230 protein-coding genes, 3 tRNA genes, 2 other RNA genes, 3 pseudogenes and 1 riboswitch (2 of these 239 only partly in view) are annotated in these 230,686 nt (G+C 46.1%); of the genes and pseudogenes, 89 read left to right on the plus strand and 149 right to left on the minus strand.

What is annotated here, in order from left to right; all coding sequences use genetic code 11:
• Positions 1–37: the 5' end (the start) of an oxalyl-CoA decarboxylase gene (oxc, locus tag C2740_RS06455; protein ID WP_215292461.1), read on the minus strand. It extends 1,673 nt beyond the left edge of the window; 37 of the gene's 1,710 nt are visible here — the first part of the coding sequence; its start codon is at positions 35–37; its stop codon lies off the left edge, out of view.
• Between the two features lie 212 nt (positions 38–249).
• Positions 250–867: a Crp/Fnr family transcriptional regulator gene (locus C2740_RS06460; RefSeq protein ID WP_215292463.1), complete on the minus strand. Its 618-nt coding sequence runs from the start codon at positions 865–867 to the stop codon at positions 250–252.
• A gap of 72 nt (positions 868–939) precedes the next feature.
• Positions 940–1,155, plus strand: a riboswitch (cobalamin riboswitch).
• A gap of 143 nt (positions 1,156–1,298) precedes the next feature.
• Here C2740_RS06460 and C2740_RS09445 point away from each other — a divergent pair.
• From C2740_RS09445 to C2740_RS06485, 5 genes and pseudogenes are all read left to right on the plus strand, one after another.
• A complete protein-coding gene (locus C2740_RS09445; RefSeq protein ID WP_215292465.1) occupies positions 1,299–3,422 on the plus strand; it encodes a TonB-dependent receptor in 2,124 nt (707 codons plus the stop codon).
• 88 nt (positions 3,423–3,510) lie between these two features.
• The gene (locus C2740_RS06470) at positions 3,511–3,798 is read left to right on the plus strand and encodes a hypothetical protein (protein ID WP_215292467.1); all 288 of its coding nucleotides are present in this window, start codon (positions 3,511–3,513) and stop codon (positions 3,796–3,798) included.
• Positions 3,779–3,991 (plus strand): annotated as a pseudogene (locus C2740_RS09465) (cell division protein ZapA); the annotation flags it as partial. The gene C2740_RS06470 and the pseudogene C2740_RS09465, both read left to right, overlap by 20 nt.
• 99 nt (positions 3,992–4,090) lie before the next feature.
• Positions 4,091–4,309, plus strand: a non-coding RNA gene (gene ssrS / locus C2740_RS06480) — 6S RNA.
• The gene (locus C2740_RS06485) at positions 4,310–5,128 is read left to right on the plus strand and encodes a sulfite exporter TauE/SafE family protein (protein WP_215292469.1); all 819 of its coding nucleotides are present in this window, start codon (positions 4,310–4,312) and stop codon (positions 5,126–5,128) included.
• On the opposite strand, the gene C2740_RS06490 is transcribed toward C2740_RS06485, so the two are convergent.
• From C2740_RS06490 to C2740_RS06520, 7 genes are all read right to left on the minus strand, one after another.
• A complete protein-coding gene (locus C2740_RS06490) occupies positions 5,129–6,652 on the minus strand; it encodes a malonyl-CoA synthase (RefSeq protein WP_215292471.1) in 1,524 nt (507 codons plus the stop codon).
• 44 nt (positions 6,653–6,696) lie between these two features.
• Positions 6,697–7,680, minus strand: coding sequence for a tripartite tricarboxylate transporter substrate binding protein (locus C2740_RS06495; RefSeq protein ID WP_215292473.1), 984 nt, complete (start codon positions 7,678–7,680; stop codon positions 6,697–6,699).
• 163 nt (positions 7,681–7,843) lie between these two features.
• Positions 7,844–9,148, minus strand: a complete 1,305-nt coding sequence (locus tag C2740_RS06500; RefSeq protein WP_215292474.1) for a malonyl-CoA decarboxylase domain-containing protein — start codon at positions 9,146–9,148, stop codon at positions 7,844–7,846.
• Between the two features lie 124 nt (positions 9,149–9,272).
• The gene (locus C2740_RS06505) at positions 9,273–10,181 is read right to left on the minus strand and encodes a LysR substrate-binding domain-containing protein (RefSeq protein ID WP_215292482.1); all 909 of its coding nucleotides are present in this window, start codon (positions 10,179–10,181) and stop codon (positions 9,273–9,275) included.
• 3 nt (positions 10,182–10,184) lie between these two features.
• The gene (lgt, locus tag C2740_RS06510) at positions 10,185–10,976 is read right to left on the minus strand and encodes a prolipoprotein diacylglyceryl transferase (RefSeq protein WP_215292484.1); all 792 of its coding nucleotides are present in this window, start codon (positions 10,974–10,976) and stop codon (positions 10,185–10,187) included.
• Between the two features lie 6 nt (positions 10,977–10,982).
• Positions 10,983–11,447, minus strand: a complete 465-nt coding sequence (locus tag C2740_RS06515; RefSeq protein ID WP_215292486.1) for a DNA polymerase III subunit chi — start codon at positions 11,445–11,447, stop codon at positions 10,983–10,985.
• Between the two features lie 14 nt (positions 11,448–11,461).
• A complete protein-coding gene (locus tag C2740_RS06520; protein ID WP_215292488.1) occupies positions 11,462–13,057 on the minus strand; it encodes a leucyl aminopeptidase in 1,596 nt (531 codons plus the stop codon).
• Between the two features lie 162 nt (positions 13,058–13,219).
• Between C2740_RS06520 and lptF the strand changes: the two genes are divergently transcribed.
• The 3 genes from lptF (at position 13,220) to C2740_RS06535 (ending at position 16,490) form a co-directional block, all read left to right on the plus strand.
• A complete protein-coding gene (gene lptF, locus C2740_RS06525) occupies positions 13,220–14,335 on the plus strand; it encodes an LPS export ABC transporter permease LptF (protein WP_215292490.1) in 1,116 nt (371 codons plus the stop codon).
• The gene (gene lptG, locus C2740_RS06530) at positions 14,332–15,486 is read left to right on the plus strand and encodes an LPS export ABC transporter permease LptG (protein ID WP_215292492.1); all 1,155 of its coding nucleotides are present in this window, start codon (positions 14,332–14,334) and stop codon (positions 15,484–15,486) included. The genes lptF and lptG overlap by 4 nt, the downstream gene beginning before the upstream one ends.
• Positions 15,487–15,548: 62 nt before the next feature.
• Complete coding sequence (locus C2740_RS06535; RefSeq protein WP_215292494.1) at positions 15,549–16,490, plus strand: CysB family HTH-type transcriptional regulator; 942 nt, start codon at positions 15,549–15,551, stop codon at positions 16,488–16,490.
• Between the two features lie 35 nt (positions 16,491–16,525).
• Here the strand turns inward: C2740_RS06535 and C2740_RS06540 are convergent.
• Positions 16,526–16,610, minus strand: a tRNA-Leu gene (locus tag C2740_RS06540).
• A gap of 153 nt (positions 16,611–16,763) precedes the next feature.
• Between C2740_RS06540 and C2740_RS06545 the strand changes: the two genes are divergently transcribed.
• The 8 genes and pseudogenes from C2740_RS06545 to rng all read left to right on the plus strand — a co-directional run bounded on the left by C2740_RS06545 (position 16,764) and on the right by rng (position 23,429).
• Positions 16,764–17,483, plus strand: a complete 720-nt coding sequence (locus C2740_RS06545) for a YebC/PmpR family DNA-binding transcriptional regulator (protein ID WP_215292496.1) — start codon at positions 16,764–16,766, stop codon at positions 17,481–17,483.
• Between the two features lie 30 nt (positions 17,484–17,513).
• A complete protein-coding gene (gene purD, locus C2740_RS06550; protein ID WP_215292498.1) occupies positions 17,514–18,791 on the plus strand; it encodes a phosphoribosylamine--glycine ligase in 1,278 nt (425 codons plus the stop codon).
• 41 nt (positions 18,792–18,832) lie between these two features.
• A complete protein-coding gene (hemF, locus tag C2740_RS06555) occupies positions 18,833–19,744 on the plus strand; it encodes an oxygen-dependent coproporphyrinogen oxidase (protein WP_215294342.1) in 912 nt (303 codons plus the stop codon).
• On the plus strand, positions 19,741–20,430 hold the full coding sequence (locus tag C2740_RS06560) for a nicotinate-nucleotide adenylyltransferase (RefSeq protein WP_215292500.1): 690 nt from the start codon (positions 19,741–19,743) through the stop codon (positions 20,428–20,430). Before hemF ends, C2740_RS06560 begins: the two co-directional genes overlap by 4 nt.
• Positions 20,431–20,477: 47 nt before the next feature.
• A pseudogene (rsfS, locus tag C2740_RS06565) lies at positions 20,478–20,864 on the plus strand (ribosome silencing factor); the annotation flags it as partial.
• A gap of 33 nt (positions 20,865–20,897) precedes the next feature.
• Positions 20,898–21,341, plus strand: a complete 444-nt coding sequence (rlmH, locus tag C2740_RS06570) for a 23S rRNA (pseudouridine(1915)-N(3))-methyltransferase RlmH (RefSeq protein ID WP_215292504.1) — start codon at positions 20,898–20,900, stop codon at positions 21,339–21,341.
• A 4-nt stretch (positions 21,342–21,345) separates the two neighbouring features.
• Positions 21,346–21,969: a nucleoside triphosphate pyrophosphatase gene (locus C2740_RS06575; RefSeq protein WP_256440750.1), complete on the plus strand. Its 624-nt coding sequence runs from the start codon at positions 21,346–21,348 to the stop codon at positions 21,967–21,969.
• Positions 21,966–23,429 (plus strand): ribonuclease G, encoded by a 1,464-nt coding sequence (gene rng / locus C2740_RS06580; RefSeq protein WP_215294343.1) that lies wholly within the window; start codon positions 21,966–21,968, stop codon positions 23,427–23,429. The genes C2740_RS06575 and rng overlap by 4 nt, the downstream gene beginning before the upstream one ends.
• 7 nt (positions 23,430–23,436) lie before the next feature.
• Here rng and msbA read toward each other — a convergent pair whose 3' ends face one another.
• Positions 23,437–25,200: a lipid A export permease/ATP-binding protein MsbA gene (gene msbA, locus C2740_RS06585; RefSeq protein WP_215292508.1), complete on the minus strand. Its 1,764-nt coding sequence runs from the start codon at positions 25,198–25,200 to the stop codon at positions 23,437–23,439.
• A gap of 10 nt (positions 25,201–25,210) precedes the next feature.
• Between msbA and C2740_RS06590 the strand changes: the two genes are divergently transcribed.
• Genes C2740_RS06590 through C2740_RS06600 form a run of 3 tightly spaced genes read left to right on the plus strand, consistent with a single transcriptional unit; the run spans position 25,211 to position 27,923 of the window.
• Complete coding sequence (locus tag C2740_RS06590; RefSeq protein ID WP_215292510.1) at positions 25,211–25,972, plus strand: glycosyltransferase family 2 protein; 762 nt, start codon at positions 25,211–25,213, stop codon at positions 25,970–25,972.
• Entirely contained in the window at positions 25,969–26,748 is a 780-nt protein-coding gene (locus C2740_RS06595; protein ID WP_215292512.1) for a glycosyltransferase family 2 protein, read from the plus strand. Before C2740_RS06590 ends, C2740_RS06595 begins: the two co-directional genes overlap by 4 nt.
• Positions 26,748–27,923, plus strand: coding sequence for a glycosyltransferase family 9 protein (locus C2740_RS06600; protein WP_251369611.1), 1,176 nt, complete (start codon positions 26,748–26,750; stop codon positions 27,921–27,923). Before C2740_RS06595 ends, C2740_RS06600 begins: the two co-directional genes overlap by 1 nt.
• Here C2740_RS06600 and dnaE read toward each other — a convergent pair.
• Complete coding sequence (gene dnaE, locus C2740_RS06605) at positions 27,920–31,537, minus strand: DNA polymerase III subunit alpha (RefSeq protein WP_215292514.1); 3,618 nt, start codon at positions 31,535–31,537, stop codon at positions 27,920–27,922. The two genes, C2740_RS06600 and dnaE, sit on opposite strands and share 4 nt — an antisense overlap.
• Positions 31,538–31,540: 3 nt before the next feature.
• Here dnaE and gluQRS point away from each other — a divergent pair, with 3 nt between their 5' ends.
• A complete protein-coding gene (gluQRS, locus tag C2740_RS06610) occupies positions 31,541–32,491 on the plus strand; it encodes a tRNA glutamyl-Q(34) synthetase GluQRS (protein ID WP_215292516.1) in 951 nt (316 codons plus the stop codon).
• Positions 32,492–32,513: 22 nt separating this feature from the next.
• Here the strand turns inward: gluQRS and C2740_RS06615 are convergent, their stop codons facing one another.
• The 3 genes from C2740_RS06615 to C2740_RS06625 form a co-directional block, all read right to left on the minus strand.
• The gene (locus C2740_RS06615; RefSeq protein WP_215292518.1) at positions 32,514–33,956 is read right to left on the minus strand and encodes a DEAD/DEAH box helicase; all 1,443 of its coding nucleotides are present in this window, start codon (positions 33,954–33,956) and stop codon (positions 32,514–32,516) included.
• An 8-nt stretch (positions 33,957–33,964) separates the two neighbouring features.
• A complete protein-coding gene (locus tag C2740_RS06620; RefSeq protein ID WP_215292520.1) occupies positions 33,965–34,372 on the minus strand; it encodes a heme-binding protein in 408 nt (135 codons plus the stop codon).
• Between the two features lie 144 nt (positions 34,373–34,516).
• Positions 34,517–35,701, minus strand: coding sequence for an alanine--glyoxylate aminotransferase family protein (locus C2740_RS06625; protein ID WP_215292522.1), 1,185 nt, complete (start codon positions 35,699–35,701; stop codon positions 34,517–34,519).
• Between the two features lie 196 nt (positions 35,702–35,897).
• On the opposite strand from C2740_RS06625, the gene C2740_RS06630 reads away from it, so the two are divergent.
• Positions 35,898–36,584, plus strand: coding sequence for a GntR family transcriptional regulator (locus C2740_RS06630; RefSeq protein ID WP_215292524.1), 687 nt, complete (start codon positions 35,898–35,900; stop codon positions 36,582–36,584).
• A complete protein-coding gene (locus C2740_RS06635) occupies positions 36,581–39,667 on the plus strand; it encodes an FAD-binding and (Fe-S)-binding domain-containing protein (protein WP_215292526.1) in 3,087 nt (1,028 codons plus the stop codon). The genes C2740_RS06630 and C2740_RS06635 overlap by 4 nt, the downstream gene beginning before the upstream one ends.
• 17 nt (positions 39,668–39,684) lie before the next feature.
• Here C2740_RS06635 and C2740_RS06640 read toward each other — a convergent pair whose 3' ends face one another.
• The 3 genes from C2740_RS06640 to queG are packed head-to-tail and all read right to left on the minus strand — an operon-like array spanning position 39,685 to position 41,944.
• Positions 39,685–40,026, minus strand: coding sequence for an AzlD domain-containing protein (locus tag C2740_RS06640; RefSeq protein ID WP_251369612.1), 342 nt, complete (start codon positions 40,024–40,026; stop codon positions 39,685–39,687).
• Between the two features lie 17 nt (positions 40,027–40,043).
• The gene (locus C2740_RS06645) at positions 40,044–40,829 is read right to left on the minus strand and encodes an AzlC family ABC transporter permease (RefSeq protein WP_215292529.1); all 786 of its coding nucleotides are present in this window, start codon (positions 40,827–40,829) and stop codon (positions 40,044–40,046) included.
• A 17-nt stretch (positions 40,830–40,846) separates the two neighbouring features.
• Positions 40,847–41,944 carry a tRNA epoxyqueuosine(34) reductase QueG gene (queG, locus tag C2740_RS06650; RefSeq protein WP_215292531.1) on the minus strand — a complete coding sequence of 366 codons (1,098 nt, stop codon included), beginning with the start codon at positions 41,942–41,944 and terminating at the stop codon, positions 40,847–40,849.
• Positions 41,945–41,987: 43 nt separating this feature from the next.
• Here queG and tsaE point away from each other — a divergent pair, with 43 nt between their 5' ends.
• The 3 genes from tsaE to C2740_RS06665 all read left to right on the plus strand — a co-directional run bounded on the left by tsaE (position 41,988) and on the right by C2740_RS06665 (position 44,035).
• A complete protein-coding gene (gene tsaE / locus C2740_RS06655; protein WP_215292540.1) occupies positions 41,988–42,539 on the plus strand; it encodes a tRNA (adenosine(37)-N6)-threonylcarbamoyltransferase complex ATPase subunit type 1 TsaE in 552 nt (183 codons plus the stop codon).
• Complete coding sequence (locus C2740_RS06660) at positions 42,536–43,873, plus strand: N-acetylmuramoyl-L-alanine amidase (protein ID WP_215292542.1); 1,338 nt, start codon at positions 42,536–42,538, stop codon at positions 43,871–43,873. The genes tsaE and C2740_RS06660 overlap by 4 nt, the downstream gene beginning before the upstream one ends.
• Positions 43,874–43,959: 86 nt before the next feature.
• Positions 43,960–44,035 (plus strand) — tRNA-Lys (locus C2740_RS06665).
• 35 nt (positions 44,036–44,070) lie between these two features.
• Here the strand turns inward: C2740_RS06665 and C2740_RS06670 are convergent.
• Entirely contained in the window at positions 44,071–44,961 is an 891-nt protein-coding gene (locus tag C2740_RS06670) for a hydrogen peroxide-inducible genes activator (protein WP_215292544.1), read from the minus strand.
• 124 nt (positions 44,962–45,085) lie between these two features.
• Between C2740_RS06670 and ahpC the strand changes: the two genes are divergently transcribed.
• Positions 45,086–45,649: an alkyl hydroperoxide reductase subunit C gene (gene ahpC, locus C2740_RS06675; protein WP_215292546.1), complete on the plus strand. Its 564-nt coding sequence runs from the start codon at positions 45,086–45,088 to the stop codon at positions 45,647–45,649.
• Between the two features lie 103 nt (positions 45,650–45,752).
• A complete protein-coding gene (ahpF, locus tag C2740_RS06680) occupies positions 45,753–47,330 on the plus strand; it encodes an alkyl hydroperoxide reductase subunit F (protein WP_215292548.1) in 1,578 nt (525 codons plus the stop codon).
• 103 nt (positions 47,331–47,433) lie between these two features.
• On the opposite strand, the gene C2740_RS06685 is transcribed toward ahpF, so the two are convergent.
• Entirely contained in the window at positions 47,434–47,922 is a 489-nt protein-coding gene (locus C2740_RS06685; protein WP_215292550.1) for a cupin domain-containing protein, read from the minus strand.
• A 192-nt stretch (positions 47,923–48,114) separates the two neighbouring features.
• Here C2740_RS06685 and C2740_RS06690 point away from each other — a divergent pair, with 192 nt between their 5' ends.
• The gene (locus tag C2740_RS06690) at positions 48,115–48,732 is read left to right on the plus strand and encodes a cysteine dioxygenase (protein WP_215292552.1); all 618 of its coding nucleotides are present in this window, start codon (positions 48,115–48,117) and stop codon (positions 48,730–48,732) included.
• On the opposite strand, the gene C2740_RS06695 is transcribed toward C2740_RS06690, so the two are convergent.
• From C2740_RS06695 to C2740_RS06705, 3 genes are read right to left on the minus strand one after another with little or no spacing between them, the layout of a single operon-like run.
• Positions 48,729–48,881, minus strand: a complete 153-nt coding sequence (locus tag C2740_RS06695) for a DUF2256 domain-containing protein (protein ID WP_215292554.1) — start codon at positions 48,879–48,881, stop codon at positions 48,729–48,731. The two genes, C2740_RS06690 and C2740_RS06695, sit on opposite strands and share 4 nt — an antisense overlap.
• Positions 48,882–48,890: 9 nt before the next feature.
• A complete protein-coding gene (locus tag C2740_RS06700) occupies positions 48,891–50,426 on the minus strand; it encodes a cryptochrome/photolyase family protein (RefSeq protein WP_215292556.1) in 1,536 nt (511 codons plus the stop codon).
• Positions 50,423–50,695 (minus strand): TIGR03643 family protein, encoded by a 273-nt coding sequence (locus tag C2740_RS06705; RefSeq protein WP_215292558.1) that lies wholly within the window; start codon positions 50,693–50,695, stop codon positions 50,423–50,425. The genes C2740_RS06700 and C2740_RS06705 overlap by 4 nt, the downstream gene beginning before the upstream one ends.
• 72 nt (positions 50,696–50,767) lie before the next feature.
• Between C2740_RS06705 and C2740_RS06710 the strand changes: the two genes are divergently transcribed.
• Complete coding sequence (locus C2740_RS06710) at positions 50,768–51,112, plus strand: HNH endonuclease (RefSeq protein WP_215292559.1); 345 nt, start codon at positions 50,768–50,770, stop codon at positions 51,110–51,112.
• Between the two features lie 90 nt (positions 51,113–51,202).
• On the opposite strand, the gene C2740_RS06715 is transcribed toward C2740_RS06710, so the two are convergent.
• From C2740_RS06715 to C2740_RS06725, 3 genes are all read right to left on the minus strand, one after another.
• Positions 51,203–52,354 carry a hypothetical protein gene (locus C2740_RS06715; RefSeq protein ID WP_215292561.1) on the minus strand — a complete coding sequence of 384 codons (1,152 nt, stop codon included), beginning with the start codon at positions 52,352–52,354 and terminating at the stop codon, positions 51,203–51,205.
• 152 nt (positions 52,355–52,506) lie between these two features.
• Positions 52,507–53,202: a nitroreductase gene (locus C2740_RS06720; protein WP_215292563.1), complete on the minus strand. Its 696-nt coding sequence runs from the start codon at positions 53,200–53,202 to the stop codon at positions 52,507–52,509.
• 42 nt (positions 53,203–53,244) lie between these two features.
• Positions 53,245–54,702, minus strand: coding sequence for an NAD-dependent succinate-semialdehyde dehydrogenase (locus tag C2740_RS06725; RefSeq protein WP_215294345.1), 1,458 nt, complete (start codon positions 54,700–54,702; stop codon positions 53,245–53,247).
• A gap of 239 nt (positions 54,703–54,941) precedes the next feature.
• On the opposite strand from C2740_RS06725, the gene C2740_RS06730 reads away from it, so the two are divergent.
• Both C2740_RS06730 and C2740_RS06735 read left to right on the plus strand, forming a co-directional pair.
• Positions 54,942–55,736 carry a DUF4239 domain-containing protein gene (locus C2740_RS06730; RefSeq protein WP_215292564.1) on the plus strand — a complete coding sequence of 265 codons (795 nt, stop codon included), beginning with the start codon at positions 54,942–54,944 and terminating at the stop codon, positions 55,734–55,736.
• A gap of 18 nt (positions 55,737–55,754) precedes the next feature.
• A complete protein-coding gene (locus C2740_RS06735) occupies positions 55,755–56,624 on the plus strand; it encodes a CoA ester lyase (protein ID WP_215292566.1) in 870 nt (289 codons plus the stop codon).
• Here C2740_RS06735 and C2740_RS06740 read toward each other — a convergent pair.
• Positions 56,570–57,034: a gamma-glutamylcyclotransferase gene (locus C2740_RS06740; protein ID WP_215292568.1), complete on the minus strand. Its 465-nt coding sequence runs from the start codon at positions 57,032–57,034 to the stop codon at positions 56,570–56,572. The genes C2740_RS06735 and C2740_RS06740 overlap by 55 nt on opposite strands.
• Positions 57,035–57,268: 234 nt before the next feature.
• Here C2740_RS06740 and C2740_RS06745 point away from each other — a divergent pair, with 234 nt between their 5' ends.
• A complete protein-coding gene (locus C2740_RS06745) occupies positions 57,269–57,487 on the plus strand; it encodes a hypothetical protein (protein ID WP_215292569.1) in 219 nt (72 codons plus the stop codon).
• Between the two features lie 6 nt (positions 57,488–57,493).
• Here the strand turns inward: C2740_RS06745 and C2740_RS06750 are convergent, their stop codons facing one another.
• The 3 genes from C2740_RS06750 to C2740_RS06760 form a co-directional block, all read right to left on the minus strand.
• On the minus strand, positions 57,494–57,871 hold the full coding sequence (locus C2740_RS06750; protein ID WP_215292571.1) for a hypothetical protein: 378 nt from the start codon (positions 57,869–57,871) through the stop codon (positions 57,494–57,496).
• Positions 57,872–58,099 (minus strand): hypothetical protein, encoded by a 228-nt coding sequence (locus C2740_RS06755; protein ID WP_215292573.1) that lies wholly within the window; start codon positions 58,097–58,099, stop codon positions 57,872–57,874.
• 98 nt (positions 58,100–58,197) lie between these two features.
• Positions 58,198–59,445, minus strand: a complete 1,248-nt coding sequence (locus tag C2740_RS06760) for a dicarboxylate/amino acid:cation symporter (RefSeq protein WP_215292575.1) — start codon at positions 59,443–59,445, stop codon at positions 58,198–58,200.
• A 91-nt stretch (positions 59,446–59,536) separates the two neighbouring features.
• On the opposite strand from C2740_RS06760, the gene C2740_RS06765 reads away from it, so the two are divergent.
• Positions 59,537–60,235, plus strand: coding sequence for an alpha/beta hydrolase (locus C2740_RS06765; RefSeq protein WP_251369613.1), 699 nt, complete (start codon positions 59,537–59,539; stop codon positions 60,233–60,235).
• 4 nt (positions 60,236–60,239) lie between these two features.
• Here C2740_RS06765 and C2740_RS06770 read toward each other — a convergent pair whose 3' ends face one another.
• Together C2740_RS06770 and pmbA are read right to left on the minus strand one after the other, a co-directional pair.
• Positions 60,240–61,025 (minus strand): sulfite exporter TauE/SafE family protein, encoded by a 786-nt coding sequence (locus C2740_RS06770; protein ID WP_215292577.1) that lies wholly within the window; start codon positions 61,023–61,025, stop codon positions 60,240–60,242.
• Positions 61,026–61,082: 57 nt separating this feature from the next.
• Complete coding sequence (gene pmbA, locus C2740_RS06775) at positions 61,083–62,429, minus strand: metalloprotease PmbA (protein ID WP_215292579.1); 1,347 nt, start codon at positions 62,427–62,429, stop codon at positions 61,083–61,085.
• A gap of 26 nt (positions 62,430–62,455) precedes the next feature.
• On the opposite strand from pmbA, the gene mog reads away from it, so the two are divergent.
• A complete protein-coding gene (mog, locus tag C2740_RS06780; protein ID WP_215292581.1) occupies positions 62,456–63,079 on the plus strand; it encodes a molybdopterin adenylyltransferase in 624 nt (207 codons plus the stop codon).
• A 20-nt stretch (positions 63,080–63,099) separates the two neighbouring features.
• On the opposite strand, the gene orn is transcribed toward mog, so the two are convergent.
• Positions 63,100–63,687: an oligoribonuclease gene (gene orn, locus C2740_RS06785; protein ID WP_215292583.1), complete on the minus strand. Its 588-nt coding sequence runs from the start codon at positions 63,685–63,687 to the stop codon at positions 63,100–63,102.
• A 15-nt stretch (positions 63,688–63,702) separates the two neighbouring features.
• Here orn and C2740_RS06790 point away from each other — a divergent pair, with 15 nt between their 5' ends.
• Positions 63,703–64,953: a M48 family metallopeptidase gene (locus tag C2740_RS06790; RefSeq protein WP_215292585.1), complete on the plus strand. Its 1,251-nt coding sequence runs from the start codon at positions 63,703–63,705 to the stop codon at positions 64,951–64,953.
• Positions 64,954–64,964: 11 nt separating this feature from the next.
• Positions 64,965–65,978, plus strand: a complete 1,014-nt coding sequence (gene rsgA / locus C2740_RS06795) for a ribosome small subunit-dependent GTPase A (protein WP_215292587.1) — start codon at positions 64,965–64,967, stop codon at positions 65,976–65,978.
• On the opposite strand, the gene C2740_RS06800 is transcribed toward rsgA, so the two are convergent.
• From C2740_RS06800 to rpsP, 6 genes are all read right to left on the minus strand, one after another.
• Positions 65,923–66,882: a CobD/CbiB family protein gene (locus tag C2740_RS06800; protein WP_215292589.1), complete on the minus strand. Its 960-nt coding sequence runs from the start codon at positions 66,880–66,882 to the stop codon at positions 65,923–65,925. The genes rsgA and C2740_RS06800 overlap by 56 nt on opposite strands.
• Complete coding sequence (locus C2740_RS06805) at positions 66,879–67,616, minus strand: CoA pyrophosphatase (protein ID WP_215292591.1); 738 nt, start codon at positions 67,614–67,616, stop codon at positions 66,879–66,881. Before C2740_RS06805 ends, C2740_RS06800 begins: the two co-directional genes overlap by 4 nt.
• A gap of 65 nt (positions 67,617–67,681) precedes the next feature.
• Positions 67,682–68,077 (minus strand): 50S ribosomal protein L19, encoded by a 396-nt coding sequence (rplS, locus tag C2740_RS06810; protein ID WP_215292593.1) that lies wholly within the window; start codon positions 68,075–68,077, stop codon positions 67,682–67,684.
• Between the two features lie 122 nt (positions 68,078–68,199).
• Positions 68,200–68,946 (minus strand): tRNA (guanosine(37)-N1)-methyltransferase TrmD, encoded by a 747-nt coding sequence (gene trmD, locus C2740_RS06815; protein WP_215292595.1) that lies wholly within the window; start codon positions 68,944–68,946, stop codon positions 68,200–68,202.
• Positions 68,947–68,970: 24 nt separating this feature from the next.
• On the minus strand, positions 68,971–69,534 hold the full coding sequence (gene rimM, locus C2740_RS06820; protein WP_215292597.1) for a ribosome maturation factor RimM: 564 nt from the start codon (positions 69,532–69,534) through the stop codon (positions 68,971–68,973).
• Between the two features lie 91 nt (positions 69,535–69,625).
• Positions 69,626–69,871: a 30S ribosomal protein S16 gene (gene rpsP, locus C2740_RS06825; protein WP_215292599.1), complete on the minus strand. Its 246-nt coding sequence runs from the start codon at positions 69,869–69,871 to the stop codon at positions 69,626–69,628.
• A gap of 295 nt (positions 69,872–70,166) precedes the next feature.
• Between rpsP and C2740_RS06830 the strand changes: the two genes are divergently transcribed.
• The gene (locus C2740_RS06830) at positions 70,167–70,640 is read left to right on the plus strand and encodes an META domain-containing protein (RefSeq protein WP_251369614.1); all 474 of its coding nucleotides are present in this window, start codon (positions 70,167–70,169) and stop codon (positions 70,638–70,640) included.
• A 15-nt stretch (positions 70,641–70,655) separates the two neighbouring features.
• A complete protein-coding gene (locus C2740_RS06835; protein WP_215292601.1) occupies positions 70,656–71,102 on the plus strand; it encodes a hypothetical protein in 447 nt (148 codons plus the stop codon).
• A gap of 40 nt (positions 71,103–71,142) precedes the next feature.
• On the opposite strand, the gene C2740_RS06840 is transcribed toward C2740_RS06835, so the two are convergent.
• From C2740_RS06840 to C2740_RS06860, 5 genes are all read right to left on the minus strand, one after another.
• Entirely contained in the window at positions 71,143–72,930 is a 1,788-nt protein-coding gene (locus C2740_RS06840; RefSeq protein ID WP_215292603.1) for an acyl-CoA dehydrogenase, read from the minus strand.
• A gap of 38 nt (positions 72,931–72,968) precedes the next feature.
• The gene (locus C2740_RS06845; RefSeq protein WP_215292605.1) at positions 72,969–73,904 is read right to left on the minus strand and encodes an electron transfer flavoprotein subunit alpha/FixB family protein; all 936 of its coding nucleotides are present in this window, start codon (positions 73,902–73,904) and stop codon (positions 72,969–72,971) included.
• Positions 73,905–74,654 carry an electron transfer flavoprotein subunit beta/FixA family protein gene (locus tag C2740_RS06850; RefSeq protein ID WP_215292607.1) on the minus strand — a complete coding sequence of 250 codons (750 nt, stop codon included), beginning with the start codon at positions 74,652–74,654 and terminating at the stop codon, positions 73,905–73,907.
• Positions 74,655–74,720: 66 nt separating this feature from the next.
• Positions 74,721–76,373 (minus strand): acyl-CoA synthetase, encoded by a 1,653-nt coding sequence (locus tag C2740_RS06855; protein WP_215294348.1) that lies wholly within the window; start codon positions 76,371–76,373, stop codon positions 74,721–74,723.
• 20 nt (positions 76,374–76,393) lie between these two features.
• Positions 76,394–77,314 carry a histone deacetylase family protein gene (locus C2740_RS06860; RefSeq protein WP_215292609.1) on the minus strand — a complete coding sequence of 307 codons (921 nt, stop codon included), beginning with the start codon at positions 77,312–77,314 and terminating at the stop codon, positions 76,394–76,396.
• A gap of 50 nt (positions 77,315–77,364) precedes the next feature.
• On the opposite strand from C2740_RS06860, the gene C2740_RS06865 reads away from it, so the two are divergent.
• Complete coding sequence (locus C2740_RS06865; RefSeq protein WP_251369615.1) at positions 77,365–78,642, plus strand: lytic transglycosylase domain-containing protein; 1,278 nt, start codon at positions 77,365–77,367, stop codon at positions 78,640–78,642.
• Here the strand turns inward: C2740_RS06865 and cysM are convergent.
• From cysM to gyrA, 18 genes and pseudogenes are all read right to left on the minus strand, one after another.
• A complete protein-coding gene (gene cysM / locus C2740_RS06870) occupies positions 78,639–79,550 on the minus strand; it encodes a cysteine synthase CysM (protein WP_215292611.1) in 912 nt (303 codons plus the stop codon). The genes C2740_RS06865 and cysM overlap by 4 nt on opposite strands.
• 41 nt (positions 79,551–79,591) lie before the next feature.
• Positions 79,592–80,020: a helix-hairpin-helix domain-containing protein gene (locus C2740_RS06875; protein ID WP_215292613.1), complete on the minus strand. Its 429-nt coding sequence runs from the start codon at positions 80,018–80,020 to the stop codon at positions 79,592–79,594.
• A gap of 122 nt (positions 80,021–80,142) precedes the next feature.
• On the minus strand, positions 80,143–80,928 hold the full coding sequence (locus C2740_RS06880) for a hypothetical protein (RefSeq protein ID WP_215292615.1): 786 nt from the start codon (positions 80,926–80,928) through the stop codon (positions 80,143–80,145).
• Complete coding sequence (locus C2740_RS06885) at positions 80,928–81,365, minus strand: hypothetical protein (RefSeq protein WP_215292617.1); 438 nt, start codon at positions 81,363–81,365, stop codon at positions 80,928–80,930. Before C2740_RS06885 ends, C2740_RS06880 begins: the two co-directional genes overlap by 1 nt.
• A gap of 43 nt (positions 81,366–81,408) precedes the next feature.
• Positions 81,409–84,558: a CHAT domain-containing tetratricopeptide repeat protein gene (locus C2740_RS06890; RefSeq protein WP_215292618.1), complete on the minus strand. Its 3,150-nt coding sequence runs from the start codon at positions 84,556–84,558 to the stop codon at positions 81,409–81,411.
• Between the two features lie 112 nt (positions 84,559–84,670).
• Positions 84,671–85,690 carry an ADP-glyceromanno-heptose 6-epimerase gene (gene rfaD / locus C2740_RS06895; RefSeq protein WP_215292620.1) on the minus strand — a complete coding sequence of 340 codons (1,020 nt, stop codon included), beginning with the start codon at positions 85,688–85,690 and terminating at the stop codon, positions 84,671–84,673.
• The gene (rfaE1, locus tag C2740_RS06900; protein WP_215292622.1) at positions 85,687–86,616 is read right to left on the minus strand and encodes a D-glycero-beta-D-manno-heptose-7-phosphate kinase; all 930 of its coding nucleotides are present in this window, start codon (positions 86,614–86,616) and stop codon (positions 85,687–85,689) included. Before rfaE1 ends, rfaD begins: the two co-directional genes overlap by 4 nt.
• A gap of 20 nt (positions 86,617–86,636) precedes the next feature.
• Positions 86,637–88,001 carry a UDP-glucose/GDP-mannose dehydrogenase family protein gene (locus C2740_RS06905; protein ID WP_215292623.1) on the minus strand — a complete coding sequence of 455 codons (1,365 nt, stop codon included), beginning with the start codon at positions 87,999–88,001 and terminating at the stop codon, positions 86,637–86,639.
• A gap of 36 nt (positions 88,002–88,037) precedes the next feature.
• Positions 88,038–89,249: a lipopolysaccharide assembly protein LapB gene (gene lapB / locus C2740_RS06910; RefSeq protein ID WP_215292625.1), complete on the minus strand. Its 1,212-nt coding sequence runs from the start codon at positions 89,247–89,249 to the stop codon at positions 88,038–88,040.
• 66 nt (positions 89,250–89,315) lie between these two features.
• Positions 89,316–89,654: pseudogene (locus tag C2740_RS06915) on the minus strand (integration host factor subunit beta); the annotation flags it as partial.
• 52 nt (positions 89,655–89,706) lie between these two features.
• Entirely contained in the window at positions 89,707–91,380 is a 1,674-nt protein-coding gene (rpsA, locus tag C2740_RS06920) for a 30S ribosomal protein S1 (protein WP_087909260.1), read from the minus strand.
• A gap of 134 nt (positions 91,381–91,514) precedes the next feature.
• The gene (gene cmk, locus C2740_RS06925) at positions 91,515–92,177 is read right to left on the minus strand and encodes a (d)CMP kinase (RefSeq protein ID WP_215292632.1); all 663 of its coding nucleotides are present in this window, start codon (positions 92,175–92,177) and stop codon (positions 91,515–91,517) included.
• Positions 92,178–92,181: 4 nt separating this feature from the next.
• On the minus strand, positions 92,182–93,507 hold the full coding sequence (gene aroA / locus C2740_RS06930) for a 3-phosphoshikimate 1-carboxyvinyltransferase (protein ID WP_215292634.1): 1,326 nt from the start codon (positions 93,505–93,507) through the stop codon (positions 92,182–92,184).
• Entirely contained in the window at positions 93,507–94,388 is an 882-nt protein-coding gene (locus C2740_RS06935) for a prephenate dehydrogenase/arogenate dehydrogenase family protein (RefSeq protein ID WP_215292635.1), read from the minus strand. The genes aroA and C2740_RS06935 overlap by 1 nt, the downstream gene beginning before the upstream one ends.
• Positions 94,389–94,406: 18 nt before the next feature.
• Positions 94,407–95,528 (minus strand): histidinol-phosphate transaminase, encoded by a 1,122-nt coding sequence (hisC, locus tag C2740_RS06940; protein WP_215292636.1) that lies wholly within the window; start codon positions 95,526–95,528, stop codon positions 94,407–94,409.
• A 43-nt stretch (positions 95,529–95,571) separates the two neighbouring features.
• On the minus strand, positions 95,572–96,651 hold the full coding sequence (gene pheA / locus C2740_RS06945) for a prephenate dehydratase (RefSeq protein WP_215292638.1): 1,080 nt from the start codon (positions 96,649–96,651) through the stop codon (positions 95,572–95,574).
• Positions 96,651–97,748, minus strand: a complete 1,098-nt coding sequence (gene serC, locus C2740_RS06950; RefSeq protein WP_215292640.1) for a 3-phosphoserine/phosphohydroxythreonine transaminase — start codon at positions 97,746–97,748, stop codon at positions 96,651–96,653. Before serC ends, pheA begins: the two co-directional genes overlap by 1 nt.
• Positions 97,749–97,774: 26 nt before the next feature.
• Positions 97,775–100,471, minus strand: a complete 2,697-nt coding sequence (gene gyrA, locus C2740_RS06955) for a DNA gyrase subunit A (RefSeq protein ID WP_215292642.1) — start codon at positions 100,469–100,471, stop codon at positions 97,775–97,777.
• A gap of 159 nt (positions 100,472–100,630) precedes the next feature.
• Here gyrA and ompA point away from each other — a divergent pair, with 159 nt between their 5' ends.
• The 4 genes from ompA (at position 100,631) to ssrA (ending at position 103,101) form a co-directional block, all read left to right on the plus strand.
• Positions 100,631–101,206, plus strand: coding sequence for an outer membrane protein OmpA (ompA, locus tag C2740_RS06960; RefSeq protein ID WP_215292644.1), 576 nt, complete (start codon positions 100,631–100,633; stop codon positions 101,204–101,206).
• 97 nt (positions 101,207–101,303) lie between these two features.
• The gene (ubiG, locus tag C2740_RS06965) at positions 101,304–101,993 is read left to right on the plus strand and encodes a bifunctional 2-polyprenyl-6-hydroxyphenol methylase/3-demethylubiquinol 3-O-methyltransferase UbiG (RefSeq protein ID WP_215292645.1); all 690 of its coding nucleotides are present in this window, start codon (positions 101,304–101,306) and stop codon (positions 101,991–101,993) included.
• On the plus strand, positions 101,990–102,670 hold the full coding sequence (locus tag C2740_RS06970; RefSeq protein WP_215292647.1) for an HAD family hydrolase: 681 nt from the start codon (positions 101,990–101,992) through the stop codon (positions 102,668–102,670). The genes ubiG and C2740_RS06970 overlap by 4 nt, the downstream gene beginning before the upstream one ends.
• A 72-nt stretch (positions 102,671–102,742) precedes the next feature.
• Positions 102,743–103,101, plus strand: a transfer-messenger RNA (tmRNA) gene (gene ssrA / locus C2740_RS06975).
• Positions 103,102–103,173: 72 nt separating this feature from the next.
• On the opposite strand, the gene C2740_RS06980 is transcribed toward ssrA, so the two are convergent.
• The 6 genes from C2740_RS06980 to C2740_RS07005 all read right to left on the minus strand — a co-directional run bounded on the left by C2740_RS06980 (position 103,174) and on the right by C2740_RS07005 (position 108,985).
• The gene (locus tag C2740_RS06980) at positions 103,174–105,252 is read right to left on the minus strand and encodes a TonB-dependent receptor domain-containing protein (RefSeq protein WP_215292649.1); all 2,079 of its coding nucleotides are present in this window, start codon (positions 105,250–105,252) and stop codon (positions 103,174–103,176) included.
• Positions 105,253–105,336: 84 nt separating this feature from the next.
• Positions 105,337–105,522: a hemin uptake protein HemP gene (gene hemP / locus C2740_RS09415; protein WP_251369616.1), complete on the minus strand. Its 186-nt coding sequence runs from the start codon at positions 105,520–105,522 to the stop codon at positions 105,337–105,339.
• Positions 105,523–105,525: 3 nt separating this feature from the next.
• A complete protein-coding gene (locus C2740_RS06990) occupies positions 105,526–106,173 on the minus strand; it encodes an energy transducer TonB (protein WP_215292651.1) in 648 nt (215 codons plus the stop codon).
• A gap of 73 nt (positions 106,174–106,246) precedes the next feature.
• Positions 106,247–107,404, minus strand: a complete 1,158-nt coding sequence (locus C2740_RS06995; protein WP_215292653.1) for a class I SAM-dependent methyltransferase — start codon at positions 107,402–107,404, stop codon at positions 106,247–106,249.
• Between the two features lie 18 nt (positions 107,405–107,422).
• On the minus strand, positions 107,423–107,974 hold the full coding sequence (locus C2740_RS07000) for a carboxymuconolactone decarboxylase family protein (protein ID WP_215292655.1): 552 nt from the start codon (positions 107,972–107,974) through the stop codon (positions 107,423–107,425).
• A 9-nt stretch (positions 107,975–107,983) separates the two neighbouring features.
• Positions 107,984–108,985 (minus strand): tripartite tricarboxylate transporter substrate binding protein, encoded by a 1,002-nt coding sequence (locus C2740_RS07005; RefSeq protein ID WP_215292657.1) that lies wholly within the window; start codon positions 108,983–108,985, stop codon positions 107,984–107,986.
• Between the two features lie 88 nt (positions 108,986–109,073).
• Here C2740_RS07005 and C2740_RS07010 point away from each other — a divergent pair, with 88 nt between their 5' ends.
• Positions 109,074–109,844 (plus strand): sulfurtransferase, encoded by a 771-nt coding sequence (locus tag C2740_RS07010; RefSeq protein ID WP_215292659.1) that lies wholly within the window; start codon positions 109,074–109,076, stop codon positions 109,842–109,844.
• A 9-nt stretch (positions 109,845–109,853) separates the two neighbouring features.
• Here C2740_RS07010 and C2740_RS07015 read toward each other — a convergent pair whose 3' ends face one another.
• Positions 109,854–110,156: an antibiotic biosynthesis monooxygenase gene (locus C2740_RS07015; protein WP_215292661.1), complete on the minus strand. Its 303-nt coding sequence runs from the start codon at positions 110,154–110,156 to the stop codon at positions 109,854–109,856.
• A gap of 91 nt (positions 110,157–110,247) precedes the next feature.
• Here C2740_RS07015 and C2740_RS07020 point away from each other — a divergent pair, with 91 nt between their 5' ends.
• From C2740_RS07020 to C2740_RS07045, 6 genes are read left to right on the plus strand one after another with little or no spacing between them, the layout of a single operon-like run.
• Positions 110,248–111,249 (plus strand): tripartite tricarboxylate transporter substrate binding protein, encoded by a 1,002-nt coding sequence (locus C2740_RS07020; protein ID WP_215292663.1) that lies wholly within the window; start codon positions 110,248–110,250, stop codon positions 111,247–111,249.
• Between the two features lie 52 nt (positions 111,250–111,301).
• Positions 111,302–112,675, plus strand: a complete 1,374-nt coding sequence (locus tag C2740_RS07025; RefSeq protein ID WP_215292665.1) for an MmgE/PrpD family protein — start codon at positions 111,302–111,304, stop codon at positions 112,673–112,675.
• A 21-nt stretch (positions 112,676–112,696) separates the two neighbouring features.
• Positions 112,697–113,671, plus strand: a complete 975-nt coding sequence (locus C2740_RS07030) for a D-2-hydroxyacid dehydrogenase family protein (RefSeq protein ID WP_215292666.1) — start codon at positions 112,697–112,699, stop codon at positions 113,669–113,671.
• A gap of 15 nt (positions 113,672–113,686) precedes the next feature.
• Positions 113,687–114,226: a chromate transporter gene (locus tag C2740_RS07035; RefSeq protein ID WP_215292668.1), complete on the plus strand. Its 540-nt coding sequence runs from the start codon at positions 113,687–113,689 to the stop codon at positions 114,224–114,226.
• A complete protein-coding gene (locus C2740_RS07040) occupies positions 114,223–114,744 on the plus strand; it encodes a chromate transporter (protein WP_251369617.1) in 522 nt (173 codons plus the stop codon). The genes C2740_RS07035 and C2740_RS07040 overlap by 4 nt, the downstream gene beginning before the upstream one ends.
• A 20-nt stretch (positions 114,745–114,764) precedes the next feature.
• Complete coding sequence (locus C2740_RS07045; RefSeq protein WP_215292670.1) at positions 114,765–115,742, plus strand: tripartite tricarboxylate transporter substrate binding protein; 978 nt, start codon at positions 114,765–114,767, stop codon at positions 115,740–115,742.
• 14 nt (positions 115,743–115,756) lie between these two features.
• Here the strand turns inward: C2740_RS07045 and crcB are convergent, their stop codons facing one another.
• Genes crcB through C2740_RS07065 form a run of 4 tightly spaced genes read right to left on the minus strand, consistent with a single transcriptional unit; the run spans position 115,757 to position 117,282 of the window.
• On the minus strand, positions 115,757–116,134 hold the full coding sequence (gene crcB, locus C2740_RS07050; RefSeq protein WP_215292672.1) for a fluoride efflux transporter CrcB: 378 nt from the start codon (positions 116,132–116,134) through the stop codon (positions 115,757–115,759).
• A 9-nt stretch (positions 116,135–116,143) separates the two neighbouring features.
• A complete protein-coding gene (gene ygiD / locus C2740_RS07055) occupies positions 116,144–116,923 on the minus strand; it encodes a 4,5-DOPA dioxygenase extradiol (RefSeq protein ID WP_215292674.1) in 780 nt (259 codons plus the stop codon).
• Positions 116,924–116,932: 9 nt separating this feature from the next.
• Positions 116,933–117,070: a hypothetical protein gene (locus C2740_RS07060; protein ID WP_169709848.1), complete on the minus strand. Its 138-nt coding sequence runs from the start codon at positions 117,068–117,070 to the stop codon at positions 116,933–116,935.
• A gap of 44 nt (positions 117,071–117,114) precedes the next feature.
• A complete protein-coding gene (locus C2740_RS07065) occupies positions 117,115–117,282 on the minus strand; it encodes a hypothetical protein (RefSeq protein ID WP_215292676.1) in 168 nt (55 codons plus the stop codon).
• A 28-nt stretch (positions 117,283–117,310) separates the two neighbouring features.
• Here C2740_RS07065 and C2740_RS07070 point away from each other — a divergent pair, with 28 nt between their 5' ends.
• Together C2740_RS07070 and C2740_RS07075 are read left to right on the plus strand one after the other, a co-directional pair.
• Positions 117,311–117,973, plus strand: coding sequence for a site-2 protease family protein (locus tag C2740_RS07070; protein ID WP_215292678.1), 663 nt, complete (start codon positions 117,311–117,313; stop codon positions 117,971–117,973).
• Positions 117,974–118,079: 106 nt separating this feature from the next.
• Positions 118,080–118,532 (plus strand): cytochrome c, encoded by a 453-nt coding sequence (locus C2740_RS07075; RefSeq protein ID WP_215292680.1) that lies wholly within the window; start codon positions 118,080–118,082, stop codon positions 118,530–118,532.
• Positions 118,533–118,546: 14 nt separating this feature from the next.
• Here C2740_RS07075 and C2740_RS07080 read toward each other — a convergent pair whose 3' ends face one another.
• Both C2740_RS07080 and C2740_RS07085 read right to left on the minus strand, forming a co-directional pair.
• A complete protein-coding gene (locus tag C2740_RS07080) occupies positions 118,547–119,227 on the minus strand; it encodes a cytochrome b/b6 domain-containing protein (RefSeq protein WP_215292682.1) in 681 nt (226 codons plus the stop codon).
• A gap of 29 nt (positions 119,228–119,256) precedes the next feature.
• Positions 119,257–120,198: a 3-hydroxyacyl-CoA dehydrogenase family protein gene (locus C2740_RS07085; protein ID WP_215292684.1), complete on the minus strand. Its 942-nt coding sequence runs from the start codon at positions 120,196–120,198 to the stop codon at positions 119,257–119,259.
• Between the two features lie 132 nt (positions 120,199–120,330).
• Between C2740_RS07085 and C2740_RS07090 the strand changes: the two genes are divergently transcribed.
• From C2740_RS07090 to C2740_RS07105, 4 genes are all read left to right on the plus strand, one after another.
• The gene (locus C2740_RS07090; protein ID WP_251369618.1) at positions 120,331–121,212 is read left to right on the plus strand and encodes a 2-hydroxyacid dehydrogenase; all 882 of its coding nucleotides are present in this window, start codon (positions 120,331–120,333) and stop codon (positions 121,210–121,212) included.
• Between the two features lie 12 nt (positions 121,213–121,224).
• Positions 121,225–122,151, plus strand: coding sequence for a dihydrodipicolinate synthase family protein (locus tag C2740_RS07095; protein WP_215292687.1), 927 nt, complete (start codon positions 121,225–121,227; stop codon positions 122,149–122,151).
• Positions 122,152–122,184: 33 nt separating this feature from the next.
• Positions 122,185–123,135: a TAXI family TRAP transporter solute-binding subunit gene (locus tag C2740_RS07100; protein WP_215292689.1), complete on the plus strand. Its 951-nt coding sequence runs from the start codon at positions 122,185–122,187 to the stop codon at positions 123,133–123,135.
• Between the two features lie 76 nt (positions 123,136–123,211).
• Positions 123,212–125,224: a TRAP transporter fused permease subunit gene (locus C2740_RS07105; protein WP_215292691.1), complete on the plus strand. Its 2,013-nt coding sequence runs from the start codon at positions 123,212–123,214 to the stop codon at positions 125,222–125,224.
• Positions 125,225–125,308: 84 nt separating this feature from the next.
• On the opposite strand, the gene C2740_RS07110 is transcribed toward C2740_RS07105, so the two are convergent.
• Positions 125,309–126,442, minus strand: coding sequence for a mandelate racemase/muconate lactonizing enzyme family protein (locus C2740_RS07110; RefSeq protein ID WP_215292692.1), 1,134 nt, complete (start codon positions 126,440–126,442; stop codon positions 125,309–125,311).
• 106 nt (positions 126,443–126,548) lie between these two features.
• On the opposite strand from C2740_RS07110, the gene C2740_RS07115 reads away from it, so the two are divergent.
• Together C2740_RS07115 and C2740_RS07120 are read left to right on the plus strand one after the other, a co-directional pair.
• Complete coding sequence (locus C2740_RS07115; RefSeq protein WP_215292694.1) at positions 126,549–127,475, plus strand: 3-hydroxyacyl-CoA dehydrogenase NAD-binding domain-containing protein; 927 nt, start codon at positions 126,549–126,551, stop codon at positions 127,473–127,475.
• Between the two features lie 65 nt (positions 127,476–127,540).
• Positions 127,541–128,959 (plus strand): M23 family metallopeptidase, encoded by a 1,419-nt coding sequence (locus C2740_RS07120; protein WP_251369619.1) that lies wholly within the window; start codon positions 127,541–127,543, stop codon positions 128,957–128,959.
• 62 nt (positions 128,960–129,021) lie between these two features.
• Here C2740_RS07120 and C2740_RS07125 read toward each other — a convergent pair whose 3' ends face one another.
• Positions 129,022–129,462: a universal stress protein gene (locus C2740_RS07125; RefSeq protein WP_215292696.1), complete on the minus strand. Its 441-nt coding sequence runs from the start codon at positions 129,460–129,462 to the stop codon at positions 129,022–129,024.
• A gap of 88 nt (positions 129,463–129,550) precedes the next feature.
• Between C2740_RS07125 and C2740_RS07130 the strand changes: the two genes are divergently transcribed.
• Positions 129,551–129,952: a DUF2177 family protein gene (locus C2740_RS07130; protein WP_215292698.1), complete on the plus strand. Its 402-nt coding sequence runs from the start codon at positions 129,551–129,553 to the stop codon at positions 129,950–129,952.
• Between the two features lie 23 nt (positions 129,953–129,975).
• Positions 129,976–131,604, plus strand: a complete 1,629-nt coding sequence (locus C2740_RS07135; protein WP_215292700.1) for a SulP family inorganic anion transporter — start codon at positions 129,976–129,978, stop codon at positions 131,602–131,604.
• An 8-nt stretch (positions 131,605–131,612) separates the two neighbouring features.
• Here C2740_RS07135 and C2740_RS07140 read toward each other — a convergent pair whose 3' ends face one another.
• Positions 131,613–132,332, minus strand: a complete 720-nt coding sequence (locus C2740_RS07140; RefSeq protein WP_215292701.1) for a sulfite exporter TauE/SafE family protein — start codon at positions 132,330–132,332, stop codon at positions 131,613–131,615.
• Positions 132,333–132,406: 74 nt separating this feature from the next.
• Between C2740_RS07140 and C2740_RS07145 the strand changes: the two genes are divergently transcribed.
• Positions 132,407–133,174, plus strand: a complete 768-nt coding sequence (locus C2740_RS07145) for a helix-turn-helix domain-containing protein (RefSeq protein WP_215292703.1) — start codon at positions 132,407–132,409, stop codon at positions 133,172–133,174.
• On the opposite strand, the gene C2740_RS07150 is transcribed toward C2740_RS07145, so the two are convergent.
• The 10 genes from C2740_RS07150 to C2740_RS07195 all read right to left on the minus strand — a co-directional run bounded on the left by C2740_RS07150 (position 133,171) and on the right by C2740_RS07195 (position 142,306).
• Positions 133,171–133,431 (minus strand): hypothetical protein, encoded by a 261-nt coding sequence (locus C2740_RS07150; RefSeq protein ID WP_215292705.1) that lies wholly within the window; start codon positions 133,429–133,431, stop codon positions 133,171–133,173. The genes C2740_RS07145 and C2740_RS07150 overlap by 4 nt on opposite strands.
• On the minus strand, positions 133,428–133,631 hold the full coding sequence (locus C2740_RS07155; protein WP_215292707.1) for a FixH family protein: 204 nt from the start codon (positions 133,629–133,631) through the stop codon (positions 133,428–133,430). Before C2740_RS07155 ends, C2740_RS07150 begins: the two co-directional genes overlap by 4 nt.
• Positions 133,632–133,657: 26 nt before the next feature.
• Positions 133,658–135,115 (minus strand): cytochrome c oxidase accessory protein CcoG, encoded by a 1,458-nt coding sequence (ccoG, locus tag C2740_RS07160; RefSeq protein ID WP_215292709.1) that lies wholly within the window; start codon positions 135,113–135,115, stop codon positions 133,658–133,660.
• 3 nt (positions 135,116–135,118) lie between these two features.
• A complete protein-coding gene (gene ccoP / locus C2740_RS07165) occupies positions 135,119–136,045 on the minus strand; it encodes a cytochrome-c oxidase, cbb3-type subunit III (RefSeq protein ID WP_215292711.1) in 927 nt (308 codons plus the stop codon).
• Entirely contained in the window at positions 136,042–136,209 is a 168-nt protein-coding gene (locus C2740_RS07170) for a cbb3-type cytochrome oxidase subunit 3 (RefSeq protein ID WP_371818568.1), read from the minus strand. Before C2740_RS07170 ends, ccoP begins: the two co-directional genes overlap by 4 nt.
• A gap of 20 nt (positions 136,210–136,229) precedes the next feature.
• Entirely contained in the window at positions 136,230–136,877 is a 648-nt protein-coding gene (ccoO, locus tag C2740_RS07175) for a cytochrome-c oxidase, cbb3-type subunit II (protein WP_215292713.1), read from the minus strand.
• 10 nt (positions 136,878–136,887) lie between these two features.
• Positions 136,888–138,330 (minus strand): cytochrome-c oxidase, cbb3-type subunit I, encoded by a 1,443-nt coding sequence (gene ccoN, locus C2740_RS07180; RefSeq protein ID WP_215292715.1) that lies wholly within the window; start codon positions 138,328–138,330, stop codon positions 136,888–136,890.
• Between the two features lie 167 nt (positions 138,331–138,497).
• Positions 138,498–138,677 carry a cbb3-type cytochrome oxidase assembly protein CcoS gene (gene ccoS / locus C2740_RS07185; RefSeq protein ID WP_215292717.1) on the minus strand — a complete coding sequence of 60 codons (180 nt, stop codon included), beginning with the start codon at positions 138,675–138,677 and terminating at the stop codon, positions 138,498–138,500.
• A gap of 9 nt (positions 138,678–138,686) precedes the next feature.
• Complete coding sequence (locus tag C2740_RS07190; RefSeq protein WP_215292719.1) at positions 138,687–141,113, minus strand: heavy metal translocating P-type ATPase; 2,427 nt, start codon at positions 141,111–141,113, stop codon at positions 138,687–138,689.
• On the minus strand, positions 141,110–142,306 hold the full coding sequence (locus C2740_RS07195; RefSeq protein ID WP_251369620.1) for an MFS transporter: 1,197 nt from the start codon (positions 142,304–142,306) through the stop codon (positions 141,110–141,112). The genes C2740_RS07190 and C2740_RS07195 overlap by 4 nt, the downstream gene beginning before the upstream one ends.
• A gap of 123 nt (positions 142,307–142,429) precedes the next feature.
• Between C2740_RS07195 and C2740_RS07200 the strand changes: the two genes are divergently transcribed.
• Entirely contained in the window at positions 142,430–143,413 is a 984-nt protein-coding gene (locus tag C2740_RS07200) for a tripartite tricarboxylate transporter substrate binding protein (RefSeq protein WP_215292723.1), read from the plus strand.
• 8 nt (positions 143,414–143,421) lie between these two features.
• On the opposite strand, the gene C2740_RS07205 is transcribed toward C2740_RS07200, so the two are convergent.
• From C2740_RS07205 to C2740_RS07295, 19 genes are all read right to left on the minus strand, one after another.
• The gene (locus C2740_RS07205) at positions 143,422–144,177 is read right to left on the minus strand and encodes a 2OG-Fe dioxygenase family protein (RefSeq protein WP_215292725.1); all 756 of its coding nucleotides are present in this window, start codon (positions 144,175–144,177) and stop codon (positions 143,422–143,424) included.
• 32 nt (positions 144,178–144,209) lie between these two features.
• A complete protein-coding gene (locus C2740_RS07210) occupies positions 144,210–145,166 on the minus strand; it encodes a tripartite tricarboxylate transporter substrate binding protein (protein ID WP_251369621.1) in 957 nt (318 codons plus the stop codon).
• A gap of 23 nt (positions 145,167–145,189) precedes the next feature.
• Positions 145,190–146,488 carry a TAXI family TRAP transporter solute-binding subunit gene (locus C2740_RS07215; RefSeq protein WP_215292729.1) on the minus strand — a complete coding sequence of 433 codons (1,299 nt, stop codon included), beginning with the start codon at positions 146,486–146,488 and terminating at the stop codon, positions 145,190–145,192.
• 82 nt (positions 146,489–146,570) lie between these two features.
• Positions 146,571–147,755 carry a c-type cytochrome biogenesis protein CcmI gene (gene ccmI / locus C2740_RS07220; protein ID WP_215292731.1) on the minus strand — a complete coding sequence of 395 codons (1,185 nt, stop codon included), beginning with the start codon at positions 147,753–147,755 and terminating at the stop codon, positions 146,571–146,573.
• Positions 147,752–148,225 (minus strand): cytochrome c-type biogenesis protein, encoded by a 474-nt coding sequence (locus tag C2740_RS07225; RefSeq protein ID WP_215292733.1) that lies wholly within the window; start codon positions 148,223–148,225, stop codon positions 147,752–147,754. Before C2740_RS07225 ends, ccmI begins: the two co-directional genes overlap by 4 nt.
• Positions 148,222–148,752 (minus strand): DsbE family thiol:disulfide interchange protein, encoded by a 531-nt coding sequence (locus tag C2740_RS07230; protein WP_215292735.1) that lies wholly within the window; start codon positions 148,750–148,752, stop codon positions 148,222–148,224. The genes C2740_RS07225 and C2740_RS07230 overlap by 4 nt, the downstream gene beginning before the upstream one ends.
• Positions 148,749–150,668, minus strand: a complete 1,920-nt coding sequence (locus C2740_RS07235; protein WP_215292737.1) for a heme lyase CcmF/NrfE family subunit — start codon at positions 150,666–150,668, stop codon at positions 148,749–148,751. Before C2740_RS07235 ends, C2740_RS07230 begins: the two co-directional genes overlap by 4 nt.
• On the minus strand, positions 150,665–151,099 hold the full coding sequence (gene ccmE / locus C2740_RS07240; protein WP_215292739.1) for a cytochrome c maturation protein CcmE: 435 nt from the start codon (positions 151,097–151,099) through the stop codon (positions 150,665–150,667). The genes C2740_RS07235 and ccmE overlap by 4 nt, the downstream gene beginning before the upstream one ends.
• Positions 151,096–151,284 carry a heme exporter protein CcmD gene (gene ccmD / locus C2740_RS07245; RefSeq protein ID WP_215292741.1) on the minus strand — a complete coding sequence of 63 codons (189 nt, stop codon included), beginning with the start codon at positions 151,282–151,284 and terminating at the stop codon, positions 151,096–151,098. The genes ccmE and ccmD overlap by 4 nt, the downstream gene beginning before the upstream one ends.
• Positions 151,284–152,060 (minus strand): heme ABC transporter permease CcmC, encoded by a 777-nt coding sequence (ccmC, locus tag C2740_RS07250; protein ID WP_215292743.1) that lies wholly within the window; start codon positions 152,058–152,060, stop codon positions 151,284–151,286. Before ccmC ends, ccmD begins: the two co-directional genes overlap by 1 nt.
• Positions 152,057–152,722 (minus strand): heme exporter protein CcmB, encoded by a 666-nt coding sequence (gene ccmB / locus C2740_RS07255; RefSeq protein ID WP_215292745.1) that lies wholly within the window; start codon positions 152,720–152,722, stop codon positions 152,057–152,059. The genes ccmC and ccmB overlap by 4 nt, the downstream gene beginning before the upstream one ends.
• Positions 152,719–153,366: a cytochrome c biogenesis heme-transporting ATPase CcmA gene (ccmA, locus tag C2740_RS07260; RefSeq protein WP_215292747.1), complete on the minus strand. Its 648-nt coding sequence runs from the start codon at positions 153,364–153,366 to the stop codon at positions 152,719–152,721. The genes ccmB and ccmA overlap by 4 nt, the downstream gene beginning before the upstream one ends.
• 191 nt (positions 153,367–153,557) lie before the next feature.
• Positions 153,558–154,415 (minus strand): metal-dependent hydrolase, encoded by an 858-nt coding sequence (locus tag C2740_RS07265; protein WP_215292749.1) that lies wholly within the window; start codon positions 154,413–154,415, stop codon positions 153,558–153,560.
• 48 nt (positions 154,416–154,463) lie between these two features.
• Complete coding sequence (locus tag C2740_RS07270) at positions 154,464–155,444, minus strand: quinone oxidoreductase (RefSeq protein ID WP_215292751.1); 981 nt, start codon at positions 155,442–155,444, stop codon at positions 154,464–154,466.
• Positions 155,445–155,477: 33 nt separating this feature from the next.
• Complete coding sequence (locus C2740_RS07275; RefSeq protein ID WP_215292753.1) at positions 155,478–155,912, minus strand: DUF2452 domain-containing protein; 435 nt, start codon at positions 155,910–155,912, stop codon at positions 155,478–155,480.
• Positions 155,913–155,941: 29 nt separating this feature from the next.
• Complete coding sequence (locus C2740_RS07280; protein ID WP_215292755.1) at positions 155,942–156,475, minus strand: superoxide dismutase family protein; 534 nt, start codon at positions 156,473–156,475, stop codon at positions 155,942–155,944.
• 93 nt (positions 156,476–156,568) lie between these two features.
• Positions 156,569–157,120, minus strand: a complete 552-nt coding sequence (locus C2740_RS07285; RefSeq protein WP_215292757.1) for a DUF3833 domain-containing protein — start codon at positions 157,118–157,120, stop codon at positions 156,569–156,571.
• Entirely contained in the window at positions 157,121–157,672 is a 552-nt protein-coding gene (locus tag C2740_RS07290; RefSeq protein ID WP_215292759.1) for a chalcone isomerase family protein, read from the minus strand.
• Positions 157,669–158,079, minus strand: a complete 411-nt coding sequence (locus C2740_RS07295; protein ID WP_215292761.1) for a thiol-disulfide oxidoreductase DCC family protein — start codon at positions 158,077–158,079, stop codon at positions 157,669–157,671. Before C2740_RS07295 ends, C2740_RS07290 begins: the two co-directional genes overlap by 4 nt.
• Positions 158,080–158,141: 62 nt before the next feature.
• On the opposite strand from C2740_RS07295, the gene C2740_RS07300 reads away from it, so the two are divergent.
• Both C2740_RS07300 and C2740_RS07305 read left to right on the plus strand, forming a co-directional pair.
• Positions 158,142–158,516, plus strand: coding sequence for a DUF2237 family protein (locus C2740_RS07300; protein ID WP_215292763.1), 375 nt, complete (start codon positions 158,142–158,144; stop codon positions 158,514–158,516).
• Entirely contained in the window at positions 158,513–159,412 is a 900-nt protein-coding gene (locus C2740_RS07305) for a histone deacetylase (protein ID WP_215292764.1), read from the plus strand. Before C2740_RS07300 ends, C2740_RS07305 begins: the two co-directional genes overlap by 4 nt.
• Positions 159,413–159,417: 5 nt before the next feature.
• On the opposite strand, the gene C2740_RS07310 is transcribed toward C2740_RS07305, so the two are convergent.
• The 3 genes from C2740_RS07310 to C2740_RS07320 form a co-directional block, all read right to left on the minus strand.
• The gene (locus tag C2740_RS07310; RefSeq protein WP_215292766.1) at positions 159,418–159,969 is read right to left on the minus strand and encodes a phasin family protein; all 552 of its coding nucleotides are present in this window, start codon (positions 159,967–159,969) and stop codon (positions 159,418–159,420) included.
• A 106-nt stretch (positions 159,970–160,075) separates the two neighbouring features.
• Positions 160,076–160,714: a hypothetical protein gene (locus C2740_RS07315; protein ID WP_251369622.1), complete on the minus strand. Its 639-nt coding sequence runs from the start codon at positions 160,712–160,714 to the stop codon at positions 160,076–160,078.
• Between the two features lie 8 nt (positions 160,715–160,722).
• On the minus strand, positions 160,723–161,829 hold the full coding sequence (locus tag C2740_RS07320; RefSeq protein WP_215292768.1) for a linear amide C-N hydrolase: 1,107 nt from the start codon (positions 161,827–161,829) through the stop codon (positions 160,723–160,725).
• Between the two features lie 194 nt (positions 161,830–162,023).
• On the opposite strand from C2740_RS07320, the gene C2740_RS07325 reads away from it, so the two are divergent.
• The gene (locus C2740_RS07325; protein WP_215292770.1) at positions 162,024–162,659 is read left to right on the plus strand and encodes an NAD(P)H-dependent oxidoreductase; all 636 of its coding nucleotides are present in this window, start codon (positions 162,024–162,026) and stop codon (positions 162,657–162,659) included.
• 107 nt (positions 162,660–162,766) lie between these two features.
• Positions 162,767–163,423: a DsbA family oxidoreductase gene (locus tag C2740_RS07330; RefSeq protein ID WP_215292771.1), complete on the plus strand. Its 657-nt coding sequence runs from the start codon at positions 162,767–162,769 to the stop codon at positions 163,421–163,423.
• A 212-nt stretch (positions 163,424–163,635) separates the two neighbouring features.
• On the opposite strand, the gene C2740_RS07335 is transcribed toward C2740_RS07330, so the two are convergent.
• The 12 genes from C2740_RS07335 to rpsU form a co-directional block, all read right to left on the minus strand.
• Positions 163,636–164,952: an amidase gene (locus C2740_RS07335; RefSeq protein WP_215292773.1), complete on the minus strand. Its 1,317-nt coding sequence runs from the start codon at positions 164,950–164,952 to the stop codon at positions 163,636–163,638.
• 63 nt (positions 164,953–165,015) lie between these two features.
• Entirely contained in the window at positions 165,016–165,987 is a 972-nt protein-coding gene (locus C2740_RS07340) for an ABC transporter substrate-binding protein (protein WP_215292775.1), read from the minus strand.
• A 29-nt stretch (positions 165,988–166,016) separates the two neighbouring features.
• A complete protein-coding gene (locus C2740_RS07345) occupies positions 166,017–166,832 on the minus strand; it encodes an ABC transporter permease (protein WP_215292777.1) in 816 nt (271 codons plus the stop codon).
• Positions 166,829–167,617 carry an ABC transporter ATP-binding protein gene (locus tag C2740_RS07350; RefSeq protein WP_215292779.1) on the minus strand — a complete coding sequence of 263 codons (789 nt, stop codon included), beginning with the start codon at positions 167,615–167,617 and terminating at the stop codon, positions 166,829–166,831. Before C2740_RS07350 ends, C2740_RS07345 begins: the two co-directional genes overlap by 4 nt.
• 443 nt (positions 167,618–168,060) lie before the next feature.
• Positions 168,061–168,663 carry a nitroreductase family protein gene (locus C2740_RS07355; RefSeq protein ID WP_215292781.1) on the minus strand — a complete coding sequence of 201 codons (603 nt, stop codon included), beginning with the start codon at positions 168,661–168,663 and terminating at the stop codon, positions 168,061–168,063.
• Positions 168,664–168,873: 210 nt separating this feature from the next.
• On the minus strand, positions 168,874–169,914 hold the full coding sequence (locus tag C2740_RS07360; protein WP_215292783.1) for an STAS-like domain-containing protein: 1,041 nt from the start codon (positions 169,912–169,914) through the stop codon (positions 168,874–168,876).
• Between the two features lie 417 nt (positions 169,915–170,331).
• Positions 170,332–170,408, minus strand: a tRNA-Ile gene (locus tag C2740_RS07365).
• A gap of 196 nt (positions 170,409–170,604) precedes the next feature.
• Positions 170,605–171,294 carry an outer membrane protein gene (locus tag C2740_RS07370; protein ID WP_215292785.1) on the minus strand — a complete coding sequence of 230 codons (690 nt, stop codon included), beginning with the start codon at positions 171,292–171,294 and terminating at the stop codon, positions 170,605–170,607.
• Positions 171,295–171,548: 254 nt separating this feature from the next.
• On the minus strand, positions 171,549–174,020 hold the full coding sequence (gene rpoD / locus C2740_RS07375) for an RNA polymerase sigma factor RpoD (protein ID WP_215292787.1): 2,472 nt from the start codon (positions 174,018–174,020) through the stop codon (positions 171,549–171,551).
• A gap of 223 nt (positions 174,021–174,243) precedes the next feature.
• Positions 174,244–176,190, minus strand: a complete 1,947-nt coding sequence (dnaG, locus tag C2740_RS07380) for a DNA primase (protein ID WP_215292789.1) — start codon at positions 176,188–176,190, stop codon at positions 174,244–174,246.
• A 51-nt stretch (positions 176,191–176,241) separates the two neighbouring features.
• Complete coding sequence (locus C2740_RS07385) at positions 176,242–176,688, minus strand: GatB/YqeY domain-containing protein (RefSeq protein WP_215292791.1); 447 nt, start codon at positions 176,686–176,688, stop codon at positions 176,242–176,244.
• Positions 176,689–176,797: 109 nt separating this feature from the next.
• On the minus strand, positions 176,798–177,010 hold the full coding sequence (gene rpsU / locus C2740_RS07390; RefSeq protein WP_011903537.1) for a 30S ribosomal protein S21: 213 nt from the start codon (positions 177,008–177,010) through the stop codon (positions 176,798–176,800).
• A gap of 77 nt (positions 177,011–177,087) precedes the next feature.
• Between rpsU and tsaD the strand changes: the two genes are divergently transcribed.
• Positions 177,088–178,167 (plus strand): tRNA (adenosine(37)-N6)-threonylcarbamoyltransferase complex transferase subunit TsaD, encoded by a 1,080-nt coding sequence (gene tsaD, locus C2740_RS07395; RefSeq protein ID WP_215292793.1) that lies wholly within the window; start codon positions 177,088–177,090, stop codon positions 178,165–178,167.
• Between the two features lie 6 nt (positions 178,168–178,173).
• Here the strand turns inward: tsaD and folE2 are convergent, their stop codons facing one another.
• Genes folE2 through xseB form a run of 4 tightly spaced genes read right to left on the minus strand, consistent with a single transcriptional unit; the run spans position 178,174 to position 182,072 of the window.
• The gene (gene folE2 / locus C2740_RS07400) at positions 178,174–179,001 is read right to left on the minus strand and encodes a GTP cyclohydrolase FolE2 (protein ID WP_215292794.1); all 828 of its coding nucleotides are present in this window, start codon (positions 178,999–179,001) and stop codon (positions 178,174–178,176) included.
• A gap of 25 nt (positions 179,002–179,026) precedes the next feature.
• Entirely contained in the window at positions 179,027–180,928 is a 1,902-nt protein-coding gene (dxs, locus tag C2740_RS07405) for a 1-deoxy-D-xylulose-5-phosphate synthase (RefSeq protein WP_215292796.1), read from the minus strand.
• Between the two features lie 20 nt (positions 180,929–180,948).
• A complete protein-coding gene (locus C2740_RS07410) occupies positions 180,949–181,839 on the minus strand; it encodes a polyprenyl synthetase family protein (protein ID WP_215292798.1) in 891 nt (296 codons plus the stop codon).
• Positions 181,839–182,072, minus strand: a complete 234-nt coding sequence (gene xseB / locus C2740_RS07415; RefSeq protein ID WP_087909413.1) for an exodeoxyribonuclease VII small subunit — start codon at positions 182,070–182,072, stop codon at positions 181,839–181,841. The genes C2740_RS07410 and xseB overlap by 1 nt, the downstream gene beginning before the upstream one ends.
• A gap of 161 nt (positions 182,073–182,233) precedes the next feature.
• On the opposite strand from xseB, the gene C2740_RS07420 reads away from it, so the two are divergent.
• Together C2740_RS07420 and C2740_RS07425 are read left to right on the plus strand one after the other, a co-directional pair.
• Positions 182,234–183,340, plus strand: a complete 1,107-nt coding sequence (locus C2740_RS07420; RefSeq protein ID WP_215292800.1) for an aromatic ring-hydroxylating dioxygenase subunit alpha — start codon at positions 182,234–182,236, stop codon at positions 183,338–183,340.
• Positions 183,341–183,386: 46 nt separating this feature from the next.
• Positions 183,387–184,220 (plus strand): sulfurtransferase, encoded by an 834-nt coding sequence (locus C2740_RS07425; RefSeq protein WP_215292802.1) that lies wholly within the window; start codon positions 183,387–183,389, stop codon positions 184,218–184,220.
• A gap of 4 nt (positions 184,221–184,224) precedes the next feature.
• Here C2740_RS07425 and C2740_RS07430 read toward each other — a convergent pair whose 3' ends face one another.
• The 3 genes from C2740_RS07430 to polA are packed head-to-tail and all read right to left on the minus strand — an operon-like array spanning position 184,225 to position 188,744.
• Positions 184,225–184,998, minus strand: a complete 774-nt coding sequence (locus C2740_RS07430) for a ZIP family metal transporter (RefSeq protein ID WP_215292804.1) — start codon at positions 184,996–184,998, stop codon at positions 184,225–184,227.
• Between the two features lie 5 nt (positions 184,999–185,003).
• The gene (locus C2740_RS07435) at positions 185,004–185,888 is read right to left on the minus strand and encodes a dienelactone hydrolase family protein (RefSeq protein ID WP_215292806.1); all 885 of its coding nucleotides are present in this window, start codon (positions 185,886–185,888) and stop codon (positions 185,004–185,006) included.
• A gap of 21 nt (positions 185,889–185,909) precedes the next feature.
• Positions 185,910–188,744, minus strand: a complete 2,835-nt coding sequence (gene polA / locus C2740_RS07440; RefSeq protein WP_215292807.1) for a DNA polymerase I — start codon at positions 188,742–188,744, stop codon at positions 185,910–185,912.
• Between the two features lie 86 nt (positions 188,745–188,830).
• Here polA and C2740_RS07445 point away from each other — a divergent pair, with 86 nt between their 5' ends.
• Genes C2740_RS07445 through C2740_RS07455 form a run of 3 tightly spaced genes read left to right on the plus strand, consistent with a single transcriptional unit; the run spans position 188,831 to position 191,011 of the window.
• Positions 188,831–189,241: a hypothetical protein gene (locus C2740_RS07445; RefSeq protein WP_215292809.1), complete on the plus strand. Its 411-nt coding sequence runs from the start codon at positions 188,831–188,833 to the stop codon at positions 189,239–189,241.
• A gap of 16 nt (positions 189,242–189,257) precedes the next feature.
• Positions 189,258–190,235, plus strand: coding sequence for a homoserine kinase (locus C2740_RS07450; RefSeq protein WP_215292811.1), 978 nt, complete (start codon positions 189,258–189,260; stop codon positions 190,233–190,235).
• Positions 190,232–191,011: a BPSS1780 family membrane protein gene (locus tag C2740_RS07455; RefSeq protein ID WP_215292813.1), complete on the plus strand. Its 780-nt coding sequence runs from the start codon at positions 190,232–190,234 to the stop codon at positions 191,009–191,011. The genes C2740_RS07450 and C2740_RS07455 overlap by 4 nt, the downstream gene beginning before the upstream one ends.
• A gap of 14 nt (positions 191,012–191,025) precedes the next feature.
• Here the strand turns inward: C2740_RS07455 and C2740_RS07460 are convergent, their stop codons facing one another.
• Positions 191,026–193,389, minus strand: coding sequence for a UvrD-helicase domain-containing protein (locus C2740_RS07460; RefSeq protein WP_215292815.1), 2,364 nt, complete (start codon positions 193,387–193,389; stop codon positions 191,026–191,028).
• A gap of 24 nt (positions 193,390–193,413) precedes the next feature.
• Here C2740_RS07460 and C2740_RS07465 point away from each other — a divergent pair, with 24 nt between their 5' ends.
• Positions 193,414–196,305 (plus strand): valine--tRNA ligase, encoded by a 2,892-nt coding sequence (locus tag C2740_RS07465; RefSeq protein WP_215292823.1) that lies wholly within the window; start codon positions 193,414–193,416, stop codon positions 196,303–196,305.
• Positions 196,306–196,338: 33 nt separating this feature from the next.
• Positions 196,339–197,223 (plus strand): UTP--glucose-1-phosphate uridylyltransferase GalU, encoded by an 885-nt coding sequence (gene galU / locus C2740_RS07470; RefSeq protein ID WP_215292825.1) that lies wholly within the window; start codon positions 196,339–196,341, stop codon positions 197,221–197,223.
• 41 nt (positions 197,224–197,264) lie between these two features.
• On the opposite strand, the gene C2740_RS07475 is transcribed toward galU, so the two are convergent.
• Together C2740_RS07475 and alaS are read right to left on the minus strand one after the other, a co-directional pair.
• Positions 197,265–197,492 (minus strand): sulfurtransferase TusA family protein, encoded by a 228-nt coding sequence (locus tag C2740_RS07475; protein WP_215294355.1) that lies wholly within the window; start codon positions 197,490–197,492, stop codon positions 197,265–197,267.
• Between the two features lie 11 nt (positions 197,493–197,503).
• Positions 197,504–200,128 (minus strand): alanine--tRNA ligase, encoded by a 2,625-nt coding sequence (gene alaS, locus C2740_RS07480; RefSeq protein WP_215292827.1) that lies wholly within the window; start codon positions 200,126–200,128, stop codon positions 197,504–197,506.
• Between the two features lie 125 nt (positions 200,129–200,253).
• Between alaS and C2740_RS07485 the strand changes: the two genes are divergently transcribed.
• The 3 genes from C2740_RS07485 (at position 200,254) to C2740_RS07495 (ending at position 204,094) form a co-directional block, all read left to right on the plus strand.
• On the plus strand, positions 200,254–200,715 hold the full coding sequence (locus C2740_RS07485; RefSeq protein ID WP_215292829.1) for a tripartite tricarboxylate transporter TctB family protein: 462 nt from the start codon (positions 200,254–200,256) through the stop codon (positions 200,713–200,715).
• 19 nt (positions 200,716–200,734) lie between these two features.
• Positions 200,735–202,237, plus strand: coding sequence for a tripartite tricarboxylate transporter permease (locus tag C2740_RS07490; protein ID WP_215292831.1), 1,503 nt, complete (start codon positions 200,735–200,737; stop codon positions 202,235–202,237).
• A gap of 84 nt (positions 202,238–202,321) precedes the next feature.
• On the plus strand, positions 202,322–204,094 hold the full coding sequence (locus tag C2740_RS07495) for a glutamine--tRNA ligase/YqeY domain fusion protein (protein WP_215292833.1): 1,773 nt from the start codon (positions 202,322–202,324) through the stop codon (positions 204,092–204,094).
• On the opposite strand, the gene C2740_RS07500 is transcribed toward C2740_RS07495, so the two are convergent.
• Entirely contained in the window at positions 204,075–204,971 is an 897-nt protein-coding gene (locus C2740_RS07500; RefSeq protein WP_215292835.1) for an SDR family oxidoreductase, read from the minus strand. The genes C2740_RS07495 and C2740_RS07500 overlap by 20 nt on opposite strands.
• Before the next feature lie 27 nt (positions 204,972–204,998).
• Here C2740_RS07500 and C2740_RS07505 point away from each other — a divergent pair, with 27 nt between their 5' ends.
• Entirely contained in the window at positions 204,999–206,039 is a 1,041-nt protein-coding gene (locus tag C2740_RS07505) for a CDP-6-deoxy-delta-3,4-glucoseen reductase (protein ID WP_215294356.1), read from the plus strand.
• A gap of 56 nt (positions 206,040–206,095) precedes the next feature.
• A complete protein-coding gene (locus C2740_RS07510) occupies positions 206,096–207,289 on the plus strand; it encodes an acetylornithine transaminase (RefSeq protein ID WP_215292837.1) in 1,194 nt (397 codons plus the stop codon).
• Between the two features lie 18 nt (positions 207,290–207,307).
• Here C2740_RS07510 and C2740_RS07515 read toward each other — a convergent pair whose 3' ends face one another.
• The 7 genes from C2740_RS07515 to C2740_RS07545 all read right to left on the minus strand — a co-directional run bounded on the left by C2740_RS07515 (position 207,308) and on the right by C2740_RS07545 (position 213,478).
• Complete coding sequence (locus C2740_RS07515; RefSeq protein WP_215292839.1) at positions 207,308–208,021, minus strand: ABC transporter ATP-binding protein; 714 nt, start codon at positions 208,019–208,021, stop codon at positions 207,308–207,310.
• Positions 208,021–208,794, minus strand: coding sequence for an ABC transporter ATP-binding protein (locus C2740_RS07520; protein ID WP_215292841.1), 774 nt, complete (start codon positions 208,792–208,794; stop codon positions 208,021–208,023). Before C2740_RS07520 ends, C2740_RS07515 begins: the two co-directional genes overlap by 1 nt.
• Positions 208,794–209,873: a branched-chain amino acid ABC transporter permease gene (locus C2740_RS07525; protein ID WP_371818570.1), complete on the minus strand. Its 1,080-nt coding sequence runs from the start codon at positions 209,871–209,873 to the stop codon at positions 208,794–208,796. Before C2740_RS07525 ends, C2740_RS07520 begins: the two co-directional genes overlap by 1 nt.
• A 1-nt stretch (position 209,874) precedes the next feature.
• On the minus strand, positions 209,875–210,810 hold the full coding sequence (locus tag C2740_RS07530) for a branched-chain amino acid ABC transporter permease (protein ID WP_215292845.1): 936 nt from the start codon (positions 210,808–210,810) through the stop codon (positions 209,875–209,877).
• Between the two features lie 63 nt (positions 210,811–210,873).
• On the minus strand, positions 210,874–212,058 hold the full coding sequence (locus tag C2740_RS07535) for a branched-chain amino acid ABC transporter substrate-binding protein (protein WP_215294357.1): 1,185 nt from the start codon (positions 212,056–212,058) through the stop codon (positions 210,874–210,876).
• Between the two features lie 28 nt (positions 212,059–212,086).
• Complete coding sequence (gene ispH, locus C2740_RS07540; protein ID WP_215292846.1) at positions 212,087–213,028, minus strand: 4-hydroxy-3-methylbut-2-enyl diphosphate reductase; 942 nt, start codon at positions 213,026–213,028, stop codon at positions 212,087–212,089.
• 3 nt (positions 213,029–213,031) lie between these two features.
• The gene (locus C2740_RS07545; RefSeq protein ID WP_215292848.1) at positions 213,032–213,478 is read right to left on the minus strand and encodes a peptidylprolyl isomerase; all 447 of its coding nucleotides are present in this window, start codon (positions 213,476–213,478) and stop codon (positions 213,032–213,034) included.
• Between the two features lie 30 nt (positions 213,479–213,508).
• On the opposite strand from C2740_RS07545, the gene radC reads away from it, so the two are divergent.
• The 3 genes from radC (at position 213,509) to rpmG (ending at position 214,761) form a co-directional block, all read left to right on the plus strand.
• Positions 213,509–214,201: a DNA repair protein RadC gene (gene radC / locus C2740_RS07550; RefSeq protein ID WP_251369623.1), complete on the plus strand. Its 693-nt coding sequence runs from the start codon at positions 213,509–213,511 to the stop codon at positions 214,199–214,201.
• Between the two features lie 147 nt (positions 214,202–214,348).
• Positions 214,349–214,582, plus strand: a complete 234-nt coding sequence (rpmB, locus tag C2740_RS07555; RefSeq protein WP_011903570.1) for a 50S ribosomal protein L28 — start codon at positions 214,349–214,351, stop codon at positions 214,580–214,582.
• Between the two features lie 11 nt (positions 214,583–214,593).
• The gene (rpmG, locus tag C2740_RS07560) at positions 214,594–214,761 is read left to right on the plus strand and encodes a 50S ribosomal protein L33 (protein ID WP_015421876.1); all 168 of its coding nucleotides are present in this window, start codon (positions 214,594–214,596) and stop codon (positions 214,759–214,761) included.
• 86 nt (positions 214,762–214,847) lie between these two features.
• On the opposite strand, the gene C2740_RS07565 is transcribed toward rpmG, so the two are convergent.
• Genes C2740_RS07565 through purN form a run of 3 tightly spaced genes read right to left on the minus strand, consistent with a single transcriptional unit; the run spans position 214,848 to position 218,261 of the window.
• Complete coding sequence (locus C2740_RS07565) at positions 214,848–216,047, minus strand: acyl-CoA desaturase (protein ID WP_215292852.1); 1,200 nt, start codon at positions 216,045–216,047, stop codon at positions 214,848–214,850.
• Positions 216,048–216,090: 43 nt separating this feature from the next.
• Positions 216,091–217,635, minus strand: a complete 1,545-nt coding sequence (locus tag C2740_RS07570) for an RsmB/NOP family class I SAM-dependent RNA methyltransferase (RefSeq protein ID WP_215292854.1) — start codon at positions 217,633–217,635, stop codon at positions 216,091–216,093.
• Complete coding sequence (gene purN, locus C2740_RS07575; protein ID WP_215292856.1) at positions 217,632–218,261, minus strand: phosphoribosylglycinamide formyltransferase; 630 nt, start codon at positions 218,259–218,261, stop codon at positions 217,632–217,634. Before purN ends, C2740_RS07570 begins: the two co-directional genes overlap by 4 nt.
• A 39-nt stretch (positions 218,262–218,300) precedes the next feature.
• Here purN and C2740_RS07580 point away from each other — a divergent pair, with 39 nt between their 5' ends.
• From C2740_RS07580 to dut, 5 genes are read left to right on the plus strand one after another with little or no spacing between them, the layout of a single operon-like run.
• Entirely contained in the window at positions 218,301–219,251 is a 951-nt protein-coding gene (locus C2740_RS07580; RefSeq protein ID WP_215292857.1) for a bifunctional riboflavin kinase/FAD synthetase, read from the plus strand.
• Entirely contained in the window at positions 219,226–222,102 is a 2,877-nt protein-coding gene (gene ileS, locus C2740_RS07585; RefSeq protein WP_371818585.1) for an isoleucine--tRNA ligase, read from the plus strand. The genes C2740_RS07580 and ileS overlap by 26 nt, the downstream gene beginning before the upstream one ends.
• A 13-nt stretch (positions 222,103–222,115) precedes the next feature.
• The gene (gene lspA / locus C2740_RS07590) at positions 222,116–222,604 is read left to right on the plus strand and encodes a signal peptidase II (RefSeq protein ID WP_215292861.1); all 489 of its coding nucleotides are present in this window, start codon (positions 222,116–222,118) and stop codon (positions 222,602–222,604) included.
• A 9-nt stretch (positions 222,605–222,613) separates the two neighbouring features.
• Positions 222,614–223,831: a bifunctional phosphopantothenoylcysteine decarboxylase/phosphopantothenate--cysteine ligase CoaBC gene (gene coaBC, locus C2740_RS07595; RefSeq protein WP_215292863.1), complete on the plus strand. Its 1,218-nt coding sequence runs from the start codon at positions 222,614–222,616 to the stop codon at positions 223,829–223,831.
• A gap of 35 nt (positions 223,832–223,866) precedes the next feature.
• The gene (gene dut / locus C2740_RS07600) at positions 223,867–224,316 is read left to right on the plus strand and encodes a dUTP diphosphatase (protein ID WP_215292865.1); all 450 of its coding nucleotides are present in this window, start codon (positions 223,867–223,869) and stop codon (positions 224,314–224,316) included.
• On the opposite strand, the gene C2740_RS07605 is transcribed toward dut, so the two are convergent.
• The 3 genes from C2740_RS07605 to clpS all read right to left on the minus strand — a co-directional run bounded on the left by C2740_RS07605 (position 224,313) and on the right by clpS (position 227,442).
• A complete protein-coding gene (locus C2740_RS07605; RefSeq protein WP_215292867.1) occupies positions 224,313–224,636 on the minus strand; it encodes a hypothetical protein in 324 nt (107 codons plus the stop codon). The two genes, dut and C2740_RS07605, sit on opposite strands and share 4 nt — an antisense overlap.
• A gap of 146 nt (positions 224,637–224,782) precedes the next feature.
• On the minus strand, positions 224,783–227,089 hold the full coding sequence (gene clpA / locus C2740_RS07610; protein ID WP_215292869.1) for an ATP-dependent Clp protease ATP-binding subunit ClpA: 2,307 nt from the start codon (positions 227,087–227,089) through the stop codon (positions 224,783–224,785).
• Positions 227,086–227,442: an ATP-dependent Clp protease adapter ClpS gene (clpS, locus tag C2740_RS07615; RefSeq protein ID WP_216863886.1), complete on the minus strand. Its 357-nt coding sequence runs from the start codon at positions 227,440–227,442 to the stop codon at positions 227,086–227,088. Before clpS ends, clpA begins: the two co-directional genes overlap by 4 nt.
• Positions 227,443–227,719: 277 nt before the next feature.
• Between clpS and C2740_RS07620 the strand changes: the two genes are divergently transcribed.
• Positions 227,720–227,923 carry a cold-shock protein gene (locus C2740_RS07620; protein ID WP_011903586.1) on the plus strand — a complete coding sequence of 68 codons (204 nt, stop codon included), beginning with the start codon at positions 227,720–227,722 and terminating at the stop codon, positions 227,921–227,923.
• An 84-nt stretch (positions 227,924–228,007) separates the two neighbouring features.
• Positions 228,008–228,460, plus strand: a complete 453-nt coding sequence (locus C2740_RS07625; protein WP_215292871.1) for a DUF192 domain-containing protein — start codon at positions 228,008–228,010, stop codon at positions 228,458–228,460.
• Between the two features lie 67 nt (positions 228,461–228,527).
• Here C2740_RS07625 and C2740_RS07630 read toward each other — a convergent pair whose 3' ends face one another.
• The 3 genes in view from C2740_RS07630 to argF are tightly spaced (at most 36 nt apart) and all read right to left on the minus strand, a layout consistent with a single transcriptional unit that may run on beyond the window.
• Positions 228,528–228,833 carry a pyrimidine/purine nucleoside phosphorylase gene (locus tag C2740_RS07630; protein ID WP_215292873.1) on the minus strand — a complete coding sequence of 102 codons (306 nt, stop codon included), beginning with the start codon at positions 228,831–228,833 and terminating at the stop codon, positions 228,528–228,530.
• Between the two features lie 30 nt (positions 228,834–228,863).
• A complete protein-coding gene (locus C2740_RS07635) occupies positions 228,864–230,096 on the minus strand; it encodes an argininosuccinate synthase (protein WP_215292875.1) in 1,233 nt (410 codons plus the stop codon).
• A 36-nt stretch (positions 230,097–230,132) separates the two neighbouring features.
• Positions 230,133–230,686, minus strand: the 3' portion of a protein-coding gene (gene argF / locus C2740_RS07640) for an ornithine carbamoyltransferase (protein WP_215292877.1). 385 nt of this gene lie beyond the right edge of the window; 554 of the gene's 939 nt are visible here — the last part of the coding sequence; the start codon falls outside the window, past its right edge; its stop codon occupies positions 230,133–230,135.

The following is a 230,686-nucleotide window of genomic DNA, read 5'->3' on the forward strand; positions in this document are numbered from 1 at the left end:
CGTCGGTTAATTGTGTGTTTTGGTTATCTGTAGTCATAGATTTTTATGTGAATTGCAGGTCACCATTTAGTGATGGATCTATGCAATTTAGCTTACGCTAATGTCTCCAATGAAGTTATTAATTGCACTGCGGGTATTAGTCCCCGCTTAGGCAGAAATGAATATTAGGCTCGGGGTGGGGGTTCATCATTGACTTCGGTCAATTTCCCCTTAAATCAAGCTCTCCGAGGGGGCGCAAACCCAAAAAACCTAGATAAAGAGCTCTTTATGCTTTGTTTTAAGACGGCTCAAGGTCTCAGGAGAGAGATTAAGGTAGGCGGCCAACTCTTTTTTTGGGAGAAGCTCAAATAAGTCTTCATATTTGCGCAGGAAGCGCTCTACTCGGCCTGGAGCATCGAGCATGTGCAATGTGATGGTATGAGCCATGATCTCACTCATCAAGCGCATGACTTCGAACTCAAAGCTTTCCTTCAAAGGCTTATGCTCATCCAAGAATTCAGCCCACTTTTTGAGGGGCATCCGCGCAACACGGGCTTTAGTTACGCTAGCAATGCTGTAGGGCGCAGCAGTCTTTAGACGCCAAGCGGCGTAGCTTGTCTCGATATCTTTTTCAATGGCAAAGCGCAGAATCATTTCCTTTGCATCCGCACTCGAAACAATGCGCTTCAGGATTCCATCCAGCACAAAGTACTGCTCCATTTGGTGATCACCTTGGTGCAACAGAATTTCTGATTTTTTGAGGTCTGAGATCTCTAGATGGCGCTCTAATTCAGCCATTGCTTCCGGATCCAAGCTTTTTAAGACTGAGTTTTGACTCAGCTGCAAACGAATCAGGTTTTTTTCGGGGTGCTTATCTAATGCAGTCATGAATCCTTAATCCTAGACCCTCTATTGTAGGCTTTTTTACCCTTAAATTCAGGGTCAAAACCTCAAGATGGACTAGAATTGAAGGGTCGTGGTGCTTTATTGCAGTGCAATAGAGTTAAACGGGAAACACTAAACGTGTGCTGCCCCCGCAACGGTAGGTAAATACGCCTTTTGCTCAATTTTTAGGCGTCAGGAATCTGACAAGGCCACTGTGCGCGTCAATCGCATGGGAAGGCCAGATTCTGATATTTACTAGCCCGGATACCGGCCAAGACAGGTGGAATTTCGCGGACGGGGACCTTCGCGCGCCGATGATAGCGCTCGGTCTTGCGATCCTGCGCCTAATTGACGCCTGAACTCCTGCACGCGAAATTCTGTTCGACCCAGCTTACGGGGAAGTGAGCTGAGCACTCGATAACAGAAAGTGTTTCATGAAAAAGCAGTTCAGCAAGGAAAAAATCGCCCTACTTTGTGGCGCGTTATTCATCATCAGTAACCCCCTTTTTGTATTTGCACAAAGTGCCCAATCAACTATTGTTGTCACTGGGTCACGCTTTGAGGAAAACTTGAATGAGGTTCCAGCCAATGTCAAAGTTATTACGCGCGATGAGATAGCCAGCTCAACATCCAACAATATTCCTGATGTTCTATCCCAAATTGGCGGTCTGAATGTGCGTAGCCTTAATCCAGGACAACTTAACTTAGATGCAACGGTGGATATGGGTGGGTATGGAGCAACTGCCAACAGCACAACATTGATTTTGATTGATGGCCAAAGAGTGAATCCAATTGATTCATCATCAATCAGCTGGGGCTCAATCCCCTTAGATTCAATCGAACGAATTGAAGTGCTGCAGGGTGGTGCAAGCGTTCAGTACGGAAATGGTGCAGTAGGCGGCGTCATCAACATCATTACCAATGGCAATACCTCCAAGCTTAATCAGGCTAGTGTTAGCTATGGCAGCTATAACACCCTCGTGAACAATGCAATCCTTCGCGATACTTATCAAGATACTACCTACCAACTCACAGCAAACACTTCCAACACTAATGGTTGGAGACAGAATTCAGCGGCCAATGCCTATGCATTTGATGCAAAAGTCATTCAAAAGTTTGGCGGGATTGACAGAATCTATACAGATTTGTTTTATGGCTATACCAATGCTCAAAATCCTGGTGGCGTTGTGGGACAAGTTGGATCTGGAGATCCTCAAGCGGCCAAGTTCAATAACGTTGGATCAAATACAAGCATTAATAATGCGGGCGTGAGATTTGGTGGCACAAAAGGGTTGGCAGCAGGTTATATCGGCGAGCTAGACGCCTCCTACACCAATAGAAACGTCTTCTATTACAACCCTTTTTATGACAGCAGTGCGGCACTTAATGTCACTCCATACCCGATAGTTGGGGCAAGCAACTCGACACTTTCGGGTTGGCAGCTAAACCTTTCCCCGCGCATTAAGGGACTTATTGAATCTCTTGGTACGGGCATCTTGGGTTATGAATTCAATAAAGCAAGTCAAGGATCAAATAACGCCTACGGATCTGAAGTATTGAATAACATCATGATTCCGAATGGTTATATTAGCAATCCAAACGGGCTTACCTATAACGGACAAAGTGCATCACTGTTAAATCAATCCGTTTATGGAATTCTGAAGCTTCCAATCGTTAATGGATTAAGTCTGGATGGTGGCGCGAGACATCAGGCGCAGCAAGCTAGTACTTATGACACCAATGTTTACTCCTCAAGCGGGCCGTCAAGTGCCAATAAAACATACTCGGCTAATGCAGGGGATGCTGCCTTCAATTTCAGTTATGCAAATAATCAAAAGGTCTATATCAAATGGAATCAGTCTTATCGCTTTCCAAACATTGATGAATTCTGGGGATATGACAACAATACCTCTACCCAAGTATTTAATGGCATCCTGAAACCACAGACGGCACAAACCTATGAGATCGGCGGCAATTGGATGTTGAGCAGCTTGAGAGTGAACGGCTCTATTTTTTCATCTACATCGCAGAATGAAATTATGTATAACCCATCCTCCGGATTCAATTACAACTCTCAATACAACGTCAATAGGCGCGGGGTTGTTTTAGATTCCTCATCCAATATCACCAAAAAACTCATGCTAGCTGGTGGAGGAAAGATTCAAAACTCCTATTATGCAGATGGTCCATATGCAGGCAATGCCATTCCACTTGCACCAAATTTATTGCTCAATGCAAGAGCGAGCTATTTAATCGACATGAATTGGTCATTTGGGGGTGTGGTGAACTATGTCAGCAACCAGCATTATGACGCAAGCCCGGTTTACTACAACACCCTTAATCAAATGCCTTCATATACTGTTGGCGATGTTTTCCTAAACTATAAAACAGGAAACTTTGATACCAAATTTACCATTAAGAACGTAGGCAATACCTCTTATGCGACTTCGGGTGGATACGCCAGTCTGATGGGCGCCAATGGAAGCTTTAACAACAGTTACTATTACTACCCAAGTGACCGTAGAGCGTTTTACCTAAGCACCAAATACACTTTCTAAGGGGCGGTTTCCAATACTGGGGCTAGCCCTTACTAAGGGTCTTCCAAAATTAGGAAAGTAAGTTCAATCTCAAGGCTACAATGCCAATATGAACGAGCAAACCCGTTTCTCCACTGATCAGACCGATACCGAAATCGAGTCTATCAGCACGTCCGTAAAACGCTTGAGCGACAAAGTCCTGGCGATTACCGAAGAAGTTACAAACTTAACGCAGAACCGGGCTGAACTTGAAAGCAAAATTGAGGGCGCGCAAAAACGTATTCAGCATATTTTAAGTCGCCTACCAGAGCAAACTGATGGTCGCCAAATGAACTTGCTTGGCGAAGCTATTCCACCTACCAACGCAGAGGACGATAGTGAGCCAACAACGCATTGAAGTAACCCTAGCTGGGCAAAAGATTACTCTTGCTACGAGCGCAGAGCATGAGCCATTACTTCGCGCAGCGTGTGTCTTGGTAGATGAGCAAATTCAATTAGCGATCAGCGGTGGCAACCGCAGTATTGAGCGCGCCAGCATGATGGCTGCACTCAAAATTGCTGGCGACCTCATCAAGCTACAAAAACAATCGCAACAAAGCCCCTCCTCGAATGTCAGTTCTGATGAAGTTGCAAGACTTCAAGCGGAGATCCATACCCTCGAAGATCAGGTTGATGCTTTGATGCAAACCCTTTCCCTGCCTGGTTCGCCAAGGCCAATAGTTCCTTGAACCGATGCGCAAGCATCCGGAACGATCTTTACCTTGTGGGCGTGAGCGCTTTGCAGGTTCACAGTGCCAACTTAGACTTGGTTACTCCCTGAATCTCTTAATGCACCCGAAACAGAGTAGCCGTTCCACCTTGAACCTTAGGGTTCAGGATGACGGCCTAGCGGCTAAGGCGGGGAATTCATGTTAATCAGTGATATTGCAATGCTCTTGTTGTGCGGTGGTGTTGCGGGCTTCTTAGCCGGCCTGCTTGGCATCGGTGGCGGCATGATTCTGGTGCCCTTCATGATCTTGGTATTCAACAACTTGCATTTTGATCAAAGCGTGATCGTGCATATGGCTATTGCAACCGGCATGGCCACCATCCTCTTTACCACCACCTCTGCAATTTGGGCGCACCATAAACATGGCTCTATTGACTGGAGGTTGGTTGCCTCTCTTAGCCCAGGCTTGGTAGTAGGCAGCCTCATCGGTGGAAGTGAAATTTTTGAGGCACTAAATACCTCATGGCTTTCACTCTTTTTTGCCATCTTCATTGTTTACACCTCTATTCAGATGATTCTGAATAAAAAGCCTAGCGCAGGACGAGAGTTGCCAGGCCCACTGGGATTATTCTCTTTTGGCACATTTACCGGCGCCCTCGCTAGCCTTGTGGGCGCAGGCGGTGCATTTATCACCGTCCCATTTATGCTCTGGTGTAACGTGAAGCCCCACACTGCAATGGCCAGCTCTTCAGGCTTGGGATTTCCGATCGCTGCGGCTGCAACAATAGGTTATATGTACGGCAGTTGGGGCCACTCCAATCTGCCCGCAGGCTCACTTGGTTTTGTTTATGTTCCAGCCGTTGCCTGCATCGTAGCAATCAGCATTTTTACTGCTCCACTAGGGGCAAAAATGGCACGCAAGTTGAATATCGCACAACTCAAACGCATCTTCGGTGTGATGTTGTTTTTCCTTGCAGCCTTCATGTTTAATGAGAGCCGCAAGGCATTTGGTTTTTAATTACTGCGTGTATTGCTGACGCAAGATATTTTTCTGAACTTTACCCATTGCATTGCGCGGTAAATCAGCAACAATCTCTAAGCGCTTTGGAATCTTAAAGTTTGCAATTTGCGTTTTTAAAGTAGCAATCATTGCCTCAGCATTTAAATTTGCACCAGCTTTAGGCACCACCACTGCCATAACAGCCTCACCAAAGTCAGGATGTGGAATACCAATCACTGCACTCTCATCTACGCCATCCATATCGTCAATGAAGCCTTCAATCTCTTTTGGATACACGTTGTAGCCACCAGAAATAATCAAGTCTTTGCTACGCCCAACGATGCACAAATAGTCTTTTGGGGCTTTGCCGCCATTGGCATCACCGCCCCAACGCCCAACGTCACCAGTCTTGAACCAACCGTCTTTCGTAAATTCTTCTGCGGTCTTCTCAGGCATACGCCAGTAGCCCTTGAATATATTTGGCCCTTTGACCTGAATACTACCGATTTCATCAACGCTACATGGCTTATTGTTTTCATTAACAACGCGCACTTTAACGCCAGGAAGCGGCAAGCCAACAGAACCCCCAACACGAGCACCCCTGTAGGGATTAGAAACCAACATCACCGTTTCACTCATCCCGTAGCGTTCCAAAATTGGCTGCCCAATGACCTCTTTAAAGGTATTAAATGTTTCAGTAAGCAATGGTGCTGAACCAGAAACAAACAAACGCATATTGCGTGCAACCTGCTTATTAAAGCCCTTGTCGGCTAACAAGCGCACATAGAAAGTGGGCACGCCCATCATGACTGTGGACTGAGGCATATATTTAATCAGTTGAGCCGTATCTAAGCGTGGCAACCAAATCATCTTACTGCCATTAATTAATGCGCCATGAGCAGCAACAAATAAACCATGCACGTGGAAGATAGGTAATGCATGCAATAGCACGTCACCTTTTTTCCATCCCCAGAATTTTTGCAAGACTTGCGCGTTACTACCCAAGTTTTTATGAGTGAGCATTGCACCTTTGCTGCGACCCGTGGTACCTGAGGTATATAGAATCGCTGCGAGATCGTCATCTTTAGCTGGGACTGTTTTGAATTTATTACTCAAACCACCCGCGCGCTCTAGTAATGTCCCGGTACGATTTTCATCAAGAGTAAAGACATGCTTGGTACCTGCTTTCGCTGCTACCTGGGATACCCAGGAGTAATTCTTGCTACTGCACACCACTATCGCTGGTTCTGCGTTCTCTAAAAAATATTGGATTTCAGCAGACTGATACGCAGTATTGAGAGGCAAATACACATAGCCTGCGCGAATCGTAGCCAAATATAAGAAGAGGGCCTCGGGAGATTTTTCAACTTGGACGGCAATCCGTGAACCTGCGGGAAGCTTAAGACTCTTGAGTAAATTGGCCATCTTCGCAGTGGCACCCTCAAGGTCACCCCAGGAGTAATACAGACCATCATGCGTCTCTAATGCGCATGCTTTTTTATCTTTTGGAAATCCTTTTTCCAAGAGCGAATATAAATTCATGAGACCCTCAAATCCAACTAGTAATATTGATTAGTAATGCAAGATTAGTCCAACTTAGCGCCAGAGGCCTTAGCTACCGCAGCCCAACGCTTGATATCAGTATTAACAAACTTTCCAAAAGCATCGCCCGAAAGGCTCGGAGTATCAGAGCCGTTGTTGGTCCAAATCGTTTTCAAGTCTGGTGTATTGATGGCCTTTTGCACTTCAACAATCATCTTATCGATAATCGGTTGAGGAGTGCCTTTAGGAGCAAACAAGCCATACCAAGTGGAAACTTCATAACCTACTAAGCCTGCTTCAGCTGCAGTTGGCACATTCGGAAATCCAGGGGCACGCTTTTGCGAAGCAACTGCCAAAGCAACGATAGAGCCGTTCTTAATCTGAGCAGCTGAAGAACCCAAACCGTCAAATTCAACATCAACCTGACCAGCAATCAGATCTTGCATTGCTGGGCCAGCCCCACGATATGGAATATGGGTAACAAATGTCTTAGTCAGCATCTTGAACTGCTCACCAGCCAAGTGATGTGAAGAGCCATTGCCAGCACTAGCGTAGTTAAATTTGCCAGGATTCTTTTTCAGCAAAGCAATGAACTCTTTTAAGTCTTTGACTTGAACGTTCTTGGGATTAATCACAATAACTTGAGGTGGATTAGCCACCATTGCTACTGGAATAAAGCTCTTCTCAATGTCGTAATCCAAATTAGGGTACATCGCTGGTGCAATAGCGTGGTGCGCGGCGCCCATAAAGAAGGTGTAGCCATCTGGCGCTGCTTTAGCGGCAATAGAGGCCCCTAGCGTTCCACCAGCACCGCCGCGGTTATCAATGATGATCTGCTTACCCAATTGTTTCGTTAGTTGTGCGGCCAAAGGTCTCGCAAAGGCATCAGTACCGCCGCCGGCTGGGAATGGCACGATAAAAGTAATTGGCTTATTAGGCCACTCTTGCGCCATCACCACCAAAGGTGCAGCACAAACTAAAAATAGAGCCCGCTTTACAAGGCCCGCAAATCTCAATTGCTTCAACATTTTTTGTCTCCTCCACTTGCCATTTTAATTAGCTATATGTGCAACATTTAGGCATCTCTAACATTTTCTGAATTGCTGCCTGATGCCACCTAGCTTACTCCATCAACCCCAAGACGAATACTCTTTGAATTCTGCCTTAGGGCGTCTCCTCCTAAACTCCTGATCAGGGCGCCATTAAACGACCTACTGCCCTTGAATAATCGATCTCCCCCCGAGTAAAACGCTCATGGTTTTCTTCAACGGCTGAGAGATCGTATAAATAGTTAACCATTAGTGCCGCTGATTGGCGCAAACCCTTCTTAGAAAGATCGCCCGCCCAATTGATTTGATGCAACTTTGCACCATTCCCCAAATGGAACTTAGCAACAGGATTGCCGTTGCGACCAGCAGACCCAAGACCTAAATAAATACTTGCGAGACACAACAGTGCAGCTTTTTCTTTTTCAGTCGCATTATCTGGGTGCCATCCAGAGCTTAAGCGCTCAGTCCAAGGACGTTTCGCTAAACCAATAGCCTCTAGCGCTTGCTCGCGCGCAGTCCGAATTGCAGGCTTGAGCTGAACACTGGATTTCTCACCGCCGATATCGGCACCAGCAGCAACCCAATCAATAAACCCAGGAATAGGCGATAAGGTTACGAAGGTCTTCAAGCCAGGAAACTCTTCGTGTAATTGTTCAGCAACACGCTTGATCAAGAAGTTACCCATGGATACGCCGCGCAACCCAGGCTCACAGTTACTAATGGAATAAAAGGCTGCCACTTTGTAATTGGAAGTTTGATGAACTGTCTCTGCTTTTTTATCCACCAGCGGTGTAATCACTGCAGGGATTTCTGGCAGGAGAGCAACCTCCACGAAAATCAATGGCTCATTAGGCAATTGCGGATGAAAGAAGGCAAAGCATCTGCGATCAGGCTGCAGGCGGCGGCGCAGGTCATCCCAACCATCAATAGCATGCACCGCCTCATGCTGAATGAGCTTCTCTAAAACCTCTGCAGGTGATTTCCAATCAACTCGATGCATCTTCAAAAAACCAGGATTGAACCAAGAAGAAAGCAGATGGCGCAAATCAAAGTCTACGGCCGTTAACTCAGGCTGCTTATCAAGTAATTGCAAAAGATCGCGCCGCATTGCCACTAATGCGGCAGTGCCATTTGTCGCACGATTTAAACGGCGGAATAATTCTTGTCTTGGTGGCTCGGTAACACGTTGCAACTTAATATAGTTGCGTGCATTGCCCTCAGCAGCAAAATTTTGGGCCGCAGCCATGACTGCTGCAGGATCTGGATTTAGTTTTTGAAATAAGAAAGTAAAAAACTTCGCATGCTGATCTTTGGAGAGCTTGCGATAGTTATGAATCACTTCATCCGCCATGCTGACCGCATTAGACTCGCCGCGCTCGGAAATGAGGCGATTAACTGCGCCAGTGAGACGGGAGAAATAACGGGCTTTTGCTAACTTTTCAAGCATGAGGGTCTCTTAGGAAATGCAATCGACAAAAGGCTACTGATGAAATTTAGTACCGCTGCCTTTTCGAATCAATTAACCTTAATGATAAAACATTAACTTAAAGTTAATCTTTGATATTAAGGGGCTATTCTTTATTGCGATGCAACATGCGGGCTTCAGCCGCTAAAGCCAAAATATTGGGGTTAGATTCATTAGCTTGGAGGTAGAGAAGGCCAATACGCTGAATCACCCGATATTTGGGCAGCAAAGGGGTAAATTCAATTGAATTGCCCATTAATGCCTTTACCCTCCCCGGTAATAAAGATCTACCCAGGTCGCCAGACACCATATTCATCAGGGAAAAGATGTCCCCCACCTTCATGGTCACATTAGGCTTAAACCCTGCCAACTGAAATGCGTCATAGAAGCCAGAGGTGGTTGCAAAGCCATCTTGAAGTGTCAAAAACTTCTCGTCTCGATACTGGGATAGGTCAACACTGGCTTCGGTTGGCTTACTTTTCTTTGATGAAGCTAAAAACAAATCATCCTCAAACAAAGGGACAACTTGAACCCCATCCGGCAGATTGATTGAGGGGACTGCAATCACCACTGCATCGACGCTTCCCTCAGATAACTTTGTCATGAGGTCTTCGTTTGAGCCAAGATACAAGTCAATATCCAAGTCAGGTCTTCGAATCTTGGTGCCCATAATTATTCTGGGAATGATGTTGGCAGTCAAAGAGTACATCGAACCTAAACGAATTTGACCAGTCTCAACACCTGACTTAGATCTTGTCTTCTTCAGAATACGATCCATGTCGCTGAGCAGATCCAAACTGGCTTCTGCCAGGTAAATTGCAGCAGGTAGCGTCTTTAATTGGCGGCCCTCTTTGATAAACAAAGGACAGCCAATACCGGTCTCTAGTGAGTGAAGTGCTTTGTGAATACTCACTGAGCTCAAGTGCAACTCTTCGGCAGTTTTTACAAGACTGCCTGTCCTGACAAATGAACAGAGAATTTCCAGCTTACGAAGGGTAACTTCTTCGTTCAGCATTTTTTATTCAGAAGAATTTGATTTGAATGAACTCATCAAATAAATACCAAACAAGATCATAGGAACACATAACCACTGCCCCATTGACAAGCCTAAACCCAGGAGGCCAAGGAAGGCATCTGGTTCACGCGCATATTCAGCCAAGAATCGGCAGACGCCATAACCCAATAAGAACAATCCTGAGACCTGGCCTATATGGCGTTGCTTGCTGGAGTAAATCCACAAGACCACTCCAAGCAAAACGCCCTCGCCTAACAATTGGTAGATTTGCGATGGGTGACGGGGAATGCTATCAACCATTGGAAAGACCATAGCCCAAGGCAAATCAGTGGGTCGACCCCACAACTCACCATTAATAAAGTTACCTAGTCGCCCAAAGGCTAAGCCAAATGGCACTAGGGGTGCCACCAAATCACTCACAACAAAAAAAGTGGTCTTGCGCTTTTTGGCAAACCAGTACAAGGCAGTGAGCACACCCAATAAGCCACCATGAAAGGACATGCCACCTTCCCAAATCTTCAAAATGTCTAAGGGGTGCATAAGATAATGCCCAGGCATATAAAACAATACATAGCCTAGGCGACCACCAAGAACAACACCTAAGACGCCTGCAAATAGAAGATCCTCAAGATCTTTATAGCTCCAACCAAGTGCCTGATAACGTGGCGCACGAATGCGTAAGCGGCCCAACAATAAGAACTGTGCAAAGGCCATGAGATACATCAACCCATACCAATGAATTGCAAATGACCCGATGCGAATTGCGGCAGGGTCAAACTGTGGATGAATCAACATGAATAATTAACTCTTGGATTGGTCAAAGTTGTGCAAGTCATGACCGAGATCTCGGTAAGCTTTGTAACGCTCGCGCCCAGCCAAACGCTCAACCTCATCCACCGCAACAACTTCAACTATTCTAGGAAAGCGCGCGACTAAGGCGGCTACATCTTGTGGCATCCGCATTCCCAAGTGAATCATGACATCTGCATGTGGCACGCTCGATAAGGCCGGGGAAGAAAAATCATCGGTTAAAACAATCGGAGTTTCAGCTGCAGCTTCATCATCAAGAAAACAATGAGGCAAAAAATCACTGCTACTGAAAGTCCAAAGCAACTCGTCTAGTTTTTGCAGATCGGCTTTCTCACCAACCATCACAATATTGCGAACCGCCTGGCCTGCAGGGGTGGCACTCCAAATTTTACGCGTCAGACGGCAGGCATATTCCAACTTGTCCGCCACATTGCTATGAAAGTCGATCCGTGCCATAGAGCGATGAACGCTTACTTCTGCTCAAGCAAGAAGTTCACAAGCAAAGGCACCGGACGACCGGTAGAGCCTTTTGCAGCCCCACTCTTCCATGCAGTACCAGCAATATCTAAATGGGCCCACTTATATTTCTCGGTAAAGCGCGATAAGAAGCATGCTGCTGTAACGCTACCTGCAGGACGACCCCCAATATTGGCGACATCAGCAAAGTTTGACTTGAGTTGCTCATGGTAAGCAGCATCCAAAGGTAAGCGCCAAACAGTATCCAATGAAGCCTTGCCTGCCTTGGTCAAGGCCTTAACCAGATCTTCATCCTCTGAAAATAATCCACTGTGCACATGACCCAAAGCAATCACGCATGCTCCCGTTAAGGTAGCGATATCAATTACTGCTTTAGGCTTAAAGCGTTCAACATAGGTTAGCGCGTCACACAGAATTAAACGGCCTTCAGCGTCAGTGTTCAAAACCTCAATCGTTTGACCCGACATACTCTTCACAATATCACCTGGGCGAGTTGCTTTTCCTGAAGGCATATTCTCGCATGTTGGGATCACGCCAATCACATTCTGATTGAGCTTCATTAAACCAGCTGCATACAAAGTGCCAATGACCGAAGCAGCGCCACACATGTCGTATTTCATCTCATCCATGGCTTCACCAGGTTTTAATGAAATACCTCCCGTATCAAATGTAATGCCTTTACCCACTAAGACGATCGGTGCATCCCCAGCTTTGCCGCCTTGATGACGGATCACAATAAATTGAGGCGGGGTTTCAGAACCCTGCGCTACTGATAAGAAAGAACCCATACCTAAAGCCTCTATTTGCTTGCGACCAAGGACCTCTACCTTTAAGCCGACTTTCTTACTAAGGCCTTGAGCTGTCTTTGCTAAGTAAGTTGGTGTACAAATATTCGGAGGCAGGTTACCCAAATCCTTTGCAAGATGCATGCCTTCCGCCATGGCAACGCCTTGCTCTACGGCAACTTTCAGTTCTTTAGCGCAAGTATTGTTACCAGCAAAAACTAAATGCTTGAAAGTATCAGCCTTATCTTTGGCTTTGAATTTCATGGTGGGCTGGCGCACACCAAAACGATAGGCTTGATCGCCCGCATACTGAATTGTTAAGCGCACTTCCTCGGCAATCAATTCCGTTTTTTGTGTAAAGCTTGGTACAAACCAAAGTGCGTTTTCAATAGGGCCGCCGCTCAGCGCTTTCAATCCCGCACGCACCACTTTAGAAAAGCTTGTCAAATTATGCTCACTCGCATCACCCAAACCCAGTAATAGAACACGTTTCGCCTTGACACCACTGGCAGCCCAAGATTTATCAGCGCGCAAAATACACACAGATGATTGTTTATCGTCAAGATCACCCAGTAAATTGGCATGGCTGACTGAACCGCCGAGCAATTGGTCAAGCTCAGCCAAAAATCCAGCTTTACGCTTTACTGCTTTGGGGCCGCCAAAACTGTCAATGTCAGCTTTGGAATAGGCCAAAACTAAACAGTCAGAACCATGAGCCAGCAGGCTTTTTAGACTGGAATTCAGAGCTTTTACGCTGTTGAGGTCAGCTTGAGGGAAAATCTTGGTGCTAAATTGAATGGTCATAATCTATTACGGTATGTTTAAGTCGATTCAAGTGGTTAGGAAATTACTAAAAGGAGTCTTTTATCCATTATCCTCCGACATGCGATGAACTTCTTTTATCTGCACCAATATATGCCATTTAAACCCTAACAATAAGCCCAGAATCCAGATAAACCGCTTCACATGATTTTTAACCAAGCCCTCCGCCGCGAACTCAGTTTTACAACTGGTGGCGTCTTTTTGGTCTTGGTCACCATCATGGTAACCACCTTGGTGATCCGAATTTTGGGTTATGCCGCAAATGGTGCCGTTAACCCCGAGGATGCCCTGGTTTTAATTGCATTAGCTACTCTCGGCTACCTAGCAGTCTTACTAACAGTTTCTTTGTTTGTAGCAACCCTCATTGTCCTGGTTCGCTGGTACAAAGACTCAGAAATGATTGTGTGGTTCACGAGCGGCCTAAGTGTCACGAATTTAATACGCCCCATACTGCAATTTGCGACACCACTCATTATTGTTATTGCATTACTCGCACTTTTTGTATGGCCCTGGGCCAATCGCGAATCCACCCTAATTAGTCAACGCTTTCAACAACGTGATGACGTTTCCATGGTGAGTGCCGGACAATTTAAAGAATCAGCAAAAGCAGAGCGTGTGTTTTTTATTGAAGAGCTCGATATTGATAAAAGCGAAGTAAAGAATATTTTCGTGGCTGACTCCAAGAATGGCAGGCTCAGTGTTGCCGTCTCCTCAACAGGGTTTATACAAAACTCCGCAGGTGGAGAAAAATCGATCATCCTTAATCATGGGCGGCGCTACGAAGGTCAACCAACTCACCCGGACTTTAGGATTTTAGAGTTCGATGAATACACAACCAAAGTCCACAGCAAAGATACTCTAGCGCCACCCCCGCGAGATCGGGAAAAAACAATCTCTGAATTGCTAAATGAATCCACCCCAGACACCATCAACCCCAATCGAGCCGAATTGCTTTGGCGCATTGGCCTGCCACTCATGGCCCTTGGATTAGTGCTCATTGCCATTCCCCTGGCTTACGTAAACCCACGACTCGGTAACTACACCGCCATGTTTTATGCGGTATTGATTTATTTGATTTATAGCAACTTACTAAACCTCACACAAAACTTTGTCGCAAAAGGAAAAGTAAGCATGCTAGTTGGCATATGGCCAATTCACTTGCTAGCACTTCTCATTGCCATTTTTCTGATACGCAATCGAATTAATCCATCTCTAAAATGGTGGCGTCGTCAATTACCTGCCAGACTGGCAAGCAAATGAAGATGCTCTTTCCTTTTATTTATGAGCGTTATTTAGCCAAGCAAATTTATGCAGCATTTGGTTTTATTTTGTTTGCGCTTGTAGCCTTATTTTTATTCTTCGACATATTGAGCGAGCTGGGCTCTGTCCAGGGCGGCTATACGCTGCCCCTTGCACTACTCCATGTACTGCTGAAGGCGCCTAATCGCATCTCAGAAATTATTCCGATTGCCGGACTGATCGGCAGTATTTATGTTTTTGCGATGCTCGCCAGCCAATCCGAATTTACAATCTTGCGCATTGCTGGTTTGGACGTAAAACGTGGGCTCATTACCCTCACTAAAATCTCCCTGCCATTGGTAGCGCTCACACTGATCATGAGTGAATGGGTTGGCCCTTATACAGAAGCCAAATCAGATCAAATTCGCATGAAGGCCCTAGGTTCTGCCTACTCATCACAATTTAGAACGGGCGTTTGGGTTAAAGATCGCCTGCGTGATGAAGATGGTAGCGGGCCAGTTCGGCCTGGTGTGCGTTACGTGAACGTAGGCAAAGTTGATAAAGACAATGAGATCACCAATATTCGGATGTATGAATTTAATGATTCATACCATCTGCTGTCGATTAGAAGTGCCGCCTCAGGTCAGTTCGATGAAACTGGCATCTGGGTACTCAATGATGTTATAGAAACTCGCTTCAAGGAAACTAAGCAAAGTGATCCGTTGAACCCAGTCTTTTCATCACGCACCTTTACGCACCCGATCCTCACTTTAGAATCTGAGGTCACGCCCCAAATTCTGAATGTGCTACTGATTAGCCCGGAAAAAATGTCTATCGTTAGCTTAGGTCGCTTTATCTCCCATCTTCGCGATAACAAACAAGATGCGCAACGTCACTCTATCGCCTTCTGGAAAAAAGTAATTTATCCCTTTACGATTTTTGTGATGCTGGCTTTAGCGCTGCCTTTTGCTTATCTAAAAGTGCGTGCTGGAAGCGTAGGTATTAAAGTTTTTGGTGGAATCATGCTTGGCATGAGTTTTCAACTCTTCAACTCACTATTTTCAAATGTTGGGCTATTGGGATCCTGGCCTGCTTTTATGACTGCCTTGACGCCACCCCTCCTGTATTTCCTCTTGGCCCTTATTGGATTACGCTGGGTTTCTAAAGCTTAATACCCAAAATTCATTTAGAATTTAATTCCTATATCTCTGTTGATATATAGCTAGGAATCCATATGAATCTTCATCAATTCCGCTTTGTGCGCGAAGCAGTTAGACAAAACTTCAATCTGACAACCGCCGCTAAGGCGCTCTTCACCTCGCAGCCCGGAGTATCCAAAGCCATTATTGAGCTGGAAGATGAATTGGGTGTAGAGATCTTTCGTCGCCACGGCAAACGAATTCGCTCACTTACCGAACCAGGAAAAAGAATTCTGAGCTCTATTGAGCGCATTTTGGATGAAGTAGAAACCTTAAGGCGTGTTGGCAAGGATTTTGCGAGTCAAGACCAGGGTAACTTTGTGATTGCTACAACGCATACACAAGCTCGCTACGCACTCCCTAAAGTGCTTACTGAGTTCACTAAGCGCTTTCCAAAAGTACGCGTCAGCATTCAGCAAGGTAGCCCTGGACAAATTGCTGAGCTACTCATTCATGATCGCGCCGATATCGCCATCGCCACCGAAGGTATTGCGAATACACCAGGGGTCCTTGCGCTTCCGGGATATCAATGGCAACACGTTGTCATGGTGCCCTTAAGCCACCCTCTACTAAACCAAGCTACGGCGACTCTAGAAGAAATTGTTAAATATCCAATCATCACTTATGACAAAGCATTTGCCGGTCGCAGCAAAATTGACGCTGCCTTTTCCCAGCGCAACTTAAGTCCCGATATTATTTTGGAAGCAATTGATGCGGACGTTATTAAAACCTATGTTGAAACTGGCATGGGCATCGGTATCGTCGCAGGTCACGCCTATGATCCTGAGAGGGATCGCAATCTGAAAGTCATTCCGGCAGGCCATTTATTTGGTAACAACGTGACGCATCTTGGCGTCAAGCAAGGCGCTTATCTGCGCTCTTTTGTTTACACCTTCATTGAACTCTTCTCCCCAACCTTGACAAAGAAAATCGTCGAGCAAGCGATGAACAATGAATCGGATTCGTACGAAATTTAAGAATTTGGGGCTCAAAGGCTAAATCGTCATTTGAGTGGTGCCTCGGGGCGGACTCGAACCGCCACGCCTTGCGGCACCGGATTTTGAGTCCGGCACGTCTACCAATTCCATCACCGAGGCAGGTGTTTGCAGTGGAAATTCTGCTTAACTTTGACACTTTGTTACTGCTAAGACATGAGAGTGTAACAAAAAATGGCTAGTAAGCCTCTACCTTTGGTCTAGAAGACCTTAAAATGAAGACTTCTAGCCAAATTAATAAAAGGAATTACCTGTATGGCCGGCCACTCGAAATGGGCCAATATTCAGCACCGCAAGGGTCGTCAAGACGAAAAACGCGGCAAGATTTGGACCAAACTCATTAAAGAAATTACTGTTGCTGCCAAATTGGGTGGCGGCGATGTTGCAACCAATCCGCGTTTGCGCTTGGCTATCGATAAGGCTAAAGACTCCAATATGCCTAACGATAATGTGCAAAGGGCAATTCAAAGGGGCACAGGCTCACTCGAAGGCGTGAACTACGAAGAGATTCGTTATGAAGGTTACGGCATCAATGGCGCTGCCATTATTGTTGACTGCCTTACCGATAACCGCACGCGCACCGTTGCAGAAGTTCGCCATGCCTTTAATAAAAATGGGGGCAATATGGGTACCGAGGGATCAGTTGCTTTCCTGTTTAAGCATTGTGGCCAAATGCTATTTGCACCAGGCACCAGCGAAGATCAACTCATGGAAGTTGCACTAGATGCTGGCGCTGAAGATGTCATTACCCATGAAGATGGCTCTTTTGAGGTGCTTACACCAGTGCCAGATTTCACCAAGGTACAAGATGCTATTCATCAAGCAGGTCTCAAGCCCGAATTGGCTACTGTTGCGATGCGCCCTGAAACTGAGATTGCCTTAGAAGGTGATCAAGCAGAAGGTATGCAAAAACTACTAGATGCTCTTGAAAATTTAGACGACGTTCAAGATGTCTTTACGAACGCCGCCCTGTAACCCTCTTACTTACTTGAGTCACAACTCGCTATGAAAATTCTTCTCATTGGATCCGGTGGACGCGAACATGCATTAGCATGGAAACTTGCGCAATCACCTCAAGTACAAACTGTTTATGTGGCACCAGGCAATGGCGGCACTGCCACCGCTAAAAAAACTGCTGTTGGCATCGAGAATCTACCCATCACCGATCTGCAAGAGCTGGCTGATTTTGCCAAACGCGAAAAAATACATCTCACTGTAGTTGGGCCGGAGGCTCCATTGGCTGCTGGCATTGTGGACGTCTTCCGTAATAATGGTTTGCGTATTTTTGGTCCAACACAACTAGCAGCGCAATTGGAATCATCTAAAGATTTTTCCAAGGCATTTATGAAGCGTCATGGTATTCCGACTGCGGATTACCAAACTTTTTCTAGCGCTCTTGAAGCTCATGCATACATTGATGCTAAAGGTGCACCAATCGTGATCAAAGCGGATGGTCTTGCTGCAGGCAAAGGCGTTGTAGTGGCGATGAACTTAGATGAAGCGCACACCGCCGCAGACATGATGCTGGCTGATAACAAACTGGGTAATGCTGGTGCACGTGTTGTCATTGAGGAGTTTCTGACTGGTGAGGAAGCCAGTTTTATTGTGCTCGTTGACGGCAAGAACGTTCTTGCTTTAGCAACAAGTCAAGATCACAAGCGTTTACTCGATGCCGATCAAGGTCCCAATACTGGCGGCATGGGTGCTTACTCCCCCGCCCCGGTTGTTACACCAGAAATCCATGCTCGCGCCATGCGTGAAGTGATCATGCCAACGGTCAAAGGTATGGAATCTGATGGCATTCCGTACACAGGCTTTTTATATGCCGGCTTAATGATTGCGCCAGACGGCAAGATCAAAACTTTAGAATTTAATTGCCGTATGGGTGACCCAGAAACACAACCCATTATGGCTCGCTTGCGTAGCAACCTGGTGAATGTCTTGGATCACGCCATAGATGGCAAGCTCAATGAAGTCGATTTAGAATGGGATCGTCGCACGGCCTTAGGCGTGGTTCTTGCAGCCCATCGCTATCCAGATACTCCTCGTCACGGTGATGTCATTACCGGCATTCCTATCGATACCGAAGATCAAATCACTTTTCACGCTGGTACTAAATTGCAAGACGGCAAAGTAGTTACCTCTGGTGGCCGTGTGCTGTGTGTCGTAGGTCTTGCAGATACTGTTCGTGGCGCTCAGCAAAAAGCTTATGAAGTCATTAAGCAAATTCAGTTTGACGGCATGCAATATCGTAAAGATATTGGCTACCGCGCCATTAAATAAGTCCATCCAAAGCCACTCCCTTGTCAACACAGCATACTCAAATTGATATCGCAGCCTTAAAGGATTATTTTTTAGGCCTACAAGATCGCATCACAGCTGCGATGAGTGCACTCGATGGCAAAGCTTTTATGGCCGATGAATGGCATAAACCCGAAGACAGCAAACTCAAGGGTTATGGCCGCACCTGCATTTTGGATGGTGGCAATATTTTAGAAAAAGGTGGGGTTGGCTTTTCACACGTCCGCGGCGATCAAATGCCCCCCTCTGCCTCACATCACCGCCCTGAACTGGCTGGTCGCAGCTTTGAGGCAATGGGAGTATCGCTTGTCTTTCATCCAAATAATCCTAAAGTGCCCACCACCCATATGAATGTGCGCTGCTTTATTGCGCAAGCTCCAGATAAAGAGCCGGTATGGTGGTTTGGTGGGGGCTTTGACCTCACTCCTTATTACGGCATTGATGAAGACTGTAAATACTTTCATCAGTCCGCCAAAGATGCATTGGATCCATTTGGTGAGGCGCTTTATCCACGCTTTAAAAAATGGTGCGATGAGTATTTCTACCTCAAGCATCGTGAAGAACCGCGCGGTATTGGGGGAGTATTCTTTGATGACTTTCATGAGCTGGGTTTTGAGCAAAGCTTTGCAATGACTCGCGCCGTAGGTGATGCATTCATTAGCGCCTATCTACCAATCGTGCAGCGCCGCTATCAAGATGCATTCACCTCCGAAGAAAAATCATTCCAAGAATACCGTCGAGGTCGCTATGTTGAATACAATCTTATCTTTGACCGTGGCACTATCTTCGGACTTCATTCTGGTGGCCGAACAGAATCGATCTTGATGTCGATGCCGCCAGTGGTCCAGTGGTGGTACAACTGGCAACCCAAGCCCGGCACACCTGAGGCCAAGCTATATGATTACTATCTCAAACCGCGCGATTGGTTAGCTTGAGTACCATTCAGAAAATTGGCATCCTAGGGGGAACTTTTGACCCACCCCACGTAGGCCACTTAAAACTAGCAAGCCATTTCGCAGAAATGCTGCAATTAGATGAATTACTGCTAATACCTAGTGGTGAACCATGGCAAAAAGGCTCAGACATTACGCCGGCAGAAATTCGCTTTCAACTGACAGAAGCTGCCGCTATAGATCTAGCCAGAGCATTCTTATATTTAAAAATTCCAACCCGCATTGGTGTTGACCGAATTGAGATAGAACGCGCAGGCCCAAGCTACAGTATTGACACTGCTAAATCGCTACGTGAGCGCTTTGGCCCTGAAGCAAGCCTCATTTGGCTGACGGGTGTAGATTCACTCATTCATCTTCCAAGCTGGAACTCTTGGCGTGATTTGTTTAAATTTATGCACTTTGCAGTGACGAGTCGGCCGCATTACGATCTGGATGCTGAGATGAGCCCTGAGATTAAAGAATTACTAAAAGTCCATCAAATATTAGACCCAGCAGCCCTTGAAAATCAGCCGGCAGGCCTCATCTATATTGATGAAAGCCTATCAGTCGACCTCTCCTCTACCGATCTGCGCAATCGCCTTAAAACTCCTGCCCGAGGGCAGATTGAGTCAGAGCAAATTTCATCTCACACCCTGCAAATCATTACAAATCTGGGCCTGTATCAGTAATCAAGCTAAGATCACCTTAAATACTAGAGAAATATCACTGAAAGACTATGGAATTACGTAAATTACAACGCGTCATTATTGATGCACTCGAAGATGTTAAAGCGCAGGATATTCGCGTTTATGACACCACAAAACTAAGCGAGCTATTTGATCGCGTGATCATTGCCACCGGTTCAAGCAACCGCCAAACACGATCACTGGCAATGTCTGTCAAAGAGGATGTCAATGCCAAAGGTGGTGAGGTCATCTCCATTGAAGGATTGGAAACTGGTGAATGGGTCTTGGTTGATTGCGGTGATATCGTTGTCCATATCTTGCAGCCGATGCTGCGCTCCTACTATCAGTTAGAGGGTATGTGGGGTGCAAAGCCGGTGCGCGTCAAATTGGCTGGTAGCAAAGGGCTGATAAAAGCCAGCGAACTTGAAGACGACGAATAAATAACTCCTCCATAATTGATTTACTAGTCAATGCGCCTAACCATTGTTTCTGTTGGTCACAAAATGCCCGATTGGGTTACCTCAGCAACGCATGACTATGTCAAACGGATGCCGGTAGATTGCAGTATTGAAATTAAGGAGATCAAACCCGATCTCACCCCAGCCAAAGAAGCCATCAAGATAGTTGCTGCTATTCCAAAAGGCTCAAGAGTCATTGCTCTTGATGAGCGCGGCAAAGATCAAACAACGCAAGACCTAGCTAACCAGTTGGCTTCATGGCGCCAAGAGGGTTTTGATATGACCTTCTTGATTGGTGGCGCTGATGGTCTTGATGCCAGCCTTAAGACCAATACACAATCTATATGGCGACTTTCTAGCCTTACCTTGCCGCATGCAATGGCAAGAGTGCTGCTGGTTGAACAGCTCTATCGTGCTTGGACTATTTTGCAGGGACACCCCTACCATCGTGAGTAATTCTTTGCATTCTTTTATCTACCTTGCCTCACAAAGTCCACGCCGCCAAGAACTATTAAAACAAATGGGAGTGTGCTTTGAGATGTTGGCGCCCACTCCGGACGAAGATAGTGAGCGCATTGAAACCCCCCTTCTCCATGAAAAAGCGCGGACTTATGTTGAGCGCGTTACCCTAGCGAAGAGTGCTGCTGCTTTAACACGTTGGCAAAAGACCGATCTTGCATGGGCACCGATCTTATGTGCAGACACCACTGTGAGTCTACCCAATAGTCTTGAAGGTGAGATTTTAGGAAAACCTGTAGATGCAATTGATGCGGCGCGCATCTTAAATCTGTTGAGCGGCAAAACCCATGAAGTTCTCACTGCTGTTGCCATCACTGTCAACCCCAGCGAAAAGCCACTTTGCTTAGTGCAAGTATCCAAAGTTCAATTCGCCCATCTATCGCAAGAGCAGATCGATGCTTATATTGCTAGTGCTGAACCCTTTGGGAAGGCAGGTGCCTATGGCATTCAGGGACTTGGGGGTGCATTCATTCCCTCAATTGAGGGGAGCTATAGCGGTATCATGGGGCTACCTATATTTGAAACTGCACAACTTCTAGAGCGCGCTCAAGTGTCATGCATATGAATGAAGAAATCCTCATCAATATCACCCCACAAGAAACGCGAGTAGCCTTAATTCAACAAGGCGCCGTTCAAGAATTACAAATCGAGCGCACTCGCCAACGTGGCATTGTCGGCAACATCTATCTTGCTAAAGTTGTGCGTGTGCTTCCCGGCATGCAGTCTGCATTTGTTGAAATTGGTCTTGAGCGCACCGCTTTTATGCACGTTGCCGACATCATCCAAAACAATCCACAAGCACAAATAGAAAAGCTGTTGTTTGAGGGGCAAACACTCTTAGTACAAGTCTTGAAAGATCCGCTGGGCACTAAGGGTGCTCGATTAACAACCCAACTCAGCATCGCTGGCCGCAATTTAGTCTACCTTCCACCAGCAGGGAGCGACCCTGTCGTCGAAAAATATATTGGCGTATCTCAACGCATCGACCAACTCGAGGAGCGCGAAGCCATTAAAACTCGACTTGCCGGTCTGATGGCAGCAGATGAAAAAGGCGGCATTATTGTACGAACCAGCGCTCAAGATGCCTCTGATTACGAACTTCAGCATGACATGCATTACTTGCGCACTACCTGGGAAAATATTCGGGAAGCCATGAAACACAACGCTGCCCCCAGCCTGCTTTATCAAGACCTAAGCCTTGCTGAACGAGTCTTGCGCGATGTAGCCGGCGAAGAAACGACCCAAATTCGGGTGGATTCTGCAGAGAACTTTGAAAAGCTCAAAGCATTTACCAATTTGTATATGCCCAACCTTTTGGGCAAACTCACCTTACATCGGGGTGAACGCGCCCTTTTCGACTTATTTGATGTCGATGCCGAGATTAATAAAGCTTTGGGTCGCAGAGTGGACCTCAAGTCTGGCGGCTATCTCATGATTGACCAGACAGAGTCCATGACAACGATTGATGTGAACACGGGCAGCTATGTTGGCGCACGCAATTTAGATGACACCGTTTTTAAAACCAATTTAGAAGCGGCCCAAGCAATTGCCCGTCAACTGCGTTTACGCAATTTAGGCGGCATCATCATCATTGACTTTATTGACATGCTGGGCAAAGACCATCAGGAATCCGTTCTGCATGAGCTCAAACGCAATCTAGATCGTGACCATGCACGCACCTCAATCAGCGAGTTTTCTGCTTTAGGTCTGGTGGAGATGACCCGCAAACGTACGCGCGAATCCCTAGCCCATATCACCTGTGAGCCATGCGCTACCTGTATGGGTAAGGGTGAGATCAAAACTGCTCAAACCATCTGCTATGAAATCTTGCGTGAGATTGTGCGCGAGCATCGTCAATTCAATCCTCGCGAATTTAGAATCGTTGCTGCCCCCGATGTGATTGATTTATTCCTGGAAGAAGAAAACCAATTCTTGGCTCAACTAGGTGACTTCATTGGTAAACCTATCACTTTGCAAGCTGAGGGTAGCTTTCGCCAAGAGCAGTACGACATCGTTCTGAGTTAATTACCCTTTAAGCGTTTGAGAACTGAATGCGGTGCAAGTTTGCATACAGACCATCTTTTTTGATTAAATCTTCATGTGAGCCATTCTCGACGATTTGACCATGCTCAAGCACCACAATCCGATCAGCGTGTTCGATCGTCGATAGGCGATGAGCAATGACCAAAGTAGTTCTACCGGCCATCAGTCGATCTAGGGCATCTTGCACTTGACGCTCTGACTCTGAATCTAAGGCAGAGGTGGCCTCATCCAAGATCAAAATTGGGGCATTCTTATAAATAGCTCGAGCAATTGCCAGACGTTGACGCTGTCCGCCAGATAGGCGATTACCGTTATCGCCAATCATTGAATCAATGCCTTCTGGCAACTCTTTCATAAGGGCACCCAGGTTGGCCGCCTCCAAAGCTTCAATCGCACGTCCGCGATCAATGCCCTCTTGAGCTGGAGCGCCATAGGCGACGTTTGCAGCAATCGTATCGTTAAACAAAATCACATCCTGACTAACAAAGGCGATTTGTTTTCTGACATCGGCTAAGACAATATCTTCCAAAGGAATATCGTCCAAGAAAATATGGCCACTAGTTGGCTTAAAGAAGCGAGGCAGTAAATTGACTAAGGTAGATTTACCGCCGCCAGAGGGCCCAACAAAAGCCACCACTTCACCTGGCTTGATAGCGAGATTAATTCCGCGCAAGGCGTCTTGACGACCAATCTCTTGTTGATAAGAGAACCCAACATCCTCAAAACGAATACCGCCTTTTGCTTTATCTAAGGACTTCATATTGACCCTACGATCTTCGGCCTCTTCTAAGGGTTGATCCATGAGCCCGAAAATCATCTCGGCCGCAGTGAGGCCTCGTTGTAAAGGTTGATTAATATCGGCCAAGTGTTTCAAGGGGGAAATCACCAGCATCATTGCAGTGATGAAAGCTGCAAAGCCTCCAACCGTTGTTCCTTCCGTGGCTGACTGCATCAAAGCAATCACCAGCACCACGGACAAGGCCATCGATGCGATCAGTTGAGTGATTGGTTGATTTAAGCCGCCTGCTACTGCAGACTTCAAGGCAAATTGGCGCAAACGCTCCGCCTTTTCCAGAAAGCGATTCATCTCATATTGCTCGGCACTATGAACCTTCACTATCTTATAGCCAGCAGCTGCCTCCTCAACAATGTATGCCAAATCACTGGTGAGTGTTTGCTGTTCACGATTTAAGGATCTGAGGCGCCGATTAACCTTACTCATGATGTAGGCGATGACTGGGAAAATTACCAGCACAACGAGTGTTAACTGCCAATTTAAATAAATTAGGTAAGCCATTAAACCCACTACCGTGAGAGAATCTCGGACTAAGCTGATCAACATTCCACCCATGACGGTCAGAACATTATTTACCTCAAAGACTACTGCGTTAATTAAATTGGATGCAGAGTTCTTTTGGAAAAAGGTGGTACTCGCATGCAGCAATGTTTCAAACATTTGCTCGCGCAGTTTGAGAAGAACAGAATTAATAACTTTTGACAATAAATAGTTAGAAAAGAACTGGGCTAAGCTGCGGATCATTGCCAAGCCGACTAAGAAAACGGGGACTTGCCAAAGTTTGCTATTAAGTTGACCGGTGAAACCACGATCAAGCAAAGGCTTCATTAGCGCCGGAATTGAGGTCTCAGCAGCAGCCACAAAGGCCATGGCCACTAAAGAGCCAAGAATCAGCCGAATATGGGGCTTGAGATAGGTAATTAAGCGATTTAGGGCAGTACGGTCTTGAGCATTCATATAATGAATTATGCCCACCTTATCAGTCATACTCATCACCCGCAATGAAGAGGCCAATTTGGACGCTTGTCTAGCCTCCCTGGAGGGTATTGCCCAACAGATCGTAGTGGTCGATACGGCCAGCAATGACCGTACCCTAGAGATAGCTAAAAACTATAGAGCTATTATTGCCAGCCCGCCTGATTGGCCTGGTTTTGGCCCCCAAAAGAACCGTTCTTTAGATCTGGCAACTGGTGAGTGGGTGCTATCTTTAGATGCTGACGAGAGGCTAACCCCTGCCCTTCGGACTGAAATTCTGACAACCATAAACCACAACGCCCATGTGGACTGCTTTGCCATTCCGCGGCTATCTTGGTATTGCGGGCGCTTTATCCGCCATTCTGGCTGGAGCCCAGATTATGTAGATCGTCTTTTTAAGCGTGGCACCGCTCGCTTCTCAGATGACCTAGTACATGAGAGGTTAATTCCGCAGGGGCAAGTGACCAAACTAAAAAATCCGATGCTGCACTATAGCTTCATGAACTACTCCCAAGTTCTACAAAAGTTAGATCGTTATTCCACTGCCTCTGCAGAGCAGGCTTTTGCTAAAGGCAAAACGAGTAGCCCTGTAAAAGCAGTGCTCCATGGTTGCTGGGCATTCTTGCGCACTTATGTGATTCGTGCTGGATTCTTAGATGGCGCCCAAGGATTTGCCTTGGCCATCTCTAATGGCCAAGGCACCTACTATCGTTACATCAAGCTGTGGCATCTGAATCAGGGCGCCAGTAAATGATTTCGATTTTGTTGGCCACCTATAACTGGCCGCAAGCACTTAAGCTCTGCCTAGAGTCTCTGGCTACACAAACCGATCGCAATTTTGAGATCATCATTGCTGATGATGGCTCGACCGATAGTACTAAGCAAGTCATTGAGCAGTTCAAAAAATCTTGCCTAATCCCAACGGAACATTTGTGGCAAGAGGATCAAGGTTTTCGGAAAACCCTCATTCTGAATCGAGCAATTGCTGCTGCACATGGTGACTACCTTATTTTTCTAGATGGGGATTGTATTGTGCAACCCGATTTTGTTGCGCGTCATCGCGACTTAGCGCAAAAGGGATATCTAGTAACCGGCAGTAGAGTGCTGCTTAATGAAAAACTCACTCAAGAGCTCATCACTTGGCCGCATTGGGACTTTCAGTGCTTTTGCACTAGACTTTTAGCTAAGCGCCTGAGTGGTGGCATCAATAAATACTGGCCACTTAAGATGAAGCTTGGAAATGGCACATGGCGAGATTACAAAAAATTTGTTTGGCGTCGTATTAAAGGTTGCAATATGGCCTGCTGGAAAGCAGATGCCGAGGCAATCAATGGTTTTGATGAGGCTATGACGGGCTGGGGCCATGAAGATGCTGATTTCATCTTCCGCCTGCAACGCCATCACATTATTCGTAAATCAGGCTCATGGGCAACGGAAGTATTACATCTCTTTCATAAAATCAATGATCAAAGTAATGCTGCTGAGAATGCTCGTCGTGTTCGTGAAAAAATTTTAGCGAAGGCAATGTAATGGCCTGCTTGAAAATGAATGCTTATTCAGACTTGAAACCTAAAAAGGTGCTCTTTATTGCCACTCGGCAAATTGGGGATGTGCTGGTCACGACTCCACTGATTAGCAAAGCTAGAGAATTGTGGCCTGATGCAGAGTTTCATTTTTTGGGCTATCGCGGTAAGCTCGATATGCTCTATGGCAATCCTGACATTAGCGAGATTATCGAAACTTCAGACCGACCAGGTTTTGGCGAATACCTTTCCCTCTTCAATAGATTATTTCAGCGCTACGACTTAGCTATCGTGACTCAGCCTAGCGATCGTGCATATGTGTACGGCTTAGTTGCCGCCCTCAGAAGAGTCGGTGTTTTGGGTGGCCACCCCCAAGGCAAAGACGCAAAAGATCAATCCAAGAGAAGTAAAAGTGAGAAGCAGAATGCTTGGAAGAAACTCATCTGTATGCATACCGTAGATGTGGATTACTTCAATCAACACGTCATCGCTGAGAAGCTGCGCTTACTCGAAATCTTCTTCAGAAACCCATCTGAATTATTTAGCAAACCCACTTCTGTAACACCTCCTGAGGGTGAGGCGCTGACTCCAGGAATTATTAATGCGCTGGTGCAACCCTATGTAGTGGTTCATCCGGGGCCGCTCACTGCATACAAACGCTGGCCGCTGGCATATTGGCAACATCTCATCACTTGGCTGGTCAGTAAGGGGTTCCAGGTGGTATTAAGTGCCTCACCTGCCAAGCAAGATATACAACTCAATCACGACATCCTATCCCTATTGACAGATGAGACTGCTGCAAAAGTCATTAATACTGCAGGCAAGCTGTCAATACCGCAAGCAGGTACCTTATTACGGGGTGCCGCCTTATACATTGGCGTGGATACCTCTATCACCCATTTGGCAGCGGCTTGCAACACACCTACGATTACTTTATTTGGCGCCACTCCACCAACGAACTTTGGCCCATGGCCTAATGGATTTATTGGCGAGCAACCCTATCAATTGCATGCCCGTACCCAAACTGTTGGTCATGTCACGATCTTGCAAGGTCCTGGTGAATGCGTTCCTTGCCGAAAGGCAGGCTGTCTTGATCACGCCGACAGTTATAGTGAATGCTTGGATTTATTAGAGCCGGCTCAAGTGATTGCAGCAATTGAGCAAACGATAAAAATGACTTAGTGGTATTGAACCTGAACGGGGTCTTTTTGTTTAGAGGACAGCAATTGATTCAGGCTGTGTAAACAAGCGTCATCAGGATAGATCCGCAATTCTTCTGGGAACTGCATTAAGCACGCCCCGCCATTAGTAGTTACAGCGGCAGTCAACATCAAACCTTTTACGCCGTCATTAGATCCTGGCATTGCTGGTGGGGTAGGGCCCAACTTAGGGTCACGTACACGATTGGTCATTAAATAAGGGCCTATTTGACTACGCAGCGTCTTTAAATCAATTGCCGAATCAATGCAAACATGAACATTACGAGCAAAGCGCATACGTGCGCCCGTAATATCCATCACCGCCTCCGAAACAACTCGCATACCACCTGAGAATTTATCCGGCGTGACATTGACCTTAGCAATCAGCATCTCATCTTCTTTAAGCCAGGAGCGATTGGGTTCATACACTTCGCTATAAAGAGTTACCTCAATAGCAGCACTGCCATCATCAATCGTCGCAATCATCATGCGACCACGCTGGCCAGTCAGCATGCGTGCTGAAGTAATAATGCCGGCAATCAATTGATCCTTACCTTCGGCCACTTTAGCTAAAGGCTGGCGTATGAAATGCGCCGTCTCATCACGGTAGGCATCAAACATATGACCCGTTAGGCAAAGTCCCAAAGAAGTCTTTTCTTCTTGCAAGCGTTTTTTCTCAGACCAAATGGGTTCACGTACCAACTCTGGGAGATGGCGATCCTCTTCGCCTGCAGATTCAAACAAGCTGACCTGATGAATCGAAGCCTCTGCTTGTTCTGCAGCTTCAATTGCTCTTGCCAAAGAAGCGAGTAAGGTGGAGCGAATGTCATACAGATTGCCGCCCACAGGAACTGAATCGCGATAGAGGCTATCAAATGCACCAGCGCGCATGAGCGCCTCAATGGCTCGCCGATTGACTTGGCGGCGATCTACTCTTGCGCAGAAATCAAATAAGTCCTTGAATGGGCCGCCAGTCTCGCGCGCTTTCACTATTGCTTCAATCGCTGCTTCACCAGTGCCCCTCACAGCGCCTAGACCATAACGAATATGACTAATCGGTGAATCAGGAGCGGCATCTGGAGCACGTAAAGGCGTGAAGTCATATACGCCCGTGTTGATATCGGGTGAGAAAACCCGAATCTGATTAGCTAAACAATCGTCATACAGAATCTTTACCTTATCGGTGTCATCCATCGCGAGCGATAAGTTGGCCGCCATAAATTCTGCTGGGTAGTAAGCTTTGAGCCAGGCAGTTTGATAAGCGAGGAGCGCATAGGCAGCAGCGTGAGATTTATTAAATCCATAGCCTGCAAAGCGCTCCATTAAGTCATAGATCTCATTCGCTTTGGCTTCGCTAATACCGCCCGCTTTTGCACCATCACTAAAGATCTTGCGATGCTGTGCCATCTCTTCAGGTTTTTTCTTGCCCATCGCCCGGCGCAACATATCAGCGCCGCCCAATGAGTAGCCCCCAATCATCTGTGCCATCTGCATCACCTGCTCTTGGTAAACCATGATGCCGTAGGTTTCACGCAGAACAGGCTCAATCCGCGGATCTGGATACTCCACTTTTTGACGACCGTGCTTACGTTCAATAAAGTCCGGAATGAGGTCCATTGGGCCTGGGCGATACAGGGCTACTAAGGCAATAATGTCTTCAAAGCGATCCGGCTTTGCATCACGAAGCATGCCCTGCATGCCGCGGCTTTCTAACTGGAATACAGCAACCGTATTAGCCCTCTTCAGTACATCAAACGCTTTTTCATCATCGAGCGCAATATCACTAATACTCCAATCCTTGCGATCATCATGAAGTGTTTTAATCCAGCGCTCCGCTGCAGCTAGGATGGTGAGCGTAGTTAAACCCAAGAAGTCGAACTTCACCAAGCCAATTGCCTCTACGTCATCTTTATCGAACTGGCTGATGACAGAACTACTGTCTTGGTCTTTACTCTCCTGCGTATAGAGTGGACAAAAATCCGTTAAGCGCCCAGGAGCAATCAACACGCCGCCAGCATGCATACCCACGTTACGGGTCATACCTTCCAATTGCTGCGCAAGGGAAAGAAGCTGGCGCACCTCATCTTCATTCTTCTCGCGCTCAGCTAATTGCTTCTCTTCTTTCTTGGCCATTTCAATCGTCATGTACTGACCTGGCTTATTTGGAACAAGCTTAGCAATGCCATCCACAAAGTTATAACCCTGCTCAAGTACACGCCCCACGTCCCGAATCGCAGCTCGCGCCGCCATCGTTCCAAAGGTAGCGATCTGACTCACCGCATCCTTGCCGTATTTATCTTTAACGTACTGAATTACACGGTCACGACCGTGTTGGCAAAAGTCGATATCAAAGTCAGGCATTGATACCCGCTCTGGATTTAAAAAGCGCTCAAAGAGGAGGTTGTAACGCAGTGGGTCTAGATCAGTAATACCTAGAGAGTAAGCCACTAAGGAGCCCGCACCAGATCCACGACCTGGGCCTACGGGCACACCATTATTTTTAGCCCAGTTAATGAAGTCCGCCACGATCAAAAAGTAGCCTGGGAAGCCCATTTGAGAAATCGTCTTTACCTCAAACACTAAACGCTCGTGATAACGTGGCATTTCTTGGGCACGCTCTTCTGCGTCGGGGAAATTACGCTGCATGTGACGCTCTAACCCAACTTCAGATTGAGCCAGTAAATATTCATCCAGCGTAATACCGGGGGGCGTTGGAAAATCTGGCAGACGCGGTTGACCGAGTACGAGCGACAAATTGCAACGTTTGGCAATTTCTACAGAGTTCGCTATTGCGGCAGGTAAATCTGCAAAACGCTGTTCCATTTCTGCTTGCGTTAAGAAGTATTGCTCGTCATTAAATTTCTTAGTACGCCTTGGATTGCCCAGTAACTCACCTTCAGCAATACATACCCGCGCCTCATGGGCCGTGAAATCGCTCTTTTGCATGAACTGCACTGGGTGGGTCGCCACCACTGGCAACTGGAGTTCGCTAGCTAAATGGCAAGCTAGCTGGAGCTGCTTCTCATCCTGCTGATGGCCGCCTCGCTGCACTTCGATATAGAAAGACTTCGGGAATAGCTTTTCATAACGTCTTGCAGCAGTCTTGGCTTGATCTTCTTGGCCAGCCAATAAAGCGCCACCCACTTCACCGTGGCGCGCACCCGAAAGCGCTATTAATCCATAAGCAAGGGTTTTCTTGCTAGCTTTATCTTCAGCTTTTGCAGCAGGCTCACTAAACCATCTAGAGTCAACTTCAGCACGACCACGTGATTGATTATCTAAAGAAGCTCTACTCAATAACTCGCATAGATTTAAGTAACCCGAATGGTTTTGCACCAAAAGCAATAGGCGATGCGGTTGATCTGGATCTTGGGGGTTACTCACCCAAACATCAGCCCCGGCAATTGGCTTGATACCGCCAGAACGAGCAGCAGTATAAAAACGCACCAAACCAAATAAATTACTAAGATCGGTCAGGGCTAAAGCGCCCATCTCATCTTTAACAGCTGCTGCTACGGCATCGTCAATACGAACGACGCCATCCGTAATCGAAAACTCGGAATGAAGGCGAAGATGAACAAAACGGGGTGAAGCCATGAGATGATTTTAGCTGTGTCCACCTTCAAAAACCCCTCATCCCCAGCCGACGGCTACCGCGGGCGATTTGCCCCCTCGCCCACTGGTCCACTCCATGCCGGTTCACTAGTTGCCGCCCTTGGAAGCTGGTTAGATGCCCGCAAAAATGGGGGTAAGTGGCTACTCAGAATAGAGGATTTAGACACTCCCAGATGCATCCCGGGGGCAGACCAGCAAATACAGGCACAACTACTTGCCTGCGGCCTTTCTTGGGACGAAGAGTTAACCCACCAATCCAAGCGTCAAGAGCTCTACCAGAGCGCTTTAGGGCGGCTAAATCAGTTGAAATTAGTCTTTCCCTGCTGCTGCTCTAGGCAAACGATTGCCACTAGCCTGGCAAGGTTGGGTATCCAAACCCCCCGCAACCAAGAAATGGTCTACCCAGGAACTTGCAGACCAAATCTGCTGGAAAGCAATTCGCCAGAATTATTCAACACCGGAGCTGCTTGGCGACTTGCCCTCCCGCGAGATTGCCACATTGAGTTTGAGGATTTAGCACTTGGCCATCAAAGCCAAGACCTCAATAAGCAAATAGGTGATTTTGTTCTACGTAGAAACGATGGTCTATATACCTATCAGCTTGCAGTGGTCGTGGATGATGCGCAGCAGGGGATTACCCATATAGTGCGAGGCGAAGATTTACTCAGCAACACTGCAAGGCAAATTCATTTGCAAAAAGTATTGGGGTATTCAACACCGCAATACCTGCATCTTCCCTTGGTGCTCGATGAACATGGCGAGAAATTAAGCAAGCAAACTTTAGCAGCGCAGATTAATACTCAAGATGGACAGCATTCTCTTACGGAATTACGCAAAGCAGCAAAGCATTTAGGATTGAAAAATTTGCCTGATGGTAAAAATGTCAGCATTGCAGAGTGGCTCTTAGCAGCCACTCATGCTTGGAAAGCTGATTAGCCTTCCAAATACAGTTACTACTTTATTTCTTCTTGAATCCGCCCAGCAAAGCACCGACAGCTGGCTTAGCTGGAGTAATCCCCACTTTTTTCTGCTCAGGTTTTGCGCTCTCAGCGGATTGAGGGATAGCAGTTGGTTCGTAAGGTTTGTAAAAAAATGGGTCTGACATTTTTGCTGGTGTACTGCTTGATGAATGTCCACTTGAAGATGGCCTGCTTTGTGAAGGAGCCCCCTCTGGCAAAGGTTTGATATCGAGCTTACGCTTCATCAATTTTTCGATATCGTCAAGTAAGCGCTTTTCACTGGCATCCACTAAAGCAATCGCATCGCCTGTACTACCAGCGCGACCTGTACGGCCAATACGATGAATAAAGTCTTCTGCGTTGTATGGTAATTCGTGATTGATTACACAAGGCATGTCCGGAATATCTAAACCACGGGCCGCAACATCGGTTGCCACTAAAGCTTCGATAGCACCAGACTTAAATGCATCTAATGTCAGAGTACGTTCACCTTGACTCTTATCACCATGAATCGCGCCCGCTTTGATGCCATCTCGCTCAAGCGCACGGGATAGCTTGGCACAGCCCAAACGACTATTGGTGAAGATGATGCATTGACGCGATAAACCTTGGCGTGTACGGGCTTCTAAAACTTTCACAATGGCACGCTGCTTATCAGCAGAAGCCACCATATGAATCACTTGCTTGACCGTATCAGCAGCAGCATTCTGACGCGCTACCTCTACGGTGACCGGAGTTCGCAAATAGCTTTGTGCCAACTTTTTAATTTCTGGCGAAAAGGTTGCTGAGAACAACAAAGTCTGTCTTTGCGCTGGAATCAAATTAATGATGCGCTGTAGATCTGGCAAGAAACCCATATCTAGCATGCGGTCAGCCTCGTCCAGAACTAAAATTTCTACCTGAGACAAATTGGCAACTTTTGAGCCAATGTGGTCAAGCAAGCGCCCTGGTGTTGCAATCAAAATCTCAACACCATTACGCAAAATCGCAACTTGCTCTTTCATATCCACGCCACCGTAGACAACAGCGGCACGCAAATCAGTATGCTTCGAGTAATTTGCAGCATTCTCCGCCACCTGCACCGCCAATTCTCTGGTTGGCGTGAGCACCAAGGCGCGAATTGGATGACGGGCCGGTGAAGCACTACTACTAGCATGACGCAAAATCTTTTGAATGATTGGCAATACAAAGGCGGCTGTTTTACCAGTCCCCGTTTGTGCAGCACCCATCAAGTCACTTCCCGCTAAAACATGCGGAATCGATTGCGCTTGAATCGGAGTTGGGGTGGTGTATCCCTGCTCAAGTACTGCCTTTTGAATCTTTGGATCTAAACCAAAATCGGCAAAAGTAATTGTTGCTGGAGGGGCATCGAGAGTAACGTTAGGGGCGACTGTATCGTCAGCCCCTGTGGAGGAAATTATTTCAGTAGCAGTATTTGTCAAAAGAAAACTTATAAGATGGCCGCAATGCCGGCCTTAGCAGTGGCGGCATCCTCGGTCGATTTAACGCCGGAAACGCCGACTGCGCCGATGGTAAATCCATTTACATCGATATTGACCCCACCCTCTAACATGCCTGAAATATGTGGGGCAGATAAAAAAGAGGTGCGGCCATTGTTAATAATTTCTTCGTAAACACGGCTCTCGCGTTTACCCATTGCTGCAGTGCGTGCCTTTTCTTGCGCAATGTAAGCAGATACAGGAGCACAACCATCACGGCGTATTAAGCCCAACATATGACCACCATCATCACAAACGGCAATCGTCACTGCCAAATTATTTTCAGCGGCATATTGGTTTGCGGCGTCCAAAATCTTTTGCGCATCAGCTTGAGTTAAGTATGGTTTGGTAGCTAACATGTTTAATCTTTCTGTCTCGAATATGTTGTGTCTAATTAATGCACTTCTATATAAGTACTTGAATTATAAGGGGTGTAGCCAGATTGACCCTGAGGAACCCAGCTCCACCCATCCTCATTTGCGCTAACTTGCCCTAAGTACTTCTTATTTAAGGAACTCTTGAGCCGCAACTACCCCGCTTGCCTTCGGTTTAAAGCCCATAGAACCTAAGCTCATCTCTACGCCACTTAAGGCAGCCATGAGATTTAGTTCATTGCAGTCACCCAAATGGCCAATGCGGAAGGCCTTTCCTTTGATCTTGCCAAGACCGGTACCTAAAGAAAGATTGAACTTTTCTAAAGCATGTTTACGTAGTACATCGGCATCCATTCCGTCAGGTGTAGCGATACAAGTGAGCACAGGAGAATAGCAATCGGTATCTTGGCACTGAACCTCTAAGCCCCATGCTTTCACAGCTTCACGGCAGGCCGCAGCCAAACGTTGGTGACGTGCAAAAATGGTATCGAGACCCTCAGCCATCATCATATCCATGGCTTCATGCAAGCCATACATCAGATTAGTACTTGGGGTGGTTGGCCAAAAACCCGTTTTATTTGATTCGAGGATTTCATCCCAAGCCCAATATGCTTTCGGCATTTTGTTGGCCTTGCTAACCTCAATTGCTCTAGGTGATAAAGCATTAAAGCCAATACCGGGCGGCAACATCAAACCTTTTTGCGAGCCAGAGATAGTCACGTCAGCGCCCCACTGATCATGCTCATAATCTGCAGAACCTAAGCCAGACACACTATCGACCAACAACAAAGCTGGGTGCTTTAAAGAATCAATTGCTTTACGAACGTTAGCAATATTTGAAGTAACGCCTGTAGAAGTTTCGTTGTGCACGACGCAAACCGCTTTAATTTCGTGCCCAGTATCTTTGCGCAAACGCTCTTCAATTACCGAAGCATCTACACCCCAACGCCAAGAGTCTTGTCCAGTCTTACCCACCACCTCAACATCAAGGCCAAGACGCTTGCCAAGTGCACGCCATAAATTCGCAAACTGGCCAGTCTCATAAAAGAGCACCTTATCACCAGGGTTCAGTACGTTTACTAAAGCACCCTCCCAAGAACCGGTTCCAGAAGCGGAATAAATAATGACTGGGTGCTCGGTCTTAAAAATCTTTTTAATGCCATCAAGAACCTTTAAACCAAACTGACCAAACTCAGGGCCACGATGGTCGATCGTTTGATAGCTGATTGCACGCAAAACGCGTGGGGGGACTGGACTTGGGCCAGGAATATGTAAGAAATGGCGTCCAGATGCGTGGTTATCGAGTTTGAGCATGTTTTGTCTCGCTGGTTTTAGGTTGAATAATTTAGCTAGTGTAAGACAATTTTTGCCAATTATCTATTTTGTATACAAAATATTTTTATAAAATCTTAAAATAAACCCTTTAATTAGCGTTTAAAGCCTATATTTATGCTTTATCATGGCTTATTAATGTTTTTGTATACAAATTTAGAGCTCGGGGAGCTACAGTATGGCAGTTATAGAACAGCCTAATTCGCAGAACTTACATGAAGCTATCTTCCAAAAGCTCAGATTGCTGTTGGTAGAGGGCAAGATTGCCCCTGGCAGCAAACTCAATGAACGAGAACTTGCCGAAAGCCTGAATGTTTCTCGCACCCCCATTCGCGAGGCGATCCGTCGCTTAGCTGCTGATGGTTTGGTAGAACTCATTGCCAATCGAGGCGCGATTGCTGTGCAACTCAGCATTACTGATGTCATTCACACCTTTAATGTCATTGCCGATCTGGAGGGTTTTTCTGGCGAGTTGGCCGCCAATAATATTAGCGATACCGCCCTCTCTGAATTAGAAGCGCTCCAATATGAAATGATGGCTTCGTATGCGCGACGTGATTTATCTTCTTATTACAAACTCAATCTGCGCATTCATCATTTAATTAATCAAGCAGCTAATAATCCCGTACTAGCCAAACTGTTCTCGCAAGTGAACGCGCAAATTGAAGCTCTACGCTTTAGATCAAATCAAGATGGTGTTAAATGGGAAAAAGCGGTTGAAGAACACCAAGAGATGCTTGACGCTCTCAAAGCCAGAGACAGCAGCCGCATGCGGAAGATCATGATTCAGCACGTACAAAATAAACGTGATGTTGTAGTGCAGTTACTCAAAGCTGAATCCAAACTAGCAGAGACAGTCAAATGAATAAACCTCTTGACCTTAAAGAGCTGATGGTGGATCAGGTAGAGCTAGCCAAACGCTTACGCCAAGAAACTTCGGGTGATGTGATGACCGATAGCGCAAGTCGTGGTCGTTACGCTACCGACGCTTCTATTTATCAAGCTATGCCAGTTGCTGTATTTGTGCCGAAGACTGCGCAAGATATTGCGAGTGCCATTCAGATTGCGGCAGAGCTTGGTGTACCCGTTCTTCCCCGTGGCGGCGGTACCAGTCAGTGTGGTCAAACCACTGGCGCAGCATTAGTCATCGATAACACTCAATACTTCAGAAATGTTCTTGATCTCAATCTCAATAAAGGCTATGTGGAAGTTGAGCCAGGTATCGTGCTTGATCACCTGAATGGCTCACTCAAGCAACACGGTCTTTGGTATCCGGTAGACGTTTCCACTGCTGGGCAAGCAACCATTGGTGGCATGGCGGGCAATAACTCTTGCGGCAGCCGCTCGATTGCTTACGGCAATATGGTGCATAACGTATTGGGTATTAATGCTTGGCTAGCAGATGGCAGAGTTGGTGAATTTGGGAACTACGCAAATAGCTCTGGCGTTGCCAAAGAACTCGGCGGCTTTGTCAAAGACTTAGCCAATACACTGCAGCCCGAGATTGAAGCGCGCTTTCCGAAAGTCTTGCGACGTGTTGCAGGTTACAACCTCGACATCTTTCATCCCCAAAGCGAATTACCTTATACCCAAGATGGCAGTGTTAATTTAGCGCACCTCTTGGTAGGTAGCGAAGGCACGCTAGCCTACTTCAAATCTCTTAAGCTTAAATTAGCGCCATTGCCACAACACAAAGTACTGGGTATTGTGAACTTTGCGAGCTTTTATAAAGCCATGGATAGCGCTCAGCACATTGTCAAACTTGGACCTACCGCAGTTGAGCTAGTTGATCGCACCATGATTGATTTAGCGCGCAGCAATCCTAGCTTTAAGAAAACGATTGAGACTGCGCTCATTGATCACACCGCCCAAACACCAGAAGCAATTCTCTTGGTGGAGTTTTCTGGTGAGGCGCACGCCCCACTACTAGATAAGCTTAAAGCTCTGCAAGAGCTCATGAGTGACTTGGGTTTACCAGGCTCAGTAGTGCCAATGCCCGACGCATCCTTGCAAAAGAATTTGTGGGAAGTGCGTAAAGCAGGTCTCAATATCATGATGAGCCTTAAAGGGGATGGCAAGCCAGTAAGCTTTATTGAGGACTGCGCTGTGCCGCTGGAGAGTTTGGCTGATTACACTCAAGCATTGACAGAGGTGTTTTCCAAGCATGGATCAAGAGGTACTTGGTATGCCCATGCCTCAGTGGGCACTTTGCATGTGCGCCCCATTTTGGATATGCGCAGAGATGGTGCCCAAAAGATGCGTGCTGTAGCAGAAGAGGCCTCAGAGTTAGTACGCAAGTACAAAGGTGCTTATAGCGGCGAGCATGGTGATGGCCTATGTCGTGGTGAGTGGATCTCCTGGCAATTTGGCCCCAAAATCACTGAAGCCCTCTCGGAAATCAAGCACGCTTTTGATCCCAAAGGATTATTTAACCCCGGCAAGATCGTTAATCCGCCGAGGATGGATGACCCCATCAATTTTAGGTTTCCACCCAATTACAAGGTCATTCCATTACAGCCTGCATTAGATTGGTCTGCTTGGAACGTGCAAAATGACCCCGTTACAGAAGAAACTACAACCCCTGGTACTGGCGGTGATCCGGCTATGGGTTTAGCAAAAGCAGTGGAGATGTGCAATAACAATGGTCACTGCCGCAAGTTTGACGCTGAAGTAATGTGCCCAAGCTATCGCGTGACCCGTGATGAGAAACACCTCACTAGAGGACGAGCCAATACATTACGTCTGGCGCTTTCTAATCAACTCGATATTAAGAGTGGATCAACGATCGATTCATCCCCGCTAGCCAGTGATGCCATCAAAGAAGTCATGGAGCTTTGCGTGAGTTGCAAAGCCTGCCGTCGTGAGTGCCCTACTGGCGTAGATATGGCCAAGATGAAGATTGAGTTCTTATCGGCTTACAAGAAACGGGTTGGTCACTCCTTGCGGGACTTGGCAGTAGCTTACTTGCCTAAATATGCTCCTACTATTAGCAATATTCCTCTCCTACCAGCACTGCTAAACCTACGCAATCACGTTGCGCCAGTAGCAAAGCTACAAGAGTGGATTATGGGTATCTCTGCGCAAAGAAGTTTACCGATCTGGAAGAGTAAGACTTTCTGGAACCAGCAAACAGCACAAGGCTATCAGTTCTCGCCCGAAGAATTAGCCCAAAGCACTAATGGCAAAGGCGTGGTCTTGCTGGCTGATACTTTTAATGCCTATTTTGAAGATGAAAATCTCATCGCCGCACTGAAAGTTCTCCAAGCCGCAGGTTACCGTGTGCATATACCCAATAAGAGCCAAAACAATAGAGAAAAACAAGCAGTAAATACAAATATTTGTTCAAAAGAGTTTTGCTGTGGCAGAACCTATCTTGCAGCTGGTATGGTTGACAAAGCCAAAGAGACGCTGAGTGAGCTTATTGATCATCTTGCGCCTTATGCAGACAAGAACATTCCAATTATTGGTCTAGAGCCCTCATGCCTCTTTACACTCAAGGATGAAGCCTTGGTCATGGGCTTCGGCGACAAGGCCATCTGCGTTTCTAAACAAGCTCAACTCTTGGAAGAGTTTTTAGCGGGTGAAGCTAAAGCAGGAACACTGAAACTCAATCTCAAAGAAGCCAGTAAGTCCGTGCTCTTTCATGGTCACTGCCATCAGAAGTCTTTTGCAGCAGTTACCCCCGCCATGGAACTACTCAAACTGATTCCTAAAGCAGAGCCCAGGCTTATTGAATCTTCTTGTTGCGGTATGGCGGGTAGTTTTGGTTACGAAGCAGAGCATATTAAAGTATCTAAACAAATGGCTGAAACGAGTTTATTGCCTACCATCCGTAAATCACCAGATAGTTGGGTAGTAGCTGATGGTACAAGTTGTCGCCATCAAATTGCGGATGGCACACAAAGAGAAGCTGTGCATATTGCTAGAATCCTAGCAGCGCATCTCTAGTTCAAGTTAAAGGGGACTTAGCGAATAACGCCATAACCCACCATTAGCAAGGTTCCAGTCAATAAAGCTGGAACCAATCGCTTGCTTGGTTTAGACACCATTACACCAATACTTAAAGCGCAAATCAGAATGCGTATCCACAAGGGTACTGTTGCCATCAAGCCCAAGGGCATAACGATGAGTCGCACTGTTAAAGCCGCAACCATCGCATAGGTAACAGCAGCGATCCAACGAAACAGTTCGCTGTCTTGATTAATGCTATTCGAAAGTAGTACGCCAATTGCGCGACAGAAGTAGGTGCCAAGGCAAGCACCTACCAAGGCAATCCATAAACCCCAGCCAGAGAGTGCGTTAGCCATGGTGTCCATCGCACTCATCACCCAATAATCCCTGCTTTTTTACGCAAGAACTTACGGTCAATAAAGTAAGCAATTGTTCCGGCCACAAGACCTGATGTGAGCAGGCTAGTATCACGGTCGACGATGAAGAAAATCGGACCAAAGATACAACCTAACATTAAGGCAATACGATTGATCCAAGGATTGACTTCTGTAAAGGTTAGCAAAAAGAAAAGGGGGTTAATAAAAACGAGACCTAAGGTGATTGCTGGAGGTACCATGCCCGCAAGGTAAAACCCCAAGATAGTTCCTGGCACAGAAATCAGCCAGCAAATTAAACCCAGGCCCACAAAATAACTTAAGCGATGTTTAGTTTCGATCGAATGAAACTCACGCATCGAGATTGCCCATGCAGTCATCGCCAATAAATGCACCGAAGCATATAAGCTGCGATTACGGTCTTTGTGATGAAACTGCGGAAAGAGTGTCACCGTCATCGTGATGAAACGGGTAGAAGTTAATGTCACCGCTAAAGCAATGGCGATAACTGATGAACCCGTAATTGCCATCTCCAGCAAGACCACCTGCCCTGGCAAGGCAAACATGAACAAGGAAGTAAAGGTGGTGAACCAAACATCAAAGCCATTGGTTTTACCCATTGCACCAAAACCCACCATGCCAGCAAAAAGTACCATTGCTGGGGCGCCAGCCGCATCTCGTAAACCAGTCCAAAATGCATCTTCACGACTCTGAAAGCGCTCAGCCACTGAACCCTCTAGCGCTATTTCACTTGGATCAATATAGGGTTGGTCGGATGATGACATGATTCAATTGTAAGCCGTTAGTCAGCCCTTAGGGCCCACTCAATATGCTCAGCTACCAAGCCATCGGCAGCACTTAAAGCCCCACTCAAGGCATAACGAATTGACTCTTTGTCAGCAATACCAGTCTTAGGGCTAGCCAGTGCATTACCCATAGCCACTGCCAGATTCCGACGCCAACGACTATAGCCAATTCTCCGAATCGCACTGCCTTCATGGCGCTGCTCAAACTCAGCTTCAGTCCAAGACCAAAGATGCAACAAACTTGCTTGCCCTAAGCCATGACGCTGCGCAAAGTCTGGCAACTGGGTACGCTTGGCAAATTTATTCCAGGGGCAGATCAACTGGCAATCATCGCAACCATAAATTCGATTACCCATCGCACTTCTGAACTCTGCTGGTATTGCTTCAGGGTTTTCAATGGTTAAGTAAGAGATACAACGACGGGCATCTAATTGGTAAGGTGCGGTAATGGCTTGGGTAGGACAGACATCAATACAAGATTGGCAAGTACCACAATGCTCTGCCTGCTCTTCATCAATGGGCAGCGGCACGTCCACTAAGATCTCGCCTAAGAAAAAAGTAGAGCCAGATTCTCGGTTCAGTAGTAGTGTGTGTTTACCGCGCCAGCCCAAACCTGCTTTGCGAGCGAGCTCCACCTCCATTAATGGTGCTGAATCAGTAAATACGCGATACCCAAAGGTGCCAATTTTTTCTTCAATCGCTTTGGCAAAATCTTGCAAACGATTGCGAAGTACTTTGTGATAATCGCGCCCACGGGCGTACATGGAGACTATTGCTTGAGATGGATCTTCTAACCGATTCCATTCGGCATCAAAATTGCTTTCGGGAGGCAGATAATTCATCGAGACACAAATCACGCGCGCTGTGCCGGGAACTAATAATTGGGGATTGAAGCGCAAGTCTGCATGGCGCTGCATATACTCCATATGACCATGACGCCCTTCTGCTAGCCATTCTTGCAAGCGCTCACTTGCAATACCTAAATGGGTGTCAGTAATCCGCAAACCGTCAAAACCAAAGATCTCAGCCTGCTCCCCCAACCAAGCTCGAAGCTTTTGCTGATCTAAGGAAGAGGGGTTGGCAGATAAAGGCATGGGCAATACAGAATGTAGCGCAATAATTGAATAAACTAGGGTAATGACTGGAAATCAGACGCCTCAGGCATCTCTCAAAGCAACATTTAAGCAATATTGTAGGCAGGAAGCAGAAACTGCATCCCTAGCTAAGCATCTCGCTGCCAGCTTGGCGCACTGGATGGGGCTAACCCCAGAGGCGCATATCAACATTTCCCTAGAAGGTGATTTAGGTGCAGGAAAAACGACTTTTGCTAGGCATTTGATTCAGGGGCTCGGTTATGGGGGCAAAGTGAAGAGCCCCACTTACACCTTGTGCGAACCCTACGAACTCCAAAGCAATCAACAAACCTTTACTGCCCATCACTTTGATCTCTACAGAATGCGTGATCCACTAGAGTGGCAAGAGGCAGGATTTGCAGAGCATTTTGATGTGCCGGGATTTTGCTTAATCGAGTGGCCAGAAAAAGCAGAGGGCACCCTTCCCGCTTTTGATATTCAGATTTTGCTGACAGCTGGCTTACAAGAAAATGAACGTAGCATTGAATTAAATGCACTTTCTGAGAAAGGCAAAAAAATAGTGGTTGATATAAAGCAGCGCCCAATAGATACATGAGTGGCAAAAAAGTAAACCACTCTCGAAGACAGCATCTCAAGACCTCAGCCAAGTTCTTGAGCTTTGCTCTATTGCTTACTGAGGTAGATATCGCTTGGGGCGCCAAAATCTTAGGTGTACGTATTTGGCCCTCAGAGGATTACACCCGCATTACTTTAGAGTCAGATACTCCATTACCGATTACCCAGCAAATCCTGACCAACCCAGATCGCTTGGTGGTGGATGTCCAAGGTTTAGAACTGAACCCTACTCTGAAAGACTTGGTTGCCAAAGTAAAACCAAATGATCCTTATGTATCGCAGATCCGGGTGGGGCAATTTCAGCCAGGCATTGTGCGCTTGGTATTTGACTTAAAAGAACCGATCAAGCCGCAACTCTTCACGCTTGATCCCGTCGGTGAATACAACTACCGCATGGTCTTTGATCTATACCCTACCACTCCACTTGATCCTTTAATGGCTTTAGTAAGAAGTAGCGCCAAAAAAGAGAGCGCCCTTGAAAAAGCAAATGAAGAAATTGATTTGATTGCACAATTTGCAACTAAGAAAGAAAAGGAAGCCCCAAAAAATCCAGTAGCCCAAGCGATACCGGAAACAAAAGATGTGCCAGCATCTGCTAAATACAAACGATTAATCACAATTGCCATTGATCCTGGCCATGGCGGTGAAGATCCGGGTGCTATAGGCGCTGCAGGATCTCGAGAAAAGAATGTCGTGCTTTCCATTGCGAGAAGACTTAAGGAAAAGATTGAGGGCGAAGCCTATATGCGTCCCTACCTCACTAGAGATGGTGATTACTTTGTGCCACTGCATGTACGAGTACAAAAAGCCAGGAAAGTGGAGGCAGATCTATTTGTATCGATTCATGCGGATGCGTTTATTGAACCTAGGGCTAAAGGGGCTTCTGTATTTGCACTTTCCCAAATGGGGGCAAGTAGCTCAATGGCACGTTGGATGGCGAATAAAGAAAATGCTTCAGATCTTATCGGCGGCATCAATATCAAGACCCAAGATCGGCAAGTAGCGAACTTACTTCTGGACATGTCCACAACAGCTCAAATTAAAGACTCGATGCAAGTAGGTCAGTCCATTCTGAAGCAAATTGGGGGATTTGCGCCCCTTCATAAAGGCAAGGTAGAGCAAGCCAGCTTTGCTGTTTTAAAGGCTCCAGACATTCCTTCGATCCTGGTAGAGACTGCCTTTATCAGCAACCCTCAAGAGGAGGCCAGATTAAACGATGATGGCTATCAGGATCGGATTGCAGAGGCTATTTTGAGAGGAATTAAGGAGTATTTTTCTAAAAACCCACCAGTAGCCAGGCGGCTCAACTCATAACGTACTTGTAAGTACAAGGGCTCACGGGCAGACGACCCATACCCCAGGAACACCCATAAACTTCTTGCTATAATCTTCGTTTTACCGGGTCGGTAGCTCAGTCGGTAGAGCAGCGGACTTTTAATCCGTTGGTCGCGAGTTCGAATCTCGCCCGACCCACCAGTAATTCAAAAGCCACTCTCGAGTGGCTTTTACTTTTAGACCTTCATCACCTTTACCAAGGCGTTAAATTCCTCAATCCTGGCAGTCGATGGTCTGGCCACTAAAGCAATTCTTCTTTTAGGAGCTGGTGCAGCCAAGGGTTTAGCTATGAGGTTTGTTTGTTTCAACAAACCAGACTTCACCGCCATCTCTGGCAGCAGCGCAATACCTAAATCAGACTCCACCATTTGCACTAGAGTGAGCAGGCTGGTTGCCTCAATTCCATAATGATTAGCAGCTGAACTTCTCTTACATGCTTTGATCGTATGATCACGCAAGCAGTTACCTTCTTCCAGTAACAAAATGCGATCAGTTAATTTACTAGTTAACTGCACCTCTTTATTTTTAAGCGCAGGATCATCCTTGCCGCCAACAACCCAGAACTCATCATCAAATAATTCTTTAGTGAGAAAGCCATCTGTGTCGTAAGGTAGAGCAATCAACGCGAAATCTAATTCATGACGATTTAACTTCTCCATCAGATTGGCTGACATGTCCTCTCTCAGGACAACCTTGAGCTTAGGAAATTGCTCACGCATCTTAGGCAATAGTGTTGGCAACAAAAATGGTGCAATCGTCGGAATCACGCCTAACTTAATGACACCCACCATGGATCCAGCTGAACCCTCTACAAAGTCAACCAAATCATCTGCCTGCACGATCAAACGTTGGGCGCGCTCCACCACCCCACGCCCAATCGGGGTTACCGAAACAGAGTGCTTATCCCTCTCCACTAATTGAACGCCCAGAGTGTCTTCTAGCTCTTTTAGGCCTGCGCTGAGGGTGGATTGACCAACAAAGCAGCTTTCTGCAGCTTTAGTGAAGCTTAATGTCTCGCTAAGTGCAATTAAGTAACGTAATTGCTTTATGGTGGGCAATGCAGCCATATTGAGCCTTTTCTGTTATCTATTAAATCGATTAATAACATCATTTTAATTCATTTGAATGATCTATGCAAGAGGCCCATAATTCGTCCAGTTGTTAATTTTTTCAACCCCTGAAAGGAACACCATGTCCATTATTAATACCGCAGTACAACCGTTCAAAACTGAAGCTTTTCACAACGGTAAGTTCGTTACCATCACCGACGAAAGCCTCAAAGGCAAATGGTCTGTGTTGATTTTCATGCCAGCGGCATTTACCTTCAACTGCCCTACTGAAATTGAAGATGCAGCTGAAAACTATGCTGAATTCCAAAAGATGGGTGCTGAAGTGTATATCGTAACAACCGATACTCATTTCTCACACAAGGTTTGGCACGAGACATCACCAGCTGTAGGAAAAGCAAAATTCCCATTGGTAGGTGACCCAACACATACTTTGACAAACGCATTTGGTGTGCATATTCCAGAGGCTGGCTTGGCATTGCGCGGTACCTTCATTATCAATCCAGAAGGCATCATCAAGACCGCTGAAATTCACTCCAACGAAATCGCTCGTGACGTTAGCGAAACTCTGCGCAAGCTTAAAGCTGCTCAGTACACAGCTGCTCACCCAGGTGAAGTTTGCCCAGCTAAGTGGAAAGAAGGCGCAGCCACATTGACTCCATCTTTAGACCTCGTAGGCAAGATCTAATAGGAAACTTTTCTTTTACCAATCAGACTCTCTTCGGAGAGTCTATTGGAGAGGATTAGATCCTGCCCAATAGACTCACTAAAAAATTTACTAAGGAAACATCATGTTAGATACCAATATCAAAACTCAACTCAAGGCTTACTTTGAGAAAATGGTTAGCCCGATCGTTTTAACAGCCACATTAGATGCTAGTGAAAGCTCCGCGCAGATGCTCGAGCTCCTAAATGAAGTGGCCGAACAATCAGACAGCATTACGGTATCAACTGAGGGCCAATCAAAGAACGTTCCCAGCTTTACTGTTGGCAAACCTGGAGAAGCCACTCGCATTGCATTCTCTGGCCTGCCAATGGGTCATGAAATGACCTCGTTTATCTTGGCGATTTTGCAATCTAGCGGTTACCCACCAAAAGTAGAGCAAGACATCATCGAGCGGATTCGCGGAATTGAAGGCAAGCTGCATTTTCAGACCTTTATATCTTTGTCATGCCATAACTGCCCCGATGTAGTGCAAGCATTGAACCTGATGGCTGCTATCAACCCCAATATCGAACATGAAATGATTGATGGCGCCCTCTTCCAGGGCCTGGTAGACCAATACAAAATTATGGCGGTGCCTACCGTGATTCTGAATGGCGAAGCCTTTGGCCAAGGACGCATGACCGTAGAAGAATTGGTTGCAAAACTCGATACTAATAGCCCGCAAAAGGATGCGGCTAAGCTTAATGCCAAAGATAACTTTGATATGTTGATTGTTGGTGGCGGGCCTGCTGGCTCAGCTGCTGCAATCTATGCAGCCCGCAAAGGCATCCGCACCGGTATTGTGGCAGAACGCTTTGGCGGCCAAGTCATGGACACTATGGGTATCGAGAACTTTATTTCTGTTCAAGAAACTCAGGGCCCTAAATTGGTTCAAGCCCTTGAGCAACACGTCAAAAGCTATGAAGTGGACATCATGAACTTGCAACGCGCCAATGCATTGCGCAAGACAGATGATGGAATCGAAATTGAGTTAGTCAATGGTGCAGTGCTCAAGAGTAAATCTGTGATTCTGAGTACTGGTGCACGCTGGAGAGAAATGAATGTACCCGGTGAACAGGAGTATCGCAACAAAGGTGTCGCCTACTGCCCACATTGTGATGGCCCCTTGTTCAAAGGAAAGCGTGTTGCAGTGATTGGTGGTGGTAACTCGGGTGTTGAGGCAGCCATTGACTTGGCAGGCATTGTGAGTCAGGTGACCTTAATTGAGTTTGATAGCAAATTACGGGCCGATGCAGTATTGCAAACTAAACTTAATAGCCTGCCTAATGTCACAATCATCAAGAGCGCACTCACCAAAGAAGTATTGGGTGATGGCACGAAGGTGAGTAGCTTGCGGTATCAAGACCGCACAGATCATTCTGAGCACACTCTTGAGCTTGAAGGCATCTTCGTGCAAATTGGTTTATTGCCGAACACCGATTGGCTCAAAGGCACTATCGAGTTATCAAAACATGGTGAAGTGATCGTTGATAACAAAGGCGAAACCTCAATGCCTGGTGTATTTGCTGCTGGTGACTGCACTACAGTGCCTTACAAGCAAATTATCATCGCCATGGGTGAAGGAGCAAAAGCAGCTTTGGGAGCATTTGATTACCTGATTCGCTCTTCAGTAGTGGAGCCAGAAAAGGCGTTAGCTGCTTAATAAATAAAAGCCAAAATTAGACCTTGCAGGAACAAATGCCACCCAAGAGGGTGGCATTTTTATTTTTATTAAATCAAAAGATTGATAAACAAGGATTTGCTCTCTAATTGAGTTTGTGAGGCTTTCCAAAGCGCGGCTCATTGGGATAGACCGGAGTGGTGGAGACGGGACCCATACCAATAATTTGGATTTCTGTTGCACCCTTCATTGCACCATCAAAATGCACTACCCCAGCAGGATGAAACATCATGCTTCCCGCAGGTAATCCAACCGTTGTCGCCGGGTCCCAACTTGCATCGGTTCCCGCATACCAGGTGCCCTTAATTACTGTTACAAAACGATCTTGAGAGTGTGAATGGGGGGAACTCATAATTCCTTCAGGAAATATATTTCTGACAACATACATTCCAGGCTTAGTGGGGTCGCCATATAGAACTGCTGTTTTAACCCCAGCAGGAGCATCACCCCACACCACTTGATCAGGCTTCACGCTGACAAATGGACTTGCTGCTGCCTGAGCATGTACTTGAGAAGTAAATACAACGCAGGATGCAATTACCAATACTATTTTGGAAATAACGCTAATTTTCATATGGGTCTCCGGGTATGATTTTTGTATTTGTATACAGCAAAGAAAATCTAACATGCTAGTGTGTAAAGCTCCCTAAGGGATAACCCCTGATATTCACTCCCCACTCTTTAAACGGTAATGGCGATGCTTGCTTTTATGCTTGGTATCATCATTAGAATAGATGTAATTTTGATACAGCAGGAGACTAGATAAATGAATAATCAAACAGACACCATCGCACCCCTAAGAGATTTTGTGATTGGTATGACCCATTTAGTCTCTCAAGAATCTACTGAATCAAACTTGATTTCTAAGGGCTCTGATTTACTGGAAACCCTGATTCAGACAGACTCTTGGCTCCCGGAATTCTGTACCGTTCCCCACCCCGAGTTCTACCAACAGTTTTTACTTCATGCAGATCCATTAGGAAGATTTTCAGTGGTCAGCTTTGTATGGGGCCCCGGCCAAAAGACACCAATCCACGATCATTGCATCTGGGGCCTGATTGGCATGCTCAGAGGAATGGAAAAAGGGCAACGCTATAAGAAATTAGCATCCGGCGAATTAGTGATGGATGGACCGGAAACCGTTCTACGCCAAGGTTATATCGAAGCAGTTAGTCCGACTATTGGTGATATTCATGTGGTTAGTAATGCTATTCCAGACAAAACCTCCATCAGCATTCATGTGTATGGCGCCAATATTGGCGCAGTCAAGCGTCATACCTATGATCCGACCACCGGCAGCCCAAAAAACTTTGTTTCTGGATATTCTTCCAAGCAAATCCCAAATCTCTGGGACCGCTCAGCTGAAATTAGGGCGAGCCTTTAATCTAATTTCTTTCCCTTACAGGCATTCGAGCAATACTTTACTGATTCCCAGTTCTTAGCCCAGGATTTTCTCCAAGTCATCTCTTTCTTGCAAACCACACAGAGTTTGCTAGGCAAGAAGCTTTTATTTCCTTTGAAAGATGAATTCACAGTGGGGCCTTAGAGAGCGTCAAGATTGCTCAGAATCTTTTGAGCATGAACAGTAATTGCTTTTTGATCATCATCACTAATTCTTTTTAAGTTTGCCGTCATTAATCTAGTTCGTGGGCTAGCTTCAAACTGATCACGATGCTTGATTAAGAAATTCCAATACAGCGTAGTGACTGGACAAGCATTTTCTCCAAAACGCACGTCTGGCTTGTACCTGCAGCCATTGCAATAGTTACTCATCCGCTTGATATAGGCACCGCTGGCAATATAAGGCTTACTGGTAAATCTTCCACCATTAGCAAACAATGCCATACCTGCAGTATTGGGTAGCTCAACCCACTCAATCGCATCTACATAGATAGCCAGATACCAATCACATACCACTGTTGGAAGTACTTCTGCCAACAAGGCAAAGTTTCCAGTAACCATTAAACGTTGGATATGATGCGCATAACCGTATTGAAGCGTTTGTCCAATCGCATCTTTCATGCACGCCATATCAGTTGCGCCTGTCCAGTACCAGCTCGGTAATGGATTGGCATGCTGGTAATAGTTATCCTGCGCCATCTGAGGCATATCTAAGTAATACATGCCACGTACAAACTCTCTCCAGCCCAGTATTTGCCGTATAAAGCCCTCTACCGTTGATAGATCTAGAGAGTATTTTTTCCATGCAATGAGAACCGCATTTACCACCTCTCTAGGATTGAGTAATTTGAGGTTCATGGAGCTTGATAGGATGGAGTGCCAACCAAAAGGAGTATCAGTCCACATAGCATCTTGATACACGCCAAAGTTTCTCAGTCGATACTCAACAAAATATTCCAGCGCCCTTAGCGCCTGCTCTCTTGTGACTGGCCAATCAAACGCATCCAAGGATCCCGGGTGATCCGAATAAGCTTTGCGAACATAATCCATTACTTCCGCCGTAATATCATCATGCGGAAAAGAAAGAGGCTTATCAATAATGCCGGGACCTTTCTTGGGATAGGACTTGCGATTGTCTTGATCAAAATTCCACTGCCCACCCTCTGGATTGCCATCAGCATCCACTAAGATTTGATGAGTCTTGCGCATCAACCGGTAAAAATACTCCAACCTGAGCTCTTTTTTATTTGCCACCCATTCGATAAACTCTTGATGAGTGCAGTAAAAATGGTTGTCCTCACGCATATCCAGCTGTAGGTCAAGTTCATGAGCCAGCATCTCGAGGGCAATTTTGAGTCGATACTCACCAGGCTCTACACAAACAAGGTGCTTAATACCTTTCTTTTGGATGTACTCTTTTAAGTTATCTGTAATGGATAGTCTGGATTCTTTGATATAAACGAGCGGATACTTTAGATCTGTAAGCGCCTGAGCAAAGTGGCGCATAGCGGATAGGAAGAGTGCTACTTTGGCTTTATGAGACCAAACATATTGACCCTCATGAGTCGACTCAAACATGATGATTTCATCGGTCTCAAAATTAAAACCCTGAAGTGCTGCGCCCTGTAGATCTAATTGATCTCCCAGAATCAATACCAAGCTCTTTGATTGACTCATTTGTGTTTGTACTGGGTTGGGCAGTGTGCACGAGTAACCAACTTGCTACGTAGGGCTACATGCTTGGTTACCCTACCCGTAACCCGCTTGCGCCATAAATTAAATGAAGAGCGCTTTAGCTGACTACGCATTAACTCAATGACTTCGGATTCAGATAGTCCAAATTGGCTCTCAATGGCATCAAATGGAGTTCGATCCTCCCAAGCCATCTCAATTAAGAGGGAAAAATCAGCTTCTGTCAGGGTATTTTTGGAAATCTTTGGCACCATGCAAGTGTAAGACTTATTTACTAAACTAGGTGGGCCCCAATTTATTGAAATTCATTTTGATGATTAGATCCCATGCTTGGTAAAGTGCGCCAAAAATTGATCTTACTTAAACCTCGCCATCTCAAAGGACAGGAGGGGCTGGTTTGCCCAATTTGCGAGAGGCTCATTCCGGACTCACAGAAAGATGCTCACCACTTAGTTCCAAAATCGAAAGGCGGGAAGATTACCGAATATCTACATCGGATTTGTCATAAACAGATACATGCTCTTTTTACAGAATCTGAATTAGCGCAACAATTTAATACCGCTGAAACGCTAAAAAATCATCCAGAGATGGGCAAGTTTATTACTTGGGTAAAGTCTAAGCCTGATCAGTTTTACGAAAGAACCCGCAAAAGCGCACGAATCAAAAGCTAAGGACTAAATTCCACTCTAAATTATCACACCAACTACTAGATATAAATGGCTGCGAATGCCAAAGTTTTCACAAAAACTACACATATTCATTTATTTATTGGTGACCACTAGATATGCAATGGCTATAAATGGCATAAAAATTCTAATGGCCTCACTTCCATCTGATCCCATTGCAGAAAAAAATATTCCCATTGCAAAGAATAGCAATGGGATAAAATAAAATTTATTTCTCTTAAAATTTAAAAAAATAATCAAATAAGTAAAAAAAAGAGAGAGGTAGCAGACTACAGTGACAACCCTCAATTCCTTAGACATACTTTTCTCAAAGCCAATATATGTCCCAGTCCAAAATAGACGAGGAAAAATAAAGACGGTAAATAATCTCTTTGGGCTAAATATATTTAGCAAGACTTCTGGCTTATTTTTATAAAGCTCTAAAGCCTTATTTTTGTTCACTTTGGAACAGTTAACCATTTCTTTTGAATCATAATTCTGTCTACCTAAAATAACCTTACAATCTAAAAATTGATTTGGATTTTCACCAGAGCTTGCAAGTCCTTCAGCTAAATTTGTACCTCCATAGGTTGATAAAGTAAAGGTATCAAATTTATGAAGTTGATAAAGATGAAGTGGCACCATAAATAGAATTGTGATGATGCATGCGGGAATTATTCGTCGTCCAATCTTACAAAAAAAACAGCTGTAAATCACTAATGCAAAATACATGCCAAAAGGTCGACTCATGTACATTAAGGTCACCCAAAAACCTAATTTCAATATTTGTACTGATGATATTTTTTTATCGCAATCAATTAAATACATTGTGCATATGAGCAAAGATACAGCAAAAGTCATATCGTAGAGTGGGCCATTCATAGCTGCGTAATAGATGATTATCAATAATCCAGGCAGAACCAGCAATAGCCTTTCAAGAGTCTGATTTTGTGCGGCTCGATTGCAGATTAAATAAATTAACCATCCGGAGAGAAGGCCATAAGGAAGGTGATTTGAAAAATACAGAGACCCAAAGTTTACGAATTCAAATTTATCAACGTAAGTCCAAAGCCTCAAAATAGACATTCCCGTTGTAGCATCCGGAAAATTTGGGGGAATATATGCCCCCATAAGGCCAGAGTTATGAATTTTTGGAGTGCTTGAATAGAACAACACGCCCATTACCAAGCAAAATATCAGCGTGGCTTTATTTTTAATAAAATTAAATGCCTGCTTTCGAATATCCATATTCTTATTGGCCTAATCTAAGTTTCTAAATTATGTAATTAAATAATTTATTTTCAAGATTCTGCATTATAATAAATAAAAAAATAAGTTAAGATGGTCATCAAGTCTTCAATGATTAGCTCTAAGCGCCCTCTATTAAAAGGGTTAGCGCGCTAACTAAGCCAGGTAATAAATTCTTCTGCAGCAACTCTAGGCGTATGAAAGGTATTCACAATATCGGTCTTATTAGCATAGCCCAGGGCCATGCCGCAAACCAACATTTCATTCTCTTTTGCACCAATAAATGGCAGGATAATTTTGGAGTAATGATTCCAAGCCGCTTGCGGGCAAGTGTCTAATCCTTCACCTCTTGCGGCAACCATTAGACTTTGCAAGAACATCCCGTAGTCGAGCATGGAGCCTCTACCGAGATCTTTATCAATGGTGAAGAAAATACATACAGGTGCACCAAAAGCCTCGAAGTTCTTCCGGTGCTGTGCATGCATCTTATCTTTATCGCCTTTTGTAATTCCGAGAAGACCATACAAGCTCCAGCCATTTTCACGACGACGGTCAATATAAGGACTAAACCATTTACTAGGGTAATAGTCATACCCAGCTTGGTATTCTTTTTCTAACTCTGGATTAGTAGCAATACTGTCATAGGCAGCGCATACCTTCGCACATAAATCTGCTAGAGCACCTCCCTCCACTACATATGCTTTCCAGGGCTGGGTATTGGTACCGGATGGCGCTCTAGCAGAAATATTGAAGAGCTTAGTAATGGTTTCTTTTGAAACATTCTCTTTAGTAAACGCCCGCACGGACTTGCGCGAGGTAATGGCATCTTCTACCGTTAAGGACTTCATCTTTAAGCTCTTCTATTTGATTTGTTTCTCAAGTGTTTCACTTCACTGCGCTGCTTTGATGCCGCCGATACAAAGATACTTTAGCTCCAAGTAATCCTCGATGCCGTGCCGCGATCCTTCACGACCGAGGCCACTTTCTTTAACACCCCCAAAAGGCGCTACTTCATTTGTGATCAAACCTTCATTAATGCCAACCATACCGTATTCAAGCGCTTCCGCTACACGCCAGATACGAGCAATGTTCTGACTATAGAAATAGGCAGCCAAACCAAATTGAGTGTCATTGGCCATCTCTATAGCTTCAGCTTCACTGGAAAACTTAAATATCGGAGCCAATGGTCCAAATGTTTCCTCCCTAAAAGCGAGCATGTCTTTGGTAGCGCCAGAAACCACAGTAGGCTCATAGAAGGAACCGCCTAAGACATGGCGCTTGCCACCAATCACCACTTTGCCACCTTTTTTGACGGCATCGTTGACTTGATCTTCAACCTTCGCTAGAGCTCGCTCATCAATCAGCGGCCCAATCACATTACCCGCTTCAGCGCCACTGCCAACTTTGAAAGCGCCTACTGCTCTAACAAATTTCTCTACAAACACATCATAGATAGAATCTTGTACCATGATGCGGTTGGCGCATACACAAGTTTGTCCAGCATTTCTATATTTGGAAGTAATGGCACCCTTCACTGCTGCATCAATATCAGCATCATCAAAAACTATAAACGGTGCATTGCCACCCAACTCCATGGAAACCTTCTTCACAGTTGTTGCGCATTGCGCCAATAACAACTTGCCGATTTCGGTTGAGCCCGTAAAGCTGAGCTTTTTGACAATTGGATTTGAAGATAGTTCGCCACCAATAGCAGTTGCGGAGCCTGTTACACAAGAAAATACTCCCGGTGGAATGCCTGCCTCTTCTGCAAGTTGGCATAGCGCTAAAGCGCTGAATGGTGTTTGACTAGCGGGCTTTAAGACGATAGTGCAACCAGCCGCCAATGCAGGACCCACCTTGCGGGTAATCATTGCTGATGGAAAGTTCCAGGGTGTAATCGCAGCACAAACACCAATGGCTTGCTTAATCACAATCAATCTTTTATCACTAGCGTGACCAGGAATGGTTTCACCATAGAGGCGCTTCGCCTCTTCGCCAAACCATTCAATAAAGGAGGCGCCATATGCAATCTCACCCCTACTCTCAACCAAGGGCTTGCCTTGCTCTGCAGTCATTAGCTGAGCAAGTGCCTCTTGATTTTTCATAATGAGGTCGAACCAATTACGCAAAATTCGTGCGCGCTCTTTAGCAGTCTTTGAGCGCCAAGCTGGTAAAGCATGATTTGCAGACTCAATCGCCCGACGGGTTTCTGCAGCCCCCATATTGGGAACCGTACCAATCAGCTCCCCTGTCGCAGGATTGGTAACAGAAATGGTAGTTTTGTTATCAGCCTCAACCCATTGGCCATTAATGTAGGCTTTGTCAAACTGGAAAGCGAAGTTGCTCATATCTTTTGCACTCAATGATCGATTGGTTTTTAGACTCCCTACATGGCGAGAATGGCTCATCTTAACTCCTTCCAGTCACTTCTTCTGGCGCTCGTTTTATGAGTCGCTCAAATCTTAAATACAGCCCTCAGGAACTGTCGCATCTTTTTGCTTTTCCCGCCATAAAATAGTTTAGGCTATAGGCTAAGCTACCCTGTATTTAAGCCCTCTCCCCTCACCCTTATTGATACGGCACCATCATGGATCTTCCTTTATTAAGACATGCACTGCAATTTTCCGATATCGGCTTGAGATTTGAGCTTGTCTTTGTGGTTCTACTGCTCTGTTATCTGGTTTTTTGGCTTTTCCAAAAAATGCTTCCGCATTTGCTATTTGGCGATGACTCCGAGTACGCCGGCTATATTTATAACGCGATGGGTGTTGTATTCAGCTTAGTTTTTGCCTTTGTCACAGTATTGGTCTGGCAAAACTACAACGGAGTGAGTGATGCCATTACGAAAGAAGCAAGCACTCTGAATAATATGTATCGTCTATTTTCCGCATTTCCGCCTGATGTTGAGAAAAAGGGTAGGGACGCCTTAAGAGCTTATACACAAACAGTAGTCGACGAAGAGTGGCCTTTATTAAGCAAAGATCAATTTAGCATTAAGGCTTATAAAGAATTATTAAAAATTGAAGATATCGTTATTCACCTGCAACCTCAAAACGTAGGCCAATCAAACGCACATCAACAAATGCTCCGCTTGGCAACAGATGCTACCGATCTACGCCGCAGTCGCGTATACAATGCCCGCTTTGCATTGGCAGCTCCTGCCTGGATGGGCTTAATTAGCAGCTCTCTAGTCTTTTTATTCTTTTCATGCCTTTTTAAACTAAAGTCAGCAAAGATTCATCTACTCTTAATATTATTCTTAGGCCTCACGATTGTCGGGGTTTTATATTTTCTGATTCTCTACATTCACCCTTTCCTGGGTCCTATGGCCCTTGGTCCAGATCCCTTGCTAAATCTACTTAAACTCGCGTGGACTTATTAAATCTAGAAAGTAGTACAAATGATTAACATTCATCGCCCAAGACGCTCTGTGCTGTATATGCCGGGAGCCAATACCAGGGCCTTAGAAAAAGCCAAAATCCTTCCTGCTGATTCTTTGATATTGGACTTGGAGGATGCGGTTGCGCCAGATACTAAAGCTGCAGCGAGAGCAAATATTCTCACGGCATTAGAGTCAGGGTTTGGCTATCGCGAAGCTGTTGTCAGAATCAATGGACTCAATACCGCTTGGGGCTTAGATGATCTAAGGACTTTTGCCGCTAGCAAAGCAGATGCTATTGTCTTACCCAAAGTAGAGTCGGCAGCACAAATACAAGCAGTAGCTACTCTACTAAAGGAATTAAATGCCCCAGCCACTATGACCATCTGGGCCATGATTGAAACCCCGATGGCGATCTTTAAACTTCAGGAGATTGCTAGCGCGCATCCACTTCTCGAGTCTTTAGTCTTGGGCACTTCAGATCTAGTAAAGGATTTACATGCTCGCCATACCCCGAACCGAGCAGAAACTCAAACGGCACTATCTCTCTCCGTGCTAGCCGCTAGAGCATATGGTCTTTGTGTTCTGGATGGTGTTCACCTGTCCCTTGATGATGAGGCAGGACTCAAGCAATCTTGCATCCAGGGAAGGGATATGGGTTTTGATGGCAAAACCTTGATTCATCCAAATCAAATCGCCTTAGCCAATGAAATATTTGGCCCCTCCCCTACTGAAATCAGTGAAGCTCAAGAAAAAATTGCTGCTTATGAAGTGGCTATTCAATCGGGCGCCGGTATTGCAGTGCTCAATGGCAGGCTGATTGAAGAGCTGCATATTCAGGATGCCAAAAGAATATTGGCGTTAGCAAGCGCTCTGCGCATGATTTCTTGATTGTCATTCATGAAATTCCCAGTTTGAATGCGTTGCAGGGTGCTGGTATCTAGCGCATAAATATACAACCAAGCTGGAATCATCTCCCCGTTTCTCTCTACCAATTCAACAGAGCGTCGGTATTCATGAGGAAGTGGACTGGTAGGCGCACATTCTTCGTATTCATCTAAGAATGTAAGGACATACTCTGGATTTTTGAGCAGCCACAATTCGCCAAGAACAAATCCATCTTTTGCCTCAGCTCGAACTGCACCAGGGTAGTTACTTACGAGGTATAGATGCCCCTGCCATCTTGCATTCCCAATTAGATCAGCATGCCGGTGAAAATAATGTGCACTAGCGTTAATCGCATCCGATTTGAGAGTGCCATACACAAATAGATAGGAGGAATTCATATTACCAACTGTCATGATTACAGTGACTATAAAGTAGCGACATCACTCTCACCGGTTTGGATTGTGACAAATAGATGACTTGCACTACTTAAGTGCGATAGCTGACAGAAAATTACCACCCCTCTGGAGGCAAAGCCCTTGCTGAAGGCCTTAAATAGCATTCATATAAAAACCCAGAAATGGTGCAGCCGATTCTCGAAATTGTGCAGACTACAAAATAGTGCTAATTTCTATAACCTAAGATACGGCATGCGTATCAAAATTACAAAAAGTCTCGTGCTGCAAGCTCTAGCCCAAGAGACGGAAGTTATTCCTGAGGCACTCTTTCCGGAGGGCGAATATCTTGCCAATCTAACTCCCGAGGGAAAGATTGAGGTCATCAATACTAAGAAGATAAGGGCCTTATTTTCTTTTTCTCAGTTTAGAGAAAAAGTTACCTTAGGTGAATTCGTGGTAGTTGAAAGCTAAATTGACTTAATGATCTAGATCTAAGCTTTGCACCAGGCTGGCAAGCTTTACAACAGATTCAAAGGCGTTTGAACTGCTGGCCTCTACATCTACATTTTCCCAATTAAACTCTAGTGAGAAATGTGCTGATTCAATAATTAATTCATAGCTAGAGCTCGCTTTGTTTTCTGGATTAGCCTCTAACTCCTCGGTAACGGGCACTTTGACTGCCTCAATCGCATCAAGCAAAATTGTCACCTCAGAAGGCGTTAGTCCCCTGCTATGCAAAACATCATCCGTTCTCTTAATCGAAATCTTAGAGGCCTCATCGATCACTACCTCGTATTGATTTAAACCCAGATCAAACCAAACAGTTAACTCAAGGGCAATAGGATAGGTCTTCATTTAATCCACCTCGTCAGCATGGGGTTCATCGAAATGCGCTTTATGGGGCTTCAGTTTGGCCTCTAGCTGAGCCCATTTACTTTGCTGCATTCTGTATTGGCAATCTTCCGCATGATTTTCCAGCAAACCAAAGATTACCGTTGTCGGAATCTTGCAATATTGACAGCGATAAGCATGTTGATGCTCCTCAATTTTCTCCTGAGGATAGTCAATATAAAAAGGTTTCACTAATCTCTCCAAATACAACAAGGGTCTATTGAGCCAATCTTACTCTGCCTCGCGCTTAGGCGATTAAAAATTCTTTTCACCTGCTGCAATGCAATGAATTAGATTTGTTTTTTAACTTCGCCATCCAGCTCACCCTCCCACTTAGAGATTACCGCAGTTGCCATGCCATTTCCCAAGACATTGGTTGCGGAGCGGGCCATATCTAAAAAGTGATCGACACCTAGTATCAATAAAATGCCAGCCTCAGGCAGATTAAATTGGGACAATGTAGCCGCAATGACCACTAAGGATGCGCGCGGTACCCCAGCGATTCCTTTTGATGTAATCATCAAGACTAAAAGCATTAGTAACTGCTGCGTAAGCTCCATCTCAATGCCATATACCTGAGCAATAAATACTGCAGCGAAGGTGCAGTACATCATCGATCCATCTAAATTAAACGAATACCCTACCGGCAAGACAAATGAGGCAATTTTGTTTTTACAGCCAAAACGCTCTAGTTGCTCCAAGGTCATCGGATAAGCCGCCTCAGAACTAGCAGTAGTAAATGCGAGTAAAGCTGGCTCACGCAACATTGAAACCAAATGTACAGCACGTTTTTTTAGCACTACCGAACTAATGAGAACAATGACTATCCACAATACGGCAATAGAAGCATAAAAACTGAGCATGAATTTACCGTAGGTCATCAAGATGCCCAAACCATTCGCAGCTATGACGGATGAAACCGCTGAAAATACTGCAATAGGTGCTAGCCGCATCACTGCGGTAGTAATTTTCAGCATGATGTGCGAGAGCATATCTAGATTGCGGACGAACTCATTGGCACGCTCACCCATACCAGCAGCGCCCACGCCAAAGAAAACAGCAAATACGACGATTTGCAAAATTTCGTTTTTGGCCATGGCATCAAAGATGCTGGTCGGAAAAATATGGCGAACAAATTCCGGCAAATTTAAGCTGTTCTTATTTAAACCAGTGTTAGCCGCAATCTCGGGTAAGGCCAACTCCACGCCAACGCCAGGCTGAAGTAAATTTACCATCACCAATCCCAACAAAAGAGATACCAGCGACATAGAAATAAACCAAGCAAACGTTTTTAATCCAATTCGGCCAATTGTCGAAGCATCCCCCATTTTGGCAATGCCAACCACTAGGGTTGAGAAAACCAATGGAGCAATAATCATCTTGATTAGGCGCAAGAAAACATCGGTCAATATAGAAATGTAAGTTACATAGTTTTTTGAAAACGTGCTATCAACACTAAAGGTGTGCACTAAATACCCCGCTACAATTCCCAGAACCATTGCCGCAAGAATATAGTTGGTTAACTTTTTAGAATTCATGGCAGATCCCAATCTGATTGTGGAGGACTATTGACAGATTTTACCTATTACACCAAAAGTGCCCTAGCGAAAGTTTTGTGCTGGAGTGATAATGTCTTATAAACCTGACGAGCCCCCTATGGAATTACTACCTTGCATTGAACTAGAGACCGCCCCGAACCCAACAGCCGCTGTCCTTTGGCTGCATGGCTTAGGTGCCGATGGCAATGACTTTGTTCCCATCATTCCCGAACTGGATCTGACAGGCTGTCCTGGTATTCGGTTTGTGTTTCCGAGTGCGCCAAGCATGCCAGTCACCGTCAACGGTGGTTACGTCATGCCGGCTTGGTATGACATTGTTGGACGCGACCTAATGGATCAAGAGGATGCTGCTGGCATACAAAAATCAGCTGAGTCTATTGTGCAATTAATCGAGCGTGAAGTAAGTCGAGGTATTGCTTATGAAAATATCGTACTGGCCGGGTTCTCACAAGGGTGTGCGATGGTCTTACAGATTGGCCTACGCTTTCCACACAAACTTGCAGGTATTATTGCCCTCTCGGGATATTTACCACTAGCAGTGACGCTTCCACTTGAAAAACACACGGCAAACCAAAGCACGCCCATCTTTATGGCTCACGGTGAATATGACCCCGTCGTAGCACTAGAGCGCGCCGAAGCCTCTCATGCTCTGCTTGAAAAGATGGGTTATGCAGTTCATTGGAATGAATACCCAATGGAACACTCAGTCAACCGCGAAGAGCTCGCTGATATTTCACGCTTCTTACAGCAAGTTCTTGCCTCTAAATAACATGTTAGATCAAGCCATCCACAATCAGCTTGATACTGGCCACAAGTAAGAAAAACTGCACAATGCGGTAATACCATTTCATGGAAATTTTTTCTGCCAAGTAAAAACCGAGATAAACGCCCACTGGTACACATGGCAAAAGAATGACTGAGGTTGCTAGCTGCTTGAAATTGAGCAAATCTAAGTAGGCATAAGGCCCCAACTTAGCAAAGTTAATAAAGGTAAAGAACACGCCCAAAGTGGAGGTGTACACCATTGGCAAGAGCTTTGCTCTTAACATGAAAATCGTAATGGGCGGACCACCGTTGTGAGCCACGAAAGAGGTAAATCCTGAGGTAAGACCCATCAAGCGACCTAACCAAGGATAAGGCTTAGCTTCCTTTAAATCAAAATGGGATGTCACCAACATCTGAATCAAAAACAGCATGATGAAAATGCCTACAAAAAGCGTCAAGGCTTTGGGTGTAATGACTGTAAAAAGAATCATTCCCAAGAACATGCCCGCAAAGGCTGGAGGAAGAATGAGTTTCAGAATATGCCAATCGGCATTCTTAATGAATCGGCGTAAACCCACCAAGTCAATCGCAATTAATAGTGGTAGCAAAATTGCCAAGGCCTCATTAATGCTGGATTGACTGGCCATCAACGGCAATGACAGCACCCCTAGGCCAGCACCAAAGCCACTCTTAGAAATACCTACAACAACTACGCTCGCAATTGCACAAATAAAAAAAGTAAGTGAGTGCGCATGAAAAGATTCAATGACAGGATGAATGAGGGTATCGAGCATTCCGCAATACTAACAAGTCAGAGATAAACGTCTTTGTATTGCCGCTCTGGATCGCATTTATTTCCCGCCAACTGTCATGGAGCCAATCAAAATAGAGCCGGTTTCTTTAGTACCTCGTATCAAGGTATCACTACCAATCATGGCGATATCTAACAGCATATCGCGCAGGTTGCCTGCAATCGTTACCTCTTCCACTGGATATTGGATTTCACCATTCTCAACCCAGTAACCAAAAGCACCCCGTGAATAATCGCCGGTGACATAGTTCACGCCCTGACCCATCAACTCCGTTACCAGGAGACCAGTACCCATCTCTTTTAGCAATGCTGGTAAGCCACCTTTGGGTGTTTTCTTACTCTGAAGCGTGAGGTGATGTGAGCCACCAGCGTTACCAGTAGTCTTCATACCTAATTTACGCGCTGAGTAAGTGGACAGGAAGTATCCCTCTAAAATTCCCTTATCCACAACAGTTCTTGCGGCAGTCTTCACGCCCTCTTCATCAAAGGGTGCACTACCGGTCATTGCTTTTAAGTGCGGGTTTTCGAAAAGGCTGACATGCTTAGGCAACACCTGCTTACCAAGGCTATCCAGTAAAAAGCTCGAGCGTCGATAAAGTGCGCCACCAGAGACAGCCTGTACTAAGCCGCCTAAAAGGCCTGCTGCCAAAGGGGCTTCAAAAATGACGGGGCAACGACGCGTTGTCAAAGATCTGGCTTTTAAGCGTGAGAGCGCACGTCGCGCTGCGTATTGGCCAATGAGTGCAGGGTCAGCCAATTCCTCCGGAATCCGGGAGCTGGAATACCAATCATCCCGCTGCATATTGGATTGCTTACCACCCTCGCTTGCGATGGGCGCACATGAAATGTAGTGGCGAGAAAATGGGTAGCCGCCCATAAAACCATGTGAAGTACCCATCATGAAATGCGCGTGATGCGCAGATACAGAAGCACCATCACTATTTTGAATTTGCTTACTAACTGAAAATGCTGCTCCCTCTGCAGTGCGGGCAATCTCTACTGCATGTGCCGCATCAATATTCCATGGATGAAATAAATCTAAATCACGAGGATTTTTTTCTAAGAGCGCACGCTCTGCCGGTCCCGCACAACTATCCTCAGCTGTATGTTGTGCGATGTGATACGCAGCATCTACCGTTGCCTTCAAAGAGGCTTTAGAAAAATCACTCGTGCTGGCGTTGCCGCGGTGATGCCCCAAAAACACGGTAACACCTACCTGCTTATCTAGGCTTTGTTCGATGGTTTCAACCTCGCCCTTACGAACTGTTACGGATAGGCCTTGACCCTCAGAAACCTCGGCGACCGCGTCAGAAGCCCCTCTTCTTTTGGCTTCTTGAAGCATGAAATCAACGATTTCTTGAAACTGGCTGGATGAATATGTAAACATGTCCTAATAATAGCTAGAATAGAAACATGAAGCATACAGAAGACCAAAGCCGTAGCACTCCAAATGAAGTCAAAATTGGCCTGATATCAATATCTGATCGGGCCAGTAAGGGTGTATACCAAGACGAGGGGATCCCAGCCCTGCAGACTTGGTTAATAAATGCCCTGACCAATCCCTGTGTTTTCCATGAACGCTTAATTGCCGATGAGTCTGAAGCCATTACTGAAACCATCGTCGAATTAGTCGATGAAATGGGATGCGATCTAGTGCTCACCACTGGCGGCACAGGCCCCTCACGCAGAGACGTCACCCCTGAGGCAACCCTTGAGGCTGGAACGCGTGAAATGCCTGGCTTTGGCGAGCAAATGCGTCAAATTAGTCTCAAGTTTGTTCCAACGGCGATTTTGTCCAGACAAGTTGCCGTTCTCAGAGAGATTGAAGACCATGCTGCGCTCGTCATCAATCTGCCTGGCCAACCAAAAGCAATTGCCGAAACCCTCGAAGGGCTAAAAGATGAGAATGGTAAATCTATCGTGCCCGGCATCTTTGCAGCAGTTCCTTACTGCATTGATTTAATTGGTGGGCCTTATATAGAGACCCACGAAGAGGTCATCAAAGTCTTTAGACCCAAGAGCGCCCTCAAGAAATAAACTCTTTTTAAGTTTTTAACTTACTGAGGTAATGGGACGATAAATTTGTCGCGGTAGTACTTAAGCTCTTCAATCGACTCTTCGATATCAGCCAAAGCGGTATGTGCCTGCTGTTTAGTAAAACCTTTTACCAACTCTGGATGCCAACGCTTGCATAACTCTTTAAGAGTCGAGACATCTACATTGCGATAATGAAAGTAGGCCTCTAACTTCGGCATGTACTTCGCCATAAAGCGGCGATCTTGACCAATCGTATTGCCACACATTGGCGCAATACCTGCCTTGATATATTTCTTTAAAAAGGCAATACACTCCACTTCGACGGTTGCCTCATCCAAGGTCGATGCTTTGACCTTATCAATCAGACCGGAGCGTCCATGAGTGCCTTTATTCCAAGCATCCATCCCATCTAAAACGGCATCTTCTTGATGAACTACCCAGACCGGGGCTGTAGCAATGGTGTTGAGGTGGGCGTCCGTTACGATAATGGCAATCTCCAAAATTCGCTCGGTTTCCGGGTTTAGACCCGACATCTCCATATCCACCCAAATAAGGTGTTCATTGGCGGGCGGCGCCTTATTCTCAGCCGTGTTCGTTTGTTCGCTCATATCTATAATGATCTCATGACATTCACAATTATTTTTCTGATCGCCTTTATCGCCAGCTTTGGCCTACGCCACTGGCTTTCCCAACGCCAAATTCGCTATGTATCTCAGCACCGCGATGAGGTCCCAGCTGAATTTACCGAAAAAGTGAGCTTGGCCGAGCATCAAAAAGCGGCTGACTACACCATCGCTAAATTACGCCTCGGTATTTTAGAAAACGGTGTCAGCGCCATCATTTTAATTGCCTTTACTTTGCTAGGCGGACTGCAGATCGTCAATATGGCGTTGCTGCAATTATTGGGCGAAGGTATTGCCCAGCAAATCGCCTTGCTAACTTCCATCGTGCTTATCTCCGGGGTGATTGACTTGCCATTCTCTTGGTACAAACAGTTCCATCTAGAAGAGCGCTTTGGCTTTAATCGCATGGGTAAGAAACTTTTCTTTAGCGACATGATCAAGGGGCTAGGCGTAGGCGGTGCCATTGGCATCCCACTACTTTGGGTAATTCTGACTCTCATGGCTCAAGCCGGCGACCTTTGGTGGCTTTGGGCTTGGGGCGTATTAACTGCATTCAGTTTATTAATGCAGTGGATCTTCCCTACATTCATTGCACCCATCTTTAATAAGTTTCAAGCTCTAGAGGATGGTCCTTTAAAAACCCAAATCGAGGCACTTTTGCAGCGCTGCGACTTTGCAAGCCAAGGATTGTTTGTCATGGATGGCAGCAAGCGTAGCGCTCATGGCAATGCATTCTTTGCCGGTATGGGTAAAGCCAAGCGCATTGTGTTCTTTGATACCCTCATTGAAAAACTGGACCCAGGCGAAGTAGAGGCTGTGCTTGCCCATGAGTTAGGTCACTTCAAACGCAACCATATTCGTAAGCGTCTCTTAGTTTCTTTCGCCCTAAGCTTTGGTATGTTTGCCCTACTAGGTTGGATTAGTGCGAAGATCTGGTTCTATACCGATCTGGGTGTCATGCCCAACCTCAATGGCTATAACGGCGGCCTGGCACTAGCACTCTTTATGCTGGTATCGCCGGTATTTAGCTTCTTCTTTACGCCGCTTGCCAGCCTAGCTTCCCGTAAACATGAATACGAAGCTGATGGCTTTGCGGCTGAAAAGTCTTCGGCCAAAGACCTGATTTCTGCATTAGTGAAGTTATATCAAGACAATGCATCAACCCTAACACCTGATCCAATCTACACCGCCTTTTATAGCTCGCACCCACCCGCTCCACTGCGGATTGCTAACTTACAACGTCTGAGTTAATCAGTCCAGTAATGGAACAATTCCACGCGCTGCTGACAGCTTCTTATGGAAGGCATTATTTAGCGCAGCGTTTAGTGATAGATGCCCAAGGGAATGAATCACCCCAAGGACCATTAATTCAAGTGAGCACACCCGCCAAGCAGCACATTGGCGCAGTTGGCGATCGGATGCTCCTAGAAATGACGTCCGCGGATCAAGCGCGCATTATTCAGATTGAGCCACGTGTCAATATTTTGTATCGCTCTGATGCATTTAAAAGCAAAATTATTGCCTCTAATGTAGACCAAATTTTGGTAGTGCTGGCAACACAACCAGCGTTCTCGCCCGACCTCTTAGGCAGAGCAGTGGTGGCTGCAGAAGCCAATCAAATTGGCTTGCACATTCTGTTAAATAAATGCGACCTCAAAGACAACTTGGAACATGCTCGCAAAATCATCGCTCCCTACGCGCGCATGGGCTACCCAGTGAGCGAGGTATCTGCTAAGTTTGATGCCACATCCATTAATGCACTCCAATCGGCACTATGTGGCAAGGTCTCCGTCTTTGTGGGTCAATCTGGCATGGGAAAATCTAGCCTCCTCAATGCCTGGGTTCCGAACGCTGCCGCCCTCACCCAAGAATATTCAGTACGTTTAGATACCGGTAAGCACACCACTACTGCTTGCCGTTATTTTGAATTACCTGAAACCTGGGGTAGAGATGAATCTGGCAAACTGGGTGCGCTCATTGATTCACCAGGTTTTCAGGAGTTTGGTTTAGCCCATATGTCGGTAAGCGAATTGCAACACGCCTTTAGAGAATTTAGGAGCTTACTTGGTAAGTGTCGCTTTCACAATTGTGCACATCAATCAGAACCAGATTGCGCAGTTCGTGATGCAGTAAACAGAAATGAAATAGCGTCAGAAAGACTAGCGCTATTTAGACAGCTGCGTTCTGACTCAAAGACGGCAGATACGCAAATTCAGGGAATCAGCCAAGCCAAAGAGCGATGGTCAGCATTAGCAATAAAGCCATCCAAGCGATGACCAAGCGCCACACCAAACCTACTGCAGAACGCATCGTACGCTCGGTTGGCTCAAGGGCTACTTCATAGATCAGCGGCTCACCGGCTTCTGCCATGCGCAAAGCTTCATCGCTATCAGGCTCACTTAAAGGCTCCCCTAAACGAACGCCTAATGCACCGCCGCCTGCAGCTAAAATCACTGCCGATAAAGAGTCGGCCCATTTTAGCGTGAGGTAACGCCAGGCATAAACTGCACCTTCGAAATTACCAACAATCGCAAAGCCCATAGCAGTAATGCGAGCCGGAATCCAATCGAGTACGTAGAAGAAATGGCGTGCCGCCTCACTCAGGCTAAAGTCGCCGCGCTCAGACCAACGCTGTGCCGCAATATCTGCCAAACGATACAACACAACTCCTGCAGGACCCATGGGCATCATGAACCAAAATAACACCCCAAACACATGACGATGCGAACCAATGATGGCACGTTCAAGCGCCAAAGAAATCACTTGAGTTTCTGTCAACTCAGAAGTATCTAATTCTGGACCATACCACTCACCTAATTTAGCACGTGCTGCCGGCAAGTCATGCGCTTCGATTGCTTCATGAACGAGCGTGAACGAATGACTGAATTGACGGAAGCCAAAAAACAAGTAGGCAATGACAACGTTCCACAAGAAACCTAAAATTGGGTACGTCACCATACAGGCGACATACACCAAGAACACTAAAAAGGTCGGCAGAATAAAGGCGACCAAACAGGCCAACCGAGCGCCAATTGGGCTTGCGCCCTCCTCAGTCTTGCCGCCGAACTCTCCAGCAACCCAATCTAACCAACGGGTGCTCATGCGCACAATCCAATGGCTTGAGGTTACTGGGCGATATTGCTCAGCAATCAGGGCGAAGAGAATAGAAAAGAAAGTCATACTTTTAATAAATGATAAAGGTTACGCAACATTCCCGCAGTAGCACCCCAAATAAAGCGGTTCTCATAAGGCATTGAATAAAAACGACGCCCGCCCTGCTCACTTTGCCACAACCTGACCTGATGGTTCCCTGGGTCTAATAAAAAACTTAAGGGCACCTCAAAAACATCTGCCACTTCAAATTCATCCAAGACATATTCTGCCTGAGCCTGCACTAATCCTACTACCGGAGTAACGCTATAGCCAGAAACAGTTAAATATTGAGGTAAATGGCCAATAATCTCGACCCGCTTAGGATCTAAGCCAATTTCCTCTTCGCTCTCACGCAAGGCAGTGTCATTTGGCGTTTGATCTTCCGGATCCATGCGACCCCCAGGAAAGCTAATTTGCCCTGCATGATCACGTAAATGATTCGTCCGCTGGGTGAGTAGAACCGATAGGCCTTCTTCTTTGAGCAAGAGTGGAATTAACACCGCTGCTTTGGTCACTTTGCCGACTGCCTGGCGTCTTGCAATAATGTCTGCCGCAATCACGTGGCGGTTTTCATCAGTGATCTCCGGCTGCCATGCTGGTGGATTTTGCAGGCGAGCCTTCAGAGCTGCAGGCTCTAAAAACTTTGGAGATACTTTTTTATCATTAATGCATATCTCATGAATCGGAATTGCTTGTGCATCAAATCCCGGAGGCGCAGCAACATTAATTGCGTCTTCTTCAGGTTTAGAGGTCTTAGGCATATTCATATTCTAAGGCAACAAAAAAGGCGACCAAGGTCGCCTTTCTGTTTTTATCAAAGCAGCAATTATTCAGCAGCTGGAGCAGCTACTGCCTTAGTACGAGCTTGAAGCTTTTCTTTAATACGCGCTGACTTACCAGAACGATCACGCAAGTAGTACAACTTCGCGCGACGTACATCACCGCGACGCTTAACTTCAATGCTAGCGATCAATGGTGAGTAAGTTTGGAAAGTACGCTCAACACCTTCACCAGAAGAAATCTTGCGCACGATAAAGCTGGAATTGAGTCCGCGATTACGCTTAGCAATGACAACGCCCTCAAAGGCCTGGGCACGCTTGCGGGTACCTTCAACAACGTTAACGCTAACAATCACTGTGTCACCAGGCGCAAAGCTTGGCAATACTTTGTTAGCACTTAAGCGAGCAATTTCTTCTTGCTCAATTTTTTCGATCAAATTCATTTTTAATCCTTAAACATCTTGTTAGCGTTTAATCCCGAGATCTAAATCAACGGACCTAACAGAGGATGCAGTTAAAACAATTTCACTAAACCAAAAAACCAAACTTTTAATCACAACCCCATTTATAGAGAGCGAAGAAATTGTTCATCTTCTCGGGTTAGCAACCCATTGGTTCTGGCCGATTCAATTAAATCTGGCCGGAGCCTAAACGTCAGCTCTAGAGACTTCTGCCGACGCCAGTCCGCTATTTTAGCGTGATGTCCGCCTAAAAGCACGTCCGGTACTGATAAATTTTCATATATTTCAGGGCGGGTGTAGTGCGGATGATCCAAAAGGCCATTCATAAAGCTATCCTGGATCACAGATTCTTCATCCCCGAGGACTCCAGGAATCAGCCTAATCACCGCATCCATCATGGCCATAGCGGGGATTTCACCCCCAGAAAGCACAAAATCGCCGATAGAAAGCTGTAAATCGACGTTTCGATCGATAAAACGTTGGTCTACTGCCTCATACCGCCCACAAATGAAGCTTAAATTGCCGTAATTGAGGATGTCTGAGGCTATCTTCTGAGAAAAACGCTCTCCCTGGGGTGCTAATAGGCAAATTGAGCCACTCTTAATTCCAGCCGTCTGATGGGCTGCCTTAATTCCGGCAACCGTATCCTCCAGGGGTTTGGCCATCATGACCATGCCCGGACCACCACCATAAGCGCGGTCGTCTACCGTCTTGCGAGAATCAGAACAAAAATCTCTCGGGTTCCACAAATGAACGCTGACTAATGATTGCTCACATGCGCGACCTGTCACACCCCACTGCGTTAAAGCAGAGAACATTTCTGGAAATAAGGTCACAACATCAAAGCGCATATTTAAATTTATCGTATTGATCTATCACCAATCACTCTGCCAATCGAGCGTGATAGTTTTATTGGCCAAGTCTACGTTTTGTACCACTTCTTTTACAAATGGTACGAGTTGTTTAATTCCATTACTAGGGGCTTCACCAATGACAATTACACCATGAGCCCCATGCTCAGTAACATCGATGATTTCACCAAGCTCTTCGTTTTGTAAGTTGACTGCGCGGCACCCAATGAGGTCAATCCAATAATAGGAATCACTCTCTGCTTTAGGGAAGGCATCGCGCGCTACCAATATTCTGGCGCCCTTTAATGCAAGCGCTTGATCGCGATCGCTTACACCTTCTAATGCCATTAGGACATTGCCGCTGTGCATCTTAGCGCTCTTCACTTTGTATTGGGTCAAAGAGGCCTGCTCTACAGACGCAGAAACACCTGCATCCCTACGCGGGATCAGAGATATCCAAACAGCCTTAGAAGAGAGCAGCGCCACAGGATCTGTTGAGTGAGGTCTAACCTTCACTTGACCCTGCAATCCTTGCGCCTCAGAAACGGCGCCAAGTTCAATCAAATCATTTAGGGAAGGTGCACTCATTTGAAAGACACCTTATTTTCCCGAAATAGAACTACTGAAAATCCAGCCACTAAAAACTCCATCGCAAAGATGAAGTATTTAGCAAGGTTATTTAAACAGCAGGATTGTTTTTGATCAAACGAACAACGGTTGGCGATATTTGTGCGCCAACACCAGTCCAGTAAGTCAAACGATCTTGAGCAATGCGCATGGCTTGCTCAGTTTCAGCTGCTTTAGGATTGAAATAACCAATGCGCTCGATAAAGTTCGAGTCACGACGGTTGCGCTTATCAGTAGCAACGATGCTGTAAAAAGGGCGCTTCTTAGAGCCGCCGCGTGCCAGTCGAATGACGACCATACTTATTCCTTAAAAAATCTAAAATGAAAACAGGTTGATTACAACCCAATGAAATTTCTACAAAAAATCTTGGGCTCCAGCTCACCAATTAAATGCAAGGTAGAGCGGAAAACCTCATATTCTAGACGAAAACCCCTACTTCTTCCACCTATTTGAGTGCCTAAGACAGTAGAATAGAACCCAGTGGTAATTAAAAAATATATATAAAACAATAACTTAGATGAATATCCCCAGAAAATTAGCGGCTCACCCCCTCTTAAAATACTCCATCAGAGGGTTCTCAAATAGCCTATTTGTGGTGTTTTCATCTGTGGGTATCGCCCTTTTGAATGGATGTGCCAATGTCATACCACCCTGTGGCGCGAAAACTAGCCCTCCCAGTAGCGAGCTACGCAACACCAAATGGGAGCTCACGCGGTGGAATTTACCTCCTAACACCAATGGCGAAGTGCGAACCCGCACCATTCCACAAGGCGAGGCTAGCCACCCCATACAACTCACATTTGATGCCAACAGTCAGCGTGTCAGTGGTTCAACCGGCTGCAATCGTTTCACCGCTCTACTAGATGAGGATTCTCGTGGCTTTACCTTCACTAAAATTACTAGCACCAAGATGGCATGCACGCCTCAGCGTAATGAATTAGAAAATGACTTTCTGTATGAGCTCAACGACTATCGCAGTATTGTTCGCAACGGCGATCAATTGCTCATGATTGGCGCTGACAGAGAAGTGCTGAGCTTTACACAGCGTCCCAATAACAATAAATAACAAGCTAGAAGATTCATGAAAAACTCCAAACTGATTTTTTGCGCTCTCGGGTTATTTTTTCCAGGCAGTGGATTGAACTGCTTCTACTTGCAAGGTCTCAAGTCCTTTTGGGCTTGGGTGCAATTATTTGCATTGATTGGTGGCATTGCTGGTTGGACTATTCTTAAGAACGCACACTTTCACTCCGCTCCAGGCTGGGTACTCATTACCTTTGGCTTTATTGCAATTGAAGCGAGTTGGTTAACCACGATTGCGTTTGGCCTGCGCCTAGATGAAAAGTGGGATGCGCAATTTAATCCCGGTATTGAAGAACACCGTCGCACTCGCTCTGGCTGGCCGGTTATTCTGACAGTGATTTTCTCACTTGTATTGGGCGCCGGCGTGATGATGACTTTCTTGGCAATCTCTTTTGAGCAATTTTTCATTTCCCAAATTCATGAAGCAAAAAAGCTATCCCAATAATTGCAGATAGCTTTTGGTGTGCCAGGCTCCGTGGATGAGGTTAGAACTGCTCCACCTCTAAACTATTAGTAGAGTGGCCACTTTCAATAATTGAAATTGCTAAAGCTCCAGCCTGTGGCAATAAATGCTCAGCAAAGAAACGTGCTGTAGCAATCTTGGCGCCATAAAAAGCTGGGTCACTATCCCGCAGTCGCTCTGCAACCAAGAGGCTCCGCGCCATTTGCCAACCACCTAACACTAAGCCGGACAAACGCAGATAAGCGAAGCTGCCAGCGTAGACCGCCTTAGCATCGCTTTTGGCATTTGCCACAATGTAAGCTACTGCTTCTTCAAATGCAGTACGGCCAACAGTTAATTGCTTAAGTACTGCTTTGGCATCTGCCGAACCACTGGCTGCCAATGCTGTTTCTGTCTCAGCAATTTTTTGCATAAACACTTTTGCAGTTGCGCCACCATCACGTACCGTTTTTCTACCAATCAAATCATTGGCCTGAATGGCAGTGGTGCCTTCATAAATCGTCAAGATGCGTGCATCACGATAATGCTGGGCAGCGCCCGTCTCTTCAATAAAGCCCATGCCCCCATGTACTTGCACGCCTAAGCTAGCAACCTCAATCGACATCTCCGTAGAGAAGCCCTTCACAATCGGCACTAAGAATTCATAAACAGCTTGACTAGCTTTGCGTTCAGCTTGATCAGGCGCTGCATGTTGCGCATCATAAGCAGCTGCAGCGTAATACGCCAAGGCACGAGAGGCCTCGGTGTATGCGCGCATTGTCATTAACATGCGCTTTACATCCGGCTGATGAATAATGGCTACTGGGCCTGTAGAGCCATCTAGATCACGACTCTGCACCCGGTCTTTAGCGTATTGCACGGCCTTTTGATATGCGCGCTCTGCGACCGCAATCCCTTGCATACCTACCGCAAAGCGAGCTGCATTCATCATCACGAACATGTATTCAAGACCGCGGTTTTCTTCACCTACTAGATAGCCAACCGCGCCACCATGATCGCCAAACTGTAGAACGGCCGTTGGACTCGCTTTAATACCAAGCTTATGCTCAATCGAGACACAATACACATCATTACGCTCACCTAATGAACCATCTATGTTCACTATAAACTTCGGCACCACGAATAATGAAATCCCTTTAACGCCCTCTGGAGCATCGGGCGTTCTTGCTAGCACTAAATGAACAATGTTCTTTGCCATGTCGTGCTCACCGTAGGTGATGTAGATCTTGGTACCAAAGATCTTGTATTTACCGTCACCTTCAGGTACAGCGCGCGCACGCACCATCGATAAATCAGATCCTGCTTGTGGCTCTGTTAAGCACATAGAGCCAGTCCACTCACCGGAAATCATATTTGGAACGTATTGCGCTTGAGTCTCTGGGCTTGCGGCTGTTAATAAAGCCTCAATTGCGCCATCAGTCAACATGGGACACAAAGCAAAAGATAGGCTAGCTGAGTGAACCATTTCAAAACAGGCAGTAGCAATTAATTTTGGTAGGCCTTGGCCGCCAAACTCAGCAGGATGAACTACACCCTGCCAACCAGCAGCTGCAAATTGCTCGAATGCTTCTTTAAAACCAGGGGTTGTCGTAACGACACCATCTTTCCAGGTGCTTGGGTTTTGATCACCAGGCCAATTGAGTGGTGCAACAACGTCTTGATTAAATTTTGCAGACTCTTCCAAAATTGCTGGGGCTAAATCAACATCAGCGCCCGCCTGCGCATACGAGGGATACGCAACAACATTCGATAACCCAGCCAACTCATTCATCACAAACAGCATGTCTTTTACTGGGGCTATGTATGGCATTACTACTCCTCTTTATTCAATCGAATCATCCAATACTCTTAACCCAACGCTTTGGTTAACTCAGGAACTGCAGTATTGAGATCCGCTACCAAACCATAATCAGCAACACTAAAGATTGGTGCCTCTGGATCCTTATTGATTGCGACGATGACCTTAGAGTCCTTCATGCCAGCTAAGTGCTGAATCGCACCGGAGATGCCCACTGCGATATAAAGCTGTGGAGCCACAATCTTGCCAGTTTGACCAACTTGGTAGTCGTTTGGAACATAACCCGCATCAACCGCAGCACGCGAAGCACCTAAAGCGGCACCGAGCTTATCAGCCAATGGGGCAATGAGTTCTTGATATTTCTCACCAGAACCCAAACCACGTCCACCAGAGACGATGATCTTGGCAGCGGTTAACTCTGGACGGTCAGACTTTGTGAGTTCGCGGCCAACAAATGACGATGAAGATTTACTTTCAGCGGCAGCGAGTTTTTCAATCGTCGCAGAACCACCAGTAGCAGCCACCGGATCAAAACCAGTCGTACGAACTGTGATGACTTTGACTGGATCACCAGATTGCACGGTAGCAATCGCATTACCTGCATAGATAGGACGCTCAAATGTATCGGCACTAACTACTTTCGTGATGTCAGATAACTGCGCAACATCTAACTTAGCGGCTACACGCGGCATCACATTCTTGCCATTTGCAGTTGCAGCAGCAAGAAGATGACTGTAGTTACTTGCAATTGACAGAATCTGGGCAGCTAAAGGCTCAGCCAATTGATCAGCTAGATTGCTAGCATCTACTTGAATGACCTTACGCACGCCCGTCACTTGGGCAGCAGCTGTTGCAGCTGCATCAGCGCCACTTCCAGCAACCAGCACATCCACTTCGGAAGAGCACTGCAAGGCAGCTGCTACCGCGTTGAGTGTTGCCGCTTTTAAAGATTGATTATCGTGTTCAGCAATAACGAGAGCAGCCATTTAAATTACCTTCGCTTCATTTTTGAGTTTATCTACCAAAGCGGCTACATCAGCAACCATCACGCCAGCACTTCGCTTAGGCGGCTCTTCGACCTTCAGGGTTTTAAGACGCGGGGCAATATCTACGCCGAGATCTTCAGGCTTCAAAATATCAATCACCTTCTTCTTGGCCTTCATGATATTTGGCAAAGTCACATAGCGTGGCTCATTGAGGCGCAAGTCAGTCGTAATCACTGCTGGCAATGTAAGTGCAATCGTTTCTAGGCCGCCATCCACTTCGCGAGTCACGGTAGCCTTACCATCAGCCACAACTACTTTAGATGCAAAAGTGGCCTGTGGAATATCTAAAAGACTAGCCAACATCTGGCCAGTTTGATTGCTGTCATCATCAATTGCTTGCTTGCCAAGAATAATGATTTGTGCCTGCTCTTTTTCAGAGAGCGCTTTAAGAATCTTGGCAACTGCGAGTGGCTGCAAGTCGGCGTCAGACTCAACCAAAATTGCGCGATCAGCACCAATCGCTAAGGCAGTACGTAGTGTTTCTTGGCACTGGGTTACGCCTACACTAACAACTACCACTTCAGTGGCAACACCAGCCTCTTTTAAACGAACCGCCTCTTCAACCGCGATTTCATCAAAAGGATTCATGCTCATTTTGACATTGGCAAGATCGACACCTGAACCATCTGACTTCACGCGAATTTTGACGTTGTAATCAACGACGCGTTTTACTGCAACTAAGATCTTCATTTGGAATTCTCAATATTGACAAAAAATTGGGTAACCTCTTATTTTATCCGCCCTATGGCATCAAAACTAGACGTCAATGGCGGCGGCAGATCCAGCTTGCCTACGTAGCTCAAACTTCTGAATTTTGCCGGTTGAAGTCTTTGGTAGCTCCCCAAAAACAATCGCCTTAGGCACCTTAAATCCAGCTAAATGCTGTTTGCAGTGAGCAATAATGTCGGCTGGCGTTACCTCTACGCCCGGCTTGATTTCCAAAAAAGCACATGGGGTCTCACCCCACTTCGGGTCAGGCTTAGCAACCACTGCCGCGGCAATGACTGCAGGGTGACGATAAAGCACATCCTCCACCTCAATAGAGGAGATATTTTCTCCGCCAGAGATGATGATGTCCTTACTCCGATCCTTGATCTTGATATAACCATCTGGGTTCATCACCGCCAAGTCACCTGAATGAAACCAACCACCCTCGAACGCGTCTTTGGTGGCCTTCTCGTTCTTTAAGTAACCCTTCATGGCGATATTGCCTTTAAACATAATCTCGCCCATGGTTTCGCCATCAGCAGGAACCGGCTGCATCGTTTCTGGATCCAGAACATCAATCGCTTGTTGCATGTGATAACGCACACCTTGACGCGCATTCAAGCGAGCACGCTCACTAATATCTACATCATTCCATGCGTCTTGTTTTACACAAATTGCTGCCGGACCATACACTTCAGTCAAGCCATAAACGTGAGTTAAGTCAAAGCCCAGCTTTTCCATGCCTTCAATAATAGAAGCTGGCGGCGCAGCGCCTGCAATGAGGCCCTTGACGCCCGCTGGTACGCCGACCTTCATTTCATCCGAGGCATTTACCAAAAGGTTATGCACAATTGGCGCAGCACAGTAGTGAGTCACGCCATGCTCTTTAATTGCTGCAAAAATATGTTGCGCATCTACACGGCGCAAGCACACATTAATCCCGGCACGAGCTGCAACCGTCCAGGGGAAACACCAACCATTGCAATGAAACATTGGCAGTGTCCACAAATACACTGGATGCTTATTGATATCCCAATCCAGGATATTGGAGACCGCATTAATCGCTGCACCACGGTGATGATAGACAACACCCTTGGGATTACCCGTGGTTCCGGAAGTGTAGTTCAAACAGATTGCCTGCCATTCATCGACCGGCACCTGCCATGCGAAGCTTGGATCTCCTTGAGATAGGAGTTGTTCGTAGGTAAGCTTTCCTAGCCTCTCACCCGCCACATCAAATTCTTTTTCTTCAACATCGATAATTAAGATATCGCGACCACTTTCTTTCTTGGCCATTTCTAATGCTGTTTTGATCACACCGGAAAACTCTGGATCAATGATGACTACTTTAGCCTCACCATGATTGAGCATGAAGGCAATGGACTCTGGATCTAAGCGGGTGTTCAAAGCATTTAATACGGCACCCGCCATCGGAATACCAAAATGCGCCTCCACCATAGGGGGAGTGTTAGGCAGCATCACCGCCACTGTATCTCCTAAGCCAATGCCATGCTTTTGTAATGCACTAGCGAGGCGACGGCAACGCTCGTAGGTTTGTTGCCAAGTTTGGCGCAGCTTTCCATGAATGATGGCAGTCTTATTAGGATAAATCTCCGCCGAACGCTCCAAAAAGAGAAGTGGGGTAATGGGAGTGAAATTCGCGGAATTGCGCTCTAGCCCTTGTTCGTAAATATTTGCCATCATGTACTTTCAAAAACGCTTTAAATATCGGCCAATGCCTTTACGTGAGCCACAACGCTCCTACCTAAAGCGGAAAGGTTGTAACCTCCCTCTAGGCAGCTCACAATACGATTTTGCGCATAATCTTTTGCAATCTCTTTGAGGCGTTTGGTAATCCAAACGTAATCATCTTCAACCAAGCCCATTTGACCTAAGTCATCTTCACGGTGCGCATCAAATCCAGCAGAAATAATGATGAGCTCTGGCTCAAAGTTGCGCAAAGCTGGCAGCCAACGCTCTTCCACGATGGAGCGCACCACATCACCACGAGTAGAGGCTGGCAATGGCACATTCACCATATTGTCCGAGGCATCTAAGCCGCTATAAGGATAGAAAGGATGCTGAAAAAAACTGCACATCATGACATGAGGGTCATTAAAAAATGCGGCCTCAGTACCGTTACCGTGATGCACATCAAAATCAATAATGGCGACACGTTCAATGCCATAGGCTTCTTGAGCATAACGGGCTGCAATCGCAACATTATCAAATAAACAAAATCCCATCGAACGGGTAGGCTCGGCATGGTGTCCAGGCGGCCTAACGGCACAGAAGACGTTTTCGACTTCGCCTTTCATAACCGCATCAACACCGGCAATTGCTGCGCCAGCTGCGCGCAATGATGCCCTATAGGTATGAGGATTCATGATGGTGTCGCCATCCAGCATGAAGTAACCGCTCTCCGGGGCGCGGTCTCTTACAAATGCCACATGGTCAGGGCTGTGCACTAATTCTAATTGATCTTCAGTTGCCAGAGGAGCATCCAAATGATGAAGGAAGCGATCTACGCCGCTGCGGATCAATTGATCATTGATCGCCTGAATGCGCTCAGGGCACTCTGGGTGATGACTTCCCATCTCATGTTTCAGAAAGTCTGGATGAGTTATGTATCCTGTTGTCATTACTCTAAATCCTTCATAGCAAAACGTTCATTTTTATAATCTAATAAAACGTGTTTATTTCTCAAAAATCAATTACAGCTCGCATGAATCTTTGCGCCCCCTACTTGGCATTAGCCTTGCTTCTGACGGCCTGCTCTGGCGCGCCAACAAAGCCAGAACAACCCATCGTAAACCAAGCCGATGATGTAGCTACTGAGGCGCAATTTAGTCAAAATCTCAATGAACTACTAAGCCAGGTTTCCCAAGCCCAAGAAATCCCCATACAGACCCTAGAATCAGGTTTCCTTGATGCTAGAACGATTCCCTCAATACGCAAATTGGTATTACCCCCATCGGGTACTTTTAAGAAGAATTGGCTGGCTTACCGCAAGCGCTTTATTGAACCCGTCCGTTTGAAGGCTGGAAAGGCCTTTTGGGAAGAAAACCAGGCTTTTTTAAGTCAAGTTGAGCAGGATTCTGGAGTTCCTGCGGAGATTATTGTTGCCATTATTGGCATTGAGACTATTTATGGGCGCCAGACGGGGAATTTTCGGGTGAAGGATGTGCTGTCCACCCTAGCCTTTAGCTACCCTGAAACACCCAATAAACCTGCCCGTGAACAGCTGTTCAAGGACCAACTCAAAGAGCTTATTCTCTTATGTTGGACAGAAGCTGGCGGGAAGTTGCCTGCAAAGAACAACACCCAAGGCGTCAATAGCACACGCTTTAGCGCCTGCCTTAATCAAAATAGTTCCTATGCTGGTGCTATTGGCTTACCGCAATTTATGCCTAGCAGCATTCGGAGCTTTGCTGTCGATGGCGATGGCGATGGGAGAATTGATTTAAAGCAGAGCCCCAAGGATGCCATTGCCAGTGTTGGCAACTTCATGAAAAAACATGGCTGGCAAAGTGGTATGCCCATTTCTTTTCCTGTGCAACCCGACGGCATATCAGCCGTTAAAGAATTGGCTGATGGAGAGCCACAGCTTAAACACACAGTTCAAGAGTTGATTGCAAAAGGCATCCTGACTAAGCAACAGGGCGACTTACAAAGCGGTGGTGTAGAACCAAGCAGTAAAGCATTTATTGTGGACTTACCCTACCCCGATAAAGATGGCGTGGAACAAGTTCAATATTTTGTTGGCTTAAATAACTTTCTGACGATTGTTCAATACAACCGTAGTTATTTTTATGCACAAAGCGTTGCTGAGTTTGCAGAAGCCCTGGGATATCGGAATCAAAGCGTAGTGCCGGTAGAAAATATCAGAAAAGTGATGATCAGCAAGAGTTCTAGCGAGAAGCCTAAGCACAAAAAATCAACCGCCAAGAATAAAACTAAAACAAATTAAGCTGGAAAAACGCCAGTAGATAAGTAGCGATCACCGCGGTCACAGACAATAAATACGATCGTGGCATTTTCAACCTGACGAGCAATGCGCAGAGCTACCACTAAAGCACCGCCCGCTGAGATACCGCAGAAAATGCCTTCTTCTGCAGCCAAACGGCGCGCCATCTCTTCAGCATCTGCTTGCGTGACGTATTCAATACGATCAACCTTGTCCCCCTGATAAATCTTAGGCAGGTATTCCGGAGCCCACTTACGGATTCCTGGAATTTGCGAACCATCTTCAGGCTGCGCACCAATAATCTGAATCTCAGGATTCATTGACTTCAGGTATGTTGAAACACCGGTAATCGTTCCGGTTGTACCCATCGCAGAAATGAAATGGGTAATTTGACCATCGGTATCGCGCCATATCTCTGGTCCAGTGGTCTCAATATGGGCTCGTGGATTATCTGGATTAGCAAACTGATCAAGCAATCTGCCGCGCCCCTCTCGTTGCAGCTGGAGCGCATAGTCACGCGCAAACTCCATGCCACCAGAAGCAGCCGTCAGGATCAACTCAGCTCCATAGGCGGCCATACTTTGACGACGCTCAATACTTTGATTCTCCGGCATGACCAATACCATCTTGTAGCCCAACATTGCAGCTGTCATAGCCAAGGCAATACCGGTATTACCGCTTGTCGCTTCAATTAGGGTATCGCCAGGTTTAATTTCGCCACGCTCTTGTGCGCGCATGATCATCGACAGCGCAGGTCGGTCTTTCACCGACCCGGCTGGATTATTACCCTCCAACTTACCCAGAATCACATTATTGCGAGTCGAATTCTCAAGACCTGGAATTCGTTGCAATTGGACCAAGGGCGTATTGCCTACAGTTTGTGAAATAGTCAGGTAAGAAGGTTTGCTCATGAAGCCATTTTAGCCATAAGCCCGCTTACACTCTAAAGGGTTTAATTTCTGCGACCCGTTGCCGCACGCTCCGGGTGATGACGATTACTATTTTGAGTACGCGAATGACGTCTACCAGAGGCCCCGCCTTCCCTTTGCGTCCTACCATTAGGCTCCCGAAAAGAGCCTGGGGCCTCAATTGTTAAGCCGTTATCAACCATCTTTTCAACGGATTTCATACCAATGCCACGGACCCGCTTCTGCAAATCATTGGCATCCTGAAAATGGCCGCCATCCAAGCGCTCAGCAATAATTGTTTTTGCCTTAGAGGGTCCAATACCCTTAATACTCTCCAACTCAGATTGGGTGGCGGTATTGACATTAATCGGGGATGCAACAACCGCCCCAAGAGAAGAAACTGCCAATACTGCTGCAAGAGCAGCAGATCTAACTAAACCAGTTGCAACGCCAAAATTTAAATATCGACTCATACATTCTCCAGTAGTAAATAAAAATCCACGGACACAAAGTGCGCGTGGATCATTTACAACGAATGAGATTGCTTAATGCTGACTATATTTTAGCGATTACAAGCAAATAGATAAAAGCTTACTTAACCAATGATTCCCTTTAGGCCTGTGTAGATTGAAACAGCCGTGGTTCCCAATGCAACCAATGTGCCACCATGGTCTTGGAGGGTTTTCATAAGCCCCAAGACACCGTGAATAGAGACATTACCATCTACCGAATGAGTAGATGCAGCTTTGATAAACGCCTTCATCAGGCCTGCTTGACGACTTCTCTTTTTATTTGCATAAGCAACGCCACCAAGCAACATGCCCGTTAAAAAACTGAAGGCAATACTTGCGGAGTACTCCAGAACTTCTTTCCATTCAAATAGATTCTGAGGCCAAACGGGTGAGTGATCTACTAAGCTAGTAATCCAACTCATACCAATCACTGAAGCAATAGCCAAAAAGACAACGCCAACGAACCAAGGAAAAAGCTTATGTGCATGGCTCTTAAATAAGAAATAAGCAAAAGGCAAGGGAACAACCATGGAGATGATGCGCAGATAAATCATCTTAGTGTCGTAAACCACTGCAATTAACCAATGCGCCAGTAGCAATAAAAGCAAAGGCACAACTAGATACATGGCGATGTCTTTTATCCAGGTGAACACAGATCTGATTGCAAGCTTACGATCCTGCTCATCAAGCAAGTACTCAAGCTCTGTAATTCTGAGTTCATAAGCTGCTTGACTGGGAACTGCCGCTAGCCGCTCTTCCAAGCTAGCAATCTTTGCCATCATCGGTTTAAAAAGGTAAAGGTCCCGACTACAGGTCTTGCAGACGTGAGCCTCTTCCGCAACTTCAGAGAGGCAATATGGGCAATTCATTACTTACTAACTACCAAATTCAATACTGAATTTGTTTCGCGCCCCTCAGTGTCTTTAACTGTGACACGAATGGTATGGGTACCAGGAGGAACATCTGCTTTTGCAAAATCAATTCCATTGGCAGAGATGGCACTCTTCAGGCGAGGCGTTAAATCCACAAACGGTGATTTCATGTAAACCACTTTCACTGAGCCTGGGTCTATCTTTGCATCACCGCGTGGCTCAAAGCTCACCCTAAAATCAAACGGTGCCATTACAGGGGTATCTGCTTCTGGTGAGGCCAATTTAATCGCCGGTCCACGAGAAATTCCACGGGTAGCCAAAGTTCCTGCAGCTGGTGGCAACGCAGCCTCTTTTGCACTAATTAAAGAAGCAGCAAGACCCAACTGGGCAGAAGCAACCAATGCTGCAGCAAGCAATACATGACTCAGTTTCATAAAAGCCTCAAATAATTAAAAAAATCTATAAACAGATCTTAAATCAATCTCCAACCACCACAAAAGGAGCCCAGAACAGGGGGTGAGCATAAGCGTACTTCATGTTAGCGCCCTCCTTCATGCCGCCTTGGTCTATTTGATTTAGCATAGCCTGTCTTAGGAGCTCAGCTTTGCTGGTGCTTTGGGCTTTTTGCTGATTCTTAAATAGGTCCGTCATCATCGTCCTAGAAGCAACGGAGTCTACGGGCCAGTTAGATACTAATAATGCTTTAGCACCGGCAAAGAAGAAGGCTCTACCTAAACCAGAGACTGCTTCAGAACCAGCGCCTTCGCCAGATGCTGTATTACAAGCAGAAAGCACAACCCAGTCAGCATCTAACTTCAAGGTGAGGACCTTATCCATCGTCAGAAGACCGTCATCTTTGTCGCCAGTGACGTCAGGTGAAGATAAGGCTAGTGCTGGCTGAGTTAAACCGTTAAGCTCTCCCGGCACTAAACCATGGGTGGCAAACATGACAACCTTACGATTAGATAAATCAGTTGACATCACTTGCTTTACTGAAGCTTGTTGATGCAAGAAAATATCGCCATCACCAGCGCCAATCGCTTTGCCAATTTCTTCCAACTCAAGACTGGTATCCGGCAAGCGTGGCAGGAGTGCTAACTCAGCTGAACTCACACCGGAAGTCTTTGGAGCACTACGTAAGTTGAGTGGCACTCCACGAGTAGCTAACTGAGTGGACTTTGCTTGCTTATCGGCTTGTTTTTCTTGTTGAGCACTAAAGTAAGGGTCACCAAAACCAATAAAGTTCTTACGATTAGGATTGCCCGCTGGTAAGGAGCGCAGTGCAGTCAAAGCAGTCACTGAGGGCACTTGAGCAACAGCAATATCTCGCGTTAACCAAGGCACTGTTTTGTATCCAATAAATGGGGTAGAACCACCTTTGGCAGGCTGAGCAGTTGGCTTGGTTACTAGGAGCGATAAAGGCAGCTGGCCGAGCTCAGCATGCGGCACAGTAAGCATCACTTTTTTACCAGCAAAAGCACTTTGCACTGGAGCGAGTACCTGTTGATAAAGTTGATTGGCAAGCATCACATCAAAAGCGGGAATCTCATCAATAGTGGCAACACCAGGATCGAGCGCTTTACGCAGCTGACTGACTTCTTTAGCCATTTGCGCACGCCCAATAGAGAGCTGTGCAAATTGCGCAGGCTTGTCTTTAGTAATTGCCCAGACATAACCGGCGTTATCACCAAAATACCAAGAGACTAGAACTTCATCTGGCTTGAGTGCTTTTTGAGTGCGCTCTACAGAAGCAGGTTTGGGTTCAACTAACTCAGCATAATCTGGGAACTTACGCTCAATCTCTTTTTTAAGGTCTTCGCGTTGCGATTTAAAGCTGGTGATATCGGTGCGAATCTTTGCTTGTACGGCAGGCAGCTGTTGGTCAGGAGGCGCAGATAAAAGACCGGTTAATAAATCAGATAAGGTATTTATCCGTTGTTGTAGATCCTGTTCACGACGCGCAAGAGATGCCAGTTGTGGATCAGAAATATTAGCCCGGGCTGCAGATGCTGTTAATGCCTTCTGAACGCCACTGCCTCGAGCCAGATCAGCAATCTGAAAAGCTTCTGCAGCCGCAGCCCCAGAAGAATCCGTTTTAGCCTGTTGCGCAAGAGAGGCAAGATACTCCTCCAAAACAAAAGTCATGCGCTGAGTTTGGCGAACTGTGCCAGTAGAATTCTCAGCATCACTACGAGCCTGACCAACTAGCAAGGGAATAGATTGCTTGAACTCAGCTAAAGCTTGAGAGCCCTGGCCCGATGACTGCAATGCAGAGGCATTAAAGGCACGAATCATCGCTAGGCGTGGAGAATTTTTATCTAAACGACTACCTTGCTTGGATAGAATTTCTGATGTCATCGCAACTGCCTGGGAGGCCTTGCCAGTCTTAATTAAAGCTAAGCTCCAATCCAAATCTCCCGTTAGGTATTTAGTGGCAATCTCAGGATCAGCTTTTACGCCTTCCACCATCTCTGCGAATACTTTCTCCGCTTGAGCATACTTGCCATCAGCAACCAAGGCGCCGCCTAATACCCTTCTCACTTCAGCTAGTAAAGGTGAACCTGAGAAATTAGAAGTTTGCTGAGCGATCTTTAGTGCCGCACTAGCAAGCAGAACTGCCTCCGGCTGGCGACCCTGCTCTGAAATTACCCTTGTTAAGGTTAAGAGAGTGAAAGTGGTGCGGGTTGAGTTAACGCCAAATCTTTCAATCGAGAGCATTACCGCTTCTCGAGCATAGTATTCGGCATCATTCAATCTTCTTTGACCAATAAAAGATCTTGCTAGCCCATTCAAGAGAGAAATTCTCGTGCTGTACTGACCTTTTACATTGGTAGTCGCATCCTGAAGAACTCTAGTTTCATTATCGAGCGCATCTTTTCCTGCATCTACTGCAGCCTCCAAAATCACCTTATTATTCTTTAAAGCCTGACGGTAAGAACGCTCTGCCTCTAAAAACTTACCCTCTTGGAGAAACAAAGCTGCACGAGTCCACTCATAACTCACCTCCCAATTCAGTCGATGCTGGTACTTAGCGTTACGAGCATTGCTTAATGCAGATAGGTAGCCCTCTAAATTGCTAAGCCATTTTTGGGAACATTCAAAATCGCCAAAGGATGCGCAATTAAGGGCAATCTGTCTTGAAAGAGAAACTCGCCAGCCCCGACTACTCTCGGGAACCATGGCCAAGGCCTTTTCCAAATTCTGATTGGCTCCAAGGTAATTTCCACGTAGAGATTCTTGAGTTGAATAGGTAAACAACTCTTCGACAGCCTCTGTCTGATCACGACTTGGAAATTCATTAACAACCTTACTGAGATTCTCTACTGCCTCCTTGGTATTACCTAGGGTTTCGTAAGCAACAGCACGGCGATAGTAAAAGTGATTTAAGACTTGAGGATCTGTCGAGCTCGGAACAGATAAGGCGATAATTTTTTTGGCCTTATCTTCAAGCGTTGCATTCTGCTTGGATTGCTCAATAAATTTGAGAATATCCTTCACGTCTCTCGGCGGCGCTTTGATATTTTCTACATCAGCGTCATCTTTGCTCGGCACCGCAAATGATTGTGAAGAAAAAAATGCTATGCTGCAGCACAGCATAAATGCGGTAATGACCGAGAGTTTGCGCATCGGAATCCCCTAGTTTTTATAAGCAATATATTAGCTCATAACTAGGGTGAGGTGCTTGGCAAAGATGCCTAGCTTTTTTATGAATTAGCGCCCGGAATGATGCTTTTATAGCCTAAAGGGGATTAGCCAAGTATCCTGAGTTAGTCTCTAACCACTCAATATAACGGCCTACACCCTGCTCAACATCTAGGAAGGGTTCTGTATAACCTGCTGCACAAAGTTTGGTGAGATCCGCTTGAGTGAAGCACTGATATTTACCTCTGAGTGCATCCGGAAATGGAATGTACTCAATCGCTTTTTCTTTTACCAACTCTTGTAGGCTTGCTGGTTGCGCTTTATCAAGCTTACGCATGGCATTGGCAACCGCATGTGCAACATCATTAAATGGTTGCGCACGACCGCTACCTAAATTAAAGATACCGCTAATCTCTGGGTGATCTAAGAAAAACAGATTCACTTTTACAACATCTTCAACTGATACAAAGTCGCGGCTTTGTTCACCAGGACCGTAACCACCATACTCACCAAAGAGCTTTACATGGCCGTTGGCCTTGTACTGGTGATATTGATGAAAGGCTACTGATGCCATGCGGCCTTTATGGGATTCACGCGGGCCATATACATTGAAGTAGCGAAAGCCAACCACCTGTGCAGTGTTTGTTTTTTCTGCAAAACGCTTGCGCATGACTTGATCAAACAGGAACTTAGAATAGCCGTAGATATTGAGCGGCTTCTCATGCTCACGACTCTCGACAAACACATTAGAGCCGCCATAGGTAGCAGCTGAAGATGCATAAAGAAGTTGCACCTTTTGTGCAGTACAGATATCTAGCAAGTCCATGGTGTAGCGATAGTTGTTCGCCATCATGAAAATGCCATCAGTTTCCATCGTGTCAGAGCATGCACCCTCATGAAATACTGCTTTTACTTTACCAAAACGACCGCTTCTAAATGCTTCTAGAAATTCATCTTTATCGAAGTAATCAGTGATGTCTAGATCAGCAAGGTTGCGATACTTATCTGTGGGACGAAGATCATCCACAGCGATGATATTTTTCTCACCACGTAGATTAAGAGCCTGAACAATATTTGCGCCAATAAAACCAGCGGCGCCAGTTACGATAATAGTCACTGTAATTCCTCTGAAGTAACAGTAGCAGTTCCAAGCTTACCAACCACAATACCACCTGCGCGATTTGCTAAAGCCATTGCTTTTTCCAGTGGCCACTTGGCTGCCAATGCCACTGCTAAGGTTGCAATCACAGTATCGCCAGCACCAGAGACATCAAATACTTCGCGTGCTTGCGCTTTTACATGACTGACACCAACCTCAGTATATAAACTCATACCCTCTTCAGAGCGAGTTAGTAGTAGAGCTTGAAGGTCTAAAGATTTTCTGAGGGCCTGCGCTTTATTAGTCAGATCTTCTTCACTAGTCCACTTGCCAACTACCTGACGCAACTCACTACGGTTAGGGGTTAAGACAGTGGCGCCACGATATTTTTCATAATCTTCACCCTTAGGGTCAACCAAGATGACTTTGTTTTGCGCCCTTGCCTGCTCAATCATATGGGCTACTTGGCCCAAGGCACCTTTGCCGTAATCAGACAGAATTACTACGTCAGCAGCGCCAACTAGCTTTTCAAAACGCTCCAACTTATGCGCTAGCGCTTTTTCACTGGGGGTTTCTTCAAAATCAAGACGAATGAGTTGTTGCTGACGGGCAATCACGCGCAACTTCACAATCGTTGGCACATTTACATCAATTTCTAATTGACTATCAACGCCACCTGACTTCAGCAACTCCACCACACGCTTGCCAGGTTCGTCATCACCAACAATACCCAAAATAGTTGTATTGGCACCCAAGGCCGCAACGTTACGGGCAACATTCGCTGCGCCACCTAAACGCTCGTCAATCTTACCCACCTGTACTACTGGCACAGGCGCTTCAGGAGAGATGCGATTCGTGTCACCAAACCAGTAACGATCGAGCATGACGTCGCCAACCACTAGTAAGTGGGCTTTAGAAAACTGATCTCGGTTTGCTTTTTCCATAGAACTATTTTTGTAATGACTTAATTATGTCGCCCAATACCGTAGTACTCAATACCCAATTCCCGCATAGCACTTGGCTCATAGAGATTGCGGCCATCAAATACGATAGGGCGCGTCAGCTTTTGCATTACCTGATCAAAATCTGGACTTCGGAAAGCCTTCCATTCAGTCACAATTACCAAAGCATCGCAAGCATCTAAGGCTGCCATGGGGTTATCTACCATTGAGACCCTCTTGAGACCTTCTGGATTACCTTTGAAGTCCAACTCGAGGCAATGCTGTGCTTCTGGCATCGCCACTGGATCATGAGCGACTACCGAGGCGCCACGCTTGACCAGTTCTTGGATGATGACGCGGCTTGGGGCTTCACGCATATCGTCAGTATTCGGCTTAAATGCCAGACCCCAAAGTGCAAACTTCATACCTTTCAGATCTTTGCCAAAGCGTTTTTCAATCTTCTCGACCAAGATGTATTTCTGGAGCTCGTTTACAGCCTCTACAGCATCCAAAATCTTCAAGTCTCTGCCATGCTCCCTAGCAGTTTTAGAGAGTGCCGAAACATCTTTTGGAAAGCAAGATCCACCATAGCCCGTTCCAGAGTACAAAAATCCATAACCAATCCGAGAGTCTGAACCAATGCCCTGACGTACTGCCTCAATATCAGCGCCTACGAGATCGGCCAAGTTTGCTAACTCGTTCATGAAAGAAATGCGGGTAGCCAACATGGCATTGGCTGCATACTTGGTCAGCTCTGCACTCTTCACGTCCATGTAATAGGTGCGCTCATGGTGACGATTAAATGGTGCGTACAGCTTGCGCATTTGCTCTTTAGCTCTAAGCCCAGCCGGAGTATTTTCTGTGCCAATCACAATGCGGTCAGGTCGCATAAAGTCTTCTACTGCTGCACCTTCTTTTAAAAACTCGGGATTAGAGACTACTGAGCACAAGTCGGCTGGCTGCCCTCTTTTTTCTAATTCCTCTTTAATTGCTGCCGATACTTTATCTGCCGTACCTACTGGCACGGTTGATTTATCAACAATGACCTTAGGTGTGCTTGCATAAAGGCCAATATTTCGAGCTGCAGCAACGACATATTGTAAATCTGCAGAGCCATCCTCATCAGGAGGGGTACCCACTGCAATAAATTGAACATCACCATGCGCAACAGATGCGGCAATGTCTGTAGAGAATTGCAATCTGCCTGCAGCACGATTGCGCTCAATCATTTCTTTCAGGCCGGGCTCATAAATAGGTACGCCACCAGAATTCAGAATCTCAATCTTTCTAGGGTCAAGATCTAAACAGAAAACATTATTACCCTGCTCAGCCAAGCAAGCGCCTGTAACTAAACCTACGTAACCGCTGCCAATGATGGTGACTTTCAAATGAGCTCCTAATCAATCTCTAATGTATTCAAGACATCACATTGAGGGGCCACTTGGTGCGGCACCCTCACTACGTCTTGGGGAGTATGCCTCCCAATTATTACAGCCAGGACACTGCCAATAGAATCTACGCGCCCTAAACCCGCAATTGCCACAAGTATATCGAGCCAAACTGGTGGTGCGCTGACGTAAGAGGTTCAAAATTGACTGCAACTCCAAAACCCTTTCAGGATTGGCGCTACCCTCCTCTAAAGCAAGACGGGTTTCAGCCAACTTAGATAGAGCACTCAAACTAGGGGAATGCTGCATTACATCGGCGAGCATCATATTTGCAGCCTGTGGCCCCCGAATTTTCATGAGCTGCTTATGCACAATATCGAGTAACTCGCCAGAAGCCTGAGTCTTGAGCAAGTCACACAGGCGATCCAAGCCCTCATCAACCTGATTGATTGCTGCATGAGCAATCATCCAACGATCCGCCAATAAATGCATATATGCCGGGTGTGAGGCAGCCACCAATCTCCAAGCTTCAATTGCCTGTGCTGGGCGATCCATAGCCATTAAGTAATCACCCTGCAAAATCAAAGCACGCGCATGATTTGGTACGGCCTGCAAGGCGCGCTGAATAGTCTGTTCAGACTCCTCTAGATCTTTACGACGCAAGGCTTCTTGACCTAATTCACAATGAAACTGAGCAATCTCAGTTTGATGTGATTTGCCCTGCAACTTCTCAAGCTCATGGGCTGCGATGATGGCTTTTTTCCAGTCACGCTCTACTTGATACATCTCAAGCAAACTTTCTTTTGCTGGAACGGCAAACTTACCTTCCCCCACGCGATTCAATGAAGCTTCAGCGCGATCGAGTAAGCCGGCACGTAGAAAATCGCGGCCCAATTCATAAGCAGCATGATCCCGATCACGTGGCTTCAAGTCATCGCGATTTGCTAAGTGCTGATGAACCTTAATAGCTCGCTCAGTTTCACCACGACGACGGAATAAATTACCCAATGAAAAATGTAACTCAACCGTTTCAGGATCTAATTGCGCAATCTTGACAAGGGTTTCAATCGCTTGATCAGGCTGTTCGTTTAATAGAAGACTGAGTCCTTTAAAAGTTGAGCGCTGCTGACGCATACGCTCGCGCTCATCCATGCGGTTTTCAAGACGTAAGTCCCAGCGAGATGCTAGCCATCCAATACCAAACATGACTGGTAGCAGCAATAACCAGGATGTCGCTATCTGAATCATGGCGTGCAGAAATTAAATAAAAAAATGGCCCGAATGGACCACTGAGGATGAGCCTGAATGTTAGGCACCAGAACCCTCTTTGGGGCCCGCCTGTTTCAGCGGCTTGTAATCCACTCGCTCACGCAACTCTTTACCAGGCTTGAAATGGGGAACACGTTTTTCTGGAATCAAGACCTTATCACCAGACTTGGGATTACGACCGGTGCGTGCAGGACGATGATGAAGTACAAAACTGCCAACGCCACGCAATTCAATGCGTTTACCCTCAGCCAAAGCATGAGTCATGGTATCCAGCAAGGTTTTTACTGCTAGCTCAACATCCCTAGGCAAAAGCTGCGGAAATTGTTCCGCAAGGCTCTCTACTAGTTCGGAGCGAGTAATAGCTTGTTGCTCTTGATCTGTCATGATCTATCAAAAAAAGATCGCCGCTCCCCCACTGGAAAGCGGCGATATTGCTTTAACCCTGATTGTCCATTTTTGCTTTTAACAAAGCACCCAAATTGGTTGTGCCAGACTGCGCATCACCTTGGAGCTTGCTCATTGCATCTTGTTGATCAGAACTGTCTTTTGCTTTAATTGAAAGATTGATAACGCGTGACTTACGATCGATATTAATAATCATTGCAGTTACGCTATCGCCCTCTTTCAATACATTGCGCGCATCTTCAACGCGATCGGTTGAGATCTCAGAAGCACGCAGGTAAGCTTCAACTTCATCAGCCAAGTGAATCGTTGCACCCTTAGCATCAACAGCCTTCACAGTACCAGTAACAAGGCTACCCTTGTCGCTTACGGATGTGTAGTTATTGAATGGGTCGCCAGACAATTGCTTGATACCGAGAGAGATGCGCTCTTTCTCAACATCAATTGCCAATACTGTGGCTTCAACTTCATCACCTTTTTTGTATTTCTTAACAGCTTCTTCGCCTGGCTCATTCCAAGAGATATCAGAAAGATGTACTAGGCCATCGATGCCGCCAGGCAAGCCAATGAACACACCAAAGTCGGTAATCGACTTGATTGCGCCAGTAAGCTTGTCGCCTTTTTGTTGGGCACGTGAGAACTCTTCCCATGGATTTGCTTTGCACTGCTTGATGCCCAAGCTAATACGACGCTTGTCTTCATCAATATCCAGAACCATGACTTCAACTTCGGTTCCCAATGCAGTGGCTTTGCTTGGAGCAACGTTTTTGTTGGTCCAATCCATTTCAGAAACGTGTACCAAACCTTCAATACCAGATTCGATTTCAACGAATGCGCCGTAATCAGTCAAGTTCGTTACCTTGCCGAACAAACGGGTATTCGGTGGGTAACGACGAGCGATGCCAACCCATGGATCATCACCAAGCTGCTTCACACCAAGTGAAACACGGTTCTTCTCTTGATCGAACTTCAAAATCTTCGCGGTAACTTCTTGACCAACAGTCAACATCTCGCTTGGGTGACGCACACGACGCCATGCCAAATCAGTGATGTGTAAGAGGCCATCGATACCACCGAGGTCAACGAACGCGCCGTAATCAGTGATGTTCTTAACGAGGCCAGTTACGACAGCGCCTTCTTTAAGGTTAGACATCAACTTAGCACGCTCTTCACCTTGGCTAGCTTCAACAACCGCACGACGTGACAACACTACGTTGTTACGCTTACGGTCAAGCTTGATAACCTTGAACTCCATAGTCTTACCTTCGTAAGGACTAGTGTCTTTAATAGGGCGTGTGTCAACGAGTGATCCAGGCAAGAATGCGCGGATACCGTTCACCATCACAGTCAAGCCACCTTTGACCTTACCAGTAACGGTACCGGTAACGATCTCAGCTTGCTCGAGCGCTTTTTCCAAATTCATCCATGATGCCAAGCGCTTCGCTTTGTCACGGGAGAGGATGGTGTCGCCATAGCCATTTTCAAGGGCATCGATAGCAACAGAAACGAAATCGCCAGGAGCTACTTCAATCTCGCCAGCGTCGTTATGGAATTCTTCAACAGGAATAAACGCTTCAGACTTTAAGCCAGCGTTAACAACGACGAAGTTATGGTCGATGCGGAGAACTTCAGCCGAAATAACTTGGCCGGTCTTCATATTCGATCGGGTTAATGATTCTTCAAATAATTCTGCAAATGATTCAGACATGTGTATTCACTTTGTGCCGCCAGAAGGCCCGACGGGTTAGGTTAAAAAAGCCTTAAAGAAACACGCTAATGAAATAATCGCGTTGTGGAGTTTCTTAAGACGCCAAAACTACTACTTACATCTACCGCTAAAAACTAAACAATCGCAGATTGATACCAATCTAAAACTGTCTTAACTGCTTGATCTATCGATAAATCTGATGTTTCAAGCACTTTTGCACCATCTGCAAGCAAGAGGGGGGCGGCACCTCGACTACTATCTCTGGCGTCGCGCTCCTGCAAATCTTGCAGTAAGTCAGAAAGTTTAGCAGAAATTCCCTTAGCTATCAATTGCTTATAGCGACGTTCCGCCCTGGCAGCAGCAGTGGCGGTCAAGAAAACCTTCAAAACCGCGTCTGGGAAGATAACGCTGGCCATATCCCGACCATCAGCAACTAGGCCTGGGGAATGTCGAAAACTACGCTGCAAGCCCACCAAAGCAGATCTCACCTCCGGATGAACCGCCAGAGTAGAAGCTCTTAAACCAATGTTTTCTGTGCGAATGGCGTCCGTAACGTCCTCGCTATCTAGAAAAACTTGGCTATTTTTGAATGAAATCAGTAACTTAGGAACTAAAAGGCCTAATTCTGGGCCATTTTTGACATCAATTCCGTATTTTTCACTAGCCAAGGCCACTAAGCGATATAGCGCACCGCTATCCAAATAATGAAAACCCAACTTTTCGGCTACCAGGGAAGCAACCGTACCTTTACCTGAGGCGGTAGGTCCATCGATTGCGATAACTGGGTAAGCGCTCATGAAATTAATTAACTACCTTCGCAAATTCTGCAAAGTAGCTTGGGAAAGTTTTAGCGACGCAATTAGGATCATTGATTGTCAGAGATTGAGGACCAAATGCTACGAGAGAAAAGCACATGGCCATACGATGGTCATCGTAAGTATCAATACCTTCGGCTGGCGACTTCCAGTCACCCAGGGATGGAGCAGTGATAACAATATAGTCGGCACCCTCTTCAACAGTCGCACCCACTTTTCTTAATTCTGTTGCCATCGCCGCGATGCGATCGGTTTCCTTCACTCGCCAACTGGCAATATTATTCAATCGTGTTGGGCCCTCAGCAAACAACGCTGCAATAGCAAGCGTCATTGCCGCATCTGGAATCTCAGTGCAATCCAGTGTGATGCCATTCAACTTTCCATTCGCATTCTTCACACCAGAAACTTCAATCCAATCTTCCCCAGCAGTGATATTGGCACCCATCAAGGCAAGCGCATCAGCAAATGCTACGTCACCCTGAATACTGTCATTGCCAACACCCAGCACTCTTACAGGACCAACACCAATAGCACCCAGTGCTAAAAAGTAAGAGGCAGAAGAGGCATCGCCTTCAACCGATAGCTGACCAGGGCTCTTGTAAACAGCGTCCGATGTTTTGGCTGGTATGACAAACGACTGGCCATCAGGGCAAGCGACATGCACGCCAAAACGTGCCATCAATTTCAGAGTGATATCGATATATGGGCGAGAAATCAGTTCGCCAATCACCTCAATACGAACGGCTTGTTCCGCAACAAGCGGCAAAGCCATTAACAAAGCAGTCAAGAACTGGCTGGATACATCACCACGCACCTTTACAACATCTTTAATCTGAATATCTGCCGCCAAAATCTGAATCGGTGGATAACCTTCCTGTAATTCATATTCAATCTTGGCGCCTACTTGACGCAAGCCATCAACTAAATCACGAATCGGCCTTTCGTGCATTCGAGCTACACCGGATAAACGATAGTCTCCACCCTGCATTGCGAGTGCCGCTGTCAGTGGACGAATCGCAGTACCGGCATTACCCATGAAGAGATCTGCTTGGCGCACGGGGAAGCGAGCGCCATAACCATCAACTACGCAAACTTTGTCAGCTTGATCAGTTACAGACAGGCCTAACTGACGCAAAGCATTCCGCATCACTTGAGTGTCATCAGCATCAAGTAAATTCTTGAGCGTAGTAGTGCCAGAAGATAGTGCTGCCAGAAGCAATACACGATTGGAGATGCTCTTGGACCCAGGCAACACAATCGAGCCCTGAGCTCGCTTGAATGGTCCAATCTGAGTACTAGGTAAATGGCCCATCAGGCCCCATCCAAATCTTGACGCGCTTTACTGGCCTTGTTAAATAGCTTCTCCAAGCCTGCACCATCACCTTCGGCAACCAATTTGCGCATGTGATTGACGATTAATAAATACTGATCCAACTCTTTCAATATCGCAGTAGGGTTACCCAAGCAAATATCACGCCACATTTCTGGACTAGAGGCAGCGATACGGGTGAAGTCCCTAAATCCAGCACCCACATGATCTAATTTTTGATCAGCATCTTCCGAGTTCACAACGTTCGCCATTAAGGCGTAAGAAAGAAGGTGTGGCAGGTGGGAGACAGCCGCATAAATTGCATCGTGCTGCACGCTACCAATCTTTTTTACTACCGAACCAACTGACTCCCAGAAGCCGACAATCAAGGCAGTATCCTCAGGAGAGTTCTCTTGCAATGGACACACAATCGTTTGCTTGCCTTCAAATAAGTCAGCCCTTGCAGCGCTAGCGCCATGTTGTGCGCCACCAGCAATTGGGTGGGCTGGCACAAACTGACATGCCTTTTTACCCAATACTTCTTTCGCAGCCAAGATCACATCACCCTTAGTACTCCCAGCATCAGTAATCATGGTGCGAGACTCAAGATGCGGCTCTAGAGCTTCAAATGCTATTCGCATTTGTGCAACTGGCATGCATAACACAATCAGGTCTGATTGCTTGGCTGCTTCCACTAAATCGACTACCCCATCAATCGCACCCATCTTTTGTGCTTGATCTAAATTTTCTTTGCTACGACCAACGCCAAGCACCTTAGTAACTACACCAGCTTGTTTCAGCGCTAAACCCAAAGATGCGCCAATCAAGCCAACACCCACAATGGTGACAGTGCCGAAATTACTTGAAGGATTAATGATGACCATAGATAAAAGTCTTGTTTTTTATTTCGCCAGGATTGCTGTGAGTGCGTCAATAAAAGCCGCATTCTCTTGTGGCAAACCAATCGAGATGCGCAACCATTGCGGCAAGCCGTAATTACCAACAGGGCGCACAATGATGCCGCGTTTAAGTAACTCCAGATTAATACGTGCACCCGCCTGATCATCTTGACCCACTCTCACCAAGACAAAATTTCCTGCGGATGATAAATAAGTGAGATTCAATTGTTCGAAAGCGTTGGTCAGCTGTTCGTAACCAGCCCGATTGAGCTCATACCCTTCTTGCAAAAATACTTTGTCTTGAAACGCTGCAATGGCAGCGGCTTGGGCAAGACTGTTCACGTTAAACGGTTGACGAATACGATTCAGCAAATCGGTTAGGTGGGGTTGCGCAACGCCATAACCAATTCGCAAGCCAGCTAATCCATACGCTTTTGAAAAGCTACGGGACAAAATCATATTGGGAAAACGCTTCACCCAGGCAATCGCGTCATAGCGCTGCTCTGGGCTGAGATATTCGTTATAGGCCTCGTCAAGCACAACAACGACATGTGATGGCACAGCCTGCAAGAAATCTTCAATCTCTTTTGCGCTGAGATAGCTGCCAGTTGGATTGTTTGGGTTGGCAATGAATGCCAACTTTGCTTTATCTCCAGCCGCTTGAATCGCAGAAAGCATTGCTGGCAAGTCATGGCCATAACTCTCTGTAGCAGCAACCTCAACTGCTTTAGCCCCCACCGCTTGGGTTGCCAGGGGATAAACAGCAAATGCATGTTTAGAGAAAAATACTTCATCGCCTGCTTGTGCAACTGCGCGTGCCGCCAATTCTAAGATGTCATTACTGCCATTGCCCAACGTAATCCAATCACTTGGGACCCCCAAGCGCTCAGACAATACATTCTTTAATTCAAAACCATTGGAGTCTGGATAGCGGCCCAAATCGCTAGCAGCCTTCAGCATGGCCTCTTGCGCAGACTTGGGCATTCCCAATGGATTCTCATTGGAAGCCAGCTTCACAATCTTGCTTTCATCCAAACCATACTCACGCGCAACTTCACTAATAGGTCGCCCACCAACATAGGGCGCAATCGCATGAATGTGTTTTAGACCAATCTTGGAAGTCATTCGCAGGCTAACTAATGTAGTTACTAATTAAATTTATAAATATTTAAGCTGAGTGAGGATAAGAACCCAGGTTCTTATAAAAAGCTGCAATTTCTTTTAATTCCTCTAAAGCCTTTACTACTTTGGTATCTTGCGCGTGGCCAGCAATATCAATATAGAAGTGATATTCCCAAGTGCCTTTGCGCGCAGGACGAGACTCAAAACGGTTCATCGACACCCCATGCTTTGCCAAAGGGGCAAGCAAGCGATGCACAGCGCCGGGCTGATTATCAACCGATAAGACTAAAGAAGTTTGATCTTTACCGGTTGGCTGGCACTCATAAGCGCCAACTACGACAAAGCGAGTGCGATTATGCGGATCATCCTGAATCTGGGCAGCAACTGCTTGCAAGCCATAAGTCTCTTGCGCAGGATCACCGGCAATCGCAGCCAAAGTAGGATCATTGGCAGCCAAGCGAGCAGCCTCAGCATTACTACTGACTGCTTGGCGCTTTAAGTTGGGAGCATGCAGGCTCAACCATTGTTGGCACTGCGCCAGTGCTTGCGCGTGAGCACAAACTGTTTTTACACCATCCAAGCTACCACTTTTCGTTAGGAGATGATGGCGAATTGCTAGCACAACTTCGCCGCTAATCTGCATGGAAGAATCTAAAAGCAAATCCAATGTACGTGAGATAGCGCCTTCGCTAGAATTTTCAACAGGCACAACGCCAAACTGTGCGGCACCCTTCTCTACCGATTTAAAGACTTCATCCAAACTTGCACAAGGCAGCCCAGCAATTGAGTGGCCGAAGTAAGTTTGGGCAGCCTGTTCAGAGAAAGTGCCGGCAGGTCCGAGATACGCAATCGTTTGACGAGCTTCTAAGGCTCTGCAGGCAGACATGACCTCGCGCCAAATCGCTGCGATACCATCAGGCAATAAAGGTCCAGAGTTGATTTCCTGAAGACGAGCGACGACCTGACGCTCACGCTCAGGACGAAACACTGGAGACGAGAAGCCACCTTTGATGTGACCAACTTCTTGCGCTGCTTTAGCACGCTGCGTCAGTAAATCCAAAATCTCTGCATCTAATGCATCGATTTTTTCTCGCAGGGGAGCTAAGCGCTGCTCTTCAGTACTCATTAAGCCCGCCTTTCAAAATCACGCATAAATTCAATTAAAGCTTTAACGCCTTCTAGCGGCATTGCGTTGTAAATACTTGCACGCATACCACCTGCAGCTTTATGACCGCGTAAAGCAACTAAACCCGCAGCATGAGATTGCGCCAAAAACTCCGCATTCAAAGACTCATCTTTTAGGAAGAAAGTCACATTCATACGAGAGCGGCAATGTTTTGCAACGCGGTTCTCAAACAGGCTGCTTTGATCCAAAAACTGATAGAGCAAGTCGGCTTTTTCTTGGTTACGCTTTTCAATAACCTTAACACCACCCTGCTTGAGAAGCCACTTAAATCCTAAACCTGCCATATAAATCGAGAAAGTCGGTGGTGTATTAATCATGGATTGTGTGCCAGCCTGAATAGACCAGTCCCAAATTAACGGGGTGATCCCCATGCAATGACCCAGCAAGTCTTTCCGGACAATCACAATCGTGACACCTGATGGGCCAATGTTTTTCTGCGCGCCACCGAACCAGACACCACACTTTGTGACGTCCATCTCTTTAGATAGGATATTGCTAGAGATATCTGCAACCAGAGGAACTTTACCAACATCTGGTACATCCGCAAACTCCACGCCACCAATAGTTTCATTAGCGCAGTAGAGAACATAAGCAGCGTCATTCGACAACTTCCAGTCACTTCTTGGGGGAATGGTATTGAATTTTTCTGCTGCAGAGGATGCCGCTAAATTAGCTACACCGTACTTCTGAGCTTCTTTATAGGATTTTTCTGACCACACGCCAGTAACGATGTAATCCGCCTTAGGGCCATTCTTGGCCAAAGGCATCAGATTCATTGGGATAGCTGCATTTTGTCCGAGACCCCCGCCTTGCAAGAGTAAAACTTCATAGTTACTCGGAATATTCATCAGGCCGCGCAGATCCTGCACCGCCTCTTCATACACCTCCATGAACTCTTTACTCCGATGGCTAATCTCCATCACGCTGGTACCAAGTCCACGCCAATTCAGCATTTCATCGGCCGCCTGCTTCAACACCTCTTCAGGCAAAGTGGCGGGCCCCGCAGCGAAATTAAAAATGCGGCGGTCAAAACTCATAGTCTTAGCTAATTAATGATGACGCCTTAAGCGTCACCTGCCGCATCAGTTGATGGATCAGCAGAAATTTCACCCTCTTCCGCCTCATCACCTTCATCATCTGAATCGCTTTCAGCAATACGTTGCAAGCCAGACAAACGAGTGCCTTCATCCACGTTAATCAAGGTAACGCCTTGTGTGGCACGACCCATCTCACGAATTTCAGAAACACGTGTACGCACCAAGACACCGCCAGTGGTAATCAACATGATTTGATCTTCTGGGGACACCAAGGCTGCAGCAACTACTTTACCGTTGCGCTCAGACGTCTGAATTGCAATCATGCCCTTAGTGCCACGTCCATGACGTGTGTATTCTGTAATAGGCGTACGTTTACCGTAACCATTTTCTGTAGCAGTTAATACGCTATTTGGAATCGCAACACCATTGGCGTCCACTACTGCAGCTTCAGCGCCCTCAGCAGCCTCAGCTGGAGCAACCAACATTGCAATCACTTGGTGACCTTCACCCAAGTTCATGCCGCGTACACCGCGTGCAGTACGACCCATTGGGCGTACATCGTTCTCATCAAAACGCACTGCTTTACCAGCGTCAGAGAACAACATCACATCATGCTGACCATCAGTAATCGCGGCGCCAACCAAGAAGTCATTCTCATTCAAGTCGACAGCAATAATGCCGGCTTTACGAGGATTGGAGAAGTCAGACAAACGGGTCTTCTTCACGGTGCCCAAGCTAGTTGCCATAAAGACGTATTGGTCATCCTGATAACCCTTAATTGGGAGAATCACAGTGATCTTTTCGCCTTCGATCAATGGGAACATATTGACGATGGGTTTACCGCGTGAAGTACGGCTACCCTGGGGAACCTCCCATACCTTCAGCCAATACATGCGGCCACGGTCAGAGAAACAAAGAATAGCGTCATGCGTATTGGCTACGAATAAGGTGTCGATCCAATCCTCATCCTTGGTAGCAGCAGCCTGCTTGCCACGCCCACCACGTTTTTGTGCGCGGTATTCACTCAATGGCTGACTCTTCATGTAACCAGTGTGTGAAAGCGTTACCACCATGTCTTGCGGCGTGATCAAATCTTCCGTGAAGAGTTCAGTTGCATTCATTTCGATGAATGAACGACGACCGCTATCACCACCGGCTTTACCAAACTCTGCTTGAACTTCTTTAAGTTCGCTTTCGATGACTTGAGTAACACGCTCTGGCTTTGACAACAAATCTAACAAGTCAGAAATCTCTGCCATCACTTCTTTGTACTCATTAACAATCTTGTCTTGCTCAAGACCTGTCAAACGTTGCAGACGCATCTGCAAAATTTCTTGCGCTTGGCTATCAGAGAGGCGATACAAACCCGTAGTCTGCATGCCGTACTCAGGCAACAACCCTTCAGGGCGATAGGCATTGCGACCACCTGGCGTATCCGTCTCGGCGCGTGCCAACATCTCACGCACCATCGAAGAATCCCATGCTTTACCCATCAACTCTTGCTTGGCAACTACTGGATTTGCGGCTGCTTTAATAATGGCAATGAACTCATCAATGTTTGCCAATGCAACAGCGAGACCTTCTAAGACGTGACCACGCTCACGCGCTTTACGCAGTTCAAAAATGGTACGACGCGTCACCACTTCACGGCGATGCTGTAAGAAGTACTCCAGCATTTGCTTCAAGTTGAGCAAGCGTGGTTGGTTATCTACTAATGCCACCATGTTCATGCCAAAGTTATCTTGTAATTGAGTGCTCTTATATAAATTATTGAGAACGACTTCAGGCACTTCACCGCGCTTTAACTCAATCACAACACGCATACCGGATTTATCTGATTCATCACGCAAATCAGAAATACCCTCAACTTTTTTCTCATTTACTAACTCAGCAATACGCTCGAGCAAGTTCTTTTTATTTACCTGGTATGGCAACTCATCAACGATGATGGCCTGACGTGCACCCTTATCGATATCTTCAAAGTGGGTCTTGGCTCGCATCACTACACGACCACGACCAGTTCTATAGCCTTCGCGAACCCCTTGAACACCGTAAATGATGCCGGCAGTCGGGAAATCGGGGGCTGGGATGATCTCAATCAGCTCGTCAATCGTGCATTCTGGGTTGTGCAAGACGTGTAAACAGGCTGTAACCACCTCATCCAGGTTATGGGGAGGGATATTGGTGGCCATGCCCACAGCGATGCCCGAGCTACCATTAATTAGCAAATTCGGCACTTTGGCAGGCAGAATCAGGGGTTCTTTCTCGCTACCGTCGTAATTTGGCCCAAAATCGACCGTTTCCTTGTCCAAATCGGCCAAAAGCTCATGGGCAATCTTGCGGAGGCGAATCTCGGTATACCGCATCGCAGCAGCGTTATCGCCGTCCACAGAGCCAAAGTTACCCTGTCCGTCAACCAGCATATAGCGCAGAGAGAAATCCTGGGCCATTCGAACAATGGTGTCATACACCGCAGAATCGCCATGTGGATGGTATTTACCGATTACATCGCCAACTATACGGGCAGATTTTTTGTAAGCGCGGTTCCAATCGTTGTTTAATTCATACATCGCAAATAAGACCCGGCGGTGAACCGGTTTGAGGCCGTCACGTACGTCTGGCAGGGCTCTGCCGACGATGACGCTCATAGCGTAGTCCAAATAGGACCGCCGCATTTCGTCTTCAAGGGATATTGGTAGTGTTTCTTTAGCGGCTTGTTCCATCTATAAATAATATCATTTTGATGACAGGTGACCCCTATGCTAAGATTCTGTCAGTTTGTACGAAATTGAGATGTGTCGCTTTGCGGTTTTTTGCTTCAAAGTAGGGCGAATTACATTTAAGTTTGACTTTAATTAAAAAGAGATTTTTGAGGACTAAAAATGAACAAAACCCTAAAACTGTTGCTCGCTTCTGTTATTACTGTTTCTGCAACTGCAGCAATGGCTTCTGATAACTGGCAAAACGGCGATGGCCACTTAAACTGGAAAAACGGCGACGGCACATTGTGCTGGCGTGACAACAGCTGGACACCTGCAACTGCTGCTAAGGGTTGTGACGGTGCCTTGACAGCTGCTGCTGGTGCTGCTTCTGGCGTTAGCCAAAGCAAAATCACTTTGCAAGCTGACACACTGTATGACTTCAACAAATCTGACTTGAAACCAGAAGGTAAAGCTACTTTGGACAAGATCGCTAAAGATTTGAGCAAGATCAAGTTAGAAGTCATCATCGCTGTTGGTAATACTGACAGCGTTGGTACAGATGCATACAACATGGCCCTAGGTCAGCGTCGTGCTCAGTCAGTTAAGACTTATCTGACAAGCAAAGGTGTTGACGGTAGCCGCATCTACACAGAATCAAAAGGCAAGAGCAATCCAGTTGCATCCAATGCAACTGCTGAAGGCCGCGCTAAGAACCGCCGTACTGACATCGAAGTTGTTGGTACAGCTGCTAAGTAATTCTTTTTACTTGTAAAAAAGCCCGCTTCTTGCGGGCTTTTTTATTTCCGCTATATTCGTAGCATCCTTAATTTGCCCCACTCACAGGCCAATCAATATGAACGTAGACCAATCTGAAATCGCTAAATTTAGCGCCCTGGCCCATCGCTGGTGGGATCCTCATAGCGAATTCAAGCCTTTGCATGCCATTAACCCCCTTCGGCTTGGTTGGATCAAGTCCTTCGTGAGCTTAGAGGGTAAAAAAGTTGTCGATATTGGTTGCGGTGGCGGCATCCTTGCCGAATCAATCTCTCAATCAGGCGCAGATACCACTGGTATTGATTTATCCGAAAAGGCACTCAAGGTCGCTGAGCTACATGCATTGGAAGTGGGTGCTAACCTCACTTATCGCTCCATCTCAGCTGAGGCGCTAGCAGATGATCAGCCAGGACAATACGACGTAGTGACCTGCATGGAAATGCTTGAGCATGTTCCAGACCCTGCGTCTGTAGTGCGGGCCTGCGCCAAACTTTGTAAGCCAGGCGGCACACTCTTTTTTAGCACTTTGAATCGCAGTCCAAAGTCCTACTTATTTGCCATTATTGGCGCTGAATACATTCTCAAACTTCTTCCCAAGGGCACTCACGAATACGCCAAATTTATTAAGCCTTCAGAACTCCTTGCCTTCACTCGCGCTGCAGACTTAGAAATGATTGGCATCAAGGGCCTTAGTTACAACCCGCTAACTCAGGTATATAGCCTGAATGATGATGTAGATGTGAACTACATGATTGCCGTTCGGAAATGAATGGGGCACTAAGCCCCTATGACGGGGTATTTTTTGATCTTGATGGGACCTTGGCGGATACGGCACCTGATCTAGTTGCAGCCACGAATCAACTGCTGGAAGCTCGCAATCTCGCTCCCAAGCCTTACGAATTTTTACGCCCCTATGCGTCTGCCGGCGCGCGCGGCCTTCTCGAAGGGGCCTTCGGTATTGCTCCAGACCATCCTGATTTCATTTCACTACGTGATGAGTTTTTTGCAAACTATGAAAAAGCACTTCTAGTCCACAGTAAATTATTTGATGGCATGGATCACTTACTTGAGCAAATTGAGAAAGCAAATCTTCCTTGGGGGATTGTTACGAACAAGAGTGAACGTTTTACCCATCCACTCACAGATTTAATGGGCTTGCGTCAAAGAGCAGTCTCAACGGTTTCTGGTGACACAACGCCACACGCAAAACCGCATCCAGAACCTATTTTGCATGCTGCCAGAATCGCCAATATCGACCCTACAAAATCAATTTATGTAGGCGACGACATTCGTGATGTGATTGCAGGTAAAGCTGCAGGCATGCTGACCGTAGCTGCTGCATACGGCTATTGTGGTTGCAAAGAGCCCCCTGAGGCCTGGGGAGCTGATCACATCATCAATAACCCTCTCGATTTATTACAAATCATCTTCCCCAATAGGGGATAACAACACTTCTAAAAGATATTGGGCAATTTAAGGCTAGCGGCTTTAAAATGGTGCCTCCTGTGCATGAACTCTGGGGTCGACATGGTTTCGACGTGGATTACAAAGCATCAAGGGCATACCGAGGACCCGTTATCTCGTAAATCAATGGGAATGTAATAACTGCAAACGACGAACGTTTCGCACTAGCCGCTTAATTGCGGTTGCCCCTGAACTGATTCTCTCTTGGGTCAGGTAGCGCAAGCTACATCAGGGTCATATACAAGAGATAAGATCATTTCATGTCACGGGGAATGATTCGAAAACTTAGTGAATCGTCAGCAAGGAACGTGTCAATCCGTGCCTAACTGATTAAATTAAATGATATGACTAAGTATGTAGAACTTGTTGTAGAGGATTTGCGGACGCGGGTTCGATTCCCGCCGACTCCACCATTTTGAAGTGTGTAACAGTCCAACGCCACCCACCAGGGTGGCGTTTTTCTTCTCATCAAATGAGTGTGTGTATCAATTAAATTGATAACTCATGCCAGCTTGAAAGTTGAGTGGTGCCCCAGCAAAAATACCATCTGGGCTACGACTGGAAATATATCTCTTATCAAATACATTATTAATTACCCCAAATACTTTCCAGTCTTTATTGACAGCATAATTTGCACTCCAATTCACCGTTGCAAAGGAGGGCACTTCACCTAAAGTTCCAATTGCATTTTGCTCAACAGTATTTGCTGAGTCGGCATACTGAGCGGAAACATAATGAAGACTAACTAAAGTATTGAACCCATTCTTCTCGTAGCCGACGCCTAGGTTAGAAGTCAATTTAGGCGTGTAGGGAATGCGGTTGCCATCTGGTCCTAATGAGTTTGTTCCCACAAACTTTGCTACTGGTATATAGGTAGCGTTTCCATTGAGACCCCAACCACGCCCTAACTGATATGCCAAAGCCAACTCAGCGCCTTGATGCAAGCTTTTGCCACCGTTCGCCTTGGAAATTCCAGCAGCCAAACTTTGGTTCACAATTTGATTGCTAAAGTTCATACTAAAGACTGCCGAGTCATAGGAAAAGGCGCCAGAACGTCCTCGTAGGCCCAATTCCATATTCGTTGAACGCTCCGGCTCTAATTGCTGATCTACTCCTTTGTCATTAATCGCAGTCGCCAGTTGAGCGGGAGCAAAGCCCTTGTAAATACTTCCATAGGCCTGAGCCTGGGGTATTAATTGCCACGTAGCTCCGATCTGCGGAATAGTTTCTACATTTTTAGCACCACCCGCTTTACCAGTCATGACGTTAGATCGAGTTTGGTTATAACTTTCAACGCGCACCCCGGGGATCAGTGCAAAGTCTTTGCTTATTAGAAAACGATTTTGACCATACATTGCAACTGAGTTGGCTTTATTGTCTTCATGCAAAGAGAGTTGACCAGAGTACGCCAATGTTTTAGAGCTCACCAGTTGATTAATTTGTGATTCTGTATGCAAGCGAATGCCAAACTCGGATTCATTCTGAAGCCCTAGAGCACTATAGGCATGAGTCACTCGCGAATCAATGCCTAACATTTGAAACTCTCGATTACGCCCAACTAAACAATTGGATCCCATATTACAAGCATTAAAAACCGTAGCATCTTGTGTGCGATTGACAATGCTCTGTCTCCAATAATCTCGCGTTAACTTACTCCAATACATTAATGTATTAATCTTGGTTTCGGGGCTTATCTCAATTGAGTGATTGAGATCCACTGCATTTCTTTGGGTGACGAAGCGATCATTGGGCGCGGGATTAGCAGTCGATCTATTGCTGAACTGATTGGGGCGCAGTCCAACATAGGAAGTGTTGATATCGTTGTCGTAATGTGTGTACTTGAGACTCAACCACTGATTCTGATTAATCTCGACACCACCCTTCATTAAGATGTCGTACATCTTAAAACCATTGCCCTGATATCCACTGGATTCCGATTGAATCAGGTTTATTCCACCGATTGCACCATTGGAATCCGATCTACCCCCTGCCTCAATCTCAGCCAATCGATAGCCATAATTACCTACTTTGCCAGTCAACTTAAAGCCTTGTGCAGGTGTTTTGCTGAGGTAGTTAATAACACCGCTAATATTAGAGGGTCCATATTGAAGTCCGGATGCACCTTTCAAAACCTCAAGACCGCCGATTCTTTCCACAGGTGGACTGTAGTAAGAGGCGTTTGATATAAATAAACTTGGCTGAATGGGAGCGCCATCTTCAAGCAATAGGACTTTTGAGCTACGACTTGGATTTAGACCGCGAATACCAATATTGGGAATGGCACCAAAGCCACCTTCATCTCCGCGAATATTGACGCCAGGAATGGTTTTTAATACATCTTGCAATGACTGTGGTTGCAACTCCTCCATCCGCTTCTGATTGATAACATCAACAGTACCGGGAATACTACTAAGCGCATTCTCCTCTCGTCCAACAATATCAATTCTGGGTAACTCAATCTGCTGCGCTTTTAGCAAGCCAGAAAATGAGCTTCCATACAACAATGCTAGGGATGAAAACCATGCAACTTTATTTCGCGAGCGAAAAATATCTTGATGCTTCATATACTATCTCCAGTGATAACAACATAAAATCGCTGGCTATATGCATATGAAAATGCTCTTGCTGGCTAGTAACTGATTTCAGGCTTACTTAGTGAGAATTAATTTTCCTAATTTAGTGATGCGTAATTGATAGAAATAACCATCGTGCAGAATCACAAGCTGCTTCATTTGCCCCAACAGGGCCTCGCTTGAAATAGTCTTTGGAAAATGTTGAGAATGCGTGGAGTGATTTTTTAGTAACTCCACATCTAGGGTATTTGTCTCACTCAATCACTAACTCTCAAGAGTGAATTGAATCGGGGTGTGATAACACCGCAAAGTTGAACTAGCAACGACAGACGGTATTGGCGTAAATCTCCACTCCGCCAAGGTCCTGAGGGCTGAACGATCTAAATGCTGGAAGCCTGAGCTCTTAACAAGGCCCACATCATCAACCGTACCCTGTTGATTGATGCAGAGCTTGATGACAACTAGGCCCTGCTCCTTAAGGTGCCTACTAACCAGCGGGTAATGAGGCTTTGGGCCATGCACAATATTCCGGGAGGTAATTTCTGCGGAATGAGCGCCTTCCTCGCCAACAACTCCAGGCACATTCGCAGATTGAGTCACACTGGAAATGGCGGTAGATGATGGCGCATGAGAGTTGGCCTGAATAGGGTATTTACTCTGGCTTGATAGATCATTGCCGGCATTCGTTAAATTGATAGATAGGACTCCAAGTGTAGACTCTCCAGCGCCAATGGCAGTGCCGAAAAGCAAACAAAGCAAAACCAAGAAATGAGAAATGCTTACAGCTGAAATGAGTAGTAAGTTTCTGGGCCTCAAACTACAGAGCAAGCTTCTTCCTTCAAAGATGATTGGGTTATATGTAGAAGAATTTACTGAAAACTTTTGTAGTAAATGACTACTATTCGCATTCATTTTAAGGATGATGCTTTTGATTAACAACCATGATCCCTATGGGGGCGATGGTTATAAGGGTATTTGTATTAGACTATTTTGAAGCTAAACGCCAAAGTGAGGTGACCTCAGCTGAGCGGGCAGCATGAAGTGCATCGGTTTTATCAAACGCCTTTTGATGCTGAGGTTTAGTATCGAAACGAGCCATCACTTTTAAGCCGGCAGCATCAAACCAAGCAAGCAATTCTTCTCGAGTACGTAAACCCAAATGCTCAGCGAGATCCGAAAGAATGAGCCAGCCTTCACCGCCAGGTAATAAATGATCTTTTAAATTACTTAAAAAGCCTTTTAGCATCTGGCTCTCTGGATCATACACAGCATGCTCAAGTGAAGAACTCGGCCTTGCTGGCAACCAGGGTGGATTACAAACAATCAGCGCTGCTTTTTCTGTTGGGAATAGATTGGTTTTGAGGATTGTAATTCGGTCACTTAAGTTCAAGCGAGCAATGTTTTCTTTAGCACAAGCAATGGCGCGATCATCTTGGTCGGTTGCAATAATCTTAGTGATTTCTCGCATAGCCAATACAACCGAAAGCACCCCGGTACCCACGCCGATATCAAAAGCAATCGAGCTTTTCTGAATAGCAGCAGGTAGTGGCGCCTTCAGAACCAATTCAATATATTCCCCGCGGATTGGAGAGAACACTCCATAGTGTGGATGAATGCGAATCTCTTCATCATCTCTTGCAAGAATCGGGACGCCCTTCTTGCGCCACTCATGGGCGCTAATAACACCAAGCAGCTCCCGCAAAGAAATGGCATAAGGCTCTGTCTGCTCTCCATAAGCCTCAAGACAGGCGCTTGCAACATCCGGAGCGCGCCTTAATGAAATACTATGGTCTGCATTAATCGGGATCAGCACCATCCCTAAAATGCGTGCTCGCTGAGATTGCGCTAAGCGATGAAGATTGAAGGTGTCTAAAGGAGTCTTCGTTTTCTCTTTAGCAACTCTATCCACTCTAGTGGACTTCTTGGAAGGCTTATCAACTCTCCTCACCAAGGCCTGCAGAAGCTGTCTAGCATTCTGAAAGTCACCCTTATAAAGCATGGCAGTACCTTCACAGGCCAAGCGGTAGGCAATGTCAGCCGTTAGTGTATCGTCCGCAATCTGAATTTTTTTATGGGGCGCAATGCCATTTTCTGAATGCCATCTTGCCGAATGGATTTGACCACCCTCATCCCACTGGATCATGTATTCAGCTTGATTCAATTAGGCTGGCGGATGATCTTCAGGGTTTACGTCCAAGGCAATCAAGAAACGGGAGACCATGTTGTAAGCAGCTATGACTGTTACCAACTCTACAGTATCGGTGCTTCCCAATTCTTTTTGCAGGCGCTTCATCAACTCAGAGTCCACCTTGATATTGCGAGTCATCTGAAAGGTTAAATCAACAGCATCATTCTCTACTTGAGTAAAAAGATTTCTAGGAAATTCGGCCTGACCAATCAACCTAAGGCCCCGAACCTGCTCCTCAGTGCCACCAGCTTTCTGAAAAGGAGGGGCATGATGAAAGAACTCGTACTCTGCGCCATTCAATACTGCTACACCGCACATTGCCAGCTCACGGAGCTTTGGGTCTAAAGACAGATTGTTACGAATCTCACCAATAAAGTGATTCCAGCCCTCTGCGATCGGCACGCTATGCAAAAGCATCCGGTCTAGATTAATGAACTGGCCACCACGTCTTTTGCGGATGGCGGCAACTAACTCGGCTGGCTCTGCCAGATCCATTGGTTGATACGGAATTAAACGTTCGGACATATTTACTCTCTACTGACCAGTTTCTTTAATATTGTTCTCGATTACGAACTTGCCCCAGATACCAATTTGTTTGCCAATAAATTCACGGGCCGTCTCAGGGCTACCGCCAACGATTTCAATTCCTTGGGATTTAAATTTCTCGGCAACTGCAGAGGTTTTTAGCACTCTATTCAAAGCCTTATTCATAGCATCCACAAGCGCAGGCGAAGTTTTCCCTGGGGCGATCACCGCCCACCAAGCTGGTGCGCTAAAGCCTGGGAAGCCGCTTTCAGAAACTGTCGGTACATTAGGCAACGCTGCTGTTCTTTTAGCTGTCGTGATAACCAAAGGAATTACTCCGCCACTATCGATGTGGGGCTTAACTAAGAACTCTGAACCAACAGCCAATTGCACTTGACCACCCAAGGCATCTTGCATCAGGGGGCCGCCACCGCGATAAGGAATGTGATTCCAATCAAAGCCCGCTTGCTTAGCAAGGCGAGCCATGGATAAGTGCCCCAGGCTTCCAATACCAATCGAGCCGTAACTAAATGGTTTGCCAGCCTTTGATTGTTCTGCTAATTGTTTAAAGCTGGTAATACCAGAGCTCTTGCTTGCCACCAAAATCATTGGTGAAGTACCTACCAAAATCACAGGCGCGATATCTTTAATCGTATCGTAGGGGAGTTTGTCTTTGAGACTAGGATTAACACCGTGCGTATCAAATACCACTGCAAAGGTATAACCATCTGCATCAGCCCTTGTTAATGCTGAGGTACCAATCACACCAGAAGCACCGCCGATATTTTCGACGATCACGTTTTGCTTTAATTCGGATTGCAAGGCTGGCGCCAAAACACGGGCAACCTGATCCACTGAACCGCCAGGCGGAAATACCGCAATCAAGCGAATCGGTTTTTGCTTAGGCCACGTTCCCACACCAGCCGTTTGGGCAACTGCCAAGCTACCCGCCCCCAAACTGAATAGCACTAGAAATAGGGCTCTTTTGGCCATTTTGGCTAGATACAGCATGGGTTGTCTCCTTAGAACAAGACCTCAAGATTACCACCCCCAGGATCTAATTGCTCGATAATGGCAGGGGAGCTTGAAGAGAGAGAAAATGAAGTCGATTTTGAACATTGCCGCATATTTATTTGTCAGCCTTGATGGGCTGCCAGACTTACGCGCCAAAATGCTGAACGAATGCAATACCCGAGAACTAAAAGGCACCATTTTGCTCACTGGCGAGGGCATCAATATGTTCCTGGCTGGCAAAGAGACAGCATTGCGTGGCTTTCTGGATTGGTTGCGTGAAGACTCTCGCTTTAAACCTCTCCAAGCAAAAGAAAGCTGGTCAGAAGAACAGCCTTTCAAGAAGATGTTGATCAAGCTAAAAAATGAAATCATTCGCATGAACCACCCTGCTATTCGTCCCGAAGAAGGTCGTGCAAACTTCATTACACCCAAGAAGTTACAAGAGTGGCTGGATCGCGGTACCGATGATTTAGGTCGACCAGTGGTCATGGTCGATACCCGCAATGCTTTTGAAGTTGACTATGGCACCTTTGAGAATGCCCTGCACTTTAATATTGAAAAGTTCACAGAATTTCCACAGGCAATTACCGCACATAAAGACGCGCTTGCAGATAAAACTTTGGTGAGCTTTTGCACTGGCGGCATTCGCTGCGAAAAATCAGGCCTCTACATGCGCGAGATTGGTATGCAACATAGCTACCAATTAGAAGGTGGCATTCTCAAATATTTTGAGGAAGTTGGTTCCGCACACTACAAAGGCAGTTGCTTTGTGTTTGATGAACGCGAAGCCCTTGAACCAAGCCTTGACTCCATTCCAATCGAGCACTCGATCAGAAAAAAGCTCAAGGCTGGTTGATAGCTTCAACTAAGCAGACTTCGCAACCAAAGTCATATGCTCAACATGGGGCGGCTTTACGAAGAAGGGTCCAACAATGGCACGCCAGTCTGCGAAGGCTGCAGAACCCCGAAAATCGACCGTATGGTTCTCTAGGGTGTCCCAGTAAATCAACAATAGATAGCGAGCCGGCGTCTCCAAGCTATGGTTAACCTTGTAACCCTGAAACCCTTTCGCCTTGGAAATGACGGTCTCAACCCCCCGCACAATAGCCTCCTCGAAGTCTTTCTGCTTAGATGGGTCAATTTCTAGATCGCAATGCTCCAAAATCATAAGGTCTCCTGAGTCAAAATAGATTGGTCATCAATAGTAAACTTACTACATTAGATTGTATTGATACATCACAATAAACCGGACTTGAGACATGTCTACAGCTATTAATCGGCCAATGCCGATTTTTTTATCCAGCCTTATCGCCACTTTTGGTTTAGCGATTAGTATCAGCGCCCATGCGCAAAATACCACTTCGGTATACCCCGTCAAGCCGATCAAGTTGATTGCACCTGTCGCAGCTGGTGGTGGATTAGACAATATTGCTAGAGCAGTTGCAGAGAAGCTGTCGCGCTCACTTAGCCAAACAGTCGTAGTAGAAAATATGGGCGGTGGCGGTGGAACCATTGCATCCCAAGCTATCGCTAAAGCGCCAGCCGATGGTTATACCCTAATGATTGCTTATGTAGGCACTCATGGCACTAATCCTGCGGTTCGCAAACTTCCTTACGACGCCATCAAAGACTTCACACCGATTGGCATGATCGGCGCAACACCAAATGTCTTGATTATTAATCCAGAATTACCCATTAAGAACTTTAAAGAGTTTGTGGAGTATGCAAAGAAGAATCCTGCAAAATTGAGTTATGGTTCCGCAGGTCCTGGAACCCTGACCCATCTTGGCATGGAGCAATTGAAATTAGCTGCTGGAATTTTTATGGTGCATGTGCCATACCGTGGTGTAGGTCCTGCATATACTGATTTATTAGCTGGTCAGACTCAAGCCATGCTCCCCACTCTATTTGCAGCCTTACCATATATCAATACTAATCGGGTCCGCGGACTAGCGATTACGGGCGCCAAACGAAGTTCTGCAGCACCGACTATTCCGACATTTAAAGAGTTAGGCTATAGCGGTTTTGATGGTCAGCAATGGTACGGCTTAGTTGGCCCTGCCAACCTACCACCAGCAATCGTGAGCAAATTAAATGCAGAGCTTAATCAAGTGCTTGCCTTGCCTGACTTCTCAGAAAAAATGACGAGCGAGGCAATGACACTAATGCCAATGACTCCAACTCAATTTACCAGCTACATTAAAGACGATATCGCGCGCTGGGCCAAAGTTGCCAAAGATCGCCATATTGAAATTGACTAATTCCATCCAGACGCAATTAATCTAACCGCTTTTACTATTTACAGGAAATCCTATGTCTCACGCTATTGCTGCTGCAGCTGATCTGAATGCGCCACCCGTTACTCAAATTCTGGCGGATTTTGTAACATCTCATCCCAGTCATGGATGGACGCCTGAAGTGGATCATGAAGCACACCGCACTTTCTTAAACTGGCTAGGCTGTGCAATTGGTGCTGCCAACCATGAGAGCGTGGAATCTTCATTAGCAGCCATTCGAGAATTTCAACCCGCACCGCAAGCCAGCATTCTGGGGCGTAAGGACAAGGTTGACATGGGTGGTGCCGCGCTGATTAACGGCATCAGCTCACACACTTTCGACTTTGATGACACTCACCTCAAGACCGTAATTCATCCTGCAGGCCCAGTAGCATCTGCAATCCTAGCCTTAGGCGAACACACCCATGCTAATGGGCGCCAAATAATTGACTCACTCATATTGGGTATTGATGTTGCGTGCCGCGTTGGTAATGCCATGTATCCAGATCACTATCACCGTGGTTGGCACATTACAGGCTCTACTGGTATGTTGGGTTCTGCAGCAGCATGCTCACGTCTCATAGGGTTGGATGTTCAAAAAACAACTATGGCGCTTGGTATCGCAGCATCTCAACCCGTTGGTATGCGCGAACAATTCGGCACTATGACTAAGCCATTTCATCCGGGTGGTGCTGCACGTGCAGGCCAACTCTCTGCACTCTTAGCCAAGCATGGCTTTACCGCAAGCCCAAAAGCACTTGAGGCAGGTCGCGGTTATATGCAAACCGTCTCCACCAAATGTGACTGGTCAGAAATCGATCGCGCCCTAGGTAAATCATTTGAGATTTCTTTAAATACATACAAACCTTTTGCTTGCGGCATTGTGATTCATCCCGCAATTGATGCCTGCGCTCAATTACGTGCACAAGGCGTCAAGGCTGAAGATGTAGAGCGTATTGAATTACGTGCCCACCCCCTCGTATTAGAGTTGACGGGCAAGAAAACACCTAAGGATGGTCTCGAAGGTAAGTTCAGTGTCTATCATGGTTGTGCTGTTGGTTTGATCTTTGGTCAAGCCGGTGAAGGCGAGTACGCTGACGAAATTGTGAATCGCCCTGATGTTGTAGCCTTGCGTGCTAAGGTCAACGCAACCACAGATACATCGATCAGCGAGGCCTCCGTTGATGTCAAAGCATTCCTGAAGAATGGTAAAGAAGTGCACATCTTCGTAAAGAATGCGATTGGCTCAGTCGAAAACCCAATGACAGATGCTCATTTAGAGCAAAAGTTCACCAGCCTTACCGAACCGGTAATTGGTGCAGAAAAAACTCGTCAGCTTATTGCTGCGCTCTGGAACTTAGGTCAAGCATCTGACCTCAAACAAATTCTGAGCCTTTGCACTCCAGACTAATTTAGTAGAAAGTATTTATCTATGGCTTCATTACCAAACATCGTCATTCTTGGAGATTACGAACGTGCGCTGCGTCGTTTTTCTAACTGGGATAAGTTAGAAAAGCATGCAAAGTTAACGATTCATCACGATCCTTTGCGCGATGAGGCTTTGTATGAAGCCGTTAAAGATGCCGATGCTATTGCTATCGTGCGCGATCGCTCGCCTTTTAATGAAGCAATGATTGCGCGCTTACCCAAGCTCAAATTTTTGATGTTTACTGGTGAGCGCAATGGCACGCTTGAAGCAGCAGCCCTGGTACAGCGCAATATTCCGATGGCTTGCACCCCGGGTGGCCCCTCTAAAGAAACCACTGCAGAACTCACTTGGGCCCTGATTTTAGGCGCCTCAAAACGCCTCATTGAACAAAATACACTGATCGCCTCTGGCGGTTGGCGGGATCAACTCTCAGTTCTTCCAATGCTCTCTGGTGAGCGATTGGGTGTGATGGGTCTGGGCGCCATTGGTAGTCGCGTGGCTCGTGTGGGTGCAGCGTTTGGCATGGAAGTAGTTACCTGGAGTCCACGAATGACGCCGGAACGCGCTGCTACCGAGAATGCAAAATCCGTTAGCCTCGAAGAGTTGCTTAAAACCTCTAAAGTCGTCACTATGCACCTGGTTGCAGGCCCAGGAACCAAAGGATTAATCAGCGCAGATCAATTAGCCCTTATGCGTCCTGATGCTATTTTGGTTAACACCTCACGCTCAGCTCTCATCAATATGACGGACTTACAAAAGGCCTTAGGCGCAGGAAGGCCAGGACAAGCAGCCGTCGATGTATTTGATGTCGAACCACTGCCTGAGAAAGATGTCTTGCGCAATATGCCGAACTTATTGGTCACCCCGCACCTTGGTTTCATTGCCGAACCAATTTTTTCCGCCTTCTCTAAAGGTATTACAGAGACTTTAGAAGCATGGCTAGAGCAAAAGCCAGTACCACACCCGTTTCAGCCTTAGTAAATCTCGGTAATTTTGAAAACACTTACTCCAAGGCAACTCTTCATTGGGTTTAGCAAGATTGGTATATCTGGCTTTGGAGGCGTTCTTCCTTGGGCACGTCGTACGATTGTCGAGCAGGAAAAGTGGCTTAGCGCAGAAGAATTTAATGCCATGCTCGGTGTCTCTCAAATTGTTCCAGGACCAAATATCGTTAATCTTGCGGTTTGTGTAGGTAGCCGCTTCGCCGGAGTGGCCGGAGCATTCTCATCGGTGCTGGGTCTCATGTTATGCCCGAGTGCAATCGTAATATTGCTAGGCATGCTGTATGAACACTACAGCTATTTACCAGCCGTGCAAGGGATGTTGCGCGGAATCTCAGCTGTCGGCGTTGGCTTAATTGCTGGCACGGGATTGAAGATGATGCGCAATGAATTTAGTTTTCCGCCGATGCTATTGGTGGTGGCGATTACCGTAGTTGCAGCCGGTTACTTTCAACTGAATTTGGGATGGGTGGTATTGATCGCCTCGCCCCTCGCCATTTTTCTAGCCTGGAAAAAGGCAAGTCAAGCATGAGTGCGCTGATTAGCTTATTTCTCAAGCTCTCCGCATTTTCAGCATTGGCTTTTGGTGGTATCAATGCTCTCTTGCCAGCGCTTTATGAGCTCTCAGTCAATCAAGAACATTGGCTAAATACACAAACTTTTGCAGATTTCTTTGCGATTGCGCAAGCGGCGCCCGGACCGAACTTAATGACAGTCACCTTAATTGGGTGGCACGTCAGCGGTGTCATTGGAGCAATCGTAGCTTCAATTGCGATCTGCTGGCCCTCCTCAATCATGATTTACTTTTTGCAAGGCTACATTAATAACTTACGCAATCCCATCACCAAGAAAACCGTGCAATTTGCTGCCAGCGCATTAGCGGTTGGATTGGTATTAGGCTCCGCATGGGATATCTCTCAGCGCATTAATCACAGTGCAGCTGCTTTTGCATTAACAGCAGCATCTATTGCTGTAGTAGTGTTCACCCGCTGGCATCCTCTCTATCTCATCGCAATTGGTGGGACACTTGGCGTCTTAGGATTTATTTAAATCTGCATTGGAGAAAAGATATGCGATTCATTCAAAAACTTTCTATTTGTGTATTTAGTCTTAGCACCACTTTCTCCTCAATCGCCTTTTCACAAAGCACCTATCCAAATAAACCAATTAATTTCATTGTGCCTTATGGTGCTGGCGGCAGCGCAGACTCACGTAGTCGTCAGATTGCTCAAAAACTGAGTGTGCTACTCAAACAACCAATTGTGGTTGATAACAAACCTGGTGCTGGCGGCAATATCGGCACAGAATTTATTGCACGTGCTGCTCCGGATGGCTACACCATTGGGATGGGCAACTTTGCACCGATGGCAGTCAATAAAACATTGTTCGGCAATTTGCGCTATGACCCAGAAATTGATTTAAGCCCGATCATCTTGATTGAAAAAGGACCTCTAGTATTAGTGGTCAACCCAAACTCACCCTATAAAACGATTAACGATATTGTGGCAGCTGCAAAAGCGAAACCTGGTGTACTGACGTTCTCATCAGGAGGAATTGGTGGTAGCCACCAACTATCTGCCGAACTCTTTGAACTCAATGCTGGCATCAACATGATTCATGTGCCCTACAAGAGCGGCTCTGCCGCGCTGACCGATCTCATGGCTGGCAATGTCGACCTCATGTTTGATCAAATGTACTCAGCAGTACCCAGTATTAAGGCCGATAAAATTCGACCTCTTGCGATTACCAGTAAAAAACGTTCACCCCTACTACCAAACGTTCCCAGTTTTGCAGAGCTAGGCTATCCTAAAGTTGAGGTTCTCAATTGGCAGGGATTGATTGCGCCCAAGGGAACGCCTAAAGCGATTATTGATCGATTGAATGCCGCAGCGAATGAAGCACTTAAAGATCCAGCTTTGCGCGAGCTCATGCTCTCTCAAGGAAATGAAATTGGCGGAGGTAGTCCCGCAGAATTTGCTGCGCTCATTAAATCTGAATCTGCAAAATGGAGTGCTGTTGTTAGAACGGCCAATATGAAGCCTGAGTAAATTAGCCTGATTACTTACTTCAGAGCTTGATAAGTCAGGATGCCCAAGAAGGTTAGAGTTAGTGAGCCAATCAGGTGAAGTAAGGCTGTGCCCAAGGCCCAAGTAACTTCGCCACGCTGCATCAGGCTAACCACTTCAGCAGAAAAACTAGAAAAAGTGGTTAAGCCCCCAAGGAAACCGGTAATCACAAAAAGCTTCCACTCAGGAGAGAGGTTTGGATTATTTCCAAAAAAGGTGATGGCAATACCAATCAGGTACCCACCAACGAGATTGGAAAGCAAGGTTCCCAAAGGAATGATTGAAGCGCTTCCTACAGTTAAGAAATTAAACCCTGCTCTTAAGAGGGCACCCAAACCTGCACCGCAGAAAATTGCAAAAATGGATGGCCACATAATCAGTATTTATTGAATTGAAAAACCCAGCATGCTAATTGAACTCATCTCAATGCCGTTTGTGTAAACTTTGGCATGCTCTCCCTCTTCTTGTAAAGCTAAAGTGTAGAGAGCGGGCCAGTAATGTTCTGCCGTAGGAATGGACATCTGGGCAGCCTCACCAAACTTTTCCCAGTCAATGAGAGGTTCATGCTGATTAGCAGCCATCTGCGCAATAAAGAAATCATTAAAGTCTTCTGCCCAGGAATAAGGCTCAGCATCTTCTTGCCAATGAATTGTGCGTAAGTTGTGAACTACGTTGCCACTAGAAAGAATCAGAATATTTTCATCGCGCAAAGGGCGCAATTGCTTGGCTAACTCATAGTGCTCACGGGCTGACTTGGAGCCATCTAGACTCAATTGCACCACTGGCACATCCGCATGGGGATACATATATTTCAGGACCGACCAGGCTCCATGATCTATTCCCCACTCGTTTTCTTCCATCACGATGGGAACATTCAGCAACTCTTGAATACGATCTGCTAAAGCAGGACTACCGGGTGCTGGATACTGAATTGCAAAAAGCGCTTCCGGAAAGCCACCAAAATCATGAATGGTTTTTGGTTTTGGCATAGCGGTAACCCATACACCTCGGGTTACCCAGTGGGCTGAGATGACCAAAATTGCGTCTGGACGCTTTAAGGATTTACCGAGAGCAGTCCATGCCGCTGTAAAGCGGTTGGGCTGTATGGCGTACATCGGACTGCCATGGCCAGCAAATACTGCAGGTTGGCGATGGCTAGACATTAATACTGGTTAACCGAATACGTAACCAGTATGAGCAGCAACTAATGCAAACAAAATAGCCAAGCTAGTAGCTGCGGCCAACATTACAACCAAAGTAATGATCTTTTTATTGATTTCTTCTTTAGATTCGTTATGCCATTCGTTCATGCTAAATCCTCTGTAATTACATTAATTAGTGGGGTAATTATCCACTATCGCCCGCGACCAGCCTTGCGCATCATGCCTTTTCCGCCCCCAAAGCCTGCCTGAGGCCTTCCCGCTGGGCCGGATGGGCCTTTAGGTACTGGTGGACGTGCTGGCGGCTTAGCAAGGACAGGCTTTGCCGGGTTTTTTGGGTCAGGTTTCTTATCGTCAGTCACTTTTAGCTCCTATGGATATCATATTGCCATGATTACTGACTATTCTATCCAAGCCGTCGCCATTAATGCGATTCCCCTCATTTTTGCCATCACCATCCATGAAGCGGCCCATGGTTACGCCGCCCGGAAATTTGGGGACAACACAGCTTACATGCTGGGCAGAGTGAGTCTTAACCCCGCCAAACATATAGACCCGGTTGGGACCATCCTGATTCCCTTGGTGTTGATCCTGACTGGATCCCCTTTTTTAGTGGGGTATGCCAAGCCGGTGCCGGTCAACTTCGGACGATTAAGAAATCCCAGAATTGACTCTATTTGGGTCGCCCTAGCTGGCCCTGGATCCAATTTTATTCAAGCACTCATTTGGGCGATATTGCTGATTTTGCTGCTGGGCTTCGGAATTAATGAACGATTTTTAATCTCCATGTCCCAAGCAGGCATTCTCTGGAATCTAGGATTATTGGTTTTCAACCTCTTCCCACTTCCACCTCTCGATGGCGGCCGCATACTTTCTAGCCTACTTCCAGCACGCCAATCCATTGCGCTTGGCAAATTAGAGCCCTGGGGCTTTTTTATTGTGCTCGCGCTAGTTTTCACCGGAATCATCGGCAGTCTGTGGATGGATCCCCTAATAGCCCTCTTTAAGTCGGTAATCTACTTTCTAACTATTCCATTGCAGATGCTCTTCTAATTTGGCGGTCAAACCAAAGTCATCATTCTGGAGTATGCTAATTATTCAATGTCTGCAATGTCTGATTATGAAGAAATCCTTACTCACCAATCATTAGAGGTTTGATATGAAATTACAAAAGATTGTTTTAGCAACTACAGCAACAGTCCTCGCGATAAGTGCAGGTTTTGCTTTTGCGCAATTCCAAAAACCTGAAGATGCCATTAAATATCGTCAGAGCGCGTTTACCGTGATGGCCAACTCCTTCGGAAAAATTGGCGCAGTGGTAAAAGGTGAGGCGCCCTACAACAAAGATGAAGTGGCTAAGAATGCCGCTATCGTTACAACCCTTTCAACATTGCCATGGCAAGCATTTGGTCCTGGCACTGAAGGCGGCAAAGCACAAGCTGAAGTTTGGTCAGATAACGCCAAGTTCAAAGCAGCCTCAGAGAAGATGCAATTGGCAGTAGTGGATTTAAATAAAGCCGCTCAATCAGGCGATCTGGAAAGCATTAAGAAAGCCTTTGGTGCCGCAGGTGCGACATGTAAAGGTTGTCACGATGATTTCAAGAAAAAATAATGCTGGAAATGGTCTTACTTGGTGATCAAGTAACCCACTACTACCGCAATTAAGCTTAAGAGCACTAAAGCTAAACCCCGTTGCAAAGCTCCATCTTTGGATGCGCGGCCCAGGTCAGAAGGCAAATATCTTGCCTCCTCGCTTGGGTCGATTTCTTTATCGCCACTGATCATTGGCTTGATGAGATCTTCACCTTTGAATTTCTGGTAATAAATGATGGCAGCAATATGAATGGCAATGAAGGTATAGATCAGAACTGAATTGCTCTCGTGAATCTCAGAGAGGATAGAAACAAGTGAGTTCGATACATATTTTGCTAATGGCCCTTGGAAGGCAACCTCATCATCGACAAATAATCCCGTAAAGACCTGCACACTTAAAACAATCATTAAGGCAAATACGGATAGCGCACCTAAGGGGTTGTGTCCTAAAACGCGTGGCGCTTTACCTTGAAGGTAACTGAATATCTTTTCGCGACTAGGCAAAAAGGATGCGAAGCGTGCATGCGTAGAGCCTATAAATCCCCAGATAATTCGGAAGATTAATAATGTTAATACGGTATATCCAAAATACGCATGCCACTCAATTGCATTACCGCCAAGATTCACACTAATTAAGCTTCCGCTGATGCACAACACCAATAACCAGTGAAATACACGGACTGGCAAATCCCAAACACGAATGATTTTCTTCATGTCCCTAGGATACGGCATAAAAATTAGATTTATTTGATCTGAGGCAAGTCTTTTTGGATAATTTTCAATCCTGCACGAAGCGCCTCTTGATAACGCTCACGCTCAGCCTTGATTGTTTCTGCAGTCCATGGAAAAAATCCTTCGCCTGTTTTCATGCCGAACTTACCACTGGCTACACGGTCACTCAAGCACTTAGCAATATTGGGTGAGTTATTAAGGCTTGGATAGATTTTGGTGCCTCCAGCAGCATGCACCTCAAGCCCTGCATGGTCCCGTTGCATTGCTGGCCCCGCTGCAATATAGCGAAAGCCAAAACCAAAACGCACTGCTTTATCAATATCTTCAAGACTACAAATACCTTCGTCGACCATTGAAAAAGCTTCTCTAGACAAAGCATGCTGCAAGCGATTTGCCAAAAATCCTGGTAAATCTTTTTTCACCGTGACCGGCACCATCCCGCATGCAGTCATCAATCTTGACAAACTATCGCCCACCATTGGAGAAGTCTTTGCTCCATAAACTACCTCTACACATGGCACCAAATGAGCGGGCATAAAAAAATGCAGACCGATCATGCGTGCTGCAGTTTTTAATCCTTCCGCAATTTCACTAATGGGATAGCTGGTGCTATTGCTTGCCAATACCGCCTCAGGCTTTGCATATTTTTCTAGCTTTGCGAATAACTCCCGCTTGATATCTAAACGCTCCGGCACGCACTCAATTACCAAATCAATATCAGACCAGTCCACTTCTTCAAGGGAGCCTGCAACGCTCAATAAGTGAATGCGACTTTCATAAGCAAGCTCAGTCATAGTATTGACAAAATAATCCGGCAATAGGGCTCGGCGCTCTGTAGTGGGCTCGACTACCTGGACCGCACAGCCGCCTCGAGCGCAGACCGCAGCAACGTCCGCACCCATCGTGCCGCCACCGACAATCACTACTTTGGTTTCAGCAGGGGTAAACAACATTACATATTCTCCTAAAGGGGCAGACTTTTCATTGAAAATCCACATACAATGAAGCCATTATTCCAATAAAAAATATAGTGAGACATGATCCCCGTCAATTCGGTGCTACAGGTAGGCCATTTCCCTGAACTAATGCAGTCGGAAATTAATCGACGCTTTAGCCCCACATTCCATCCAGATCCTCAAGCCCCAGCACCAGCTGGTAACTTTGAGGCTATTTTGATTCGATCCAACACTAAGCTGCCTGAAGCCTTAGTCAAGCAGATCCCCAGTATCCGCATGGTTGCCACCTGCGGGGTTGGCTATGACAACCTACCTCTGGCCTACCTTAAAGAGCAAGGCATCAAAGCCACCAATACTCCCGGCGTTCTCAATGATGCAGTCTGCGAACTGGCTATTGGCATGATGCTTGGACTACTTCGCAAAATCCCAGAATCTCAGGAGTTTGTTAAGAGCGGTGCTTGGTCAAAGGCGCCCTTTAAGCTATCAACTACTCTAGCCGGAAAGCGTGTGGGCATTGCTGGCATGGGTCGTATTGGGCAAGATTTAGCAAAACGTCTAGAGCCTTTTAGGGTCGAGATTGCCTATAGTGGCCCAAGCCAAAAACAAGTACCGTACATCTACCATCGAGATGTCAAAGATTTAGCCCAGAATTGCGATGTTCTATTTTTGGCCTGCCCCGCCACCCCAGATACCGACAGGATGGTCAATGCAGCGGTTTTAGAGGCATTGGGCCCCACCGGCTTTTTAATCAACATCGCCCGTGGCAGTGTGGTTCATGAAGATGCTCTTTTAGATGCACTGCAACATAAAAAGATTGCTGGCGCGGCCCTGGATGTTTTCGAGAATGAACCAAACCCCAACACAGCCTTCCTAAATCTTGATAATGTTTTGCTAACGCCGCATATTGGTAGCGCCACCACAGAAACACGGATAGCCATGACCAATCTAGCCGTAGATAATTTAGAAGCCTTCTTTGCAAAACAACCCCTTCTCTCTGAAGTACATCATTAAAACGGAGTCAGCATGACCATTTCTTTACATCCTTCCACCTTGCCAGCAGTGTTATCACCAGTACTAACACCCTTCAAAGCAGACGGAGAACCGGATGAACAAAAATTACTAAAGCAGTGCAAATGGCTAGAAGCGAATGGCGTAGGTCAGGCGATCTTTGGCACAAACTCCGAAGCAAATTCCATGTCTGCTCCACAAAAAATGCATGCCTTGACCGCCTTAATTGAGGGCGGATTAAATCCAGGGCACATGATGCCTGGCACTGGTGCAACCTCCATTCATGCCACCGTCAATATGACTACTCACGCAGTGAACCATAAGTGCGCTGGCGTATTAATGCTGCCACCTTTCTATTACAAAGATGTCACTGACGATGGTTTGTTTGCTTATTTTTCTGAGGTAATTCAGAAGGTTGGCAGCTCTGCTCTTCAGGTCTATATCTACAACATTCCGCCAGTAACCAAAATCAACCTAAGTCTTTCCTTGCTAGAACGCTTGGCTAAAGAGTATCCAAAAACGATTGTGGGTATGAAAGATAGCTCCGGAGATTGGGCTTATACAGAATCCGTCATTAAGATGTTGGCGCCCTCTGGCTTCCGCGTTTATGCTGGTAGCGAAGTATTCTTAATGCGTGCACTGCGTGCTGGTGGCGTAGGCTGCATTTCTGCCACCGCAAACATCAATCCAAAAGCAATCGCTGAATTAGCCGCACATTGGAGAGAGTCCGACGCGGATGAGCGCCAAGCAGGTTTAGATCAAGTACGCGGTATTTTTGCAAAGTACCAAATGATTGCTGGCATGAAAACAGCAGTAGCCCATTACAGCAAAGATCCTGAGTGGTTAAGGGTGCGCCCACCACTAATGCAATTGAGCGCAGATCAACAGGTGCAATTATTAAGTGAGCTCAAAGCAATCAATTTCAGCATGCCAGGCCTTTAATTAAACTGATTACATAATCATTAGGAGATAACCATGAAACTACTTAAAGTGATTCTGCTTTCCCTCAGCTTTTTATGGGCAAGCGCCCAAGCACAAAATATTTCTATTGCAACTGGTGGAACTGGTGGCGTTTATTACCCAATGGGTGGCGGACTTGCTGCTGTTCTCTCTAGCAAAGTTCCCGGGATGTCCGCTACCGCTGAAGTTACCGGCGGATCTGTAGACAATTTAAAGCTAGTGGGTACTGGCAAACCTTATGTTGGTTTTGCCATGGCTGATGCAGCAAAAGATGCTCAAACTGGCGTCGATAAGTTTAAAGAAAAGCCGGTTGAAGTTCGCACTCTGCTGATACTTTATCCCAACCTCATGCACGTTGCCACGGTTGAATCCACAGGCATTAAGACCATGAGCGACCTCAAAGGCAAACGTGTTAGTACAGGTGCCCCAGGGAGTGCAACTGAAGTGATGGCATTTCGTCTACTAGAGGCAGCAGGCCTTGATCCCAGCAAAGATGTTAAACGTGAGCGTTTGAGTGTTGCAGAGTCTGTCAATGCTGTAAAAGACCGTAAGATTGATGCATTCTTCTGGGTTGGTGGCTTGCCTACAGCAGCTGTTACTGATTTGGCTAATAGCCCAGGCATGAAAATCGTCATGATTGATACTGCTGCAGAGGTGCCTGCCATGAATAAAAAATATGGCAATTTGTATTTCCCATCCCTGATCACCAAACAGACTTATAGCGGCATGACCAAAGATAATAATGTTGCTGCTGTTGCAAACCTATTAGTTGTCAATGCCTCTATGTCAGATGCAGAAGCTTATAAGATTGTGAAAGCAATTTTTGACAACCAACTAGAGTTGGTTCGCTCACATTCAGAATACAGAAACGTCAAGTTGGAAGCTCAAAAAGCCAATGCAACACCGGTTGCTTATCATCCTGGTGCTCTAAAGTACTTCAAGGAAAAAGGCATCAAAGTAAACTAAGTGACATCGGGGTGAGTTAATCTCACCCCTTCTGCTTTAATGCAGTACATAAATATAAATATATACAGGCTGAGACATGAATCAAAACGTGATTGACAATGAAACCCAAGAAAAACTAGATGCCTTCATCAAGCAGGAAGAAGGCGACTCTAATGACTACAAAGGACTTCTCGCCAAGTTCATTACCTTGGTTGCGGTTGGCATGTCTTTATTTCATTTGTATGCAGCCTACTCCATTGTGCCAACACAACAATTGCGCGTCATACACGTTGCTCTAGTCTTGTTTTTAGTGTTTCTTAGTTTTCCTATATCAGCACGGTTTAAAAATAAATTGATGTTTTGGGACGTTTTGTTTGCCATCGGATCAGTAGCAATTGCGTACTACATCTTAAGTGGTGGCGATGATTTCATGGACAGAAATACCGCCCCAAATTCAACCGACGTCATGATCGGCATTGGCCTTATCCTACTCATTCTTGAGAGCGTAAGAAGAACTAATGGCATGGTTTTAGTGACCGTCACGGTACTCTTCTTGCTCTATGCCCTCTTTGGTAATTACCTACCTGCGCCATGGACCCATAAAGGCTATGGACTAGATCGCTTGGTTGGTTATATGTATATGACTTTGGAAGGGATCTATGGCACTGCCGTCGATGTCTCTGCAACGCTAATTATTCTCTTCACCATCTTTGGCGCCTTCTTGCAATTTACTGGTGCAGGCAAATTCTTTATTGACTTCTCTTTTGCCGCCATGGGTGGCAAATCTTCAGGGGTAGGCAGAACAATTGTCTTATCTTCATTCCTCATGGGTGGCCCATCTGGTTCTGGCGTAGCAACTACCGTCACCGTAGGCTCAGTTGCTGCACCAATGCTCGATAAGGTTGGCTATGAAAAGAATGCTGCTGGTGGGCTATTGGCAGCAGGTGGTCTGGGCGCGATTATTTCACCGCCAGTGCTGGGAGCTGCTGCATTCTTAATTGCAGACTTTTTAAAGATCTCCTATTTAGACGTCTTGCTGATGGCAACCATCCCCACCATACTGTTCTATCTTGGCTTGTTCGTGATGGTGGAGATTGATGTTCGCAAATACGGCATGAAGAACATTCATTTTGAATCAGCAGAAAGCGCTTGGGAGCTTACCAAAAAGTACTGGTTCCACTTCTTCTCACTGATTTCCATTGTGGTATTCATGATGTTTGGCTTCTCGCCTGTAATGTCTGTTTTCTGGGCAACGGTAGTGTCAGCCTTCTCTAGCATGCTGCGTGAAGATACTGCGATCATCCCTTGGGCCTGGTTTAAGGGTAAGGAGCCTATACTTTCAGGACTCTATAACTCCAATCTTACTAAAGCTCTTTCTTCAGGATCTACTGGTGTTTTGGCTATTGCTGCAACCTGCGCAGGCGCGGGCTTAATTGTTGGCACCGTCACACTCACTGGTCTTGGATTGAAGTTCAGCTCAATTGTGATTCAGTATGCAGGTGGCTCACTCCTGCTCACAGCCATCTTTACCGCCTTAATTGTTTGGATTGTGGGTCTTGCAGTTCCGGTGACGGCCTCATACATCATTTGCGCAGTGATTGCTGCACCAGCTTTAATCAATTTAGGTGTGCCAGATTTTGCAGCGCATATGTTTATCTTCTACTATGCCGTTCTCTCAGAGGTTTCTCCTCCAACAGCGCTCTCTCCATTTGCGGCAGCCGCAATTTGCAAGGGCAATCCATACAAAACAACTTTGCAAACCTGGAAATACGTAGCACCTGCAATTTTGGTGCCGTTTATGTTTGTCCTGGATAAGTCTGGAGTGAGCTTGCTTTTAATGGGGTCCAGTAGCGCTTTAGAACAAGCAGATTGGCTGCAGATTGCTTGGATCTCCTTTACAGCAGTGGTAGGCATCATCTGCTTGGCTGGCGGTCTTCAAGGCTGGTTCATTGAGAAAACCAAAATCTTTGAACGCATCATTATGGTTCTCTCTGGCGTTGCTTTAGCCTACCCCTCAACCGAGGCAGACCTTGTCGGCTTTATTGGATTTGGTCTCGTACTAATTACTCAATCTATGACTTATTTCAAGTTAAATCGAAAAGCCTCATAAAATGAATTAATCTCCTTAGCGAGATACCTACAATAAAGCCCGCATGTGCGGGCTTTATTGTTTTATAAACTTGCACTGATTTGCTTAGACAATCTTGGTCCAAGCAGCCTTACCAGCATATTTTTTGACTGCTGCTTCATCGAACTCAAATCCTAACCCTGGTGTTTGATGCAAAATCAAATCGCCGTTCTTAAAGGTCAATTGTTTGTTAATCAATCTACGGAAATTTAGGACCTGATCATCTAAGAAAAACTCCACAAAACGGGCATTTGGCGTAGCGGCAACCAATGGCGCATGCAGATCATGCATCCAATGAGGGCAAACAATAACCCCCTTCAAATCCGCATAAGCAGAAATCCTGCGCCACTCTGTAATACCGCCACATACGGCAGCATCAGATTGCAGAATTGCTGCTCCACCTGCATCAATTAACTCTCTAAAGCGCCAGCGTCCTGCCTCCATCTCGCCAGTCGCAACGTTAATCTTCGTTAAGCGGGCCAGGGCAGCATGCAAATCAATCGCATCCGGTGAAAATGGCTCTTCGATCCAGTAAGGGTTATAGGCTTCAAAACGACGCATATACTCTAGTGCAGTTGGTAAGTCACGCCAGGCATTGTTGGCATCTAGAGTCAACAAAATATCATCGCCAATGGCCTTGCGGGCCGCCGCAACGCGAGCCTCTTCTTCGGCTGGTGATAAACGACCTACCTTCATCTTGACCGCCTTAAATCCCTGTTTGACGTAAGACTCCATTTCCTTACCAAGTTTGGCAGGCGTTTTACCTTCAAGGTAATAGCCGCCACTTGCATATGCCGGAACGCGATCATCCACAACAGAGCCAAGGTATTGATGCAAAGGAAGATCAACAGAACGTGCATTCAGATCCCAAATCGCGGTATCCAAAATAGAGATACCTCGCATGACTGCGCCAGCGCGCCCCTGCAAAATGGATTCGTTATACATATCCATCCACAAGCCTTCACTGCGATGGCTATTCTGCCCAATGAGTTTTGGCGCTAAGAGTTGCTCTACTGCAATTTTGGCAATATCTCCACCAGCGCTGCCAACATAGCAAAAGCCAATGCCTTCATGACCATTCTTGCTGCGAACTTTTACTAAGCAGTAATGACGCTCGGAAACTGTCCGGGTGGAAAACGAAGTTACTTTATCTAAAGGTACAGCAACTGAAGCAACCTGAACGGATTCAATTATTGGCATCGGGATTCCTTATTTCAAAAAATGATTGTATCGATAAATTAAATGCTAGTCATGGGTCTGAATAGGGAATAATTCAGGTATTAAACAATCAAATAGTGGGTGAACTATGGGACAAGTTGTTGTATTGGGGACTGGCACGATGGGCATAGGCATAGCCGCAGGATTTTTAGCCTACGGAACAAACACTGTCATTCTTGGGCGCACTCAAGAGAAAGCCGAAAAGTGCTTTGAAGCAATCAACGCTTGCGCCACCTCAATTGATCCTCAATGGGAGAAGCTTGGGGCAAGCTTGCAGGCTGGCAGTATTTCCGAGTGGGGCAACTGGGAAGGGACTGATTTAGTCATTGAAACTATTTCTGAGCGGCTGGATCTTAAAAAAGAGATCTTTACCGACCTCGATCAGCGCGTACCACCTCATATTCCGATTGGAAGCAATAGCTCAGGCTTTCCGATTAGCGATATCGCTGGAGACCTCAAGACCGCTCATCGCATGCTCAACACTCACTACTTCATGCCTGCCCATATTGTCCCTTTGGTAGAAATTGTTTTGGGGAAACATTCTGATCCAGAGATAGCCAATCAAGTTTGCGATCTCTATCGCGCCCACGGCAAAAAACCCGTATTAGTCAAGAAAGATATCCCGGGATTCTTGGCCAATCGTATTCAGCATGCCTTGATGCGTGAGGCCCTTTCCTTAGTGGAAGAGGGAATTGCAACACCTGGCGACATCGATACTGCAGTGCGTTATAGCTTTGGCTTTCGCTATGCCGCTGTTGGTCCAATGACGCAAAAAGAAATTTCTGGATGGGAAGGAATGACCCTAGCTGCGGAGCTAATATACCCCTCTCTATCAAACATCACCAAGCCGCCGCCCTGTGTTACTGACTTAGTTAAAAATGGCAAAACTGGCATCAATAAAGGTGAAGGTTTTCGAAGTTGGAGCGCTGAGGAGGCGGCAGTCGTCAAAAAGAATTACGAGGAGCGCCTCAAAGCTGCATTTGCTGTGCTGAAGATCGCCCCCGATCAAGACTAGGTTGAATTTGCTGCACTATAACACCAATATCAGAGTGTCTGCTCATATTATTAGATAATTACGGGGTGAATAAAAAAGCGACTTACAGCTCACTCTTGTCGAGAGGAGCCCTCATTCTGACTGGATATATCTGTTTTAGCCTGCTAACCGGGTTGGTATCTACGGCCAAAGCCCAATCAAACCAAGCTCGTAACAAAGTCATTGTTCAAAATACCAAGCCAGTTGGCTTTAAAGATAATGCGGCCAGAGGCTCCTCAAAGACGAATAGTCTTAATCCCGCCCTCTTTCAGCGCAAAGACCCCAGCGAAGTAGATCTTGATAGCGCCAGCAATCTAGACTACCGAGTTATTCAGGGTTGCCTGCGACGTAACTTCAACGAAGATAATTTACCCGCCAGTATCGGCATTGATAACCGTCAGTTTTCAGAGTTCTTTAAAACTCAAACTAAAACATTCTTTGATCGCATGCGCGGAGATTGCATTCCTTATGCAGCTGCATTTGGTAGTCGCAATCGCTTTGACTCCCTAAGCATCATGAATGGCCCCATTCAGGACAACAAGACAGAGGTGTGGACATTTACACCATCTGCATTTGGTGGCTTCTTAATTCAACAAGACTATCTCAGAAATGAATCTAAAAATCTCACTGAAATTCGGATCCCATTGCGAGATGTTTTATACGATCCTCGCAAGGTCGGGGACAAACTGCCAGTCGAATTGGTTTGGGAATTAAATTCCCTCATCAAACAGATCTATCCCGAAGAAAATAACTCACTCGAAAATACCAATAGCGTAGTCCGCTTAATTATTGACTTTGGCGATCGTGAGCGATGGGCTCAAATTTGGGCCGCTGAAATTATTGACCCAGCAAATAAAGAAGTGTTTGCAAGCGCTTACTGGGTAGATCGCACTGACATACCAGGGGGATTCTTTACCGGCGGCGGCGAATCTTTAGAGCGCTCATTCTGGACTAATCCACTCAGTTATCGGCGTATTTCAAGGGGTGTTGGTAGTGTCCGCGCTTCGAGCAAACGCCCAAGTGCAAAAGCACCCACAGCTCAAGCAGCTCCTCCAAAGCAGCGCTACCGTACCCATATGGGCATTGACTATGCAGCCCCAATAGGCACGCCTGTCTTTAGCGTAGCCAATGGCAAGGTTGCTCATATTGGCTTTAGTGGCGCCTTTGGTAACTTAATTGTCTTGGAGCACCCTGGAAACTATCACACCTACTATGCTCACCTAAGTAACTACAACGTTGAATTAGAAGTAGGTAATGATGTGCGCCGTGGTTTGGAGATTGGTTATGTTGGGTCCACTGGAAGATCCACTGGCCCACACCTTCATTTTGAGCTTAGAAAAAATGGTGTGTATATCGATCCTTACGGATTAAAGACTCAACTAGATTTATGGTCTATGCGTGATAACGAGAGTGGTCAGCTAACAAGAGAAATTCTTTTGCTAGGCAGCCCCATCAAACACAACTGATGGCAAATAAAAATAGGGTCCACATGGACCCTATTTTTTCTAAAGATTTAATTTCTGAATAATTAACCAAGGACCAATACTGGTAACTTTGAGTGCACGATTACTTCATGGGTTTCGCTACCAAGCAAGATACCTTTGATGCCAGTTCGCTTATGTGAAGCCATCACAATAACATCAGCCTTTGCTTTTTTAGCGCCATCCAAAATACCTTCAGATAAATTGGTATTAGAGATATGCATTGTTTTTGCTTTAATACTTGATCCAAGTGCAGTGGCGGCTTTTTTAAACACATCCTTTGCGTAAGCATCACATACCTTCTGGTGATCTTTTTGGGTAATTCCATAACCCATAGTGCTATCGGAATAAATTGTTGGAGGCAGGGGATCGGAAACATACACCAAGGTCACAGCAGCGCCATCAGCCTTTGCAAGTTCAGCCACTTTCTTCAAAGATTTTTTGCTGACATCTGAGCCATCGACTGGCACCAATAAATGCTTAAACATATTGACTCCCTTTAAATTGAACTACTTAACTATACTTTCCATCATAATGCTTATTATTAGGCTATAACAGCTCAAAAGGGTAACTTAATTGCTCAAGTATTTCGCCATCTACTGCTCGTTCTTAATCACCTTAATTGCAATCGATTTAGTGTGGCTTTTAGGGATTGCTAAAAGCCTCTATCGACACGAGATGGGTGATTTAATGGCCAGCGAGCCTAAGCTAATTGCTGGCCTCGCCTTCTATCTACTCTATGCCTTGGGCGCCACTATTTTTGTCATCCTTCCGGCCCTCTCAAAACAGTCTTTGATATATGCACTGCAATATGGCGCTCTATTTGGTTTGTTTTGTTACATGACCTACGACCTCACTAATCTTGCTGTGATTAGAGACTTTCCAACACGACTAGCATTAATCGATATCGCTTGGGGAAGCTTTGTCACCGCAGTGTCGGCTGGTCTTGCCTACTGGATTGGCGATCGCCTTACCTAAATCGCCCATAGCGAAGATCTCTCATGTTCTTTCAACCTAAACTCTTCAACTCTTTCTCGGGTTACAACAAAACTCTATTTGCAAAAGATGTTCTAGCGGGGTTAACAGTAGGCATTGTCGCTCTACCACTGGCAATGGCTTTTGCTATCGCCAGTGGACTAAAACCCGAGGCCGGTATTTTTACCGCCATCATTGCTGGTGGACTCATCTCCTTACTCGGTGGTAGTCGAGTGCAGATCGGTGGCCCAGCAGGTGCATTCATTGTGATTGTGTATGGCATCGTTGAGCGCTATGGTGTATCCAACCTATTGCTCGCCACAGTAATGTCGGGTGTGTTTCTGATGTTGATGGGTGCTTTTCGCCTAGGAACGCTAGTGCGTTTTATTCCCATTGCTGTAATCATTGGTTTTACCAATGGCATTGCTTTTTTAATTGGCTTATCGCAAATCAAAGATTTCTTTGGCCTGAGTATCGAAAAAATGCCTGCACAATTTTTTCCGGCCATTCAAGCACTTTATCAAGCTGCCGAGACTTTTAACCCCATTGCAATCGCTGTTTCCTGTGGAAGTCTTGCTTTTATTATTTTCTGGAAGCTGTTTCAGAAACACTTTGGTCATTTGCGGCATATTCCAGGCACAGTAATTGCAATGGTGGCGGCAACCATTGTTACCACTCTATTGGATTTACCTATCGAGACAATTGGCAGTCGCTTTGGAGGCATCCCCTCTGGACTTCCACACTTTGAGTGGATTCCAATCGGTTGGGGTCATGCTCAATTTATGGTTGCACCAGCCCTCACGCTTGCCTTACTAGGCGCCATTGAGTCTCTACTTTGCGCGCGTATTGCCGATAACCTGATGCATGACCGACACGACTCCAATCAAGAGCTTATGGCGCAAGGGATTGCTAACGTAATCACTCCCTTCTTTGGTGGCATGCCTGCAACTGGAACAATTGCACGCACTGTGACCAATGTGGAAAGTGGCGCCAGCACTCCGATAGCCGGCATTGTTCACGCAATGACCTTACTCATCATTGTTTTATTTGCCGCCCCACTTGCAAAAGATATTCCTTTGGCCGGTCTAGCCGCAATCCTGATGTATGTTGCCTGGAATATGGGTGAGTGGAAAAAATTTGTTGATCTCAAACAATTTCGACTACCCTATCGCATCACGATCTTGAGTGTTTTTCTTTTAACAGTGATGATGGATTTGACTGTGGCGGTTGAAGTAGGGCTGCTATCAGCATTTATCACTTTTATTTATCGAATCTCCAGCCTTTCCCGCTGTGAAATTGCTGAAGCTAAAACTTTCCCGGCGCTAGAAAACCAGCAAGGACGTATTGACGCCTACCGGATCTACGGCGCAATCTTTTTTGGAGCGGTAAAGCTCTTAGAAAAGATCGAAGCAAATCTACCATCCCAGACTTTATTGCTCGACCTTAAGAATGTGATCTACGTCGACACATCGGGTATGGATACGATTTCTGAATTAGCCCATCTCTGTAAGGTGCGAAATATCCGCTTGATTATTTGCGGCCTAGACCACCAGCCCTATGAAATGGCAGAACGCAGTGGCTTCCTTGAGAAACTACCGGAGGGTAGTCTATACCCTGATCTGATTTCTGGAATAGAAGCGGCAATGCATTCGTAAATATTTATTTACGAAATACAGAAGCCGCCTTTTAATAAAGCTTCTGGCAAAACCCAAGCACGATATAAACCAAAACCTCCGGCAGTAAAGAGCAATGCAGCAGCCAGATAGCGTACCCAGACATGCTGCCCAAACTGCGTTAATGCTGCAGAAAATTTAGAGATGAGCAAAAGGTTAGGTAAGGTTCCCAAGCCAAATGCAAGCATCAGTGCTGCACCTGTTGTCACATCACCAGAGAGAAATGCAAGTGGCAAAACGCTATAGACCAGACCGCATGGAACTAAGCCCCAAAGCATGCCGCTAAACCAACGTGAAGGTCCGCTAGCCATTTGCCCTAAATACTTCGCCCAATAGCCTGCAATTTTGACACTCAGCCACTTACCGCCAAGTAGGCCTTCCGATTTACCCAAGCGCAAGAGACGCAAACCCATCCAAATTAAGATGAGTGAAGTAAAGGCAAATAAAGGTCGCTGAATTGGAATGATGTTTTGCTGCCAAACTACCACCCCCACCCAAGCAGCAATCGCCCCCAAAATGACATACGTTGTTACTCTCCCCAAATGCATGACTAGCTGGAGGTAAAAAAGCTCAGATTTTGGCCTTAAAGGGCTTTCTAAGGGGGCTGGTCGCTCAATGGCAGCTGCGATACCACCGCACATCAAAGCGCAATGCCAGCCGCTAACTAAAGCCCCTAGGAAGACTGCTAAAAGAAGGCTGCTGGTTAGCATTGGTTGAATAAAGAATAGGTGAAAGTGCTGATTTTCATACTTATAGAATAAACTGCTTGATAATTAGATCCAAGATGAATTACAAACCTACTGACTCCCCAACCAGCAAATGCTCAGTCTGCTTACTGGGTCAGTTTTGCCTTCCAGTGGGTCTTAGCAGTAGTGACGTCTCCAAAGTTGACACCCTAGTTAAAGAGCGCGTCCATCTTCAAAAAGGTGAAAGCCTCTATCGCCATGGCGACCCCTTAAGTTCAGTCTATAGCGTTCGCTTTGGAACGCTCAAAACTGAATACTGCCTGCAAGATGGTCGCCAACAAGTAATTGGCTTTCATCTTCCAGGTGAAATCTTAGGCCTAGATGGTATTGGTGATGGCCACTACCAATCAGATGCAATTGCATTGGAAGAGAGTGAAGTCTGCATCATTCGCTATGATGCCTTTGAAGACTTAGCCCGCCAGATTCCGGTGCTACAAAATCAGTTTCACAAGATCATGAGCCGCGAGCTAACTCAAGACCAACGCCATCTACTATCTCTTGGCACTATGCGTGCTGAAGAACGCTTAGCAGCATTCTTACTCAGCCTCTCACAACGCTTAGCGGCACGCGGTTACCTCAATAATGAATTTGATTTGCGCATGAGTCGCGTTGAGATTGGCAGCTATCTTGGCATCCAAATTGAAACTGTCAGTCGTATGCTCTCCCGCTTTGCAGAATCTGGCTTGATTCAGATTAAGCAACGTCATATTAAGTTAATTGATATGAATGGCCTATACGAATTGGCCGGCATTCCAAACCCTGATAGACAAGGCTGCCACACCGAAGTAGCAATCAAACAGGTTTAAAGTAAACCGCGGTCGATCCCCTTACTATCGGGCGCTTCAATACCCGGCAGAATATAAGCAGTTAAGGCGCTAGAAACTGCACAGAAAATCCAGATCGTAAAGAATCCAATCGTATAGATTCCTTCATCGGATATATCGGGATGATGGCCAAAAAATAATAAGTCTTGCGGATGAACTACTGTAAACAGTAAACCTTCTGCCATACCGGCTACCAAGAAAGATGGCCACAAGATCCAGATTAGTAGACGGTACTTCATTTGCCTGCCTGCACTTCTTTAAGTTGCTCTACCTTCAAGCCTTGTTTCTGCACGCCATCACGGAGTGGCTTATCAGCGTATAAATTTACTGCAAGCCAAATAGTGATGATGCAGCCAATCATAGCTACTGCTGGACCACTAATTAATAGCCAAGGCCACAACTGCTTCCACCAAGGCTTTATTGTTTGCTGTTCTGTCATATGCATCCTCTCCATTGCTTGCAAGCTTAACGGGGAATAATAAAAGTAGACTTCTCTTCGCGAGTTCTCGTTATTGCTTTATCGCCTGTGAGCTCTTGCGCTATTACATCAAAATGAATCGGGTAATTTCCTGAGTTATTTTGACCAATTGTGGTGCTAACTTTGATCGGAAGCAACTGGTTGCTAGCTGGATCTACATTAATCTCGGTAATCTCTTTGCCTTGCGAGTTCAAGATCCTTAAATCATCTAGGCCTGTTGCTTTTACTTGAACCTTCATTGGATGCTCGGAGGCATTCATGATCTGAATGCGATAAATATTTTCAATTCGCACACCCTCAACTTCACGAGCCAAAGCCCCACGATCGCGCATAACATCAACCCGTAATGGATTGCGAGTTGCCAAAGAAATCAAGAACGCTGAAGCGAGCACTGTAATAAACGCCGTATAGATCAACACCCTTGGGCGCAAGATATGCTTGATTGCACTCTGATTGGATTCTTGATCTTCAATTGCTCGCTCAGTCGTATAGCGTATTAATCCTTTTGGATAGTCTACTTTTTCCATCACCTGATTGCACGCATCGATACAGGCGCCACAACCAATACACATGTATTGCAAACCATCTCGAATATCAATGCCAGTTGGACAAACCTGCACACAAATACTGCAATCAACGCAATCGCCCAAGCCCATTGAGCCATGATCAGCAGATTTACTGCGACTACCTCTTGGCTCCCCACGCACCTTGTCGTAAGTAACCAAGAAAGTATCTTTATCTACCATCACACTTTGGAAGCGTGCATAAGGGCACATATATTTACAAACCTGCTCACGCATAAAGCCAGCATTACCCCAGGTTGCAAAGCCGTAGAAGCAGAGCCAGAAGGTTTGCCAAGGGCCCAAAGATACATGCAATAAGGCTGAGCCTAGAGTTTCAATTGGTGTGAAATAACCAATAAAAGTAAAGCCCGTCCAAAAGGCCACCAAGAGCCAAAGGAAATGCTTAGTGATCTTAAGCCGCCACTTACGAACACCCCAGGGCCACTCTTCACCATCCAAACGAATCCGTGCAAAGCGGTCGCCTTCAACTTTTCGCTCAATCCACATAAAGATTTCGGTATAGACCGTTTGCGGACAAGCGTAGCCACAGAATAGACGGCCAGCTACAGCGGTAAATAGAAATAAGGCTAATGCGGAAAGAATTAATAAGAGCGTCAGATAAATCACATCTTGAGGCCAGAGCACCAGCCCAAAGATATAAAACTTACGCTGAACTAAATCAAAGAGAACTGCTTGGCGATCATTCCAACTTAACCATGGCAAGCCATAAAATAACAGCTGCGTAGCAAATACTAGAATGAAACGCCAACGTGCAAACAGTCCTGTAACAGAACGTGGGTAAATCTTTCGCCGGACCTCATAAAGAGATTCCTCTATAACCTCTATCGGAATAGGTTTGCCACCCGGCGTATTGCTTGGCACTACTTACTTCGCGTCTGCTGGTTGCTTATTATTGGATAAGCCCCAAACATAGGCAGTAAGCAACTGAATCTTCTCAGGACTTAATACTTTATCTTGAGCAGGCATCATTGCCATGCGACCTTTGGTAACAGTCTCAACAATCGTTGCTTCTGAGCTACCGTATAGCCACGTTTTATCAGTCAAGTTTGGTGCACCTAATGCGATATTGCCTTTGCCATCCGCGCCATGACATGCTGCGCAGTTTGACTTAAATACTTCAGCGCCACGCGCAGCTTTAAGATCATCGGCCGGCAATCCGGAAAGACTACGTACGTAGTTAGCTACATCCACAATCTGCTTACTATCTAATTGCGGGAATGGAGGCATTACACCACCACGGCCATTAGTAATCGTAGTCTTGATATTTTCTGGTGAGCCACCATACAACCAATCGCGGTCAGTCAAATTAGGAAAGCCTTTTGAGCCACCAGCATCTGAGCCATGGCACTGTGCACAGGAATTTAAGAACAAACGTTGCCCCATTTCACGCGCCTTAGGATCGGCAGCAACCTGCTCAATATCCATCTTTACGTATTTGGCATACACAGGCTTGAGTTCATCGTTCGCTGTAGTCATAGACTTCATCAATGCGCCATCTGTGCTGTAACCCAAGACGCCAGGATAAGAGCCTAGACCTGGATAAAGTACAAGATAAACCAATGCAAAGATGCATGAGAGTAAGAACATCCACATCCACCAACGTGGCAATGGATTATTTAATTCACGTAGATCATCATCCCAAACGTGACCAGTATCAGCAACTGCACCGTCAGGTGTATGAATAACCTTAGCCTTGCGTTGAGAAAATAATAACCAGATGCACCAAACAATACCGACCAATGTTACTAAGGCGATATAGGCACTCCAACCGGCACCAAGAAAGTCACTCATGATTTATCCTTACTGAATTCATCGGGAAGATCGAACGGAAGTTCGGCGGATTCTTGATTAGCAGACTGTCTTTTTGCAGACCATGCCCACCAAACGATTCCTAAAAACACTACCAAGCCAAGCACGGTAGAAATTGCTGAGAGATAGGGAGCGATATTTTGCATAGTTTCTCTATTGCTAAAAATTATTTAGCAACTACCTCGTCAACAATGATGTATCTACGATTAACGCCAAGGCCTTGAAGATAGGCTATCAACGCATCCTCTTCAGTTTTGCCTTCTAACTCTTTAGGTGCATTAGCGATTTGCTCATCAGTGTATGGAACACCTAGGCGACGCATTGCAGTCATATGAGAAGAGATAGTGTCAGCGGCTGCTAGCTTCTGTAAATAAGGATAAGCCGGCATATTAGACTCAGGCACTACATCGCGTGGATTGCGCAAGTGAATACGATGCCAGTCATCTGAATAGCGACCACCTACACGAGCCAAATCTGGACCAGTACGCTTACTGCCCCACAAGAATGGGTGATCAAATACAGATTCACCAGCCAATGAGTAAGGACCATAACGCTCTACTTCTGAGCGCAGCGTACGAATCTGTTGTGAATGGCAACCTAGGCAACCTTCACGCTGATAAATATCACGGCCAGCTAAACGCAAAGCGGAATATGGCTCTACGCCAGGACTTGGCTCAGTTGTAGAGTGCTGGAAGAATAAAGGAACGATCTGTACTAAGCCAGCAACCGAGATTGCTGCAATGGTAGCAATGATCAGCCAACCAACATTACGCTCAAGCGTTTCGTGGGAGAAAAATCGACGTTGTTCTGACATGTTCTTTTCCTTAGTGAGCGGCGATGGACGCTTGTGGAATAGGAGCGTCTACGAATTTTTTGTTAATCACAGTTTTGTAGACGTTGTAAGCCATCAACAACATGCCGCTTAAGTAGCACAGGCCGCCTAATAAACGAATGACATAGAAAGGATAGGTTGCTTTTACAGACTCAACAAAGCTGTAAGTCAAAGTACCATCTGGTTCGAATGCTCTCCACATTAAACCTTGCATTACCCCCGCAATCCACATCGCAGCGATATAAATCACTACACCAATGGTTGCAATCCAGAAATGCAATTCAATTAATTTAGTACTGTACATATCACGCTGACCAACCAAGCGTGGGATGAGATAGTAGAGAGAGCCGATAGTAATCATAGCAACCCAACCTAAAGCACCGGAGTGAACGTGACCGATAGTCCAGTCTGTGTAGTGAGACAAACTATTCACAGTCTTAATGGACATCATGGAGCCTTCAAAGGTAGACATACCGTAGAAGGACAATGCCACCACTAAGAACTTCAAGATCGGATCACGACGCAATTTATGCCATGCGCCTGACAAAGTCATGATGCCGTTGATCATGCCACCCCAAGATGGAGTCAATAAAATCAGAGAAAACACCATACCTAAAGACTGGGTCCAGTCTGGCAAGGAGGTATGTTGCAAGTGATGAGGACCCGCCCACATATACGTAAAGTTCAAAGCCCAGAAGTGAACAATAGATAAACGATATGAGTAGATTGGACGCTCAGCCTGCTTTGGAATGAAGTAATACATCATGCCCAAGAAGCTGGTGGTCAAGAAGAAGCCCACTGCGTTATGTCCATACCACCACTGAATCATGGCGTCTTGTGCGCCAGCGTATGCAGAGTAAGACTTAAAGAGGCTCGCTGGCATTTCGATGTTATTCACGATATGCAACACTGCGATCGTCAAAATATAGGCGCCGAAGAACCAGTTTGAAACGTAAATATGTTTAGTTTTGCGCTTGATGATCGTGCCGAAGAATACGATTGCGTAGGCAACCCAAACCACAGTAATTAATAAGTCAATTGGCCACTCAAGTTCAGCGTACTCTTTAGAGCTTGTGATACCTAATGGCAAAGTGATGGCGGCAGACACAATCACTGCTTGCCAACCCCAGAAGGTAAACGCTGCTAATTTGTCACAGAACAATCGCACTTGGCAGGTACGCTGCACGATATAGTACGAAGTCGCAAATAAGGCAGAACCGCCAAAGGCAAAAATCACCGCATTGGTATGCAAAGGACGTAAGCGACCATAGCTGAGCCAAGGAATATTAAATGTGATTTCAGGCCAGATGAGTTGGGCTGCGAGGATGACCCCCACGAGCATGCCAACAATTCCCCAAAGTACAGTTACTAAGGCAAATTGACTGACAACCTTGTAATTGAAGGTATCTTGATTACTCCCCACGGTAAGTCCCATGGTTTCTCCTTTTTTGTGACCAAACAGCGACATAATCCAAATAGACTGGATTGATTATCAAAGTAAGACTTACAAGGAGGTTTGATCTATATCAAAAAGGGTGGGTCAAAATACTGCGGTACTCGGGAGATAGCTGGGGAACCCTCAAAAGTCCTTTAAATACATATCTATTGTTGAGAGTGCTCACTAACTTTTTGATGGCTTGGAGCATCGTCATCCATCAAGATAGATTCGCCTGGACCGTCTAAATCATCAAACTGGCCACTTTTAATGGACCAGTGCAAAATCCACGCTAGTAGGCCCACCAAAATCAAAGACAAAGGGATGAGAAGAAATAGACTTTCCATCCCTATAGTCTAAGCTTTTCGCAAACGCCAGGCATTTAGAGTCACGGCAAGGGAGGATAGAGACATCCCAATGCCAGCGACCCAAGGATTAACTAGGCCCATCATGGCAGCCGGAATAGCGAGCAAGTTATAAACAAGGGCCCACAATAGATTTTCTTTAATAATGGCCTGCGTTTTATCAGCCAGTCGCAAAGTTTTTGCTAAGGGCTCTAAAGATACCGAAGTCAGAATGGCATCCGCACCCGCCGATGCCAAAGGCGCTCCGGCACCTACCGCAACTGAAATATCGGCACGTGCCAATAAGGGCGCATCATTCACGCCATCGCCAATTGCCCAGACAAAGTGCTTATCTTTTTGCAATCTTTCAATATAGGTATATTTATCCTCAGGAGTGCAGCCGCCTTGATAGCTTTCAATGCCAACATGCTGTGCCCACCAAGCAACAGTTGCCGGATCATCGCCTGAAACTAAGTGCACAGTGATTTTTCTAGACTTCACTACTTTTAAAAACTGATCAAGCCCAGGTCTTGGCGTATCCAAAAAAATAAAACTCGCAATAAGCCCTTGCTCATCAATCAAATGTACTTGACCATACTGCCCTACTCGCCCATCCTGCTGAACGCCTAACCAGGCTGCACTTCCCAAGCGATATGTGCCTGAGCTTAAGCCCTTACCCAGTTGATTCTCAACAGGATTGCTAAGAGTTGGGAGCGTTAAACCTTCCGTTTGTACTGCGCGCATTAAAGAGAGGGCTAAGGGATGTCTTTGGCCAGCTTCCAATGCAGCAGCTAATGCAAGCGCATCTTCACGACGATAGCCGGCACGTAAATTGATGACCTCTTGTAGCTCTGGCTGACCCATTGTTAAAGTGCCAGTCTTATCTAATACAAGATCGGTAGTCTTAACTAAACCCTCGAGAACATGTCCACGCACTATCAGTAAACCTAATTTAGTCACCGCACCTTGTGCTGCTGCCATCGCAGTTGGTACAGCAAGTGATAAAGCACAAGGGCAACTTGCCACCAAGACGGAAACCAAAACAGTCCATGCTTGACTCGGATCAAAGTACAACCAAATTGCTGACGATATAAAAGCACTCAGCAATAAAAATGCAACAAAGTATGCTGCCCACTTCTCAGCAAGACCCACCATCACCGGCTTTGCCAATAGCGCTTGATCTAGCAGCGAAGCAATCCCTGCAATACGAGTAGACTGCCCTACCGCCTCAATTCTCATCAATAGTGGATTGAGAATATTGTGCGTTCCAGCATATAAGCGATCGCCAATCTTTTTCTCTACAGGCTTTGATTCTCCAGTCAGCAAAGATTCATCAAGCGCACTTGGGTTTTCAATCAAAATACCATCGGCAGGCACAACCTCACCAGGCGAAACACGAAGTACTTCTCCTGGCTTGCAATTCACTACAGGCACGACTTCAATCTCTTGGGATGCGGGGTAATACAGCGCACGCTCACAGGTAGCAGGCAATTGTTTTGCTAATGCTTCTGCTCCACCTTGCGCATCTTGTCTTGCAAGCAGCTCAACATAACGAGCGGCCAAAATAAATGCCACAAACATCGTGATCGAATCAAAATAACTTTGACCTGAACCCCTTACTAAATTAATCGTGCCAGCAATAAATGCCAAGGCCAAGGCAATCGCAATGGGAACATCCATACCCAGCATTTTGGTTTGTCTAAAAGACTGCACACTTCGCCAGGCTGCTTGGAATATTGGTCCCGCTGAATACACCATCACTGGTACCGTCAACGCCCAACTCGTCCAACCTAATAGCAAGTCAAATTCTGGAGTAATGTCTGCACCAACGTAAGTGGGCCAGGCATACATCATGACCTGCATCATGCCCAGCATAGCCACACCCAATCTCGTGAGTAATTGCCGTCTTTCTTTTTTCGCTTTATCTAGCGCCAAGGAAGGCTCAAAAGGCCAGGCCTCATAACCCACTCGCTCGATTTCAAAAAGTAATCTTGCCAAGCTTGTTTTAGTTGGCGTAAATCGCACAATCACTTTTTGCGTCACATAATTAATCTGCACATCTTTGACACCGTCAATACGTCGCAAATGTTGCTCACATAACCAGACACATGCTGCGCATCGAATTTTTTCTAAACGTAAAGTTGTTTCTAGATCACTAGTATCGCCATACGGTCTGGTAAAACGTCCTAACAGCGAAGGATCATCGTAGGGCTTGAGCTTTTCTGGAATTTCATTAAGGGCAAGATAGGCAGCAGGCTTATCGCTCGATTGAACACGTCTCGCGTAAAAAACCTCCAATCCTTCACCATGAATCGTTTGGGCAATTGCCATACAGCCCGGGCAGCAAAATGAACGGCTTCCGCCAGCTAGGTCTGCTTCAATTAACTCGCCAGGCGCAATGACGCTCGAGCAGTGATAACAAGTCAAAGTCTTACTCATTCAGCTGCTTTACCCACCCAGCCATTACGACGCTCATATAGAACAAATAGAACACCCCAGATGACAACGGCGGCATACGCCCAAATCCAAGCAGCTTGAGATGAACGTGATCCTGAAATATCCAACACCAGGCCGAAGATAGCCGGGCCTAACATACCGCCTCCAAAGCCCATTAAAGAATGAAGCCCCATTGCAGCGCCCTTGATATTTTCTTTAGCGCTAATGACCAGACCTGCAGTCAAGGTTGCAGAATCCGCCATGATAAAAATAGAATGGCCAATGGCTAAGCTAATAATTAGCCACCATGATTGCCCGGTGGAAGAGGCCAACGCAATCCCTAGGACAGCACTCGTCAACATCACAATACATATCCACCTCTGACGCCCTACTCGAAGCGTAATCTCATTTCCAAGAATAGAGGCAGGCACCCCAAAGAAATTAATCACGCCAGACAAAGTAGTTGCTGCTAAGAAAAAAGCTTCTCCGGAGGCTATGGCACAAAATGCAAAGAAAGCCACAATCCAACTTCTAGAGGCGAATAGCTCAATCGTGTGAGCGGTATAACCAAAAATAAAGCCAGATGCTTTTTTATCTTGCAATACGGATTTCCATTTGTCGACTGGAAATATGTCATGCAAGCGAATATTAATCGGCCCCTTCCATTTCTCATGCTGGAGAGGTGGAATTAGAAGTAGAACAATTAAAAAGGCTGTGAAAGGTCCCAGCGCAATGATGCCAAATACATAATGCCAACCAAGTGCACTTAAGATCCAGCCGGAGCATAAATAAGAAAATCCAGTACCGATCCCAAAGAATGCTGTGTAGAAAGCAATGTGGCGAGTAAGCTCGCCAGCCTGAATACGATCAGACAAAATTTTGAGTCCGGGCATATAAGTACCAGCAAGACCAGCGCCATTCATGGCCATGAACAGTAAAGCAGTCCAAAAGTTGAATGCCAATAGACCCATGCCCAAGAGACCACAGGTAGCAGAGAGACCGCCGACCAAGTAGACCTTACGCGCATCCACTCGATCAGTTAATGCAGTAGCTAATGGTACGGCCAACATATAGCCAAAGAAAAATGCACTCGCAATTAAGCCGGACTGCAAATTAGTTAAATGCCACTCTTCCTGCAAAGTGGTTAATACCACCGCGTAGCAAGCAAAGCCCAATAAAGCACAGGTTTGTGCCATGAGCATAAGGGGGGTGTAACCAGCTGATCGAAAGCGCATAAAGTGTCAGTAAAAACGTGAATCCATTCTACTCGCCCTAAAAAGCCAAGACCCACTACACTTAGAAAAATGGATGGAGACAGTATGAAAAATAATCGTATTTTGGGTAATTTAATTAAGCTTGGTGTAGGAGTCTTGATTGGGCTTAGCTGCACCTTGGTCTTAGCTGATGTATATCCGTCAAAACCCATTAAAGCTATTGTTCCATTTGCCCCTGGTAGCACAACCGATCAAATTGGTCGCGCCTTTGCAGCCAAGATGTCTGAACTTTTAGGTCAGCCTGTTGTGATTGAAAATCGACCTGGGGCCAATGGACTCATTGGCGCAGATTTTGTTGCCAAGGCCCCTGCAGATGGCTACACGATTTTATTTGGAACCAACAGCACAAATGCCGCACTAAAAAGCTTAGTCAAAAACTTACCCTATAACCAAGACACCGCTTTCACTCCCATTGGATTCTTTGGCTCAGCACCACTCATCATTACCATTAACAATGATGTGCCGGCTAAATCGCTCAATGGATTTGTGTCTCTTGCTAGAGCCAATCCTGAAAAAATGACTTTTGCTTATGCAAGTACCTCTCAACGCGTTTCCTCGGAAATGCTCGCCACTACAGCTGGCATCAAAATGACCGGTGTATCTTATAAGAGCGGCCCAAATGCCATGACAGATGTCATTGGTGGTCAAGTCGATATGTTCACAGCCGACTTTGGGGTCTCGCTGCCACAAGTACAAGCAGGGAAAATACGCGGTTTAGCGGTAACGTCACTCAAGCGCTCACCCGCTATCCCAGAGTTACCCACGGTAAATGAAGCACTTGGCATTAAGGGTTATGAATTACTCTCCTTCTTTGCCGCATTCGGTCCTGCTGATATGCCAAAAGAGGCCATTCTCAAACTCAATAAAGCGATTAATGAGGCGTCAAAATCGAAAGATGTTACTGAGCGATTTTCTGCCATGGGTTTCGAGACTCAAGCAGTAACACCGGAAGCACTTGGCCAGAAAATTAAATATGAGACTGCAAAATGGGCTAAGGCTATTAAGGATGCTGGCATTCAACCAGAATAAGTGCTGACTTACTGCTGGCCACGATTTGGAGAATCCTGAAAGCCGGTAGATCTATAGGTTAAAACCAAGGTATCGCGATAACCGTAGTCCCCAACAGGCTGAATCGGGGTTGATTCATGGATCATGCGTTCATCATTCATGAGTAATAAGGACCAAGGTTGGTCTAGCGTGAAGCGCAAACCGGCAGAGCCCTGCGCATCAAATATTCTGGTTTCACCACCTTTTATGCCAACTCGATTCAACAAAAATACAGCCACAAAATCTACGCCATCACGGTGTGCACCCTCAGGCGTTGGTCGCCCAATACCATCAGTAGTATCAATCCGAAATTGATGCGCTTCAACAAACCAAGTGGTCACTGGTTTTAAACCATTCAATACTTGAGCAAGCCCAAGCAAAAGAGATTGCCAAGCTGGATCATTTAACAAGGCGGCTTGCATGGGTTCAAACCAACGTTCAATTCCACCATGCAAAGCGTTGTAATCAACCGACTGCCAGTGTGCGCGATGGGGCACTAAATTAAGGTGGTCGCCTTTAATCGCATAACTAGCATGACGACGAAAGCGGTAACGTCCACCATCTTTTAAATAAGGGTCGCGAGGTAAACCCTCCCAAAACTGAGTTAATTTCTGTAAATTTTCCGGCTTTACCTTAGCAATCTCAGCTACAGTTTCAGGCGATGCCACAGCATAACCCTGAGAGCGCAAAGCTTGCGCAAGCTCTTTAGCTGGAGTCAGCAGTGGGGCGAGCGAGGCATTAGTCATCGAGCTATTTTAGGGCAATCATCAGCACAGCCTTAATCTAGCTGTGCGCCGGATGCTTTCACAATTTTTGCCCACTTAGCCAATTCGTCCTTCAGCAAGACCCCTAGCTTTGCAGGGGGCACTGGATTCAGATCTAAACCCTGTGCATTTAATTTCTCACGGACATCCGCTCTTGCCATCACCTTATCCATGGCCACTTGATTTTTCTTAATTACATCCGTGCTCACACCGATAGGCGCAAAAATGGCAACCCAAACCTCACCTACACAATCAGGATAGGTTTCCGCAATCGTTGGGATCTCAGGGGCGGCACTAGAGCGCTTGGCAGAACTAATCGCAATTGCCTGGAGCTTACCTGTCTTGATGTAATTGATTGCTGATGGCAGGCTTGCAAAAGCTAAGGGCACTTGTCCACCCAAAACATCATTAATCGCAGGGGCAACCCCCTTGTATGGAATATGCTGCATCTCGATGCCAGCACTAGCATTGAGCATGGCGCCAAGCAGATGGCTAACAGTGCCATTACCAGCAGAAGCGTAGGACAGTTCGCCAGGCCTCTTCTTTGCAGCAGCAACTACCTCAGCCAAGGTCTTATAAGGGGATCCTGGTGGAGAAACCAACACATAGGGTGTGGCGCCAATATAGTACAGCGGCACAAAATCATTTACTGGATCAAACCCGGGATTCTTATAGAGAGATGGATTAATCGCTTGTGCACTATTAATCGTTAAGAGCAAGGTGTAGCCATCCTTAGCAGAACGCGCCACACTCTGAGTGCCAATATTGCCGCCCGCACCAGGTCTATTTTCAACCACAACAGAGCTTCCAATAGCCTCCCCAAAAGCTGGGGCAATTAAACGGGCAACGATATCGTTTGTTCCACCCGCAGCCTGAGGCACCACCAAGGATATGGGCTTATGAGGATAAGGCTGAGCCCATACGGGTAAAGCAATAGATAAGCCAACAATAACGATGAGTAAGCTGTTCATTTTTTTACACATGATGCCTCCAATTAACTATATAACTTTAAGCGTTCCCGCACTTCCCCAATATGCCCCTTCAGGTCATACCACTCCTTCGCATCCATCATTGATACCTTCATACTTCCAACTCGGCGCTCTATGGTCTCCAGGTCTTTCAAATTCTTTTCTTTCAGCTCAGGATTTAGCGCATTTTTTTCAAGGGCCTTTAATTCTTCGTAAACCTGAGCAAGCTTCAGCTTTAAAAAGAAGTTCTTTGCGGCCGGAATATAAGTAAATAAAGGTATAAAAATTACCAAGAGGGGAATCACAATTTTGATGAAGCGCCCAACCCAAACCGCAGTCCAAAATGGTAGATGACGGTGCAAGAATGAAGGTCCATCTTTTAAATAAATTTCTGCATCCACATGCAACGGAAAATCTAAGCCAGCACCAGAGGGAAACTCACCCGCTTTTTGTAAACGGGAATAGGATTTCAAAATATCGTAAGAAGCGCCCAACAATAGAGATACCAAAGCAGGGCTAACACTCTCTTGAGCAACTAGGGTAGCTGTTGGTGCAATGACCTGTATATCCTGACGTGGCAAATCATGCTCAATACTCAGCAGACCTCTAGGGACAGCTACCTTAGACAGGTAGGGTAGATTACGCGTATAGGCATCTGCCTGCTCAAAATTCATTAAACGGATATTCGGTATTGCATAAAAACTCTTGAGAACTGGCGCCTCAGCGGCAGCAACAATAAAGACCACATCCAACTCACCTTCGTTGAGTTTTTGAATAGCCTCATCTGGCTTGAATTTTTCTATGTGAATTGCGCTTAATGGAACTCCAGTAATCTTTAATAAAGCATCGCTCAAGGCTAGAGTCCCGCTTCCATCATTGCCAATAGAAACGCGCTTACCCTTCAATTGCGTGAGCACCCTTAAGCCGCCCTCACTTTTGAAGGCTCCCTCACGGTACCAAACCCAAACGGGCTCATAAAACATACCTGCAATGGAGATTAAGTCAGGATATTTGCCAACATCGGCTACCCCACCCTGCACTATCGCAAAATCGACTCCTGATTTTGGATCACTCAACAGCCTCAGATTATCAATCGTTCCACCAGTTTCCATGACATCCAGTTTGATGCCATCCTCAGCAAGTTCAGCCTTTAATCGCTCCCCAAAATGGTAGTAAAGCCCCGTCGGAAAGCCGGCTGCCATTTCTATTGCTTTTGGTGGAGGCGGAATCAGAACCCATAAAACACCGAAAATAGTAGTCAGAATCAGGAGAAAGCTAGCTAACACAGCTATAGGATTAAATAGGTGTTTTTTCAGGGATTTCATAGAAGTCTCTAATGTTTTTTGCATTATGCCCCGAGCGTAAGATTAGGCAAATGATTCAACCCCACCCGGGTTAAACAAAGGCTTACTGACGTACCTGGTCGACTACCAAGCGAACATTGCTTGTGCCAAGCTTCACTATTTGCGCAGATGAAATTAAATCGCCCATCTCAGCTTTTGCCATTCCAGTCTTAGAGATCCTGACTTCAATGGAAGCCTCAGACAATCCGGAAAGTGGCATGCTTGGATTCATTGCCAAAGCATCTGTCAAAGAAAAGCTTATCGGAAATACGGAGACTGCCATCTTTAATACTGCCACGGGCATACGCTCGCCAGGCTTACGCGCAATCACCATCACAAGATCACCAGATTGCACCTTAGACTTTAGGGCAGAAGATATCTCAATCTTGCCAGCAATACCTTTCGTATTTACGACAGCAGTAGATGGAAGGCCTCCCTTAGATCGCGCCTCAGAAATCGATTCTTGTATTGAACGTGCCTCTTCAGTTCCCGGGGGCAATTGTTTTGCAAGTTTTTCCCAAGTCTGGATAGCTGCTTTGTAATCGCCAGTTGTATAGGAAGCGGTCCCAGAAAGCCATAAGGCCATCAAATTATTAGGGTCTAACTTTAGCGCTTGGTTAATGAGTTTTAATGGCTTGCCGGCAAAACTTCCATTGGCATTACTAGCCAAGGTATCAGCATAGTCAGCCAAGAGCTGAGGGTCTGAATCAATAAAATTACCGGAGTGCTCATATGCCCTTGCAGCATCTTCATTACGACCCAAGATACGATAGGAACGAGCCAGCATCGCCCACCCCTTTAAATTAGACGGATCTTTATCCATCTTTACAGCAAATTCAGAAACCATTTTCTCAACACCCTCTCGAGTCATAGGCTGCTGTGCATTATTCTCAACAAGACGAGTGGCATCACCTAAAGACCAATAGAATCCAGCTGAGAGTACTGTGATGAATAAACAAAGACCAATTACAGTAATCTTGCTAGAACCCATCACAGAGCGATCATCATCTTCATTCGTATCCTGAAAGAGGCGTTGACGCATTTCAGCATGGGCAATTTCATAATCAGAGCTATTCATGGAACCCGCTAAACGCTCTGCCTCCAACTTTTCGAGCTCTTCACGATAAATAGCAGCATTCATTTGACGGCGAGAAGTTGCCTCTACTGTTGCCGGAAAAATAAATGGGCGCAATAGTAGAACCAGCACCAGGACTAGCAACAGAAAGGCGGGAATCAGAAAACTGGTCATGAAGCCTCCCGCTCATTCTTGTTATCAAGCAAAGCATCTATCTTTTTATTGTCATCATCAGACAAGGCAATCGTAGTAACAGCACTATTTCTCCGACGCAAATAGGTCAGCAACCCAAGTATGCCAATCAACAGAATGACAAAGGGGCCAATCCAAAGCAGCCAAGTAGTCGGCTTGATAGGTGGACGATAAAGCACAAAGTCTCCGTAGCGCTCAACCATGAAGCTTCTAATTTGTTCATCACTCTTACCCTCTTTAATCAGGGTGCGAATTTCTCTACGTAGGTCATTCGCTAAATCAGAACGAGAACCGGCCAAAGATTCATTCTGGCAAACCAGGCAACGCATCTCTTCGGAAATGCTAATCAAGCGCTGCTCGGTCACAGGATCATCCGCTAAAGGCGCAGCATCTTTGGCAAACGAGAAGCCAAAACTAAGCATGCAGAGCGCGATCGCCAGAATCTGTTTCATGGTTTCTGAAGATCGCTAATCAATGGATATATCTTTTTGTTTAACAACTCCATTGTGAGTGGGCCTATATGCTTAAAGCGAATCACCCCGGCTTTATCAATCACATAGGTTTCAGGCACACCATAGACACCGTAATCGATTCCGACGCGCCCATTTGCATCAAAGGCAGACAGTACATAAGGATTGCCCTGCTTTGCCAACATGGCAAGAGCATCTTCCCGTTGATCTTTGTAATCCAGCCCAATGATAGGCGCCATCTTTGACTTGGCGAGATCCACCAACACTGGATGCTCCTCACGACAAGCTACACACCATGAGGCCCAGACATTCAATATCCAAACTTGCCCCTTCATACTTGCCGGAGAAAAAGACTGATGCGCCTCCGATAACTGGGCAATCTCAAATGCTGGTGCCGGCTTATCGATTAAGGGTGATGGCACTTCATGCGGATCGCGATTTAAACCAATGGCCAGGAAGACCACCAAGACAATAAAGAGCAAAAGAGGAATTAAAAACTTTGCTTTCATGAGGCTTGTTTCTTCAGCTGAATGCGATAACGTTTGTCAGAGATCGCTAATATGCCACCAAGCGCCATCAATAAGCAGCCACCCCAGATCCAGTCTACAAAGGGCTTGTAATACACCCGGACCGCCCAAGACTTATCTGGCAACTCTTCACCCAGAGAAACATAGATATCGCGCGTTAAGCCCGTATCAATAGCAGCTTCAGTCATTGGCATAGTTGATGAAAAGTAGTTGCGCTTCTCAGGGTAGAGCGTTGCCTGAGTAATGCCATTTTTTGTTAACAAAAAAGTGCCGCGCATTGCCTGGTAATTTGGGCCTGGAACTAGATTAACATCTTGCAGCCGTATTTGATAACCACCCACTGAAACGATTTCACCCGCTGACATACGTACATCTTTTTCTTCTTGATAAGCGCCAACCATAGTGACACCAATCACAAATACAGCAATTCCCAGATGGGCCACTTGCATGCCAATAAATGAACGGGTTGGCTTACCCGCTTTTGCTTGACGAATAATCTGTAAACAACCAGAGGCAATCACCCAAAACGCCAACAAGAAGCCAAGACCTGCCAGCCAGGTGAATTCACCCATCATCAGAGGAATGCTAATACCAGCAAGAACTGCGGCCAAGCCTGCAAGCCATAAACGCTTAATTACCACCAGCAGATCCGAATTTTTCCAGCTAGTCCAAGGACCAATACCCATTAGTACCAATAAAGGAATCATGATGGGTACAAACACGCTATTGAAATAAGGAGGTCCTACCGAGATTTTGCCTAAATGAAGAGCATCAATTAATAAGGGATATAAAGTTCCCAACAATACTGAACCAGCAGAAACAACTAAGAAAACATTTCCTAGAAGGATAAAAGTTTCTCTTGAGCTGAGGCTAAATTTGCCGCCGAGAGAACTTTTCGGCGCACGCCAGGCATATAGACCTAAAGAAGACCCAACTACGAGAGTCAAGAAAATTAAGATAAAAATACCGCGCCTAGGATCAGTTGCAAAAGCATGTACCGATGTCAACACACCAGAGCGCACTAAGAATGTTCCCAAGAGGGATAGTGAGAAAGCAGTAATTGCTAACAAGACAGTCCAACTTTTAAAGCCACCGCGCTTTTCTGTCACTGCTAATGAATGCAATAGGGCAGTGCCAACTAACCAAGGAATAAATGATGCGTTTTCAACAGGATCCCAAAACCACCAGCCACCCCAACCGAGTTCGTAGTAGGCCCACCAGGAGCCTAGAGCGATACCAAGCGTCAGAAATATCCAAGCGGCTGTCGTCCAAGGGCGTGACCAGCGGGCCCATGCAGCATCGAGCCTTCCGGAGAGTAATGATGCGATTGCAAAAGCAAAGGCAACCGAGAAACCAACATAACCCATGTACAACATCGGCGGATGAAATACTAGTCCAGGATCTTGCAACAGCGGATTTAAAGATCGACCGTCTTGCGCTGCTGGAAACAAGCGCATAAATGGATTGGAGGTTGTCAAAACAAAAAGTAGCAGACCGCTAATCACTAAGCCCAAAACGCCAATCACCCTCGCAACCATAAACTCATCCAAAGCCTTAGAGAGTTGGGCAACCATGATGGTCCAAGTGCTTAATAAGAAAACCCACAGGAGCAATGAACCTTCATGACCACCCCATACGGCGCCCAATCGATAAACAACCGGTAATTGGGAATTAGAGTGCTCAGCTACATAGAGTACTGAAAAATCGTTGACATAAAAACTCCACGCCAAGATCGCAAAGGCAATCCCAAGAAGAAGGAAAACGGTTTGAGCAGCAGGTCTTGCCAACATTAGCCACTCGCGGCGGCCCTGGTGTGCGCCAACTAAAGGAAGCACCCCTTGGATCAAAGAAACACACAGCGCAAGAATTAATGCGTAATGCCCAAACTCAGGAATCATTTATTGCTTCCGTTTTTTTGAGCCTGCTCTAGAGCGTGTTTCGCCTCAGGCGGCATATAGTTCTCATCATGCTTCGCAAGAACCTCGCTGGCAATGAATTCTCCGTTGGTATTCATGCGACCTTGAATGACAGCGCCTTTTCCCTCTTTAAACAAATCTGGCAGAATGCCTGTGTAAGCAACTGGTATATCTTTGACGAGGTCGGTAATGACAAAATGCACAGTCAAGCCATCACGCCTTAAGGATCCATCCTTCACCATACCGCCAATACGAAATGCTTGGCCCGGTGGCGCCTTACCAGCAGTCACCTCACTAGGTGTGACATATAAAGCGATATTGCTATTGAGTGCATTGAGAATTAAGAGTGCAGCAACTCCAATGACTACCAATGCAGCAACAATGATTAACGCACGTTTATGTCTCGACTTCACTGACCACTTTCTCTATCAAACTGCTCGGCTAATTGTTCTTGCTTCAGTCTACGCACCGCTACCTTAAAGCGAGAGCGCACTAGCAAAGGCTCAAGTAATAAAACTAGAGCACAAACACCAAAGCTACTCCACACATATAAAGCGTAGCCACCCATAGCGAAGAATTCTGCTGGACTATTCCACATTAGCTCTTTACCTCGCTTAATTGTCTCACCCAATCGGTGTGGGCTTCACGCTCCAGAATAATGACTCGCACGCGCATCAAAGCTACCGCAATGGAGTACATCCAGAAACATAAAGCCATGAGTAGCATTCCCAAAAGCATAGTCTGCGCCATTGCAGGCGCTTTTGTTAAAGAAACTGAGGCGCCTTGATGCAAGGTATTCCACCATTTGACTGAGAAATAAATAATCGGCACATTAACCACACCCACCAGAGCCAATATAGCGGCTGCTTTATCAGCGCGACGAGAATCATCAATCGACGCTCTCAAGGCAATGAAGCCCAGATACAGGAAGAGCAAAATTAATTCGGATGTCAGGCGAGCATCCCAAACCCACCAAGCACCCCACATTGGCTTTCCCCAAAACGCTCCAGTCCATAAAGACAGAAATGCCATCCATGCACCTACCGGGGCTAAAGCTTGGGCCATCATGGCTGATAGGCGAGTATTAAAAACTAAACCGAGCCCAGCCCACGCAGCCATCACGAGATAAATCAACATCGACATCCATGAGGCGGGTACATGAATAAAAATAATGCGGTATCCCTGACCCTGCACTGCATCTACTGGAGCAACAAAGAAACTGACCCACAGACCGGCCAAACCAAATAGAGCGGCCAGCACCCAAAAAAGAGGAATCAGCTTTCCAGCAACCGGATAAAAAGTGCTTGGGCTTGATAACTTAAACCAGTTAATCAAGCGGCTATTAGAAAAAGAGGGGTTATTTACCGGATTCATTCAATCGCAATCTTTACAGCAGCGCTACTTACCCAAGGGATAAATGCTAAAGCCAAAATTAATAAAGCACCAAGCAAGGAAAAGTGGCCGGATGTATCTAGGCCAACACTATTTGCATATACAGCGCCAGCACCAAAAATTAATACCGGAATATACAAAGGCAAAATTATCAAGCTCATCAATACGCCCCCTCCCCGAACCCCAAGAGTTAAGGCTGCACCAATAGAGCCTAACAAGGATAGCACTGGGGTGCCCAATAAGAGAGTAGCCATCAATACATATAAAGAATTACTATCTAAGTCAAACTGAATGCCAATGATTGGAGCAAGCAGCACCAAAGGTAGGCCACATACGATCCAGTGCGCAATCATTTTTCCAGTGACCAATAAAACCATGGGTTGCGGCGATAAAGCCAATTGCTCCAAAGCGCCATCGTGATAATCTGCCGCAAACATACGATGTAAACCCAAGAGGGTCGACAACAAGGCAGAAACCCAAATAACGCCCGGTGCAATTTTGCGCAATAGGACAGCATCCGCACCAATACCTAGCGGAAATAAACTGGTGACCACCACAAAGAAAAAGACTGCCGTCAGCACCTCACTCTTGCGGCGCATAACTAAAAGTAAATCGCGATGGATGATGGCAAGTAAGGCTCTCATAGCTCTAATACCTGCATATTTGGAATATTGATCTCCTGATGACTTGTCAATACAGTAAGACCGCCAGCAGTAATATGCTCAATAATTAAGTTCTGCAACTCATGAACTGCTTGGGCGTCCAGGGCATTAAAAGGTTCATCCAAAATCCATAGCTTAGCCTGACGCGTTAACATGCGCGCCATCAGTACACGTCGCTTTTGTCCGGCAGATAAATAATGAACGGGTAAATTCTCACGCCCGCGTAACCCAAAACGCCACAAAGCAGCCAGTGCTTTTTCTTGCGAAAGAGAGACATCATCTAGTGCCGCATACATCTGCATATTTTCTAAAGCAGTGAGATCTTCTTTCAAGGCATCTCTGTGGCCCAAAAATAAGAGTTGACGATGATAAGCAATAGGATCAACTGCAATGGATTGACCACTCCAAAGTACCTCGCCAGATTCTGGTTTTGATAAGCCAGTTAAGAGGCGCAAGAGACTGGTTTTACCAACCCCATTCTCACCACGTACGTGCAAACAATCTCCAGAAGCAATGCGCAAATTCAGGCCCACAAATAATTCTCTTTCGCCGCGGACACAGCAAAGCCCACGGGCTTCAAGCACCAAGGGAGATTTACTAGAGGAAGTGGAAATATTGGCTGTCATGTAAGGCTGTGGCTTGAATCAAACCACCGCATGCATTGTCCAAGAGCCCATCAGGGCTGTCAAACAAGCAAAAATGGATTTTAAGAAATAATTCCTTTTAATTCAATTGCTTAGAGAATTATAAGCGAGTTGCTAGGTAAATAAAAAACCACCCGCAGGTGGTTTTCAGTCAAGTGCTCACGAATACAAGCCTAGAACTGCACAGTCTCCCCTTCAGTCATAGGGATAATTTTTATATTGCTACCCTTCATCGCCGCCTGGAACTCTGCCAAAGTACCCTTTGCCATTGGATTGGAGTTGTAGTGCATTGGAATGACCATCTTGGGCTTCACCCAAGTGCGGAGTGCATATGCAGCATCATCTGGGCCCATCGTGAAATTGCCACCAATCGGAATCATCACCAAGTCTGGCTTGTAATACTCACCGATAAATTGCATATCGCCGAATAATCCTGTATCACCCATATCCCAGATCTTGAAACCATTCTCTAACTCAATGATGTAGCCCATAGCTTCACCAGCATGATGCGCCTCCATTTTTTGGGTCTCAGGATTTTTATGTACCAATAGAGAAGAATGCTCAGCCTTCACTGCTGTCACCTTAATGCCTGGCAAAGGAGTGACACTTCCACTCTTATTAAAGCGATGACCTAAATCAGCAGGCAGTACACCTAAAAAAATGAGTGGCGTCACCATATCCGCTGGACCATACAGCTTTGTATTATTCATCTTAGCTAAGGCAGGTGCATCGCCTATGTGGTCAACGTGAGCGTGCGTAACCAACAGCAAGTCAACTGGGCCAATCGCAGCTAGATCATTCTTATATTGGGGTGGGGTCTTTGGGCCGCCAGTAATCCAGGGGTCAACCAAGATAATCTTATCGCCTGGCGTCTTAATCCGAAAACCAGCCTGGCCCAGCCACAAGATTTCTGTCTTACCTCGAACGCTGTTAGTAGCTGAGGTCTGGGCATGTGAGTTCCCAGCACTCAATAGCAAGATTACTGACACTACAAAAGTAGAAATTGAACTTCTCAATGAAACACGATTCATGCCTTATCTCCTACGCTCTTTTGATATTGATGAAGAAGCTCTGAGGGCCTAAGGAATCATGACAATGGCGCCAGATACCTTTCTACCCTCAGCTGCCCGATGCGCATCTGCAGCTTGCTCCAAAGGAAACTTCGCACCAATTTGCACTTTAATGTAACCCTTGGCAATTGCATCAAATACTGCCTTTGCATTTTCTTGCAGCAATGCATGTGTAGCATTGTGAGGAAATACCGAAGGTCTTGTTAAAAATAAGCAGCCCTTCTTATTCAGAATCTCCGGTTGAATCTCAGGAGCAGGTCCTGAGGCCGCACCAAATAGAGCTAGAGTTCCAAAAGGCGCAACACAGTCTAAGGAGCCCATAAAAGTTGTTTTAGCTACAGAGTCATAAACCACATTCGCCTTCTTACCACCAGTCGCTTTAATCACTTCCTCAACCCAATTTGGCTGAGAGTAATCAACGACTGCATCACATCCTGCTTCTTTAGCTGCTCCGACTTTGGCTTGAGAGCCCACTGTACCAACCACAAAAGCACCGAGTGCCTTTGCCCAACCAGCCAAAATTTGACCAACGCCACCAGCAGCAGCATGAACTAAAACAATATCGCCAGCCTTTACCTTATAGGTTTTCTGAATGAGGTATTGAGCAGTCATTGCTTTAAAGAACACCGCTGCTGCAACCTCATCAGAAACATTGCTTGGTACCGGCACTAACTTATCTGCGGGAACATTGCGGGCACTAGCGTAAGCACCAATGCCAGCATTCATATACATCACACGATCGCCAAGCTTGAGGCCCGTGACACCATCGCCCAGGGCTTCAATGACACCAACGGCCTCATGACCAAGGCCCGTAGGTAGCTCAAGCGGGTAAACACCGGAACGCTGGTATACATCAATGAAGTTAAAACCAATAGCAGTCTGACGAATTTGCACTTCACCTTGCGCTGGAAGCGGCAACTCTTTATCGATTAACTTAATTACGTCAGCACTACCTAGTTCAGAAAGACTAACAACTCGAGCTTTTGTCACGTGTCACCTTATTTTTTATGGTTAAACAGAAAATCATACGGTCAGGGCATCTTCTTCAATTACAGCCCAAGTACTGTCACCCAACTTTTTCACTGCCATGGAATAAGTCCATGCATCTGGGATACCGCAACTCCACTCTTTTGGGCCATTCTGAATCAGTACGTTGACAGCATTCCTGCTGTCGTAATACAGGTGGTAAATTTTTCCATGAATGGGATTGAAGCTAAACTTCGCACCATGCACCATCTCGGTAGCATCCAGCCTTGCTTGCAAGGCCCGTGCCTGCTTCATTAAGACCTCAGCTTGCTCCATGATGCGCTCATACTCTTGCTTTGCATTTTGGCGCGCAACATTCACTGCCTTATCTTTTTCCTCAACCACCTTGATAGGAGCAAATACAGGGGCTCCAACTTCCATTGGATATTCAATCCCGGCATGTCTCGCTGGATCGGTATCTTCTATTCTCATGAAAGCCCCTGCGTATCCTAAGTGATGACTTACTTGATTAAGCCACAAGCAATACGTGGCCCAGAATTACCGGCCGGTTGTGACTTGTAGTCATCAGGATCGCGATGCACTACCACTGAACGTCCCACAATTCCGCTGGGGCCAGTATTCACAGCAAAACCATGCAGTGTCGCTGTATATGTAGCATCACCATTCGCATCCGACTTGATGTTGGGCAAATCGCCAGCGTGGCTCATATCGCTATTAGGCATGCCGTGGGCTTTAGTCTCTGGATTAAAGTGGCCGCCAGCGCTGGTAGCATCTGGAGCAGAACAGTCACCTTTTTCATGAACATGAAAACCTTGTTCCGCATTTGGCTTTAGCCCAGAAAATTTTCCATTGATTAAGACATTATTACCTTGCCAGGTGAAATTAACCTCACCCTTTGCCTTAGATCCTGATCGAGAGTCTAGACTGGCAGTTGCCTTTTGGCCCGTGCCCTGCTCCATCGATTGGCATGCTACTAAAGCCAAAAGTCCTGATACAGATAAACCAATCGCAACTTTTTTTAAATTTGTCTTCATATTTGTCTCCATGGGTTCTTCAATTTTTTGGGGGTACTATGACCCCCTCTATGACGCCGCACAGAAAGTGTGACACAAATTGAGGGTGTCTGCTTAGCGCTTATAAAAGCTCAGGGTAACCTCCCCAAGCTCAATGCCAAACTTGCTCATTTTGGCCTTATTGAGCATTACCTTGGGGTTTACGAGATACATCCAATCGTTAAATTGCACGTGATAAATCGTGCCATCCACTGGCAAAGCAAGGGTGTAAGTCCAGTTCAGGGCATTACCAGCTAAATCACCCTGGGCATCACCCACTACATCATCTGCCCTGCCAATGTATTTTCCTGGGGATTGTTCAGTCAAAGTCCAAATACGCTTTTGCTTGGTGCCATCAGAATAATCAAAGCTTTCATCCAGGGTCCCGACCTTCTTGCCATTGACAACTTTCCAATCTGCTTTGATGAGAACGGTAAATCGCTTCTTTACCTCGCCACTGCGGTCTGTGAAGATTCCATAAGCATCTATGGTTCCTGAAAAATACTCACTGAGCTCCAAGCTCGGCTTCTCATGTGCATATTGCTGAACATGAGGCCCGGAACAAGCTAACAGCAAGATTGTGCTGGCAATCATTGCAAGAGATTTCAAAGAAAAATAGGGGTTCATTTAGCAAGCCTCATTAAAAAGGGGTGGTGGGCAACCTTGGCCCAGTAATTCGTTGCGCAACTTGGGTACGCTCGTTTTAGGATCCAACCAAATACCAAAGAACGCTTTTGAGAACTCTGCGCCAGAAATTTGAGCAATGCGCTTACCGTCATGATAAAAAACCGTTCCCAGTTTTGGCGTATAGATCGCCGTCAAACTCTGGCCAGACTCAATATTTGGCAAGATACCGGCAAGCTCTCTACCCCATAGCGCCGCCTGGTGATCAGAAACACCTATTTTTTTCATCTCTTCGGCGCTTCGATTGGCGATAGAAGTGCCCGTAAATGATTTTTGATAGCGAATATCTAACGCAAACTCCGGGGAAGATAGGGTATCTGCTCGATAGAACGTTGCATCATAGACATGAAACCCCCACCAATTGAGTCTGCCACTGCCCTGTAGTTTCGCCGGATTTAAAACGCTATCGATGTATGTGATATCGCGGGCAAAGCCACTGGAGCTTATGAAAATAAAAGCGCTAGAGAACGCTATAAGAATCTTGAGTAATCTCATGGAGCACTCTTTGGGCTTGTCGCTTTGACTAAATGCAGGGCTGCCGGACCCAACAAGCTAGAAATTGCATGGCGATTTTTAGCAAAGAAACGATAGCCCACTTGCAATATTGGTTGCAATGATTTTCTAGAAAATGCCCAGGCTAAAAATGGCAGATTTGCCCGACGATATGCCTCCGGAAAAACCGTGACTCCCTGTATCAAGACTCCATTGGCATATTGACCATACATCGCAGCCAAGGCCTGCTCGCAGGAGATGCCAATCTTGTCAGAATCAAAGCGCTCAGAATTAATATCCACAAAGTCTAATAAGCCCGCCTGATTTCTTCTGGATAAAAAGAGAATCTCTGCTTGGCATAAGGGACAAGTGCCATCGTAAAAGAGTGTGAGTTTTTCTAGTGATTTCATGGCTCAGCAAGTTTAAGCCTTATTGAATAAACTGGCTGTTAACAACACAATCGAAGGATGCTATGCAGAAAGAAGTTGCCTTAAACGTATTTGGGGAGCCTCTGATTCCCTGCTCCTTTGACCCACTCACCGGATTCTTTAGGGATGGCTGCTGCAAAACCAATGAAGAAGATGTGGGTAGTCACTTAGTATGCGCGGTAGTGACCAAAGAATTTCTACAATTTAGCCTTGAAAAGGGTAATGACCTTATTACCCCCAGACCCGAGTATCAATTTCCAGGTTTGGTTGCTGGAGATCAGTGGTGTCTTTGCATTAATCGCTGGGTAGAGGCTGTTAATGCACACTGCGCTCCTTTAATCAAATTAGAGAGCACCCATATCAAAGCCTTAGAAACTGTTCCTCTGAATATCCTGCAGCAATATTCGAGCGAAGTGTGAAGGCTTTTTATACCGACCATTTTGTATTGCCGCTACCAGAGGGACATCGCTTCCCAATGGAGAAATATTCTCGCTTACGGGACCTCGTAAATACCATTACCGATATAGAGTTGGTAGAAGCCCCTGCGGCAAGTGATACCCAAATTCTTTATGCCCATGACCCAAACTATCTGATCAATATCATTGAAGGAAAGCTGAGCCCACAAGCTCAAAGAGAGATTGGCTTTCCTTGGAGCGAGCAAATGGTAGAGCGCTCTCGCCGATCTGCTGGTGCAACGATTGCTGCTGCAAAAACCGCACTTGAGGAAGGTATCTCGGTCAATCTAGCTGGTGGCACTCACCACGCTTATCGCGATATGGGGAGTGGATTTTGTGTTTTCAATGACTCTGCTATAGCAGCGCGCGCACTGCAGAAAGAAATCAATTCTAAGTTAAAAATTGCGATCATTGATCTAGATGTCCACCAGGGCAATGGCACCGCGTCAATTTTGCAAAATGATTCCTCAATCTTTACGCTATCCATTCATGGGGAAAATAATTTCCCTTTTAAGAAGGAGCAAGGCGATCTTGATTTAGGTCTTCAAGATGGATGCGATGACCAAACCTACTTAAGTTCATTGGCACAATGCCTAGATGTACTGAGTACTCGCTTCCAAGCAGACTGCCTGATTTACCTTGCAGGAGCAGACCCCCACGAGGATGATCGTTTGGGTAGACTCAAAGTTAGTAAAGATGGAATGCGCTTGAGAGATGAAGCTGTTTTCCAGCACGCCTTAGATAGAAACATACCTGTAGCGATGTCAATGGCGGGCGGTTATGGAAAAGAAATTGGATCAACTGTTGATATCCATTTTCAGACCATCAAAACCGCCCTTCAATTTCAGCAGCAATACTAAGAGGCCTAAGACTTCTTTTTAGACGCCGCTGTAGATGCCGATAGATTGCTAACGTTTTCTACGCTCTTCTCAAAGTTAGCAAAGGAGTCAGACATGGCAGCGCGTATTAACTCGAAATTTTGCAAAGCATTGTTAAATGAGGTTTTAAATACTGAAACATAGGCTTCACTCCCCATGGGCGCATTATTGGTAGCGTCATTTACAAAATGAATCAAGTCCGCCTTGGATTCTTGAATCAAACCCTCTGCAATTTTGACGAGCTCCTTGTTGCCGCTTTTCAAAACATTGAGCAACTGATTTTGGTATTGCGTCACTTCTTTAGCGGCATCCTGCAAAACCTCGGCGTGTACGTATTCAAAAGCGGCTCGAGGATCCTGAGTCTTCATCAGCTCAGAAACTCTTTTCTGCACTAGGGCAGCCAACTCTTGGGCAGCCTGCTGATTAATTTGTGCAATCGCTTGCGCACTTTCAGAAGCGACACGACCCGCAGCCTGGGTAGCATCAATCGCTCTTTGCTGACCTGGTATTGCACTCACATCAAATGGATTCTTGCTCATATAGACCCCTCAGGTAGTGACGACTACTACCAATCTACTCTCGTTACAGAGGGTTTCTATAGAGGAATACCAGTAGAAAAGGTCAGGGATACCGCTTTATAGATTTTTACTTCTTCTTCGGCAGACTATTCATCGTAGCGGCATCATTTAACTGCTGATCAACAAGGTATAGCGTTCCCCCGTAATTGGCCTGCAAATCATATCCCGCTAACCCAACCGTGTAGAAAGTAATATCGGGGTTAAACGAACGAATTGTGCCGCCAGATCCTGCAGAAAAATTAGCATCAATATCTATGCCGCCCCGTTGACCATCAATTGAGCTTAATAAAAACTGATCAATCGCTGAAGTCGTTTTAAAGATCACAATCTGATACTGATTCTGATATCCAGCACCCAATCCCTCGCCTGTTTTTAAGGCTTGCATAAACACAGGCTCTTTGCGACGCTTGTCATATAAAACCCCTTCACCCCTTGCAACCACAATTAGCAACACATTAATGTTGGTGGTGCTAAAGACGGCATAACCCGGTGCTGCTGAAATTTCTTTCTGAACTGCGGGGTTTTGTTTGATGAGAGCCTGAAGACCCGTCTGCGCCATCTTGATTGTTGCTTGACGTTTTTGAAGAATCTCAGCCTCAGTCAGCGGCTTGCCATTCTGACTAGTAGATTGACAAGCGGTCAATCCCGCAATAGCAAGCAAGAGGATTAATGCGTAACGCATCATTGGATTTAGTGGATGGCTCATATTGAAAATTAATTTACTGAGATGACGGATTGCGGCTTGTCTAGTTTGTAATATTGAATTTCTTTTGCATTGACATCGATTTTCTTCATATCAAAAGAATAGATATTAGTAGTCTCGAACATTTTGAGGCTGTAGACCATATTTTTATTATCAGCCACAACACTCCACTCTGTGATCTCAATGCCACCGGCACCACCACCATAGGCGTTTGTTGCAGGCAAGCTAATGGCGCCAGGCGGAATATCAAAGCTGCCTAAAATATGCCAAGCAGTGTTCGTTTGCTGTACTGTTGTATAGCTTACCGGTACAGACTTAGTCAAAAATAAAGCCCGTATAAAGCGGCTGGGGCTCAAATAATCGCCAGGTAAGCCATGTAAACCACTGCCTGAGCTTGGCGGTACAAAACGTATTCCATTTATCAATAAGGGATCCTTCTCAACACTAGTCAGATTTGCATAATTACCAATGTTGTTCAATTGATCCCGAAATGCTGGGTCATTGGTCATCACACCTGTTGGGTTATCAGTGATTACTAGTTCGCCCTTGAGATACTCAATCACAATGCTCTTCCCCTTAGCATCATGCAATGTCATGCGGACGGGTGCCGATTGATTGTTGTATGCGGGAATAATAGAGCGATTGACCTTAATCTTCTGAAATCCGGTCTTCACTTCGTCAACGGTCGCAAAATTAGTCAAGGCATATATCAACATCTGGATGGAGGCAATGCTGTTTGCAGAGTCGGCCTGAGTAACTGCCTGATACACGGCGGTATTGGGAGCATTCAATAAGCCACCTACCAGGCCTTTTTCATTCATGCCATCAACTAAAACCGGCATACCTAAACCATTCATACCAGCCACTGCATATTTGCTAGTCCAATTGAGCCCTGTCCCAGGCTTACTATCAGCACCAACTCCAGCAATAGGTAAATTTCTTGGGATCACGGTCAATTGAGAGTTGAGAGCAAGCCCAAACTCCATGGTGCGGCCATAAACAAATCCATTGTCGCTCCCCTTTAGCAAAAAGCTAGTGCAGGCATTACTGGAGAGCGGCGCGATGATCAATAGGATCGATATCAATAGCGCGAGAAATTGCTTGATTGTTTGATTCATGGGAACTCCTGCAATAGATTGATTAATGTATGCCCAAAATTAGAATTTATTGAAAAGCAGTCATTTAGACACGCTGATTCTAAAGGAGCATTATTACTGATAAGCTATTTTCTTTAAGAACATCGCTATAGGTATCAATAAGCCTGGTTCAACTAGAATGGCTTATCTTTTCCAATATAAATAAGGGAATATCAATGAGCCTCATTCATAAACTGCAGTGGCGCTATGCCACTAAAAAAATGGACCCATCAAAGATGGTCCCCCAAGAGAAAGTTGATCAAATTCTTGAGGCAATCCGCTTGACGGCCAGCTCTAGCGGACTACAACCCTATGAAGTACTGGTAATTACCAATCAGGAAATCCGTGAACAAATAAAACCTATTGCTAACGGCCAATCTCAAATTACAGATTGCTCACACTTACTTGTATTTGCAGCCTGGGATAACTACACGGCTGAGCGTATTAATGATGCATTTGATATGACTGAGGAAATCCGCAACTTCACCAGCGAGGCAGGAACGGCTTATCGTCAAATGCTTCTGAAAGCTTATCCAGCAAGAGATGCAGAAGTCAATTTCACGCACGCTGCGAAACAGGTTTACATTGGACTTGGTACTGCATTAATTGCGGCTGCTTATGAAGAAGTCGATAGCACCCCAATGGAGGGATTTGATCCAAAAGCACTCGATGCCATTCTGAACCTCAGGGAAACGGGGTTGCGCAGTGTTGTGATGCTCCCGCTAGGCTACAGAAAATCTGATGAAGATTGGCTGCTTAAGCTCAAGAAGGTGAGAAGACCCAAAGAAAGTTTCATTAGCTGGATCAAATAAATATCCAGTAAGAGCCAAAAATACCAGCCCCAGGGTTGGTATTTTTATTTATAGTAGATCTATGTACGGCGAATAAGCGATGCCTGGAGTTCTGTAGAATCAAGTACATGAAGCCAACTATCAAAATTGACTACGTATCAGATATAGCTTGTCCTTGGTGCGCCGTGGGACTTGGCAATCTCAATCAAGCAATAGCCCAGCTAAGCGATAAGGTAGACTTTGAAGTGCATTTTCGACCCTTTGAACTTAATCCCAATATGCCTTTGGGCGGACAAGATGCCATTGAGCACCTCACTGAAAAGTACGGCTTAAGCGCAGAGCAAGTCAAAGCCAATCAAGCCAATATTCGCACCAAAGCATTAGAAGCTGGATTTGAATTTCATCCAGAAGGCCGGAAACGGGTTTACAACACCTTTAATGCCCATCGCCTTTTGTACTGGGTCGCCAAAGAATATGACCTGCAAAAACAGGCCGCTCTTAAAAAAGAATTACTCAACACCTACTTTTGTATGGCAGTAAACCTAGATGATCAGAACAATTTACTAGAGGCAGTTAAACGAGCTGGCTTAGATGCTCAAAGAGCACAAGAAGTTCTGAGTGCTAATGAATTTGCCAATGAGGTCAGGAAAGAAGAGGCTGCGTATACAGGCGCAGGCATCAGCTCTGTTCCGTCGATCATCCTGAATGATCAATACCTCTTACAAGGCGCTCAAGCCCCAGAGTCCTTTGTGAATGCATTTGAGCAGCGCATTCAAGGGGCCTAAAGAGATAAACCTCACCATTGTGCATGAGGGTTTGCTTTTCTGGTGCTCACCAGGACTTAAATCTGGGGCCAAAGGATTTATGAAAGTAGATGCTCAAAGAAAACCACTAGGATTTCAAGAGGTTATGCCTCCTAAATATCGGTGAGCGAGCATTTGTGTGACTAAATTAACAAGATCACAAGAAACGCTCCCCCATTCTTTGGTTTTCAAAGTCAAAAAACTTTTGAGTGATGACCTAGAGCAAACTCAGAAAATTTAGCCACACTAAGTAACTTGACATCGCTTCGATAATTTCCAATCAGCTGTATGCCCAGTGGCAATCCATTCCTTGACTTACCTGCAGGGATAGTGATCGAAGGAATTCCCAAAAAACTCCAGAGAGCACAGAAAATCGGATCGCCAGTAGAGACTAAGCTCTTTGGGGCTTCCCCACTTGCAGGGGCCATTAAGAATGCATCAAATTCATCAAAATAAGCACCGATAGAGGCACGCAGTTTTTTCTGTAAAAACTTGGCGGCAATATAGGCAGGTGCACTGTGTTGTAAACCTCTTGCTACTAACTCTTGAATATGAATGCTCAGTAAATCATTTACTTTTTCAGAATGAGCCGCATGAATTTCTGCGGCTTCAGATTCCATAATAAGATTCATTGCCTGAATCGCATCCCAATACTCTTGTGGCAAGGATAGTTTTTGAACGACAGCACCTGACTCCTCAAGCTTTTGCGCGGCCAATTTCAAAGCCTGCTTTTGGTCATCGGACATCATATGATCTAGCGGCGTTTCCAGTAAGGCGATCTTCGGCTTATCTAACATAGGCAATTCTCTGTTGACACTAAATACCAGATCGGGGAGAACAATTAACTCCGGGTCAGACGAATCACTATTTTTTAAATTATTAAAAGCAAACGCCATATCATCAACTGACCGTGTGAAAAATCCAATATGGTCGAGCGAATAAGACAAGGCGTGAGCTCCAGACTTGGAAACTGCTCCATAGCTCGCCTTGTATCCCACTACCCCGCAATATGCTGCCGGCCTAATGATGGAACCTTGTGTTTGCGAACCTAGCGCCAAAGGAACAATCCCGGCACCAACAGATGCCGCTGATCCACTAGAGGATCCACCGGGCGTATGTTCTGCATTAATAGGGTTTGTCGTTGGACCCGGATTGCGCCATGCAAATTCAGTGGTAACTGATTTACCAAAAATTACTCCGCCAAGACTACGAATTTTTTTAACGATGGCAGCATCTTCAACGGGAGTTTTATCTTTATAGATAGGTGACCCATTGGTCGTTGGAAGATCAAACGTATTAATAATGTCTTTTACGGCAATTGGAATTCCTGAGAGTGGGCCAGACTTTATCTGCCTTGCCATTGACTCCATTGAAGCTCTTGAGACAAAAGCCTTGAGAACCGGCTCCACTTCATTCGCTTTATCAAAAGATGCTTGCACCACATCCATGGGTTTTAATTGATTAGCAGCAATTAAGTTACAAGCCTCAGTTATTCCAATTATTTTTTTCATATTTTTTAGTTAATTCAAAGAAATGGGGCGTAAAAATACGCCCCAGTTGATCAATAATCGCGATTACTTCAGTTTTATAGCGTTTTGAATATAAGTTTCGTTAATGAAGTTTTCAAATACAGGCTGCTCTTTTAGATTACCCAAGGCAATTTGTGTGTCCATGGAAATTTTGAGTGCTGCAGGAGTAATTTGAACGCTCTTAGGAAACACGTTCTCACTCATCATGCGAGTCACTGCATTTTCAACTACTTGTGGATCTAGCGTTGGGAATTCTTTCTTAGCAACCTCGATTGCACCCTTAGGATCTTTAGCCATAAAACGAAGTGCAACTTCCATGCCATTAACCATTCTCTGAGCAGAAACAGGGTCAACAGTCTTCATTGCAGTAATGGAAGAGAAAGCGTAAGCGCCATAAGTTTTCGGGAAGCCCAAAACAACCTTCATTCCCTTAATTGCTACTTGATCTAGGCCTGGCTCGTATAAGACTGCTACTTTAGCTTGGCCGCCCAATAAGGCTGCTGGCTCAGTACCAAGAGGAACTTGGATCATATCAATATCTTTATCACTCATGCCATTTTCTTTAAGCAACTTTAGGAATAAAGAAGTGCTTGTTGTTGGCATTAAACCAGTCACTACTTTTTGACCCTTGATATCTTTAATGCTAGTAAATTTAACATCAGGAGCTGTTGCAATCCATACGGCTGCACCATTCACTGCATTACTAATCACACCAACATTGGCACCTTTGGAGGCAGCAATAGCAGTCCACTCAGGACCATGGATTGAAAATTGTGAACTTCCTGAAAGGACTGAAGATAATGCTGCGGTAGGAGATCCTGCAGTTTCTTTAATGACACTTAAACCTTGGTCTTTAAAGAAACCTTTATCAATTGCGACATAAAGGGGTAAATACAACATCGACTGAAATGCCTGAGAAATAGTGACTGTTTTTACTTCAGCAGTTGCGCTAAACGACGCGCCAGAAATGGCTAACGCCGCAACCGTTACTTGTAGCTTTCTATAAATCGATTTCATGAAAAACCTCCGTGAGATTATTAAAAAAATTACATCCGAATTTGTGTACGTCCTGCATCATCGCGCCATGGGAATAAGAGGCGCTCTAGTGCATCAATGCCGTGATACAGAAAGAAACCTACGATCATGAGCATGAATAAACCAACCCAAACTGAATTAAGTTCGTACAAGCTTGATGCGTTGTAAATCATGTGTCCCAAGCCAGCCTTTGATGAAATGAATTCACCTACAACCGCACCAACCAATCCAAAACCCACGTTGATACGAAAGTTGGAAACGATTGCTGGCATTGAAGAAGGAACAACTACCTGACGAAATATTTGCTTGCGATCAGCGCCCATCGAATACAGCAACGATTGCAAATCCTTGTCAGCCTCTTTGGTTGCTTGATGGGCCGCAATAAGGGCAATGATGGCTGTCATGGAGACGACCAATACAACCTTAGCACCTAAGCCCGTACCAAACCAAAGCAAAATAATGGGAGCCAAGGCAATTTTTGGGACGCTATTAATAGCAACAATGAATGGTTCAACAATTTGAGAAACCCATTTCGAATACCACAATAGCAAACCAATGCTTGTTCCAACAAGGGTGCCAATGACAAAACCCAATAAAGCCTCCCAGAGTGTGTATCCCGTATCAATAAAGATGGAGTAATCCATCACACTTGCGATAAAACGCTTCCAAATACCAAACGGAGTGCCAATTAAAAACTCTGAGATAAGCCCAAACTCTGCCAGGGTTTGCCAAATAGCAAAGAAAATGACCACTGATAAGATTTGGATTAGGGACTTTCCAAGACCCGTATCCAGCATTTGACTCATATTGCGCTTTTCTTGACTCATACCACTTCATCCTTTCTAGTTTGGATATCCAACTCTGAACAAAGCAGATGAAAATATTCTCCGAAATTTTTATGCGATCTAGCCTCTATTGGCGAGGAGCGCTCAATATCAATTTGATGCACATTTTTTACTAGGGTGGGCCTGGTACTTAGAGCAACTACCCGTTTAGATAGAGCGACAGCTTCATCAATATCGTGAGTGACCAGAATGACTGTCTTTTTAAACTTTGCTACGGCATCTAACAAAACGCTCTCAAGGTACAGCCTGGTTTGGTAATCTAAAGCTGAAAATGGCTCATCCAACAAGAGGATGTCAGGATCCATTAGGAGAGTACGAATGAGTGCAACGCGCTGTCGCATACCACCTGATAGAGTTTGAGGGTAAGCTTTTTCAAATCCAGATAAGCCAAAAGTATTGAGATAGTCTCTTGCCTTTTCCACTCCATTAGCATCATCCTCGCCACGCACCCGCAATCCAAGCATGACATTCTCAAGAACTGTGCGCCATGGGAACAGCAGATCTTTTTGCATCATGTAGCCCACCTTACCTCTTAGGCTTTGAATTTTGTTGCCTCGATAGATCATATTGCCGCTATCAGTCTCTAGCAGACCGGCGATGATATTGAAGATGGTTGACTTTCCGCAGCCACTAGGCCCGATGATGCTCAAAAAATCCTGCTCCATCACGTCAAATGTGAGTCCGTTAAGAACGGGAACTGGTCCGCCTTTGCTGGCGAATGATTTATGTATTGAATCCAATGAAAGCTGAACTACAGGGTTAGTCACTATCAATCTCCATTAAATATTTTTATTAGGGTTGATACTTACATGCGCTTGCACTACAAACGAGTCCAATTGCATTCATTTAGTGCGGCATTCATCGATAAGAGTGCAGCATTCATCAATCTGGTGCGCGCCTTCAACTCATTGTTGAATCAAAATAAAAAATGTCGATTGGTTTATATCGATGTTTATTTTGGGATTGATCTCATCCGAAGCCATCAGCACTTGCAATATTGATTAACCACAACCTACAAATAGCTCATTGCTTAACTAGCAAACCTATATGCTTATTGGTGTTGAAGTGAACGATGTCTGGAGATTGCTTACACACCGAGTGGCATGGAAAGAAAAACGACTTAGGAATTTCTCCCTAAGTCGTTGTTTTCATTGGCAGCCCTACCAGAACTTGATCCTGGATAAAAGCTCAATTCAAAAAAGACCTGAATTTAAAAATGGTTTTCAATGATCATTTCTGATTTAGGGATAAATCCTGGCTTTGGCCATGCTGGTTTAATTCCCTTGCCAATTACCAACATCGCAGCAATGGCATAGTCTTTAGGCAAATGAATCAACTCCGCAACCTTGTCAAAATCAAAACCAACCATTGGGCAAGAATCGTAGCCCATTGCTTTAGCTGAAAGCATCATGGTTTGCAACATGATTCCAGCAGAGCGCATTGCTTCGTCTCTTTGTAGTTGCTCTTTACCAGCGTAAAAAGGATGAATCCAGGGAACTAATATATCTTGAGCTTCTTTAGGAGCATTGACCCAATATCGGGCAGGATCTTTTTCCCATGCCTTGATATCAACAGTCACTACAAATAGTAAAGATGCCTCGGTAACTTGAGCTTGATTATTTGCAGCTTCACGCAACTGAGCTCTGAGGGCCTTGTCAGTAACATTCACCAAACGCCAGTGTTGGATATTGAATGAAGATGGCGCTTGCATAGCGAGATCTAACAGCTGGTCAGTCTCTTGCTTAGTAAATTCATGGCTTGGGTCAAAATGCTTAACAGCCCTGCGTTCGCGGATTACATCAAATGTATTCATTAACTTCCTTGATGAGATTTAAACCTTGATCATAAGGCAATATTTAGAAGACAAAATCCCCACCATTTCTGATGAGGGTTTGCTTTTCTGGTGAGCCCACCAGGACTTAAACCTGGGACCAAAGGATTCCGGCTTGTGTTAGTTTCCTAACTCCCTGGACTATGCCTTCATCATATCGATTGCTCGACTTAGATGGGTGCCGTTTAGTCTCTATCCCAAATTACTTTGAGCAGCTTTAATCATTTTTTTCACCTCAAGACTCTCATTAATGGAGTGAATGGTAATTTGCGGATTTTGTTTAACAAAAACGCGAAACACTTCGTCTGCAAATGCCTGACCAATTGATTCAACACCCTTAAAATCCAACAGTACAGTCTTAAAACGATCAACGCGATTTAAAATTCGCTTTGCCTGAGAGCGCGAAATAAGCTGGCCACCTTCGTGTAGAGCCAGCTTCACCGGAACAACGGTTTTATTAAACGCGTAATCTTCGTCTTCTGTACCACTAAAACTATCAAATACCGTACGCAATATTCTTTCTGAATTAAGCGCTATTTTCATAACAACCCTAGTTCCTTGATGACTTTTTTCGTTATGAAGTAAAAAGTCCATTCCCGAACCGTCAGCGTGTGTAAAGACTAAATCACCAGAGAAAATAAAGAATTCATCAAAAGCACGGGATGAGAAAAAGATTCCTTGCCCAGTATGATTACTTGGATCAGTAGTGAGCTTTCCTTTGCTCAATTCCAAAATAGACTCACGTGCATCGTGCAGCTTTAATAATCTAGCAATATGGTTAAAAATTCCCTCGCCATTATCAACAATTGATATTGAAACAGAATCGGGCGTTCTTTCCACGTTGATGTAGACCTCAGTACCCTCTGAATGATCAATGGCGTTGTTTAGCATTTCAGTAAAACCGTAATGGCAAATATTGGCAATTTCTTTAGGCAAGCCATTAAATATTTCACCAAAATCACGCGAATAGACTTCAGACTCCTCAAGCCCCTTTAATTTAAATAGGCCATCATGAAATCGTTTCACACCCAACTGATATACACGCGCCTTCGTACTACCGCTGGAAGCTAAAAATCCATCCTTAACTAACGCTGCAAAATGTGCATGGATAGCCTGCCTAGTAAGGCCGAACCTGTCCATTGCGGCATGAGCTAAATCGAGTTGATTGGCTCTAACGCCATCCACCAAGAACTGACGTATTTCTTGGGAGCGCTTTGTATTGGCAAATTTCATGTCTATTTTTGTAAAGTTTTATGAAATTATTGTAAAGTTTTATGAAATTATTGTAAAGTTTTTGGTCAAGGATTGACAAGAAACCCTGAATAAATAGTACTTATATGCGCTCTGAGGCCCTTTTAACCCTATTATCGCCAAATCCAAGCTGAGTCTCTTTGGTAGTAGCTCGTATCCACTTGTTATCCACCTTATAGCGACATTGCCATACACATACTTTAGCTTCTGAGCCCAGGCTAGGACAACCTGATTGGAGGAATTACTGGAGTCAATTTAGCCAAAAGAAAGTGTGGCTAAGAGTGCTGACTAATGGAGGGTTTGTGGGGATGAATGGAAGGTAATAGATGGGGCGAGCGTTACTTAAAGTAACGCTTAAAAGACAAAACCCCCACCATTACTGATGAGGGTTTGCTTTTCTGGTGGGCCCACCAGGACTTGAACCTGGGACCAAAGGATTATGAGTCCTCTGCTCTAACCAACTGAGCTATAGGCCCGTATAAACCTTGTTGGAATCTATAAGTGGCTATTGTAATAGTTTCCCCGTGCTGACGAATGTGCTGACTGTGCCAACCCTGTCAAACCTATACGCCTTGTGGTTTAGAGTGCCCAATCCTAATTGTTAGAGTTGTTTGATGGTGCAGAAACAAAAAAGCCACTGCGAACAGTGGCTTTTTGAGATGCTAAGTTTATTTAGAACTTGTAGCCAAGACCTACCAAAAATTGGTAGGCTGATGGGGTTTGTTTTTGACTAATGGTGCCATCTCCAACATTCCCACTGAGGGTTGTTGAGGAATACGAGTAGTAATTGCCTTCGCCAAATACATAAAGGTTTTTATCAAGAAGCTGTTTGTAGCCTAAACCTGCAACATAACCATTTACGTTGGTAGATTTATTGCCCAAAGAGGCAATAGTATTCTGACCCTGCCAAGTTAAAGACTGACTACTAAATCCGCCTTTAACATACACAAGCTTATCCTTGTCGATCTCATACCCTGGCGTCAAGAAAATGTTATATCTATTTGCAACCTTATAGTTAACATTTACTCCAGCCGAAGCGCCATTATAGAGTCCTACTGTTGATGTAGTTACATTGGTGAATGAATAGTCTGCTCCAATACCTACCAACCATTGTGGCGCAACAGACATGTTGTAACCAAGACCTACGTTGGAAGAAAGACCGCCGCCCGATGATGTGGATGCAGACGCGGACCCACTATCTGAAGGTGTGGTGAACGATGTGAATGTAAATGTTCTAGACGAAATAGAGTTATTTTCATAACCTACACCCAACTGCCCATAAGCACCTTCAAACGCTGACTGAGCCATTGCTGAGCTAGCTACTACTGTTGCGGCAGCTGCTACTAATAATTTGATTTTCATTCTGTATTTCCTTGTGTCGTTGGTTATGTTTATTGATTATTTTTATTAAATCGAATTAACAGATTGATTATATATATTGGTATGGTTTTTGCTTGATGGATGTTTGCTACCCCCCCCCTAAAGCCCTGTTGGCTGGGGTTTAAGCGTTGTGAGATTACAACAGGGCTAGATTTTCTGGGCTATAAAAAAAGACATTCGCCCCAAGGAGAATGTCTTTTTTAGACTGCAATCCCCCGTTAATCGAGGGCGACTTTTCAATCCTCTTCGAGGAAAGTCTTGAGTTTGTCGCTGCGGCTAGGATGACGCATTTTTCTCAAGGCCTTAGCTTCGATCTGACGAATGCGCTCACGGGTAACATCAAACTGCTTGCCAACTTCTTCGAGAGTATGGTCTGTGCTCATTTCAACACCAAAGCGCATGCGCAATACTTTTGCTTCACGTGGTGTTAACGAATCCAGAACGTCTTTGACAACATCGCGCATGGATTCGTGAAGGGCCGCTTCAGCTGGAGCCAAGGTATTGCCATCTTCAATGAAATCACCCAAATGGGAATCTTCATCGTCGCCGATTGGCGTTTCCATAGAGATAGGCTCTTTAGCAATCTTCATAATCTTACGAATCTTGTCTTCCGGAATCTCCATCTTCAGTGCCAAAGTTGCAGCATCTGGCTCATGACCAGTTTCTTGCAAGATCTGACGGCTGATACGGTTCATCTTATTGATCGTCTCAATCATATGAACTGGAATACGGATCGTACGTGCTTGGTCGGCAATAGATCGGGTAATCGCCTGACGAATCCACCAGGTTGCATAGGTGGAGAACTTATAACCACGACGGTATTCAAACTTATCTACCGCCTTCATCAAACCAATATTGCCTTCTTGAATCAAATCCAAGAACTGCAAACCACGGTTAGTGTATTTCTTGGCAATAGAGATTACCAAACGTAAGTTGGCTACAGTCATCTCACGCTTTGCTTCACGGGCACGCTTCTCACCCGCAATCATCTGCTTGTTTACCTCTTTCAACTCTGGAAGTGGAATAACGACATTCTTCTGAATATCGATTAACTTCTGTTGAAGTTCCTGAATCGCAGGCACGTTACGCTGCAAGAGTGCGCTATACGGCTTGTTTTCTTTGAGTAACTTGTCAGTCCAAGTCAGGTTCATAGACATCTTAGGAAACTCTTTTAATACTTCTCCACGATTGACGCCAACTTTATCCACTAACAAGTTCACGATGCCACGCTCAAGCTTCCATACTTGGTCTACTTGCGAGCGCATGGTGTCACACAACTTCTCAACACTTTTCGCAGTTAAACGGAAGCCTAAGAGTTCACCACGAATCAGATCTTGCGCCTTAATGTAGGCTGGACAGTTATATCCCTCTTTATCAAAGGCACGGCGCATCTTGTCGGCTTGTGTGCGAACAATCGCGAATTTCTCGAGGGAGATTTGTTTTAATTCCTCAAGCTGTTTGGCGTTAGCTGTTGCGGCACCGCCGCCACCGCCGCCTTCATCATCGCCCTCATCTTCACCTTCTTCGGCATCTGGATCAATCTCTGGCTCTTCAGGCCCCAACTTAATATCTTCTGCATTTGGATCAACTAAACCATCAACAAACTGATCAATCTCCATCTCACCGCTAGCAATCTTGTCAACGTTGCTCAAGATTTCACTAATAGTGACTGGGCAAGCAGCTAAGGCCATCACCATGTCTTTAAGACCAGCCTCAATCTTCTTGGCAATAACAATCTCGCCTTCACGAGTCAGCAAATCTACTGTACCCATCTCACGCATGTACATACGCACTGGGTCAGTTGTACGTCCAAATTCTGAATCCACTGTAGAAAGGGCTGCCTCAGCCTCTTCTTCAGCCTCTTCTTCAGAGGCCGCAGCTGCCGTGTTGTCGGAGAGGATTAATGTCTCTGCGTCTGGAGCCTGCTCGTAAACAGTGATACCAATGTCGTTTAACAAGCTGATCAAAGTCTCTAATGCATCAGCATCAGACAACTCATCAGACATCACATCATTCATCTCGCCATGGGTTAGGTAACCCTTGGACATACCCATCTTAATCAAGGTCTTCAAGCGAGCACGACGTAACTCTTGTTGCTCTTCAGTGCCCAACTGCTGTGCCGCAAATTCTTTTAAAAGTGCTTTTTCTTTTGCCTTACGCTCACGTGCTTTTTGACGATCCGTTAGAACTGGTTCAGCGCCATCAGTAGGAGCCTCAGGCTTCGCTTTACGACCGCGCTTTTTTTCTTCTTCGACTACAGGAGCAACAAGCTCAACTGGCTTAGCTTTTTTACCTTTAATCTCTTCAACTTTTGGTGCTACTGGTGCTTTGCCTTTTTTTGCTGGCTCTGCCTTAGCAGCCTTCGCAGGCGCTACCTTTGGGGCAGCTTTTACTGGCTTGACTGGAACTTTTTTGGCGACTGGCTTAGCGACCACTTTCTTAGCTACTGGTTTGGCTGGGGCTTTTGCCTTCACTGCTGGCTTGGCAGCAGCTTTCACTGGTTTAGCTGGAGCTTTCTTGGCTGCTGGCTTAGCGACCACTTTCTTAGCCGCTGGTTTGGTAGCAGCTTTCTTGGCTGCTGGCTTAGCGACCACTTTCTTAGCCGCTGGTTTGGTAGCAGCTTTTGCTTTAGGTGCTGGTTTAGCTGGAGCCTTAGGCTTAGCCACTACTTTTTTAGCTACTGGTTTTTTGGTCTTGGTATTAGGCATTTATTAGCACTTACTCACATTACTGTTATTGATATCGACTGATGAAATACAGCCCCGTAGTCTACTTACCCAAAATTTCATCAAAATAAAGCGCAAGTAGCTGAATTAATTCATTTTTTTCTTGGGAACAGAGGATTATAGTCGATTGCGACTTTTCTAAGCCCTGAATAGCTAAAAATATAGGGTAATTTCAGGCAATTTCTTGGGGTACTTGCGTAAATTCCTAGGAGAATTTCAGTTTCTCGCCCAATTCACGATATCTAGCCCGATCTTGGTCATTGGCAGTGCTTGCGGCGATCTTTTGGGCAATTTCAGTCATCTCTAGTTTCAGATGGTTTAGCTCCAGCTTTTTAAAGGCTCCTTCCATGTCTGCCGTTGCGCCATCAAGATCTAGATCAGAGCCCATCACTCGATTTCTGAGGACCTCATATAGAGGCGCAAGCTCACTGCGCGACAGTTGATCTTGAAACATTGCAAAAGCGCCAGCACCTACTGTTGCGGACTTACCGCCCTCACCTGGAATCCATTCAACTAAATCGCATTGAGAGAGAAGGTCTTGCATCAAGCAGTGGGCTTTTGCCGATCGTTGTTCAGCGGCTTTAAGAGCAAGTGCACGCTGATTACTATCCAACGCCTTACCCAAATGCGGGAACTGAATCAGTACACGCAGCATTTGCTCCGCTAAATCAGTTGGCGCCTTAGGCGGTTCAATATTTTGTGTAGCAACGCGTTTTGCAGAGCCTTTGAATGCTTGCCAAGGTGCGCCCTGCCTATTGCCATTGGCAAAGGTATTTTGATTACTTTGCGATCTCGCTTGAGTCGCCTGATAGGCAGGCTGTTGAACAGGGGCTGGCGCCACAGTTAAACCACAAAACGCCTCAAGTTCTGCCGGCGTAGTGTTGGTGCGAATCGCCAGCTCACGCAAAATCTGAGTCCGCAAAGCGATTGGTGGCATCGAGAGTAGGAGCGGCTTAGCGGCATGGTGGGTATGCGCCCTACCCTCCGGGGTTGTCAGCTCATGCTCCTCGCTCACAATCTTGAAGAAGAAGCTTGAGATCGACATGGCCTCCTTGATCACTTTTTCAAAAGCAGGCGCACCATAGGCACGAACATAACTGTCTGGATCATGCTCGGTTGGCAAGAATAAAAAACGAATTTCTTTATCGTCAGACATGAGCGGCAAGCATGCTTCAAGCGCACGTTGGGCGGCACGTTGACCAGCAGAGTCGCCATCAAATGAGAAAACCACCTTATCAGTTTGCCGAAGTAGCATGCGCACATGGTTTGCAGTACACGCAGTCCCTAAGGTTGCTACTGCGTTGGGAAAGCCCAATTGCGCAAGTGCAACCACATCCATATAGCCTTCACACACTAAGACATATTCTTGTGCACGAATGGCTTGTCTTGCTTCAAATAATCCGTAGAGCGTGTTGCCTTTTGAAAAGAGTGGAGTCTCTGGAGAATTTAAATACTTAGGCTCACCTTGATCCAGAATGCGGCCACCAAAGCCAATGGTTTGTCCTTTGGGATTGCGAATGGGGAACATGACACGATCCCGAAAGCGATCGTAGCGTTTTAGTACAGCGCCTTCAGCCTGCTCACCCTGAATAAGCAAGCCACCCTCTACCAAGGTCTTTGCTATTTCGTCATTGGTATACGGACCAAATACCGCCTCAAGACCTTGCCAACCATCGGGCGCATAACCAAGCGCATAACGTTTGGCGATTTCACCGGTCAGGCCACGCCCTTTTAAATACTCTACAGCTCGCGTGTTCCCTTTAAGCTGCTGGCGATACCAATCCGCCGCCGAACTCATCACTTCACTTAAAGCCATCGCTTGCTGCTGTCTTGCAACATCATTAGCGGTACGCTCTTCACGAGGCACATCCAGGCCTGCAGAGCGCGCAAGATCCTCAATCGCATCGACATAACCAAGTCCTGAATACTCCATCAAAAAACTAATGGCAGATCCATGGGCTCCACAACCAAAGCAGTGATAGAACTGCTTTGTAGGTGAAACTGAAAATGAAGGTGACTTCTCTGAATGAAAGGGGCACAAACCTTGGTAGTTTGCGCCAGCCTTTTTTAGCTTTACGTGCTGCCCAACCACATCAACGATGTCAACCCGATTTAAAAGATCGGCTATGAAGGATTGTGGAATAAGCGCCATCAGGCTAGCAGTATGAAACTGTTTGATTGAGTTAGCTAGTCGCTGAGTTACTTACTTGGCGAGTGCGGCTTTTACCAAGCCAGATACCTTGCCCATATCAGCCTTACCAGCCAATTGAGTCTTGAGAACGCCAATCACCTTACCCATGTCTTGTGGACCAGCAGCCCCCGTAGAGGCAACTGCTGCTGCAACTGCCGCCTCAACCTCAGTATCCGACAGTTGCGCAGGCAAGTAGGTTTGTAAGATTGTCATTTCAGCAGCTTCTATTGCTACTAAATCATCGCGACTGGCTTTTTCAAACTGAGAAATCGAGTCTTTACGTTGCTTAATCATTTTTTCAATAGTCGCAATCACCGCAACATCATCCAAAACAATACGGTCATCAACCTCGCGCTGCTTAATAGCGGCTAGTAGCAAACGAATGGTGCCAAGACGTGCAGTCTCTTTTGCACGCATTGCATTTTTCATATCTTCAGTGATTTGATCTTTCAGACTCATAGCATTTTCCTGATCTTGAATGTATGTAACGATTAAAAAGCAAAAACCCGCTGCGTTTCACCGTCAGCGGGTTTCAAAGCCTCTCGGTGAGGAGAGCTTTTAGATTCTATTAGTAAAGCTTTTTAGGCAACATTTGGCTACGAATACGCTTGTAATGGCGTTTTGCAGCAGCAGCCTTTTTACGCTTACGTTCAGCCGTTGGCTTCTCGTAAAACTCGCGGGCACGCAAGTCTGTCAAAAGACCATTTTTTTCAATGGTGCGCTTGAAACGGCGCAATGCCACTTCAAATGGTTCGTTTTCACGGAGGCGGACTGTAGTCATACTTATTTAACTCGTATATGCTCGATAAATATCGAAAAATTAACTGAATTGCGATTCTAGCACGACCAAGCCAAAAAATGATTGTTTTAGGGATAGAAACTTCTTGCGACGAGACCGGGGTGGCTTTATACAACACCACCCCCTGGGAAGAGGGCAAACCAGCATTCCAGGGCATCCTGGGGCAGGGTCTGCACTCTCAGGTCGCCATGCACCGAGATTACGGGGGCGTAGTCCCAGAATTGGCCTCACGCGATCATATCCGGCGTGTTTTACCTCTTTTAGACCAATCTTTAGCTCAATCTGGTCTCAAATTAAGCGATATTGATGCGGTGGCCTTCACTCAAGGCCCCGGTCTAGCTGGCGCCCTTCTAGTAGGCGGCGCCTTTGCAAAATCCCTCGCTCAAGGGCTCAAATTGCCCTCCATCGGGGTTCACCACCTAGAAGGTCATCTGCTCTCGCCACTCTTAGGTCAGACCACGCCTCAATTTCCTTTTATTGCTCTGCTAGTTTCCGGGGGCCACACCCAACTCATGAAAGTTTCCGGCATTGGGCAATATGAACTTTTAGGTGAAACCTTAGATGATGCTGCTGGCGAAGCGTTTGATAAGACCGCCAAATTATTGGGCCTTGATTACCCTGGTGGTGCAGCACTGTCTAAATTGGCTGATACCGGCAGAGTTGGAATATTTGATCTACCCAAACCCATGTTGCACTCTGGCGATTTGGATTTTTCATTCTCAGGACTGAAGACAGCCGTTCTCAATCAAGTCAAAAAGTTTGAAGAGAAGCAGATTGCAGATCCTTCCGAGGTAGCGCAATTTCATGCGGATCTCGCACGCAGCTTTGTGGACTCGATTGTTGCAGTGCTGGTAAGCAAGTCAGAGAAGGCCCTCAAACTCACTGGCTGTAAGCATTTAGTACTCGCTGGTGGTGTGGGTGCTAATTTGCAATTGCGAAGTGCTCTGAATGACAAAGCAAGGAAGTTTGGATTTGAAGTGCACTATCCACCGCTAGAACTTTGTACTGATAACGGTGTAATGATTGCTTTTGCTGGAGCACTGCGTTTGCTTGCTGAAAATAATGGCTCCACAAGCTCTGGAGCCTTTGATATCAAACCCCGCTGGGATTTGCAAAGTAATAATCTTCAGCGCGTTTAACGCGGCTTATTTTACGAAACTAATTCTGGCAAATGCACTGTGGTTGTGAATAGATTCAAAGTTCTCAGCTTCAACCATAAAAGACCGGATACGCTCATCAGCCTTGAGGTTGCCAGCCACATCACGAACCAAATCTTCTACGAATTTAGGGTTGCTATAAGAATGCTCGGTGACCCACTTCTCGTCAGGACGTTTGAGTAAACCCCACAGCTCGCTAGAAGCCTCGCTCTCTGCAGCGGTGATCAAGTCCTCCACTGTCATCTTCGTTTGCGCATCTAGCACCACGTCCATGGTGACATGGGAACGTTGATTGTGCGCACCAAATTCGGAAATCTCTTTGGAGCAAGGACACAAACTCATGACTGGGACTTGTGCGCGCAATCCGAGTTCAATATCTAATTTTCCAGCGTCATTCTGTTTGGCGGTTGCTATCCAAGTCACCTCGTAATCCATCAAGCTTTCAACACCAGACACTGGCGCTGCTTTTTTAACGAAGTGAGTGTACGTAAACTGAATGTGGCCTTCTTTAGCATCAAGCAAAGGCAGCATATCACTGATCATTTCAACGACTGTCGTGCTGTCAACAGCCATATTTTGTTTTTGCAAGAGTGCCATGAAACGCGACATATGCGTTCCCTTCACATGCGCAGGTAATGCCACATCCATTTCAAAAGTGCCTACTGAAGGAAAATTACCACCCTTACTGCGAATGGTTAATGGATGGCGCACGCCACGAATGCCGACCTGCTCAATGGACAAGGCGCGCTCATCCAAAGTGGCTTGCACGTCAGGCATTGCACTGGCTTTCAAAAAGGCGGGATTCATGTCATTCATGGCTCTATTTTCAAGGAAAACGGGCTTATTTGCCTGCGACCACGGAATTTATCGCTAATACAGCCGGAAAACGGCGCTTAATTGAATTGGCAATACCTTCTACATCCAGGCCACACTTACTCATCAGCAGGCTGTAGTCCCCATGCTCAATAAATTGATCGGGAAGACCTAATTGCAAGAGGGGTTTATGAATTCCGAGAATGGAAAGCGCTTCCAAGCAAGCGCTGCCTGCGCCGCCGGCAATAGCGCCATCCTCAAGCGTTACAAAATAATCATGATCGGCCACTAAAGATTTGATCAAATCAATATCCAGCGGTTTTACAAAACGCATATTCGCTACCGTCGCATCAATACTCTCGGCCACTTCTAGTGCTGGGTAAAGCAAAGTGCCAAACGCCAGAATGGCTACGCGATGTCCAGCAGGCGCATTGGATTGACGACGAATCTCACCTTTACCAAATGGCAATGTGCGTAGCTCTTTGGATGGAATAGTGCCAACACCTGCGCCTCTTGGATAGCGCACTGCACTTGGATGAGGCTGATGGAATGCTGTAGTCAACAGATCACGACACTCTGCTTCGTCTGCTGGTGTCATCACCAACATATTTGGGATACAGCGTAAGAATGGAATGTCATACGCACCCGCATGGGTTGCGCCATCAGCACCAACCAAACCGGCGCGATCTAGCGCGAACAAGACTGGCAAATCTTGCAAAGCCACATCATGAATTAATTGATCGTAGGCGCGTTGTAAGAAGGTGGAATAGATGGCCACTACAGGCTTCATACCCTCGCATGCCATACCGGCCGCAAAAGTCACTGCATGTTGCTCAGCAATGCCTACGTCGTAGTAACGCTTCGGAAAGTTTTTCTCAAATTCAACCAACCCCGAACCTTCGCGCATGGCTGGCGTAATGCCCACCAATAGCGGATCTGCATGCGCCATATCGCACAGCCACTCACCAAACACTTGGGTGAAGGTTTTCTTGGTAGCAGTCGATTTTTTTACCCCCTCTTCAGGGTTGAATTTGCTGGGTCCGTGATACAACACGGGATCAGCTTCAGCCAACTCATAGCCCTGGCCTTTTTTGGTTACTACATGCAAGAACTGTGGACCTCGACCTTCTAAAGCCAGGCGGCGTACGTTCTGCAACATTGGTATTAGGGCATCTAAATCATGACCATCAATTGGACCAAAGTAGTTAAAGCCAAATTCTTGAAAGATGGTTGAAGGTGACACCATACCTTTAGCATGATCTTCAAGACGTTTTGCAAACTCACGCAGCGGGGGTGCAATTGATAAAACGCTATCGATCCCTTTTTTGGTTGCAGAATAAATATTACCGCTCAGCAATCGTGCAAGGTGGCGATTAAGCGCACCCACTGCAGGAGAGATCGACATATCGTTGTCATTCAGAATGACTACTAACGGAAGATCGTCATATACACCTGCATTATTCATAGCCTCAAATGCCATACCGCCCGTCATCGCACTATCACCGATCACCGCCACAGCCACATGACGCTCACCCTTGGTTTGAAAGGCGCGAGCCATACCCATTGCCGCAGAGATGCTGGTTGATGAATGGCCTGTACCAAAAGCATCAAACTCGCTTTCAGCACGATGTGGAAATCCTGACAATCCTTTGAACTGACGAAGAGTATTCATGCGCTCACGACGACCAGTCAATATTTTGTGTGGGTAGCTTTGGTGCCCCACATCCCAAACGATACGATCGTCGGGAGTGTCAAAAACATAATGCAGCGCAATTGATAACTCTACTGTTCCCAAATTAGAGGAAAGGTGTCCGCCAGTTTTGGATACTGAATCCAATACAAATTGACGCAACTCATCGGCAAGCGCAGGCAATTCTTCGCGAGTCAGTTTTTTTAAATCGTCTGGGGAATTGATGGAGTCTAAAGTCATTAAATCTATTTAATCTGTGTTTATTTAGCTCTATTAACTACCAAGAGTGCTAAATCTTTTAAGGCATCTGCCTTACTACCAAAATCATCCAGGCTAGCAATTGCTATTTCTTGTAACTCTTTAGCCTGCTTCTGAGCATAGTCTAAACCCATCAAGGTCACATAGGTAGGCTTATTCGCTGCAGCATCCTTACCTGCTGTTTTTCCGAGGGTTTGACTATCGGCCGTTGCATCTAGTACATCATCAACAATCTGAAATGCCAAACCAAGGGCTGTTGAATATTGCTGTAGCTGCGCCATTTGAGCAGCATTGAGATGTGCTGCAATACCGCCCAACTCAAGCGCACAAGAAAGTAAAGCGCCGGTTTTCATAGCGTGCATTTGCTTTAAGCCGGCAAGGTCCAGCTTTTTGCCAACATTCTCTAAATCAATTGCTTGGCCACCTGCCATGCCACGCGAACCAGAAGCAGCAGCTAAAGCATTAATCATCCGTAAACACACATCCGCATCACACTGCGTATTAGCAAGAATTTCGAAGGCGCGGGTTTGTAGGGCATCGCCAACGAGTAGCGCAGTGGCTTCATCAAACGCTTTATGAACTGTTGGGCGACCGCGACGTAAGTCATCGTCATCCATGCATGGCAAATCATCATGAACCAATGAATACGCATGGATACATTCAATCGCAACGGCTGCTGCATCTAATACCTGTGCCTCAGCATCTCCAAGAGAACCTGCTGCATAAACGAGCAAGGGACGAACACGCTTACCACCACCTTGCGCTGCATAGCGCATTGCTTCGTGCAAACGATTTGGAGTGGTATTGGCAGAATCGAGCAAGCGATCTAGTGCTGCCTCTACTCGCTTAGAGTGATGATGAAGCCACTCCTGAAATTGAAAAACGGCAGTCATTAAGCCTCGAACACTCGCACTTGTTGTTCAACTTGAGCAAGTACCCCCTGACAATGCTTTAGCAAAGCGGCACCACGTTGATAAGCCAAAAGAGTCTCCTCCAAGGAGAATTTTCCTGACTCCATGTCAGAAATCAGCTTTTCAAGCTCCTTTACAGCTTGCTCATAGCGTAGATCTGGGTCGATCTGGACCTCAAGGCCTGGTTTTTGAGTCTCTGACTTTTTGGCTGGCATAAGCTGTTTTCTTCCTATTTCCTGTTCGGATAGCCCTACATATTAATGCGAGAACCCCTTCAGATGGGTATAATCCACCCCTTCCTTTCCAATATCGATCCGTCGATGGTTGGATTGGTTATTCCGCTTAGCTTCGGCTGACGTTTTCGGGGGTGGGGAGAATGACTAATCTGGCTACCGCGCAGAAGCTTGCGCCGTCCAATCTACAACTGCCGGTTTCGGCATATTTTGACGCTGACTTGTATCAGCGGGAAATTGAACTGCTTTTCAAGCAGGGGCCCGGCTATGTCGGCCACGAACTCATGGTGCCTGAAACAGGTTCCTATCAAACATTAAGCGCGGAAAAAGAAGGTCGCATCCTGGTTCGCAATGAATCCGGTGTCGAACTCCTCTCCAATGTCTGCCGTCATCGCCAAGCACTCATGCTCAATGGCAAAGGTAAAGCTGACAACATTGTTTGCCCACTGCATCGCTGGACTTATGACTTGGGCGGCAACTTATTGGGCGCTCCTCACTTTGAAGACAAGCCATGTTTAAACCTGGGTAAATCTCCTTTGCAAAACTGGCAAGGACTTCTATTTGAGGGTCCACGAGATGTACGTACTGATTTAGCTAAGCTCGGCGTTGCTGACGATCTCCAGTTTGATGGCTACATGCTTGACCATGTTGAAGTGCACGATTGCAACTACAACTGGAAAACATTCATTGAGGTCTATCTCGAGGATTACCATGTTGTACCGTTTCATCCTGGTCTAGGTAAGTTTGTTTCTTGCGAAGACTTACATTGGGAATTTGGTGACTGGCATAGCGTACAAACTGTTGGCATTCACAAGGATTTACAAACCCCAGGTTCACCGGCATATCGGAACTGGCATGATGCAGTGTTACGCCAATACGAAGGTAAAACCCCGCGGCACGGCGCGATCTGGCTGACCTACTACCCAAATGTGATGGTGGAGTGGTACCCAGGTGTTCTCTGCGTTTCTACACTTCATCCAATGGGCCCAAACAAAACTCGCAATATCGTAGAGTTTTATTACCCAGAAGAAATCGCTCTATTCGAACGCGAATTTGTAGAAGCTGAACGTGCGGCCTATATGGAAACTTGCATTGAGGATGATGAGATAGGTGAGCGTATGGACCAAGGTCGTGCAGCCCTTTTTGCACGCGGCATCAATGAAGTTGGCCCTTATCAAAGCCCTATGGAAGACGGCATGCAACATTTTCATGAGTGGTACCGTCGCGTGATGAACTTTCAAGGCGCATAATTCAGAAACGCTCTTAAATCATTCTGCCCTCAATCTAGGAAGCCACATGACTCCTCTAATTACCGCAAACCAGTTAGAAGAAATCCTCAATAGTGGTGAGAATGTTTTACTCTGTGATTGCCGTTTCGATTTAGCCAATCCAGAAGCTGGAAGAAAAGCATACGAAGAGAGCCATATTCCTGGCGCTATTTATGTTGATCTTGATCAGGACATGTCCGGTAGCAAAAATGGAAGCAATGGTCGACACCCACTTCCCCCACCTGAAGACTGGGCAAAAACTAAAGCACGTTTAGGGATTGGCCAAAATACTTTAGTGGTTGCCTATGACAAGCAAGGCTCGGTCTATGCTAGCCGCCTTTGGTGGATGCTCAAAGCCACCGGACACGCTAATGTACGAGTGTTGAATGGCGGCCTAGATGCTTGGAATGGCCCCATGGGCACAATGCCTCGTAAACCAACCCCAGCTTCTCAAACAATTGAGCCGATGCCCTATGTTGGTCTAGCCTTAGTGGATGAGGTGCTCGCCAATCTTGAGTCTAAGAAAAATCTAGTGCTCGATGCCAGAGCAAGTGATCGCTTTCAGGGCCAGAATGAAACCCTAGACCCAGTTGGTGGCCATATACCGGGAGCCAGTAATCGATTCTTTAAAAACAACTTATCTGCAAGCGCATTTAAGGTACCAGAACAATTATTTAAAGATTTTGTAGAGCTGCTGGGAGCCAAAAAACCATCTGAAGTAATTCATCAATGTGGTTCCGGCGTTACAGCCTGTCACAATCTTTTAGCGATGGAAGTGGCTGGATTAAAAGGCTCCCGTCTTTATGCGGGCAGTTGGAGCGAGTGGTGTGCCGATCCCAAGAGGCCCGTTGCTACCGACTAATCTATCAATGCAGCATCGATAACAAGATCACAAATCCTACACCGCACCCAATTAAAACCGTTTGACGCAATGACTCGACCCAATGAGGGCGGCGGTGCATTTGCGGAATTAAATCACTTACAGCAATGTAAATAAAGCTACTGGACGCAATGACGAGTAAATACGGCATTGCTGTATGCGCCTTCTCCAGGAAGAAATAAGCCAGGACGCCACCTACCACCGCTGATAGGCCGCAAATAAAGTTGTACAACAACGCGCGAGCCCTCGTAAATCCGGCATTCAGCAGCACAATAAAGTCGCCAATCTCTTGCGGAATCTCATGAGCAATGATTGCAATCGCAGTGAAGATGCCAACCTGGTAGTCAGCCATAAATGCAGCGGCAATCAAGATGCCATCCACAAAATTATGAATACCATCGCCAACCAAAATCATCCAACCGCTTCGGCCAGCATTCTCGGCATCGTGCCCATGATGATGCTGATGACCATCGCCCTCGTGATGATGGTCATGACGCAAGAGAGCAATTTTCTCAAGCAAGAAGAAGCCCAATAACCCAGCAAGTAGGGTGGCAAACAAAAGCTGTGGGCTTGCTCCTTCCGTGCTAAATGCCTCCGGCAAGGAATGTAGCAAGGCGGTTGCCAGCAAAATACCAACCGACAAGCTCACCATGTTATTAACCATCTTTGAAAGCATGGCTAAGGAACAGCTGGCGGCTACCAAGACACTAACAGTACCTGCAAGCGCGGTAACCAAAAGAATGGTCTGTAAAACAGTCATAGTGACTAAGCTACTCCCATTTTCTTAAACCAAGCAATGCACTTCTCCCAGCCATCTTTGGCGGGACCTTCACGATAACTGGCACGATAGTCAGCATGGAATGCGTGGGGGGTATCGGGATAGATCTCAAATTGACAAGCTTTAGCAGCGGGATTTTTTGCAGACGCTTGAGCCAAGGCCGCCTTCATTTGATCAACACTTTCTAAAGAAATACCAGTATCTGCAGCGCCATACAAACCGAGCACTGGCGCCTTCAAGTCAGCAGCGATATCCACTGGATGGCGAGGATTGCCTTCAGTCTTTTCACCGATTAAGCGGCCATACCACGCAACACCCGCACGCACTTGTGGCAATGTTGCAGACAACCACGTGATACGACCACCCCAACAAAAGCCAGTAACACCAACTCTTTTAAGATCGCCACCATTTTTACCTGCCCAAACCAATGCAGCCTGTAAATCATTTAATACTTGGGTATCCGAGGTCTTAGAAATAATATTGGTGAAAATCTCGGCGATAGTGCCATAGGTATTGGGATCGCCAGCGCGAGCGAAGAACTCTGGAGCAATAGCAAGATATCCCAATTTTGCAAAACGTCTAGTGACATCAGCAATGTATTCATGAACACCAAAGATTTCACTCACCACAATAATAATGGGCAACGGTCCTTTGGCTTTTTCAGGCCGCGATATATAAGCAGGCAGCTGAAAGCTACCCACTGGAATCATTTGCTCGCCTGCTTTCAGACCATTGAAATCTGTCTCAATAGCAGCAGCCATGACTGGCTCAGATGCTGCCACAAAACCAACACCGATAGTCGTTACAGCTGTAGCGCCTATTGCCGAAGTCTTGATAAAACCTCTCCTACTATTTTGTATTTTTTCAGTCATTCTTTTTCTCCACCTTTATTTCTAGTGCGCCTCTTCCCAATTATCGCCAATACCAATACTAACCACCAAAGGTACTTTCAACTCAGCAACATTGCACATTAAGCCGGGTAACTGAGCTTGCAATAGTTCGATTTCGTCTAAAGGGACATCCAACACCAATTCATCGTGCACCTGAAGCAGTAATTTAGTTTTCAATTGTTCTTTTTCTAGCCAATTCTCAACCGCAATCATGGCTAACTTAATCAGGTCTGCGGCAGTACCCTGCATCGGAGCATTAATGGCCGCCCGCTCTGCGCCTTGGCGACGTGGGCCATTAGATCCCTTTATCTCCGGTAACCAAAGGCGGCGCCCAAAGACTGTTTCCACATAACCATTTTCTCTGGCTTCCAAGCGAGTGCGCTCCATGTACTGAGCAACGCCAGGGTAACGATCAAAATATTTAGCAATATAGGTTTGTGCTGCAGCGCGCTCAATGCCTAAATTGCCAGCTAAACCGAATGCGCTCATACCGTAAATAAGGCCGAAGTTAATGACCTTAGCATAACGTCGCTGCTCAGAGCTCACCTCATCCAATGGAATACCAAAGATCTCTGCAGCAGTTGCCTGATGAACATCCTTGCCATCCCTAAAGGCAGTCAACAGATTTTCATCTTCAGCGATATGCGCCATGATGCGCAACTCAATTTGAGAATAATCTGCCGACAGTAATTTACAACCATCCGCGGGCACAAAAGCCTCGCGAATACGACGGCCCTCTTCAGTGCGCACAGGAATATTTTGCAAATTTGGATCGCTAGAGGCCAAGCGGCCAGTGACTGCAGTAGCCTGAGAAAAGTTGGTATGCACGCGCCCAGTCTTGGGATCAGCCATGCGCGGTAGCTTCTCAATATAAGTTGACATCAACTTGGCCAAACTACGGTAGTCCAAAATACGCGCTGGCAAGGGGTAATCCTCTGCCAGTTTTTGCAATACCTCTTCATCGGTAGATGGCGCACCCGAGGGTGTCTTCTTGATGATTGGCAATTCCAATTGACCAAACAAGATTTCGGCAATCTGCTTAGGCGATTGAATATTAAAAGGTTGGCCGGCGAGCTGATGGATTTCTCCTTCTAATTCGAGAAGACGCTTACCGACTTGCTGACCTTGCTTGGCTAATAAAGCCGAATCGATCCGAATGCCATTACGCTCCATGATGCCAAGCACCCGCATTGCCGGCATTTCAATCTTTTCATAGACATATAGCAAGCCAGGATTTTCCTGAATCTGTGGCCAGAGCTCTAAATGCAGGCGCAAAGTAATGTCTGCGTCCTCTGCCGCGTAATCTGTAGCAATCTTTAAATCGACCTGATCAAAACCAATTTGATGGACACCTTTGCCGCAGACCTCCTCATAACGAATAGTCTTCATACCAAGGTGACGCTCAGCCAAGCTATCCATATTGTGTGGAAGATGAGACTCTAGTACGTAAGACTCCAGCAAGGTATCAAATGCAATACCGCCTAGAGTAATTCCATAGTTGGCAAAGATATGCGCGTCATACTTTAAATTCTGCCCCACCTTTAGATGCGTTTTACTTTCCAACCAAGGCTTTAATGCTGCAAGCACGGCAGCACGATTAAGTTGCTCTTCACCATTACGATGCGCGACCGGAATGTAACAAGCCTCACCTGGCTTTACCGACAAAGAAATACCAACCAACTCTGCAGCAAGTGCATCAAGACTAGTTGTTTCGGTATCGACAGCAGTCAGCCCAGCCAACTCAATTTTCTGCAGCCACTTCTCTAAGCTCGCTTTATCAACTACGCATTCATAATTTTTACTTATCGAATCTTGCAAATCCCTAGTGTCTTGCGATAAATCTTTTGTTGGGGATCTTGCAATTGCTGGAGATTTTTTAGATAAGGTGGTTTCCTCGGATGTTTGATTAGCAATTGGAGTACCCGCCAAATCAAAGGCAGCTGCAGGCTCAGATCCCTCATTGGATGGGCTTGTGAGCTGTTTTTCAACATCTCGCAGCCAGGTCTTAAAAGCATAACGATCAAAGAGCTCTCTCAGTAAGGCAGCATCTTCCGACTTCGCATGGAGATCATCTAAACCAGGTAAATGCGGGGATAAGTCACAATCGGTTTTAACGGTAATGAGTTGACGCGCTTGCGGTAGCCAATCTAATGAAGCACGTAAATTTTCACCAACTACGCCTTTTACTTGATCGGCATTGGCCATCAAACGATCGAGATCGCCAAATTCTGCTAACCATTTATTTGCCGTCTTAGGTCCAGCTTTAGGCACGCCAGGAACATTATCGACTGTATCGCCAATGATCGATAGATAATCGACTATCCGCTCTGGTGGCACTCCGAACTTTTCTACTACACCTGCGATATCTAACTTTTCGTTAGTCATCGTGTTGATCAAAGTTACCGATGAATTGACCAACTGAGCTAAATCTTTATCGCCAGTAGAGATAATGGTTTCCCAACCAGCTTCTGTGGCCTGACAGGCTAAAGTACCAATCACATCGTCAGCCTCAACTCCAGAAACCATTAATACTGGCCAACCAAGCGCTTTGACAATGGCATGGATAGGCTCAATTTGTTTGACCAAATCCTCAGGCATCGGGGAGCGATGAGCCTTGTACTCGGAGTACATTTCATCGCGGAAGGTCTTACCTTTGGCATCAAAAACACAGGCAATGTGGTCGGCCTTTAGCTCAGACCTCGCCCGGCGCATCATATTGACCATGCCATATATGGCCCCAGTGGGCTCTCCAGCCCCATTTCTGAGGTCTGGCATGGCATGAAAGGCGCGGTAAAGGTAGCTAGAACCGTCTACCAACAAGAGTCTATGTTTAGTCATACCGCAATCGTACAATCTAGTTGTGAATTGCCTACAGGTCTGGTTAAGGAACCGCCCGAGAGTAGGCTTAAAAAGGTGAAAAAATAATGCATGCTCTAACTAACTTATTTGGCCGCGCCCTCGGTAAAAACCTTGCTCTCATGAGCTTTTTGGTGATTTTTGGACTTTTAGGAGTATCGCCGGCACAAGCCCAGAATAACAGCCAAGCGCTGAGTCCCTCTGAGCTCAACCGGATCAATAATCAACCACTAGCACCTACAGTGAGTCCAGCTGGCGTCCTAGAAGGCCCTCAAAGTCGGCAACCAAGCTATCAATATAAGAATGACCGAGGTACGGAAGTTAAAGAATATAAAGATGTGAATGGCCCAACTCAAGTTCAGGTCAAAACAAAGTACACCAGCTACGAAATGTCGCCACCAGACTCAGTGAAGCCTGGCCCTCCATCTGGCGAAGGTGGCTTGCTAAGCGTACCTAGCATTAGCATTCCCATTCAATAAAAATCGTTACCGCTTTATGGCTGTTTTTACCCCCATTGAACTCGAAGATATTTCCCATTGGATTTCTGAAGACTTCAATATTGGCCAAGCCAGGGAACTTCGTGGCATCCATGGTGGTATTGAAAACTCTAATTTTTTCTTAGACACCATCAAAGATGGCAAAAAACAAGAGTACGTTTTAACCATCTTTGAGCGGTTAACTGCGCAGCAACTACCCTACTACCTTGAGTTAATGCGCCACTTGGCAAACAAAGGAATCTCGGTTCCAAAGCCAATTGAGAATCACAAAGGTGAAATTCTGTTTTCACTAAAAGGCAAACCCGCGGCCATTGTTACTAAGCTTCCAGGCTTATCCAGGTTGCAGCCAGAGACAAAACACTGTGCTATGGTCGGCGAGATGTTGGCTAAGATGCATTTAGCTGGAAAAGATTTTTCCAAGACGCAAGAGAATTTACGCAGTCTTGCGTGGTGGCAAAAAACAATTCCGCTGGTATTGCCACATCTCAATACATCACAAAAAGATTTACTCACTCATGAACTGACTACCCAAGAAGCATTTTTCAGCTCTGCCGCTTATGATGCAATTCCACAAGGCGCCAGCCACTGCGATCTATTTCGCGACAATGTCTTGTTTGATCCACAAGGTACAACTGATGCCTCAAAAGATCAATTAGGTGGTTTCTTTGACTTTTATTTTGCAGGTACTGACAAGTGGTTATTTGATCTAGCGGTCACTGCAAATGATTGGTGCCTTGCTGAGAACAAACAGGATTTAGATCCTGCGCGTCTAGATGCTCTTTTGCAGGCGTATCAAACAGTGCGCCCCCTCACTAAGGAAGAGCAAGCAAGTTGGCCCCTCATGTTGAGAGCGGCAGCTCTACGTTTCTGGGTATCCCGCCTTTGGGACTTTTATCTACCCAGGGATGCGCAAATGTTGACACCACATGACCCGACTCACTTTGAACACATTCTATTAAGTCGTCGATCTCTATGAAACTGAACTCCATTGCACCCAAAGAAGGCTATACCTGGATAAGACAGGGTATTTGGCTCTTCAAACAAAACCCACTGGGCTTTTTAATGCTGGTCTTTATCTATGTCTTTGCCGCTCAATTGGCAGTCATTATTCCCGTGATTGGTGTATTTGCCGTGCTACTACTAACACCAACACTAGCGCTTGGTTTTATGACGGCTTGTCGTCAAGCCATTCAGAAAGAGCGCATCAGTCCAATGGTGTATTTAATCGCACTAAAGTCTGGCACCCTTGTGCGTAGGCGTATCTTGCAGTTGGGCTTAGTGTATGCCGCGCTGATTTTACTTCTCAGCTTCGCCTTGAGCCTTTTGGTTGATTTTGAATTACTCATTCCATTGATGATGAGCGATAAGCCAATTACACCTGAAGCACTACGTGAAATTTATTTAGTCCTTTTCTTTGGAGCGGCTCTATATATTCCAATAGCGATGTTGATGTGGTTCTCTCCGGTGCTGGTAGCCTGGGCAGATATGTCAGTTGCTCAAGCGCTCTTTTCAAGCTGCTTAGCGTGCTGGACCAATAAGGGAGCATTCTTTTTTTATCTCTCTATTTGGAGCGTGATTCTGATTGCAATTCCGCTAACAGTAGGCATAGTTTTTGATGCAATGGATTTTGGCCAAGCAGCTTCTTTCATCATTGCACCAATCTCCATGGCTGGCTTAACAGTCATGCACTGCTCTTTTTATGCCACTTGGAAAGCCTGTTTTACTGAAGACGCAGTAGTTCTGACGCCTTAAACTTTTCTGTTTTTTCAGTCTATTGCAGCAAGCTTGGCAATACTGAGTTGCAACCACTTCACACCGTGACGCTTGAAGCTCACTTGTGCACGTGCATCAGCATCAACACCCTCTAAGCCTGTAACGCGCCCTTCACCAAACTTGGTGTGAAACACATTCTGACCAATTGTGAATGGATAATTTCCGCGCGGGGGCGAAGCCAATCGCTTTACCTCCATCGAGGCAGAACCTACGCGTTTAGCAGGTCTTTGACGTTCACTGCCAGAATCAAAGAAATCATTAGATTCATACTCGCGTTGCCGGGTATAACCATCTTGCCATGTAGAGCCCGATTTAGAGCTACCGCCCCAACGCGCATCTTTTGCCTTAGGCGTTAACCACTTCAAAGATTCAGAAGGCAGCTCTTCTAGGAAACGTGATGGCATGTTGTAGCGTACTTGACCATGCAGCATCCTTGACTGCGTATGCGACAAATACAAACGCTCTTTGGCGCGGGTAATCGCAACATACATCAGGCGCCGCTCTTCTTCTAAACCATTTTGCTCATTGATACTATTTTCATGAGGAAATAGGCCCTCTTCAAGTCCGGTAATAAACACAGCAGTGAACTCTAAGCCTTTTGCAGAATGCACCGTCATTAACTGCACGGCATCTTGCCCAGCCTGCGCTTGGTTATCACCTGCCTCCAAAGAAGCATGGGATAAGAATGCAGCCAAGGGGGACACCTCAACAACGCCAGGCGCATTTTCACCAGGAAGCATGGCGGCAGCGGCATCTTGCCCATAGCCCTCTTCTGCAATAAATGCAGTTGCAGCGTTAATCAATTCTTGTAAGTTCTCTACACGATCTTGACCTTCGCGCTCGGAAAGGTAATGCTGAATCAAGCCACTGTGTTGAATCACAAATTCAACAGTTTCCGGAAGGGTATTGTGACGCGTAGCTTCACGCATATGATCTACCAAGCGTACGAAACCACCAAGCGCAGCGCCAGCTTTGCCCTCCAAGGAGGCTGCGGCGGTATATAAAGAAGATTGCTGACTTCTAGCGGCATCTTGCAAAGCCTCAATTGATCTTGCGCCGATACCGCGGGTTGGGAAATTCACGACACGCGAGAAGGAGGTGTCATCGTTGGGATTTTCAAGCAAACGCAAGTACGCAAGAGCATGCTTAATTTCAGCGCGTTCGAAGAATCGCAAACCACCATATACACGATACGGAATAGCCGCTGAAAACAAAGCGTGCTCAATAATGCGAGACTGAGCATTACTTCTATAAAGCAATGCCACTTCAGTACGTTTGATGCCACTACTGATCAATGCTTTAATCTCATCAACCAGCCAAGCGGCTTCAGCGTGATCGCTAGGTGCCTCATAAATGCGGACCGGCTCGCCATGGCCTGCATCGGTTCGCAGATTTTTACCAAGTCGTTCTGAGTTATTCGCAATCAAATGATTTGCAGTATCCAAGATATGGCCGTGTGAGCGATAGTTTTGCTCTAACTTGACCATCATGGGGTGAAACTGCTTTTCATAAAGACGCATGTTTTCAACATCAGCGCCGCGGAAAGCATAAATACTTTGATCATCATCGCCCACCGCAAAGACGGCACTACTTCCAGCGCCGCTGACGTTGATGCGACTTGCATCATGGCCTGATAATAATTTGAGCCAAGCATACTGCAAGGCATTGGTGTCCTGAAACTCGTCAATCAAGATGTGACGAAAACGCTCTTGATAATGTGTACGAATCGCTTCACTATGCTTTAGTAATTCATAACTGCGCAAGAGGAGCTCGGCAAAATCTACTACGCCTTCGCGCTGACACTGCTCATCATAGGCCGCGTACAGTTGCGCCATCTTCGCCTGAAAATCATCCCCTACCGATAAATCTTTGGCACGTTGCCCCCGCTCTTTTGCGTGCGCAATAAAGTACTGCAGTTGTTTTGGAGGGTACTTTTCATCATCAACCTTCAAACCCTTCAAAAGACGTTTGATAGCCGAAAGCTGATCTTGGGTATCCAGGATCTGGAATGTTGATGGCAAGCCAGCCTCTTTATGGTGGGCCCGCAATAAACGATTGCAAAGGCCATGAAAAGTGCCAATCCACATGCCTCGGGTATTAATAGGCAACATGGCACTTAAGCGCACCATCATCTCTTTAGCCGCTTTATTGGTAAAAGTTACCGCTAGAACGCCAATAGGGGACACCTGACCGGTCTGAATCAACCAGGCTATACGGGTGGTGAGGACGCGGGTCTTACCACTACCAGCCCCAGCCAGAATCAAGGCGGATTGGGCTTGGCCGTTTTCATTGACAGGCGGGAGGGTTACTGCCTCGCGCTGTTCTGGATTGAGGTTCGCGAGCAAGTCAGAGTACATCGCCCCAATTATAATTTGCCTCTTATGCCAAATGCCTCAAATACCCCTAATTCACCAGCGGCCAGCTCAGCAGACGAACTCGCCAAATCCTACGAACCCGCCCCGATCGAAGCCTACTGGGGTCCTGAGTGGGAACGCAGGGGTATTGCTGATGCCACGATGCTCGAGGGTAGCGATGATTTTTCCATTCAACTGCCACCACCCAATGTCACCGGCACACTGCATATGGGTCACGCTTTCAATCAAACCATCATGGATGGCCTGGTTCGACACGCGCGTATGTCTGGCAAAAATACTTTATGGGTACCTGGTACCGATCACGCTGGTATTGCTACTCAAATCGTTGTTGAGCGCCAACTGGATGCGCAAAAAGTATCTCGCCATGACTTGGGTCGCGAAAAATTCTTAGAAAAAGTTTGGGAGTGGAAAGAAACTTCCGGCAGCACTATTACTCGCCAGATTCGTCGCTTAGGCGCTTCAATTGATTGGAGTAAAGAATATTTCACGATGGACCACAAGATGTCCAAAGCGGTAGTTGAAGTCTTTGTCCGCTTACATGAACAAGGCCTCATTTATCGCGGTAAACGCTTAGTGAATTGGGACCCTGTTTTGGGGACCGCAGTTTCAGACCTTGAAGTAGTCAGCGAAGAAGAAGATGGTTCGATGTGGTATATCCGCTATCCATTAGCAGACGGCTCAGGCTCCCTCACCGTAGCTACGACCCGTCCCGAAACCTTGCTGGGCGACGTTGCCGTCATGGTGAACCCAGAAGACGAGCGTTACAAGCATCTCATTGGTAAGTCAGTCAATCTGCCTTTATGCAATCGTCAAATTCCGATCATTGCAGACGACTATGTTGATTTGAACTTTGGTACTGGTGTAGTAAAAGTGACACCAGCGCATGACTTCAATGACTACGCAGTGGGGCAACGACATCAGCTAGCATTAATTAATATCCTGACATTGGATGCCAAGATTAATGAAAATGCGCCAGCTGCTTATCAAGGCATGGAACGTTTTGCTGCGCGCAAACAAGTGGTCGCTGATTTAGATGCAGCAGGTCTATTAGAAAAAGTGCAGCCACATAAATTGATGGTGCCACGCGGTGATCGTACCCAAACGATTATTGAGCCGATGCTCACTGATCAATGGTTTGTGGCAATGTCTAAACCAAGTCCTGATAACCAATATCAACCTGGCTCATCTATCGCCGGTGCAGCATTAGATGCGGTCACCAAAGGTGATATCAAGCTCGTTCCAGAAAATTGGATTAACACTTACACCCAGTGGCTAGCAAATATTCAAGATTGGTGTATCTCACGCCAACTCTGGTGGGGCCATCAAATCCCAGCCTGGTATGGTGACGATGGCCAGATTTTTGTGGCTCGCTCTGAAGAAGAGGCTAAAGCGAAAGCTGCTACAGCTGGCTACGCCGGCAAACTGAATCGCGATCCCGATGTTCTGGATACTTGGTTCAGCTCAGCCCTTGTGCCTTTTAGCTCCCTTGGTTGGCCAGAAGAGACGCCTGCCTTAAATCACTTCTTACCATCATCAGTATTGGTAACCGGCTTTGACATCATTTTCTTCTGGGTAGCGCGTATGGTCATGATGACCTGCCACTTTACTGGCAAGGTGCCGTTTCATACTGTCTACGTACACGGCTTGGTACGCGATGCCGAAGGTCAGAAAATGAGTAAATCCAAGGGCAATACCTTGGATCCAATTGATTTGATCGATGGCATCAAGATTGATGACTTAGTAGGCAAACGCACTACCGGCTTAATGAATCCTAAGCAAGCGGAGAGCATCAGCAAGAAAACCAAGAAAGAGTTTCCGGATGGTATCCCGGCATTTGGCACGGATGCCTTGCGCTTTACTTTTGCATCGCTAGCCTCGCTTGGCCGCAATATTAATTTTGACCAGAAGCGTTGTGAAGGGTATCGCAACTTCTGCAACAAGCTTTGGAATGCAAGCCGCTTCGTTCTAATGAACTGCCCTGGCGGCGATGAAGATAATGGCCTGGCGCCTTGCGATAATCAATGTGGTCCTGATGGCTATTTAGATTTCTCACCAGCAGATAAATGGATTGTTTCGCAGTTACAAAGAACTGAAGCGGAAGTTGCCAAAGGTTTTGAGAACTATCGCTTTGACAATATCGCTAGTAGCATTTATCAATTTGTTTGGGATGAGTATTGTGATTGGTACTTAGAGCTCGCTAAGGTACAGTTACAAACAGGCACCCCAGCACAGCAGCGTGCCACTCGCCGGACTTTGTTGCGGGTACTCGAGACTATCTTGCGCATGGCGCATCCACTGATTCCATTTATCACCGAGACGCTTTGGCAAACCGTTGGGCCAAAATCTGGTAAAGATTTAGCAAAACAAGCAAAGCAAACGATTGCACTCCAACCTTATCCTGTTTCTCAAGCAGAAAAAATTGATGAGAAAAGTGAAGCCTGGGTAGCGCAGATCAAAGCGATTGTGGATGCCTGCAGGAATCTCCGCGGTGAAATGCAAGTGCCGCCTGGTCAAAAAGTACCTCTGTGGATTAGCGGTCCTGAAACTTTCTTACAAAAAGCAACGCCTTACTTACTTGCTCTAGCTAAGCTTTCTGAAGTCAAAATCTATAGCGATGAAGCTGGCTTGGAAAAAGATGCCCCAGACGCCCCGATGGCGCTTGTTGGCCATCTGAAGTTACTAATCAAGATAGAGGTAGATGTCGCTGCAGAACGCATTCGTCTGGGCAAAGAAATTGAGCGCCTAGCCAATGAAATCAATAAAGCCCGTAGCAAATTGACCAATGAGAGCTTTGTCGCCAGAGCTCCAGCAGAGGTTGTTGCCCAAGAAAAACAGCGTCTTACGGGTTTTGAGCAAAATCATGAGAAGCTTGTTGCACAATTAGAGCGTCTGAAATAAAACAGCAGCAAATCTAGAGCGATCGGAATACTTATGCCATTAGCCACTAAATCCGTTACTAAAGCCGTCTTTCCAGTAGCCGGCTTAGGAACGCGTTTTTTACCTGCCACTAAAGCAAGTCCAAAAGAAATGCTCAATGTAGTGGATAAACCACTGATTCAGTATGCGGTCGAAGAAGCTATTGCAGCGGGTATTACTGAAATGATTTTCGTTACCGGTCGTAGCAAACGCGCAATTGAAGATCACTTCGATAAAGCCTATGAACTTGAGGCTGAACTTGAGGCCAAAAATAAAACTGCCCTATTAGAAATCGTTCGCAGTGTTAAACCAAGTCACGTAGATTGCGTCTATGTGCGCCAGCCTGAAGCGCTCGGTTTGGGACATGCCGTTTTATGCGCCGAGAAATTGGTTCGCGATGAGCCCTTTGCCATCATCTTGGCAGATGACTTATTGGATGGACAGCCGCCAGTGCTCAAGCAGATGCTTAAGGTATTTGATGAGCAAAATGGTTCTGTGATTGCAGTAGAAAAGATCGATCCCGCCAAGAGCGGTTCGTATGGCATCGTATCGGGTGACGAAGTCACCAAAGGGATCTATCGCTTAAATGGCATTGTTGAAAAGCCGCAACCAAAAGATGCTCCATCCAACCTAGCTGTTGTTGGGCGCTATGTTTTGTCTTCAGATATTTTCAGTCATATTCGCAATCTCAAGCCAGGTGCTGGTGGGGAGATTCAGTTAACGGATGCGATTGCTTCCTTGCTTAAGCAAGAGCCTGTCTTTGCATATGAATATGATGGGGTTCGTTATGACTGCGGTAGCAAGCTTGGCTACCTGAAGGCCTCAGTTGAATTTGCCTTACGCCACCCAGAAGTAGCAACTGATTTTGCGGCCTACTTAAAGAGTCGCTCTTTAACCTAAGTCGCTTCGCTTCTCGCCTGTCTTCTTGCTCATGCTCTTGCTTATCTTCTTTTTAGGAAGAAAACCAAGACATCGCCTTCAGTAGTACTGGAAATTAATTCATTACCAGTTTGCTTGGCAAACGCAGGAAAATCATGAGCAGCGCCTGCATCGGTTGCCTTCACCTTCAGAACTTCGCCTGACTGCATCGTGGCCAAAGCTTTCTTAGTTCGCAAAATAGGTAGAGGGCAGTTCATGCCAATCGCATCTACCTCTGCATTAAATGCCATCATTTGCTCACTCATTTACTGGCCACCCAGTCTTTAACACCCTCTAATGCCACACTTAATTTGCTTGGGTCATTGCCACCAGCCATCGCCATCTCTGGCTTGCCGCCACCCTTGCCGCCCACTTGCTGGGCTACAAAGTTGACGAGATCGCCCGCTTTTACTTTGCCAATCGAGTCGGCAGTCACACCAGCGATCACGCTGACCTTATCGCCTTGCACGGATGCTAAGACGATTGCAGCCGTTTTGAGTTTTGCTTTAAGGGCGTCCATAGTCTCACGCAAAACGCCAGCATCAGCACCATCCAAACGAGCAGCCAAAACTTTGAGTCCATTGATATCGATTGCTTGACTAGCTAACTCATCGCCTTGGCTTGCTGCCAACTTAGAGTTTACTTTTTCTAGTTCACGCTCTACTTGACGCAAGCTATCTTGCAATTGCGTAACCCGATTTACCAAATCTCCTGGATGGGTTTTGAGAATCGCTGCGGCTTCATTAATCTTATCCTCCATGCTCTGCAAGAACTGGAGAGCATTATTACCAGTAACTGCCTCAACCCGACGTATGCCGGCAGCGACGCCACCTTCAGAGACAATCTTGAGACTACCGATATCACCAGTGCGTGATACGTGTGTGCCGCCACATAACTCTTTGGAGCTACCGACTTCTAAAACACGAACTTCATCGCCATACTTTTCACCAAAGAGCATCATGGCGCCAGTCTTTTGAGCATCATCCAAAGACATCACCTTGCCCGAGGTGGCAGTGTTCTCAAGAATCTCTTGATTAACAATGCCTTCTATTTTACGAATTTGCTCAGCCGTAATGGGTGCATTGTGGGTAAAGTCAAAACGGGTCTTCGTAGCATCCACGAGCGAACCTTTTTGCTGCACATGGTCACCGAGTACTTCACGCAAAGCTTTATGCAAGATATGGGTAGCGCTGTGATTGCGCATGATGTCCATTCTTTGCTGAATATCTACCAAAGCATTGAGTGCATCGCCCACTTTGAGCTCACCCTCGAGCAACTCGCCTTGATGACCAAATACATCCGCTTGAATCTTGAAGGTATCTTCCACCGCAAAACGAACAGACTCATTGCGTAGCTCGCCCTTGTCGCCCACCTGACCGCCAGATTCGGCATAGAAAGGTGTGTTGTCCAAAACAATCACCGCAGCTTCACCAGCTTTTACTGAAGTCACTGCAGATCCATCTACATACAGGGCGGTGACCTTGGCGCCCTCATGTTTTAAGGTGTCATAGCCATGGAATTGGGTTGGCTGACCTTTGTAATCTAAGCCTTGAGCTACTTTGAACTTGCCGGCTGCTCTGGCTTGATCACGCTGCTTTTGCATTGCCAATTCAAAACCTTCGGCATCAACCGTAACACCACGCTCACGACAGACGTCAGCAGTTAAATCTAATGGAAAACCGAATGTGTCATGTAAGCGGAAGGCAGTTTCACCATCCACTACTTTGGCACCACCCGCTAAGGCACTATCCAAAATTTCCATGCCATTCGCAATCGTTTGGAAGAAACGTTCTTCTTCTTGCCTCAGCACTTCGCCAACTTTATCTTGAGCAGCGCGCAACTCTGGATAAGCATCGCCCATCTCTTGAACAAGGGCGGGAACCAATTGATAGAAGAATGGTTTGCGAGCGCCGAGCTTATAGCCATGACGAATTGCGCGACGCGCAATGCGACGTAATACGTAACCACGCCCTGCGTTACCTGGTATCACGCCATCGACAACGATGAAGCTACAAGCGCGAATATGATCTGCAATCACCTTTAGGGAAGGGCTCTGCGCATCACAGTTGTCGCCACCAGCAGAATCTACTGCATTCTTGGAAGCCTTCAGCAGATTGACGAAGAGATCAATCTCATAATTAGAGTGCACGTGCTGTAAAACAGCAGCAATACGCTCAAGACCCATACCGGTATCAACACTTGGCTTCGGCAGTGGATGCATTACGCCTGCTTCATCGCGGTTGAATTGCATAAATACGTTGTTCCATATTTCAATGAAACGATCGCCATCTTCATCTGGGCTACCAGGAGGGCCGCCGGGAATATGCTCTCCGTGGTCATAAAAAATTTCTGTACAAGGGCCACAAGGACCGGTGTCACCCATCATCCAGAAATTATCTGAGGCGTAACGTGAGCCCTTGTTATCTCCAATCCGAATAATGCGATCGGTTGGGATGCCGATTTGTTTGTTCCAAACTTCATATGCCTCATCATCTTCGGCATATACGGTGACCAACAGTTTTTCTTTGGGTAAATTAAATACTTGCGTCAATAAATCCCAAGCAAATTGAATCGCATCTTTTTTGAAATAGTCCCCAAATGAGAAATTGCCCAACATCTCGAAAAAAGTATGGTGACGTGCGGTATACCCAACATTGTCTAAGTCATTGTGTTTACCCCCTGCCCGAATGCACTTTTGAGCACTTGTAGCGCGGTTATAGGGACGCTTATCAAACCCCAAAAACACATCTTTGAACTGATTCATACCCGCATTCGTAAATAGCAGGGTTGGATCATCACCAGGGACTACCAGGCTAGATGGAACGATTTGGTGGCCTTTTTGGGCAAAGAAGTCCAGGTACGCCTGGCGAATTTGGGAGACTTTCATGGCAATAATTATCGCATTGGCACCCCTCTAGGGCAAACCCTAGACAAGATACCCCCCAGGTGCCTTACAATCGCACAACATCAATAAATAGATCGGCACTTAAGTCGATAAATAAGGAGCGCATCTTGAAAATTCGCAATCAACGGGATTTTGGAGCCGGGATCATGTACATGGTCATTGGTCTCTTTTTTGCCATTATGGCAACCCAATATCCAATGGGGACTGCCGCCAAAATGGGTCCTGGCTATTTCCCATTCTTCCTGGGCATCCTCATGTGTGTGTTGGGCTTGCTGGTTTTATTACAGTCATTCAACGCGAAAGCAGCGATTGAAAGTATCCCAAAATTTAATTGGCGAATCATTGCGCAAATCACTGGTTCAGTAGTCCTTTACGGTTTACTACTCCCTCGCTTGGGCTTTTTAGTTGCTGTTGTTGTTTTGGTATTGGTGTCAGCAAGCGCAAGTAAGGAATTTACTTGGAAGGGCTCATTGATTAACGCCGGCTTCCTTGTGGCATTCACTTACTCAGTTTTTGTGTTGGGTCTGAAACTTCAGTTCCCACTTCTGCCAGTATTCCTACAACAATAAAGAACCGGGACACTACAAAATGGATTTATTCGCTAACTTAGGTCTCGGTTTTGAAACCGCATTTACCTTACAGAATCTCCTGTACTGCCTGATCGGCTGTATCTTGGGAACTTTGATCGGCGTATTGCCTGGCTTGGGCCCAATTGCTACTATTGCAATGTTGCTGCCAGCAACATATGCATTGCCTCCAATTGCTGCCTTGATCATGTTGGCAGGTATTTACTACGGCTCACAGTACGGCGGATCTACCACTGCAATTCTGCTGAATATTCCAGGGGAGACGTCGTCGGTGGTGACGGCAATTGACGGCTATCAGATGGCCAGAAATGGTCGAGCTGGTGTTGCCTTGTTTACTGCAGGTATGGGCTCATTCTTTGCTGGTTGCGTAGCAACTTTAGTTCTGGCCGCATTTGCTGCCCCGCTATCACAGCTGGCATTTAAGTTTGGACCTGCTGAGTATTTCTCACTCATGGTCTTGGGCTTAATCGGCGCAGTAGTGTTGGCATCCGGCTCTTTGATCAAAGCGATTGGCATGATCATCTTAGGCCTATTGATGGGCTTAATTGGCACCGACGTGAACTCTGGTGTATCTCGCTATGCATTTGACATTCCAGAGCTAAGTGATGGCATCGGCTTCGTTGCGGTTGCGATGGGCGTGTTCGGCTTCGCTGAAATCATGGGCAACCTCGAAAAAACTGGTGAAGATGAGGGCTTCCTCAATAAACTCACCAGCATGATCCCAAGCAAGACGGATGTGAAGCGCATGATTCCATCGATCTTGCGCGGCACAACCATTGGGTCTATCTTGGGCATTCTGCCTGGCGGTGGCGCTGCGTTAGCCGCATTCGGCGCTTACTCTGTTGAGAAGAAATCCTCCAAGTACAGCCACGAGTTTGGTAAAGGCGCTATTGAAGGTGTTGCAGGTCCTGAGGCGGCGAACAATGCTGCCGCTCAAACCTCATTTATCCCATTGCTCACTTTAGGTATCCCACCAAATGCTGTGATGGCTTTGATGGTTGGTGCAATGACTATTCATAATATTCAGCCAGGCCCACAAGTAATGACCAGCAACCCTGCATTGTTCTGGGGTTTGATTGCCTCCATGTGGATTGGTAATGTGATGTTGATTCTCTTGAACTTGCCACTCATTGGTATTTGGGTGAAGCTCTTGAAGATTCCTTATCGCTTCCTCTACCCAGCGATTTTGGTGTTCTGCTGTATCGGCGTATATACCGTGAACAACACTGTATTTGATGTCTATGTAACCGCTGGTTTTGGTTTGATTGGTTACCTCTTCTTCAAACTCGGTTGCGAACCCCCTCCATTGCTCTTGGGCTTCGTGCTCGGGCCAATGATGGAAGAGAATTTCCGTCGCGCCCTATTACTGTCCCGCGGCGACTTCTCCACCTTTGTGACTCGCCCACTTTCCTTGGGATTGCTGATTGCAGCAGCCCTTTTGGTAGTGATCGTGGCATTACCAGCAGTGAAGAAGACTCGAGAAGAGGCTTTTGTAGAAGAGTAATTCCTCCTGCCTCCACAGAAACGAGCCCGCAGCAGTTTGCGGGCTTTTTCTTTATGGGTCAGGGGTTTTCTCTACAATGAGGCTATGTCCCAAGATAGCAAACCCTCTAAAGCCAATACCGGTCCAGTGGCCGAGCCTTCAAACTTTTTACGTCAGATTATTGATCATGACTTAGCAAGTGGTGCTTTTGCCCAACGTAGCAACTTAGCAGGCGAAGCAATTCCTTCGATCATCACTCGCTTTCCTCCTGAACCCAACGGCTACTTACATATTGGTCATGCGAAGAGTATTTGCCTAAACTTTGGCCTAGCTACTGACTACAACAATCAGCCAGGTGGCGCGCGCTGCAATATGCGCTTGGATGACACCAACCCAGTTAAAGAAGATACTGAGTATGCAGACAGTATTTTGGATGCAGTCAAATGGCTGGGCTTTGATTGGGGAACCCATCTTTACCATGCTAGCGACTACTTTGATCGTCTATACGAATTTGCTGAAATTCTGATTCAGAACGGCAAAGCTTATGTGGATAGTCAAAGCGCTGATGATATTCATACGAATCGAGGCAACTTTGGTCAAGCTGGCAAAAACAGCCCTCATCGTGATCGCAGCCCTGAAGAAAATCTTTCCCTCTTCCGCGAGATGCGTAATGGCAAATTCAAAGATGGCGAACATGTTCTGCGCTTGAAAATCGATATGGCGCACCCAAATATTGTGATGCGTGATCCAGTGGTCTACCGCATTCGCCATACTGATCACCATCGCACTGGCAGCAAATGGTGTATCTACCCTCTCTACGACTTCACGCACTGCATTTCTGATGCCCTGGAGAATGTCTCTCACTCCATTTGCACCCTTGAGTTCGAGAACAATCGCCCACTGTATGACTGGATTGTGAACTCCCTCAAAGAATTGGGTGTATTTAAGGACCCTGTACCCCATCAGTACGAATTTGCCCGCCTGAATTTGACTTACACCATCACCAGCAAACGCAAGTTGCTACAACTTGTTGAAGAAAAGCATGTTGATGGCTGGGATGACCCTCGCATGCCAACCATCGTGGGTATTCGTCGTCGCGGATATACCCCAGAAAGTATTCGCTTGTTCTGTGAGCGCATTGGTGTCTCTAAAGCGGATAGCTGGATTGATATGAGCACGCTGGATCAAGCACTACGTGATGATCTTGAAATAAGGGCACCTCGGGCTACCGCAGTACTCAAGCCACTCAAACTTGTAGTGGAAAACTTTGACGCTAGCGCCAAAGAGTCTTGCTCAGCACCACGTCATCCACAGCATCCCGAATGGGGTAATCGTGAGTTTCATTTCACACGCGAGTTGTGGATTGAAGAAGATGACTTTATGAAAGATCCCGTCAAAGGCTTCTTTAGGCTGTATCCGCCTATTGGCGATCAGCCTGGTAGCCGCGTTCGTCTCCGTCATGGTTTTGTAATTGAATGCACCGGCTTTGAGACCGATGCCAATGGCAATATTATTCAAGTCAATGCGACTCACTTCTCCGATAGTAAGAGCGGCACTCCAGGCTCAAACAACTACAAGGTGAAGGGCAATATTCATTGGATTAGTGCCGCTGAAGCTATTCCTACTGAAGTACGCTTATACGATCACCTCTTTAGCGATCCACATCCTGATAGTGGCGATAAGAACTTCTTAGATGCAATTAATCCAAACTCTAAGCAAACTATTGCAGCTTATATAGAACCTTGCATGAAAGATGTTAAAGCAGGGGAACGTTTCCAGTTCGAACGCCATGGCTACTTTATTGCTGATGAATCTGACTCGAAACCCGGTAAGCCGGTATTTAACCGTACAGTTGGCCTTAAGGATTCTTGGAAATAGTTTTCAGAAAGTGTGCGACGCTGGGATAGCGTAGCGGCCTTTTTAATTCATGCAAGCGCGTATTAGCCACTCTTCTTGACTCGCGCATAAACGACCACAGCATTGGACTGACTATTTTTTGCAACTCAGCACCCGGCATTCTGGTCGGTCGGTCGAGACCAAAAGCATCCGCAACCTCATCAAAATAATCGCCCATCTTGGTTTCACCACCATCACAAGTATTAATAATGCGCTGTGGCTTGCCGTGATAAATCGCTGCACAAACTAAACTTGCTAAATCATCGCTATGAATATGGTTGGAATATGCATCCTCCTCCGGTAGCAATGCTGGCGTCTGGGACTGCAAGCGCTCAATCGGCAGACGGTTGGCAGCATAAATTCCTGGTACACGCAAAATCGTTACGGCGACACCATGCGCCGGACCCCACAAACGCAAAACGCGCTCAGCATCCACCCTTCTTTGAGCGCGCTCACTCTGAGGGGTGACTGGGGTTGCCTCACTGACTTTAGCGCCCCTATGGTCGCCGTAGACGCCTGTAGTACTAATATAGATCAAGCGCCTGACGGTATTGGAACCTTGGGCTAAAATTCGAACTAGGTTGCGGGTTCGGCAATCACGATTTCCTTGGTTTTGGGGCGGCGCTAGATGAATGACGGTTTGAGCTAAACCGGAGAGACGCCATAAAGTTTCTGGCTGGTCCAGATTACCCAAAATTGGAGTCGCGCCAACCTCCCTCAACTCCTGAAAACGACTTTGTTGAGAAGTTAAAGCAAAAACTCGATGACTGCGGGAAAGCTGCTTAGCCACCCGAAGACCAATGTCACCGCAGCCAATAATCAGGATTGAAGGTTTACCAAAAGATTGCATAAGTGACATCGTAACGATTTATCGAAAGGAATGAGAGTGTCTTATCAGGTCACGCTCAAAGCGAGCGGCAAACAATTTACTGTTACCCAGGATGAAACTCTCCTGGAAGCCGCCCTGCGTCAAAACATGAACCTTCCCTATGGCTGCAAAAACGGCGCATGCGGCTCCTGCAAAGGCAGGGTGATAGAAGGTCAGGTAATCCATGGTCAACATAGCGCGAGCGCCATGAGTAAGACTGAAGAGACCGCTGGCAGCACTTTATTTTGCTGTGCCCACCCCCAATCTGATCTTGTTATTGAAGCACGTGAAGTTCAGGGTGCTGGTGATATTGCCATTCGTAAGGTGCCTTGTCGAGTGAACTTGATTGATAAACCCAGTAGTGATGTGGCCATTCTGAAACTCCAACTTCCTGCTGCTGAGCGCTTTCAGTTCCTGGCTGGCCAGTACCTAGAGTTTCTATTGAAAGATGGACAGCGCCGCGCCTACTCGATTGCCAATGCACCAGATCAAGAGGGCCCGCTTGAGTTACATATCCGCCATTTACCCGGCGGTCTATTTACTGATTTTGTCTTCGGAGTCACTACTCCAGCATTGAAAGAAAAAGATATTCTGCGCTTTGAAGGGCCTTTGGGAAGTTTCTTCTTGAGAGAAGATTCCAAGAAACCCATCATCTTCGTTGCCGCTGGTACCGGCTTTGCTCCAATCAAATCCATCATCGAACAAATGCAGGCCAAAAAGATTCAACGTCCCATTTGTCTATACTGGGGCGGACGTCGACCAAGCGATCTCTACCTAGATCAGCTCTGTAAAACCTGGGAACAAGAGATTTCAGAATTCCAATATATTCCAGTAATCTCAGATGCATTGCCTGTCGATGCTTGGAACGGTCGCACTGGCTTTGTCCACCAAGCAGTCATGGCAGACCATCCTGACATGAAAGGGTTCCAGGTCTATGCTTGTGGTGCACCAGTGATGGTCAATGCCGCACGAGACGACTTTTCATCGAAATGTCATTTGCCTGAGGAAGAATTCTTCGCTGACTCATTTACCAGTGCTGCTGATTTAGCCATCAACTAAACTCCGATAAAGTTAGATAATAGAAACCTGTTTAGCCCTTATTACCAAAACCGAGTATGAATAAGCCAGATCAAGCCATCGATACACATTCAGTCATGTTCATTACCCAGCGCCCAGAGGTCATCATGGTCGAAGGTAAGGGCTCATGGCTGACCGATAACAATGGCAAGCCTTACTTAGATTTCCTGCAAGGCTGGGCAGTCAATTGCTTAGGACATAGCAATCCTGGAATGATTGAAGCGCTGAATTCACAAGCCAAAAAGCTAATCAATCCAAGTCCTGCTTTTTATAACGAGCCGATGATTGGATTATCGAATCTACTGACCGCTAATAGCTGCTTTGATAAAGTGTTCTTTGCTAACAGTGGTGCCGAAGCAAACGAAGGTGCAATCAAGCTTGCGCGCAAATGGGGTCAGCTCAACAAAAATGGTGCTTTTGAAATCATCACCTTTGATCACAGCTTTCACGGCCGCACCATAGCAACCATGAGCGCCTCTGGGAAACCAGGTTGGGATACGATGTTTGCGCCACAAGTAGCCGGCTTCCCTAAAGCAGATTTAAATGATTTAGATTCAGTCAAAAAACTGGTGACCGATAAAACCGTTGCAGTAATGCTTGAGCCTGTTCAAGGTGAAGGTGGCGTTATTCCTGCAACCAAAGAATTTATGCGTGAACTGCGCATGTTCACTAAAGAAAATAACATCCTCCTCATTGCCGATGAAGTGCAGGCTGGCTGCGGTCGAACTGGCAGCCTCTTTGCCCATCAGCAATATGGGATCGAGCCAGACATCATGACCTTGGGCAAAGGCATTGGTGGTGGCGTCCCACTAGCAGCCCTGATGGCAACTAATGCGGTAGCTTGCTTTGTGCCGGGCGATCAAGGGGGTACTTATAACGGCAACCCGCTCATGACTGCCGTAGGCATTAGCGTGATTGAGCAGTTATTAGCCCCTGGATTTTTAGATAGCGTCAAAGCCAAGGGCGAACTACTCAAGTCAGAACTACTCAAGCTGGCCACAGAATTTAATCTCGAGGGTGAACGTGGTGAAGGTTTATTGCGCGCCCTCATGCTCGGCAAGGATATTGGTCCAAAGTTGGTTGAGTTAGCTCGTGAACGTAGTCCTGAAGGTTTATTGATTAATTCACCAAGACCGAACTTATTACGCTTTATGCCCGCCCTCAATGTCAGCGATGACGAGATTCGTCAGATGTGCAGCATGCTGCGTGAGCTACTAAAACAAACTGCTTAAAGCAGTTTTTTTAAATGCCTATTCACCTAAATAGGCTGTTCGCACCCTAGAGTCTTCTAATAATTCTTGGCCTGAGCCACTCAGAGTGATTAATCCACTCTCCATGACATAAGCGCGGTCAGCCATCTGCAATGCTAGGCGAGCATTTTGCTCCACCAAAAGAATCGTCATGCCACTCGCCGCCAGATTACGAATAACATCAAAAATGGTTTCCACCATGATGGGGGATAAACCCATCGATGGTTCATCTAATAGCAATAGCCTAGGCTCCGCCATCATCGCTCTACCCATAGCCACCATTTGCTGCTCTCCACCAGAAAGCGTTCCTGCCAATTGGGATAGGCGCTCTTTTAATCTTGGGAAATAAGAGTAAACCTGCTCTAACTTTTTCTGAATAGCCTTGGCGTCTTTTTTCAGAAAAGCGCCCATCTGCAAATTTTCTAAGATGGTCATACGCCTAAAGACGCCACGACCTTCGGGAACCATGCCCATACCCAACTCTACCAACTCATATGCCGGTAATTTTTCAGTACTGTGGCCCGCAAAATAGATCGCACCTGCCGACGGGATCAATAAACCAGAGATAGCCTTTAGACTGGAACTCTTACCAGCTCCGTTCGCACCAATCAAAGCCACTAGCTCGCCTTGGTCAACATGCAAATCAATTCCTTTAACGGCATTAATGCCCCCATAAGAAACCTTGAGATTTTTCACATTGAGTAAAGCACTCATTACACCGCCCCCTGCCCAAGATAGGCCCGAATGACCTCTGGATGTACGCGCACATCCGCAGGCTTACCCGAAGCGATCACCTTGCCATAATCCAGCACAGTCAAGCCATCGCAAATACCCATCACCAGACTTACATCATGCTCAATCAAAAGGATGGTTTTACCATCTGCCCGAATGCGCAACAATAACTCACGCAGCTCCAACTTTTCAGTAGCATTCATACCCGCCGCCGGCTCATCCAAGGCCAATAGCTTCGGTTCAGTAGCCAAAGCCCTCGCAATCTCTAGACGACGTTGATGCCCATAGGAGAGATTACGCGCCTGCATATTGGCAAACTCAGTAAGGCCAACATAGGCTAGTAGCTCGAGTGATTTTTCTCGAATCGATTGTTCTTCACGCTTGCTGGCTGGAAGGCGAAAGATTGCCCCTAAAACTCCAGTCTTTGAGCGGCAATGACAACCTACCATCACATTCTCTAAAACAGTCATTTCACCAAAGAGCCGAATATTCTGGAAAGTTCTTGCCAGCCCCGATTTAGTGACTTCAGAAACAGACTCCGGAAAATAAGACGTTCCATCGAATAAAAAAATTCCGGAATCTGCTGGATATAAACCAGTAATGACGTTAAAGAAAGTGGTCTTGCCAGCGCCATTGGGTCCAATCAAACCAACTATTGACCCATAAGGAACCTGTAATCCAACCGAATCCAAAGCCTGGACTCCGCCAAAACGCTTGGACACATTAGCAACATCAAGGAGTAAATGATCTGACATCACTTAGTACCGCTCTTTTGCCAAATGCCGCCTGGGCGATAGAGCATGATCAAAATCAATGCTAGGCCATAAATGAGCTGTCGAATGACTTCCACATCAATCAGTACGTGCCCGAAGATTACATTTTGTAGAGGCTGAACGACGGCGCGTAAGACTTCCGGAAAAACCGCCAACACGACCGCACCCAGAATGACTCCAGGAATATGACCAATGCCACCAAGCACAACCATTGCAAGAATAACGATGGATTCCCACAGCGTAAATGACTCTGGCGATACGAATCCCTGGAAAGCAGAAAAGAGAACACCTGCCACTCCCGCAAAGGATGCCCCAATTGCAAAAGCTAGCAACTTCATGTTGCGCGTATTGATACCCATAGCCTTCGCAGCAATCTCATCTTCGCGTATGGCAACCCAAGCTCGCCCAATGCGTGAATTTTGAAGATGCGTACAAATAATCGCAACTGCAATAGCGAGGAGTAGAAATAAATAAAACACTAAATATAAACCGGGGATTTGCACAAAACCGAGATCCAAAGGTTTTGCAAATGAAATCCCCAAGAACTGGATTGGGTCAATGGCGGTAATGCCCTTTGGTCCATTAGTCATGTTTAAAGGACGATCGAGATTATTCATAAAGATGCGAATAATTTCTCCAAAACCTAAAGTCACAATCGCCAAGTAATCACCCCGCAATTGCAATGTGGGTAAGCCTAAAATTATTCCAAATAAAGCAGCTAAAATAATGGAGAATACCGCCACCATCCATGGTGAAAAGTGCATTCCCTCCGGAAAGACAGCGGCAACACTTTCAAACTGCTGAGGTAGATGGGGTGATGCAAGCAATGCAAAGCTGTAAGCACCCAAAGCATAAAAAGCAATGTAACCCAAATCCAAAAGACCAGCAAAGCCCACGACTACATTAAGCCCTAGGGCAAGAACGATATAAAGCAAGGCAAAATCGAGTACTCGCACCCAATAGTTGCCTCCAGTAAAACCAACAAGCCAAGGCAAGAGTATTAAAGCAAGCAAACCTAAGCACAAATAAGCAGTTTGACTGAGACGGTTAAAAGCGATCACCTTAAGCACGGTCTGAAACCTTTTCGCCCAGCAGACCGGTGGGGCGGAATACTAAAACCAAAATTAATACTAGGAAAGCAAAAATATCTTGATAGTTAGAACCAAAAACGCCGCCCGTTAACTCACCAATATATCCAGCGCCCAGTGATTCAATCAAGCCCAAGAGAAGACCGCCCAGCATAGCGCCTTGCAGATTTCCTATGCCGCCAAGAACAGCTGCAGTAAAAGCTTTTAGACCTGGAATGAAACCCATATAAAAATGGACATTGCCGTAGTTGCTTGCAATCATTACGCCAGCCAAGCCGGCCAGTGCACCACCTAACATGAAAGTAATCGAAATGACGCGATTGGGATTAACACCCATCAGCGCAGCAATTTGAGTATTCTCAGCAGTGGCACGCATTGCTCTGCCTAATTTTGTCTTTTCTACCAAAAACAATAATCCAGACATTACCATTAAAGCAACAACAATGATCACGATTTCTTTACCAGTAATCGTGGCGCCGCTACCCCATACATCAATGGGGCTCGAAGGTAATAATTGCGGATAAGTCATCGGATTACGAGACCAAATCATCATGGCGATTGTTTGCAAAAGGATCGACATACCAATCGCAGAAATCAAAGGGGCCAGACGTGGAGCATTACGTAGCGGGCGATAGGCAATCCGCTCAATCGCATAACTGACGCCAGCGCAAACAGCCATCGTGAATGGCAAAACAATCAAGAGGATGAGCCAAGTAGGCAAGCCGCTCGTTAAATCCAGCATCAGGCGCAACAACGAAAGAGATACCATGGCACCAATCATGAGCACTTCGCCATGGGCGAAATTGATAATGCCTAAGACCCCGTAAACCATGGTGTAACCCAAAGCAATCAAAGCATAGATACTGCCAAGCACTAAGCCATTAATGATTTGCTGAAGAAAAATATCCATGAAGCCTTTTGATTGGGTGCAAAAAAAGAGCGCCGCATTTGCGGCACCCTTTCCTTACAGTCTTTACAGCTTAATGACATCAAGAACCGTTTTCTTCTTGGTCTTGAAATCATACAAAGTAATAACACCCTCTTTCAAGTCGCCCTTGCTATCGAAAGCGATATTGCCCACTAAGCCATTCAGCTTGGTATCTGGCATGACAACTAAGATTTTTGCTGGATCAGTAGAATTAGCGCGCTTCATCGCATCTACCAACACATAGACTGCATCATAGGTAAACGGCGCATAGTTTTGAACCTCTAGATTAAAGCGCTCTTTGTATCGCTTTTGGAAGTCAGCTCCTTGAGCCATCTTAGAGAGGGCCATACCGGCCTCAGAACAGGTCACATTCATCACTGCATCACCAGCCAGTTCAGATAGCTTCTCCGTGCACATACCATCGCCGCCAACTACCTTAGCTGGAATACCGAGTTCAGCTGCCTGCTTAGTTAATGGCCCGCCAGTAGCATCCATGCCACCATACATGATGACGTCAGGCTTACTACCCTTGACCTTGGTCAAAATTGCCTTGAAGTCGGTTGCCTTGTTATGGCTAGCTTCACGCGTTACCACCTTAACACCAGCGGCTTGAACAGCCTTCTCGAACTCATCTGCCAAGCCTTTGCCATACTGGGTAGAGTCGTCAATAATGGCTACGGTTTTGGCCTTCAAGGTATTAACAACATAGTTAGCTAATGCTGGGCCTTGCTGAGCATCGGTAGCCACTACTCGATAGGTCGTTTTAAAGCCTTGCTTGGTGTAATCGGGATTGGTGGCCGATGGGGAGATCTGAGTAATCCCAGCATCGCTATAAATTTTTGAGGCAGGAATACTGGTTCCAGAATTTAAATGCCCCACCACACCGGCGACCTTTGCATCTACCAATTTCTGCGCAACCTGCGTGGCAGTTTTGGGATCTTCAGCATCATCCTCAGGCACCAACGTTAAAACAACTTTTTTGCCATCGATAGTGAGCCCAGATTTGTTGATCTCCTCCACTGCTAGGCGTGCGCCATTTTCATTATCTTTACCCAAGTGGGCAATATGACCAGTCAAAGGGGCAACATGTCCGATCTTAACTTCTACAGCATCAGCCGGAATCGCAGCCCCTCTATCGCCACCCTTGCCACAGCCAGCCAAGATGACACTGGCTGTCGCTATCGCAATAGCGCTCTTTATAAAAATGACTTTTGACGCTTTTGAATTCATCATCTACAGCTCCTCTGATATGGATACTTCAGTCAACTAAATTTTTAGGCAATGAAAATGTGACATCCTCGACCACACCATCCAAAGCGCGAACATGCCGCGGCCCAAATTCTTGAATGCGGGCCACAATAGATTGCGCCAAACTTTCAGGGGCCGATGCGCCAGCAGTAAGGCCAATACGCTTCTTGCCTACAAACCATTCCGGCTGAAGCTGCTCTGGGGCATCAACCATGTAAGAAGGAACGCCTAATTTTTCTGATAATTCTCGCAAGCGATTAGAGTTTGAACTCGTAGCGCTGCCCACCACAATAACTACCTCAACTTGTGGGGCCATAAATTTCACAGCATCTTGACGGTTCTGAGTGGCATAACAAATATCTTGTTTACGTGGTTGCACAATATTAGGAAACTTCTTTGTGAGTGCCTCAACAATTTCCTTAGTCTCATCTACCGATAAAGTAGTTTGGGTAACGAAAGCAATCTTTTCATTGTCTGGGAAAGATAATGAAGCTATATCGCCCACTTTTTCAATCAAAAAGACCCCTTGCTTGACCTGCCCCATGGTTCCCTCAACCTCAGGGTGCCCTGCATGACCAATCATCAAAACCGTGAAACCCTCTTTACACATTTTGATAACCTCAAGATGCACTTTTGTCACCAATGGGCAGGTAGCGTCATAAACCTGCAAGCCACGATCTTGAGCATCTTGACGGACCTCTTGAGATACACCATGGGCACTGAACACGACAATTCCGCCCTTAGGAACCTCATGCAGCTCTTCCACAAACACCGCACCCTTCTCGCGCAATTCATTCACCACGTAAGCGTTATGAACAATTTCATGACGAACATAAATCGGGGCGCCAAAACGAGTCAGCGCTTCATTGACGATATTGATAGCACGATCGACGCCCGCACAAAAACCGCGAGGCTGCGCCATCAAAATTTCGGGGCTGTCTGGGTTGCTCATCACTTAGAGAATCGCAACGATTTCTGCTTCAAAGGTAACAGGCCTTCCAGCCAGAGGATGGTTGAAGTCGAACCACGCACCCTCATCATTAATCGATTGCAAAACACCTGCATATTGAGCGCCGCCTGGCGCATTGAATTCAATCACATCACCGGGATTAAATTCCACATCGTCATCACGCCCTTCTTTGAGCGCCTTCAAAGAAACCCATTGCACCAAATCTTCTTTGCGCTCGCCAAAACTTTCTTCCACTGGAAGTAAGGAACTCTTTTTTTCACCAACCTCAAGCCCTAACAACACCTTTTCAAAACAAGGCGCAAATTGTCCGGAACCCATCAGAACCGTCGCAGGACGATCGACAAAAGTATTGATGTAATCCTCCCCGTTGGGCAAGGTGAGTCGATAGTTGAGGGTCAAGTAAGAATTAGGCAAAACAGTAAGCTTAGTCATAAGGTGATTGTATCTAGGCCTGCGACAGCTGTGAACTCCCCGATTACCAACTGGCCCAAAAATGAGCAACCCCGCGAGAAATTGCGCATTCATGGCGCGGCCGCACTTTCTGATGCAGAGCTGCTTGCTATTTTTTTGCGGGTAGGCGTCAAGGGCAAAAGCGCAGTGGCCTTAGCAAAAGATCTGCTGCATCATTTTGGGAGTCTACCCCGTCTATTAAGATGTAGCCGTGAGGAACTTACGAGCATCCATGGGATGGGCCTCTCCAAATGGTCGCAGATCCAAGCGGCCTACGAGCTAGTTAAGCGAAGTCTGGAGGAAGGTCTAGCGCAGGACTCTATCTTCTCCTCACCGAGTCATGTCAGAGAGTTTTTACAGGCCAAAATTGGCCGTCTGCCCCATGAGGTCTTTCTCTGCCTGTATTTGGACTCACGCCTTCATCTTATTGAATGCCAAGAGCTTTTTAGGGGGTCCATCACCCACACAGCGGTCTATCCAAGAGAAATTCTCAAGGAGGCCCTGGCTAGAAATGCCAGCGCCCTAATCGTGGCCCATAACCACCCCAGTGGGAACCCCCTACCAAGCGTTTCAGATCAAGAACTCACTAAAACACTCCAAAATGCCCTGCAATTGGTTGATATTTCACTTTTAGACCATTGCATCGTCAGTGGCAGTGGTTTTTTCTCTTTTTCTGATTCGGGCCTTATGAATATTGGCAATTAATAGTAGTAATTACTAACTTATCTCACATTGAATGCTGCCCCCGCCATTTTTATTGATTAAAGCTAGAAGCCAAAGTCATTTAGGGCTAGCCCAAAATAGGCTAGGACTGATACAATCTTCTTTTTTCGCAATTAATGGAGTTATGTCATGGCAAAAGTTTGCCAAGTCACTGGGAAGAAGCCGATGGTTGGCAACAATGTATCCCATGCAAACAATAAAACGAAGCGTCGCTTTTTGCCGAATTTGCAAAACCGTCGTTTCTGGGTTGAATCTGAAAACCGTTGGATTAGCTTGCGCTTAACCAATGCTGGTTTGCGCGTTATCGACAAGAACGGCATCGATGCCGTGTTGTCTGATCTCCGCGCACGTGGCGAAATTTAAGGAGCGCAGAAATGGCTAAAGGCGGCAGAGAGAAAATCAAATTAGAGTCATCAGCTGGTACTGGTCACTTCTATACAACTTCAAAAAACAAGCGTACTAAGCCTGAAAAAATGGAGATCATGAAGTTCGATCCGACTATTCGCAAGCACGTTGCTTACAAAGAAACAAAGCTGAAGTAATTACTTTCAGTAAATAAAAAACCCGCTTAAGTAGCGGGTTTTTTATTGCCCAAATCTTTTGGCCTTATACGCTTACTCTTAATCACTTAAGCGTAACGACGCAATCTTAATGAGAACTCACGCAAACTGGTTAAGCCACTATCTTCAGCACGCTGACACCACGCGTGCAACTGGGCCACCAACTGTTCTCTAGTAGCACTAGAACGGCCCCAGATAGCCTGTAAGTCACGCCGCATCTCAATCATCTTGCGAAGCTGTGCATTACTAGCAATAAGCTCTTCTAGCTTTGCTTTCTCTTCCTTGCTCAGCCGTGACTCGTCTTTGACTAGCCAGGCTCGAGCATCACCCAAATGCGATGCGAGGACTTGCATATGCTGCACTTCATTGCTAAAGAAATTACGCAATGTTTTGCTATAGCGCGCCATGATTTCATAGCGATTTGCGATGATGGCCTCTAATGTATTTTGATCAGCAGGACGCAAATCACTCAGCACCGGTTTAGGGGGAGTCTTCTTGACCGTGGCCAAACCAACAGCGCTCATCATTTGAATATAGAGCCAGCCAATATCAAACTCGTACCATTTATTGGAAAGCTTAGCGCTGGTCGCAAAGGTGTGGTGATTGTTGTGAAGCTCTTCGCCACCAATTAAAATTCCCCAAGGAAGAATATTGGTAGAGGCATCTTCACAATCAAAATTACGGTAGCCCCAGAAGTGGCCAATACCGTTAATTACACCGGCTGCAGTAATTGGAATCCACAACATTTGCACAGCCCAAACAGTTAAGCCAATGCCGCCAAACAAAAACACATCAATGATGAGCATCAGGGCAACGCCCTGCCAAGAAAACTTGGAGTAAATATTGCGCTCTAGCCAGTCATCCGGAGTGCCGTGGCCAAATTTTTCCATCGTCTCTTGATTCTTGGCTTCATTTTTATAGAGCTCAGCACCACGAGAAAGGACAGTGCCAATACCTAAAATTTGTGGGCTATGTGGATCATCGACAGTCTCGCACTTGGCGTGATGCTTGCGATGAATGGATGCCCACTCTTTAGTAACCATTCCGGTTGTTAGCCAGAGCCAAAAACGGAAGAAATGAGAAGCGATTGGATGTAAATCCAAAGCGCGGTGGGCTTGGCAGCGATGCAAAAAAATTGTTACGGCGGCGATGGTGATATGGGTAGCAATCAGCGTGAAAACGCTAATTTGCCACCAAGACCAATCTAGGTAGCCATTAGCTAGCCAGCGAAGAAATAGATCAAAGCCTGAACTTGAAGCTGTATTCAAAAGATATTCCTAAAATGAATGAATACCTCTATTTTAGAGCTTTTTAGGCCTTTTTGGCCTTATCTTTCGTTAACTCTTCCGATTTTGACTTTTCAGCCTTCTCAGGCTTGCTGCCCTTTTTCTGAAAAACAGCCCCAAAAAAGCCATCAGTTCCATGAATGTGGGGCCACAACTGCCACCAAGGATTATCAGAACTGCAGCCTAACGGAATTTTATCTTTTGGAAACAATGGCTTAAGAACTTCAGCTGCTGGCACTGCCTCAAATTCAGGATGCTTAGCTAGAAAATCCTCTGCAACCCCTTGATTTTCTTGAGGCAATAAGCTGCAAGTGGCATAAACCAAGCGTCCGCCCGGCTTTAGTAAACGGGCGGCAGAAGCCAAAATATTCATTTGTTTTTGATTCAACTCCAATACCCCAGTAGGGGTTTGACGCCATTTGAGGTCTGGATTACGGCGCAAAGTGCCCATTCCACTACAAGGGGCATCAACCAAGACTCGATCTATCTTTCCAGCCAAACGTTTGATCTTGGCGTCATTCTCACTATCAATCCATACTGGATGAACGTTTGAGAGTCCACTACGGGCTTGCCGTGGCTTCAAATTCGCTAAACGACGCTCGGATGTATCAAATGCATAGAGGCGCCCCGTAGAGCGCATTAAGGCACCAATCGCTAAAGTCTTGCCGCCTGCACCGGCGCAGAAGTCCACAACCATCTCGCCACGCTTAGGAGCAAGGAGATAAGCCAGAAGCTGACTGCCCTCATCCTGCACTTCAAACATGCCCGCTTTAAATCCAGCGGTATTTTGTAAAGCAGGCTTACCCATAATGCGCACACCATCTGGCGCATAAGGAGTTGGAATTGCTTGGTAACGACCACCCAATGCATTCATCTGCGCAAGTAATTCTTCGCGATTCGTTTTCATGGTGTTCGCACGCAAATCTAAAAGTGCCGGATGCATTAATGACTTGGCCAACTCTTCGCGTGTTTCTTCACCTGGATATTGTCCAAACGCATCCCACAACCACTTCGGCAAATTATTGCGAACGAGAGGATTTAATGCGGCGGGATCTACTGTGGCAAAACGTTGCAACCATTCATATTCACCAGGTTTTAGCACATGCGCTAAATCTGCAATAGCACTTTCAGCGCGGTTGGCAGAACCTAAACCACCCTCAGATAGAGCAGACAGCAAACCCAATAGGGCTAAGCGTCTTGCCTGAGAACCCTCACCACTAGAAGCAAATTGTGAGAACTCATTTTTACGACGCAAGATTGCAAATGCACTTTCTGCAATCAGGGCGCGATCGCGATTTCCAAGTTGGGGTTCAGCACGAAAATATCGACTCACAACACGATCGGATGGCTGCTCAAAACTAAGCAACTCTGGTAACAATCTCTCTAAATGAATTGCATGCTGAGGCAATGCCTTGGCGTTGGAAAAATTCTTTTGGCCTTCAGGTGCAATTAAATTTCCACTAGCATTACGTCGCTCTGCGTGGCGCAGGGGATCTTTAGATTTAGCGGCGTAACTTTTATGCGGGGAAAGTCTGTTTCCAGATTTGCGAGGTGGACGTTCTGCACTCATAATTTAAAAAATTGCGACTCCGGGGGTTGTAGCTTCACTTGATTACCTTCTATTCGCAATCGTCCATCAAGGAACCATTTTACGGCCCGCGGGTAAATCTGATGCTCAGCAGTCAAAACACGGGCTGCCAAGGCCTCAGCATCGTCGCCTTCCAACACTGGAACAGAGGCCTGACAAATAATTGGCCCCTCATCCACACCCTCGGTGACAAAGTGCACAGTGGCACCGTGCTCCTGAACGCCCGCGCCTAAAGCCCGCTCATGGGTATGTAAACCGGGGAAAGCCGGCAGGAGCGCTGGATGGATATTCATTAGGCGGCCCTCAAAATGACGAATAAAGCCTGGGGTGAGAATTCTCATAAAACCGGCTAGCACCACCAAATCCGCCCTTAAGGCATCAATTTGCTGGATTAAGGCAGCATCAAAGGATTCACGGCTAGCGTGCTCCTTGTGCTCCACCACAAAGGCTGGAATACACTGGGAGCGAGCAAAATCAAGGCCCTTAGCCGCTGAGTGATTTGCTATGACCCCTGCAAATTTGACTGGCCATTGCTCTTTTTGAGCCATTTTGACGATCGCCTCGAAATTGGATCCGCGGCCAGAGATTAAGGTAACGATAGAAAGCATGCCCACAATATAATTGATGGCTACCCTGAAAGCGATTTTGTGAACGTATTCCGTGGCCCGACCCAGTTTTCTGCAGGACCCGCTTGTGCCCTAAGCATCGGTAATTTCGATGGCGTGCACAGGGGTCATCGCGCCCTTCTCAAGCAGCTCGTTGACGGAGCCAAGGAGCGCAGTCTAGTTAGCTGCGTCATGACCTTTGAGCCGCACCCAAAAGAATTCTTTTCTCCAGAGCAAGCTCCGCCCCGCATTCTCAATCTGCGCGATAAATTAGCCGCCCTATCGGAGCTTGGAATTGATCGCGTCGTGGTGGAACATTTCAACACAGCATTTGCCCGTCTTACACCAGACGAATTTGTTTCTGAAATTATTATGAAGTGCCTTAATGCCAAATGGATTTTGATTGGCGATGATTTTTGTTACGGCGCAAAACGTGCGGGTAATTTTGCGAGCCTGAAAGCTGCTGGCGAAAGATATGGCTTTGAAGTCTCTAGTATTCAAACCATCTTAGAGGATGGAGAACGTATCTCCAGCTCTGCTTTGCGTACCGCACTAGCGAATGGTGACATGCATCAGGCGGAAAAATTATTAGGCCGTCCTTATGGAATTTCTGGTCATGTGATTCATGGTCAACAATTGGGTCGCAAACTCGGATTCCCAACTTTGAATCTTGCAGTGGCTAATCACTTACACCATCGCAAGCCTGCCACTACTGGCATTTTTACTGCTCAAGTTATCGGTTTAAGCGATAAGCCCCTGCCGGCTGTGGCCAGCCTGGGCGTTAGACCTACAGTGGAAGATGAAGGTCGCGTGCTACTGGAGACACACATCTTTGATTACCAAGAAGATGTCTATGGAAAAATTATTACCGTGGAACTCTTAGAAAAAATTCGTGACGAGGCAAAGTATGACGGCCTCGACGCCCTTACCAAAGCAATTGCAGCAGATGCAATGCATGCCAGAAATTATTTCCAGAAAAAAGCATATGTCTGAAAAAGAAAACTCTTATCCCGTCAATCTTCTTGATACACCTTTCCCAATGCGAGGAGATCTAGCCAAGCGTGAACCGCAGTGGGTCTCTCAATGGCAAAAAAATAAGCTTTATGAAAAGATTCGTGCTGCACATGCCAATCAGCCAAAGTTTATTTTGCACGATGGGCCTCCCTATGCAAATGGTGACATTCATATTGGTCACGCGGTAAATAAAATTCTCAAAGATATGATCGTGAAGTCCCGTTGGTTGATGGGTTTTGATTCTGTTTACGTACCCGGCTGGGATTGCCATGGCATGCCAATTGAGATTCAGATTGAAAAACAATTTGGTAAAAATCTACCTACTGCTGATGTGCAATCTAAGGCGCGCGCCTATGCACAAGTGCAGGTGGATAAGCAGAAAAAAGACTTCGAGCGCTTAGGCGTTATGGGTGACTGGAATAACCCATACCTCACTATGAACTATCGTAATGAGGCTGATGAGATTCGTGCCTTGGGCAAGATCTGGGAAAGTGGTTATGTCTTCCGTGGCTTAAAACCAGTGAACTGGTGCTTTGACTGTGGTTCTGCCCTTGCAGAAGCCGAAGTGGAATACCAAGATAAAACGGACCCAACGGTAGATGTTGGCTTTGCCTTCGATGACGCACAGCGTCCACAACTTGCAAAAGCCTTTGGACTTTCTGAGTTACCAAATAAACCAGGTCAGATTGTGATCTGGACAACGACGCCTTGGACCATTCCTGCTAATCAAGCAATGAACGTTCATCCAGAGCTTACTTATGCATTAGTAGATATTGGCGACAAGTTGTTGATTCTGGCAAAAGACCGTGTAGAAACTTGCTTGCAAGACTATGGCCTTGAAGGCAAAGTGATTGCTACTTGCCAGGGCGCTCAATTAGCAAATATTTCTTTCTGGCATCCGCTTGCGCCACTGCACGATGGCTACAAACGTCTCTCACCAATCTATCCAGCAGAGTACGTTACCCTCGACACCGGTACTGGTATTGTGCACTCCGCACCCGCTTATGGTGAGGAAGACTTTAAATCCTGTAAAGCTAATAAGCTAGCTGACAACGATATTCTTAATCCCGTTATGGGTAATGGCGTCTACGCATCATGGTTACCGCTATTTGCCAATGAATATATTTGGAAAGCAAACCCCAAGATTGTGGAAGCAATGCGCGAAGCAGGTAGCCTGCTTCGCGATAAAACCTATACCCATTCCTATATGCATTGCTGGCGCCATAAGTCACCAATCATCTATCGCGCTACCTCACAATGGTTTGCGAGTATGGATAAAAAGCCCTCCGATGGTAAAGCAAGCTTACGTGAAACCGCATTAGAAGGCATTAATAGCACCGAATTCTTCCCCGCCTGGGGCAAGCAGCGTTTACACAGCATGATTGTCAATCGCCCTGACTGGACTCTGTCACGCCAGCGCCAATGGGGTGTACCAATGGCTTTCTTAGTACATAAAGAAAGTGGTGAACCACATCCACGCACTATTGAGTTGCTCGAAGAAGTGGCAAAGCGCGTAGAAAAAGAGGGTATCGAAGCCTGGCAAAAATTAGAAGTTTCCGAACTGCTTGGCGATGAAGCTGCTCAATACGAAAAGAATCGTGACACACTGGATGTATGGTTCGATTCAGGAACAACGCACTGGCATGTGATTCGTGGATCACATCGCAATGAGTTGCTGACTGCTGAAGCAGGAACACCTAGCGGCCGTTTAGCGGATTTGTATCTGGAGGGTTCAGATCAACATCGTGGCTGGTTCCACTCCTCATTGCTCACTGGCGCAATGCTTGATGGCAAGCCGCCGTACAAAGCACTTCTCACGCACGGATTTACAGTTGATGGGCAAGGTCGCAAGATGAGTAAGTCTGTAGGCAACGTCATTGCCCCTCAACAAGTTGCTGACAAACTCGGTGCTGAAATTATTCGTCTTTGGGTAGCCTCTACTGATTACTCTGGTGAGATGACGATCTCTGATGAGATTCTGAAACGCGTTACTGAGAGCTATCGCCGCATTCGCAATACCTTACGCTTCTTGCTTGCCAATCTTTCTGACTTTGATCCAAGCAAGCACTCTATTCCTGCTGATCAATGGTTAGAAATCGATCGCTATGCTGTTGCGCTAGCCAATCAAATCCAAAGTGATGTTGAAGCACATTACAAGACATATGAATTTCATCCAGCGGTAACTCGTATGCTGTCATTCTGCTCGGAAGATTTGGGCGGGTTTTACTTAGACATTCTCAAAGACCGCCTCTACACCAGTGCGCCTGATTCACCAGATCGTCGTGCCGCACAAAATGCCTTATTCCATATCACTCGCAACCTCCTAAAATGGTTGGCACCCTTTCTTTCTTTCACGGCAGAAGAAGCTTGGCAAGCATTTCCTCATGGTGCAGGCAATAAAGTAGAATCGATCTTCATGGAGGAGTTTGGCAACTTCCCAGAAATTGCAAACGCAAATGAGTTACTTGCTAAGTGGGGTCGTATTCGTGAAATTCGCTCTGAAGTAACCAAAGCAATTGAACTTGAACGCGAAGCTGGACATGTTGGGTCATCCCTGCAAGCAGAGCTCACCATTAAATTAGGTGATGTTGACTTTGCAATCTTGCATTCATTAGAAAATGATTTACGCTTTGTGACCATTACCTCCAGCGCCAATATAGAACTCAGCAACGATGGCTTGGAAGTACTCGTACGCGGCAGCCAATATAAGAAGTGTGGGCGTTGCTGGCATCACACCAAAGACGTTGGTAGCAATGCCGATTATCCTGAACTCTGTGGTCGCTGCATCAGCAACCTCTTAGGCGATGGTGATCATCGTTTATTTGCCTAAACTCCAAAACAACATGAGCCTGCCTTTTCTACGCTACCTGGCTATTGCCACCATTACTTTACTGCTTGATCAGGCTAGTAAATGGCTAGCTTTGAGCAATTTGAAATTGGGAATACCAGAACAGGTACTGCCTTTTCTAAATTGGCTCCTGCTCTTCAATCCAGGTGCAGCATTTTCCTTTTTGGCACAGGGCTCTGGTTGGCAACGCTGGTTCTTCACCATTATTGGCTTAGTCGCCTGCATCTATATTGTTTGGCTACTGCGTAAAAACCAAAATGATCAATTACTTGGCGTAGCACTCAGCCTAATTTTGGGCGGGGCCATAGGTAATATATTGGATCGATTAATGTATGGCGCTGTGGTGGACTTCATCGATGTGCACTATGCCACTTGGCACTGGCCAGCCTTCAATATTGCCGATAGCGCTATTTGTATTGCTGCAGTACTCATCATTTTTGGCGAATTGCACAAGTCATTTGGCAAATCCCCTCAATCCCATTAAGCTGGCGCCATGCAATCACTTTTAAACAAGAAAATTGTCCTGGGAATCTCTGGTGGCATTGCAGCCTACAAGAGCCCCGAACTTGCTCGTCAGTTAATGCAAGAGGGCGCTTCGGTACAGGTGGTGATGACTGACGCTGCAACCCAATTCGTAACGCCCGTCACTATGCAAGCACTCACAGGCAATCCGGTTTACACCAGCCAATGGGACAACAGCATTGGCAATAATATGGCTCACATTGAGCTATCTCGCTCTGCTGATGCTATTGTGATTGCCCCTGCTAGTGCTGATTTGATGGCTAAATTATCTTTAGGCTTAGCTGATGATTTACTTAGTACGCTTTGCCTGGCAAGAGATTGCCCACTGTTACTAGCCCCAGCGATGAATAAACAAATGTGGGAGCACGCAGCGACCCAAAGAAGCGTTAAGCGTCTCAATGAAGATAGAGTTTCTCTTCTGGGTCCAGCAAGCGGCTTTCAGGCTTGTGGTGAAGTTGGCATGGGTAGAATGTTAGAGCCTGCTGAAATTGCAGAGCAAGTGATTGCTTTCTTTCAGAAAAAAACTTTAGCCGGTAAAAATGTATTAATTACTGCCGGGCCTACTTTTGAAGCTATCGATCCAGTGCGCGGGATTACCAATCACAGCTCCGGAAAAATGGGCTTTGCAATCGCACGTGCCGCAATAGAGGCTGGCGCGCAAGTACAGCTTGTCGCAGGTCCTTGTGATTTATCAACACCACTAGAAGCCACTGGGAAGATTTCCCGCACCAATGTTACTAGCGCAAAAGAAATGCATGCGGCAACACTAAGGGCCGCTGATTGCGACATCTTTTTTGCTGTGGCTGCAGTCGCTGACTGGGGTATTGCGAAACCCTCTAAAGAAAAAATCAAGCGCCAAGGCAAAGGAGCGCCTGGCATTGAATTTATTGCTAACCCAGATATTCTTCTGGATGTTGCCAAGACAGTTAAAACTAAAGATGGTAAGCCATCCCCCTACTGCGTTGGCTTTGCAGCAGAATCTACCGATCTCCAGGCGAATGCGACTGAAAAACGTCAACGCAAAGGGATTCCAATGGTTGTCGGCAACATCGGCCCGGAAACCTTTGGTAGCGACCTTAATCAATTACTCATCATTGATGAAACTGGCAGCAAGAAAATTGCTAAAGCTGAAAAGCTTGAGCTTGCTCGCCAACTCATTCAGATAGTTGCCAAGAAAATTAAGCAGTAATCTCTTTACTTACATTCCCTGTTTTAGGAAATTCCATGCAATCCCTTCAAGTCAAAATTCTCGATGAACGTATGCGCAATCAATTGCCGACGTATGGCACACCAGGTAGCGCTGGATTAGATTTGCGCGCCTGCATTGATGAAACCATTGAGATTGGACCAGGCCAAACTGTTTTGGTGCCAACGGGCCTGGCTATCTATGTTGAAGATCCACGTTATGCTGCATTCATTCTTCCGCGTTCAGGTCTTGGCCATAAGCACGGAATCGTCTTAGGCAACCTAGTAGGCCTCATTGATTCTGATTACCAAGGTCAATTAATGGTGAGCACCTGGAATCGTGGCTCAACCCCTTTCAAGCTGGAACCGATGGAGCGCTTAGCTCAATTGGTAGTGATGCCGGTTCAGCAAGTGGAGCTCAAAGTGGTTGAAGAGTTTACCGAGAGCAGTCGTGGCGCCGGCGGCTTTGGTAGCACTGGGCGAGCCTAGTACACCACCATTTGCCAACCGCTTGGGCACGCCTGTGTCTGAGGATAATACAAGCCATTTTCAGGACAGTAAGCAGCAGTTCTTTGGGCCGGGTAATATTGAGTCTGATAGTACACAGGGCCTGAGCGGTAATAAGCATTAGTCACCACCGCACCCGCTACAGCACCCACAGCATAAGGCGCCCAACCGTAGTTCCGCTCTCCTCCACGCCATGCGCCTGCGTAAGCCCCATGCCCACCTCGCCAACCATGCGCGCTTGCAGGACCCACGGCACTAAATAATGCCGTTACTGTGAACAGATAAATGAGGATCTTTTTCATATTGACCTCCTAGATAATGATTGGAATTCTTCTTCTCTTATCTATTTAACGCGGATTTAAATTAGGGAGTTGACAGCAGAAGTAAATAAAGCCACCCGAAGGTGGCCTTATTTCAATACAAACCTGTTGGCACAATAAGAAATAGCTTAGATTTCTTCCGCCGGAGCTATGTCAGCCTTGAGCGTCTTTCTGGGTGGCATCGGAGCATCAAAATCTAACTGCACCTTGCCCTCAGCATCAACATCAACCGCCACATGTCCGCCCTGTGCCAACTTGCCAAAAAGTAATTCATCAGCAAGGGCCTTGCGCACAGTATCTTGAATAATCCGCTGCATTGGACGCGCCCCCATCAAAGGATCAAAGCCATGCTTCGCTAAGTGAGCGCGTAATGCTGGACTAAAGGTAGCGTCAACTTTCTTCTCATGTAATTGCTCTTCCAACTGCATCAAGAACTTGTCAACGACTCGCATGATGATCGTTTCATCAAGAGCCCTGAAGGATACGATCGCATCTAGGCGATTGCGGAACTCTGGCGTAAAGAACTTCTTAATATCTGCCATCTCATCACCAGACTCACGTGCATTGGTAAAGCCGATGGTTGATTTCTGCATCGCCTCAGCACCAGCATTGGTGGTCATGATGATGATGACGTTACGGAAATCAGTCTTGCGACCATTGTTATCCGTCAAGGTGCCATGATCCATCACCTGCAAGAGGATATTGAAAATATCTGGATGCGCTTTTTCTATTTCATCAAGCAAAAGCACGCAATGCGGTTTCTTATTCACCGCTTCAGTTAATAGTCCGCCCTGATCAAAGCCCACGTACCCCGGAGGCGCACCAATCAAACGGCTTACGGCGTGACGCTCCATGTACTCAGACATATCAAAACGGAGCAATTCAATACCCAAGATATAGGCAAGCTGCTTGGCAACCTCAGTTTTGCCAACGCCCGTAGGACCAGAAAATAAGAATGAACCAATAGGACGATCAATCTTGCCAAGACCAGCGCGCGTCATCTTAATCGCACTTGCCAGAGCTTCAATCGCAGGATCCTGACCGAAGACTACGCTCTTAATATCGCGATCCAAAGTTTGCAATTTACTGCGATCGTCAACCGTGACTGACTGAGGCGGTATACGGGCAATCTTGGCAACAATCTCTTCGATCTCTGGGCGGCCGATGGTTTTCTTCTGTTTAGACTTCGGCAAAATACGTTGTGCAGCACCAGCCTCATCGATTACATCGATTGCTTTATCCGGCAAATGGCGGTCATTGATATAACGAGCAGAAAGCTCTGCCGCAGCCACTAAGGCACCAGCCGCATACTTCACGCTATGGTGCTCTTCAAACCGAGACTTCAAACCACGCAAGATTTGTACAGTCTGATCTACAGTTGGCTCAACTACATCCACTTTCTGGAAGCGACGAGACAAAGCAGCATCTTTTTCAAAGATTCCACGGTACTCAGTAAATGTCGTTGCACCAATGCATTTAAGTTGGCCATTAGATAAAGCAGGCTTTAAAAGATTGCTGGCATCCAATGTTCCGCCTGATGCAGCACCTGCACCAATCAACGTATGAATTTCATCGATAAACAAAACACCATGAGCATGATCCTTGAGCGACTTAAGAACACTCTTCAGTCGCTGCTCAAAGTCACCACGATATTTGGTACCAGCAAGCAATGCACCCATATCCAAAGAATAAACAGTGGCATTAGCCAAGATGTCAGGCACATCACCCTTCACAATGCGCCAAGCCAAGCCCTCCGCAATAGCAGTTTTACCAACACCGGCTTCGCCAACCAACAGAGGGTTGTTCTTACGACGACGGCAAAGCACCTGAATAACGCGCTCCACCTCACTATCGCGCCCAATGAGTGGATCAATCTTGCCTTGACGAGCCAAGGCATTGAGATTTTGTGTGTACTGGTCAAGCGGGCTCTCCTTACCAGATGAGGCCGCCTCCTCCGTTTCTTGAGTTGCATCCACAGGCTTAACGTGCTCAGTTTGATCTTTCCGAACACCGTGACTAATAAAGTTCACAACATCTAAACGAGTGACCCCTTGCTGTTGCAAGAAGTACACCGCATGCGAATCTTTTTCACCAAAGATGGCAACCAAGACATTTGCACCAGTTACCTCTTTCTTGCCATTAGACGTAGATTGCACGTGCATGATGGCGCGTTGAATCACGCGCTGAAATCCAAGCGTTGGTTGTGTATCCACCTCATCGTTGCCAGGAACTACTGGTGTGTTGTCATTGATAAAGTTTTTAAGCTGTGAACGCAACTCTGCAATATTAACTGCGCAGGCCTTCAGCACCTCAACTGCGGTTGCATTATCTAATAACGCAGCCAATAAATGTTCGACTGTAATGAACTCGTGTCGTGATGCCCTTGCGTCAACAAACGCCATATGCAAACTCACTTCTAATTCTTGGGCAATCATGCTTCCTCCATAGTGCACTGTAGTGGGTGACCCGCTTCGCGGGAGAGTTCGATAACTTGGTGCACCTTGGTGGCAGCGACATCACGAGTAAATACCCCGCAAATACCTTTGCCAACTAAATGAACTTGCAACATGATGCGTGTAGCTGTTTCATGATCCTTATTAAAATACTCCTGAATTACCATCACCACAAATTCCATTGGCGTGTAATCGTCATTCAATAGTAAAACTTTATACATTGAAGGCGCCTTAACTTTCTCGGCCTGCTTTTCGAGAAGAATGGTGTCCTCAACATAGGGATTGGCTGGTACGCCAGTAGTGGGATTTTTTGGTGTGCGGCTCATGAGAAACATTCTAAACACAGATATTCAAACTCTAATTTACTAGGGTCTTATTGCTAAAAAACCTTCAAAAACCCCTGTTTAACCCATATTGGAGCATTTTTCCTTAAAAAAAGGGGTATTTACTGAGGGGTAAGTACATATAACTCCTTGACACCCCTACAAAAAGGGCAAACAATCGGGGGGTAGGCTTCAAAAGAGGTTCTATTTAGGCGTGTTGTGGAGCGAGACTGATTAAAAAGTATTTACCCTCATCACGGTTGTTTTAAGTTTATGTAATGGAGTTCGCATGGCGACCGGAATTGTTAAGTGGTTCAATGATGCAAAAGGTTTTGGCTTTATCAAACCTGATGATGGTGAAGAAGAGTTGTTCGCGCATTTCAGCGCAATTACTATGCCTGGGTTCAAAACCCTTAAGGAAAACCAAAAGGTAACGTTTGATATTACCCAAGGCCCTAAAGGCAAGCAAGCTACCAATATCCAAGCGGCTTAATAGTCCTTAGATCATTATGGAAAACCCAGGATTCGTTCCTGGGTTTTTTTTCGTCCACAATTTGCTCAATTTAAAATCTTCAATATGCACACATTATCAAAAGCCTTGCGCAATCTTTTTCCCTGCGCTCTTTTCATCAGCTCAAGCCTGGCCTTCGCGCAAGTGAATACTGGATTGCCAACAGTCGAATTAAGAACTGGGATCTACCGCATTCAAGCAGAAATAGCCGACACTCCAGAATCAAGGCAAACAGGCTTAATGAATCGCACTGGCATGCCAACGAACTCTGGAATGCTATTTATCTTTGAAGAAAAAGCGGGGCATTGCTTTTGGATGTTCAGTACCAAGATTCCTCTTGCAATCGCTTTCATTTCTGACGATGGCAAGATTGTGAATATTGAAGAGATGCAGGCGGGCACAACGAATAACCACTGCCCTAAAGCTCCCATTCGCTACGCCCTCGAGATGAATAAGCGCTGGTTCTCCGATCGAGTTATTGCGCCTGGGTCGGTGATGAGTGGTTTACCGAAGAAGTAGCGAGAAATCCTGATCGGGAAATAAAAAACGCAGACCGAGGTCTGCGTTTTTTCCTACGGTAGTTTATTCATTCAAAGTGACAAACATAGTGCACTGGCTGCTCAGCACGAATAATAAAGTAACCACCTTTTTCCACTTCCCAGCTCTGGCCAGCCTTAAACTCTTGCTCTGGAGCGCCGTTGATACTCACAAAAGCATTCCCATCTACCACCTCCATCACCTCTCTAGTACTTAGGTCAAAACGTAAAGTGCTTGGCAAAACCACACCAACCGACTTACGTACGCCATTAGGTAAGGTCACCGTGTGAGATACGCACTTGCCATCAAAAAACACATTGGCTTTTTTTCCTACTGAAACTTGATCAAATTGCATCTTGGTTCTTTCTAATCTAGTGATTACTAATTACTTCTTTGCACGTTTACGTTTCGCTATTTCAGCAATTCGCATACGCAAGGCATTGAGTTTGATAAATCCACCAGCATCAGCCTGGTTATAGGCGCCACCGTCATCATCAAAGGTTGCGATATTTTGATCGAACAAGGTATTCGCTGAGTCACGTGAAATTACAGATACAGATCCTTTGTAGAGCTTGAGACGAACAACACCATTTACCATCTGCTGGGTATGATCAATTAAGGTTTGCAAAGCGATACGTTCTGGCGCCCACCACAAACCGTTGTAAATCAAGCTGGCATAGCGTGGCATCAAGTCATCTTTCAAGTGAGCCACTTCGCGATCGAGGGTAATACTCTCTATGCCACGGTGCGCTTTTAGGAGAATCGTTCCTCCAGGAGTTTCATAGCAACCACGACTCTTCATGCCAACGAAACGATTTTCAACTAAATCAAGACGACCAATGCCATGCTTACCGCCAATACGATTTAACTCAGCAAGCAGTTCATGTGGTTTATACGCTTTGCCGTTGATGGCAACTGGATCGCCGGCCTTAAATTCAATTTCGATAATCTCTGGAGCATCTGGCGCTTTTTCAGGAGCAACTGTCCAACGCCACATAGACTCTTCAGCTTCAGCATTGGGATTCTCTAGATGGCGACCTTCATAGCTGATGTGCAAGAGGTTGGCATCCATCGAATAAGGTGAGCCGCCCTGCTTATGTTTCATCTCAACCGGAATGCCATGCTTTTCTGCATAGGCCATTAACTTCTCACGGGAGAGCAAATCCCATTCACGCCAAGGAGCAATCACTTTAATTCCTGGCTCAAGAGCGTAGTAGCCCAACTCAAAGCGAACCTGGTCGTTGCCCTTGCCAGTTGCACCATGCGACACGGCGTCTGCCCCCGTCAAGCGAGCAATGTCGATTTGGCGCTTTGCAATTAATGGGCGCGCAATCGATGTACCCAAAAGATACTCGCCTTCGTAGATCGTATTGGCGCGGAACATCGGAAATACAAAATCACGTACAAACTCTTCACGCAAGTCATCTATAAAAATGTTTTCCGGCTTGATACCAAACTGCAATGCCTTAGCACGTGCTGGCTCAAGCTCCTCGCCCTGACCAAGGTCAGCTGTAAAGGTAACGATCTCACAGCCATAAGTATCTTGAAGCCACTTCAAGATCACGCTAGTATCCAAACCACCGGAGTAAGCTAAGACTGCTTTTTTAATATCAGACATGTTTTTTTATTCAATCAAAATTAATTAACAAAGAACTTAGTCCAAACGGCCACAGAGTAAATACTCCATTAAAGCCTTTTGAACATGCAAACGATTTTCTGCCTCTTCCCACACGATGCTTTGAGGGCCATCAATCACCCCTGCAGAAACTTCTTCTCCGCGATGGGCTGGCAAGCAATGCATAAACAATGCGTCAGGCTTAGCGAGTGACATTAACTCTTCGTCAACCATCCAGTCTTGGAAAGCATTCATACGCGAAGTATTTTCAGCTTCATAGCCCATGCTAGTCCAAACATCTGTCGTCACCAAATCGGCGCCTTTGCACGCATCTTTTGGATCAGTACAAATGGTTAAGTGCTTCGCGACCGCCTGGGTTAAACGAGAGGCGTCCAACTGATAACCCTCTGGTGCCGAAAAACGAATCTGAAAGTCTAAGCATTCTGCGGCTTGTATCCAGGTGTAGGCCATATTGTTGGCATCGCCAACCCATGCCACCGTTTTACCTTGAATCGGACCGCGAGCCTCTACGAATGTAAAGATATCGGCCAATACTTGGCAGGGGTGATATTCATTGGTAAGCCCATTAATGA

This window comes from Polynucleobacter sp. MG-5-Ahmo-C2 (genome assembly GCF_018687735.1).
Taxonomy (GTDB): domain Bacteria; phylum Pseudomonadota; class Gammaproteobacteria; order Burkholderiales; family Burkholderiaceae; genus Polynucleobacter.

What these genes read in the sequence shown, in the direction of transcription:
- C2740_RS06850 (WP_215292607.1), bottom strand. Translation starts at nt 74,654, where the DNA reads ATGAAGATCTTAGTTGCAGTAAAACGCGTCGTTGATTACAACGTCAAA.
- clpA (WP_215292869.1), bottom strand. Translation starts at nt 227,089, where the DNA reads ATGATTGCCCAAGAATTAGAAGTGAGTTTGCATATGGCGTTTGTTGAC.
- C2740_RS07075 (WP_215292680.1), top strand. Translation starts at nt 118,080, where the DNA reads ATGAAATTACAAAAGATTGTTTTAGCAACTACAGCAACAGTCCTCGCG.
- galU (WP_215292825.1), top strand. Translation starts at nt 196,339, where the DNA reads ATGCCATTAGCCACTAAATCCGTTACTAAAGCCGTCTTTCCAGTAGCC.
- C2740_RS06690 (WP_215292552.1), top strand. Translation starts at nt 48,115, where the DNA reads ATGAATAATCAAACAGACACCATCGCACCCCTAAGAGATTTTGTGATT.
- C2740_RS07330 (WP_215292771.1), top strand. Translation starts at nt 162,767, where the DNA reads ATGAAGCCAACTATCAAAATTGACTACGTATCAGATATAGCTTGTCCT.
- C2740_RS06660 (WP_215292542.1), top strand. Translation starts at nt 42,536, where the DNA reads ATGAGTGGCAAAAAAGTAAACCACTCTCGAAGACAGCATCTCAAGACC.
- rsgA (WP_215292587.1), top strand. Translation starts at nt 64,965, where the DNA reads ATGGAACAATTCCACGCGCTGCTGACAGCTTCTTATGGAAGGCATTAT.
- pmbA (WP_215292579.1), bottom strand. Translation starts at nt 62,429, where the DNA reads ATGTTTACATATTCATCCAGCCAGTTTCAAGAAATCGTTGATTTCATG.
- C2740_RS06860 (WP_215292609.1), bottom strand. Translation starts at nt 77,314, where the DNA reads ATGACAACAGGATACATAACTCATCCAGACTTTCTGAAACATGAGATG.
- gluQRS (WP_215292516.1), top strand. Translation starts at nt 31,541, where the DNA reads ATGATTTTAGCTGTGTCCACCTTCAAAAACCCCTCATCCCCAGCCGAC.
- C2740_RS06890 (WP_215292618.1), bottom strand. Translation starts at nt 84,558, where the DNA reads ATGCGCAAACTCTCGGTCATTACCGCATTTATGCTGTGCTGCAGCATA.
- C2740_RS07145 (WP_215292703.1), top strand. Translation starts at nt 132,407, where the DNA reads ATGAATTACAAACCTACTGACTCCCCAACCAGCAAATGCTCAGTCTGC.
- C2740_RS07355 (WP_215292781.1), bottom strand. Translation starts at nt 168,663, where the DNA reads ATGAATACATTTGATGTAATCCGCGAACGCAGGGCTGTTAAGCATTTT.
- cysM (WP_215292611.1), bottom strand. Translation starts at nt 79,550, where the DNA reads ATGAGCAAACCTTCTTACCTGACTATTTCACAAACTGTAGGCAATACG.
- C2740_RS07620 (WP_011903586.1), top strand. Translation starts at nt 227,720, where the DNA reads ATGGCGACCGGAATTGTTAAGTGGTTCAATGATGCAAAAGGTTTTGGC.
- gyrA (WP_215292642.1), bottom strand. Translation starts at nt 100,471, where the DNA reads ATGGAACAAGCCGCTAAAGAAACACTACCAATATCCCTTGAAGACGAA.
- purN (WP_215292856.1), bottom strand. Translation starts at nt 218,261, where the DNA reads ATGCTTTCTATCGTTACCTTAATCTCTGGCCGCGGATCCAATTTCGAG.
- C2740_RS07310 (WP_215292766.1), bottom strand. Translation starts at nt 159,969, where the DNA reads ATGAGCAAGAATCCATTTGATGTGAGTGCAATACCAGGTCAGCAAAGA.
- ccmC (WP_215292743.1), bottom strand. Translation starts at nt 152,060, where the DNA reads ATGAATCCGGTAAATAACCCCTCTTTTTCTAATAGCCGCTTGATTAAC.
- ahpC (WP_215292546.1), top strand. Translation starts at nt 45,086, where the DNA reads ATGTCCATTATTAATACCGCAGTACAACCGTTCAAAACTGAAGCTTTT.
- C2740_RS07225 (WP_215292733.1), bottom strand. Translation starts at nt 148,225, where the DNA reads ATGAAACAGATTCTGGCGATCGCGCTCTGCATGCTTAGTTTTGGCTTC.
- C2740_RS06590 (WP_215292510.1), top strand. Translation starts at nt 25,211, where the DNA reads ATGCCCACCTTATCAGTCATACTCATCACCCGCAATGAAGAGGCCAAT.
- C2740_RS07230 (WP_215292735.1), bottom strand. Translation starts at nt 148,752, where the DNA reads ATGAAAGCAAAGTTTTTAATTCCTCTTTTGCTCTTTATTGTCTTGGTG.
- C2740_RS07630 (WP_215292873.1), bottom strand. Translation starts at nt 228,833, where the DNA reads ATGCAATTTGATCAAGTTTCAGTAGGAAAAAAAGCCAATGTGTTTTTT.
- C2740_RS07360 (WP_215292783.1), bottom strand. Translation starts at nt 169,914, where the DNA reads ATGAAATTTGCCAATACAAAGCGCTCCCAAGAAATACGTCAGTTCTTG.
- cmk (WP_215292632.1), bottom strand. Translation starts at nt 92,177, where the DNA reads ATGAGCGCTTACCCAGTTATCGCAATCGATGGACCTACCGCCTCAGGT.
- C2740_RS07465 (WP_215292823.1), top strand. Translation starts at nt 193,414, where the DNA reads ATGCCAAATGCCTCAAATACCCCTAATTCACCAGCGGCCAGCTCAGCA.
- ygiD (WP_215292674.1), bottom strand. Translation starts at nt 116,923, where the DNA reads ATGTCTAGCCATCGCCAACCTGCAGTATTTGCTGGCCATGGCAGTCCG.
- alaS (WP_215292827.1), bottom strand. Translation starts at nt 200,128, where the DNA reads ATGAAAGTCTCCCAAATTCGCCAGGCGTACCTGGACTTCTTTGCCCAA.
- C2740_RS06880 (WP_215292615.1), bottom strand. Translation starts at nt 80,928, where the DNA reads ATGAATTGCCCATATTGCCTCTCTGAAGTTGCGGAAGAGGCTCACGTC.
- C2740_RS06790 (WP_215292585.1), top strand. Translation starts at nt 63,703, where the DNA reads ATGACATTCACAATTATTTTTCTGATCGCCTTTATCGCCAGCTTTGGC.
- ahpF (WP_215292548.1), top strand. Translation starts at nt 45,753, where the DNA reads ATGTTAGATACCAATATCAAAACTCAACTCAAGGCTTACTTTGAGAAA.
- C2740_RS07275 (WP_215292753.1), bottom strand. Translation starts at nt 155,912, where the DNA reads ATGAGAATAGAAGATACCGATCCAGCGAGACATGCCGGGATTGAATAT.
- dnaE (WP_215292514.1), bottom strand. Translation starts at nt 31,537, where the DNA reads ATGGCTTCACCCCGTTTTGTTCATCTTCGCCTTCATTCCGAGTTTTCG.
- C2740_RS07200 (WP_215292723.1), top strand. Translation starts at nt 142,430, where the DNA reads ATGAAAAATAATCGTATTTTGGGTAATTTAATTAAGCTTGGTGTAGGA.
- C2740_RS07190 (WP_215292719.1), bottom strand. Translation starts at nt 141,113, where the DNA reads ATGAGTAAGACTTTGACTTGTTATCACTGCTCGAGCGTCATTGCGCCT.
- C2740_RS07105 (WP_215292691.1), top strand. Translation starts at nt 123,212, where the DNA reads ATGAATCAAAACGTGATTGACAATGAAACCCAAGAAAAACTAGATGCC.
- pheA (WP_215292638.1), bottom strand. Translation starts at nt 96,651, where the DNA reads ATGAGTACTGAAGAGCAGCGCTTAGCTCCCCTGCGAGAAAAAATCGAT.
- rng (WP_215294343.1), top strand. Translation starts at nt 21,966, where the DNA reads ATGAATGAAGAAATCCTCATCAATATCACCCCACAAGAAACGCGAGTA.
- C2740_RS07070 (WP_215292678.1), top strand. Translation starts at nt 117,311, where the DNA reads ATGATTACTGACTATTCTATCCAAGCCGTCGCCATTAATGCGATTCCC.
- ccoO (WP_215292713.1), bottom strand. Translation starts at nt 136,877, where the DNA reads ATGTCAGAACAACGTCGATTTTTCTCCCACGAAACGCTTGAGCGTAAT.
- C2740_RS07490 (WP_215292831.1), top strand. Translation starts at nt 200,735, where the DNA reads ATGGATTTATTCGCTAACTTAGGTCTCGGTTTTGAAACCGCATTTACC.
- rpsU (WP_011903537.1), bottom strand. Translation starts at nt 177,010, where the DNA reads ATGACTACAGTCCGCCTCCGTGAAAACGAACCATTTGAAGTGGCATTG.
- C2740_RS06750 (WP_215292571.1), bottom strand. Translation starts at nt 57,871, where the DNA reads ATGAAGACCTATCCTATTGCCCTTGAGTTAACTGTTTGGTTTGATCTG.
- C2740_RS06740 (WP_215292568.1), bottom strand. Translation starts at nt 57,034, where the DNA reads ATGACAGTTGGTAATATGAATTCCTCCTATCTATTTGTGTATGGCACT.
- lspA (WP_215292861.1), top strand. Translation starts at nt 222,116, where the DNA reads ATGAGCCTGCCTTTTCTACGCTACCTGGCTATTGCCACCATTACTTTA.
- C2740_RS07125 (WP_215292696.1), bottom strand. Translation starts at nt 129,462, where the DNA reads ATGTTTAAGCATTTATTGGTGCCAGTCGATGGCTCAGATGTCAGCAAA.
- C2740_RS07545 (WP_215292848.1), bottom strand. Translation starts at nt 213,478, where the DNA reads ATGACTAAGCTTACTGTTTTGCCTAATTCTTACTTGACCCTCAACTAT.
- C2740_RS06835 (WP_215292601.1), top strand. Translation starts at nt 70,656, where the DNA reads ATGAAAAACTCCAAACTGATTTTTTGCGCTCTCGGGTTATTTTTTCCA.
- C2740_RS06885 (WP_215292617.1), bottom strand. Translation starts at nt 81,365, where the DNA reads ATGAAACTGAGTCATGTATTGCTTGCTGCAGCATTGGTTGCTTCTGCC.
- C2740_RS07005 (WP_215292657.1), bottom strand. Translation starts at nt 108,985, where the DNA reads ATGCTGTATCTAGCCAAAATGGCCAAAAGAGCCCTATTTCTAGTGCTA.
- C2740_RS07320 (WP_215292768.1), bottom strand. Translation starts at nt 161,829, where the DNA reads ATGAATCAAACAATCAAGCAATTTCTCGCGCTATTGATATCGATCCTA.
- C2740_RS07045 (WP_215292670.1), top strand. Translation starts at nt 114,765, where the DNA reads ATGCGATTCATTCAAAAACTTTCTATTTGTGTATTTAGTCTTAGCACC.
- polA (WP_215292807.1), bottom strand. Translation starts at nt 188,744, where the DNA reads ATGACTAAACATAGACTCTTGTTGGTAGACGGTTCTAGCTACCTTTAC.
- C2740_RS07625 (WP_215292871.1), top strand. Translation starts at nt 228,008, where the DNA reads ATGCACACATTATCAAAAGCCTTGCGCAATCTTTTTCCCTGCGCTCTT.
- tsaD (WP_215292793.1), top strand. Translation starts at nt 177,088, where the DNA reads ATGATTGTTTTAGGGATAGAAACTTCTTGCGACGAGACCGGGGTGGCT.
- C2740_RS06840 (WP_215292603.1), bottom strand. Translation starts at nt 72,930, where the DNA reads ATGCCATACATAGCCCCAGTAAAAGACATGCTGTTTGTGATGAATGAG.
- C2740_RS06995 (WP_215292653.1), bottom strand. Translation starts at nt 107,404, where the DNA reads ATGATCCAGTGGGATGAGGGTGGTCAAATCCATTCGGCAAGATGGCAT.
- queG (WP_215292531.1), bottom strand. Translation starts at nt 41,944, where the DNA reads ATGCCTTTATCTGCCAACCCCTCTTCCTTAGATCAGCAAAAGCTTCGA.
- ccoP (WP_215292711.1), bottom strand. Translation starts at nt 136,045, where the DNA reads ATGAGTGACTTTCTTGGTGCCGGTTGGAGTGCCTATATCGCCTTAGTA.
- C2740_RS06545 (WP_215292496.1), top strand. Translation starts at nt 16,764, where the DNA reads ATGGCCGGCCACTCGAAATGGGCCAATATTCAGCACCGCAAGGGTCGT.
- C2740_RS07085 (WP_215292684.1), bottom strand. Translation starts at nt 120,198, where the DNA reads ATGTTGTTTACCCCTGCTGAAACCAAAGTAGTGATTGTCGGTGGCGGC.
- C2740_RS06640 (WP_251369612.1), bottom strand. Translation starts at nt 40,026, where the DNA reads ATGGCTAACGCACTCTCTGGCTGGGGTTTATGGATTGCCTTGGTAGGT.
- C2740_RS06520 (WP_215292488.1), bottom strand. Translation starts at nt 13,057, where the DNA reads ATGACCATTCAATTTAGCACCAAGATTTTCCCTCAAGCTGACCTCAAC.
- ispH (WP_215292846.1), bottom strand. Translation starts at nt 213,028, where the DNA reads ATGAGCAACCCAGACAGCCCCGAAATTTTGATGGCGCAGCCTCGCGGT.
- C2740_RS07150 (WP_215292705.1), bottom strand. Translation starts at nt 133,431, where the DNA reads ATGAAGTACCGTCTACTAATCTGGATCTTGTGGCCATCTTTCTTGGTA.
- trmD (WP_215292595.1), bottom strand. Translation starts at nt 68,946, where the DNA reads ATGCGCTTTGATGTTGTGACCTTATTTCCAGAAATGTTCTCTGCTTTA.
- C2740_RS07605 (WP_215292867.1), bottom strand. Translation starts at nt 224,636, where the DNA reads ATGAAAAAGATCCTCATTTATCTGTTCACAGTAACGGCATTATTTAGT.
- C2740_RS07385 (WP_215292791.1), bottom strand. Translation starts at nt 176,688, where the DNA reads ATGAGTCTGAAAGATCAAATCACTGAAGATATGAAAAATGCAATGCGT.
- aroA (WP_215292634.1), bottom strand. Translation starts at nt 93,507, where the DNA reads ATGGGCCATTTACCTAGTACTCAGATTGGACCATTCAAGCGAGCTCAG.
- ccoS (WP_215292717.1), bottom strand. Translation starts at nt 138,677, where the DNA reads ATGGAAAGTCTATTTCTTCTCATCCCTTTGTCTTTGATTTTGGTGGGC.
- dxs (WP_215292796.1), bottom strand. Translation starts at nt 180,928, where the DNA reads ATGACTTTAGACTCCATCAATTCCCCAGACGATTTAAAAAAACTGACT.
- C2740_RS07325 (WP_215292770.1), top strand. Translation starts at nt 162,024, where the DNA reads ATGAGCCTCATTCATAAACTGCAGTGGCGCTATGCCACTAAAAAAATG.
- dut (WP_215292865.1), top strand. Translation starts at nt 223,867, where the DNA reads ATGCAATCCCTTCAAGTCAAAATTCTCGATGAACGTATGCGCAATCAA.
- hisC (WP_215292636.1), bottom strand. Translation starts at nt 95,528, where the DNA reads ATGACTTCCAAGATTGGTCTAAAACACATTCATGCGATTGCGCCCTAT.
- rlmH (WP_215292504.1), top strand. Translation starts at nt 20,898, where the DNA reads ATGCGCCTAACCATTGTTTCTGTTGGTCACAAAATGCCCGATTGGGTT.
- C2740_RS06485 (WP_215292469.1), top strand. Translation starts at nt 4,310, where the DNA reads ATGTTAATCAGTGATATTGCAATGCTCTTGTTGTGCGGTGGTGTTGCG.
- C2740_RS07030 (WP_215292666.1), top strand. Translation starts at nt 112,697, where the DNA reads ATGGCTTCATTACCAAACATCGTCATTCTTGGAGATTACGAACGTGCG.
- rpmB (WP_011903570.1), top strand. Translation starts at nt 214,349, where the DNA reads ATGGCAAAAGTTTGCCAAGTCACTGGGAAGAAGCCGATGGTTGGCAAC.
- lptF (WP_215292490.1), top strand. Translation starts at nt 13,220, where the DNA reads ATGATTTTTAACCAAGCCCTCCGCCGCGAACTCAGTTTTACAACTGGT.
- C2740_RS07295 (WP_215292761.1), bottom strand. Translation starts at nt 158,079, where the DNA reads ATGAAATCACTAGAAAAACTCACACTCTTTTACGATGGCACTTGTCCC.
- C2740_RS07205 (WP_215292725.1), bottom strand. Translation starts at nt 144,177, where the DNA reads ATGACTAATGCCTCGCTCGCCCCACTGCTGACTCCAGCTAAAGAGCTT.
- rpmG (WP_015421876.1), top strand. Translation starts at nt 214,594, where the DNA reads ATGGCTAAAGGCGGCAGAGAGAAAATCAAATTAGAGTCATCAGCTGGT.
- C2740_RS06620 (WP_215292520.1), bottom strand. Translation starts at nt 34,372, where the DNA reads ATGTTAGCTACCAAACCATACTTAACTCAAGCTGATGCGCAAAAGATT.
- C2740_RS06490 (WP_215292471.1), bottom strand. Translation starts at nt 6,652, where the DNA reads ATGAATTTATATTCGCTCTTGGAAAAAGGATTTCCAAAAGATAAAAAA.
- crcB (WP_215292672.1), bottom strand. Translation starts at nt 116,134, where the DNA reads ATGTGGCCATCCATTTTTGCAATTTTCTGCGGTGCAGGTTTGGGTGCC.
- lapB (WP_215292625.1), bottom strand. Translation starts at nt 89,249, where the DNA reads ATGATTCAGATAGCGACATCCTGGTTATTGCTGCTACCAGTCATGTTT.
- C2740_RS06685 (WP_215292550.1), bottom strand. Translation starts at nt 47,922, where the DNA reads ATGAAAATTAGCGTTATTTCCAAAATAGTATTGGTAATTGCATCCTGC.
- C2740_RS07135 (WP_215292700.1), top strand. Translation starts at nt 129,976, where the DNA reads ATGTTCTTTCAACCTAAACTCTTCAACTCTTTCTCGGGTTACAACAAA.
- C2740_RS06725 (WP_215294345.1), bottom strand. Translation starts at nt 54,702, where the DNA reads ATGAGCAACTTCGCTTTCCAGTTTGACAAAGCCTACATTAATGGCCAA.
- C2740_RS07195 (WP_251369620.1), bottom strand. Translation starts at nt 142,306, where the DNA reads ATGGCACAAACCTGTGCTTTATTGGGCTTTGCTTGCTACGCGGTGGTA.
- C2740_RS07095 (WP_215292687.1), top strand. Translation starts at nt 121,225, where the DNA reads ATGACCATTTCTTTACATCCTTCCACCTTGCCAGCAGTGTTATCACCA.
- C2740_RS07420 (WP_215292800.1), top strand. Translation starts at nt 182,234, where the DNA reads ATGACTAATCTGGCTACCGCGCAGAAGCTTGCGCCGTCCAATCTACAA.
- C2740_RS06600 (WP_251369611.1), top strand. Translation starts at nt 26,748, where the DNA reads ATGGCCTGCTTGAAAATGAATGCTTATTCAGACTTGAAACCTAAAAAG.
- C2740_RS07000 (WP_215292655.1), bottom strand. Translation starts at nt 107,974, where the DNA reads ATGTCCGAACGTTTAATTCCGTATCAACCAATGGATCTGGCAGAGCCA.
- C2740_RS07040 (WP_251369617.1), top strand. Translation starts at nt 114,223, where the DNA reads ATGAGTGCGCTGATTAGCTTATTTCTCAAGCTCTCCGCATTTTCAGCA.
- msbA (WP_215292508.1), bottom strand. Translation starts at nt 25,200, where the DNA reads ATGAATGCTCAAGACCGTACTGCCCTAAATCGCTTAATTACCTATCTC.
- C2740_RS06730 (WP_215292564.1), top strand. Translation starts at nt 54,942, where the DNA reads ATGGATCTTCCTTTATTAAGACATGCACTGCAATTTTCCGATATCGGC.
- C2740_RS06735 (WP_215292566.1), top strand. Translation starts at nt 55,755, where the DNA reads ATGATTAACATTCATCGCCCAAGACGCTCTGTGCTGTATATGCCGGGA.
- C2740_RS07520 (WP_215292841.1), bottom strand. Translation starts at nt 208,794, where the DNA reads ATGTCAGATCATTTACTCCTTGATGTTGCTAATGTGTCCAAGCGTTTT.
- C2740_RS07020 (WP_215292663.1), top strand. Translation starts at nt 110,248, where the DNA reads ATGTCTACAGCTATTAATCGGCCAATGCCGATTTTTTTATCCAGCCTT.
- C2740_RS07410 (WP_215292798.1), bottom strand. Translation starts at nt 181,839, where the DNA reads ATGACTGCCGTTTTTCAATTTCAGGAGTGGCTTCATCATCACTCTAAG.
- C2740_RS07155 (WP_215292707.1), bottom strand. Translation starts at nt 133,631, where the DNA reads ATGACAGAACAGCAAACAATAAAGCCTTGGTGGAAGCAGTTGTGGCCT.
- C2740_RS06705 (WP_215292558.1), bottom strand. Translation starts at nt 50,695, where the DNA reads ATGGTGCCAAAGATTTCCAAAAATACCCTGACAGAAGCTGATTTTTCC.
- ccmB (WP_215292745.1), bottom strand. Translation starts at nt 152,722, where the DNA reads ATGAGAGCCTTACTTGCCATCATCCATCGCGATTTACTTTTAGTTATG.
- C2740_RS07115 (WP_215292694.1), top strand. Translation starts at nt 126,549, where the DNA reads ATGGGACAAGTTGTTGTATTGGGGACTGGCACGATGGGCATAGGCATA.
- C2740_RS07235 (WP_215292737.1), bottom strand. Translation starts at nt 150,668, where the DNA reads ATGATTCCTGAGTTTGGGCATTACGCATTAATTCTTGCGCTGTGTGTT.
- C2740_RS06635 (WP_215292526.1), top strand. Translation starts at nt 36,581, where the DNA reads ATGAATAAACCTCTTGACCTTAAAGAGCTGATGGTGGATCAGGTAGAG.
- C2740_RS07140 (WP_215292701.1), bottom strand. Translation starts at nt 132,332, where the DNA reads ATGCTAACCAGCAGCCTTCTTTTAGCAGTCTTCCTAGGGGCTTTAGTT.
- C2740_RS07110 (WP_215292692.1), bottom strand. Translation starts at nt 126,442, where the DNA reads ATGCCAATAATTGAATCCGTTCAGGTTGCTTCAGTTGCTGTACCTTTA.
- C2740_RS07060 (WP_169709848.1), bottom strand. Translation starts at nt 117,070, where the DNA reads ATGAACGAATGGCATAACGAATCTAAAGAAGAAATCAATAAAAAGATC.
- mog (WP_215292581.1), top strand. Translation starts at nt 62,456, where the DNA reads ATGAAGCATACAGAAGACCAAAGCCGTAGCACTCCAAATGAAGTCAAA.
- C2740_RS07515 (WP_215292839.1), bottom strand. Translation starts at nt 208,021, where the DNA reads ATGAGTGCTTTACTCAATGTGAAAAATCTCAAGGTTTCTTATGGGGGC.
- C2740_RS06670 (WP_215292544.1), bottom strand. Translation starts at nt 44,961, where the DNA reads ATGGCTGCATTGCCCACCATAAAGCAATTACGTTACTTAATTGCACTT.
- C2740_RS06800 (WP_215292589.1), bottom strand. Translation starts at nt 66,882, where the DNA reads ATGACTTTCTTTTCTATTCTCTTCGCCCTGATTGCTGAGCAATATCGC.
- C2740_RS07510 (WP_215292837.1), top strand. Translation starts at nt 206,096, where the DNA reads ATGAATAAGCCAGATCAAGCCATCGATACACATTCAGTCATGTTCATT.
- C2740_RS06855 (WP_215294348.1), bottom strand. Translation starts at nt 76,373, where the DNA reads ATGGCAAATATTTACGAACAAGGGCTAGAGCGCAATTCCGCGAATTTC.
- C2740_RS07500 (WP_215292835.1), bottom strand. Translation starts at nt 204,971, where the DNA reads ATGTCACTTATGCAATCTTTTGGTAAACCTTCAATCCTGATTATTGGC.
- C2740_RS07370 (WP_215292785.1), bottom strand. Translation starts at nt 171,294, where the DNA reads ATGAAAATCAAATTATTAGTAGCAGCTGCCGCAACAGTAGTAGCTAGC.
- C2740_RS07345 (WP_215292777.1), bottom strand. Translation starts at nt 166,832, where the DNA reads ATGAGTCAAGAAAAGCGCAATATGAGTCAAATGCTGGATACGGGTCTT.
- C2740_RS07300 (WP_215292763.1), top strand. Translation starts at nt 158,142, where the DNA reads ATGCAGAAAGAAGTTGCCTTAAACGTATTTGGGGAGCCTCTGATTCCC.
- C2740_RS07455 (WP_215292813.1), top strand. Translation starts at nt 190,232, where the DNA reads ATGAAACTGAACTCCATTGCACCCAAAGAAGGCTATACCTGGATAAGA.
- C2740_RS07170 (WP_371818568.1), bottom strand. Translation starts at nt 136,209, where the DNA reads ATGCAAAATATCGCTCCCTATCTCTCAGCAATTTCTACCGTGCTTGGC.
- tsaE (WP_215292540.1), top strand. Translation starts at nt 41,988, where the DNA reads ATGACTGGAAATCAGACGCCTCAGGCATCTCTCAAAGCAACATTTAAG.
- C2740_RS06500 (WP_215292474.1), bottom strand. Translation starts at nt 9,148, where the DNA reads ATGCTTGAAAAGTTAGCAAAAGCCCGTTATTTCTCCCGTCTCACTGGC.
- C2740_RS06760 (WP_215292575.1), bottom strand. Translation starts at nt 59,445, where the DNA reads ATGAATTCTAAAAAGTTAACCAACTATATTCTTGCGGCAATGGTTCTG.
- coaBC (WP_215292863.1), top strand. Translation starts at nt 222,614, where the DNA reads ATGCAATCACTTTTAAACAAGAAAATTGTCCTGGGAATCTCTGGTGGC.
- rimM (WP_215292597.1), bottom strand. Translation starts at nt 69,534, where the DNA reads ATGAGTGCACCTTCCCTAAATGATTTGATTGAACTTGGCGCCGTTTCT.
- C2740_RS07315 (WP_251369622.1), bottom strand. Translation starts at nt 160,714, where the DNA reads ATGAGCCATCCACTAAATCCAATGATGCGTTACGCATTAATCCTCTTG.
- lgt (WP_215292484.1), bottom strand. Translation starts at nt 10,976, where the DNA reads ATGTTGATTCATCCACAGTTTGACCCTGCCGCAATTCGCATCGGGTCA.
- C2740_RS07450 (WP_215292811.1), top strand. Translation starts at nt 189,258, where the DNA reads ATGGCTGTTTTTACCCCCATTGAACTCGAAGATATTTCCCATTGGATT.
- C2740_RS06875 (WP_215292613.1), bottom strand. Translation starts at nt 80,020, where the DNA reads ATGAGTCGATATTTAAATTTTGGCGTTGCAACTGGTTTAGTTAGATCT.
- C2740_RS07340 (WP_215292775.1), bottom strand. Translation starts at nt 165,987, where the DNA reads ATGAAATCGATTTATAGAAAGCTACAAGTAACGGTTGCGGCGTTAGCC.
- C2740_RS09445 (WP_215292465.1), top strand. Translation starts at nt 1,299, where the DNA reads ATGAAAAAGCAGTTCAGCAAGGAAAAAATCGCCCTACTTTGTGGCGCG.
- orn (WP_215292583.1), bottom strand. Translation starts at nt 63,687, where the DNA reads ATGAGCGAACAAACGAACACGGCTGAGAATAAGGCGCCGCCCGCCAAT.
- C2740_RS07280 (WP_215292755.1), bottom strand. Translation starts at nt 156,475, where the DNA reads ATGAAGACAAATTTAAAAAAAGTTGCGATTGGTTTATCTGTATCAGGA.
- C2740_RS07460 (WP_215292815.1), bottom strand. Translation starts at nt 193,389, where the DNA reads ATGTACTCTGACTTGCTCGCGAACCTCAATCCAGAACAGCGCGAGGCA.
- C2740_RS07530 (WP_215292845.1), bottom strand. Translation starts at nt 210,810, where the DNA reads ATGGATATTTTTCTTCAGCAAATCATTAATGGCTTAGTGCTTGGCAGT.
- C2740_RS07080 (WP_215292682.1), bottom strand. Translation starts at nt 119,227, where the DNA reads ATGAAGAAAATCATTCGTGTTTGGGATTTGCCAGTCCGTGTATTTCAC.
- C2740_RS06495 (WP_215292473.1), bottom strand. Translation starts at nt 7,680, where the DNA reads ATGTTGAAGCAATTGAGATTTGCGGGCCTTGTAAAGCGGGCTCTATTT.
- clpS (WP_216863886.1), bottom strand. Translation starts at nt 227,442, where the DNA reads ATGTTTCTCATGAGCCGCACACCAAAAAATCCCACTACTGGCGTACCA.
- dnaG (WP_215292789.1), bottom strand. Translation starts at nt 176,190, where the DNA reads ATGGCGCTTATTCCACAATCCTTCATAGCCGATCTTTTAAATCGGGTT.
- C2740_RS06710 (WP_215292559.1), top strand. Translation starts at nt 50,768, where the DNA reads ATGCTTGGTAAAGTGCGCCAAAAATTGATCTTACTTAAACCTCGCCAT.
- C2740_RS06460 (WP_215292463.1), bottom strand. Translation starts at nt 867, where the DNA reads ATGACTGCATTAGATAAGCACCCCGAAAAAAACCTGATTCGTTTGCAG.
- xseB (WP_087909413.1), bottom strand. Translation starts at nt 182,072, where the DNA reads ATGCCAGCCAAAAAGTCAGAGACTCAAAAACCAGGCCTTGAGGTCCAG.
- rfaE1 (WP_215292622.1), bottom strand. Translation starts at nt 86,616, where the DNA reads ATGGAAAAAGCAAACCGAGATCAGTTTTCTAAAGCCCACTTACTAGTG.
- C2740_RS07475 (WP_215294355.1), bottom strand. Translation starts at nt 197,492, where the DNA reads ATGGCATTTAATGCAGAGGTAGATGCGATTGGCATGAACTGCCCTCTA.
- ubiG (WP_215292645.1), top strand. Translation starts at nt 101,304, where the DNA reads ATGAACGTAGACCAATCTGAAATCGCTAAATTTAGCGCCCTGGCCCAT.
- C2740_RS06715 (WP_215292561.1), bottom strand. Translation starts at nt 52,354, where the DNA reads ATGGATATTCGAAAGCAGGCATTTAATTTTATTAAAAATAAAGCCACG.
- C2740_RS06845 (WP_215292605.1), bottom strand. Translation starts at nt 73,904, where the DNA reads ATGGCTGCTCTCGTTATTGCTGAACACGATAATCAATCTTTAAAAGCG.
- C2740_RS06595 (WP_215292512.1), top strand. Translation starts at nt 25,969, where the DNA reads ATGATTTCGATTTTGTTGGCCACCTATAACTGGCCGCAAGCACTTAAG.
- C2740_RS06515 (WP_215292486.1), bottom strand. Translation starts at nt 11,447, where the DNA reads ATGGCACGGATCGACTTTCATAGCAATGTGGCGGACAAGTTGGAATAT.
- C2740_RS06770 (WP_215292577.1), bottom strand. Translation starts at nt 61,025, where the DNA reads ATGCTCGATACCCTCATTCATCCTGTCATTGAATCTTTTCATGCGCAC.
- C2740_RS06990 (WP_215292651.1), bottom strand. Translation starts at nt 106,173, where the DNA reads ATGAATGCGAATAGTAGTCATTTACTACAAAAGTTTTCAGTAAATTCT.
- C2740_RS07010 (WP_215292659.1), top strand. Translation starts at nt 109,074, where the DNA reads ATGAAGTCGATTTTGAACATTGCCGCATATTTATTTGTCAGCCTTGAT.
- C2740_RS07090 (WP_251369618.1), top strand. Translation starts at nt 120,331, where the DNA reads ATGCAGTCGGAAATTAATCGACGCTTTAGCCCCACATTCCATCCAGAT.
- C2740_RS06970 (WP_215292647.1), top strand. Translation starts at nt 101,990, where the DNA reads ATGAATGGGGCACTAAGCCCCTATGACGGGGTATTTTTTGATCTTGAT.
- C2740_RS07495 (WP_215292833.1), top strand. Translation starts at nt 202,322, where the DNA reads ATGTCCCAAGATAGCAAACCCTCTAAAGCCAATACCGGTCCAGTGGCC.
- C2740_RS07215 (WP_215292729.1), bottom strand. Translation starts at nt 146,488, where the DNA reads ATGAAATCCCTGAAAAAACACCTATTTAATCCTATAGCTGTGTTAGCT.
- C2740_RS06980 (WP_215292649.1), bottom strand. Translation starts at nt 105,252, where the DNA reads ATGAAGCATCAAGATATTTTTCGCTCGCGAAATAAAGTTGCATGGTTT.
- ompA (WP_215292644.1), top strand. Translation starts at nt 100,631, where the DNA reads ATGAACAAAACCCTAAAACTGTTGCTCGCTTCTGTTATTACTGTTTCT.
- lptG (WP_215292492.1), top strand. Translation starts at nt 14,332, where the DNA reads ATGAAGATGCTCTTTCCTTTTATTTATGAGCGTTATTTAGCCAAGCAA.
- C2740_RS06745 (WP_215292569.1), top strand. Translation starts at nt 57,269, where the DNA reads ATGCGTATCAAAATTACAAAAAGTCTCGTGCTGCAAGCTCTAGCCCAA.
- C2740_RS07025 (WP_215292665.1), top strand. Translation starts at nt 111,302, where the DNA reads ATGTCTCACGCTATTGCTGCTGCAGCTGATCTGAATGCGCCACCCGTT.
- rpsA (WP_087909260.1), bottom strand. Translation starts at nt 91,380, where the DNA reads ATGTCTGAATCATTTGCAGAATTATTTGAAGAATCATTAACCCGATCG.
- C2740_RS06535 (WP_215292494.1), top strand. Translation starts at nt 15,549, where the DNA reads ATGAATCTTCATCAATTCCGCTTTGTGCGCGAAGCAGTTAGACAAAAC.
- C2740_RS07290 (WP_215292759.1), bottom strand. Translation starts at nt 157,672, where the DNA reads ATGAGATTACTCAAGATTCTTATAGCGTTCTCTAGCGCTTTTATTTTC.
- C2740_RS06645 (WP_215292529.1), bottom strand. Translation starts at nt 40,829, where the DNA reads ATGTCATCATCCGACCAACCCTATATTGATCCAAGTGAAATAGCGCTA.
- C2740_RS07100 (WP_215292689.1), top strand. Translation starts at nt 122,185, where the DNA reads ATGAAACTACTTAAAGTGATTCTGCTTTCCCTCAGCTTTTTATGGGCA.
- rpsP (WP_215292599.1), bottom strand. Translation starts at nt 69,871, where the DNA reads ATGGTCGTCATTCGACTGGCACGCGGCGGCTCTAAGAAGCGCCCTTTT.
- C2740_RS06630 (WP_215292524.1), top strand. Translation starts at nt 35,898, where the DNA reads ATGGCAGTTATAGAACAGCCTAATTCGCAGAACTTACATGAAGCTATC.
- ccmD (WP_215292741.1), bottom strand. Translation starts at nt 151,284, where the DNA reads ATGTGGAATAGTCCAGCAGAATTCTTCGCTATGGGTGGCTACGCTTTA.
- rplS (WP_215292593.1), bottom strand. Translation starts at nt 68,077, where the DNA reads ATGAATTTGATCGAAAAAATTGAGCAAGAAGAAATTGCTCGCTTAAGT.
- C2740_RS06765 (WP_251369613.1), top strand. Translation starts at nt 59,537, where the DNA reads ATGTCTTATAAACCTGACGAGCCCCCTATGGAATTACTACCTTGCATT.
- C2740_RS07435 (WP_215292806.1), bottom strand. Translation starts at nt 185,888, where the DNA reads ATGACTGAAAAAATACAAAATAGTAGGAGAGGTTTTATCAAGACTTCG.
- folE2 (WP_215292794.1), bottom strand. Translation starts at nt 179,001, where the DNA reads ATGAATGACATGAATCCCGCCTTTTTGAAAGCCAGTGCAATGCCTGAC.
- C2740_RS07445 (WP_215292809.1), top strand. Translation starts at nt 188,831, where the DNA reads ATGCATGCTCTAACTAACTTATTTGGCCGCGCCCTCGGTAAAAACCTT.
- rpoD (WP_215292787.1), bottom strand. Translation starts at nt 174,020, where the DNA reads ATGCCTAATACCAAGACCAAAAAACCAGTAGCTAAAAAAGTAGTGGCT.
- serC (WP_215292640.1), bottom strand. Translation starts at nt 97,748, where the DNA reads ATGAGTTTTGACCGCCGCATTTTTAATTTCGCTGCGGGGCCCGCCACT.
- ccmI (WP_215292731.1), bottom strand. Translation starts at nt 147,755, where the DNA reads ATGACCAGTTTTCTGATTCCCGCCTTTCTGTTGCTAGTCCTGGTGCTG.
- C2740_RS06700 (WP_215292556.1), bottom strand. Translation starts at nt 50,426, where the DNA reads ATGAGTCAATCAAAGAGCTTGGTATTGATTCTGGGAGATCAATTAGAT.
- C2740_RS07265 (WP_215292749.1), bottom strand. Translation starts at nt 154,415, where the DNA reads ATGAATCGTGTTTCATTGAGAAGTTCAATTTCTACTTTTGTAGTGTCA.
- C2740_RS07015 (WP_215292661.1), bottom strand. Translation starts at nt 110,156, where the DNA reads ATGATTTTGGAGCATTGCGATCTAGAAATTGACCCATCTAAGCAGAAA.
- C2740_RS06935 (WP_215292635.1), bottom strand. Translation starts at nt 94,388, where the DNA reads ATGGTCATCATTAATCCTTCAAGTAATTTCGGCACTGTCACCATTGTG.
- C2740_RS07285 (WP_215292757.1), bottom strand. Translation starts at nt 157,120, where the DNA reads ATGAACCCCTATTTTTCTTTGAAATCTCTTGCAATGATTGCCAGCACA.
- C2740_RS06720 (WP_215292563.1), bottom strand. Translation starts at nt 53,202, where the DNA reads ATGAAGTCCTTAACGGTAGAAGATGCCATTACCTCGCGCAAGTCCGTG.
- C2740_RS07535 (WP_215294357.1), bottom strand. Translation starts at nt 212,058, where the DNA reads ATGAATTCAAAAGCGTCAAAAGTCATTTTTATAAAGAGCGCTATTGCG.
- C2740_RS06505 (WP_215292482.1), bottom strand. Translation starts at nt 10,181, where the DNA reads ATGCTGAACGAAGAAGTTACCCTTCGTAAGCTGGAAATTCTCTGTTCA.
- C2740_RS06470 (WP_215292467.1), top strand. Translation starts at nt 3,511, where the DNA reads ATGAACGAGCAAACCCGTTTCTCCACTGATCAGACCGATACCGAAATC.
- C2740_RS06625 (WP_215292522.1), bottom strand. Translation starts at nt 35,701, where the DNA reads ATGCTCAAACTCGATAACCACGCATCTGGACGCCATTTCTTACATATT.
- C2740_RS07570 (WP_215292854.1), bottom strand. Translation starts at nt 217,635, where the DNA reads ATGAGTGCAGAACGTCCACCTCGCAAATCTGGAAACAGACTTTCCCCG.
- purD (WP_215292498.1), top strand. Translation starts at nt 17,514, where the DNA reads ATGAAAATTCTTCTCATTGGATCCGGTGGACGCGAACATGCATTAGCA.
- C2740_RS07430 (WP_215292804.1), bottom strand. Translation starts at nt 184,998, where the DNA reads ATGACTGTTTTACAGACCATTCTTTTGGTTACCGCGCTTGCAGGTACT.
- C2740_RS07210 (WP_251369621.1), bottom strand. Translation starts at nt 145,166, where the DNA reads ATGAACAGCTTACTCATCGTTATTGTTGGCTTATCTATTGCTTTACCC.
- C2740_RS07635 (WP_215292875.1), bottom strand. Translation starts at nt 230,096, where the DNA reads ATGTCTGATATTAAAAAAGCAGTCTTAGCTTACTCCGGTGGTTTGGAT.
- C2740_RS07335 (WP_215292773.1), bottom strand. Translation starts at nt 164,952, where the DNA reads ATGAAAAAAATAATTGGAATAACTGAGGCTTGTAACTTAATTGCTGCT.
- C2740_RS06805 (WP_215292591.1), bottom strand. Translation starts at nt 67,616, where the DNA reads ATGCCTAAGACCTCTAAACCTGAAGAAGACGCAATTAATGTTGCTGCG.
- ccoN (WP_215292715.1), bottom strand. Translation starts at nt 138,330, where the DNA reads ATGGGACTTACCGTGGGGAGTAATCAAGATACCTTCAATTACAAGGTT.
- C2740_RS07425 (WP_215292802.1), top strand. Translation starts at nt 183,387, where the DNA reads ATGACTCCTCTAATTACCGCAAACCAGTTAGAAGAAATCCTCAATAGT.
- ccmA (WP_215292747.1), bottom strand. Translation starts at nt 153,366, where the DNA reads ATGACAGCCAATATTTCCACTTCCTCTAGTAAATCTCCCTTGGTGCTT.